The 163,734-nt window shown below is 27.7% G+C and carries 141 protein-coding genes, 4 tRNA genes, 1 other RNA gene and 1 pseudogene (1 of these 147 running past the window's edge); 56 read left to right on the top strand and 91 right to left on the bottom strand.

The window, feature by feature from the left end; genetic code table 11:
• The first annotated feature begins 73 nt into the window (after nucleotides 1-73).
• Nucleotides 74-652 carry a hypothetical protein gene (locus tag BVAVS116_RS04285; protein ID WP_006068570.1) on the top strand — a complete coding sequence of 193 codons (579 nt, stop codon included), beginning with the start codon at nucleotides 74-76 and terminating at the stop codon, nucleotides 650-652.
• A gap of 1,072 nt (nucleotides 653-1,724) precedes the next feature.
• Here BVAVS116_RS04285 and BVAVS116_RS06605 read toward each other — a convergent pair.
• A complete protein-coding gene (locus BVAVS116_RS06605; protein ID WP_006068788.1) occupies nucleotides 1,725-1,892 on the bottom strand; it encodes a hypothetical protein in 168 nt (55 codons plus the stop codon).
• A 362-nt stretch (nucleotides 1,893-2,254) separates the two neighbouring features.
• Here BVAVS116_RS06605 and BVAVS116_RS04275 point away from each other — a divergent pair, with 362 nt between their 5' ends.
• Nucleotides 2,255-2,953, top strand: coding sequence for a queuosine precursor transporter (locus BVAVS116_RS04275; RefSeq protein WP_006068721.1), 699 nt, complete (start codon nucleotides 2,255-2,257; stop codon nucleotides 2,951-2,953).
• Nucleotides 2,954-3,161: 208 nt separating this feature from the next.
• On the opposite strand, the gene BVAVS116_RS06150 is transcribed toward BVAVS116_RS04275, so the two are convergent.
• From BVAVS116_RS06150 to BVAVS116_RS06580, 6 genes are all read right to left on the bottom strand, one after another.
• Nucleotides 3,162-3,584, bottom strand: a complete 423-nt coding sequence (locus BVAVS116_RS06150) for a CRASP family complement regulator-acquiring lipoprotein (RefSeq protein WP_006068811.1) — start codon at nucleotides 3,582-3,584, stop codon at nucleotides 3,162-3,164.
• A gap of 89 nt (nucleotides 3,585-3,673) precedes the next feature.
• Complete coding sequence (locus tag BVAVS116_RS06600) at nucleotides 3,674-3,856, bottom strand: hypothetical protein (RefSeq protein WP_006068275.1); 183 nt, start codon at nucleotides 3,854-3,856, stop codon at nucleotides 3,674-3,676.
• A 235-nt stretch (nucleotides 3,857-4,091) separates the two neighbouring features.
• Nucleotides 4,092-4,304, bottom strand: coding sequence for a virulence associated lipoprotein (locus BVAVS116_RS06595; RefSeq protein WP_244427560.1), 213 nt, complete (start codon nucleotides 4,302-4,304; stop codon nucleotides 4,092-4,094).
• Nucleotides 4,216-4,584, bottom strand: coding sequence for a hypothetical protein (locus BVAVS116_RS06590; RefSeq protein ID WP_006068612.1), 369 nt, complete (start codon nucleotides 4,582-4,584; stop codon nucleotides 4,216-4,218). The genes BVAVS116_RS06595 and BVAVS116_RS06590 overlap by 89 nt, the downstream gene beginning before the upstream one ends.
• Complete coding sequence (locus BVAVS116_RS06585; RefSeq protein ID WP_006068549.1) at nucleotides 4,553-4,768, bottom strand: hypothetical protein; 216 nt, start codon at nucleotides 4,766-4,768, stop codon at nucleotides 4,553-4,555. The genes BVAVS116_RS06590 and BVAVS116_RS06585 overlap by 32 nt, the downstream gene beginning before the upstream one ends.
• A 48-nt stretch (nucleotides 4,769-4,816) precedes the next feature.
• Nucleotides 4,817-4,966, bottom strand: coding sequence for a hypothetical protein (locus BVAVS116_RS06580; RefSeq protein ID WP_006068685.1), 150 nt, complete (start codon nucleotides 4,964-4,966; stop codon nucleotides 4,817-4,819).
• Nucleotides 4,967-5,232: 266 nt separating this feature from the next.
• Here BVAVS116_RS06580 and BVAVS116_RS04255 point away from each other — a divergent pair, with 266 nt between their 5' ends.
• Nucleotides 5,233-6,048: a 5'-methylthioadenosine/adenosylhomocysteine nucleosidase gene (locus BVAVS116_RS04255; RefSeq protein WP_006068793.1), complete on the top strand. Its 816-nt coding sequence runs from the start codon at nucleotides 5,233-5,235 to the stop codon at nucleotides 6,046-6,048.
• Nucleotides 6,049-6,451: 403 nt separating this feature from the next.
• Nucleotides 6,452-7,426: an amidohydrolase family protein gene (locus BVAVS116_RS04250; RefSeq protein WP_006068311.1), complete on the top strand. Its 975-nt coding sequence runs from the start codon at nucleotides 6,452-6,454 to the stop codon at nucleotides 7,424-7,426.
• Nucleotides 7,427-7,645: 219 nt separating this feature from the next.
• On the opposite strand, the gene BVAVS116_RS04245 is transcribed toward BVAVS116_RS04250, so the two are convergent.
• The 4 genes from BVAVS116_RS04245 to arcA all read right to left on the bottom strand — a co-directional run bounded on the left by BVAVS116_RS04245 (nucleotide 7,646) and on the right by arcA (nucleotide 12,413).
• A complete protein-coding gene (locus tag BVAVS116_RS04245) occupies nucleotides 7,646-8,341 on the bottom strand; it encodes an SIMPL domain-containing protein (protein ID WP_006068318.1) in 696 nt (231 codons plus the stop codon).
• A 287-nt stretch (nucleotides 8,342-8,628) separates the two neighbouring features.
• A complete protein-coding gene (locus tag BVAVS116_RS04240; protein WP_006068262.1) occupies nucleotides 8,629-10,053 on the bottom strand; it encodes a YfcC family protein in 1,425 nt (474 codons plus the stop codon).
• Between the two features lie 69 nt (nucleotides 10,054-10,122).
• The gene (gene argF / locus BVAVS116_RS04235; protein ID WP_006068985.1) at nucleotides 10,123-11,106 is read right to left on the bottom strand and encodes an ornithine carbamoyltransferase; all 984 of its coding nucleotides are present in this window, start codon (nucleotides 11,104-11,106) and stop codon (nucleotides 10,123-10,125) included.
• A gap of 77 nt (nucleotides 11,107-11,183) precedes the next feature.
• The gene (arcA, locus tag BVAVS116_RS04230) at nucleotides 11,184-12,413 is read right to left on the bottom strand and encodes an arginine deiminase (RefSeq protein WP_006068565.1); all 1,230 of its coding nucleotides are present in this window, start codon (nucleotides 12,411-12,413) and stop codon (nucleotides 11,184-11,186) included.
• Between the two features lie 185 nt (nucleotides 12,414-12,598).
• Between arcA and BVAVS116_RS04225 the strand changes: the two genes are divergently transcribed.
• The 3 genes from BVAVS116_RS04225 to BVAVS116_RS04215 are packed head-to-tail and all read left to right on the top strand — an operon-like array spanning nucleotide 12,599 to nucleotide 15,351.
• Entirely contained in the window at nucleotides 12,599-14,221 is a 1,623-nt protein-coding gene (locus BVAVS116_RS04225) for a hypothetical protein (RefSeq protein WP_040351353.1), read from the top strand.
• A gap of 10 nt (nucleotides 14,222-14,231) precedes the next feature.
• On the top strand, nucleotides 14,232-14,831 hold the full coding sequence (locus BVAVS116_RS04220) for a ribonuclease H family protein (RefSeq protein ID WP_006068839.1): 600 nt from the start codon (nucleotides 14,232-14,234) through the stop codon (nucleotides 14,829-14,831).
• On the top strand, nucleotides 14,800-15,351 hold the full coding sequence (locus BVAVS116_RS04215; protein WP_006068955.1) for a hypothetical protein: 552 nt from the start codon (nucleotides 14,800-14,802) through the stop codon (nucleotides 15,349-15,351). Before BVAVS116_RS04220 ends, BVAVS116_RS04215 begins: the two co-directional genes overlap by 32 nt.
• Nucleotides 15,352-15,360: 9 nt before the next feature.
• On the opposite strand, the gene BVAVS116_RS04210 is transcribed toward BVAVS116_RS04215, so the two are convergent.
• From BVAVS116_RS04210 to uvrB, 3 genes are read right to left on the bottom strand one after another with little or no spacing between them, the layout of a single operon-like run.
• Complete coding sequence (locus BVAVS116_RS04210; protein WP_006068240.1) at nucleotides 15,361-18,810, bottom strand: LPS-assembly protein LptD; 3,450 nt, start codon at nucleotides 18,808-18,810, stop codon at nucleotides 15,361-15,363.
• Nucleotides 18,765-21,617, bottom strand: a complete 2,853-nt coding sequence (gene uvrA, locus BVAVS116_RS04205) for an excinuclease ABC subunit UvrA (protein ID WP_040351371.1) — start codon at nucleotides 21,615-21,617, stop codon at nucleotides 18,765-18,767. Before uvrA ends, BVAVS116_RS04210 begins: the two co-directional genes overlap by 46 nt.
• A 16-nt stretch (nucleotides 21,618-21,633) precedes the next feature.
• Nucleotides 21,634-23,628, bottom strand: coding sequence for an excinuclease ABC subunit UvrB (gene uvrB / locus BVAVS116_RS04200; protein WP_006068670.1), 1,995 nt, complete (start codon nucleotides 23,626-23,628; stop codon nucleotides 21,634-21,636).
• A 137-nt stretch (nucleotides 23,629-23,765) separates the two neighbouring features.
• On the opposite strand from uvrB, the gene BVAVS116_RS04195 reads away from it, so the two are divergent.
• Genes BVAVS116_RS04195 through BVAVS116_RS04180 form a run of 4 tightly spaced genes read left to right on the top strand, consistent with a single transcriptional unit; the run spans nucleotide 23,766 to nucleotide 31,687 of the window.
• Nucleotides 23,766-25,475 (top strand): phospho-sugar mutase, encoded by a 1,710-nt coding sequence (locus BVAVS116_RS04195; protein WP_006068600.1) that lies wholly within the window; start codon nucleotides 23,766-23,768, stop codon nucleotides 25,473-25,475.
• A gap of 22 nt (nucleotides 25,476-25,497) precedes the next feature.
• Nucleotides 25,498-27,717 (top strand): AAA family ATPase, encoded by a 2,220-nt coding sequence (locus BVAVS116_RS04190; protein ID WP_006068954.1) that lies wholly within the window; start codon nucleotides 25,498-25,500, stop codon nucleotides 27,715-27,717.
• A gap of 20 nt (nucleotides 27,718-27,737) precedes the next feature.
• Nucleotides 27,738-30,866, top strand: coding sequence for an isoleucine--tRNA ligase (gene ileS / locus BVAVS116_RS04185; RefSeq protein ID WP_006068840.1), 3,129 nt, complete (start codon nucleotides 27,738-27,740; stop codon nucleotides 30,864-30,866).
• A complete protein-coding gene (locus BVAVS116_RS04180) occupies nucleotides 30,860-31,687 on the top strand; it encodes a hypothetical protein (protein ID WP_006068272.1) in 828 nt (275 codons plus the stop codon). The genes ileS and BVAVS116_RS04180 overlap by 7 nt, the downstream gene beginning before the upstream one ends.
• A 16-nt stretch (nucleotides 31,688-31,703) precedes the next feature.
• Here BVAVS116_RS04180 and BVAVS116_RS04175 read toward each other — a convergent pair whose 3' ends face one another.
• Genes BVAVS116_RS04175 through BVAVS116_RS04165 form a run of 3 tightly spaced genes read right to left on the bottom strand, consistent with a single transcriptional unit; the run spans nucleotide 31,704 to nucleotide 36,747 of the window.
• Nucleotides 31,704-32,639 (bottom strand): ROK family protein, encoded by a 936-nt coding sequence (locus tag BVAVS116_RS04175; protein ID WP_006068504.1) that lies wholly within the window; start codon nucleotides 32,637-32,639, stop codon nucleotides 31,704-31,706.
• Nucleotides 32,640-32,672: 33 nt separating this feature from the next.
• Nucleotides 32,673-35,519 (bottom strand): AAA family ATPase, encoded by a 2,847-nt coding sequence (locus BVAVS116_RS04170; protein WP_006068867.1) that lies wholly within the window; start codon nucleotides 35,517-35,519, stop codon nucleotides 32,673-32,675.
• The gene (locus BVAVS116_RS04165) at nucleotides 35,506-36,747 is read right to left on the bottom strand and encodes an exonuclease SbcCD subunit D (protein ID WP_006068365.1); all 1,242 of its coding nucleotides are present in this window, start codon (nucleotides 36,745-36,747) and stop codon (nucleotides 35,506-35,508) included. Before BVAVS116_RS04165 ends, BVAVS116_RS04170 begins: the two co-directional genes overlap by 14 nt.
• A gap of 76 nt (nucleotides 36,748-36,823) precedes the next feature.
• Here BVAVS116_RS04165 and topA point away from each other — a divergent pair, with 76 nt between their 5' ends.
• The 4 genes from topA to BVAVS116_RS04145 all read left to right on the top strand — a co-directional run bounded on the left by topA (nucleotide 36,824) and on the right by BVAVS116_RS04145 (nucleotide 43,266).
• Nucleotides 36,824-39,373, top strand: coding sequence for a type I DNA topoisomerase (gene topA, locus BVAVS116_RS04160; protein ID WP_006068704.1), 2,550 nt, complete (start codon nucleotides 36,824-36,826; stop codon nucleotides 39,371-39,373).
• A 2-nt stretch (nucleotides 39,374-39,375) separates the two neighbouring features.
• The gene (locus tag BVAVS116_RS04155) at nucleotides 39,376-41,847 is read left to right on the top strand and encodes an ATP-dependent RNA helicase (protein ID WP_006068782.1); all 2,472 of its coding nucleotides are present in this window, start codon (nucleotides 39,376-39,378) and stop codon (nucleotides 41,845-41,847) included.
• A gap of 128 nt (nucleotides 41,848-41,975) precedes the next feature.
• The gene (locus tag BVAVS116_RS04150) at nucleotides 41,976-42,491 is read left to right on the top strand and encodes a hypothetical protein (protein ID WP_006068687.1); all 516 of its coding nucleotides are present in this window, start codon (nucleotides 41,976-41,978) and stop codon (nucleotides 42,489-42,491) included.
• Nucleotides 42,484-43,266 carry a phosphodiester glycosidase family protein gene (locus BVAVS116_RS04145; RefSeq protein WP_006068447.1) on the top strand — a complete coding sequence of 261 codons (783 nt, stop codon included), beginning with the start codon at nucleotides 42,484-42,486 and terminating at the stop codon, nucleotides 43,264-43,266. The genes BVAVS116_RS04150 and BVAVS116_RS04145 overlap by 8 nt, the downstream gene beginning before the upstream one ends.
• On the opposite strand, the gene BVAVS116_RS04140 is transcribed toward BVAVS116_RS04145, so the two are convergent.
• Nucleotides 43,259-43,804: a hypothetical protein gene (locus BVAVS116_RS04140; protein WP_006068796.1), complete on the bottom strand. Its 546-nt coding sequence runs from the start codon at nucleotides 43,802-43,804 to the stop codon at nucleotides 43,259-43,261. The two genes, BVAVS116_RS04145 and BVAVS116_RS04140, sit on opposite strands and share 8 nt — an antisense overlap.
• 80 nt (nucleotides 43,805-43,884) lie before the next feature.
• Here BVAVS116_RS04140 and BVAVS116_RS04135 point away from each other — a divergent pair, with 80 nt between their 5' ends.
• Nucleotides 43,885-44,256, top strand: a complete 372-nt coding sequence (locus BVAVS116_RS04135) for a hypothetical protein (protein ID WP_006068494.1) — start codon at nucleotides 43,885-43,887, stop codon at nucleotides 44,254-44,256.
• 139 nt (nucleotides 44,257-44,395) lie between these two features.
• Here the strand turns inward: BVAVS116_RS04135 and miaA are convergent, their stop codons facing one another.
• From miaA to BVAVS116_RS06220, 9 genes are read right to left on the bottom strand one after another with little or no spacing between them, the layout of a single operon-like run.
• Entirely contained in the window at nucleotides 44,396-45,316 is a 921-nt protein-coding gene (gene miaA, locus BVAVS116_RS04130; protein ID WP_006068863.1) for a tRNA (adenosine(37)-N6)-dimethylallyltransferase MiaA, read from the bottom strand.
• Nucleotides 45,303-45,503 (bottom strand): DNA-directed RNA polymerase subunit omega, encoded by a 201-nt coding sequence (locus BVAVS116_RS04125; protein WP_006068235.1) that lies wholly within the window; start codon nucleotides 45,501-45,503, stop codon nucleotides 45,303-45,305. The genes miaA and BVAVS116_RS04125 overlap by 14 nt, the downstream gene beginning before the upstream one ends.
• A gap of 38 nt (nucleotides 45,504-45,541) precedes the next feature.
• Nucleotides 45,542-46,081, bottom strand: a complete 540-nt coding sequence (cmk, locus tag BVAVS116_RS04120) for a (d)CMP kinase (RefSeq protein ID WP_006068688.1) — start codon at nucleotides 46,079-46,081, stop codon at nucleotides 45,542-45,544.
• The gene (locus tag BVAVS116_RS04115) at nucleotides 46,078-46,944 is read right to left on the bottom strand and encodes a YicC/YloC family endoribonuclease (protein WP_006068872.1); all 867 of its coding nucleotides are present in this window, start codon (nucleotides 46,942-46,944) and stop codon (nucleotides 46,078-46,080) included. The genes cmk and BVAVS116_RS04115 overlap by 4 nt, the downstream gene beginning before the upstream one ends.
• 10 nt (nucleotides 46,945-46,954) lie before the next feature.
• Nucleotides 46,955-48,361, bottom strand: a complete 1,407-nt coding sequence (gene murC, locus BVAVS116_RS04110) for a UDP-N-acetylmuramate--L-alanine ligase (RefSeq protein WP_006068986.1) — start codon at nucleotides 48,359-48,361, stop codon at nucleotides 46,955-46,957.
• The gene (locus BVAVS116_RS04105) at nucleotides 48,351-49,298 is read right to left on the bottom strand and encodes a hypothetical protein (protein WP_006068835.1); all 948 of its coding nucleotides are present in this window, start codon (nucleotides 49,296-49,298) and stop codon (nucleotides 48,351-48,353) included. Before BVAVS116_RS04105 ends, murC begins: the two co-directional genes overlap by 11 nt.
• Nucleotides 49,267-50,214 carry a pseudouridine synthase family protein gene (locus BVAVS116_RS04100; protein ID WP_006068393.1) on the bottom strand — a complete coding sequence of 316 codons (948 nt, stop codon included), beginning with the start codon at nucleotides 50,212-50,214 and terminating at the stop codon, nucleotides 49,267-49,269. The genes BVAVS116_RS04105 and BVAVS116_RS04100 overlap by 32 nt, the downstream gene beginning before the upstream one ends.
• A 12-nt stretch (nucleotides 50,215-50,226) precedes the next feature.
• Nucleotides 50,227-51,558 carry a sodium/pantothenate symporter gene (gene panF / locus BVAVS116_RS04095; RefSeq protein WP_006068515.1) on the bottom strand — a complete coding sequence of 444 codons (1,332 nt, stop codon included), beginning with the start codon at nucleotides 51,556-51,558 and terminating at the stop codon, nucleotides 50,227-50,229.
• A 57-nt stretch (nucleotides 51,559-51,615) separates the two neighbouring features.
• Entirely contained in the window at nucleotides 51,616-51,768 is a 153-nt protein-coding gene (locus tag BVAVS116_RS06220) for a hypothetical protein (protein WP_006068286.1), read from the bottom strand.
• Between the two features lie 114 nt (nucleotides 51,769-51,882).
• On the opposite strand from BVAVS116_RS06220, the gene coaBC reads away from it, so the two are divergent.
• Nucleotides 51,883-53,055 carry a bifunctional phosphopantothenoylcysteine decarboxylase/phosphopantothenate--cysteine ligase CoaBC gene (gene coaBC, locus BVAVS116_RS04090; protein ID WP_006068390.1) on the top strand — a complete coding sequence of 391 codons (1,173 nt, stop codon included), beginning with the start codon at nucleotides 51,883-51,885 and terminating at the stop codon, nucleotides 53,053-53,055.
• A gap of 24 nt (nucleotides 53,056-53,079) precedes the next feature.
• Here coaBC and BVAVS116_RS04085 read toward each other — a convergent pair whose 3' ends face one another.
• The 18 genes from BVAVS116_RS04085 to BVAVS116_RS04000 all read right to left on the bottom strand — a co-directional run bounded on the left by BVAVS116_RS04085 (nucleotide 53,080) and on the right by BVAVS116_RS04000 (nucleotide 80,419).
• Nucleotides 53,080-54,486, bottom strand: coding sequence for a HEAT repeat domain-containing protein (locus tag BVAVS116_RS04085; protein ID WP_006068827.1), 1,407 nt, complete (start codon nucleotides 54,484-54,486; stop codon nucleotides 53,080-53,082).
• Nucleotides 54,483-56,003: a murein biosynthesis integral membrane protein MurJ gene (gene murJ / locus BVAVS116_RS04080; RefSeq protein WP_006068964.1), complete on the bottom strand. Its 1,521-nt coding sequence runs from the start codon at nucleotides 56,001-56,003 to the stop codon at nucleotides 54,483-54,485. Before murJ ends, BVAVS116_RS04085 begins: the two co-directional genes overlap by 4 nt.
• The gene (tgt, locus tag BVAVS116_RS04075) at nucleotides 55,996-57,123 is read right to left on the bottom strand and encodes a tRNA guanosine(34) transglycosylase Tgt (RefSeq protein WP_006068706.1); all 1,128 of its coding nucleotides are present in this window, start codon (nucleotides 57,121-57,123) and stop codon (nucleotides 55,996-55,998) included. Before tgt ends, murJ begins: the two co-directional genes overlap by 8 nt.
• A 28-nt stretch (nucleotides 57,124-57,151) precedes the next feature.
• On the bottom strand, nucleotides 57,152-58,219 hold the full coding sequence (locus tag BVAVS116_RS04070; protein WP_040351352.1) for an LptF/LptG family permease: 1,068 nt from the start codon (nucleotides 58,217-58,219) through the stop codon (nucleotides 57,152-57,154).
• The gene (locus BVAVS116_RS04065) at nucleotides 58,216-59,505 is read right to left on the bottom strand and encodes an LptF/LptG family permease (RefSeq protein ID WP_040351351.1); all 1,290 of its coding nucleotides are present in this window, start codon (nucleotides 59,503-59,505) and stop codon (nucleotides 58,216-58,218) included. Before BVAVS116_RS04065 ends, BVAVS116_RS04070 begins: the two co-directional genes overlap by 4 nt.
• Nucleotides 59,480-61,027 carry a hypothetical protein gene (locus tag BVAVS116_RS04060; RefSeq protein WP_006068388.1) on the bottom strand — a complete coding sequence of 516 codons (1,548 nt, stop codon included), beginning with the start codon at nucleotides 61,025-61,027 and terminating at the stop codon, nucleotides 59,480-59,482. Before BVAVS116_RS04060 ends, BVAVS116_RS04065 begins: the two co-directional genes overlap by 26 nt.
• Before the next feature lie 6 nt (nucleotides 61,028-61,033).
• Nucleotides 61,034-63,202, bottom strand: coding sequence for a polyribonucleotide nucleotidyltransferase (pnp, locus tag BVAVS116_RS04055; RefSeq protein WP_006068500.1), 2,169 nt, complete (start codon nucleotides 63,200-63,202; stop codon nucleotides 61,034-61,036).
• A gap of 14 nt (nucleotides 63,203-63,216) precedes the next feature.
• Nucleotides 63,217-63,483, bottom strand: coding sequence for a 30S ribosomal protein S15 (gene rpsO, locus BVAVS116_RS04050; protein ID WP_006068531.1), 267 nt, complete (start codon nucleotides 63,481-63,483; stop codon nucleotides 63,217-63,219).
• A gap of 174 nt (nucleotides 63,484-63,657) precedes the next feature.
• Nucleotides 63,658-64,506, bottom strand: coding sequence for a tRNA pseudouridine(55) synthase TruB (truB, locus tag BVAVS116_RS04045; protein ID WP_006068781.1), 849 nt, complete (start codon nucleotides 64,504-64,506; stop codon nucleotides 63,658-63,660).
• Between the two features lie 2 nt (nucleotides 64,507-64,508).
• Nucleotides 64,509-64,871 carry a 30S ribosome-binding factor RbfA gene (gene rbfA / locus BVAVS116_RS04040; RefSeq protein WP_006068870.1) on the bottom strand — a complete coding sequence of 121 codons (363 nt, stop codon included), beginning with the start codon at nucleotides 64,869-64,871 and terminating at the stop codon, nucleotides 64,509-64,511.
• Nucleotides 64,872-64,894: 23 nt separating this feature from the next.
• Nucleotides 64,895-67,444 (bottom strand): translation initiation factor IF-2, encoded by a 2,550-nt coding sequence (gene infB, locus BVAVS116_RS04035; RefSeq protein WP_006068999.1) that lies wholly within the window; start codon nucleotides 67,442-67,444, stop codon nucleotides 64,895-64,897.
• Between the two features lie 2 nt (nucleotides 67,445-67,446).
• On the bottom strand, nucleotides 67,447-68,895 hold the full coding sequence (gene nusA / locus BVAVS116_RS04030) for a transcription termination factor NusA (RefSeq protein WP_006068263.1): 1,449 nt from the start codon (nucleotides 68,893-68,895) through the stop codon (nucleotides 67,447-67,449).
• Between the two features lie 13 nt (nucleotides 68,896-68,908).
• Nucleotides 68,909-69,346, bottom strand: a complete 438-nt coding sequence (rimP, locus tag BVAVS116_RS04025) for a ribosome maturation factor RimP (protein ID WP_006068349.1) — start codon at nucleotides 69,344-69,346, stop codon at nucleotides 68,909-68,911.
• 101 nt (nucleotides 69,347-69,447) lie between these two features.
• Nucleotides 69,448-70,065, bottom strand: a complete 618-nt coding sequence (locus BVAVS116_RS04020) for a ComF family protein (RefSeq protein WP_006068471.1) — start codon at nucleotides 70,063-70,065, stop codon at nucleotides 69,448-69,450.
• A 1-nt stretch (nucleotide 70,066) separates the two neighbouring features.
• Nucleotides 70,067-72,655: a DNA mismatch repair protein MutS gene (gene mutS, locus BVAVS116_RS04015; RefSeq protein ID WP_006068453.1), complete on the bottom strand. Its 2,589-nt coding sequence runs from the start codon at nucleotides 72,653-72,655 to the stop codon at nucleotides 70,067-70,069.
• A gap of 310 nt (nucleotides 72,656-72,965) precedes the next feature.
• The gene (locus BVAVS116_RS04010) at nucleotides 72,966-73,499 is read right to left on the bottom strand and encodes an OmpH family outer membrane protein (RefSeq protein WP_006068560.1); all 534 of its coding nucleotides are present in this window, start codon (nucleotides 73,497-73,499) and stop codon (nucleotides 72,966-72,968) included.
• Between the two features lie 21 nt (nucleotides 73,500-73,520).
• On the bottom strand, nucleotides 73,521-75,986 hold the full coding sequence (gene bamA / locus BVAVS116_RS04005) for an outer membrane protein assembly factor BamA (protein WP_006068260.1): 2,466 nt from the start codon (nucleotides 75,984-75,986) through the stop codon (nucleotides 73,521-73,523).
• 26 nt (nucleotides 75,987-76,012) lie between these two features.
• Entirely contained in the window at nucleotides 76,013-80,419 is a 4,407-nt protein-coding gene (locus BVAVS116_RS04000; protein WP_006068368.1) for a translocation/assembly module TamB domain-containing protein, read from the bottom strand.
• Nucleotides 80,420-80,495: 76 nt separating this feature from the next.
• Between BVAVS116_RS04000 and tmk the strand changes: the two genes are divergently transcribed.
• Together tmk and BVAVS116_RS03990 are read left to right on the top strand one after the other, a co-directional pair.
• Nucleotides 80,496-81,104 (top strand): dTMP kinase, encoded by a 609-nt coding sequence (gene tmk, locus BVAVS116_RS03995; RefSeq protein ID WP_006068220.1) that lies wholly within the window; start codon nucleotides 80,496-80,498, stop codon nucleotides 81,102-81,104.
• Between the two features lie 13 nt (nucleotides 81,105-81,117).
• A complete protein-coding gene (locus BVAVS116_RS03990) occupies nucleotides 81,118-81,747 on the top strand; it encodes a hypothetical protein (protein ID WP_006068903.1) in 630 nt (209 codons plus the stop codon).
• Here the strand turns inward: BVAVS116_RS03990 and BVAVS116_RS03985 are convergent.
• From BVAVS116_RS03985 to BVAVS116_RS03905, 17 genes are all read right to left on the bottom strand, one after another.
• The gene (locus BVAVS116_RS03985; RefSeq protein WP_006068328.1) at nucleotides 81,744-82,847 is read right to left on the bottom strand and encodes a thymidine kinase; all 1,104 of its coding nucleotides are present in this window, start codon (nucleotides 82,845-82,847) and stop codon (nucleotides 81,744-81,746) included. The genes BVAVS116_RS03990 and BVAVS116_RS03985 overlap by 4 nt on opposite strands.
• A gap of 108 nt (nucleotides 82,848-82,955) precedes the next feature.
• Nucleotides 82,956-84,437, bottom strand: coding sequence for a hypothetical protein (locus BVAVS116_RS03980; protein WP_006068996.1), 1,482 nt, complete (start codon nucleotides 84,435-84,437; stop codon nucleotides 82,956-82,958).
• A 25-nt stretch (nucleotides 84,438-84,462) separates the two neighbouring features.
• Nucleotides 84,463-86,370 (bottom strand): ATP-dependent zinc metalloprotease FtsH, encoded by a 1,908-nt coding sequence (ftsH, locus tag BVAVS116_RS03975; RefSeq protein WP_006068536.1) that lies wholly within the window; start codon nucleotides 86,368-86,370, stop codon nucleotides 84,463-84,465.
• Nucleotides 86,367-87,689, bottom strand: a complete 1,323-nt coding sequence (tilS, locus tag BVAVS116_RS03970) for a tRNA lysidine(34) synthetase TilS (RefSeq protein WP_006068787.1) — start codon at nucleotides 87,687-87,689, stop codon at nucleotides 86,367-86,369. Before tilS ends, ftsH begins: the two co-directional genes overlap by 4 nt.
• Nucleotides 87,689-88,255, bottom strand: a complete 567-nt coding sequence (pth, locus tag BVAVS116_RS03965) for an aminoacyl-tRNA hydrolase (protein ID WP_006068463.1) — start codon at nucleotides 88,253-88,255, stop codon at nucleotides 87,689-87,691. Before pth ends, tilS begins: the two co-directional genes overlap by 1 nt.
• Nucleotides 88,256-88,258: 3 nt before the next feature.
• On the bottom strand, nucleotides 88,259-88,807 hold the full coding sequence (locus tag BVAVS116_RS03960; RefSeq protein ID WP_006068206.1) for a 50S ribosomal protein L25/general stress protein Ctc: 549 nt from the start codon (nucleotides 88,805-88,807) through the stop codon (nucleotides 88,259-88,261).
• Between the two features lie 24 nt (nucleotides 88,808-88,831).
• A tRNA-Gln gene (locus BVAVS116_RS03955) sits at nucleotides 88,832-88,903 on the bottom strand.
• 61 nt (nucleotides 88,904-88,964) lie between these two features.
• A complete protein-coding gene (gene spoVG / locus BVAVS116_RS03950) occupies nucleotides 88,965-89,258 on the bottom strand; it encodes a DNA-binding protein SpoVG (RefSeq protein WP_004791087.1) in 294 nt (97 codons plus the stop codon).
• A 103-nt stretch (nucleotides 89,259-89,361) separates the two neighbouring features.
• Nucleotides 89,362-89,712 carry a ribosome silencing factor gene (gene rsfS / locus BVAVS116_RS03945; protein ID WP_006068468.1) on the bottom strand — a complete coding sequence of 117 codons (351 nt, stop codon included), beginning with the start codon at nucleotides 89,710-89,712 and terminating at the stop codon, nucleotides 89,362-89,364.
• Nucleotides 89,687-90,871 carry an LCP family protein gene (locus tag BVAVS116_RS03940; RefSeq protein WP_006068662.1) on the bottom strand — a complete coding sequence of 395 codons (1,185 nt, stop codon included), beginning with the start codon at nucleotides 90,869-90,871 and terminating at the stop codon, nucleotides 89,687-89,689. Before BVAVS116_RS03940 ends, rsfS begins: the two co-directional genes overlap by 26 nt.
• Complete coding sequence (nadD, locus tag BVAVS116_RS03935) at nucleotides 90,868-91,449, bottom strand: nicotinate (nicotinamide) nucleotide adenylyltransferase (protein WP_006068624.1); 582 nt, start codon at nucleotides 91,447-91,449, stop codon at nucleotides 90,868-90,870. The genes BVAVS116_RS03940 and nadD overlap by 4 nt, the downstream gene beginning before the upstream one ends.
• 69 nt (nucleotides 91,450-91,518) lie before the next feature.
• Complete coding sequence (gene obgE / locus BVAVS116_RS03930; protein WP_006068304.1) at nucleotides 91,519-92,505, bottom strand: GTPase ObgE; 987 nt, start codon at nucleotides 92,503-92,505, stop codon at nucleotides 91,519-91,521.
• A gap of 47 nt (nucleotides 92,506-92,552) precedes the next feature.
• Complete coding sequence (gene rpmA, locus BVAVS116_RS03925; protein ID WP_002557368.1) at nucleotides 92,553-92,798, bottom strand: 50S ribosomal protein L27; 246 nt, start codon at nucleotides 92,796-92,798, stop codon at nucleotides 92,553-92,555.
• Nucleotides 92,798-93,118 carry a ribosomal-processing cysteine protease Prp gene (locus tag BVAVS116_RS03920; protein ID WP_040351350.1) on the bottom strand — a complete coding sequence of 107 codons (321 nt, stop codon included), beginning with the start codon at nucleotides 93,116-93,118 and terminating at the stop codon, nucleotides 92,798-92,800. Before BVAVS116_RS03920 ends, rpmA begins: the two co-directional genes overlap by 1 nt.
• A 5-nt stretch (nucleotides 93,119-93,123) precedes the next feature.
• Nucleotides 93,124-93,438 carry a 50S ribosomal protein L21 gene (gene rplU, locus BVAVS116_RS03915; protein ID WP_006068478.1) on the bottom strand — a complete coding sequence of 105 codons (315 nt, stop codon included), beginning with the start codon at nucleotides 93,436-93,438 and terminating at the stop codon, nucleotides 93,124-93,126.
• Between the two features lie 57 nt (nucleotides 93,439-93,495).
• Nucleotides 93,496-94,026 (bottom strand): adenine phosphoribosyltransferase, encoded by a 531-nt coding sequence (locus BVAVS116_RS03910; protein ID WP_006068666.1) that lies wholly within the window; start codon nucleotides 94,024-94,026, stop codon nucleotides 93,496-93,498.
• A 61-nt stretch (nucleotides 94,027-94,087) separates the two neighbouring features.
• A complete protein-coding gene (locus BVAVS116_RS03905) occupies nucleotides 94,088-94,648 on the bottom strand; it encodes a DUF2147 domain-containing protein (RefSeq protein ID WP_006068780.1) in 561 nt (186 codons plus the stop codon).
• Nucleotides 94,649-94,896: 248 nt separating this feature from the next.
• Here BVAVS116_RS03905 and flgF point away from each other — a divergent pair, with 248 nt between their 5' ends.
• From flgF to BVAVS116_RS03835, 14 genes and pseudogenes are all read left to right on the top strand, one after another.
• Nucleotides 94,897-95,745, top strand: coding sequence for a flagellar basal-body rod protein FlgF (gene flgF / locus BVAVS116_RS03900; protein WP_006068878.1), 849 nt, complete (start codon nucleotides 94,897-94,899; stop codon nucleotides 95,743-95,745).
• A gap of 12 nt (nucleotides 95,746-95,757) precedes the next feature.
• Nucleotides 95,758-96,555: a flagellar basal-body rod protein FlgG gene (flgG, locus tag BVAVS116_RS03895; RefSeq protein WP_006068361.1), complete on the top strand. Its 798-nt coding sequence runs from the start codon at nucleotides 95,758-95,760 to the stop codon at nucleotides 96,553-96,555.
• A gap of 199 nt (nucleotides 96,556-96,754) precedes the next feature.
• Nucleotides 96,755-97,189, top strand: a complete 435-nt coding sequence (locus tag BVAVS116_RS03890; protein ID WP_006068860.1) for a hypothetical protein — start codon at nucleotides 96,755-96,757, stop codon at nucleotides 97,187-97,189.
• Nucleotides 97,190-97,330: 141 nt separating this feature from the next.
• Nucleotides 97,331-98,329, top strand: a complete 999-nt coding sequence (locus BVAVS116_RS03885; RefSeq protein ID WP_006068276.1) for a flagellar basal body P-ring protein FlgI — start codon at nucleotides 97,331-97,333, stop codon at nucleotides 98,327-98,329.
• Nucleotides 98,319-98,639 (top strand): rod-binding protein, encoded by a 321-nt coding sequence (locus BVAVS116_RS03880; protein WP_006068591.1) that lies wholly within the window; start codon nucleotides 98,319-98,321, stop codon nucleotides 98,637-98,639. Before BVAVS116_RS03885 ends, BVAVS116_RS03880 begins: the two co-directional genes overlap by 11 nt.
• A 150-nt stretch (nucleotides 98,640-98,789) precedes the next feature.
• Entirely contained in the window at nucleotides 98,790-99,590 is an 801-nt protein-coding gene (gene rpoS / locus BVAVS116_RS03875) for an RNA polymerase sigma factor RpoS (RefSeq protein WP_006068507.1), read from the top strand.
• A 50-nt stretch (nucleotides 99,591-99,640) separates the two neighbouring features.
• Nucleotides 99,641-100,528, top strand: coding sequence for a divergent polysaccharide deacetylase family protein (locus BVAVS116_RS03870; RefSeq protein WP_006068596.1), 888 nt, complete (start codon nucleotides 99,641-99,643; stop codon nucleotides 100,526-100,528).
• Nucleotides 100,525-101,566: pseudogene (gene tsaD, locus BVAVS116_RS03865) on the top strand (tRNA (adenosine(37)-N6)-threonylcarbamoyltransferase complex transferase subunit TsaD). The gene BVAVS116_RS03870 and the pseudogene tsaD overlap by 4 nt, the downstream one beginning before the upstream one ends.
• A complete protein-coding gene (locus tag BVAVS116_RS03860) occupies nucleotides 101,541-102,341 on the top strand; it encodes a PfkB family carbohydrate kinase (RefSeq protein WP_006068797.1) in 801 nt (266 codons plus the stop codon). Before tsaD ends, BVAVS116_RS03860 begins: the two are co-directional and overlap by 26 nt.
• Before the next feature lie 140 nt (nucleotides 102,342-102,481).
• Nucleotides 102,482-103,573, top strand: a complete 1,092-nt coding sequence (gene murG / locus BVAVS116_RS03855) for an undecaprenyldiphospho-muramoylpentapeptide beta-N-acetylglucosaminyltransferase (protein WP_006068982.1) — start codon at nucleotides 102,482-102,484, stop codon at nucleotides 103,571-103,573.
• A complete protein-coding gene (locus BVAVS116_RS03850; RefSeq protein ID WP_006068848.1) occupies nucleotides 103,570-104,058 on the top strand; it encodes a CvpA family protein in 489 nt (162 codons plus the stop codon). Before murG ends, BVAVS116_RS03850 begins: the two co-directional genes overlap by 4 nt.
• A 10-nt stretch (nucleotides 104,059-104,068) precedes the next feature.
• Nucleotides 104,069-105,115, top strand: a complete 1,047-nt coding sequence (locus tag BVAVS116_RS03845) for a hypothetical protein (protein WP_006068333.1) — start codon at nucleotides 104,069-104,071, stop codon at nucleotides 105,113-105,115.
• Complete coding sequence (locus BVAVS116_RS03840) at nucleotides 105,112-106,260, top strand: two-component system sensor histidine kinase NtrB (protein ID WP_006068246.1); 1,149 nt, start codon at nucleotides 105,112-105,114, stop codon at nucleotides 106,258-106,260. The genes BVAVS116_RS03845 and BVAVS116_RS03840 overlap by 4 nt, the downstream gene beginning before the upstream one ends.
• A gap of 2 nt (nucleotides 106,261-106,262) precedes the next feature.
• The gene (locus tag BVAVS116_RS03835; protein WP_006068248.1) at nucleotides 106,263-107,621 is read left to right on the top strand and encodes a sigma-54-dependent transcriptional regulator; all 1,359 of its coding nucleotides are present in this window, start codon (nucleotides 106,263-106,265) and stop codon (nucleotides 107,619-107,621) included.
• A 244-nt stretch (nucleotides 107,622-107,865) separates the two neighbouring features.
• Here BVAVS116_RS03835 and BVAVS116_RS03830 read toward each other — a convergent pair whose 3' ends face one another.
• Complete coding sequence (locus BVAVS116_RS03830; RefSeq protein ID WP_040351349.1) at nucleotides 107,866-108,753, bottom strand: LysM peptidoglycan-binding domain-containing M23 family metallopeptidase; 888 nt, start codon at nucleotides 108,751-108,753, stop codon at nucleotides 107,866-107,868.
• A 110-nt stretch (nucleotides 108,754-108,863) separates the two neighbouring features.
• Here BVAVS116_RS03830 and BVAVS116_RS03825 point away from each other — a divergent pair, with 110 nt between their 5' ends.
• A complete protein-coding gene (locus BVAVS116_RS03825; protein WP_006068843.1) occupies nucleotides 108,864-109,193 on the top strand; it encodes a nucleoside triphosphate pyrophosphohydrolase family protein in 330 nt (109 codons plus the stop codon).
• A 46-nt stretch (nucleotides 109,194-109,239) separates the two neighbouring features.
• Nucleotides 109,240-110,097, top strand: coding sequence for an undecaprenyl phosphate translocase family protein (locus BVAVS116_RS03820; RefSeq protein ID WP_006068681.1), 858 nt, complete (start codon nucleotides 109,240-109,242; stop codon nucleotides 110,095-110,097).
• Between the two features lie 12 nt (nucleotides 110,098-110,109).
• Here the strand turns inward: BVAVS116_RS03820 and BVAVS116_RS03815 are convergent.
• From BVAVS116_RS03815 to BVAVS116_RS03805, 3 genes are all read right to left on the bottom strand, one after another.
• A tRNA-Leu gene (locus tag BVAVS116_RS03815) sits at nucleotides 110,110-110,193 on the bottom strand.
• Between the two features lie 67 nt (nucleotides 110,194-110,260).
• Nucleotides 110,261-110,920 (bottom strand): hypothetical protein, encoded by a 660-nt coding sequence (locus tag BVAVS116_RS03810; protein WP_006068558.1) that lies wholly within the window; start codon nucleotides 110,918-110,920, stop codon nucleotides 110,261-110,263.
• Between the two features lie 46 nt (nucleotides 110,921-110,966).
• Nucleotides 110,967-111,563 carry an ATP-dependent Clp protease proteolytic subunit gene (locus BVAVS116_RS03805; protein WP_006068469.1) on the bottom strand — a complete coding sequence of 199 codons (597 nt, stop codon included), beginning with the start codon at nucleotides 111,561-111,563 and terminating at the stop codon, nucleotides 110,967-110,969.
• 198 nt (nucleotides 111,564-111,761) lie between these two features.
• On the opposite strand from BVAVS116_RS03805, the gene BVAVS116_RS03800 reads away from it, so the two are divergent.
• The 6 genes from BVAVS116_RS03800 (at nucleotide 111,762) to BVAVS116_RS03775 (ending at nucleotide 118,176) form a co-directional block, all read left to right on the top strand.
• Nucleotides 111,762-112,829 (top strand): NAD(P)/FAD-dependent oxidoreductase, encoded by a 1,068-nt coding sequence (locus BVAVS116_RS03800; RefSeq protein ID WP_006068374.1) that lies wholly within the window; start codon nucleotides 111,762-111,764, stop codon nucleotides 112,827-112,829.
• Between the two features lie 190 nt (nucleotides 112,830-113,019).
• A complete protein-coding gene (locus BVAVS116_RS03795) occupies nucleotides 113,020-113,979 on the top strand; it encodes a ribonuclease Z (RefSeq protein ID WP_006068217.1) in 960 nt (319 codons plus the stop codon).
• 8 nt (nucleotides 113,980-113,987) lie between these two features.
• A complete protein-coding gene (locus tag BVAVS116_RS03790; RefSeq protein WP_006068820.1) occupies nucleotides 113,988-114,917 on the top strand; it encodes an ABC transporter ATP-binding protein in 930 nt (309 codons plus the stop codon).
• A complete protein-coding gene (locus BVAVS116_RS03785; RefSeq protein ID WP_006068489.1) occupies nucleotides 114,914-115,648 on the top strand; it encodes an ABC transporter permease in 735 nt (244 codons plus the stop codon). The genes BVAVS116_RS03790 and BVAVS116_RS03785 overlap by 4 nt, the downstream gene beginning before the upstream one ends.
• A gap of 4 nt (nucleotides 115,649-115,652) precedes the next feature.
• On the top strand, nucleotides 115,653-117,161 hold the full coding sequence (locus BVAVS116_RS03780; protein ID WP_006068628.1) for a GldG family protein: 1,509 nt from the start codon (nucleotides 115,653-115,655) through the stop codon (nucleotides 117,159-117,161).
• Nucleotides 117,162-117,177: 16 nt separating this feature from the next.
• Entirely contained in the window at nucleotides 117,178-118,176 is a 999-nt protein-coding gene (locus tag BVAVS116_RS03775) for a DUF4340 domain-containing protein (RefSeq protein ID WP_006068748.1), read from the top strand.
• 229 nt (nucleotides 118,177-118,405) lie between these two features.
• Here the strand turns inward: BVAVS116_RS03775 and BVAVS116_RS03770 are convergent, their stop codons facing one another.
• On the bottom strand, nucleotides 118,406-119,581 hold the full coding sequence (locus tag BVAVS116_RS03770; protein WP_006068308.1) for a hypothetical protein: 1,176 nt from the start codon (nucleotides 119,579-119,581) through the stop codon (nucleotides 118,406-118,408).
• Nucleotides 119,582-119,679: 98 nt separating this feature from the next.
• Here BVAVS116_RS03770 and BVAVS116_RS03765 point away from each other — a divergent pair, with 98 nt between their 5' ends.
• From BVAVS116_RS03765 to BVAVS116_RS03755, 3 genes are read left to right on the top strand one after another with little or no spacing between them, the layout of a single operon-like run.
• Nucleotides 119,680-120,117, top strand: coding sequence for a septum formation initiator family protein (locus BVAVS116_RS03765; protein WP_006068442.1), 438 nt, complete (start codon nucleotides 119,680-119,682; stop codon nucleotides 120,115-120,117).
• Complete coding sequence (locus tag BVAVS116_RS03760; protein ID WP_006068720.1) at nucleotides 120,114-121,094, top strand: ABC transporter permease subunit; 981 nt, start codon at nucleotides 120,114-120,116, stop codon at nucleotides 121,092-121,094. The genes BVAVS116_RS03765 and BVAVS116_RS03760 overlap by 4 nt, the downstream gene beginning before the upstream one ends.
• A complete protein-coding gene (locus BVAVS116_RS03755) occupies nucleotides 121,094-121,954 on the top strand; it encodes an ABC transporter permease subunit (RefSeq protein WP_006068910.1) in 861 nt (286 codons plus the stop codon). Before BVAVS116_RS03760 ends, BVAVS116_RS03755 begins: the two co-directional genes overlap by 1 nt.
• A gap of 9 nt (nucleotides 121,955-121,963) precedes the next feature.
• Here BVAVS116_RS03755 and BVAVS116_RS03750 read toward each other — a convergent pair whose 3' ends face one another.
• The gene (locus BVAVS116_RS03750; protein WP_006068689.1) at nucleotides 121,964-122,599 is read right to left on the bottom strand and encodes an endonuclease III domain-containing protein; all 636 of its coding nucleotides are present in this window, start codon (nucleotides 122,597-122,599) and stop codon (nucleotides 121,964-121,966) included.
• Nucleotides 122,600-122,708: 109 nt separating this feature from the next.
• Here BVAVS116_RS03750 and BVAVS116_RS03745 point away from each other — a divergent pair.
• Together BVAVS116_RS03745 and BVAVS116_RS03740 are read left to right on the top strand one after the other, a co-directional pair.
• Nucleotides 122,709-122,782: transfer RNA gene (locus BVAVS116_RS03745), tRNA-Arg, on the top strand.
• Between the two features lie 6 nt (nucleotides 122,783-122,788).
• Nucleotides 122,789-122,861: transfer RNA gene (locus tag BVAVS116_RS03740), tRNA-Pro, on the top strand.
• An 83-nt stretch (nucleotides 122,862-122,944) separates the two neighbouring features.
• On the opposite strand, the gene BVAVS116_RS03735 is transcribed toward BVAVS116_RS03740, so the two are convergent.
• The 3 genes from BVAVS116_RS03735 to BVAVS116_RS03725 form a co-directional block, all read right to left on the bottom strand.
• Entirely contained in the window at nucleotides 122,945-125,023 is a 2,079-nt protein-coding gene (locus tag BVAVS116_RS03735; RefSeq protein ID WP_006068783.1) for a P83/100 family protein, read from the bottom strand.
• 103 nt (nucleotides 125,024-125,126) lie between these two features.
• Nucleotides 125,127-126,806: a PQQ-binding-like beta-propeller repeat protein gene (locus BVAVS116_RS03730; RefSeq protein WP_006068414.1), complete on the bottom strand. Its 1,680-nt coding sequence runs from the start codon at nucleotides 126,804-126,806 to the stop codon at nucleotides 125,127-125,129.
• Between the two features lie 35 nt (nucleotides 126,807-126,841).
• On the bottom strand, nucleotides 126,842-128,473 hold the full coding sequence (locus BVAVS116_RS03725) for an ABC-F family ATP-binding cassette domain-containing protein (protein WP_006068521.1): 1,632 nt from the start codon (nucleotides 128,471-128,473) through the stop codon (nucleotides 126,842-126,844).
• 143 nt (nucleotides 128,474-128,616) lie between these two features.
• Between BVAVS116_RS03725 and groES the strand changes: the two genes are divergently transcribed.
• From groES to BVAVS116_RS03710, 3 genes are all read left to right on the top strand, one after another.
• A complete protein-coding gene (gene groES, locus BVAVS116_RS03720; protein WP_006068291.1) occupies nucleotides 128,617-128,889 on the top strand; it encodes a co-chaperone GroES in 273 nt (90 codons plus the stop codon).
• Nucleotides 128,890-129,203: 314 nt separating this feature from the next.
• On the top strand, nucleotides 129,204-129,881 hold the full coding sequence (mnmD, locus tag BVAVS116_RS03715) for a tRNA (5-methylaminomethyl-2-thiouridine)(34)-methyltransferase MnmD (protein ID WP_006069006.1): 678 nt from the start codon (nucleotides 129,204-129,206) through the stop codon (nucleotides 129,879-129,881).
• A gap of 82 nt (nucleotides 129,882-129,963) precedes the next feature.
• Entirely contained in the window at nucleotides 129,964-130,560 is a 597-nt protein-coding gene (locus tag BVAVS116_RS03710; protein ID WP_006068542.1) for a hypothetical protein, read from the top strand.
• A gap of 90 nt (nucleotides 130,561-130,650) precedes the next feature.
• Here BVAVS116_RS03710 and valS read toward each other — a convergent pair whose 3' ends face one another.
• The 3 genes from valS to BVAVS116_RS03695 form a co-directional block, all read right to left on the bottom strand.
• Complete coding sequence (gene valS, locus BVAVS116_RS03705) at nucleotides 130,651-133,278, bottom strand: valine--tRNA ligase (RefSeq protein WP_006068329.1); 2,628 nt, start codon at nucleotides 133,276-133,278, stop codon at nucleotides 130,651-130,653.
• A 3-nt stretch (nucleotides 133,279-133,281) separates the two neighbouring features.
• Complete coding sequence (locus BVAVS116_RS03700; RefSeq protein ID WP_006068444.1) at nucleotides 133,282-134,271, bottom strand: tRNA dihydrouridine synthase; 990 nt, start codon at nucleotides 134,269-134,271, stop codon at nucleotides 133,282-133,284.
• Nucleotides 134,272-134,462: 191 nt separating this feature from the next.
• Nucleotides 134,463-135,254: a septal ring lytic transglycosylase RlpA family protein gene (locus BVAVS116_RS03695; protein ID WP_006068508.1), complete on the bottom strand. Its 792-nt coding sequence runs from the start codon at nucleotides 135,252-135,254 to the stop codon at nucleotides 134,463-134,465.
• Nucleotides 135,255-135,358: 104 nt separating this feature from the next.
• On the opposite strand from BVAVS116_RS03695, the gene BVAVS116_RS03690 reads away from it, so the two are divergent.
• Nucleotides 135,359-136,366, top strand: a complete 1,008-nt coding sequence (locus BVAVS116_RS03690) for an L-threonylcarbamoyladenylate synthase (RefSeq protein ID WP_006068727.1) — start codon at nucleotides 135,359-135,361, stop codon at nucleotides 136,364-136,366.
• 173 nt (nucleotides 136,367-136,539) lie between these two features.
• Here BVAVS116_RS03690 and plzA read toward each other — a convergent pair whose 3' ends face one another.
• The gene (gene plzA / locus BVAVS116_RS03685; protein WP_006068636.1) at nucleotides 136,540-137,325 is read right to left on the bottom strand and encodes a c-di-GMP-binding receptor PlzA; all 786 of its coding nucleotides are present in this window, start codon (nucleotides 137,323-137,325) and stop codon (nucleotides 136,540-136,542) included.
• 287 nt (nucleotides 137,326-137,612) lie between these two features.
• Here plzA and BVAVS116_RS03680 point away from each other — a divergent pair, with 287 nt between their 5' ends.
• From BVAVS116_RS03680 to BVAVS116_RS03660, 5 genes are all read left to right on the top strand, one after another.
• A complete protein-coding gene (locus BVAVS116_RS03680) occupies nucleotides 137,613-140,363 on the top strand; it encodes a penicillin-binding protein 1A (protein WP_006068911.1) in 2,751 nt (916 codons plus the stop codon).
• Between the two features lie 6 nt (nucleotides 140,364-140,369).
• On the top strand, nucleotides 140,370-140,762 hold the full coding sequence (locus BVAVS116_RS03675) for a ParB N-terminal domain-containing protein (RefSeq protein ID WP_006068383.1): 393 nt from the start codon (nucleotides 140,370-140,372) through the stop codon (nucleotides 140,760-140,762).
• A gap of 32 nt (nucleotides 140,763-140,794) precedes the next feature.
• Entirely contained in the window at nucleotides 140,795-142,387 is a 1,593-nt protein-coding gene (locus BVAVS116_RS03670; protein ID WP_006068315.1) for a glucose-6-phosphate isomerase, read from the top strand.
• Between the two features lie 63 nt (nucleotides 142,388-142,450).
• On the top strand, nucleotides 142,451-143,845 hold the full coding sequence (locus BVAVS116_RS03665; RefSeq protein WP_006068602.1) for an L-cystine transporter: 1,395 nt from the start codon (nucleotides 142,451-142,453) through the stop codon (nucleotides 143,843-143,845).
• A gap of 13 nt (nucleotides 143,846-143,858) precedes the next feature.
• A complete protein-coding gene (locus BVAVS116_RS03660) occupies nucleotides 143,859-145,190 on the top strand; it encodes a CoA-disulfide reductase (RefSeq protein WP_006068566.1) in 1,332 nt (443 codons plus the stop codon).
• A 15-nt stretch (nucleotides 145,191-145,205) separates the two neighbouring features.
• Here BVAVS116_RS03660 and BVAVS116_RS03655 read toward each other — a convergent pair whose 3' ends face one another.
• The 4 genes from BVAVS116_RS03655 to BVAVS116_RS03640 are packed head-to-tail and all read right to left on the bottom strand — an operon-like array spanning nucleotide 145,206 to nucleotide 149,671.
• Nucleotides 145,206-146,549, bottom strand: a complete 1,344-nt coding sequence (locus BVAVS116_RS03655) for an ATP-dependent 6-phosphofructokinase (protein WP_006068280.1) — start codon at nucleotides 146,547-146,549, stop codon at nucleotides 145,206-145,208.
• A 30-nt stretch (nucleotides 146,550-146,579) separates the two neighbouring features.
• Nucleotides 146,580-147,551: a MinD/ParA family protein gene (locus tag BVAVS116_RS03650; protein WP_006068871.1), complete on the bottom strand. Its 972-nt coding sequence runs from the start codon at nucleotides 147,549-147,551 to the stop codon at nucleotides 146,580-146,582.
• Between the two features lie 9 nt (nucleotides 147,552-147,560).
• Entirely contained in the window at nucleotides 147,561-148,343 is a 783-nt protein-coding gene (locus BVAVS116_RS03645; protein ID WP_006068971.1) for a potassium channel family protein, read from the bottom strand.
• Between the two features lie 5 nt (nucleotides 148,344-148,348).
• The gene (locus BVAVS116_RS03640) at nucleotides 148,349-149,671 is read right to left on the bottom strand and encodes a TrkH family potassium uptake protein (RefSeq protein ID WP_006068713.1); all 1,323 of its coding nucleotides are present in this window, start codon (nucleotides 149,669-149,671) and stop codon (nucleotides 148,349-148,351) included.
• Nucleotides 149,672-149,776: 105 nt separating this feature from the next.
• Here BVAVS116_RS03640 and cyaB point away from each other — a divergent pair, with 105 nt between their 5' ends.
• Nucleotides 149,777-150,310, top strand: a complete 534-nt coding sequence (gene cyaB, locus BVAVS116_RS03635) for a class IV adenylate cyclase (RefSeq protein ID WP_006068537.1) — start codon at nucleotides 149,777-149,779, stop codon at nucleotides 150,308-150,310.
• Here cyaB and BVAVS116_RS03630 read toward each other — a convergent pair.
• The 12 genes from BVAVS116_RS03630 to rpoD all read right to left on the bottom strand — a co-directional run.
• On the bottom strand, nucleotides 150,284-151,729 hold the full coding sequence (locus BVAVS116_RS03630) for a hypothetical protein (RefSeq protein WP_040351348.1): 1,446 nt from the start codon (nucleotides 151,727-151,729) through the stop codon (nucleotides 150,284-150,286). The two genes, cyaB and BVAVS116_RS03630, sit on opposite strands and share 27 nt — an antisense overlap.
• Nucleotides 151,716-152,345, bottom strand: a complete 630-nt coding sequence (gene pgsA, locus BVAVS116_RS03625) for a CDP-diacylglycerol--glycerol-3-phosphate 3-phosphatidyltransferase (protein WP_006068571.1) — start codon at nucleotides 152,343-152,345, stop codon at nucleotides 151,716-151,718. Before pgsA ends, BVAVS116_RS03630 begins: the two co-directional genes overlap by 14 nt.
• 4 nt (nucleotides 152,346-152,349) lie before the next feature.
• The gene (gene thrS / locus BVAVS116_RS03620) at nucleotides 152,350-154,095 is read right to left on the bottom strand and encodes a threonine--tRNA ligase (protein WP_006068302.1); all 1,746 of its coding nucleotides are present in this window, start codon (nucleotides 154,093-154,095) and stop codon (nucleotides 152,350-152,352) included.
• Between the two features lie 164 nt (nucleotides 154,096-154,259).
• The gene (gene rodA, locus BVAVS116_RS03615; RefSeq protein WP_006068861.1) at nucleotides 154,260-155,576 is read right to left on the bottom strand and encodes a rod shape-determining protein RodA; all 1,317 of its coding nucleotides are present in this window, start codon (nucleotides 155,574-155,576) and stop codon (nucleotides 154,260-154,262) included.
• Nucleotides 155,577-155,580: 4 nt separating this feature from the next.
• Nucleotides 155,581-157,380, bottom strand: coding sequence for a penicillin-binding protein 2 (gene mrdA, locus BVAVS116_RS03610; RefSeq protein ID WP_006069005.1), 1,800 nt, complete (start codon nucleotides 157,378-157,380; stop codon nucleotides 155,581-155,583).
• Entirely contained in the window at nucleotides 157,380-157,862 is a 483-nt protein-coding gene (mreD, locus tag BVAVS116_RS03605) for a rod shape-determining protein MreD (RefSeq protein WP_006068659.1), read from the bottom strand. The genes mrdA and mreD overlap by 1 nt, the downstream gene beginning before the upstream one ends.
• Complete coding sequence (mreC, locus tag BVAVS116_RS03600; RefSeq protein ID WP_040351347.1) at nucleotides 157,862-158,707, bottom strand: rod shape-determining protein MreC; 846 nt, start codon at nucleotides 158,705-158,707, stop codon at nucleotides 157,862-157,864. The genes mreD and mreC overlap by 1 nt, the downstream gene beginning before the upstream one ends.
• A gap of 3 nt (nucleotides 158,708-158,710) precedes the next feature.
• A complete protein-coding gene (locus BVAVS116_RS03595) occupies nucleotides 158,711-159,760 on the bottom strand; it encodes a rod shape-determining protein (RefSeq protein WP_006068722.1) in 1,050 nt (349 codons plus the stop codon).
• 10 nt (nucleotides 159,761-159,770) lie between these two features.
• Nucleotides 159,771-160,739 (bottom strand): tetratricopeptide repeat protein, encoded by a 969-nt coding sequence (locus tag BVAVS116_RS03590; RefSeq protein ID WP_006068988.1) that lies wholly within the window; start codon nucleotides 160,737-160,739, stop codon nucleotides 159,771-159,773.
• Nucleotides 160,740-160,762: 23 nt separating this feature from the next.
• Nucleotides 160,763-161,116, bottom strand: an RNA gene (gene rnpB / locus BVAVS116_RS06155) — RNase P RNA component class A.
• Between the two features lie 26 nt (nucleotides 161,117-161,142).
• The gene (locus tag BVAVS116_RS03585) at nucleotides 161,143-161,901 is read right to left on the bottom strand and encodes a zinc ribbon domain-containing protein (RefSeq protein ID WP_006068264.1); all 759 of its coding nucleotides are present in this window, start codon (nucleotides 161,899-161,901) and stop codon (nucleotides 161,143-161,145) included.
• A gap of 14 nt (nucleotides 161,902-161,915) precedes the next feature.
• Nucleotides 161,916-163,734, bottom strand: partial view of an RNA polymerase sigma factor RpoD gene (gene rpoD / locus BVAVS116_RS03580; RefSeq protein ID WP_006068544.1) — the 3' portion only. It continues 77 nt past the right edge of the window; 1,819 of the gene's 1,896 nt are visible here — the last part of the coding sequence; its start codon lies off the right edge, out of view — the gene reads right to left on this strand; it ends in the stop codon at nucleotides 161,916-161,918.

The following is a 163,734-nucleotide window of genomic DNA, read 5'->3' as shown; positions in this document are numbered from 1 at the left end:
ACCTCAACAGATAGTTGAAAAACTATCTGTATATAATATTATTGTATTATTGCATACAAACTAACTTGCTAAAATGAAATATGTTGCTATTTTATCATTCTTTTTTTTAATGTGCAGTATTAATTTATTTTGCTTTCAATATAAATTAACTGCTTCTCACTGGGAATTTCTCAAAGAGGATATAATTAAAAAAAAAATAAAAATAGGTATAGTTTACCATAATTATATAAATCCTATCTTTTACAATGAAAACTATAAATACATTGCCTTTATAGGGATATTAACATCTTATAACGAATGGATTGAAGTACAGTTTAGTCCCATAAATTTTTTTACTATTCCAATAAATAAAGATTTCGTTTCAAATACTTATTTCAACTTGGCTCTTACTATTTACATTGCTAAATATTCAATTCTAGCTGATACACTTACTATAAAATTTTTCATTGGAACCCAAATCGATTTAACTCTAAGAACTACTATATTTATAGGAAAAACAACTAATGCATTTCTTTACCCAATCTTTCCCCTAATTACCTTAAAATTTGAAATTGATTTCATACCTAATAATTATAGCATTTACTATAAATTATCAACTTCTTTTAAAGAATTTATTATTTTAGATCTAGGAATCTCTATATTTATGCCATAAAAAATTTTAAAAACATTTTTTTATTTTTAAAATTTTTAACAAAAATAAAATAGAGGGAAACAACTTTTTTTTAAAAAAAAGTTCTAAAAATAGAAGTATATTATAAATAAAAAACAAAATTTAAGTATAAAATACTAAGAAAAGAACTATGCTTATTATTTTATAAAACGGCAATATACTTATATTTTATGAATATGGCATAGAGAAAACTCAAAAGGATAAAGATGAAGAAAAAAAGGTAGAAAGGTAATTAAAAAGATAAAGGATTCACTTAACGGTTTTGAATTCACCAAATTAGTTGAAACCGGACGCAAAATTAAAAATGAATATGAATAATTAGAATATTCTATCTAAATTAAAAATTACAGTATAAAAACAAAATATGGTTTATGGATCTCAATTCTAAAGTCAACAACTTTCTGGATTCTAGATTTAATAGATGAATTTAAAGATAAACACGAAAATATTTATAAACGAATGGAAAAAGTTTTAACTTAGAAACAACAGTCCTAAAATAAATAAGCAACACGTTATTCATGGAGAACATAAAGGTTATTTTATAAACAGCATATATAATAAAATTGAAAGTAGTATCCTTTATATTCTTGATTTTTAAAAAAAGGAGAATATTTTCATGAAAAAAAATTTGTTTTCATAAATAGTATTAATTGCATGATTAACGTCTTGTAATCTAAATTCTAAATACCTAATAATAAAGGATTTTCTAAATTAACTGAAGATATTTATAATATGTTTCAATAAAATTTGATTTTCAAGATGTAAGAGAAAAAATTCAGAATGAATTAACATCAATACTACATGAGTAGCTCATAAAGCAAGCAATATGATTATAAGCAAATTGATAAAAACCTTAATATTAAATCCAAAGGTAGCTTAATATATATATATATATTAAGCTATCCTCCTCTATATCTAGAATAAATGAAAATAATAATTTTACCGCTGTTATTCATTATTATTTTTTAATTTCTCTCTTCTAAGTAAATCTAAGGCCCTATTGGCAAAGAAAATCATATATCTTTCATCTGATTTTTTTAAACTGGATTCTATTTTATCTAATCTTATCTAATCTATTTTCAACTCTATTAATGGAGCTTTTCATCTTAACTCTAAACTCATTAACCGAATTATTTAAATTTTTAGTCTCAAATTTAAGTGTTAACAATTTTTTATCTAAATTATCTATTTTAGTATCTAATTTTTTATTATCTTCTTTCAAATTTCCTAATTCTAAGTTAATTTTAGTGTAAGCCTAACATCAAGTAACTTATATTATCAGAATGCTAAACTAAAGTTACTTTATCTAATTATATTTCACCTTTGTTGCACTTTAATTATTGACCAATTGTAAAAAAAGGTATAATTCTCTTATTTTGAAAAAGCTCGTACTAAAAATAGTAGTTCGTCATACATAAAAAAAAAGACTAATTATCGGTATTATCAATATAAAAAGCTAAAATATAAAAACATGGATAAGATAATATAATTTTTATTCAACTTGTATCCGTTTGTGTTAATTGTGATGCCTTACAAAATATCAATTCAATATTGCATGTAAGTATTAATCTGATATAATTTATTATGGCTAATGAACTATTTGATTTGGGCTTATGGACGGGAATATCACTTTTTATATACGTAAGCTTAGGAATACTTTATAGATTTTTTGGTAAATTGGGTCTTTTTTGCTTTAATGCAATACTTTCAGTAATATCAAATATTGTTATACTAAACAAATTAAAAACATTTGGAATTTATTTAAATACATCAGGAATTATTTTTTTGTCAACACTATTCTCTTTAAATTTAATAACAGAAAAATATAACAAAAAAGAAGCAATAGATTCAGTAATATTATGTTTTTTACTAAAAATGACCTTTGCTATTATGATTCAATTTACATTAAGATTTAACCATAGTAAATCAGACCAATTAGGAATTCATTTAAAAATACTGTTTTATAATTTTGAGTACATAGCAACAGTATTAATCGGAACATATTTGTTTTTTTTATTTCAATATATTAATGTATTATTATACTATTATTTTAAAATAAAAATAAAATCTTTATGGATCATTCATCCTCTATCAAGACTAATTTCTGGATTATTAGCTGGCTTAACAAGCTATCTATCTATAAACGGATTATTAAAATTTTATCCCGAAGTAAAGGCAAAAGGACTTACAAATGGCTCTCTAACTCTTACATTAATAATAATTGCAATTGACACAATTTTTTATCTATTTTTAAATTCTTGGGAAAGAGTAGATGAGGTTTAAGAATTAATAAAATTTTAAATAGCTATATGAGTTTTGACCAAGTTGAAATTATAATCAATTGCTTGTGAGAATAACTATCTCTAAACTATGATTTTAAAAATCATAGTTTAGACGTATGAAATTTTTGTACAATTAAATAGATGAAAAATTATTTATAATCTTTAACATTATGTAAATTTCAATACTAATATCCCCACTGTATAAACACCTAAAGGTTTTTAATTGATAATATGATCTTCTGTAGCTTTTCTGCTTCCATAGCTTTTTTTCGCATTTGATTGCAAAGTATATCTAAATAAGATTTAAGTTTCTCAACATCTGTTTTTATAAGATTTTTATTATTTTGGTAATCTAATAAAATTTGTTTTGATGTTTCTGAAACAGATTTTATTATGGATAATATTTTTTCAAATGATTCTTTAATCTTTTCTAAATCCGAAGTATTTAGTTTATCTAAATTAGATTTTTTTGGGTATAATCGATCAGTAACTACGTCAAGAACACCCCCAAGGTCGCTAAAGCTAGAGAGTACTGAATTTGTTTTGTTTGTGATCCTTATAATATTTGAAAATTCCTTTAATTCATTATCATCAATAAGACTTAAAAGGGTATAAGTATGTCTTCTATACATTATATAGATCTATGAGTATTGTCGGATATTGATTCTGTGCCCTTTATCATCAATAAGACTTAAAAGGGTATAAGTATGTCTTCTATACATTATATAGATCTATGAGTATTGTCGGATATTGATTCTGTGCCCTTTCCCAAACTCAAGTCATCAAAAGCCAACATTCCGTATTGGTCTGAAGGTTCTTCTGCCATTTTTTTTATATACTTTTCTTTTTTTGCGTTAGCTTCTTCTTTTACAATTACATAGCAAATTTGACAAAAACCAATCAAGAATATATAAAATAGATTTTTTAAAAAAGTTTAAAATGTTGTAAAACTTTTCACAACAAAAATATTATTGGATTATATTAATATAATTTTTTAATGATATTAATATAATATTAAATATTTAATTATACTAAAGATTGAACTATGTTCAAGGAGAATATTTATGAAATGCTTATTTAAATAATAGTATATTTAATCATGAATAAATTTTTAATGCTTCTTTTTTTTATTTTTTAACTTATATAGATATTGATAATATGACTGTTTTTAGATTATTAGCCTCTTTGCTTTTCTCATTAAAACGATTTAACATCACATCAAAATAGGTTTTTAATTTAGAATCATCTGTTTTTATAAAACTTCTATTTTTTTGATAATCTAATAAAAGCTGTTTTATAGCTGTTGAAAAAATTTTCCTTATAGAGAATAATTGTCCAAGAGAATTTTTGATCTTTTTTAAATCTGAAATTTTTATCTCGTCTAAAACATCTTTTTTTAAGAAATATAAGAAATAAATGATTAATTATCTTTTCCAGGTTAAATTCTAAAATTGTTATGTTATTTAACACTTTAGCTGGTGATTTTAGTGTTGGTTTTGAAAATATTGTTGTAAATTCATCAATTTCATCATCCGTTAAAAAAGTATTTATAAAATTAAAAGCCCTTATTCCTATATTGAAAACTTGCTCATCACTTTCACTATCTACAGTGTCTTGACCTTTCCAGCTCAATTGATAGCATTTTGTTTTCGTCTATGGTTTCTTTAGTTACCTCTATTAAATTTTTTATTTCATCAATATATGTTTTTTTTGTTTTATCAATACGTGTATTTTTTGTTTTATCAATATGTTTTTTTATTGCTGTTTCAGTATCATGATCGGAACTACAACTGCTTAAAAGTAAAAAAACACACATTTTTTATCTTTTAGGGTAAATTCAATAATACTTTATACTGAGTCATTTTTATGCAAGCTGAGTCATTTTTATGCAAGCTATTAATCTTATTATATCTTTTATATCATCTACTTTCAAAATAAATTCACTTTCTTCTTTGTTATCAATCATAGATAATTTTGCGTTTAATTCCTCAGCATAAAAAGTAGACTCTTTCAAAGTTCGCGAAAGCTTATAAGCATTTTATTTAAAAATTTTATATTTCTTAAATCTTTCTTGCATTTCTTGTGCTTGCTTATTGATATATTCTTAATGATATGCATAAGTTTTGACTATTTAAATAATCCTTATCTGCAGTAAGCAAATATACTACAAAAAGTAATTAAACTTTAAATTTTACTCTCAAATATTGCAATACTATTTAAATTAATAAGAATATGAAAATATTAATTTATAAATTAATAAAAAACATATATGGAGCCTTTATGAAGATCAAAAATATAGCAAACACATTAATATTTTTTTTATCTATTGTTTTAAATAGTTGGGGAAATGAAACAAAAACAAATGAAGCAAATGAAAATTTTCAAAACAATATTTTAATAATATCAGCTACAAAAGCAGAAATAGAAGAAATAAATAAGATTATTCAAAATAAAAAATCTATTTCAATAAAAGAACATAGAAGAAAAAAAACTATTACCATTGGTAAAGTGCTTGATCATAATATAATTACTATAGCTACAGGAGTTGGAAAAATAAACACAGCTTTTTGGACAAGCTATATTATATCAAAATATAAAATTAGTCATATAATTAATGCTGGGGTTGCTAGTGGCATTTATAGCAATAAAAATAAATTCATAAAAGTAGGAGACGTCATAATATCTACAGAAACAACAAGTTACGATTTTAATCTACATAGATTTGGCTATGACATTGGACATGTCCCAGAACACCCCAAAAAATTTAAAGCAAATACCGCTCTTATAAGGAAAGCTTCTAAGATAAAAATAAACAAAATAACACCTTATATGGGTTTAATAATTACTGGAGATCAATTCATTGACCATCAAAATTTTCAAGAAATTCCAGAAGAATTTGAAAACGCAATTGCAATAGACATGGAGGGTGCTGCAATGGCTCAAGTAGCATACAATTTTAAAATTCCTTTTATAATCATTCGAGGAATATCTGATATAGTCAATAATGAAAATAATCATGATGATTATAAAAAGTTTTTAAAAAAAGCTTCTTCCAACTCAGCAAAAATAATAGAAAAATTAATTAAATCAATATAAATATATAAAAAATACACTAATTGTACAATTTTTGTTTTTTTATATGTTTGCACTAAGAATTAGATAAATATTATTAATGATATTTCAATAATTGAGTAGTCGCAAATAAAATAGCTATCATGAAATAAAGCAAGAAGCTATTTTATAATCTTTTATTTAGAAATAGTATTAAAAGCAATAAAAAATCATTATGATTAGTATCGATGATTTTTGTGTCTTTAAATCTAATTTTAATTAAATTTAAAGACACTTTGCACTATATTTTGTATAATATAAATTTTAAGTATATGGGAATATATTATGAATAAAAAGTTTTTAGAAGGGTATAAATAATGAATTTATTTAAAATTGAAGCTAATTATATCGATATCTTTAATAAAGAAATTTATCCAACTAGTATGGTATGACCATTGAAAATGGTCATACTGTTAGTATCAAAAAAATTGATGCAATATCGGATGAGTATGTGCTACAAGGGTTTATCGATGCACATATACATATAGAGAGTTCTTTTCTTATTCCATCAAACTTTGCTCATTTGATAGTTCAACACGGTACTGTAGCAACAATAAGCGATCCTCATGAAATAGCAAATGTCAATGGCATTGATGGCATAAATTTTATGATAAATAATTCTAAAAAAACCGAGTTTAAAATTTTTTTTGGAACTCCTTCTTGTGTGCCGGCTTTGTCATCGCAATTTGAAACCTCAGGATATGTATTAAATGCCCAAGATGTAGATAAATTAATGGAATTAAATGATATTTACTATTTGTCTGAAGTAATGGATTTTAAAGGTGTAATTAACAAAGATACTGATATCATAAATAAAATAAATTCTGCATTAACTCGAAATAAGGTTGTTGATGGACATGCCCCTGGCTTATCTCCCCATTCAATTTTAAAGTATGTGTCTTCAGGTATTAGTACTGATCATGAATGTTCAACAATAGAAGATGCAAGATATAAATTATCTTTGGGGATGAAAATAATAATTAGAGAAGGAAGTGCAGCTAAAAATTTTGAATCTTTGCATCCTTTAATTAGCGAATGTCCTGGAAAATATTGTAATTCCTTAATGTTTTGTTTTGATGATGCACATCCGAATGATATACTACATGGACATATTAATTCAATAGTAGCTCGTGCAATAAAGTATGGACACGATTTTTTTGATGTTTTAAAAATAACGTGCATTAATCCGGTTTTACACTATAAAATTCCAGTGGGATATATTCCATTAATCAGTGAAATTCCTATAAACAATTTTAAATGTAGTCAAAAATCTATTTTGGATTTTAAATTTTCCACTAAAAATAAGATGCTTCCAATAATCGTTTGTATCAATAATCAAATTATTGAAAATTATTACTCATAAAACCATGATTAATAGCAATTTATTGGCACCAGATTTTCAATCTAATATTGCTGAAGTCTTTAACAGTGGTTCCGCATTTAAAGATAAATGATAAAGGATTGTTTGATGTTGATTCTTTTTGTTTTTTAGATTATTAATTTCAAGTTATTAACAAGTTATTAAAAGGCAAAAACTAGAAGCTACTTCTATAATTTTATTTAGATTAATATTTTAAAAATATTAATCTAAATAATAAGAAACAGTTGTAACAACCCTTAATATTTTTTTTGGATAACGCTCCTGGTCACCCAAGCTTCTATCAATGGGAAGAAATTCAAAATATCCTTGATTTGCATTTTTAATTTTCCCTAATTTTGAATTTGAATGCTTTGCAAATTCTAAAGCTGCCAATTTCGCATTTCTAATTGAATCTGCCAACATTTCAGGTTTTATATCATTAATATTGTCAAAGTAATATCTTGGCCCTCCACTATTACTAATCAATATACCTTGATCATAAAGCTCAGCAATATTTTTTTCTGCCACTTCCATTTTTTCAATATTCTTTGTATGAACATTTAAAGATATATATGCTCGATACTTATAAAGAGATTCTTTATAATTTTCTTCGTTAAATTCCATAAATCCTATTTTTATATGATCTTCATTAAATCCATGTTTTAAAAAAAAGCTTTTAATCCTAGACAAGCTCAAGTTATTTACTTTATTAATGTCATTAATAGTATTACCAATCAGGCTATATCTAAACTCCCAACTAGAAGATGTTGACAAAACTTCTCTTTCACTAAGGCCCTTAACTGTAATATAATTTTCATTTTTAATACCAATGCTTTTTATTCCGTGGGAAATTATAATTGACGATATAAACAAAAGTAACGAAAATAACAAAAAATATATTTCTTTTCTCCTAAACATAGATTATATCTCCTAAAATCAACAATAAAAAATATTCTAGAATCGATACATTTAAATCCATTTTAACATATTGCTTAATATGAATAAATACTAAGACTTTTAGTAGATCAAAATTTCACAAGTTTCACAAGTTTAAGATATAATCAAGACTAATATCCATTAAATTTGTAGCATAATCAAAAATGCAAAGAAATAAGATTAAAGTCATAGTTAAGCTAATAAGAAATAGTTTTAAATAAAACAATAGCTTACTTACTATTATCTCATTAGCTAAAAAAATCTCTGGTCTAAACAATTAAATAAACATTAGCTATAATAACTAAAATAGAAATAAAGAACTCAATAATAAATAATGGTAAAACAAACTTAAACCAGGTACCATAACTCAATTTAGATATCCCTAATGCAGCCATTATAACTCCGCTTGTAGGTGTTATTAAATTAATAAGCCCAGATGCAGTTTGCATAGCAATAACAACCGAAGATCTTGGCATTGACAAAAAATCAGCAAGTGGAGCCATTATTGGCATAGTTAGACTAGCGTGACCTGATGAAGATGGGACAACAAATCCTATAAATATTTGAATAATTTCATTCAAAATGATAAAAAAAGGCCTTGGAAGATTATATAAAAAATTAGTAGCAGCATTTAATACAGTAGCTGTAATCAAACCATCATCACATACTATCATAACACCTCTAGCAAGCCCAATAACAAGAGCTGCTGTTATTAGACTTTCAGAACCCTTCACAAATGCATCCCACATCTCAGATTCGCCCAATCTACAAATAAAAGCCGCTATAATAGCAACTCCAAGATATAACATTGTCATTTCTTGCATCCACCAACCAAGCTTTACAATACTAAATATCAAAAACAATATCATAGACCCAAATAAAAGTAAAACTAGTTTATGAGCAAAAGTAAACTCAAGAACATTCTGAGTATTATCTTCAGTCGAAAGCTCACTTCTTTTAACAAAATATTGATAATGTTCATTTCTTTGAGAATACACAAGCGATTTTGAAGGGTCTTTTTTAATTCTAGATGCATAAATAAAAACATAAATTACAGCAACTAATACTGATACAAAATAAAGAACTATTCTAAAATAGAATCCTTCCTGCAAACTAATAGAGGCTATTGCGGATGCAATTCCTGTAGCAAATGGATTTACAGTAGAAGCCATAGTACCTACTCCAGCTCCCAAAGCAATAATAGCCGCTCCAACAAGACTATCATAACCTAAAGCCACTATCAGGGGAATCATAACAAAATAAAAAGGAAGGGTCTCTTCGCTCATTCCGGTTACAGTTCCACCAACTGAAAAAATAAACATCAACAAAGGAATAAGCAATTTATCTTTATGCCCCAACTTCTTGATTAAACGATAAATGCCTGCATCTATTGCTCCTGTTTTCATAATAATCCCATAAGCACCCCCAACAATTAAAACAAAAACAATAACTTCGGCTGCATGTTCCATTCCTTTTGACATTGCAGTTAAAATAGTCATAATAGGATGTAAAAATCCTCTAGGAACTCGATCTACAAATTGATAAGTCCCAGCAACGATTATCTCTCTTTTAGATCCATCACCCATTTGCTTAAATTCTTTATCAAACTTACCAGCAGGAATCACATATGTTAATATGGTAACAAATACAATTAAAGAGAATATTATCGTAAAACTACTCGGCATTTTTATCATAAAGTTCCTCCTAATTAATTAATTAATTAAAATTAATTTTATGTAAATTTATGTAAATAAAAAATACTATTATCCCAAAGTCGATACCATAATAGCTTTAATGGTATGTACTCTATTTTCCGCAACATCAAAAACAACTGAATTTTTACTTTCAAAAATTTCTTCTGTAACTTCAATTCCATCAAGTCCATATTTATCAAAAATATCCTTACCAACCACAGTATTTAAGTCATGAAAAGCGGGTAAACAATGCATAAATATTGCATCATCTTTTGCCATACTCATCATCTCTTTATTTACCTGATAAGGCTTTAGAAGATTTATTCTATCTTCCCAATTACTCTCACCCATCGATACCCACACATCCGTATACACAACATCAGCACATTTGACAGCCTCTTCTTTAGAATCCGTAATTGTAATTTTACCCCCACTATTTAGGGCTAAAGATCTGGCCTTAAGCGTCAAATTGGAGTCTGGAAAAAGCTCTTTGGGAGCAAAAATTCTTAAATCGAGTCCCATAATAGCACAGCCTTTCAATAAAGAATTGGCAATATTTCCCCTACCATCGCCACAAAACACTATTTTAATCCCTTTTAAACTTCCTTTATGCTCTTCTATTGTCATTAAATCGGCTAGTATTTGGGTTGGATGAGAAACATCTGTCAATCCATTGTAAACAGGAATATTAGAATAATTCGCTAAACATTCAACAGTCTGTTGAGAAAACCCTCTAAACCCAATGGCATCATACATGCGTCCTAACACTCTAGCAGTATCTATCATAGACTCTTTTACACCTATTTGACTACCTTTAGACCCTAAATACGTAATATTTGCCCCTTGATCATACGCTGCAACCTCAAAAGCACACCGTGTTCTTGTTGAATCTTTCTCAAAAATTATAACTATGTTTTTACCTTTAAGTTTTTGCACTTCAATTCCTGCATATTTTGATTTTTTTAAATCAATCGATAAATCAAGCAAATATTTAATATCTTTGCTTGTAAAATCCAAAAGATTTAAAAAGCTCCTATTTCGTAAATTATACATAATAACCCCCAATCTTTACAATCAGCTTTTAAAGCCCATTTTAAGTCATTTAATCCATTTGACTTTAGCTTTAAATATTAAATATCTTCTCTTACTAAAGGCATAGACATGCATCTTGGACCACCACGACCTCTTGAAAGCTCGCTAGACGGAATTCTATGAACTTTAATACCATTTTCTTCGAGCAACTTATTAGTTACGTGATTTCTAGAATAAGCAATTACTTCTCCCGGAGCTATAGCCAAAATATTAGCACCATCATTCCATTGTTCTCTTGCGCCATGTATTAAGTCCCCACCTGCACATTTTATTAGGTCAATCTTTCTACCGAGATAAAAACTCAAAACATCTATAAGTTTGGATTTTTCTTTTTTAATATGAATTTTACCGGAATTTGAATTATAAGTTAAAACATAAATTGAAAAATACATATCATCACTCGTAAAGCTTGTAAAAACACTATGATCAATTTGAGTAAAAACTGTATCTAAATGCATATAAGTCCTATTTTTAGGAATTTTAAAAGCCAAAATTGTGTTAAATGAAGTTTTATTTTTAAAAAGGTTAGTAGCTAGTTTTTCTACAGATTTAGCCTCTGTTCTTTCGGAAATCCCAATAACCAAAAGATCTTTGTTTAAAACAAGCTCATCTCCACCTTCCAAAGAAGTATCTTCCCATCTATTAAGCCAAATTGGAACATTTTCTTTGTAAATGGGATGGTGTTTAAAAATATACTCTGCAAATATTGTCTCTCTGTGCCTAACCTTAGTAGACATTTTATTTATTGTAATTCCATTGCCAATACTAGCAAAAGGATCTCTGGTAAATAAAACGTTGGGCATAGGATCAATAATAAAAAGACTTGCACCATTAACCAAATCATCAAGAGAATATGCATAATCTTTAAGCTCCTCTCTTGCAATACCCGAAATCATTTTAGAAACCATGTTCTCAATAGTTAAATTGGAAAAATAATCTTTTAAAAAATTAATTGTACTATCTGTTTTTATTTCTGCCTCAAAAATAAATTGAGATATAAATTTATTTTTGAGCTCTACAGAAGAAACAAGAACCTCACTAACAAGATCCTCAACATATTCAATTTCAACTGAATTATTTTTCAAAGTACTTACAAAAACTTCATGCTCTTGTTTTGCAACTTTAAGATAAGGAATATCATCAAATAAAAAATTTTTCATAATAAAGGGTGTCAAATTTTCTAATTCTTCTCCCGGCCTATGAAGCAAAACTTTTTTCAAACGACCTATTTCCGAAAATATATTTATTGGATTTAAATATCCGTTCATCTATTCCTCCTTTACAAAAATTGCTATATATTGAAATATTATAGTTTGCATCAAGAAAGATCAACTATTTATTAAAATTTTTAAAAAAAATATTATTTGTGTAGAATTAGTAAAAACAAAAAAAGAAGTTTTAAAATAAAACTCTAAATCAAAAACATTAACAAGAACTATGTTAAAATACTACCATGAAGAAAATTAATAGATTCGTATTAATATTGACTATGCAAATCTTAACATTCTCTTGCTCCTTAATTGGGGATAATAAGTCGAAAAATCTAAGCATATCAGAAATCATATTAACACAAAAAACACCACTAAAAAGTTCTTTAATAAAGAATTATTCTAGTACAGAATATAGAATACCAATATCTAGTATCCAAGAAATTTTAAACAATAACGATAATTCTTTTTTAATAAAAAAAACCGCAGCAAAAATAAAAATAAGTCCACAAAAACTAGAAGAAATAAAAAACTACTTAAATGCTTATAAAAATTATTTAAATAATGAAACAGAATGGAAAAGATTTATAGATCAAAGCAGCCTTAATGGCAATCTAACAATTAAAATTGATACTGCTTTTGAAAAAAAAACAAATTTTAATCATACAAATTCAGATAATGAAAAATTGACAGCATTAATAGAATCGCAAATGTACCTAGAAAAAGAAATTTTAAACTTAATTGAACAAACATTCCATGATAAAAATTTAGGATACATACAATTAAGCCATATCAATTCATTCTTTCCTCAAGAAAATATAAACTCAATAACAAAAGAAATAATAGATGGGGAAGAATATGTTGCACCTCATATAATAGCAAATCAATTATTAAAAATAAAAGATAAAAAATACTTTGAACAATTTATGTACTTTTTAAAAGTTGAAAACAGTACAATAAAAACAATAATTGAAAAACAAACAATTGCAGATCTTCACAATGAATTGTATTATTCAAAACAATCACCTCCACCTAAAAGAAGGAGAAAAAGGTCAACAACTGTTGACTCCAATAATATGAACCAATATGATCTAATATCAAAAATAATAGATCCAAATACAGGAATTGAAATAACGCCCAAAAAATTAAGATCTCTTTTATCAAATGGTGACATAATACTTATAAAACCAAAAATAGACTGGACAGAGTTTTTTTATTTTTGGCAACATGTAGGAATATTTGATGAAGAAAAATATGAGGCTACTAAAAAAATTGCATTCAATGGAAATGACAGTTTTGATATAAAATCAATAATTACAAGCAATCAAATCAAATTCGATACAGCATCTACTCAAGGTTCAGGATATGAAAAACTGTCAACATATGTACAATCAAGAATACTAAAAATATTCTCTCCAATAACAGACACAAGAACAATTCAAAAAGCTATTAATTTTGGAAGAAGCAGATATATTGACAATAATTTTGGATATATGATTCCATTAATATCTTCTAACTTATGGACAGATTCATTTAATCTTGAAGAAATTCATAACAAAACCTATTGTTCTTTAGTGGTTGATAGGATATATAAAATAGCCGGACTTAATGTATCAAGAAATTACGAAATTTCGGGAATAATTACTCCTGGAGAAATAAATGCAGCCGCTTACAATTTTTACATGTCTTATACGATTACAGGAATACTCCCAAGCGTACTTCCAAAAAGGCTCATTAAACCAAGCTTAAAAGAAAAATTCATTGGTTACAATAAAGAAATAGTAGATGCAATGGAATTTAAAAAATCGGAAGAAAAAATTTTTGGAAGAGCTTGTAATATAACAAACCTCTGGTGCTCGGGAAGTTAATAACTAGTATATGGAAAAATATTATGCATGCATTTTGATCAATAGTAATGAAAAAATTATTTTCAAATCCTGGGAAAAATGCAAAGCTACTATTAAAGGAAAAAATAATAAAATAAAAAGTTTTAAAACAATAGAACAAGCTCAAAATTGGCTATTAAATGCTGGGGATAAAATTTATCATAACCCAATTGGAATATATTTTGATTCTGGAACAGGAAGAGGAAAGGGCGTAGAAATTAGGGTTGTAAATGAAAAAAGGATTTCAATATTGGATAAAATCTTAGATAAATCCTTGATTAATGAATATGGAAATCATTATGTTAAAAATTTTCAAGGGATTAGCAATAATTTTGGAGAACTACTTGCCCTGTACACAGCAATCAAAATAGCATTAAAAGAAAATATAACAAACATATTTGGCGACAGTAAATTAATAATTGACTATTGGTCAAAAGGAATTTATAATGCCAAAAATTTAAAACAAATTACTATCAATTTAATCAAAAAGACAACTGAACTAAGGAAAAAATTTGAAGAACAAGGTGGAAAAATTTCTTTTATTCCGGGAAATGAAAATATTGCAGATCTTGGTTTTCACAAAACTAAGTAAAAATATTATTACAAAAAAATATATAAAAATAATATTTCTGATGTCAATGATTTATTTTTATTGTTGTACAACGATAAAAATAAATCATGATTATAAAACTGATTTTAAAGTTTTAGCAAATCCCTCCAAATACATTAATATCGATGTAATTAAAGCGACAAATGAATATATTTATATTCAAATTACAAACAATAGCTTAGACATAGTAAAAATAAATTGGCAAAACACTAGTCTTAACAACAATAAAATTGTCTTAAAAAAAGAAGATCTTGCAATAAACAATGAAACAAAGTACAAAAATAAATATAGAGAATTTTTTATTGGTCCTAAAACTTCATTTAAATTTAAAGCGTATCCATTAAAAATTTTTTCTAAAAACAAAAACAATGATACCTTAAGCTCAGCTATTAAATATCCGTCTATTTTCAAACTCAACATAACAAAAGTAGGGACCGAAACAAAAAAAACAATAAATATTCTAATAACAAGAACTATAAAATTTAATGTTACTAATAAATAAAACCCGTTATTATTTTTTTGTTTTTCTATTAATGCTAAGCTCATAATTTGTATCTTTATTGTTTTCAAATGATGCTTTTACAGGAGCAAAAAAATTCCAAGAAATATAAATTGTAAAATTATTTCTCCAAATGGGAGAATAAATCCCATCAGATCCTTTTAGCAAATCTGGTTCTAAATTATATTCACCAACAAATCTCCAATCATAAAAACTAAATTTAAAGCCTGATGAAAATTTTTTAATTTTGAAAAGTGAATTTTTTCTGTCTTCGGAATTAAAGAAATTAAAAGATTTAAACAAATCAGCGAAAATATTGACAGTCTCGACACCAATTTGATCCATATATCCTTTAAAGTATCTAAAAGTCTTAGTATTAACAGAAAAAGTAGAAAAGTAAATTTCTAAAAATTCTGTATATTTAAACTTAAAAGTCAATGCAGACCAAAGTTCATTATCTGTGAATTTCTGCAAATTTATTTTCCAGCCAACATCTATTCCTAAAGTAAAAGAAAGCTTTTTGTCAAAAAAATTTAAAACATATAATTCCTTTTTATAACTAGAATCTAAGGAATACGGAACAAGTTTAGTTGTAGTGCCAACCTTGAAAAAATCTCCTTTTAAAGAATCATAATTATATTCAAAGTCATCTTTCATCGCAAACAAAACCTGAAAATCAAAAACATTAAGCTTAAACGAAAGTTCAGAAACTCTATTTATCAAAGGATCATAAGCGGCTAAAAAACTAAATTTAAAATAATTCAAATATTTTGGCTCAATTTTATAATACAAAGCAGGTGACATTTCTAAATTTTTATAAGGTGATGATGGTTTTTGGGGCTCCAAAGGATTTAATAAAGATTGAGCAACAGAAATTCCAGAATTTTTAATAGCATCTTCTTTAAACTTTTTATGATATTTAATTCCAATCCCAACTTCTTGCAGCAAATAAGGAAAATCTAAAGAAAGTTTGAGCTCAGAAGAAGCCTTAATATCTTCAAAACTATTTTTTAATTCACCTGAAAGTTCCGTACTAAAATAGCTATAATCATAAATCAAAGAAGCTGTTAAAGATTGATAAAAAGTTTCCGGATCAGATAAAAAAATACTACTATTCTTATTAAGCAAAGATTTTGCATCGGAATCATATTTTTTATTAAATGAATACAAAGTAGACTTATTCTCAAACTTTAAAATACTTCTAGAGAATAAGGGATATCTAATAAAAGGAAGCAAGTTTAAATTTACTTGATTAATAATAGAATGCTCACTTTTTTTATCTTTATCTTCAACTTTAAAATCTTTATTTAAAGGATTATACTCAACAGTATTAAGATATAATAAATTTTCAAAAGTAATTAAACGATTATAGAAATCAGCATGGATTTTTATATCTGTTTTATTTTTTATATCAAATAAATAATTTGTTATTTCATAATTAAAGTCCTTTGGACTTGTAATGCCATAATTATTAAAAAAAATATTATTTCTTAAATAAGGATTAATGCCAAACCTAATAAAAAAAGAATCAAATTGATCAATATTTTTTAAAGTTATTGGTTCTGGAGGAATATATAAATTTTTATTTAAATTTTTTATTTTTTCAGTCTTTTTCCCCTCCACACTCTTTTTGTCATTATCTTTATCTTCTAAATTTTTAATTTCTGGACGCATTATCATTTCTTTAGAATCAGCTGAAAATGTCCATTGATTATTATAAAGGTCTTTTTGGAAATTTAAATCAATATATGGAACATAAATTCTCTCCAAATAAAACCATTTTCTTGTAGGATCATTAAACTCTTTTGGCTTTTCTAAAGGAGATTTAACATAAAGATTTTCATATTCTGACAATTTGAATCTAAAGCCCAAATTATTTAATTTGTAATCTAAGATTGAATTATCATTAAATGTTCGGTTATAAAAAGAAGACAAATTCCAATCAAAAGTGTTAATGCTAGTTTGCTCTTTAACCAAATCTTTATCTAAATTTAAAAGAGAAAAAAATGTAGCACTTTCTATTCTATCTTTAAAATCAATATTGACATATGGATCGGAATAATGCTCTAAAATAACTGAAAAAAGTGCATCTTTTAAAAGAAACTCTGTTTTTAATTTAAGTAAATATCTAAAAGGAACTTCAAACCCAAATACATCTCCTTTGTTAAGATTAGAAAAACTAAAAAGAGATTGTTTTAAAGTTCTAGTATTAAAAGGATAATATCCTCCATCGTAACTATAAACATTTCTAGTAAAACCTAATCCAAAATTTCCTTCCAAAGTTTTAAAATGACCTAAAGTATTGCCCAAATCAAAATCAATTCCAGAATAAAATCCTAGATTAGCATAAATATCAAAAATTAACTTGACATAATCTTTATTAGGATTAGATGCTAAATTTTCTGCAAAAAAATAAGTTAAATATCCATTTCTTATATAAGGCTTTTTACCCGAATTATAAACAGAATTGAAATCAAAATCCAAAAAAGAAGAATCTTCACTTGAAGATTTATTACCAAAAAGATAAATAGTATTAAAAACAGAAAAACCTTTTCGGGGATTTAAGCCTAACGATGGATTAAAAAATAAACTATCTCCCGGTCTGAAAAAAAAGGGAATATAGAATACTGGAACTCTTCCCATGTAAAATATAGCATTCAAAAACCCAAAATCTCCTGAAGGCAATACCCATATTTTAGAAGCTTTGATTGAATAATAAGGCTCTGGAATTTTACTAGTTGTTGCAAAAGCTTGTTCCAAAATAGTTACATCATTGTCTATCTTTTTTAAAACCTTTCCTCCAAACGAAAGAATATGATCTATTTGATTTTTTTGCATTTTTTTTTGAAGAATACCATCTTTTAATAAAAAATTTTGAGAATCAAAATCAACAAAAAATTCATTACCATAAAAATAAAGCTTTTCATTGGTATCCATATCAAGAATATATTCGACATTCCCAATAGAATAAAGTTTCTTAGAGCCTCTATTAAGGACTATCCTGTCACCTTTAATATTATGTTTCTTATTCTCTTTAATATCTTCAACTAAGATATTAACTCTTCCTTCAAAAACAATACTTTCATCCTTAGTAAGTCCATAAGTGAAATTTTCAAGATTGTCTGTAGTTTCAATTATTATTTTATATCTACCAGATCCAGCAAGTCCTTTTCCTTTGACAAAAAGCTCAGGATCTATCCCAAACTTTTTTAAAAGCAATTCTCGTATTTTTGAAACATCCGTTTCTTTTAGGCCTTCTTGCAAAGCCCATTTTTTCAAATCTTCATCGGTTGAAAGTTCAAGCTCTCTTAAATAAGATTTTTGACTTAAAGTTAACTTACTTCTTTTTCTAGAATTTTCATCATTTACAGTTTGAGCAAAAATTACATTAGAAAATGTTAAAAAAAATAATAATATTACAAAAGATTTTTTAAAAACATTCCTGTATAGGAATTCTCGCATTTTGAAACCTCTTCAGGAATACCAGAAACAACAATATTCCCCCCTGCCAATCCACCATCAGGACCCAAATCTATTATATAATCTGCTTGTTTGATTACATCCAAATTATGCTCTATGAGTACGACTGTATTGCCATTAGAAACTAACCGCTGCAAAACCTCTAACAACTTTTTTATATCATCAAAATGCAATCCAGTTGTTGGTTCATCAATAATGTAAAAGGTTTTACCTGTGCTCTTTTTACTTAACTCAAAAGCCAACTTGATGCGTTGAGCTTCGCCTCCTGATAAAGTTGTTGCAGATTGCCCCAATTTAATGTATTCAAGTCCAACTTCAATTAAAAATTTTAAATAATGATGGATTTTTGGAACATTCTCAAAAAAATTTTTAGCTTCAAAAACACTCATCTCTAAAACATCGTGTATATTTTTTCCTTTGTACCTAACTTCTAAAGTTTCTTCATTAAATTTTTTACCCTTGCATAAATCACAAGGAACAAAAACATCTGGTAAAAAATGCATTTGAATATTCAGATACCCATCTCCCTGACATTTTTCACACCTTCCACCTTTAACATTAAAAGAAAATCTACCAGCTTTAAACCCCCTTGACTTTGCATCCGGAAGCTTAGCAAAAAGTTCTCTAATTTCTGTAAAAAATCCAACATAAGTTGCTGGGTTTGATCTTGAAGTTCTTCCTATTGGTTTTTGATTTATTTGAATAATTTTATCTATTTTTTCGTATCCAATAATGTCTTTAAAACCATCACAATACTTTCCATTAAGCTTCAATCTGCTATCAAGAGCTGGATATAATACTTCGTTAAGTAAAGTGCTTTTTCCACTACCAGAAACACCTGTTATTACAGTAAAAACTCCCAAAGGAATACTTACGTCTATATTCTTAAGATTGTTTTTATTAGAACCTAAAAGCAAAATTTCTCCCTTATCTGCCTTTCTTCTAGAACTTGGAACATCTATTTTAAACTTGCCACTCAAGTATTGACCAGTTAAACTATTTTTGCTATTTAAAATATCAATTAAAGTTCCTTTTGCAACTATTTCCCCTCCAAGAATTCCAGCACCAGGACCCATATCAATAATATAGTCCGCAGTACGTAAAGTTTGTTCATCATGCTCAACAACAATTACAGTATTGCCAAGATTTTTAAGATTAACAAGAGTAGAGATTAATTTTTCGTTATCTCTTTGATGAAGACCAATACTTGGCTCATCAAGAACATAAATAACACCTGAGAGTGCTGATCCTATTTGAGTAGCAAGCCTAATACGCTGAGCCTCACCCCCAGATAAACTGCCCGATATTCTATTTAAATACAAATAAGAAAGACCAACGTCAATTAAAAATTTAAGCCTATTTTTAATTTCTTTTAAAATTTCTTTAGATATTTTTTCATCCACCACATCAAGCTGTAAGTTTTCAAAAAACACATAAGAATCAAATACAGATAAATTACTAAGATCTTGAATGTCTTTTCCGTTGATTTTTACAGTTAAAGCTCCAACACTTAAACGCTTTCCTTTGCATGAATTACAGATTTTTTTAGACATCAAATTTTCGTAAAAAATTTTAGTACTCTCTGACTCTGTTGCAAGATATCGTCTTTTCAAAAGAGGTAAAAGTCCTTCAAACTTTTTGGAATAATGGAATCCCCCATCCACCTCCTTTGCTTCCATTTCTTTAGACTGGTAAATAAAATCTATTTTTTCATTTGAACCGTATAAAATTTGTTTAAGAATTTTGTCTGGAATGTCTTTTACGGGAGTATTTAATTTAAAATTATAATGTTTGGCAAGTCCTTTAAAAATAGCCACAGACCAAGATGAGCTTGTCTTAAATGTAATAAAAGCATCATCATTAAAAGAAAGACTAGTGTCAGGACAAATACTCTCAAAATCAAACTCAAGTGTAACGCCAAGACCAGAACACTCACTGCAAGCACCAAACGGACTATTAAATGAAAAAAGCCTAGGCTCTATTAAAGGAAGTGAAAATCCACATAAAGGACAACTATTATGCTCTGTAAAAAGTTTGTCTATTTTTTCCAAATCATTTTCAATCTCCACTCGTAAATATCCATTAGAAACTACAAGAGAAGTCTCAATAGATTCCGCAAGCCTAACTCGAACATTATTATCAAGCTTAATTCTATCAACTATAATTTCAATGGTATGTTTTTTATTTTTATGTAAATTTAAATTAAGTGCATCTTCTATTAAATAATCTTCAGAATTTATTCTAACTTTATTGAAACCTTGATTTAATATTTTTTCTAAAACTTTTTTATGAGAACCCTTAGAACCCCTTACAATTGGTGCAAAAAGTATAACCTTAGATCCCTCAGGATAACTTAAAATAGTATTAACTATTTTATCTAAAGATTGCTCTTCTATTAGTCTGCCATCATTTGGACAGTATGCTTTACCTATTTTAGCAAATATTAGTCTATAATAATCATAAATCTCAGTAATTGTTCCAACAGTAGAACGAGGATTATTGCTTATTGTTCTCTGCTCAATTGCTATAGAAGGAGAAAGTCCATCTATATAATCAACATTGGGTTTTTTCATTACACCTAAAAACTGCCTTGCATAAGCTGAAACGGATTCCATATACCTTCTTTGCCCTTCTGCAAAAATAGTATCAAAAGCCAGAGAAGATTTACCAGAGCCACTCTTACCAGATATTACAACTAAACCATCTTTTGGAATATCCACATCAATATTTTTCAAATTATGCTCTTTTGCTCCCCTGACGATAATTTTTTTTTTCAAATTTTTCAACAAAGATTACACCTCTCTTTTATTTATTACGAGCCACACTGATTTTACCACTAAGCTCTTTTATTTTATCTCTTAAAACAATTGCATCTTCAAACCTTTCATCGTTAACAGCTTCTTCTAAGTCAAATTTAAGCTTATTAATAAGCTTTTTTTTAGATAATCTCTTGCCTGAAATATTTTTTTCAAAATCATAGCTAATGTTTTTATATTTATTGTTAAGTTCTTTTTCTAAAATATTTTGAATCTTCTTAACAATTGTCTTAGGAGTAATATTATTTTTTTTATTATAATCAATCTGAATTTGACGTCTTCTATTAGTCTCCTCAATTGCCTCATGCATAGCTACACTTATTTTGTCGTAATACATTATTACAAGACCATTAGAATTTCTAGCAGCCCTGCCAATTGTTTGTATTAATGAAGTAGTAGATCTCAAAAATCCCACTTTATCAGCATCTAATATTACAACAAGAGATACTTCTGGAATATCCAAACCCTCTCTAAGTAAGTTAATACCAACAATAACATCAATTTCAGATTTTCTAAGCAATGAAATAACTTCTACCCTTTCAAGAGTGTCAAGTTCTGAATGTAAATATTTTGCCTTTACACCAAGAGTTACTAAATATTCAGTTAAATCTTCAGACATTTTTTTTGTCAAAGTAGTAATTAAAACTCGTTCTTTAAGGGCTACTCTTTTTTGAATCTCGCTATAAAGATCTTCCATTTGACCATCAGAATGCCTAGTAATAATTTCGGGATCAACAAGACCTGTAGGACGAATTATTTGATCAACAACCACACTACTCTTTTCATTCTCTTCAAAACCTGGAGTTGCAGAAACAAATACAACCTGATTAATTAATGCATCAAATTCATCATATTTAAGAGGTCTGTTTTCAAGAGCTGCAGGAAGTCTAAATCCAAAGTTAACAAGATTCAATTTTCTAGAATAATCTCCATTATACATTCCTCTAAATTGAGGCAACGTAACATGAGATTCATCTACAAACAATAAGTAATCTTTCGAGAAAAAATCAAAAAGACAATAAGGTCTTCCCATTGTACTTCCACTCAAATATTTAGAATAATTTTCAATGCCCGAGCAAAATCCTGTTTCTCTAAGCATTTCCAAATCATACCCTACCCTCTGCTTAAGTCTCTCGGCTTCTACAAGCTTGCCATTATCTTTAAAATATTGACATTGAAGATCCAAATCATGAGATATTTTGGGTATCGCTTCTAATACATTTTTATAAGGAATTACAAAATAAGATTTAGCAAAAAGAGTAAAACTATTTGTAGTTCCTAAATTTTTTTTAGAAAAGGAAGTAATCCTATATATTTTAACAATTTCATCAAAATCCAAACAAATTCGATAAGCAAACTCTCCATGCTCACTGCTAGGCCAAATTTCAACAATATCTCCCTTAATTGAAAATTTATCTCTCTCTAGATTTATCAAAGTTCTCTCATAATAAAGCTCTACAAAAATATCTGATATTTCTTTAATAGAAATTTTTTGGCCTACAAAAAATTCTCGTGCTGATTTTTTGAAAAAATCTGGAGATCCAAGCGCATAAATTGAAGATACGGTTGCAACAACAATAACATCTCGTCTTTTGGCAAGAGACGTTACCGTCCTTATTCGCTTGATTTCTATCTCAGTATTAATAGTAGCTTCTTTTTCAATAAATAAATCTTTTGAAGGAACATAGGATTCTGGCTGATAATAATCATAATAAGAAACAAAATATTCAACGGCATTGTTTGGAAAAAAATCTTTAAACTCTCTATAAAGCTGTGCTGCTAATGTTTTGTTATGACTGACAACTAAGGCGGGCCTGTTTAGATCTCTAATTATATTTGCAATTGTGAAAGTCTTTCCGCTCCCTGTAACACCTTTTAATGTTTGATACTTATTTCCCAGCAAAATAGAATTTTTAATCTCTTTTATTGCTTTAGGTTGATCACCAGCAGGAAGATATTCTGACTTCAAAAAAAAATCTATCATTAATTTAACGACCAAAATTTAATATACATTCTTATAAATTATCTAATAATAAATTCTATATCAAGTATATAATTCATTATAAATCAATATAATTTAATTAATCTTTGTTTGAAAAAATAAAATAAAAAGGATAATTGATGCAAAAAATAGAAGCTAAAAGAAAATTGGAAAATTACATTCTTCTTGAAGAAGATATATATTTCCAAAAAGAAGCAATAAAAATTCAAAAAACAAATAATGAACCAGAAATTCTAAACAGATTTTACAAAGATCTAGAATTTGGCACTGCTGGAATGAGAGGGATCATTGGAGCTGGAACATGCTACATAAACACGTATAATATAAAAAAAATAAGCCAAGGAATATGTAACTATGTACTTAAAATAAATAAAAACCCCAAAGTTGCAATAAGTTATGATTCAAGATATTTTTCAAAAGAATTTGCTTACAGCGCTGCTCAAATTTTTGCCTCAAATAATTTTGAAACATATATATACAAAAAACTGAGACCTACCCCCCAACTATCTTATACAATAAGAAAATTTGATTGTGATGTTGGTGTTATGATAACAGCAAGTCATAATTCAAAAGAATATAATGGTTACAAAGCATACTGGAAAGGTGGAATCCAAATGATGCCTCCTCATGACACACTAATAACTAATGAAATTAAAAAAGTAAAAAACATAATAAATACAATTACCATAAAAGAAGGTATTGAAAAAAAGATTATCAAAGAACTCGGCAATGAAATAGACAAAGAGTACGTAAAAACAATAAACAAAGAATTCTCTGATTTTGAAAAGAGCAGTAAAAAAACAAACTTAAAAATAGCCTACACGGCACTACATGGAACCGGTGGAACCATAATAAAAAAACTCTTTGAAAATAGTAAAATACAGCTTTTTTTGGAAAAAAGTCAAATAATGCCAAACTCCGAATTTCCAACAATAAAATATCCTAATCCAGAAAAAAAAACATCAATGATTAAAGTAATAGAGCTTGCAAAAAAAGAAGATTGTGACATTGCACTTGCAACAGATCCAGATGCTGACAGAATAGGAATTGCATTTAAAGACCAAAACGAATGGATATTCTTAAACGGAAATCAAATATCATGCATTTTAATGAACTATATACTCTCAAAAGAAATAAATCCTAAAAATACATTTGTAATATCATCGTTTGTAACAACACAAATGCTAGAAAAAATTGCAAAAAAATATGGTTCTCAAATTTTTAGAACTTACACGGGATTTAAATGGATAGGAAGCTTAATTGATGAAATGGAAAAAAATGAACCAAATAAAAAATTTGCTTTTGCATGCGAAGAAAGTCATGGATACCTAATAGGAAAAACAGTTAGAGATAAGGATGCATTTTCAGCAATAAAAGGAATTTGTTCTTTAGTACTTGATTTAAAAGCTAAGCAACAAACAATTAAAAATTATCTTGAAAAAATATATAAAGAATTTGGATATTATGAAGAATTTAATATAGAAAAAAACTTTGAAGGAGCTAACGGAGAAATTCAAAGAGAAGCAATAATGTTAAAGCTGAGAAAAGAACAAAAAATGCAATTCGCAGGAATTAAAATAATTGAAAAATTAGACTATAAAACTCTTAAAAAGATCAACTTCAAAAAAGAAATTTCAGAAATCAAAGAATATAAATATCCTATAAACGCAATAAAATTTATACTTGAAAACGAAATTGCAATAACCGTAAGACCCTCTGGAACAGAACCAAAAATTAAATTTTACATATCTGTAAAACTCGAATATAAGGAAAAACATAAAATATTTGGTATAATAAATGCAATAAAGATGGAGATAAAAAAATATTAACATAACAGAAAATTTAATAAATTTGGTAGAAATAGATTCAAAAGAAATTGCAAGAAAAAATAAAAATAAAGAGGTTTCAATTTGGCACCTATTAATGTCTATAATTACTACTCCCAAAAAATCTGAAATAAAATTCATAGACACCAAAACTCTTAAAAGCATTAAACAAGAAGTTATTTGTGAAATAGATAAATTAGAAAAAATTTTAATAGAAAAAAATGAAATAATGATTCCAAAAATCAATAAAGAAATCTTTACTCTTATAAAAGAAGCTAAAAAGGAGTTTAAATCTAAATCCTTAATAGGATCAAAAGAAATTTTCTATCAAATATTAAAAAACAAAAAACTCCTAAAAAAATATAAACTAAGTAAATCCAGCTTCGACTTTAAAGATCAAAATATATTAGAATACATGGAAAAAAATAAAATAAGATTAATTGAAACCTACAAAGAATTTGATGAAGAAATACGACTTGAAAATGAAAACTTCGAAATCGGAAAGTATGTCAAAAATTTAACAGCACTTGCAAAAGATAAAAAATTAGATCCCCTGATTGGAAGAGAAGAAGAGCTTAAAACTCTTACAAATATACTCTTGAGAAGAAACAAAAATAGCGCAATGCTAATAGGTGAGCCTGGGGTAGGAAAAACAGCAATAGTTGAAGGACTTGCATCAAGCATAGTCCAAAAAAAAATAAGTAGCAAACTACAAGACAAAACAATTTTAATGCTTAAAGTTTCAAATTTGGTATCGGGAACAAAATATAGAGGTGAGTTTGAAGACCGTTTAAACAATATAATTAAGTATATTGAAAAAAATAAAAACACAATAATATTTATTGACGAAATACACACTTTAATAGGAGCTGGGAACTCAGAAGGATCTCTTGATGCATCAAATATATTAAAACCATCACTTTCTAGAGCTGAAATACAAATTATTGGAGCAACTACTTACAATGAATACCGAAAATATATTTCAAAAGACAAAGCATTCGCCAGAAGATTTCAAACAATTACTGTAAGAGAGCCAAATGAAAAAGATACACTAAAAATAATCAAAAATATTGCAAAAAATTTCGAAGACTATCATGGGGTGATCTATGAAAAAAGTGCGCTTACAAATATAGTAAAACTTTCATCCAAATATCTAATAAATAAAAGATTTCCAGATAAAGCAATAGATATAATAGACATTGCCGGTGCAATTAAAAAGGAAGAGCTTACAAAAGACAATATCATAACATCGGATGATATACAAAAAGCAATAAATGAAATACTATCTATTAAAACAGCAAATAACATAAAAGAAGAAATTTTAGAATTAAAAGAAGTAGAGAACAAAATTAATCAAAAAGTGATCGGGCAAAAACATGCAGTAAGCGAATTTATTAAAGAAATTATTAAAGTCAAACTTGGACTCAATGACGATTTCAAACCTCTAACTTCAATATTGTTAATAGGATCAAATGGATGTGGAAAAACTACTCTAACTGATGAACTATCTAAAAAAATTATTAAGGATCAAAATTCAATATTAAAACTAGATATGTCAGATTACAGAGAAGAAAACTCTATTTCAAAATTAATTGGCACAAATCCAGGATACGTGGGCTACTCCGATGGAGGAATTTTAACAAACAAATTAAAAAATTCATTTGAAACTTTAATATTGTTTGAAAACATTGAAAATGCCCACAACTCTATATTAAACTTAATAAGTCAAATGCTTGAAAATGGAGAACTTATTGACAGCAAAGAAGATAAAATACTATTTAAAAACACATTTATAATAATGACTACAAACGTTGGATCTCGAATGCTTCTTGGAGAGAATAATATTGGATTTAACAAAAATCAACAAAAAAACGCAGAAACAAAAAATTTTAAAGAAGAAATAAAGCAAGATCTTGAAAAAAGATTTAAGTTGTCCTTTTTAGACAAAATTCAAAAAAAAATTATCTTAAATGTTCTTACAAAGGACAATGTAGAAGAAATTTGCAAAAACTACTTAAATGCCCTTAAAACAAAATTAAACTCTAAAGGAATTGAAATAGAAATACAAAAAGATATTAACAAATTCATAACCACAAAATACTATAAAAAAAATTCAGGAGCAAGAAGCGTGATTGCTGCAATAAAGGAAAAAATAGAAGAAAATATTATCACCAAAATAGCTGAAAATCAAAACATAAATAAAATAACAATTCATTTAGAAAAAGAAGAAATAATAATAGAATAAAGGAGAATTATAATATTAATATGTTTAAAAAAGTAGAAAACAAAGCAAATTTTCCTAAAATAGAAGAAAAAATATTAAAATTTTGGACTGATAACAAGATCTTTGAAAAATCAATGGAACAAAGAGAAGGGTGTGAAGAATTTACATTTTATGACGGACCACCTTTTGCAACAGGACTTCCTCATTTTGGGCATTTTGTTCCAAACACAATAAAAGACATAATTCCAAGATATCAAACAATGCAAGGTAAATATGTTAAAAGAAATTTTGGATGGGACACTCACGGACTACCCGTCGAATACGAAGTAGAAAAAAAATTGGGAATTTCTGGTAAATACGAAATAGAAAATTATGGCATTGAAAATTTTAACAAAGAATGCAAAAAAATAGTACTCAGATATACAGAAGAATGGAAAAATATAATCTTAAGGCTTGGAAGATGGGTAGATTTTGAAAAAGGCTACAAAACTATGGACATAAGTTTCATGGAATCTGTGTGGTGGGTATTTAAAAATCTTTACAACAAAGGTTTAATATATGAAAGCTATTATGTACTACCCTATTCTCCAAAACTTGCAACTCCGCTTTCAAACTTTGAAGTGAATCTTGGAGAATATAGAGAAGTCAATGACCCATCATTAACAATAAAATTTAAAATCAAAAACAAAAACGAATACTTACTAGCATGGACAACCACCCCTTGGACATTGCCCTCAAACCTTGGAATTGCAGTAGGACAAGAAATAGAATATTCTAAAATTTTTGACAAAATAAAAAAAGAGATTTTAATACTTGGATCAAAAAGGCTTAATAGTTATTATGATGATGAAAATTCATATACTATTATAGAAAAATTTAAAGGAAGCAAGCTTGAAGGAATAGAATATGAACCTATTTTTAACTACTTTTTAGAACAAAAAGATAAAGGAGCTTTTAAGGTTCACACAGCCGATTATGTTACAATTGACGATGGGACAGGAATTGTTCATATTGCTCCTTATGGAGAAGAAGACTATAAAATACTTAAAAAACACACAAATGTAGATATAATAGATCCCTTAGATGCTGAATGTAAATTCACAAATCAAGTAAAAGATTTTAAAGGACTTTTTGTAAAAGATGCTGACAAAAAGATAATAGAAAACCTAAAATTCCGCAATTTTTTATTCAAAAGAGAAAATTATCTACACAGATATCCATTTTGTTACAGAACAAACTGCCCAATTATTTACAGACCAATAAGTTCATGGTTTGTAAATGTAGAAAAAATAAAAACTAAACTCTTAGAAATAAATGAAAAAATTAATTGGATGCCAGCTCATTTAAAAAAAGGAAGATTTGGAAAATGGCTAGAAAATGCAAAGGACTGGGCAATAAGCAGAAACAGATTTTGGGGAAATCCAATTCCAATTTGGATATGTTCAAAAACAGGGAAAAAAATTTGCATTGGATCAAAACAAGAGCTTGAAGAGCTGTCCGGTCAAAAAATCGAAGACTTACACAAAGACACCATAGATAAAATAACCTGGCCAAGCAAAGACGGCGGCACGTTTATCAGAACAAGCGAAGTTCTAGATTGCTGGTTTGAATCTGGAGCAATGCCTTACGCAAGCAATCATTATCCATTCACAAATGAAAGTAATTTTAAAAATGTATTTCCTGCTGACTTTATTGCAGAAGGTCTAGATCAAACAAGGGGATGGTTTTATACTCTTACAATCCTGGGGGCTTCTCTTTTTGAAAGCACAGCATTCAAAAATGTCATTGTAAATGGACTTGTGCTTTCAAGCGATGGAAGAAAAATGTCAAAATCCTTTAAAAATTATACAGACCCAATGAAGGTAATAAACACCTTTGGAGCTGATGCCTTAAGACTTTATTTAATAATGAGCCCTGTAGTCAAGGCTGACGATTTAAAATATAGCGACAATGGGGTAAGAGACGTTCTTAAAAACATAATAATACCCATTTGGAATGCTTATTCCTTTTTCACAACTTATGCAATAATTGATAAATTTAAACCTCCAAAAAATCCCAACTTAGTTAAAAACAACACCCTTGACAAATGGATCATAAGCGAAATTGAAAGCCTAAAAAACACACTAAATAAAGAAATAGACAAATATAATTTAACAAAATCAATAGAATCTTTACTTGAATTTATAGATAAATTAAATAATTGGTATATAAGAAGATCAAGAAGAAGATTTTGGAAATCAGAAAATGATAAAGACAAAAATGACGCCTACGAAACATTATATTATGCAATCAAGACTTTAATGATTTTACTTGCGCCTTTTATTCCATTTATAACAGAAGAGATTTATCAAAATTTAAAAACCGATGAAGACAAACAATCAATACACCTTAACGATTATCCAAAAGCAAATGAAAATTTCATCAACAAAACAATTGAAGAGAAAATAAATCTTGCAAGAAAAATAACTTCAATGGCAAGATCGCTGAGATCATTACATAATATAAAAATACGTATGCCTATTAGTACAATATATATTGTCACAAAAAATCAAAATGAACAAAATATGCTAATAGAAATGCAAGAAATAATATTAGATGAAATAAATGCAAAAGAAATGAAAATAAAATCTAACGAAGAGGAGCTCATAACTTACAAAGCAAAAGCAAACTTTAAAGAACTTGGAAAAAAACTTGGCAAAGATATGAAATTAGTATCTATTGAAATTAGCAAGCTAAAAAATGAAGACATAATAAAAATAATAAATGGAATATCTTACGAAATAAAAGTAGCTAATACAAAGTATTACTTGTCATTAAATGATATAATATTAGAGAGAGAAGAAAAAGATAATTTAAAAGTAATAAATGAAGACTCTATTACAATAGGAATAGACTCACTAATAACACAAGAATTATACTTAGAAGGACTTACAAGAGAATTTGTAAGACAAGTTCAAAATTTAAGAAAAGAAAAAAATTTTGATGTTAGCGATAGAATCAACTTATACATAGAAAATAATGCAACATTGAAAAAAATACTAAATAAATTTGAAAAATATATTAAAACTGAAACATTAACCTTAAATATCATTTCAAACGAAAGTAAGCTAGAGAAAAAAATACACCTTAACGATGACATGTTCACAATAATAGGAATTGAAAAATGTTGAAAATATTAACAAAAATAATTACCATTTTGTGCCTTATTATGGTGGGATGCGCTAGTCTGCCTTACAGCCCTCCAAAGCAAAATCTAAATTACTTAATGGAACTTTTGCCTGATGCAAATTTATATGCCCATGTGAATTTAATTAAAAATAGATCTATTTACAACTCCTTAAGCCCTAAATATAAATCCATTCTAGGACTTATAAGCGATTTATACTTTAGCTATAAAAAAGAAAATAACGACTTTGCTCTACTGGTAATGGGCAATTTCCCAAAAGATATTTTCTGGGGAATTCATAAAAATAGAAATACAGAATCAATAGGCAATATACTTACAAATCCAAAATGGAAACTCAAAAATTCAAACATATACATTACCCCAAACAGAGCTAGAACCAGTATTACAATAAACCAAAAAGATAAAACCTTAAAAGACAACAATATACTAACAACAAAATATACTAAAGAAATAGAAAAAAATGAAATGTTTTTTTGGATTCAAGATTCAGCATTACTGCTTCCAGACCAAATAGTAAGTAGTAAAAATTTAATCCCTTTTAGCAGTGGGACCTTGTCTATAAACAGCCTAAATCAAAATGAATATATTTTCAAATCTTTGATCAAAACAAACAACCCATCAATAGTAAAAATATTGTCAAAAAAGTTAATTCCAACTGTCTTAGCAAACACAACTAATCTTGCAATATCAAGTCACATAAAAGCCACAATAAAAGACCCAAATACAGTAGAAATAGAATTTAATATTCAAAAATCTAGTGTTGAAAACTTTATAGCAAAACTAGCTTCAAATATTCAAACTTAAAAATTCTTACCAACCCTTAAAAAAAGACATTATTTTGCTTTTTGCAAGTAAAATAATGATACAAAGCTCCAATTTTACCAGATTCATTATTAAATTTAGTAGGCTCAAGTGTTACAAGATTTTTTATATTATTATTATTAATAAAAGCCATTTCTAAAGACCATAAATTTTCTAATTTTTCATATATTCTATCTATTAAATCAGGCCTTGCACTTATTCCTCCTCCAATCAAAATTTTTTCAGGATTTAAAATAAAAGTTAAATTAAAGATACCAAATGATAAATTCTCAAAAAATCTGTCAACTTCATTTTTTGCATGAATATTTCCATTCTCAGCAAGATCAAAAACACACTCTCCTGAAATCTCTTTTAAAGGCTTCTCCAAGCGCATAGCAACTCTTTTCCTTAAGGCTAAAACAGAAGAAATGGATTCCCATCTACAATTAAAAGGAATATTATTGCTAATACCTCTAGTAATCATAAATCCAACTTCTCCAGACATAAAAGAACTTCCTCTTAAAAGTTTGCCATTTGTAAAAATTCCAGCACCAATTCCTGTGCCAAGAGTTATAGCAATAAAATCATTAGAATCAACAGCATTACCCTTAAATTTTTCTGCTAAGGCTACACAATTAGCATCATTTTCAATCTCTGTATTTATTCCGGTTAAAGATTCTAATCTTTCTTTTAAAGGATAATTAACAAAGCCAGAAATAGCATTTACTCTAATAACATTTCCCTGAAGATCAACAAACCCAGGAATACAAATTGCAACCCCCGCTATATCGCTTGATTCTTTGTAAGAATTAATAAGGTTAACTAAAATATTTACTTGTTCGTCAGAAGTAGCACCTGTACTTATTTCATTTTTATCAAAAAAAACACCGCTTGAATCTGCTAGCGAATACTTGGTACTAGTTCCACCAACATCAATTGCTAAATAACGTTTCATATTTATCCTTAAAAGCTAATTGTACATAAATGATCATAAATTTTCCATAGCAATATAAGAAATTTTAGAAATCTTGTTTATAACTATTTGTGCTTTAATTATCTCCTTCAAATAAGATACATGAGAAATTATGCCAATTTGTCGTCCGGTCATTATTTGAAACTTCGAAAGCTTAGGCATAACTTGAGCCAAAGTATCTTCATCAAGATTGCCAAACCCTTCATCTAGAAAAAAAGCTTCTATTTTTAACTCACTATCCCTTATTTTATCAGATAAAGCTAAAGACAAAGCTAAAGATACAAGAAATTTTTCACCCCCAGACAAAGTTTTTACCGTTCTTATTTTATTAACATCTTTTTTGTCTTCAATTAAAAAATCAAATTCTTTGCTCTCATTGTTAGTTTTAAGCTCAAAATCAGGAAAAATCCATCTTAAATACTTCTCATTTGCCAGCCTTAAAATATCATTAATTAAAAAGGTTTGAACATAATATTTTAATCCAGAAGATCTAATAACCACCTTCCTTAAAACATCTAGCTTATCTTTCCTTTCTTTAGCAAGATTTAATTCTCCTCTTAACATCTCTAAATTAATTTTTTGTTGATCAATCTTTTTTTGAAGAGTTTGAAAATTTAAAAGCTTTATTTTATACTTTTCGATCTCTCTAGATAAAAATTCAAGCTTAGAACTAATTGACAAGCTCAATTTTTGCAAGAATTGCAGACTATTCTTATTAATGTGTTCCAAAACGGTTTCTGATTCAAAAGAAAATGAACTTAAAAAAACACTTTTTAAAGTTGAAACTATATTAATAAAACTATTTTGCTCTTCATTTAATCTCGCTTTTAAAGTCAATATAGATTTCTTTATAAATTTAATTTGGGTTTCGGTTTTAATTTTTAAATCTTCTAAATTTTTAAGATTCAAAATAAGCGTATTCCATTCATTTTCTACACTTTTCTGCCTAACCAAAATAACATTAAATTCTTTTTCCAAAGAAGAATGATCGTTAAAACTTAAATTTAAATTAAGTTTTAATAATAAACTTTTAATCTTTAAAAGATTTTGATCAAACTCTTTATTTTTTAAAGAAATCTCAATTTTTAAATCTTTTTTCCTAACCTTAAATTGTTCAAGCTTTTCCAATTTATTTTCAAATGCTAAAATTTTTTCTCTGTCAAAATAATTTATGTATTTATCAAATAAATTTTTTCCAATCAATCTTAAAATTTCAGCATTATTTTTTTCAAACTCCAAAGCATTAATTTCTTGTTTAGATATTTCTTCTTGCCTGCAAGATAACTGATATTTAAGCTCATCAATTTGACTTTGTAATAAATGAAGTTTTGAATTTAAAATGTAAAGCTCTTTTAAACTACAAACTGATAATTTATCTTTATGTTGATAATTTTTATATTCAGCCTCAATATATTTTAGTTTCTTTTTATCATTCTCAATAGAAAAATTTTTATCATTAAGACACTTTAACAGCTCTTTATACAAATCAATCTTAATATTATTTTTTTTTTTATTTTCACTAAAACTTTCTTTGCCAGCAGATTTCAATAAAAATTCCAACTTATCTCTATATTTTGAAATCAACTCATCGTTAAAAGTTTGAAATAATTTCAATGCTTGATAGTAAACGTATTTGTCAAAATCAAAATTAGATTTTTCAGACGAAATACTTTTAATCTCATCATTTTTTTTAATTTGAGACTTCAATAATTCTTTTTTTTCATCCTCAAGACTATTTTTCCTTAAAAGCAAGCTTTGATAATCATTCTCAACAAACTTCAAATTAAAAATATTGCAATTTTTATTATAAAGTTCTTTAACATAATTAAAATTAAAATTATTACTATCCAAATCTTCAATTTCTTTTAAATTATTTATCACTTTTGAAAGTTCTAAATCAAGTAATCTGTTATCATTAAATAATTCGCCTTGCATAGCAACAAGATTTTTCAAATTCCAAAAATCCGAACACAAATAAATTTTTCGATCCAAATCCAAATTTTCTTTTAATTTATTTTGAAAAGCATAATCCATCTCTAAAGAATTCTGATATTCAATCTGAGAAGATAATTGATTCTCTAAAGAAGATATTTCAATTTCTAAACCTAAATATCTCTCATTAGACACTATTGCCTGATTACATAAAAAAATGGCTCTTTTAATATTTTCAAGATCAATTTCTAATCGATCAATATCAACTAAATCCAAATAATCCTTAAGAGATTTATACTCTCTCTCATCATAATCAAGAATTGACTTTTCATAAGATTCAGAATTTAATAATTTATCTATACTAAACTTTGTACGCTCAAAGTCACTTTTTAAATAAAATTCCAAATTATCATATTTTTTCAAATTAAAAATATTATCAATTATTGCAGTTTTCTCTTTAGGAGTTGATGTTAAAAATTCTTGAAAATTACCTTGTGGCAAAATTACAGTTTGACAAAATTGATTAAAGTCTAATCGACAAAGACTTTTAATATAATCTAAAACATCAGCTCGACCCTCAATAATCCTATTGTCAAAAAAACAACTAAGCAACATACTCTTAGGGGTCTCTATATTTTTTACATTAAGCTCAACAAAAGATTCATAAATCTTCCCAGAAATAGTAAATGTTAATTTAACATAAGCACTGGTCTCGCCTTTCGATATAATATCTACAATTTTTTTCCCAAGCCTATAAACACGAGCATACAGCGCCAAAGTTATGCAATCTAAAATAGTACTTTTGCCTGATCCAGTATTGCCAGAAATTAAAAAAATACCTGATTGCCTTAAAAAAAGCGTATCGAAATTTAATTCGTGCTCTCCTTTATAAGAAGCAATATTTTTAAATATGAGCTTATTTATCCTCATATTCGCCTAAATATCCTTTTTTTAAAACCTCGTTAAAAAGAGAAATAAGCTCTTCTTCCTTAAATTTTATATCTTTAATAACACCGTTCTCAAAATCTCGTCTTAACTTTTTCTCAAAAAAATATTTTTCATCCATTTCAAGCACTTCAAGTTCTCCAATAAAGCTGGAATCTTCTTGAAAATGCTGGCTTGAGAGTAAAGAATAAGAAATAGAAACTAAATTCATAAAATTAAGCCTTGCTAAATTATAAATGGTTTCCTCAGCACTAGTATCAATAGCCTCATTAAGTTCAATTTTTAAATAAATAGTAAAAGACTCTTCTTTTTTAACATTAGTTAAAAAATCAAGAACTTCATTTAAAGAACCTTTAACAAAGATTAATTTATTAAAAACCGGGACTGAAAATGCTTCTTGTAAGATCAATTTATTATCATTAAAATGTAAAACATTTACATATTTATCATGAGTCTCATTAAATGAATATTGCATAGGAGATCCTGAATAAACAATATTCTCCCTTAGTTTCATAAATTTATGAACATGTCCAAGAGCAACATAAGAAAAACCATTTCCAAAAACATTAAAAGGGACAATATAACTACCTCCCAAAGTATCAATCTTTTTACTACTGCCAAAAAAAGAATGCGCCATTAATATTTTGGGAATTCCTTTATACTTATTTTCTAATAGATTATATAAACTTGATATCTTTTTTCTGTAAGCATTCTCTAAGTTTTCAAGAAATAGCTTACTAGAAGACTGATCTTCTAATTCAAAAACATTGTCAAAATTTTGCCCTAAAACAAGCCTTTCATTTATATGTGGAAGACAAACAACAATAAACTTAAGATCCCCATTATCTTTTAAGAAAACTATTTGCTCATCAGAATCATATTCCGTTATTAAAAAAAAATTAAACCGTGAAAGAAGTTTTTTATTGATACTTAAATAATCTTTTTTATCATGATTTCCAGAAATAACCACACACCACTTACAAGAAGTAAAAGAAAGCTCGTAAAAAAAATTATTCACCAATCTTTGCTCTTCAAATCCAGGCCTCTTGGAATCATAAACATCTCCAGCAACAAGTAAAAGATCTATCTTTTCTTTTTTAAGAAATTCCAAAAGAAAAGATAAAAAATTTTTCTGTTCCTTAAGTATTGAAAAATTTTCAATTTTTTTCCCAATATGCCAATCTGAAGTGTGCAGAATTTTATAATTGTTCACAAAAATACTCTCATTTTTTTTTAATTCTTAAATTATGTTTATATATTATAATACAATATATAAACATAAGGAATTTATGCAAAATAAAAAGTTGATAATAGTTGAATCACCAACAAAAGCCAAAACAATAAAAAAGTTTCTTGATGACTCGTTCTTAGTAGAAGCATGCATTGGACATATAGTAGATCTACCAAACAATGCAAAAGAAATTCCCAAAGAATATAAAAAATACGAATGGGCAAATATTTCTATAGATTATAATAATGGATTTAATCCAATTTACATTATTCCTAACAATAAAAAACCAATTGTATCAAAACTAAAAAAATTGGTAAAAACAACCAATGAAATATATCTTGCAACTGACCAAGATAGAGAAGGAGAAACTATAGCATTTCACTTAAAAGAAGTATTAAAAATTAAAAATTATAAACGTATGATCTTTCATGAAATCACAGAAACTGCAATAACTAAATCACTAAAAAATACTAGAAATATAGACATGAACCTTGTTAATGCTGGGGAAGCTCGAAGAATATTAGACCGACTATACGGATATACCATCTCTCCGTTACTTTGGAAAAAAGTAGCTTATGGGCTTTCTGCTGGACGAGTACAATCTGTTGGATTAAAATTATTAATAGAAAAAGAAAAAACTAGAATAAATTTCAAAAAAGCCAATTATTACTCAATTTTACTTCAATGTAAACACGAAAAAAAAGATTTGTTGCTTGAAACAAAATTAGAAGAAATTGACGGCAAGAATATAGCAGAAGGTAAAGACTTTATAAATGAAACTGGAAAACTTAAAAATAGCACCAAAACAATAATAATAACCAAAGATTTAATGGTCGAGCTTGAAAAAGAATTAGAAAATGGACAAAAAATTGAATTAATCTCAATAGAAACTAAAAAGATAAAAATATCACCTCCAAAGCCATTTACTACATCCACACTTCAGCAAGAAATAAATAAGCGCCTTAAAATTGGAACAAAGCAAATCATGCAACATGCTCAAAAGCTTTACGAACACGGATACATCACCTATATGAGAACAGACTCTCATAATATTGCTAAAATTGCAAAAGACAAAATAATAAAAATAATAAAAAACAAATACGGAAAAGACTATGTAGAGAAAAAAGATAGAATTTATGAAAAAGGAAAAATGGCTCAAAATGCACATGAAGCAATAAGACCTTCTGAAATGTTTATCCTAAACGAAAACATAGAAATAGAAAGCACAACCGCTAAAGAAATTTACAAAATAATATGGGATAGAACCATTATTTCTGGAATGAAAGATGCAATAAAAGAAAATATAAAACTGACTTTTAAATATAAAAACTTAATTTTCAAATCAAGTTTTACAAAAATAATTTTTGATGGATTTCTTAAACATACCAAAGAAAAAGATGAATATCTTAACATAAATTTTGACTTAATAAAAAAAGGAGATATATTTTCTATAGTTAAAATGAAAACAAGCGAGCACGAAACAAAAGCTCCATTTAGATACACAGAAGCATCTCTTGTGCAAAAAATGGAAAAAGAAGGAATAGGTCGCCCTTCAACCTATTCTACAATTATATCGACACTTTTAGAAAGAGAGTATGCATTCAAACTTAACAACACATTAATACCAACTATAAAAGGAGCTGCTGTAATAAATCTTCTTGAGAAACATTTCCCAGTACTAATTGAACTAAATTTCACCTCCAATATGGAAGAAAAATTAGATAAAATAGCAATAGGACAGCTAGATAAAATAAAATATCTAAGCAAATTCTATAATGGTAAAAAAGGACTAAAAAATACAGTAATGCAGCTAGAACCTAAAATTAATTCTTCTGAATTTAGAACTGTTATTGAAAGTCAAAACATAAAAAATAAAAATAATAGCATTAATTACACAATAAACATTGGCAAATATGGACCTTATCTGATATTCAAAGGACATAATTATTCAATTAACACAACAACTCCATTAGAAAATTTGTACAAAAAAGATGAAATAGAAAAAATAATAAATGAAAAAGAATCAAAACCAAATATACTAGGTATTGATCCTTTAACAGGACTTAATGTGTACTTTAAAAGTACGATTTATGGAAACATTGTACAACTTGGAGAAGATACTTATGCTCCTCAAGAATATACAAAAAAGGGAAAACCTAAAAAATTAAAAATAATAAAAGCAAAAAAAGCATCAACTAAAAATATTGATCCTGAAAGCATGACATTAGAGCTTGCTTTAAAATTACTCTCGCTACCAAAATCGATCGGCAAACATCCCCAAACCAATGAACAAATCATTGCTGCAACTGGTGTTTTTGGAGATTATATTAAAACTGAAAGCGGAAGTATTGCTTGTTCGCTAAAAAAAGATGTAAAAGCATATAACATAACACTAGAGAAGGCCATCAGCCTACTCGACGAAAGAGCTAATAAAGTGGGTATAATCGTTAAAATGATAGCATTTTCTAAAAACAAAATCGGCAACAAAATATATATTTACAAAAAAAACGACAAATTTTATGCTAAAATTAAGAGAAAGAAGATTGATTTGCCTGATAACATTAATCTTGATGAAATAAATGAGAAATATGTATTCAGCTTGTTATAAATATGAATGATTTCAAACTCCCAATTTATAAATACAAAGATGAATTAATTAGAGTATTAAAAAAAAATAATGTTTTAATTGTTGAAAGTCCAACAGGCAGTGGAAAAACTACCCAATTACCAAGAATAATATATGAAGCGGGTTTTGCAAAATTAGGAAAAATTGGAGTAACTCAACCAAGAAGGATAGCTACAATATCAATAGCTGAATATATTGCCAAACATATTGGTGTAAACCTTGGAGAAGAAGTTGGTTACAAAATAAGGTTTGAAGAAATTACAAGTCCAAAAACCAAAATCAAATTAATGACGGACGGGGTGCTTCTGCAAGAATTAAAAAAAGATACATTGCTTTATGAATATGACGTAATCATAATAGACGAAGCACACGAGAGAAGTTTAAACATCGATTTTATATTAGGTCTTATTAAAGACATTTCAAGAAAAAGGGATGATTTTAAAATCATAGTTTCATCTGCCACAATAAACACAAAAGTATTTTCAAAATATTTTAACAATGCACCGGTTGTTAGCATTGAAACTATCACATACCCAGTACAAATAATATACAATCCTCCTCTTTTAAACACGCCAAAAGGAATGATATTAAAAATAAAAGAAATTGTCTTAAACGTAATAAAAGAAAAAAAAACAGGAGATATTCTTATATTTTTATCCGGAGAGAAAGAAATAAAAGAAACTATAAAAGAATTACAAGAATTAAACTCAAAAAAAAATTTAATAATACTTCCTTTATACGGTCGAATGCCCAAAGAAGCTCAAGAGCAAATATTTATAGCTACCCCTAAAAATAAAAGAAAAATAATAGTATCAACAAACATAGCAGAAACTTCAATCACAATTGAAAATATTAAAATAGTAATCGATAGTGGAAAAGTTAAAACAAACAAATTCCAAACAAAAACTCATACCTATTCACTCCAAGAAGTTCCAATTTCAAAATCATCAGCGACTCAAAGAGCCGGTCGAGCAGGAAGAGTTTCAAAAGGAACTTGCTACAGACTTTACAAAAGAGAAGATTATCAAATAAGAGAAGATTATCAAAAAGAAGAAATATATAGAACAGACCTGTCTGAGGTAATACTAAGAATGGCGGATATTGGAATCAGAGATTTTACCCACTTTGACTTTATCTCAAAACCATCAACACATTCTATTCAAACTGCAAGCAACATATTAAAATCTCTGGATGCTATCAACAATAAAAACGAACTTACAGAAATTGGGAAATATATGATACTATTCCCATTAGTGCCAGCACATTCAAGAGCATTGGTTGAATCAATGATCAATTATCCACAAGCGATCTATCAAACTACAATAGGTCTATCATTTCTATCCACAAGTGGAATTTTTCTACTACCCCAAAATGAAGAAATGGAAGCTAGACAAGCCCACTTGAAATATAAAAATCCAATGGGAGATTTAATTGGGTTTGTTAATATCTTTGAAGATTTTAAAAAAGCCGCTAATAAAGAAGCTTTTACAAAGGAAAATTATTTAGACCTACAAGGCCTTGAAGAGATAGTAAATGTACAAATGCAGCTTGAAAACATTGTTAGCAAATTGAATATACCAATAATACAAAAAGGTGTTTTTGATAACGAAGGATATTTAAAATCAATAATGAGAGGAATGAGAGATTACATTTGTTTTAAAACATCAAAAAAGAAATATAAAACCGTCAAAGCTCAAAACGTAATAATTCATCCCGGCTCACTTATTAGTACCGACTCTGTAAAATATTTCGTTGCAGGAGAAATTATAGAAACTACAAAAATGTATGCAAGATCCATTGGGGTCTTAAAAAAAGAATGGATTGATGACATTAGCCTTAATGAAGAGCTTAAACATAAAAACACGCCTAATAAAGAGAAACAAATAACAAATGCCAAACAGACAAAAATTATCAATGAAATTAAAATAGGAAGAAAAATTTTCAAAGCAGAATACAAAAATAACATTTATGTAGTAAAAATTAGCCTAGAAACACTAAAAGAAATGATTTTAAAAAACGAATTAAACAACCAAAATAATGATGATTTGAAAAAAATTAAAATACAATTGATGCATAAAAATATAAAGGTTTTCAACAATAAAAAATTTTCAGAAACTATTGAAATAGTCAAAGGCATGGGAAAAGATTGGCATTTTATAAAAAAATATGAAACAAGCAATGTAAACATTAATGAACCTGAAAAAATGAAAAATCTTTTAGAGTGTACAATGCAGTTTATAAGCTCCCCTACCAAAAAAAATGCTCTTTTTTTAGCACTGGAAACAGATTGCTTTGGAAATTTCCAATTAAAACCCAAACAAAATTTCATAATGGCAATAGAAGAATCTATGGAAAGCATAAAAAGCCTAATAGAAAACGAAGAATACATACAAAAGCTACATTTTATAAAAAAATTAATAAATAAAGTTTACAAAAAATTAAATTACTTTTTTTAAAAACTGAACATTGAAAACCTTATTATAATAGAAAAGATAATAATCAAATATTATTAAAAGTTGAAAGTAATACTAACAATAATTTTAAATTATTTTTGTTATTCTTAAATCAAAGTTTATAATAAATTATGAAATGGCTATCCTCTTTTTATGTTTTATTATTTCTAGTAATTGCTCCTTTTGCATTACAAAGCAATAATAAAGAAAATACAGAAAATTTAATAAAGCTATATATGCTTTATGATTTAACTAATAACTTGCCAAAAGAATTAGAAACAATAAATAAAATTAAAAATTTTGACCTAGAACAATATTATCTGCTAATTACAAAATACTATATAAAAATAAAAAAATATAAAGAAGCTAATAATTTTTTAAACAAAATAAACAAAAAAAAGATTAAAAATCCAAAAATAAAAACCGAAATAATTTCACTAAAATTAAAAATAAATCAAGATAATATTAATGAAAAAGAAATTAAAAAAATTTTAAATAATGAAAAAAATATAGATGTCAAAATAATTTATCAAATATTTAGTATTATGAAATTTAAAAATAAAAAATTAGCAACACAGATTAAAAATTTCATCCTAACAAACTATCCCAAAAGCATTTATTCTTATAAAATAAAAAGAAATGAATAAAAAAATACTAACACTACTAATATTGATTTTAAGTATTTCATCAGGACTAATGCTGTCCAAATCAATCACTAAAAAAGCCAAATACAAAATTATTAAAGGTTATTTCATAAACAGCAATTATGTTCTAGTAAAAATTGAAAATAAAGATCTAAAATTTACCATATCAAAACCTATTTACGACAAAAAGCTAAATAATTACTACTTTAAAGGCCAGACAACAAGCCATTTCTTAATTTCCAACAATGTTGACATTGCAATTAACACAAGCCCATACGAAATTAAACAAAACATGTTTTTTCCAAAAGGACTATACATATATAATAAAAAAATGATTTCAAAACAAATAAATAACTATGGGGAAATTGCAATAAAACACAATAAAATTATATTAAACCCCAAAGAAGACGAAATAAAAAACTCCGATTACGGATTTAGTGGATTTTTTGTTTTAATTAAAAACGGAAATTATAAAAAAAACTTCAAAGAGACAAAGCACCCAAGAACAATAATAGGCACTGACAAAAATAACAAGTATTTATTTCTTGCCACAATAGAAGGAAGGGGTGTTAACAATAGCAAAGGGGCTTCTCTTAATGAAGCTATTGATTTTGCATTAAGCTTCGGCATGACTAATGCCATTAATCTAGATGGGGGGGGGTCAAGCACTCTTGTTATAAAATCAAATAACGCTCCCCACAAATTAAATTTCACTGCAAACATCTTTGGACAAGAAAGACATGTCCCATTTCATTTAGGAATAAAACTTCCTAATTAGAAAATTTCCAACCAATATTTAATCCAAGCATAATCTCAGTTGTTAACCCAGAAAAATTTTTATAATTAGAAAATGGAGAGATAGAAAGCATAAACAAAGGCCTAATGTATAAACCTTCAAAATCGGGAATAAAAAGATCAGCAGCAAGCCCCATGCTTATAAAAAATAGATTTGGGCCATTAGAACTCAAATCTAAGGCATATTTAAATCCAATCAATGGAAAAAGCATTCTAATCTGTTCTTTGAAAATCATTGGATATGTTCCATAAAGCCCAAAAGAGAAATATCTTCCATTGTGAGTAGTAACAAAAGCCTCTTTGTAAGACATTTCAAAAAGTACATAATTTGCATCAAAAAATAAATTCAAATTAATCCCGTGATCTGCCCTAGTAAAGTTTGCTCCAAATTTAGTGGAGTCTGTTTTATCAGTATAATTAGTAAATTGATAAGAAAAACCCCCACCAAAAGAAAGTGGATAAGAAAAAATTAAATTATTAGAAGAGATGAGAAATAAAATAAAAAAAAGATATTTCTTCATTAACAATCCTTAAAAATTCTAAAAAATACTATATTATTATAGTAACACACTAAAATAGTATATAAAAAATCAAGGAAATTATGAATACAAAAACATTATATTTAATATCCTTAATTCTTTTAGCTTGCAATAAAAATAACAAAATTCCTTTCATTCAAAAATTGAACTTACCCAAAAGTAGCATTCTTGGCTTTAGCAATAAAATGGGTATAATAATAAAAGACTATGCTTTTCTTAGCAAAAGCACCAAGAAAAATAGCGAATTGGATTATGATTACGAAATCTTACTTAGAAAAGATGAAGTCGTAAAAATTGAAAAAACATTAGAAAAAACAGAACGCTATGGAATTAAAGGAAACTGGATCCTAGTCAATTACAAGGGAACTAAAAGATACATCTTCAGCAAAGACATAAATATAGTCAACAATCTAATAATTGAATATTCTAAATAGCTCCAATGCAACCGGAAAAAAGTCCGATCAATGCAACAAATTACTTATTTTTTTTCTTATGTCTATTTTTTCTTCTTTTTTTCTTTCTTTTATGAGTAGAAATTTTTTTTAATTTTCTTTTTCTTCCGCAAGGCACTCCCTAAATCTCCTTATTAACTTTAAAAATTAAATTCAAAATGTCATTTAAATCATCCTCTGGATGAAACCATAAAACATCAGAAATCTTGGCAAAAAAGGTCATTTGCCTTTTTGCATATAAAAACGAATTTTTGTTTATTAAACTTATTATATCATTTAAACCATAACAAGGTCTACTTTTCCATAACAAAAACTCGTTATAGCCTATCCCTTTAAAAGCTGGGGTATTTTCATTATATCCCTTAATAAACAAACCTTTAATCTCGGAAAGTAGTCCACTATCAAGCATTTCATTAATTCTTATTGATATTCTAGTTTTTAAATCTTCAAAAGATCTTTTAAGACCTATAATTACAATATTTTTAAATTCGCTATTTTGTTTTTTTTGAAATTGACTAATAGGAATTCCTGTTTGGTAGTAAACTTCAAGCGATCTTTTAATACGATAAATATCATTCTTATTTAACATATTAAATCTAATGGGATCTACATTTTTCAATTCTTTTAAAAGATGAGATTTGCCTTTAAGATCTAAAAGATTGTTTACATAAATTCTTATTTTAGAAGTAACCGAAGGCGTTGAAGGAAATCCATCCTTTAAATGCTTGAAATAAAAAGCAGTACCTCCCACAAATATAGGAATTTTTTTTTTCTGTCTTATTTCTTTTACTATTCTTAAAGCTTGCTCATAAAAAATTCCAAGAGTATACTCTTTTTCGGGATCTAAAAAATCTACTAAATGGTGCTTTATATGTTTCATTAAATTTTTACTCGGCTTTGAAGAAGCTATATTGAACTCTTTATATACTTGAATAGAGTCAACATTAATAACTTCCACTTTATTTCTTGGAAAATGAAACAAAATATTGCTTTTGCCTACAGCCGTAGGCCCAAAAATAAAAACTATTCTATCTTCCTTCAATTGAATAGCTAAATTTACCAGTCAAAACGTCATTAAAAGCTTGTCCTAGTATTTTATCATCAAAAATAGTATGCTCTGCCAAAGAAATATTGTCTATGATTTGCTCTGTGCGCATTATAGTTGCAACAACAAGTTCATAAAAATTTCCATCAAAATCTTGTATTTTTTTTAAAGGCACCTTAGTCATTTAATCTCCTCCTTACACAATAAACATATTAAATAAGTTTAACTACTCTTTAAGTTTCTTTTATCAATTTCATCTCGAATTAATTCAAAAACTTCATTTGGATTAATATTTGTAACATCAATCACCAAATCGGTCTCCGAAGAATAATCATCAATATCTATGTTATAAATAGCCAAATATCTTTTTTTATCATTTTCATCTCTATTAAAAGTACTACTTAAAACATCAGAATACATGCCTCCCTCTCTTGTCATTATTCTCTCGGCCCTTACTTCCATTTTAGCATAAAGATATATTTTTAAATCAGCGCTCTTAGAAATCCAAATAGCAAGACGAGAAGCAAGCACTGTATTATTTTTTTTAGAAAGTATAGACAATCTCTTATCAAGATACCTGTCCCAATAATAATCATTTCTTCCTATTATCTCTTTCTCATAAAACTCCGAAAAAGGCATTTCATATTCTCTTGCAATATCATGAAAAGTATAATTAATAAACTCAAGACCGTAATGTTTTGCAATCATGCTACTTACAGTAGTATTGCCACAACCACTCTTACCAGAAAGTGCTATTTTCATTCAACGTTCCTTATTTGTTCTTTTATTTTTTCTAAATTCAGCTTCATATTTAAAATCAAATTCTTAATATCAAGATCAACCGCCTTATTACTCATAGTTGTTATTTCTCTATGCATTTCTTGAGAAATAAATTCAAGAACTTTGCCACATATCTCATATTCAAGATTTTTATAAAAAGTTTCTATATGAGAATCTAAACGCATGATCTCTTCATTGATGTCTAGACGAATTGCCATTTTAGCTGCTTCTTCTGCAATACTTAAATCTCTAAATTCATCCATTAATTTAGAAATATTTTCTTTAATACTTGCAAATAATCTTACATTTATATCATTACAAGCATCCTTAACAATTTTAAGATCTCGCTCTATTAGCACAAGGGTTGACACTATATCCGACTTAGTATTTTCCCCTTCAAAATTTCTCCCATTATTGTAATGAAATAATGTTTCCTCTAAAACACCTTTAAACAAACCATAAATTTCTTCTTGATGCTCACTATCCTCATCAATTATCAAAGCTCCTTTTAACGATAAAAAATCTCCCAAACTTAGTTCGTTTTTAATATTAAGATTAGTATGTGCCAAAGAATCTCTAAGCCTAGAAATAGCTTCAATATAATTAGGATTAACTGTAAAATTCATACGGGGAACCAATTCTTTATATCCTACATTTAAAAAAACATTGCCTCTGCTAATATATTTTGAAATCAAATTTCTTATATCAAGATCATAACCAGAAAAAATTTCTGGTAACTTAAGTTTAAATTCTAAAAATTTCCCATTATAAGATTTCAAATTCACACTAAACATATAGTTACCAATTATCTTTTCCAAATAAAAAAATCCCGTCATGCTTTTCACTATAATACCCTTACAAAAAATCGTGTAAAATAAAATTATTTCCAGCACCCATTGTAATAAACAAATCTCCTGATACTAATAAACTTTTTATAAAATTAATAGAGTCTTTAACATCTTTAAAAAAATAAGTATTTTCATTTATTTTTTTAATATTTAAAAACAAATTAATAGAAAGTTCATCTGGATTAAAATTTTCCCTATTAGAAAGATATATATTGTGCAAAATTAATATATCAACATCACTTAAAACCTCCACAAAATCATCAAAAAATTCTTTTGTTCTTGTGAAGGTATGAGGCATAAAATCCAAAATTATACGCTTGTTCTTATAAAAATTTTTAATACCTAAAAGCGTATCTCTAATCTCCCTAGGATGGTGAGCATAATCGTCCATATAAACCACTCCCTTTTCCTCTTTAATAACTTCAACCCTTCTTTTAATACCACTATAATTTTTTGCAATTCTCTTTACAGCATCTTCAAAATCAAAAATTGATTTTCCATTGCTTTCCAAAAAAAGATTTAAAGCTAAAAGTGCTGCTGAAAAATTTAATATGTTATGAAATAAAACAGTCTTAAGTTCAACATTGTGCAAGCCTAAAAAAGAAAAACAAAAATATTCATTTTTAACTACAATGTTACTTATTTGAAAATTTGACAAATCTCTAGATCCAAAGCTAAAAATATTTATATCCTTTCTGCTGATCTGCCTTTTAATTTTAAGCAAATTATTATCATCAGAATTAATTATTAATATTCCATTTTTCTTTAAATTATTAATATATTGTAAAAAAGCATCTTCAAGAGACTCATAATTTTTAAAAAAATCAACATGCTCGTAGTCAACATTAGTTAAAATAAGCATATTTGGACTAAAATGTAAAAAATGTTTTTTATACTCACAAGTTTCAACAATAAAAATATTGCTAATACCAGCTATTGCAGAATTACCTCCAAAGTCTTTTACACTTGATCCCACAATAACATTAGGATTTAATCCCAATTTGTTAAAAACAATACCTAAAAATGCCGTAGTGGTGGTTTTGCCGTGAGAACCTGCAATTCCAATACTATAGTACTTTCTAGAAAGCTCACCGAGAGCCTCAGGATAAGACAAAATAGGTATATTTAATTCTTTTGCTTCAAGTAAAACTTGCAAACCATCCTTATCATAAGCTGAAGAATATACTATTAAATCAAAAGACCTATCAAGCTCTTTTAATGAAAATTCATAAATATTTTCATAATAAGATATTTTATTATTATTTAAAATCTTATCAGTATAAAATTTATCAGGAATATCTATTCCTTCTACATAATACCCTTTTGCATTTAAAAAACAAGCCAGAGAACAAACTCCACTCCCCTTTATTCCTACAAAAAAAATATTATTCACACTATCAAAATCAATCTTCATAGCTCTCTTCTAAATAATCTTTTTTGTCATAAAATTTATGTATAACTATATCAATAGATAATATATTGATTATTGTATACTTAAGTACATTAGTAATAATGTAAGTTCTAAGCATTTCTGTATTATTAAGCAAATTATTTCCAAGGGGAATGTTTAAAAATAGCTTAAAAAGGTAATTACCCCCGTCTTTTTTGATTTTAAGATCATAAACAATATAATTTCTATCATATTCAGAAACACAATGTTCAATAATTTGCCTTACAGCTCTTTTAGAAATAGATAAAACCCCTTCTTCATAAAAATGAGGTCTTACAACAGATCGAATATAATTTTTCTTCCTAGTAAAAAACCATCCGCTTTTAAAAAAAACTTTGATTGGATTTAATAACAAATTAGGTCTAACAGACTTTATTTCAAAAGCTGCTGCTGGTACAACATGCTCCCCCATTTGCCTTGAAATTTTTGCTTTTTCTATTTCCTGCCTAGTTGAAACATCTGTTATGTAAATAATCTTAAAAACATTTGGCAATAAAAGTCTTGAGATTATTTTATCTATCATTTTAAGACTTGTTCCTAATATTAAAACTTTATTAAATTTTTCTCTTCCAAGAACCTCAAGCATTTCACTGCAATGAGCATCATCTTCAAATACAGATCGCTTTACTGCCCTGAAAACATTATCTTCAAACTTAGCAGAACTCCCAGCAATAATTTTCATATTTTTAATTAACACGCCATCATCAATAATTAAGGGTATTGAATATTTATCTGCTACCAAATGTGACCTAAAACTCTTACCAGTGCCAGCAGATCCTACCAATGCATAAACCTTCACTTTAACAAATTTATGCTTAATGCTAGTTGTAAAGTTTTTAACCTTGCTTAATATTTTTTTTAAAAAAAAATTATTTGAAAAATTCTGAAAATTCATAGACATCAAAAATATCTTTTACTTGCTTTAAAAATTCTAAACTAGGCTTAGCGTAAAATGCATTCTTTTTAAAAAATGCCCCATTAAATTTTACCAAAAAAGCATGTAAAAAGTAATTGCTTTTATTGAATTTATCATAGTATTTTTTATCATTAATTAAAGGATGATTGTTAAAAGAACATTGAGCTCTTATTTGATGAGTAAAACCTGTTTCAATAACAATCTCGGCAAGAGTAGCTTTCTTGGAAGACAATATTGGATTAACCTTTGTAATTGCATTAATAAACTTCTTATTTTCCAAAACAAAAGTTTTTCTCAGCCTTTTATCTCTAAATAAATGATTTTCATAAACAACAGTTGACTTAACCTCGCCCAAAAGTATTGCAAAATATTTTTTAGTTATAGCTCCACTACTAAATGCCACACTTAGCCTTCTTGCAGCATTTACATTTTTTGCAAAAATAATAATACCAGAAGTATTCCTGTCAAGCCTGTGAACTGCCGAGGGTTTAAAGCTTAGAGATCTTAAATTTTCCCCTAAAAGATAAGCATTCACTAAAAAATCAAGAGAGTTTCTACCCCCATGAACTAAAATGCCTCTTTGCTTATCCACAACAAGTAAATCGCTGTCCTCATAAATTATTCTTTTTGGAATACATTGAAAATCAATATTACTTTTATAATATTCATCCATAGTTAAATTTAAACTTTGAGCTAAAGATTTATACAAATAAATTTTATCACCTTTACAAACTCTACATGAAAAATGTGATTTTAGACCATTAAGCCTAATATCACCCTTTCTAATATGTTTTATTATCCTAACTTTAGACAAATTCAAAATTTTAATTAAAATTGAATCTAATCGCTTGCCATTATCATTGGCAAAAACTTCTAAAAAGATATATTTATCCAAACGCAAGAATTATCCATCCTAATAAACTTTGCTATATTTTTTACAAAAAAAATTAACTATTACAAATGTTAATATAGAAACAAAAAATGATGGAAAAACGGGGTGAAAAAACCAAATATTCAAACCAAAACATAAAATACACAAATAAAACATCAAGCCTAAAAACATAGAAGCCAATGCTGCTATTTTGCTTACGAAATTAAAATAAAGTCCAAAAACAATAATAGAAAAAAATGAAACTTCTAAAGCCCCAAAAGCAAAAATATTAACGAAGAATAAAAAATTGGGGGGGAAAAAAGAAAATACAAGTATTATTAAAATAAAAAAAACATTAGAAATCATTATTACTCGTTTAACCTTTATATCTTCTTTTAAATCTTTTTTATAAATTATTAACTTCATTAAAACAGACGTTATTAAAAGTAAATTTGAATCTACTGTGGACATTATTGCAGATAAAAGACCTATAAAAAACATAAAACGAGAAAAAGGATTTAAAACTTTTAAAGCTACATTTAAAACAACTTTATCATTTGGATTTAAATCTGGAAAAAGAATAATAGCAAAAAATCCCATTAAATGCATCAAAATAATTAAAAAACTTATAATAAAAGTAGAAATTGGAAGAGAAAATTTTATAGCATTTTCATCTTTAAATGCTATAAAATTATTAATAACCTGAGGCTGACCTAATATTCCTATTCCTATTAATATCCAAAAAGAAATTATATATTGTGGCTTTAAATCAACATTTGAAGGAATTAAAAGATCTTTATCTAAAATAGACATTGCTGTCTTGAACAAATTATTAATACCTCCTCCCAAATCTAGCATTTTGGAAAACAAAATAACAGATGAAACTATCATTAAAAATCCTTGAATCAAATCTGTATAAGCTACTGCCTTAAATCCACCAAAAAATACATAAATAAAAATTAATAAAGCAAAAAGTAAAAGACCAGCTATATAATTAATGCCTAAAAAAACCTCTATAAGCTTAGCACCACCTATTAATTGGGCAGAAATCAAAAACATTGAAAAAAAAATTAATATACATCCACTAATTAATGCTAAAAAATCACTTTTATACCTATATCTAATATAATCAATAATATTTATTGCATTAATTTTTTTTGACTCACGATTTAATCTCTCACCAACAATAATAAAAGCAATTAAAGTTGTAGGAATTTGTATAGTGGCTAATAATATAAAAGATAACCCATACTTGTAAACAGCAGAAGGACCAGAAATAAAACTACTAGCACTAATATAGCTAGAAGAAAATAATAAGGCCATAACAATAAAATTAATATTTCGATTTGCAAGAAAATATTTATTTAATAACAAAAAACTACCTCTATTCCTTTTTTAAGGAATATAAAAATAAAAAATATCAACAATGTATTAAGTTTTACTAATTACTAAAATAAAAAAACAAACCAAAAAAAAATTTACACTGGGAAACAAAATTCCTGACCCAAAAAACCACAAAGGAATATTAAATATAGCAGCTGATGTGTCGATAAAATAGGCAAAATAAATCCATAAAAAAAACATACAAACATATAATAATATAGCGTACAAAATTCTATTCTTCATTTAAAACAACCTTAGCAAAAGGGCATCAAAATTTACAAATTCAAACATCATGCATATTATATAATATATTATATGAATAAAAACAAACATATATTAATTGGTATATGTGGAGGCATAGCCTCTTACAAGTCAGTTTACATAGTTTCTAGTTTGGTTAAATTAGGATACAGTGTTAAAGTTGTAATGACAAAAAATGCAACTAAATTTATTACTCCACTAACTTTAGAAACCATTTCTAAAAACAAAATAATTACTAATTTATGGGATTTAGATCATAATGAGGTTGAACATATTAAAATTGCAAAATGGGCTCATCTAATTCTTATTATTCCTGCTACCTACAATACAATATCTAAAATTGCATCAGGAATTGCTGATGATGCATTAACTACAATAATATCAGCAAGCACAGCACCTACTTATTTTGCAATAGCAATGAACAACGCAATGTATTCAAACCCTATTTTAAAAGAAAACATAAAAAAACTTAAAAATCATCATTATAAATTCATTGAGCCTGATAAAGGATTTTTGGCATGCTCACCGAATGCTTTAGGACGCCTTAAAAATGAAGACAAGATTGTAAAAATAATATTGGATGAATTTAATCAAAAAAATTACCTAAAAAACAAAAAAATACTAATAACAGCATCCAGAACTGAAGAATCAATAGACCCAATTCGCTATTTTTCAAATACATCAACTGGGAAAATGGGATTTTGTCTGGCACAAGAAGCTGTCAAATTAGGAGCTCGAGTTACAATTATTACAGGACCAACCAATGAAAATGAACCTGAAGGGGTCAATATTATAAAAATAAAAACCGCAATAGAAATGTACAAAGAAGCCCTCAAAATATATAATAAATTTGAAATAATAATTGGAGCTGCGGCTGTTGCCGATTTTAGGCCCAAACACATTTTCAATAATAAAATTAAAAAAAATAAAACCAAAAAATTATATATAACATTAGTAAAAAATCCTGACATAATCAAACACATAGGACACAATAAACTTAAAAACCAAATTGTTGTTGGATTTTGCGCCGAGAATTCTAAAAATTTAATTCAAAAAGCCAAAGAAAAATTAAAAAAGAAAAATTTGGACTTTATCATTGCAAATGAACTTAAATATTTTGGTTCAAGCTTAAACAAAGTTTATATAATAAATAAACAAAGCATAAAAGAACTCCCAGAAATGAAAAAATCAGAAATAGCTAAAGAAATTTTAAAAATTTTGTACTAATACTACTTAACGGTTTATTAACAATCAATAATCTTTTAAAAGCATTTTAATATATTCAGAGTTCGTTTCACTTTTAATTTTTTTAAGTTTATCAGAAAGTAATGAAGATTTATTATAAACAGCTCCTTTTAATGCAAAATGCCTTAAATCAACATTTTTACTGTCAATGATTTTAGAATAAAAATTATCAAAATTACCCTTTTTAGCAGCCAACATTGAAGCAATACCTTTTAAAACATTTGAAGGTCTATTAACATTTTCTTTGTTAACAATTTCTAAAGCAATTGACAATGCTTTTAGAGAATCTTTATCTAAAAGGTAGCTAAACATCGAAATTTTAAAATTATTGTCAATCTTCAAATCAAACATAATATTTTTTATCTCAATATCCCCAAGATCCATATCAATTAAAGCCTTTGCAGAAGCCTCCCTAACCTTAAGAGATGGATCGCTTTTAACCTTATAAATCAAAATATCCTTTGCTGAAGAGTCTTTATGTCCTTTAATTGCATTAATAGCTTTAAATCTAATATTGTCATCAGAATCTCTTAAAAATCCTTGTAAAATCTCTTTGGACTTTAAAGAAGGATCTTTAGACAAAGAAGCAATAATAGCCAATTTAATATTTAAATTATTGTTATTACTCTGAAGATACAAATCAGCATTTGTAGTTACTTTATCTGGAGCAATATATGACAACGCTTCAATTGCAGCAGCCTTAATTGACGGATTCTCATAATTATCTAACGAAATTTCATAAATTCTATTCTGATAATCAACAGCGACCATTTTTCCAAGAGCAATAAGTATTTCTCTTCTAGCACCATCATTTCCAGAATATTTTTCAAAAACTTCCATCATATTTTTAGAATACTCAAGAGAATTGAGCTCTCCCAAATAATAAGCTGCAATAGATACCACATTACCCTCTTTATTTTCAAGAATCTCAACAAGAGTTTTTTTTAATTTCTCTTTATCATCAAATTCCTTAAGATATAAAATTGCCAAACCAAATAACGCATTTGAATATCTTTTACTTTCATAATTTTCAAGAATATAATTTGCCGTATCAATGCCTCCTGAATACTTAAGAGAAATAAACAATTCAAGTATTTCCTTTTTAATCTCGGCATTAAAGGTTTTTTCCAATCTTTTTTTAAGAGAAAAATTATATTGACTATCGCTTGACTTTTTAAGAGCCTTTATAATGTTTGTAACTTGACTATCAAGCCCATAAAGAATTGTATCGTTAACATACTTACCATCTAAACTAATATTAGAAAAATTATCACCTTTAGGAGAATTTTCTCTCTCAAGTTTATTTTCTGTGATTTTGGGCAACAAAGGGGGATTAGGGGGAGATGGAGAATTAACATTTTGAGCATACATATTTAAAATAAGTAAAAAAAATAAAAAATTAAAATATTTCATAAAGTATCCCTCCTAATAAACCTAAAAAGTTTATTTATTCCTAAAACAGGATAACAAATAAGCAAAATAAAAATACTAACAACTCCTGCTGCAATTAAAAAATAAAGATTTTTAAAACTAAAACCTACATCCCACTGAAACTTTTGGAAAAAAAAATAAATTGCATATAAAGGAAAAAGTGTAATAATTGACTTTAAAAGGACAAATAAAATCTCAATTAAATCAATTTTAACTCCACTTTTTAATATTATAAAATAAAAAACAACTACACAAATCATAAAAGAAATAGATTGAGCTAATGCCAAAGCATTCAAACCATAATAATTAATACCAAAAACAGAAAGTACAATATCAAGAATAGAAAATAAAACACTCAAATAAAATGGTGTTTTTGCATCGCGAATAGAAAAATAATATTTTTGAAAAAAACTAAACATCGAATAAAAAAGCAATCCTAAAAGAAAACACTTCAAAACACCTGCTGTTTTTTGAGTATCATAAATAGAAAACTTACCCCCCATAAGAAATAAATTTAAAATATAATCAGACCAAATAAACATCAAAAAAGACACCGGAATAAAAATTAATAATAAAATTTTAATTCCATCTACTAAAAGAGTATTTAATTTTAAATTATTTCCTAAAACAGCATACTCTGCCATTTTAGGAAAAATTACTGTTGCAATAGAAATATAAAAAATTCCTACAGGAAGCTGATAATAAACTATAGCATTACTAAGAATAGAAACACTTCCTATTTCAAGAGTAGATGCTAATGCAAATGAAATCTGCTGAGTAATAATTGAAATAGAAAATCCAAAAATCATGCGAACCCATCTACTTAAAAAATTTAAAAATACTTTTTCTCTAAAATAAAATGTTGGTTTCCAGACAAAACCAATAACAAGACAATTTACAAACGGAATCAGAAATTGTAAAAACCCCCCAAAAATCACACCAATAACAGCACTATATATTCCAAAATGGCCATACAATAAAAATACGCTTAATATTATTCCAAAAGAAAGCATAATAGGTGAAAATGAAGGAATAAAAAAAATTTTATATGAATTTAGAACAGATATGAAAATTGATGATAAACTTATTAGTAAAATATATAATACCAAATAACTAAATACAGAACTTGCAAAAATTAAGTTTTCTCCCCTATAATAAGATAGAAAATAAATAATAGGCTTTGAAAAAATAATCATAACTAAAACAATTAAACCAATAGAAATAACATTAAAGGTTACAACCGTTCTGAAAAAAGAAACGGCTTTTTCGTGCGATTTGTCTTTTTCATATGTAAATTCAGGCAAAAAAGCTGAAGTCATTGCGCCCTCTGAAAGAATTTTGCGTAAATTATTGGGAATATTGAAAACATAGTTAAAAATATCAGCATCAAGATTTGCGCCAAAATAATAAGAGAAAATCTTTACCTTTGCAAACCCTATTATTCGTGAAAAAAAGGTAGAAATCATGACCAAAACTGTAGAAACAACATATTTATTCATCGAAATTTCCCTCTTCATACTTTTTTAAATATGAAGTTCTAAAGTTTAAAAAATTATCATTTAGAATTGCGGTTCTGATCTTTGAAATCAATCGAAACATATAGTAAATATTATGCTCACTTGCCAAAATTATTCCAAAAAGCTCTCTAGATTTTATTAAATGCCTTAAATATCCTCTTGAATACCTTGTACATAAAGTACAACCACAATTTTTCTCTACTGGAGAAGTATCGTCTTTATACTCCTTTCTACCAATGCGCATCATTCCATTATCTGTTAAAAGAGTCCCATGCCTAGCAATTCTTGCAGGATTAACACAATCAAAAATATCAATGCCATAGTATATGGCATCAAGTATGTAATGGGGAGTACCAATGCCCATTACATATCTTGGTTTTTCTTTTGGTATCAACAAAGAACTATATTCAAGAATTTCCAAATATTTTTCTCTTGGCTCGCCAACAGAAATACCTCCGATGGCAATGCCTGGACTGTCTAATTCTAATATATCATTGATGCTTCTTTTCCTTAAATCTTTAAAAAAATTTCCCTGAGTTATTAAAAATAAAAGCCCCTTGTATCCCTCTTTTTTATTTTTATAGGATTTGAATGTACTACGAGCCCAATTGGTTGTAATATTTGTATATAAATTGGCTTCATTATAATCAATCCCATAAGAACTGCAAATATCAAGTGGCATAATAATATCGCTGCCAAAAATTTCTTGCATGGCAAATACTCCTTCAGGAGTAAAATAATGATACGATCCATCTAGATGAGACTTAAAATGTACACCTTTTAGATCAATTTTTCTTAGACCAGAAAGAGAAAATACCTGAAATCCACCCGAATCAGTTAAAAAATTTTTATTCCAAGTTGTAAAATTATGTAGACCACCATATTTTTCAATAGTTTTAATTCCCGGTCTTAAATATAGATGGTAAGTATTTGCAAGCATCAAATTACATTCTAATTTCTCAAGAACAGCATGTTTTAATCCCTTCATTGCCCCCAAAGTACCAACTGGCATAAAACAAGGAGTATCCACCCTGCCGTGAGGAAGATTTAGAAATCCAACCCTTGCACTAGAATGTTTGTCATTCTTAATTACGTTAAACATATAAACATCCTAAATAATCATTAATATATTACTTCCTAACAATCCTATAAACAAAAAAATTAATAATCAAAAAAAATATAGTTGTAAAAGAACTTGCCACATATATATGTAAATAACCAAGATCCGCTAAAAAATTAAAAATTACAATAGAAATGACATAAACAACAGCAAAAGCAATGCTATTTAATAAACTGAGTATAAAAATATTTTTTTTAAGAGCAAGAGCAATAAACCCAACAGTAAAGCTAAGAAGAATCAATCTAAATGAAAAGAATATCCTATTTAACAAATCAAACAATGCATCAGAATAATTTAACTGTTCAGTTTTGAGAAAATTTATCCAATTAATAAGTTTAGTGAAATTTAATGCCTTTGACGAGAGCATCACAGTTCTTATGTAATCAGGCTCTAACTTAATAATTCCTGTTCCATCAAGAACATCGTAGGCATTCTCCTTAATTTTTTTACCAACCTTAACAAACTCTCTAATGTCATGTAGTTTCCATTTATCATTCTTCCATTCAGCTTTATTTATATCATACCTTTTTTGAAACTCATCTTTATTGTCCTTAATTATAATCATTAAGTTAGAAAAAGTATTTTCATCAATATCATAAGATTTAATATTATAAATTTCCCTAGCAAGATCTCTAATTATTATAGTTTTATCAATAGATCTACTATCACCAATGCTATTCTTAATAAGAATATCTCTTCTTGCTACAGTATCTATTACTAAATAATTATCAAAAAAGAAAAGAGCAGCCGAAATAAATACACTAATCAAAATGATTGGCCTTAATATTCTGGTAAGTGAAACTCCACAACTAAAAAGACCTATTATTTCATTTCTCATAGAAAGATTACCAATAAGATTGGAAATAGCAAAAAGAAAAGATAAAGCGACTCCATCTGAGAAAGCTTTTGGCAAATACAAATAATAAATATAAAGAATATCCTTAAAACCAATATCCTTTTCAAGATAATTTAGAAGATTGACAAATAAATCACCAAGCATAATTAAAACCATAAAAAGTAAGTTCATGGATAAAAAAGTAAGAATGATGTTTCTTACAAAAAGCTTATCTATTTTCATTTTTTTAATAATCTCAAAAAGAGAATTGCTCCTGCAACAATTAAAATCAAATTGGGCAAAATAGTAACAACAATAGGATTTGGTGCATACTGCACAGTATAAACCTTTCCGCCAATAAACATCACCCAATAAAAAACACAAACAATAATTGAAATTACAAGCTCAAGAATAATAGAATACTTTCTATTAGAATACATTCCCATTGAAAAAGCCAAAAAAATGAAAAATAAAACTGAAAGTGGCAAACTAATTTTTTGATAAAATTCAAGATTAAACAAAGCCAAATTTTGAATCATACTTTTATCTTGATAAGGTTTAAAATTTAAATTTAAATTATACATGTAGTTTAAATTTTCAAAGACATAAGATTCATCCACGTAATAATTTTGATTGTATAAATAATTCAAATAAAGATTTGAAAAATTTAAACTTAAAAAATCCCCTTCTAGATTATTTTTTATATTTGAATCTGCAATTAAATTATTTTGCTTTTTAATTAATTTTATAACATCTCTCATGCTCATTTGCGAAGGAGTTACATAATTTAATAAAAAACTATCACTAAATGTAACCTGATCAATTGAATATTTCATCTCATCTGCATAAAAATAATCATAAAATCCACTCTCACTGTCTGTTAAAGCAATAGACAGAACATCATTTAAAATAAAATAAACTTGAAAATTTTCTTTTCTAATATCAAGATTTTTTGCCATAAATATTCTATCAAATCCCTTAAGTCCAGTACTATCAAAAAAAGTTACATTTTTATAACCATTTTCCGATTTCTCACCAGAAACAAAAATTAAATCTCCATACTGTTTGCTTGAATAAGGTTTTAATACCAAATGAGGAATTTCTTCTTTTATTTCATTAAAGATTTTTAACCTACCAATAGATCCAAGTGGAAGTAAAATATCATTAGATATAAAAGATATAAAAGCAATAACTACTCCTAATTTAAAAAATGGGACAAGTAAATCAAAAATTGATATACCAATTGAACGAAAAGCTAAAATTTCATTATGAATCTTGAATTTATGAATAGTAAGAATTACTGAAATCAAAGAAGCAAAAGGGGGAGAAAGCGCAATCACCATAGGAAGAGAATATACGATAAAAACAAAAGCTTTAAAAAAGGGAACATAATTTTGAAGAAGTATTCTCATAAAGAATAAAATTTGATTTATAAAAAATACGAAAAAGAAAAATAAAAAAGTAATCAAAAAATATTTAAAAAATTCAGTAATTATGTAAGACTCATAACTGTTTTTTAATATTTTCATCTACAAAAACCAAGCCATTATTAAGAGTACCCAATATAACATAATTTTCAAATCTAGAAACTTTTATTAAATTTAAATTAAGAAGCCCATTATTAGGACCAAAATAATCCCAATTGTCATTTTCATAATCATAAATCAATAGCCCGTGATCAAAGGTTGCAAACAACAATTTTTTATCTTTAATCTCCATATCCATAAAATAATTAACATCAATATTATTAGCAATAACATGCTTTTTATAGTTATTTTTATTTAAATTTAATTCAAAAAGCCCCCCTCCATATGTCCCAACAAAATAGCTATCTTTATATCCTTTTATAAAATTAATATTTTTTTCATTATCGTTCTTGCTAAAAAAATCCAAATGTTTAATCTTTTTCAAATTATCGACATTAATACTATAAATAGCCTTATCAACCGTTCCAACCAATAATAAATTTTTTAAACTATCAAGACACATTGAAGAAATTTTATTAGATCCAAGTGGTATGTTTTTCCAATTTTTTAAATCATAAAACCATAACCCAGAATTTAAAGTACCAACAAATATTCCATTTTTAACACCAAGCAAAACTTGTATATTACTAAAATCAGCATTATCAGGAGACTTTATTTGCTTTAAATCTCCATCAGCATCATCTATATAATAAACAACATTTTTACCCCCAATATAAATTGTTCCATTATAATCAGCAAAACCCCTAATGCCATTTAAAAAAATGCTTTTCTTGTCTTTAAGGTAGATTTTACAATCATTTTTTTTAATATTATATCTTAAAAGACCACCCAATATATTAGTTACAAATATATTCTCATTAAAGACAAATACATCAAAAACGCTATTGTCAAGAAATCCTAAAGATTCTAAGTTTAAATGACTTACCCCAAGCTTATTACTTAAAAAATCATAAATCTCTTTGTCATAACCTGAAATAGAAAATTCATTAATCTCTTTAAATGCAGAAATTGCATCTGATTTTTCTTTAATAAGATATTTTAATTCAGCTGATCTTAAACTGGCATGAGAATATTTATAATTTTTTAAAAATAGGTCAAAATTATATTCAGAAAGATCATAAAAACCATTCTCATAATTCACATATCCAAAAAACAAATTTGCCTTAGCTAGCAATTCTCTGCCATGCTGATTCTCATTAGTTATTATTTTATTCAAATAATAGTTTGTCAAGCCAATATTTTTCTTAGCATAACTTTCTCTAGCTTTTTTAAAATAAATATTATCTTCTTTTAAAAAAGCATTACTAAGAAAAAAAGATTCATTATCTTTTAATCCTATTAAATAGTCTCTTTTAAATTTACTCTCATTGACAACATTGTCTCTTTTAAATTCACTCTTATTGATAACATTATTATTATTACCAATAATAACTACTTCTTTTTTTTCCTCTACAAGATCACTAATATGAGAATCTTGAATAGATCCATTTGTAGTAAGACAGGAAAAAAACAAGACAAAGCATATAAGGCGACCTTTAAATAAATTACTCAAAACAAATTTCATATTATTTTAATAATCTTTATCTCTAACAATTTCAAGATCAATTTTTCCGAATTTGTCTATATCAATTATTCTAACTTTAACTCGCTGACCTTCTTCTAATTTTGAGGGTCGAACTAACCCTGCATTACCCCTTATATTATCTCCCCCACCACCAAATCTTGAATATCTATTGCTATTTCCAAATCTTCCAGAACCATACTTGTTATCTCTAGATTTCAAACGAGTACTTAAAAATCCTTCCTTTGTGGGAGTAAGTTCAATAAAAGCTCCAAAGCTATTAATCTTTTTAACAATTCCTTCATAAACTTCACCTATCTTTGGTTCCCTTACAATACTTTCTATTTTTTCTTTGGCCTTTTGCATTTTAAAATCATCATCGCCGAAAAGAATAATTTTTCCATTTTGCTCAATTTGAACCTTAACTTCAAATTCATCTGTTATGGCCTTAACGGTTTTTCCAGTAGACCCTATTACAAGAGATATCTTATCAATATCAATTTGCAACTGAATAATTTTTGGAGCATACTTAGATATACCAACTCTTGAATCCGAAATTACAGCATCCATAATAGACAGTATGTGTATCCTACCTACTCTTGCCTGCTCAAGGGCATCTCGCATTAAATTTTTAGTAACATTTTCAATTTTAATATCCATTTGAAATCCAGTAATTCCATTTTTTGTACCAGCCACTTTAAAGTCCATATCACCTAAATGATCTTCTTCCCCAAGAATGTCACTTAAAACCACATATTTATCCCCTTCACTAATAAGCCCCATGGCTATTCCCGCAACTTGCCTTTTAACAGGAACCCCGGCAGACATTAAAGACATGCTCCCAGCACAAACAGTAGCCATTGATGAAGATCCGTTAGACTCCAAAATCTCAGAAACTACTCTAATGGTATAAGGAAAATCGTTTTTCCCAGGAACCATTGATTCTAAAGCTCTTTGAGCTAAATGACCATGACCAATCTCTCGCCTACCAGTCATAAGTCTGCCAGTTTCACCAACTGAAAATGGAGGAAAATTGTAATGAAGCATAAAATTAAGACGCTTATCGCCATCAATATCATCCATTATTTGCTCATCAATGCTTGTACCAAGAGTAGTTACTGCTAAAGCTTGCGTCTCCCCTCTTGTAAAAAGCGCAGATCCATGCGTTCTACTTAAAATATCAACTTCTGCAATAATATCTCTTATTTCATTAGGAGTTCTACCATCTGTTCTAATCTTATCGTTAAGAATAGAATTTCTAACAATCTCCTTCTCAAAATCATCAAAAGCTCTATTAAAAAGGGGTTCATTACTATCAGTCAACTTTTCAAGAGAAGAAAAATGCTCATAAGACTTATTTCGCAGCAAAGTTATAGCTTTATCTCTGTTAAGCTTTCCCTTAACAAAACAAGCTTCTTTAAGATCAGAATAAACAAAATCTCTAAGCTCTTCTTTAAATTCAAATATTTTTTCTTCAAAAGCTAAAGGAAGTTTTTCCTTTTTGCCTACAATCTCTAAAAATTCTTTTTGAGCATTGCAAATTTGTTTAATATATTCATGTGCACCATCTATTGCTGATAGCAATATATCCTCACTAACCTCATTAGCACCGCCTTCTACCATTGTAATTCCATTTAAACTTCCCGCAACAACAATATCAAGATCAGAATCATGAATCTCTTCAAAGGAAGGATTTACTATAAATTCACCATTCAAATAAACCATTCTAACAGCTGCAATTGGACCACTAAACGGAATATCTGATAAAAAAACTGCCGTAAAAGCAGCATTCATTCCAACAATATCAGGGGGATTGAGCTGATCTGTAGCTAAAGTCGTAGGAATTACTTGAATTTCTCGACCAAATCTTTTATCAAAAAGAGGTCTCATTGGTCTATCTATTAATCTAGAAACAAGTATTTCTTTATCCTTTGGCTTTCCCTCTCTTTTTATAAATCCTCCTGGAATCTTGCCAGCTGCATAATATTTTTCATTATATTCAACAGAAAGAGGGACAAAATCTAAATCTTCTCTCACATTGCTTGAACAACAAACAGTCGCAAGAACAGAAGATCCTCCATAAGTTGCAAGAACCGAACCATTAGCCTGCTTAGCCATAAGTCCAGTCTCAAATACTAACTCGTCTCTGCCTACTTTCAACTTTAATATTTTCCTCAAAATTCAACCTCTTTTTATTTTCTAAGACCAAGTTTGGATATCAATATCCTATAAGCTTCTAAATCTTTTTTCTGGTAATACCGCAATAAGCTTCGTCTTTGCCCTACCAACTTTAACAAGCCCCTTTTTGAGCTATGGTCTTTTTTATTTATCTTTAAATGTTCAGTTAAATACTTTATTCTACCTGTAATAAGTGCAATTTGAACCCCAACAGAACCAGTATCACTTTCATTTTTCCCAAATTCAGAAACTATTCTTTGCTTTTGCTTTTTATCTATCATAAAGCAACTCCTATACCATTATAGCAAAGCTCTAACAAACCTCTTGCTATAATTTAAACTAAACTACTACGGTAGATTATAATATTTTTTCTTAAAAATCACAAAAACAATTTACCCTTTTAAGATTATTTTTTTTAAAAAATTATTAAATTTTTTAAAAAAACAAATATAGAATTAAAATATAATAACATATTTATATTTATTTAAACCTATTCCTTCAATGACCGCTAATATTTCCCCCGCTCTGGATTTTAAAATCTTAAATTCATTAATATTGATTTGAATTTCAATATAAACTCCATTTTTAACAAGATTTATCTTGCTAGAATCAATGCAAACCTTTTCAAAACATATTGAAGATTCTAAACTAATCAAGGAAGTTTTACTCAAATTTTTACATAATGTGGAATCTTTTAATTTAAACATACCTATTTTGGTTCTTTTTAAATTGGTAACATACGCGCAAGAATTTAAAGAATAAGCTAAATCTCTTGCAATGCTCCTAATATAAGTACCTTTTGAACAACTAATTTTCAAGCTAAGTAAAGAAGAGTTAAAATCATAGTTTAATATTTGAATATCATAAACATTTACTTTTCGTTTTTTAATTTCAAAAAACTTTCCATCCAAAGCAAGTTTATAAGCTCTACTACCATCAATATGAACAGAAGAAAATCTAGGTGGGCTTTGATAAATTTCTCCCACAAAATCTTTAAGCTTTAAAGCTATATCCTCTAAATTAGGGATATAATCTGTTTTACTAACTATTCTCCCATTTGGATCAAGAGTATCTGTTTCTATCCCAAATCTAAATTCTGCTACATACTCTTTATCTAAAGAAATAAAGTAGTTTGCAAGTTTCGTATATTTTCCTACAAGAGCAATCAAAATTCCACCTGCAAATTTATCAAGTGTACCAGCATGCCCAACACGATTTGTATTAAAATATTTTTTTATAGGAAAAAGAGTTTCAAAAGAAGTTTTGCCTTGTTCTTTATCAATTAAAAGGAATCCATTTTCCAAATTTAATTCTCTCTTGGAATGTTTAATCCTTCAATTATTTTATTAACATAAAATGATTTAGAAAGAGAATCATCCTTAATAAATAATAACTTCGGGGTACTTCTAACTTTAACTCGCTTAACAATTTGACTTTGAATAAATCCTTTAGCATTATTTAAAGCTTTAACTGCGTTGTCCAAAGAAGCACCTTCCTTGATCGAACCCATAAACACTTTGGCATTTATTAAATCTTTTGAAAATTCTACTTTAACCACAGTTAAAAATGAATGAATCCTGGGATCTTTAATTCCCCTACTCACGATTAAATTGCCAATTTCTTGAGCAATTAAACTCTCGAGTTTAAACTTTTTTATATTCTTATACATAAAAACATATAAATAAAACAATACTAAGTTTTAAAAGATTTTTTTACCTTTTTTAACTCAAATGCTTCAATTACATCTCCTTCTTTAATATTAGCATAATTATCAATCATAATGCCACACTCATATTGCTCAGCAACTTCTTTAACATCATCTTTAAATCGCTTTAAAGATGAAATCTTACCAGAATGAATCTGTAAACCATCCCTCATCACATTAGTAATCGCATCTCGTTTTATTAGCCCTTGAGAAACATAGCAACCGGCTATTACCCCGACTTTAGGAACATTGATTACAGCCCTCACCTCAGCAAATCCAATAAATTGCTGCTCAACATCTGGTTCAAGCATCCCCTCAAGAACTGATTTAACATCATTTATAGCATCATAAATAACATTATACTTTCTAATCTCAACTTTTTCCTGGTCTGCGAGTATCTGGGCTTTTACAGTGGGTCTCACATGAAATCCAATAACAACAGCATCACTTGCTGAAGCAAAGCTAATATCTGTTTCAGTTATTACACCTGCTGATGAATGCACAACTCTTACTCGAACCTCATCGTTTGTTAACTTTTCAAGAGAATTCTTTAAAGCCTCAACTGAACCTTGAACATCTGCTTTTAAAATTATTTTAAGCTCCTTAAGTGTTCCTTCTTTGATTGAATCATAAAGATTTAACATAGTAACTTTCTTTACATTTTTAGAAGATTCATATTTTTTAAGATCTTGTCTTTTGGAACTAATCAATTTTGCTTCTTTTTCAGTTTTAGTTACTTGAAAAGGATCTCCAGCCTGAGGCATTGAAGAAAATCCCAAAACACTAATAGCTTTAGCGGGTCCAACGCTCTTAACAGAAACACCCTTATCGCTAATTAATGCCTTAACTTTACCATAGCATGCACCACCTACAAAAGAATCTCCCACATAAAGGGTTCCATTCTCAATAATAACAGAACAAACTATTCCGCGCCCCAAATCAATTTTGGCATCAAGCACTTTTCCAATAGCTCTTTTAGATGGGTTTGCCTTTAATAACATCATATCTGACTGCAAAAGAATCATATCAAGAAGTTCAGAAATCCCTATATTTTTAAGAGCAGAAATCAATACAAAAATAGTGTCTCCCCCCCAATCCTCAGGTACCAAGTCGTATTCTGAAAGCTGATGTTTAATCTTATCGGGATTTGAATCTGGTAAATCAATTTTATTTATAGCAACAATAATCGGAACATTTGCTTCTTTTGCATGATTAATAGCCTCAATAGTTTGCGGCATAACACCATCAATTGCTGAGACAACAAGAACAACAATATCTGTAACTTGAGCTCCACGACTTCTCATCATAGTAAAAGCTTCATGGCCAGGGGTATCTAAAAATGTTATTTCTCGGTCATTATAAACAATAGTATAAGCTCCAATATGCTGAGTAATACCACCAGACTCTGTTTGATTTATATCTATATTTTGAAGCACAGAAAGTAGCCTGGTTTTACCATGATCAACATGACCCATTATTGTAATAACAGGGGGCTTTTCAATTCTTTTACTTTGATCTTCTACTTCTTCTTCTATAACCGTTTCATCATAAATAGAAACAACATTAACCTTTGAACCATATTCTTCAACTAAAATAGTTGCCGTATCAGAATCTATCTTTTCATTGATAGTCACCATTACACCCAAAGCCATTAATTTAGCAATCAAATCGGAAGATTTTAAATTCATCTTTCTTGCAAGATCAGAAACAGTAATGCTGCCCATAATGTCAATTGATTTTGGAATGGGGTTAGCTAAATTTTCTCTTTTCTTTTTTTGAAGTTGCTCAAAAACTTTTTGTTCAATTGTTTTGCTCTCGGTTTCTGCTTTTTTTCTCTTATAGCTTTTTTGACTTTCTTGTTGTTGTTTTTTCTTCTCACCAAGCTTACGATTTAACTCTTTGCTATTCTCAGAATCTGCTGAAGGTGAACTGCTAACAATAGAAGGAACCTTAGTTTTTATAACTCTTCTAAAAGACACAGGGGTGGTATATTTACTTTGAGAGTTATTTTTAGCAACATATGCTTTCTTTGTCGGACCTTGATATTGAGAGGCCAAACTGTCCCTGTTTTGCGAATACCCACCAACTCTGTTATCTCTATTTTGTGAATATCCACCAGCTCTGTTATCTCTATTTTGTAAATACCCACCAGTTCTACTATCTCTATTTTGTGAATATCCACCAGTTCTACTATCTCTATTTTGTGAATATCCGCCAGTTCTACTGTCTCTATTTTGTGAATATCCACCAGCTCTACTGTCTCTATTTTGTGAATATCCGCCAGTTCTACTATCTCTATTTTGTGAATATCCACCAACTCTGTTATCTCTATTTTGTGAATACCCACCAGTTCTACTATCTATGTTTTGTGAATATTCAGCTTTGTTGCTGTGCTTATGTAAATCAATAGAATTATTTGAATTATTTTTACCGCTTGAATCGTTATGCGTTACAATCTTTACTACCTTTTTTCTTAACTTAATAACCTTGATTTTTTTACCATCGTCATTTTTAATATCATCAATATTTGTCGACAACCTTACTCCTCCTCAAACTCAAAACTAAGCCCTATTTTACAACCCGGACAGGAGGTCATATTTTCATTAATAACAACACCACATTCAGGACAAAGAAGTACTTCATCTTCTTCAACCTTTCCTATAGACTCATCATTATCATTGGCAATTATTATCATTCCCTCTTTTAATATTTTGTTAATTTCTTCTTGTTTTTCATAACTTATCCCAAGATTAAAAAGCAATCCCTCATCCGCTTGTAAAAAATTGTTAATATCATTAAGACCCTCTTTTGATAAATTAGAAATCACAGAAGGATCGAGTAATTTAAGATCACTTATTTTGCTAATCTCTTCAAATTGTTCCTCTTCAACAACATCTTGCATAACTTTATCAAACATTTCAAGTGTTTCTTGCTTAAACTCCGAATTAGCTTTCATTTTTGCGAATTGACTGCTAGTTTTAACATCAATAGCCCAGTCAAGAAGTCTATTAGCAAGTCTAACATTTTGACCCATTTTACCTATAGCAAGGGAAAGTTGATCGTCGCTAACAACTACTAAAGCCTTATGTAAATCCTCGTCAAGAATATAAACATGCTCTATCTTTGAAGGAGTCAAGGAATCCTTTATAAATTCTTTAATGTCTTTACTATAAGGAATAATATCGATTTTTTCTCCTTCAAGCTCCTTAATTATAGATTGAATTCTAACTCCTTTTTGCCCTATACAAGGGCCAACAGGATCAATTTCTTCTTTTTCAGAATAAACAGCAACTTTGATTCTGTAACCCGGATCACGAACTATTTTATGAATCTTAATAACACCTTCTTCGATTTCAGGAATTTCAAGTGCTAAAAGCTCTTCAATAAATTTTGGATGGGTTCTAGAAAGAATAACTTCAATACCATTTTTACCCTTTTTGACATTATAAACTAAAACTCTAATCTTATCATTAAGATTGTAAACTTCTCTTGGCGACTGATACTTCTTAGGGATTATACCATCCGTATTACCAAGATTAACATAAAGATCACCATTTCTATTTTGCTGAACATACCCAATAACAACTTTATTTAACTTGCTTTTAAATTCTGATAAAATTTCATTATCCTCAATTCCTTGTAAATCATTTTTAGTTCTTTGCTTTGCAACCTGAATAGAAAGCCTGTCAAAAACCTTGGGATTAATTTCAATGTAAGCATAGCCATCTTCTACAAAATTTTCCTTTGAAATATCTTTTTCTAATACTTCAAGAAAAGAATCTTTCACCTCTTCTACAATTTTCTTTTTTGCATAAACTATCAAATCTCCCGTATCATCATCAAATTTAACAAAAGCATTCTCGTTGCTTCCAAAATACTTTTTATAAGCTATCAATACTGATTCTTTAATTGTTTTTCTAATAGAATCTATACTCATACTGCGATCATTTGCAATGCTTACAATCATATGTCCCGTGCCCTTTATCATCCAAACTTCCTCCTTAAACTAATCTAGCCTTCTTAACATCACTATAAAAAACATTTAATTCTTTGCTATCTGTTTTAAAAATAAAACTTTTTGATTTTGATTTTAATATCAAACCCTCTTCAAATTCATTATCTAGCATCAACTTAATCTTTTTACCTTCAAAAATTTGAAACTCTTTGTCACTTTTTATTTTTCTATTTATTCCTGGTGTAGAAAGTTCCAAAGTAAAACTATATTTAAGATTTGCTTCCAAAATTAATAAAATCATCTTGTGTAAATCAGTAAGCAAATCGATACCTAAAGAAAAATTCTTACTATAAAGAACTATTTGAATTTTTCCACTATTTTTATTTTTAAAAACATTAATTTCTAATATTTCAATATTTGCACGTTCTGTTAAATTTTTTATCAAATTATAAACTTCATTATTTTTGTCAAAATGTTCAATCAACTACATTCCTAAAAATAATAAGGTTCTTTTTGAAAGAACCTTATTAAATACATAACTAAACCTTAAATCAAGGTTAACACTTAGAAAAAATAATGTCAATATTAAACCAAATTATAAGATTTGGCCAATGAAAACCTTATCACCTTATAGGCTCCAAATTGTACAATAAGATCTTCACAAATACGCATAGATGTTCCTGTAGTAACAATATCATCAAGCAAAACAATCTTTTTAAATTGAAAATTTTTATACTTTGATTTTAATTTAATTTTATTTTCAAGATTTCTAAATCTGAGATTTCCTCTCATTAACTTCTGACTTTTTCCATACTTTCTTGAAAAAACATTTATATAATCAAAACCAAAACGGCTTAATAAAATACCAATATATTCCATGTGATCAAAACCATAAAATAATTTTCTTTTAAAGCTGCAAGGAACAGTTACTATTTGATCAAATTCAATATTACTCAAACATTTAGCAATTTCACTTGCTAAAAATCTACCAATTGACTTTTGACCATCTCTTTTATAAGACAAAATTAAAGATTTATATTGCTCTTTGTATTCAAAAAAATAAATCAAATTTTCATCAAATTGAATTTTAAAATTAAAAAGCGATTTACATTGATCACAAAGAGCATTAGAAGATACATATCTTTTCCCACAAAAAACACAAAAAGGCAAAAATATACTTTTTAAAACATTTAAATAATTCATATTAACTGGACTGCGAAACAACTTTTAAAACAATTTGATTTAGCAGCTCAATTGATTGAAAAGGGGTAATATTATTAATATCTATATTAGAAATAAAATTTTTCAACTCTAGATACTCATTTAATTTAACATTAACATCAGCATCATTTTTCAAGACCTCTTTATCATAACTATCAGAAGAACCATAAGAAAGAAATTCTAAACAAGAGCTATCCTTTCGAGTGAGCAAACTTTCTAAGATAATACTAGCTCTATCTACTACCCTTAAAGGAAGTCCTGCTATGCGAGCGACATAAATCCCGTAAGAATTAAGAGATGGCTTTTCTTCAACTTCTCTTAAGAAAATAAGATCGTTGCCCTGCTTTTCAATTTTCATTGAAAGATTAATAAAAGCTTTATGATTAATGGCCGATAGTTCATGAAAATGCGTGGCAAACAAACTTCTAGCTTTAATGTGATCTAAAATATATTCTATAATAGAATAAGCAATAGCAAGCCCATCATTTGTACTAGTACCTCTTCCAACTTCATCCATAATTATCAAACTCTTTTCTGTCGCATTTCTTAAAATATTAGCCGTTTCGTTCATTTCAACCAAAAAAGTGGATTCCCCTTTGGCAATATTGTCGCTTGCTCCGATTCTGCAAAAAATTTTATCTGTAATACCTATTATAGCCTTAGAAGCTGGCACAAAAGATCCTATATGTGCCATTAGAGTAATTAAAGCCACCTGACGCAAATAAGTTGATTTACCTGCCATATTAGGACCAGTAATTAAACAAAAATGCCTTTCTTTATCAATTCTTACAAAATTTTCAGTAAAGATTTCGGTGTTTTTCACATAGTGCTCAACAACAGGATGACGAGACTTGTCAAGAAATATTTCTTTATCGCCTGTCAACACAGGTCTTTTATATTCATTTTTTTTTGCCAAATAACCAAAATTAACAACTAAATCAATATATGCAAAAAATTCTGAAACCTTTTTAAGAACTTTATTATGCTTAACAACATTTGATGCTATTTCATCAAAAATTTCCTGCTCAAAAGCAACTACATTGTCTTCAGCATTATTAATATCCACTTCAAGAGAAATAAGTTTTTCTGTTTTATATCTTTTTGCAGAATTTAAAGTTTGACTTTCTATAAAATGAGATGGCACTTGGGCATAATTACTCTTTGTAACTTCAAAAAATAATCCTCTATTATTAGTTTTTCTAATCTTTAAATTATTGATCTTGCTAAACAGTCTCTCTGATTCAAGATATTCATCAATATATTTATTTGCATTAATCTTTAAATCTTTCAAACTATCAAGCTTTAAATCATAACCTCTTTTAATAAGTTCATCAGATGAGCTTGAAATTGCACTGTTTATCAAAAAATAAACTTTAGAGGCACTATCCTCTTCAAATTTATCAAAAATCCAATAATCAAAATTATGCTTATCAAATAATTTTTTTACCGAAAAAAATACAGAAAGGGCTTTTTCAATAAATAAAAAATCTTTTTTAATATATCTTTTCATCTGAATTCTAGATATTATTCTCTCAATATCCCATATATTAATAAAAGCCTCTCTTAAAGTCACAGTCAAGCTAATATTTTTGCAAAAAAATTCAACATGATCTAGCCTAGTATTAATCTCAGAAATATTTAAAATTGGATTTAAAATAAATTCCCTCAAAAGTCTTTTTCCCATTGCAGTTTTGCAATCATTTAGCACAGAATATAATGAATACTGAGAAGAAAAATCATTATTATTTTTTACAAGTTCAAGATTCACTTGAGTTACATCATCAAGAAACATATACGAAGAATCATTATTAATATCTATTTTATCAATATTACTTAATAAATTTTTTAAATTATTTTTTATATGATTTATAATGAGAAAAATTGAAATGTAATAAGGTTTCTCTTCATCAAATCCAAGAGAGCTCAATCCAAGTATGTTAAAATGCTCCTTTATTGTTTTTATTGCAACATCTTTATCAAGATGCCAGTTGGGCACTTTGTTAATTAAAAATCGATTAAGATTAAGCTTATCTAAATACTCATAATAAAAGTTTTCAGAAACTATTATCTCTTTAGGAGAATATTTCTCAAGATCCCTTTTAAGTTTTTCAAAAAAACTATTCTCATAAAACATTACTCCAAGACTAGAAGTAGATAAATCTATATAAGAAAACGAATAATAATTATTATAATCACTAATAGCAACTAAATAATTATTAACATCATCATTTAAAAAATCTTCATCAATAATAACTCCCGGGGTTATTACCTCAACAACTTCTCTTTCTAAAGGTCCCCCAGAAGTAGAATTAGACGATTGTTCACAAATTGCAACCTTTTTATCAAATAAAATTAATTTTCTTATATATTCCTTACTAGTATGGTAAGGCACTCCACACATTGGAACATTTTCTCTTTTTGTCAATGTTAAATTAAGAAGCTTACTTGCCTCAATTGCATCGTCAAAAAACATTTCATAAAAACTTCCTACTCTGAAAAAAATTATTGCATCTTTATATTTTTTTTTGATATCTAAGTACTGCCTCATCATTGGGGTAACATTTTTTTCCATATGATTCCTAAATAATATTGAATTATAATTGATATTATAAAATAAATATAATTCAATTAAAAAGAAAGAATATAAAACAAGAAAAAGATCTTAAAAGCAATGTTTTGTGTAATTATAAGCAATCTAGCTGTTAGCAAGTCTGTTGTTTTAAATTCAATTGATTTTAAAAAAATTTACAAAAAAATTCATAATAAGCAATAATTTTTTGTTTAAGTTACATTTAAAGAAAATAAAAAAACTCTAAAAATATTTAATACTTAAAAAAATATTAAAAAACTAAAAATGAAAAATTTAAAAATAAGGAAAAGTCTTAAGGATTTTTATTGTCCTTTTCCAAAAGATGCTTAACAACATTGTCTGTTATATCAACAGTACTGTTATGATAAAGAATATACGGATTATTTTTTTTCATAATCAAAGAAAACCCATTAATTTCTGCAACATATTGAATACCACGAAGTATTTTGCTTAAAGATTCACTATTATTATTTAAACTATTAATATTGACCAATCTTTGCTGTTCTAAATTATTTTTTGCTAAACTAGACACTCTCTTTAATTCATCAACTTTTAAATTATATTGATTTCCATAAGATCTTGCATTATCTAAGTCATTATCAGCAATTGACTTATCATACATCTGTTTTAAATTTTTAAGCTCTAAATTTAACGTATTTATTTGTTCTTGATATCGATTTTTTATTTGATCAAGATTAGCTTTCAATTGAGGATTTAAAACTTCAATAATAATTCTATCAAAATCAACAATGCCTATTTTAATAACATCTATTGAAAAAACATTAAAAGACAATAAAAAAAACAATGGTAAAATCAAAAAAAACACAAACTTCTCCATAGTATTATATTAATATCTCATCTCAATTCCTAAGAAAAATTTAAATCCAGAAAAATATTTGTAATAACTGTTAACTTTATCATTATCAAAATAAAAAGGATAAGCTATTACAAAAGACAGCGGCAACTGAGGCAAAAGACTTCTAATTCCAGTTCCCCAGCTAAAAGCAAAACTACTAAAAGGTCTAAATAAAGAATTTTCTTGCCCCTCTAAAGAATAAGAAGCAAAATCTATGAAAAAAACATCCCAAACTAAAATATTTTTTAACAAAGGAATAGATATTTGAACAGTATTTACAAAGGAACTGTAAATATTTTTTAAAATTCCCCAACCTCTAGCCTGCATAAAATTTTCACTAAGAAATATGTGATGATGAGGTTGAATTTCAATTTCAAAACCATTACCAAGAGGAGGCAATATATTTGAATAGACGCTCCTTAAGGTCAAAATAATATCAAAATAAGGAGTAAACACATCCTCATATCCTAAGAGAGAAAAATATCTCTCAAAGGTTGTAGCAGATTTAATGAAATGACTCTGCCCAAACAAAAATCCACCGAAAAAATCAAACTGCTGCTTAAGCAAAAATCCGTTATTAGATAAAGAAGTAGAATTTCTTGTATCCCAAGCCGCACTCAAACTAAGAGAATTTTCAAATCTAAAAGTTTTGTAATTATCTCTTAAATAATAATTTGAAGGTCTGTTAACCTCATTATCATAAAAAACATATTTTAAAGCGGTTTGTAAAGTACCAAGAAGAGTTTGCTTACCAAGATAATTAGAAAAAGTATACCCTGTAAACCCCCCAAAACTAAGTTTAAGCAAAGAATAATTCATCGCATTAAAATCAGAAAAGCTTTTAGCATCTCGATATTCTTCCCAACTTGTAAATGGATCGGGAACTTCCCTTTTGCCAGAAAAAATAGGTCCATTAATATCCTGATAAGCAGTATTAACAGAATGTGAAAAATCTATAAATCCACCTACGGTCCATCTTTTTTGAAAAAACCAATTATCCCTAAATGTCAAACTAAGACTTTGCTCTAAAAAAGATAAATTAAGTCTTGCAGCAAAATAATAACCTTCGCCCAAAAAATTAGAAAGCTCCCATTGACCAAATACTGAGAACGGAAACGAAGAATTTGAACTGCCTCCAAAATTCATACCAAATCCGAAATTACTTGTTGCTCGTTCCTCAATGTTTAAATTTATTCTCATAAGCCCTTCCGTATTACTTGGAACAATATCGGGGACTACATTCGAAAAATAACCAAGCTGTTGTAAATTCACCATTCCTATCTTAAACTTATCCAAACTAAAAACATCTCCCTCTTGCAGGGGAATTTCTCTAAGTATCACATGAGAAGCAGTATTCTTATTTTTAGAAACAGTAATAGACTCAATATGCGCTTTATCCTTTTCTAAAATTTTAATTAAAAAATCAACAAACTCTCCCCTTATCTTTTGTGAAGGAATAATTTCTGTAAAAATATATCCCTCTTTAAAATAACTTTCCTTAATTTTGGTAAAATCTTGCTCAAATTTAGAATTATTAAAAATATCACCTTCCTTAAAGGTAATAAAACTTTTTAATTCTTCCAAACTAAAAACTAAATTACCAAAAATTTCAAGCTTTCCAAATTTAAAAACATTACCTTCTGAAATGAAATATTTCAAAAAAACTTCCTTTTCTAATCTTTGGGAATCTTTAAGAGAATCTTTAATATCAACAGTACTACTGATAATCTTAACATCAATATATCCATTATTTTTATAAAAAGACTCTAGTTGACGTTTATCCTTGTCAATATTACTTTTTAAATATTTACCATCTGAAAAAAGAGATACTACTCTTGATGCTAAAGATTTTCTCAAAGTACTACTTTTAAAGCTTAAATTTCCTTCAAAGTCAATACCTTTAATAATATATTTGGGTCCGGATACTATATTAAAAATAATATCAACCAAATTTTCTTCTTCTTTAATTTCAAAATTTACAGAAACATCAAGATATCCCATGTCTTTATACATCTCTTCAAGTTTTTCAAGACCTTTATTAACATTTGCAAGATTTAAAGGCTCATTAACCTTAATATTCACCTTTTCAACAAGTTCACTATTCCAAAAAACTTTACTGCTATCAGAAAAAACAACAGAATTAACCAAAGATTTTTCTTTTACAATAAATGTGATAAAAAGATCCTCTCCATCTATTTTAAACATTGGTTTAATAAGCCCCAAAAAATAATCAAGGGAATAAAGATCAATTTGCAATTTATCAAAAATTTCATTAGAATATGCCGTACCGATATAAGGTTTTAAAATATTAATAAAATCTACCTCTTTCTTATTTTTAAGTCCTTCAAAATTAATACCCTTTATTATTTTCCCTTTGTAATTTTCAACTTGACCAAAACTAAAAACATTAAAAAACATTAAAAAGCTTACAAAAAACAAACCTCTAATTGAACCCATCTTACCCACCTTAACCTATTAACAATTTAATATCTAAATTTCCAGGAAATACCTATATTATTTCCTATTCCATCTAAACCTTTTTTCATAAAATTGTAATCAAACTCATAATTAACCAAAAAAAATGGAGAATCAAACTCAATACCCAAATTAATAACAAAATTCAAATCTTTTGAAAAAGGAGTCATTTGCTCTTTCAAAAAACCAAAGCCTCCGCTAATAAAAACACCCTCTACAAGATATTTCCCTACCTTAACGCTTGTATTGTCAAGAACATCAACAAAAGTAGGATTTCCAATTTTAAAAAAATTACTATTAATAGAATTCTTCAATATATCTGTCTTTATACTCAACAAATCTAAGTCTAATACAGAACGCATATAATCTTCAATGGGTTGAATTAAAAAATCAAGAGCAATATCACTTACTATTCCAATTGCCATTTCAGCAGCATTAGTCCCTGCCGATCGCAATCCCCCCTCTTCAAAACCTCCCATTGTTGAGCCTGAGAGCAAATATTTAATCTCCTGTTCAGTTCTAAAAGGATAAGACGTAAACTCAATTTTCCACAAACTTAAAGGACTATCAATACTTATTGTAACAAGCAGTTTATCATTTCTATCTTTAATAGTATTTGTAGCCTCTGCTTTTACCCATGGATCAAATTTAATTCTGCTCTCATTAAAGGATATATAAGCACCACTTTTAAAGATAAATTTTTTATTATTATAATTAACAAAACCATTTGCAATATTCAAATCCCCTTTAAGAATAAAATCATCTGTTTTTGTATCAGATTTTATTACAAGCTTATCTCCTCTTGAAATAGTAGCTTGTAAAAACGAAATATTACTATCTGGCCAATGAAAAGTAACACCGCTATCAAAATTTATCTCGAGATGGGTCAAAATATCAAAATCTCGAACATTAACATCGCTTGTTTGCGCTCTTTTTGATCGCTTGAAGGGATTTATTAATAAATCAACAATAGAACTTTCAAGAGAATAAACCCAAGCATTTGAAATATTTAAAATGCCCTCAAACATAATTTCATCAGCATTTCCTTCAATTGAGAAATTGCCTAAAGCATAACCTGTAAAGCTTAAAGCAATCTTGTCAAACTTAATAGGAGCCCCCGTTCTACCAGATACATTAATATCTATTTTGTAATAATCAATAATAGTATCACTTAAAAAATTCAAATTTAAACTAGTAGAAACAAAAGCCTTAGAATATCGATCTAAGTCAAAATCATTACTAAAAATAATTTTATTATCTTGAATTTTAACTGGAATATCAAATATTTCTAAAGTTCTATCACCACCAAATTTTCTAGAAGCTCTTAAATACTCGGTACTCATTGATCCTTTTTGAATATTTAAACTTCCATTAATGTTAGGATTATGTAAATCCCCATCAATATTAAATTCACCATTTAAAACAAGATCATAAAGAATGAAATGCTTGTCAATATTAAATAAAGAATGTGAATCTAAAAAATCTTTGGTGATTATTTTTGAATCAAATTTAATATCTCTGACATTTCCAAGAATTTTATTTTTTATTATTTTGCCTGATGAATTAAAACTAAGAGGCAAATAATCTTTTAAAATAAAGCTATATTCTCCACTACCATAATGGTATGAAACATTAATAAGGTCATAATCAATTGAAGCCAAATTAAATTTTTCAAAATCATTACTAAATTCAACAGTAAGATTAGATAAAAACTCATTTTTATATTTAATATCCCTAAAGGAAAATTCACCCTCTGTTTTAGTTTTCAAAACTCCAAATCGCTCTTTATCCCTACTTTCAAAGTTTCTAAAATTTGCATTAAACTTATAAGAAAACAAGTCACTATTAAAAACCATATTAGATACACCTATAGAACTGCTTAAATCATATCTCAGACTACCAGTAAGAAACTCTTTTTTATTTCGCTTGGCTTTTATATCATATATGTTAAGCTTATTATCCAATAATCCTAAATTCAGAGAAAACTGTACAGGAATGCCCAATAAAGTTAATTTATTAGCCTCAAGATATCCACTCAAAGAATAATTTTTAAAATCATTCTTTTTAAAATTTAGCAAAAAATTACCACTAACCTTTCCTTCTAAAAGGGACAAAGAATTAAAATTGTAAAAATCTAAGTCTTGAAATTTAAGCAAAAAATAACTTCCATGTTCATCGGAATTAATCCCTAAAAAATATCGCTCTGAATTTAGACTAGAAAATAGATTTAAACTTCCATTAAAATTATCTTTTAAATTGAATTGTCCATATCCTTGCAAATTTGAAAGTTTGTTTATAAATTTAACATCAAAAATGTACAATTTATCATATTCATATAAACCCTTAAAATCAAAATTAAAATTATAAGAGGGTATTTTAGAAGCTTTTATTATATTAAATTTATCTATTTTGAATTTCAAATCGTCATTAAGACTTAAATAGTTTCCATGAAAATTTATATTTATTAAAAGATCAGAGGTTTTATTATAAACCTTAAAACCATTAACATTAAGAGTATAAACTATTTTAGAATTGAAATAATTGAAATCTAATTTAATGCCAAGAGGAGATTCGGCAACAATAACCTTATTTTTAAGATTAACATTAAAATGCAAAGGATAATTTTTATCCAAATAAGAAAAATTCGTGCTAACATTAAACCCACTTTCAAATAGCTTAACAAACAAACTGGAATGCAAATTGTAATCATTGTACTGCAAATCAAAGTTGTTTGATTTGTAAAAATTCTTCTCTCCACTAGCATCAAGCATGAATTTAAAATTATCTAACTTTGAAAATACTACGAAATTGAATTTTTTTAATCTATTTTTATGATAATCAAATTTATTGAAATTAAAATCAGAAACTAAATTTAAATATTTACCTGAAAATAAAGTTTGGGGGAAAAAATTTATTAAGTAAGAACTAGGAATAACTTCTTTTAAAAAAAGCAAAGGAAACTCTTTAATGCCTAAACTTAAAGAAAGTTCCTCATCATTAAGATCGCCTTTTAAAGAAATTTGAGAATTTTTATTTTCTAAGTAAATCAAATAGTCAATAAAAACTTTATCCTTTAAAAAATAAGTTTTTAAACTTAAATTTTGGAAATTAAGATTTCCAAGGTTAAAATTATCAGATTTAACTGAAAAAATATTTTTATCTTTCTTAAAATCCAAATATCCATTTAGGTCGTTAAAATTTAAAATTTTTGCAGACTTAAAGTTAAGACGTCCTATTGGAAGTAAGTCCTTTAAAGAATAATAACCTTTATAGTTTACAACTCCTCTTTTAAGCTTTAAAAAAGCATTTTTAACGCTCACAATGTCATCATTCCCCTTGATTTCAAGTTGTAAACCTTGAATTTCTTTACCTATAGTATCTACATTTAAAGAAGAATCTATTATTCCTGCGTATCTTAAATCTTTATTTTTAAAATCATAAGAAAATGCCAACTGACCATTTAAACTTATATCAAAATAATCTTTATAAACTTCAAAGTTTTTGTTTAAATTAATCCAATTTAAAAGATTGACATTGAAAAATAAAGCATCTAACCGAATAAAATCATTAGATTTGTCATAACTTAAATTAAAATCTAAATTATCCCTTTGTAAATTAAAAATTTTTAAATTTCCTTTTGAATAATTTATTTGAAATCCTTGCTCAAGCAAAGAAAAATAGTTTGTTTTAAATTCAAAAAAACTAAAATTAACATAACCATCCTCAAAACCTTTTTTGAATTTCCCCTCAAAATAGAAAGTTGAATCTAAAATTCCATCATCAACTCTTTTAGACGGCAAATTAATTTCTAAATTTTTAACAGCACTAAAATCAACTACAGAACTAAATAAAAAATCTTCATCTAGGGTACTTAAGGAAAAATTTTTAACTTTAAAACTCAACCAACTATTATTCTTGTTGAGCTTAATATTAATATTGATATTCTCTAAATTAATATTTAATCTATCAAGATAGTTTAAAATTTTACTTAAAATTACATTTTCATTGTCTAAATAGACACTGTTAGAATTTAAATCATCGGATAAACTAAAATCGTTTATATCAAAATTCAAATTACTCCCTTTAACATAAACATTTAAAATAATATTTTCATCACCTAAAATTAGTTTAAACAAATTTAAATCTACTCTAACAACATCCATTAATATTTTATCTTTTCCATCCAAGCTTAGCTCTAAACCGTCTATTTTGATAGATGATAAAAAATATGGCGAAATTTTATCATATTTAATTCTAAAGCCAAATTTTGATTCAAAATATTTTACAACAAAAAACTTTGCAGAATAAATTTGAACTTGAACAAATAGATTAATGGAAAAAATTATTAAAACAAAAGCAAAAAATGGTAAAATCAAGAATAAAAATGTCTTATTTTTCAAAAACCCCAAATCCATACACTCATATATAATTTTATTATATAATAATTATCAATAACCTAATTACTGGCTCTAAAGAAAGGAAAAAATATTTGTGATTAAAATATTAAAAAACTTTTATTGCATAGAAGGAATTGATGGGAGTGGGAAAACAAGCATCACCAATAAACTAAAAACTCTTTGCAACGATGAATCAAAATATTATTTTACAAAAGAACCATCAAGCGGAATAATTGGAGAAATGATAAAAGAGCAATTAATGAATTTTAAAAATCCTTTACAAGAATCAACATTTGCATATCTTTATGCGGCAGATCGAAACGACCATTTATATAAAAAGGGGGGAATACTAGAAACTTTAAACACAAAATCCATAAAAATAATAACTGACCGCTATTTATTCTCATCAATTGCCTATCAAGGAAAATTGGGATATGAATTAAATAAAAATTTTCCATTACCTGAAAAAGTATTCTTTATTGAAATAGAGCCAAACTTAGCTTATGAAAGAATACAAAAACATAGAACACAAAGTGATCTTTTTGAACTTGAAAGATACAAAACTTTTGAACAAATTGCTCTTAAATACTTAAAAATATTTAAAAAACTAGAAAAAAAAATTAATGTAATTTACATTAACAATTCAATAAAAGGTGATTTAGATAAAAACGCAAAAAAAATTTTTAATCTAATAAAATTCTAATATAATTAATCATATGATTAATTATATTTTTAAAAGTGCTACTTTCCAAATCAATCTAATTTTACTTCTTCTAATAACAGTTGCAAAGATAAATGCATCGTCTAAATTTTATTATGCAGAACAATGGTATGTAATCTTTAATGCTCAAATGAAAAAAAAACCTGAAAACTACAAAAAAAATATATTTTTTCTTCAAAAAGCTTTAAAATACCCATTTGGAAATCCAAGATACTCACTAACTAAAATAGAAACAAAAGAACAGTGGACAAAATATAAACTTCTTTTCAAAATGCACGTAAATCTGCTCCTAGTTAAGCAAAATTTATATTTGGGAGATTTATTTGACACAAGAAATTTATATTTTTTCAAAACTCCAGAAAAAAATGGAATTATTCTCAATCTAGAAAAATCAAAAAAATTATATAAAATGGCTATTAACTACTACAATGAAGCACTAAAATACCACAAAAAACTTGAAAATTACAAGTCTATTAAACTAGTAAACGATGGAATAACAAACTGGGAAAACGAATATCATAAAATTTCTCTTAAAAAGTTAGATTACTACGACATTATTAAAAAAGAACTACTAAGAATTGACGAAACTAAAGAATTTTTTGAAAAAAGTTCGAACTATTATTAAAAAAATTCTTTGCCCTCTTTGGAAAAAAAAATTTTATTTATATAATCCTTATTTAAAGAAAACTTAAAAACAAGATCTTTAAAATTATCTTTACTCAAGATGCTATATTCTGAAAAAAGAGTTATTAACGCTCTTTCCGCTAAAAAAGGTAATTCTAAAATATTTTTTAAAATTTCAGTTCTAAATTCACACGCTTTTTCATTATTTAAAGAATTTACAAAATTAGAATTTTCAACATCAGTGCTTAACGTTATGATTTCATTTTCAAGAAATTTTTTATCTCCTTGTGAATACAGTAAAGCAAATGGCTTTAAAAAAGAAAAAAAATACTCCTTGCCCACAAGATAATGATGCATTGAACATCTTGTAGCATAATTTGGGTAAATAGCAGATTCAATCTCTTCATCACCACCAACAATAAGCAAAGGATCAAAATAAGGAGCTGGAATTTCTTTGTTGTTATAAAAATAATACCTATACGAAAAAAAAGATTCTTCCATGCAATCAATGTGCCCACAATAAGCTCCAAGCTTATAAATTTTATCTGAATATTCTACTAAAAGTTTAGCAGTATCATTAAAAGATTCTTTTCTAAAATTATAAAGCAATGTGGGCAATATAAATAAAATATTCTCATTTGACGAAATTTTATTTAAAACAAAAATTAAACGTTCATCATAAAAACATGCCTCATCAATAATAAAAGTACCACAACTAGGATTAGAAGCTATTAGGTTTTCAATATCAAAAGAATTGCTGGCAAAACCAATCTCATCAATTTTATCTTTTCCACCACCTCTGTATGGTATTACATTTTCTGGATAATCCTGAAATCTCCTCTTGTCGAGAAAATTTCTAATAAAAAAGACATTAACCCTGCTCCTATTTCCTTTAATAATATTACCCAACACCTTTAAAGATTTTTTTCTTACAACAAGCGAATCTTTATAAATTTTTGCAGCATATTCTGTTTTTCCACTTCCCATAGGCCCAACTACAAGAATTAAATTTATTTTCACTTTAAAATCAAAATGACTAATAGACACAATGTTACTAAATTGAGTATCTTCTTTACTAGAAAAATCTAAACAAAAGCCCAAAAATCCTCCCCGAAGTAAATTCAACTTCAATTATATAAATAAAAAGCATCAAAAAAATATTAACATTAAAAAACTAAAAATTAATAATCAAGACTTCTATTGAAGTTATCATTTAAAAGAATAATAACTTTCAAAACAATCATCATCCAACAAAGTTTTCTTTATTTTTAATTTATTCTTCTCATAAATTTCAATATAATTAAATTTTTTAGAACCATTAACTTTTCTATAAATTGAAACTAAACTTCCAAACACATAATTTTTAATTTCTACTAAATTAGATCCCAAATATTTTTTTTTACTTATTAAACTTGATCTAATATCTAAAACAGAAATTTTTTCAAAAAATAAATTTAAAGCAGTGGGTAGAAAAAAATCTTCAATGTTAATTAAGAACAACTCTCTGATTCCAAGATTATTTAAATCGTAGCCTAAATTGTTAAAAAGATTAAACTTAAAAGTATGTAAAGCAAAAACATAAACATCCCTTTTATCAGAGTATTGAACCTCAATCATATCAACGTAAGGGTAAACAGAATAATTTATTTTATAACCAAGTAAACTATTCTCATAATAAACTGGAGACTTGTCTTTAAAATAAATTTTATTTAAAAATTTGCTATTTAAACTAAATTTATTGCCAAAATCTACTATTCCTGAAAAAATACCTACTAAAACTCCATCTTTGAGTATGACAATATTATTTTTATTATCAATACAATAAATCCCTGATAAACTTTTATAATCTTCTAAAAATTTACTCTTCATGTCAGGATCCTCTAAAAGATCATAAAACATTTTATATTCACTTATTGTTTTAGGAGGAAATTTTTTAAAAATTTTATAAGCTTCAGCAGGTTCTAAAAGTTTGTATTTTAAAAAATAAATGCCATGAATTCCATTATATTCTTTAATTTTGCCCTTGAGAAAAGAAAACAAAGAAACAGAATTGTCATAGTTAAAATCTGAATTTCTAAATATATAATTAATATTTTCAGTTGTAAAGAAAAAATCTTCTTTTGATTTAATGGTATTAAAAATGCTAAAAAAAAACCTATCTTCTTTTAAAAACCACTTAAAAAATAAAAAATCATTACCATACAAGGAAAAAGCTTTAAATAAAATTTTTTTAAAATCATCTCCAAAATTTTCAAGTCTTCCAGAAGCCTCAAGTCTCATACAAATTAAATCTTTATCTATTTGCAATTCTTCATTAAAGTTTCCATACAAAGTAATAATTTCTTTATACATGTTTTTATTTTCATTTTGCCTTAAAAGCAAGGCAAAATAATAAGTGTATATTTCTTTAAGAGTTGTTGTTTTAAAGTTATTAATTTTAATTGCTTCTTTTAATAAATAAATTTTATCTATTAAAGCAACATCCTCTTTTAATGCAAGCTCATAAAGAGAGTCTGAAGCTAGCAAATTGAAATCAAGAGATCCATAAATTAAGTCAATTCCTTTTTGAAAATTGGAAAAATTTTTAGATTCATTAAAAAGAATACTTGAAATATCTTCATCTTCTTTGACTGAAATTGCATCTAGGTTTATAGAAATAAAAAGAATCAAACCAATCTTTAAATAAAACATAAAAACTTACCCTAACCTTTTATATCTATTCCTCCTTTACTTCTTTTGCAACAGAGTTTGCTACAATTAAATCGTATTCATCTTTACTAGCTTCAAACCCCAAAAGCTCTCTCACTTCTTTGTCTGTCAATGTTTCTCTTAAAACAAGTTCTTTTGCAAGCTTAACAAGTTGATCCTTATGCTTTATAAGAATATCTGAAGCCTCTTTTAAGCATTCTTCAAGTATTCTTTTTACCTCTCTATCAACTTTATCAGCAGTGTTCTCAGAATAAGCCTTAGCCTTTGAAAACTCTTTTGGAAGAAAAATGGGTGCTTCATCATCTACTAAAAATATTGGCCCAACTTCTTCACCCATTCCCCACTCTGTAACCATTTTTTTAGCCAAACTAGTAGCTTGCATTAAATCGTTTTGAACACCCGCTGTTGTAACACCCAAATTTATTTGCTCACTAGCATAACCACCATAACATATCTTTATTTTATCAAGAATTTGATGCTTGTTTATTGAAAGCCTATCTTCCCTTGGAAGCGAAAATGCGACACCAAGTGCCCTACCTCTTGGAATAATGGTAACCTTGTGGAGTGGATCAGCATATTTAAGATAATAATGAAGCAAGGCATGACCTGCCTCATGATAAGCCGTCTCAAGCTTTTGTTTATCGGTAATAGTCATAGATTTTTTTGCAACTCCCATCAATATTTTATCTCTAGCTTCTTCCATATCCTTCATTAAAATTTCATCTTGATTATTTCTTGCAGCTATTAAGGCTCCCTCATTAATTAAATTTGCAAGATCAGCACCACTAGCTCCAGGAGTAGCTCTTGCTATTACCTGTAAATTAATATCTTTTGAAAGTTTTGTTTTTGCAGAATGAATATTTAATATTGCCTCTCTTTCCTTAATATCAGGCAAAGAAACTGTTACTTGCCTATCAAATCGTCCAGGTCTAAGCAGAGCAGAATCAAGAACATCTGGACGATTTGTGGCAGCCATAACAATTACATTGGTATGCGTTCCAAATCCATCCATTTCAACCAATAGCTGATTAAGAGTTTGCTCTCTTTCATCATGACCGCCGCCAAGCCCTGCACCACGACTTCGACCAACAGCATCAAGCTCATCAATAAAAATGATACATGGAGAATTTTTTCTAGCATTGTCAAATAAATCTCTAACACGGCTTGCTCCAACTCCAACAAACATTTCAACAAAATCTGAACCTGACATGTGAAAAAAACTAACCCCAGCCTCGCCAGCAACGGCTTTGGCAAGCAAAGTCTTGCCAGTACCCGGAGAGCCAACCAAAAGCACCCCTTTAGGAATTTTTGCACCTATTTTTTCAAATTTTTTTGGATTTTTAAGAAATTCAACAACTTCGTAAAGCTCTTGTTTAACCTCTTCTTGACCAGCCACATCTTTAAAGGTAATTTTGTTCTTTCCAGCTTCATACTTTTGAGCATTACTTTTTCCAAATGTAAAAACCTTTCCACCACCACCTTGAGTTTGACGAAATATAAAGAAAAAGAAAACAAAAAATAAAATCCATGGCAAAGTTTGTAATAAAACTCCAATCAAAGAAGCTTGGCTTTTACCCGAGCTAAGCTCAACTTTTTTATTTTTTAGTTCTGAAAGCAAATTTATATCAAGATAAGGAATACTGGTAGAAAAATAAGATTTCGTAAAGTTAGAACCTTTGACAACAAATTGAATCAAATTTTTATCAATTATTATTACAGACTCAACCAAACCATTGTCTAAATAACTCTGAAAAGTACTATAAGGAACATTTTTATAGCTTTCCCCCCCCCTTATAAAATATGACATAAATATTGCTGAAATTAAAAAAATAACAACAAGTCCTAAAATCCAATTTTTATTCTTTTTTTTGTTATTAGACTTTCCATTATTATTCATATTATTATTGCCATTCATTCCTTTAAAAGCCCTCCAATCAAAGATATACTAATTTTTTTAAGAATTCTTTTTTCACTCCATAATAAGTTTAAAGTATTTAAATCAATAATTCCAATTAACCTATTATCTAATGCCAATAACATCAAATAAGTCGGATTACACCTTATAAACTTAGAAAAAAATTTTTTTGCTTTCAATCTATCCTTAAAAAATTTATATCTAAACTCATAAGAACAACATTTTAGCCTTGATACAGAAACTGCATTACACTCTAAACATTTTAGCAAAATCTTACCTAAAGATAAACTATGCCATTTCCCAACTTCCAAAATAAAATCAAAAGGTTTGTAAAATTTTTCATCTCTTTTAAAAATCAAATTAATTTTATTATGCCTTTTTTCTAAAAAAAAATCATTGGTTTTTAACAAAACATTGTTTTTCTTTTTATCAATCTCTACTTTAAATATTTCATTAAGAGATTTATAAGAAACTTTAGCTACAATTCCCTCTGAATTTAAAATTTTAAAAATCAATCTAAACACCAAATACTTGGGAAAATCTAAAAAAGTTTTCAAATCAAAAGAATAATAATATTTGCCTTTCTCAACGGGAAAAAATTCCTTTTTTTCAAAATAATCTGTAAATTCCTTTGAAAATTCAGATATTCTTTTAAGACATTTTTCGTACCCTTTAAAAATCTTTTCTATATATGGTAATAAATTATTTCTAACTCTATTTCTTAAATATAAATTTTGAGCATTCGTACTATCAACAAAAAAACTAATATTATTCAAAGATAAAAAATTTTCAATTTCTAGCCTTGAAACCTCGAGTAAAGGTCTTATAATATTTCTATTAACATCGGGAATACCTGCAAGACCATCCAAAAAAGATCCTTGAAAAAATCTCATAATGATTGTTTCAATTTGATCATTCTCGTTATGAGCAAGTGCAATATAATTTGCATCATTTTCTTTAAGAGCATTTTCTAAAGCATTATATCTAAACTTTCTTGCAAGCTCTTCAATAGATACTCCCAACCTAACTGACTCACTTTTTATATCTACATCACATTTCTTAATTTTTAAATCAATGTTGTAAAGATCACAAAACCCCTTTACATGCTCTATCTCTTTATTTTGCTCATTATCAGATCTAATAAAATGAGCAAAATAAAACGCAATAATATTATTGTTTAAATAATATTTTAAATTCAATAATAAAGTTGTAGAATCGGCCCCTCCAGAAAAAGCAACAATAACCCGATCTTTACTTAAAAAATTTTTTTTATAAAATTTATCTATTTTAATTTGTATATTATTGTCTAAAAAATGCATTAAAAATTACTAGAATTGATTTTTTGAACCTTATTTTTAAAATTTGTCTCACTAATATCAAGTAACTCATCACTTAAAAAGTCATACAATTTTTCAAGTCTATCTATTTCATCCTTGCAAAATTTAGAGAGAACAAAACTTTTTATATCACACATAACATTGCTTCCAACCCCAATATAAAGTCTACTGTAGTTAGAACTTCCAAGAACACTTGAAATTGACTTAAGGCCATTATGAGTAGACACGCCACCTCGCTCTTTAAGTCTACATTTCCCCAAGGGGAGATCAACATTATCAAGAACTACCAATAAATTTTTTATGCACATATAAAAATCTGAAAATATTAAAGGAAATATAGATCCGCTTAGGTTCATATAAGTCAATGGCTTAACCAAAATTACTCTTCTAGAAATCATCTTCAACTCTGAATATTCATACTTTTTTTTTCTCTTTAAAAAAAGGCCATTCTTAGAAACAATTTTATCTAAAAGAGAAAAGCCAACATTATGCCTAGTTAAAGAAAATTCTAATCCAGGGTTTCCTAATCCAAGTATCAACAACCCCATAAATCACTTTATAATAACAACTTCCAAATTCTCGTCATTTTCTGCAAGTCTAACATTAGAAGGCAACACAAGATCTTTAAGAAGAACACTATCTCCTTTATTAACGGGAGTCAAATCAAGCTCTATGAATTCTGGCAAATCTAGAGGTAAAGACTTTACCTTAACTTGCTCTTTTAAAACAGTTAAAATTCCGCCTTCCTTAACCCCAACAGAAGCCCCAGTAAGCTTAATCGGAACATATCTTTCAAGCTCAACATGCCTATCCACTTCATAAAAATCAATATGATAAATGAGCTTGCTGGCAATATTTTCTGCAACATCTTTAACAAAAACACATCTTTCAAGCTTGCCATCATTTAATATTAAGACAGTATTGTCTGTAAACTTTGCAAATTTCTTATTAAACTCACTACTCTTAATTTGCAAATGTGAAACATCATTACCCTGACCGTAAACAACAGCTGGTATTTCATATTTAGCTCTTATTCTACGAGCATTAGAAGACCCAAAGCTTGATCTATATTCACAACTTAAAACCCTGCTATTTTCCACCAAAAAAACTCCTAATGTAAAATACTGGGACGGAAGGATTCGAACCCTCGAATGACTGGACCAAAACCAGTTGACTTACCGCTTGTCGACGTCCCAAATACCTTAATACTTACAATTGACAAGCATACAAGATACAACACGCTTTGTCAACAATTATTTAAAAATCTAATTCAAGCTCAAGATCAGCTGGATTTTCTCTTATATATTCCTTAAAAATAGAAGTCTGCAAAGTTTTTCTAAAATCCTGACTAATAGGATGTACAATGTCTTTATATTCACCAACTCTAGTTCTTCTGTTAGGCATAGCAATAAATACTCCCTTTTGCCCTTTAATAACTCTAATATTGTGAAGAACTAAGCAATTATCAAAAGTAACAGCAACATATGCTAACAATTTAGAACCAGAATTTTTACTTTCAACTTTCTTAATCCTTATGTCTGTAATATCCACTTATAAGCCTCCCGCAAAAAGTACATACCTTAAATCTAAAATATTTTCTATTTTTTGTAAACATATTTTTATGATATTTTTAGTTTTTTTAATTAAACAGTAATTAAGGATAAATAATAATCCCTTTGGACCATATTTTTTCAAGCTCATAGTATTCTCTAGATTTTTCGCTCATTAAATGAATCACCAAATTTCCACCTGAAACAATAGTCCAGTCATAAACTAATCCTTTTCCCTGAACGTTAAGGTTAATTTTTTTTTCTTTAAAAAATTTAACTATTTTATCAACATACAAAGTCTCCATTTGCTTAAATGATAAAAAAGTAGCTATTATAAAAAAATCAGTCCAATTGCAAATATTGCCAACATTAATGCCTATAACGTCAATTCCATTAAAATCGCTTATTGTTTTACATAAAGCATTAACATCACTTACTTTTAACATATCTTCCATCAAAATCATCTCCTAAAACAACTATTACATCGGGATTAATATCAAGATTATCAAGCTCTAACAATCTTTTAGTTTGAACTTCAGAAATTGGCTTAATATTTGAAGCTTTGATTACCTCCCCAACTCTAACAGCCATTTCCAAATTATCTGAATTGTTTATAATCAAGGTATTTTTATAAGAATTTTTATCTGCATTACCAAATTTTAAAACTTTAAATTTTAAAGAATTAAAAATATTTGCTGTTTTTTTTGCAAGCCCAACAACTTTTGTTCCATTTAAAATAACAATCTTTACTATCTCTTGCAAGCCTTCATTAACTAACTCTTTATTCAATTTCTCCACCGATTCTTTTAAAATAGCGCCCCCATAATAAGGAAAAACCACCTTTATCAAATTATTATCATTATCTTTAAAAATCTCTTCTTGCCCTTTAATATTAATAGAAATAATTTTATCGTTATTTATTTTATAATTTTTAACAATATACTTAAAAACAACTTCTGAAAGGTTAGTGTCTAACATAGAATATATTTTAAAAAAATTGTTATTTTCAATACCAAAATCTGAAATTTGAAAAAGAAGTTTTTTAAAAAACTCTTTAAAAAATTCAACTCTCTCTTCAAACTGATCAACATCATTAAAATATCTCAAATAATCATACGCTTTATCACCATCAAAATTGGAAGTACCAGAAGGTATTAAAATAGAATCTTCGAAGCTATAAATTTTTACTGGATTTTTAACAAGAAGTCTAACCCCTCCCAAATAGTCAATGAGTTTAACAAAATTTTCTTTTTGAAAACGAATATAATAATCTGATTCATGAGATAATTGTGTATAAATTTTAGATAAAAAATTATTAAAAGAATTTTTTTTATATAGATCTTTAAACCAAGATATATTACCTTTTAAATCTTCATATCCGGTATGAATTGGAATATCTAAAAAACCAAGATTTCCTGTTTTTATATTAATAAAAATTTCTTGCATACTTACAAGATTTCTGTTAGGATCTTCTACTATAAACAAAAAACTAATATTGCTCTTTGTATTAAGTTCAAAATAAACCAACTCTTTTTTCGAGCTTCTAATAAAAAAAATTAGTACACTTGCTATTATTAGAACAATTAGAACTAAAAAAATTAAATCTTTTCTCAAATATTTACCTTTTTAATATATAAATTATTATCTTTAATGTATTTTAACACATCAAAGGGTAGTAAATAATCAACAGGAAGTCCATTCGCAATTCTATTTCTAATTTCTGATGAAGAGATTGATATTATTTTATTATCTATATAAATATGCTTAAAGGAACTTTTCAGCCTCTTTTTGTAGATTCTGTGGGCAACAACAAGATCAACAGAACTTACAATACTTTGGGGATTTTTCCATGAATCAAAATTTTTGAAAAGATCATCACCAATAACCAAAAAAAGTTTGACGTTTTTATATTTTTTTTTAATACAAGAAATAGTATCAACAGTATAAGTTATGCCACCATTTATTATGTCGCAATCATCTATGAACATTTTACTTTCATTCTTTAATGCAAGCTCGAGCATATCTATTCTATTTTTAACACTAACCTCCTCCCCAATCGATTTATGGGCCGGATTACAAGTAGGAATAAATATTACCTTATCAATATTTAATAAATACTCTATCTCTTTAGCCAAAAAAATATGCCCAATATGAATTGGATTATAAGTGCCACCCAATATTGCAATTCTCATTAATTACTTTTCTCCAAATCAAATAAATGTCTTAAAAACAAAAAAGCTAGAAATAAAAAATTAATTTTATTAAAAAGTTTTAGCCAAAATAAAAAATTCTTTAATAAGTTCATCAATCCCTATATTTTCATAAATAGAAATGCCGACAATCTTTTCTTTTCTCAGGGTTTTTATCAAACTATCAAAATTTTTATTAGAATTATCCAAATCAAGCTTGTTAGCAACAATAATTTTTTTTTTATTAAAAAGCTCATAGCTATAAGATTTTAATTCGTTTAAAAGAATGTTATATGATTCCAAAAAATTTGCTTCAGAAATATCAATTACTAAAGCTAAAATTTTAGTTTTAGCAATATGTTTTAAAAATTTAGTTCCAAGTCCTACTCCAAAGCTAGCGCCTTTAATTATTCCTGGAATATCTGCAATGATTAAATCATCCCAAGAATATCTAAGTATACCAAGATGAGGAATCTTTGTTGTAAAAGGATAATTCGCGACCCTAGACTTTGCTGAAGTTATTCTATTAAGCAGAGAAGATTTACCAGCATTAGGAAGACCAACAAGCCCAATATCCGCCACCAAAAAAAGCTCAAGACGCACATTCAAACTATTGCCTGATTCTCCGGGTTGAGCAAACCTTGGCGCCCTTCTAACCGAAGTTTTAAAATTCCAATTACCAAGACCACCTCTGCCACCTTTTAAAATAACAAATTCGTCAGTTAAATCTTTAAGTCTATACAAAAGAGTTCCATCATTTTCATTATAAATGCCTGTATTTGGGGGAACAAAAAGAATCAAATCTTTACCATTAGCGCCACTTCTCTTGAAACCCATTCCAGGTTTACCATTTTCGGCACAAAGCACATGACCATTTTTATAAAAAGACAAAGTGCAAAGATTTTCTCTCACCTTGAAAATTACACTCCCGCCATTCCCGCCATTCCCGCCATCTGGACCACCCTTTGCATTAAACTTTTCTCGCAAAAAAGAAACACACCCAGAACCACCATTGCCCGAAACTACCGTTATACTAACAGAGTCCTTAAAGTTGTACAAATTTTCTCCAATTTCTCAATTAAAACTAAAAAATAAATATTTACATACTAAACAATATTTACATATTTTCGTCCCTTTAAAGTTTTAAACTCTACCTTCCCAGATGAAAGCGCAAATATTGTATAGTCTCTTCCAAGGCCAACGTTTTTACCCTTATGAAATTTTGTACCTCTTTGTCTAACAATTATTTCTCCAGCCTTAACAAACTGACCACCACTTCTTTTAACTCCAAGCCGCTTAGATATAGAATCTCGTCCATTTTTTGAACTACCACCACTTTTACTTGTTGCCATTAATTTTCCTCCAAAACTAATTTAATATCATCAGGATACTCAAAGCATAAATCACTTATGCCTCTAATTAAAAATCTACTATAATAAAAAAGACTTTTTTTACTTAAATCCTTAAAAAAAGGCTTAAATTCTAAATAGCCTTTTTTTGAATTTTTTACAATAAAAGACTCACCCTCAAAATCAAGAACACTAAAAAAGGTTCTCAAAATAAAAGAAAAAGAAGAGCAGACAACATTAACATTATTTTTGCTCATAGCATGACCATTGGCTAGAATATAAATGATTACATCGTCTTTTACTTTTACTAAAACATTAATCAATAAACTTAAAAAACTATTTCATCAACCAAAATATAAGAATAGGTTTGTCTGTGCCCAACTTTTCTCTCACTTGATTTTCTTCTTCTGTATCTGTAAGAAACAACCTTTTTATCTTTTTTATCTTCTTTATAGGTACATCTAATAAGAGAATTCATAACATAGGGCTTTCCTATTTTAATCTCCCCATCTTTATTAATAAGCAAAATACTATTAAATTCCAATTTCTTTTTTTCTTCAATAGGAGAAATTTTATCTATTTTTAAAAATTCGCCCTCAATAGCTTTATATTGCTTGCCATTTATTTCTACCAGTGCATACATTACATTACCTCAACTAAATATTGTAAATTTAATAAAAAAGAAAAGTCAAGCATTAAATTAATTGTACCTTACAAGAGAATTAACTTCATAGCCTTCAAGAAGGTGCCTACCATTAATACTGCAAAGCTCAATAAAACAAAAAATATCTTTAACCCTACCTCCGGCTCTCTCTAGCAAAATTGCAGACGATTTTAAAGTTCCGCCGGTAGCTAATATATCATCTATTAAAAGAATATTGGAATACATCTTAATATCGTCTTTGTGAACCTCTATTCTCCCAAAGCCATATTCAAGCTCATACTCTTCACTAAAAACCTCTCTGGGCAATTTACCCTCTTTTCGAATTAAAACAAGAGGAAGATGCATTTTTAAAGACAACGGAGCGCCTATCAAATATCCCCTAGATTCAACAACCGCAATGCAATCAATCTTTTTTAAATTATAAAAAGAATATACCTCATTTATTAATGAGGTATAAACTTCAGGCTTTAATAAAACACTAGTAATATCATAAAAAAGAACACCCTTTTTAGGAAAATCGGGTACTTTTGCAATAAATTGGTCGTAATACTCTATTTTATTTTTCATAACTTAATCATCCCATCTAATGTTTGTGTATTTTTCAAAATAGTAAGACCAAAAGCCAAATTTATTCTTTTACAGGAGGAACTGGAACAAGATTATGTAAGTCTACTTTTGGTATTTCGTCAACTTTAGCTCTTGTCCAAATTTTGCTTCTACCAAAAATCCAAACTTTCCCCTTGGTAATAAGATTTCCGGTTTTACTATCAACTCTCATTTCAGAATTATAAATTTTACCGTTTTTAGGATCTATTATTTTACCCCTATCCCACTTTTTAGAAGCATGAGAATACTTAAGACCCCACATAAAATCAAGACCTTCTATTGCAAGATTTTCAAACCCAACCACAGTGTCTCCTGAAGGGTTTTCAGCATCATACTTTTTGCCGTCTTTTATTATCATTAAAATTCGACCGTAAACTTCTCCATTATATTTATATATATAAATAATAGAATTTTTTATATTGCCCGCATCATTATAACCAACCCAATACCCTAAAACCTCATCTTCAGAATTAAGGTTTTCAGCCTTATTAATAAATTCATTCTCATTCGAATCTTCTGAATTTGCAGATAAAAATATTGCAAAACAAAAAAAAAGAAAAAATTTTGAAAAAACTCTATTCATCAATTCTCCTTAAAACTAATAATTCTAAATTGTAGTTCTTTTTTTTAAATTACTCATTCAAGATAAATAATTTAAAAATTAGCCACAAACATCATTATACAACTTATTTTATAATTTTAATTATATTAAAGACAAAAACCTAAATGAAGAAATATAAATTTAAACAAAAAAACAACGGGTCAATTAATTGTTATATAAGACAAATAATGCTAGTATTAGTAAAGTTAATTGTCTTGAAGGATTTAACCGTGGTAAGAGGAATTTATACAGCTGCCAGCGGAATGATGGCAGAAAGGCGCAAGCTTGATGTAGTGTCAAATAATTTAGCAAACATAGATCTTGTTGGATACAAAAAAGATTTATCCATTCAAAAAGCATTTCCAGAAATGCTAATAAGAAGACTAAATGATGATGGACTTTATAAATTTCCCAAAGGACATCTTGAAACAGCTCCTATTGTAGGCAAGCTAGGAACAGGGGTTGAAGAAAATGAGATATATACACTATTTGAACAAGGCCCATTAAAAACTACTGGCAATCCATTAGATTTAGCGCTCACTGATCAAGGATTTTTTGTAATACAAACTTCAGATGGAGAAAGATATACAAGAAATGGATCTTTTACTATTGGAAAAGAAGGAATCCTTGTTACAAAAAGCGGATTCCCTGTTCTTGGAGAAAAAGGATATATATATCTGAAAAAAAATAATTTTAAAATAACACCCCAAGGGCAAATTTTCCACAATTCAAGCTTTGAATCAAATCCCAAAAGACTTGTTAGTGAGTATGAAAATTCTTGGGAAAATTATGAACTGCTTGATACCATCAGAATTGTAAATTTTGAAAATCCCAGATTTCTCAAAAAACAAGGAAATTCTTTATGGATTGATACAAAAACATCTGGCAAGGCACAAGAAATGGACATATCATTAAGGCCTAAAATAGAAACAGAAACACTCGAAGCTTCCAATGTTAATCCCGTTAAAGAAATGGTTTTAATGATTGAAATAAACAGAGCTTACGAAGCTAATCAAAAAACAATACAAACTGAAGATAATCTATTAGGAAAATTAATAAATGAAATTGGAAAATATTAAGGAGCATATTTTATGATGAGAGCATTATGGACAGCAGCAAGTGGAATGACTGCACAACAATACAATGTAGACACAATTGCGAATAATCTTTCAAATGTGAATACTACAGGATTTAAAAAAATAAGAGCAGAATTTGAAGACTTGATTTATCAAACTCAAGACAGAGCAGGAACTCCTGCAACTGAAAATACTCTAAGACCGCTTGGAAATCAAGTTGGCCATGGAACAAAAATTGCTGCTACTCATAGAATATTTGAACAAGGAAAAATGCAATCTACCAATTTACTCACTGATGTTGCTATTGAAGGAGACGGGTTTTACAAAATTCTTCTGCCTGATGGCACTTATGCATATACCAGGGATGGATCATTTAAAATCGATTCTAATCGAGAACTTGTAACAAGCCAAGGATACAAGGTATTGCCTAATATATTCTTCCCAGAAGAATATATCCAAAACTCAATTACAATATCTGATCAAGGAATAGTGTCGGTAAAAATTGATAACAACAATGAGCCAATAGAACTTGGACAAATTGAAATATCAAGATTCGTTAATCCCGCAGGACTAAGCGCTATTGGAAGCAATTTATTCAAAGAAACAGCTGGATCAGGCCAAGAAATAGCAGGAATACCGGGAACCGAAGGTATGGGAAGACTAAAACAAGGTATTCTTGAAATGTCGAATGTATCTATTGCTGAAGAAATGGTAACAATGATAGTAGCTCAAAGAGCTTATGAAATAAACTCAAAGGCTATTCAAACTTCTGACAATATGTTGGGAATCGCAAATAATTTAAAAAGGCAATAAAATAAAAAAAAAATTATTTATTTTTATTTTATTTTTCACAACAAGCTCAATTATAAATGCTGCTAATGATTTGTGCTTCAACATTAATCCTAGTAAAGCATATTTCTTTTCAAAGAAGTATTCAAAAATATGTAACAATCAAAGCTTATCAACAATATATATCCCCCCACATTTAAAGAAAAAATCAATAATTTTTGAAATGATTTATTACATCACAAAAAACTTATCAAATGAAAATATCTACATACTTCAATTTAACTTTGATGAATCTGAAATAAACATAGACGACAAATTTTTTAAAAAAATAAAATTTAAAGTAAAAAACAACAGCTCATACAAGAATATTCCAATTCAAAAAACTTTAGTTTATTATGCAAGAAACTTTGAAAGCTATAAAAGACACAATTACATTAATATGTATATTGATATAATCGAACCCATTGTATTTGCAAAAGAAAATCTAAAAAAAAATGAAATCCTTAATGAACACAACATCTATTTTAAATACAAAATTAACACGACAAGGATAAATGATGTTTTAAGTCTAAATGAATTAAACAATAGTAAATATAAAGTTATACGCAACACAATCAAAAATGAAGAAATAAGATTAAATAAAGTACAAAAAGAATAATGCTTTATTTTATCTTCCCCCCAATCTAAAAATTATTAAATATAGGATTAATTATCAATTCTCCCGAAAAAAAGTTTCATTAATTACAATAATTGATATAAAATAATAGGTATTAAAGAAATAAAATAAATAGAGTAAAGAATGAACAAATTAATGTTAATGTTAATTACATTTGCAACAAGTCTATTAGCCCAAACAAACAAAGTTTCAACAGAAATAGAATCTAAACAATCATTTAGCAATCACCTGTCTGAAAACGTAAAATTAAAAGAAATTGCAAATATTTGCCCCACAAACACAAACTTTTTAACAGGCATTGGAATAGTAGTAGGTCTTGGAGGAAAAGGAGACTCTCTAAAACAAAAAGACCTTATAAATAAAATTTTGGAAAAAAACAATACAATAGACGAAATAGGCTCTAACAACATAGAAAGCAAAAATATTGCATTAGTAAATGTTAGCTCCCAAGTAAACGGTAATATAAACAAGAGCTCAAAACATAAGGCTTACATTGCATCAATATTAGGCTCAAAAGATTTAACAAATGGAATACTTTTAAAAACAAATCTTAAAAATAAGGAAGGAGAAATAATAGCAATTGCATCAGGAATTATAAAGACCAATAACAAATTAAAAGAATCTGAACACACTCTAGATAGTGTAATAATAAATGAAAATCAAAATATTAACTACAGTTATAATATAATTCTTAAAAAAGGAAATTATACATTAATAAATAAAATTCATAAAATATTGACCTCTAAAAAAATTAACAATAAAATTAAATCAGATAACACAATAGAAATAGAAGCAAAAGACATAAGTCTATTAGAAGAGATTGAGAATATTCAAATAGAAACTAATCCTAAAATACTAATAGACAAAAAAAATGGTATTATTCTAGCAAGTGAAAATGCAACAATAGGAACGTTTACATTTTCTATTGAAAAAGACGATCAAAATATTTTAAATAGTAACAATAAAACAACAATTCGAGTAAACTCAATGAAATTAAACGAATTTATATTGAAAAATTCCAACAATCTTAGTCATAAAGAATTAATTCAAATAATTCAAGCTGCACAAAAAATCAATAAATTAAATGGAGAACTTATCTTGGGGGAAGTTAATGGAAACTAAAATTAATTTACAAAATTTAAAATTTAAAAATCAAATAAATAATTTTAAAAATCCCTTAGAAATGAAAAAATCCTTTCAAAAAAACGAAGAACTTCTAAAAGCTTCTTTGGAATTTGAAGCTATATTTATCAAGCAAATGCTTGAAAGCATGAAAAAAACTCTTAACAAAAATCAAAATTTGCTCAGCGGAGGCCAAGTAGAAGAAATTTTTGAAGACATGCTTTACGAACAAAGAGCAAAACAAATAGCGCAATCTCAAAGCTTTGGAATTGCCAATTTGATTTACAATCAATTGCAAAAAACTAAATAATTCAAAAAAACACTCCTCACCTCAAAATTATATCCAGTTTAATTTAAAACTATTTTTAAACTAAATTGGCACAATTTTTGCATGAAAGTTAAGTAATTAATAAACACTTAATCACAATATTCAAAAAAAGGGGAGACAAAATATACTACTATGAATATATTTAGCAACGAGGATTTAAACATATATTTAAAATCGGTAAGAGAACACAAGCTAATTACTCATGAAGAAGAGATTAAACTTGCAGGACAAATACAAAGAGGCAGCGCACAAGCAAAAAATAAAATGATAAACGCAAATTTGCGACTTGTTTTAAAAATAATAAAAAGATATGCTGGCAAAGGTTTAAAAATTGAGGACTTAATTCAAGAAGGCAACCTGGGATTAATAAGAGCTGCTGAGAAATATGATCCGAATAAAAACACCAAATTTTCAACTTATGCATCATTTTGGATCAAGCAATCACTACAAAGAGCATTAAACACTAAAACTAGATTGGTGAAAGTTCCATACAGAAAAGAAAATCTAATACTACAAATAAATAAATATTTAACAGAAGAAGAAAAATCACCCAAAAAAGAAGAAATAATGAAAAGATTCAATCTATCTCCTGCCCAGTATATAAAAATTATTCCTTATCTTGAAAAAGAATATTCTCTAGATAAAGAAATAGAAGGATCTGAAAATTCAACACTCTTGAACCTATATGAGGATAATTCTTTTAACCCTGAAATTACTCTTGAACAAGACTCAACTCTAAAACATTTGAATTATGTGCTTGAAACAAAATTAAATGAAAAAGAAAGATATATAATCAAAAAAAGATACAACCTAGACAATAGTCCCAAAAAAAGCACTTTAAAAGATATTTCAATGGAACTTGGAATATCATCAGAAACTGTAAGACAAATCGAAAAAAGAGTTCTTAAAAAACTAAAAGAAGAGATAAATTAGCATTGACATTCATGGCATGTTCTGATCTACTTGTAAGTCAGTGGTCATGAATGTTTTTATTTTATATTAAAAAAAATAAGTTTATTATTGTAATTTTTATCATAATTTCCATTGTTATTGGAGCAACTCAAGCATTTACAAGCTTTTTCTATTTTAACAACAACAACAATTTAAAAGTTGCAAATGCACCACTTAAAGATGGGTTTCAAGAAATACAAAAAGATAATTTAATAATAAAAAATAACAAAGAAAATAAAAAACCCGAAATCAAGCCTAAGTTTTACTTAATCATCGACGATGTGGGTTATGATGAATTCATGTTAGAACAATTTATAAAACTTAATCTTGAAATAAATTATGCTATTATTCCATTTTTACCAAAATCAACGATTTTATACAAAAAACTAAAAAATAATAACAAAACGATAATAATACATTTTCCAATGCAATCAAAACATAGAAATTCAATAGAAAAATTTCATATAAACATAGAAGACAAAAAAGAAGAAATACACAAAAAAATCGAAAAAACATTTAAAATGTATCCTGATGCAAAAATAATGAATAACCACATGGGTAGTTTAATAACTTCAAATAAAGATTTGATGAAAATCATTTTAATAAAGCTTAAAGAGATTGAAAGATATTTTTTCGACAGCGTAACTATTGCGGGAAGCGTACCAGAAACGGTAGGCAAAGAAATTGGAGTTAAAGTAGAAAAAAGAGACGTATTTCTTGATAGCAAAGACACAGAAAAGTCAGTACTCAAAGAGCTTGAAAAAGCAAAAAATATTGCAAGAAAACATGGAATAGTAAAAGTAATCGGACATATTTGGTCTAAAAACACACTAAAAGTCCTAGAAAAAGAAGAGTCTAATTTAAACCAAGAATTCGAATTTGACAACTTATTAAATCTTTACGAGGAAACAATCAGATGAAAGTGCTTGGAATAGAGACTTCTTGCGACGACTGCTGCATAGCTGTAGTAGAAAACGGCATTAATATTTTAAGCAATATAAAATTAAATCAAAAAGAACATAAAAAATATTACGGCGTAGTACCTGAAATTGCCTCAAGACTTCATACTGAAGCTATTATGTCTGTTTGCATAAAAGCACTAAAAAAGGCAAATACTAAAATATCTGAAATTGACTTAATAGCTGTAACATCTAGACCTGGACTTATTGGATCTTTAATAGTTGGTTTAAACTTTGCCAAAGGTCTAGCAATTTCATTAAAAAAACCTATTGTTTGCATTGACCACATCTTAGGCCATCTTTACGCCCCTTTAATGCACTCAAAAATAGAATATCCATTTATATCATTATTATTAAGCGGTGGACATACATTGATCGCCAAACAAAAAAATTTCGATGATGTTGAAATACTTGGAAGAACCCTAGATGATTCTTGCGGAGAAGCCTTTGACAAAGTAGCAAAACATTATGATATGGGGTTTCCTGGAGGTCCAAACATCGAACAAATATCTAAAAATGGAGATGAAAACACATTTAAATTTCCAGTTACCACCTTTAGAAAAAAAGAAAACTGGTATGATTTTTCATACTCTGGGCTAAAAACAGCTTGCATACACCAACTCGAAAAATTCAAAAGCAAAGATAATCCAATAACAAAAAATAATATCGCTGCAAGCTTCCAAAAAGCTGCCTTTGAAAATTTAATCATCCCGCTAAAAAGAGCAATAAAAGATACTCAAATCAACAAATTAGTAATAGCAGGCGGCGTTGCGAGCAATTTATACTTAAGAGAGAAAATAAATAAGCTTAAAATACAAACTTACTACCCTCCTCTTGATCTTTGTACAGACAATGGAGCAATGATTGCGGGACTTGGATTTAATATGTATTTAAAATACGGAGAAAGTCCAATTGAAATTGATGCAAATTCAAGGATAGAAAATTATAAAAACCAGAATAAAGGGAAAAATTAATGAAAAGAATTTTAGCAATGCATGATATTTCAAGCATAGGAAGAACATCTCTTACAGTATGCATACCAGTAATATCTTCGTTTAATATGCAAGTATGTCCTTTTGTAACAGCAGTTCTTTCTGCTTCCACAGCTTATAAAAAATTTGAAATAGTGGATTTAACTGATCATTTGGAAAAATTTATCAAGATATGGAAAGAGCAAAATGAATATTTTGACATACTCTATACGGGATTTCTGGGAAGCGAAACGCAACAAATAACAATAGAAAAAATGGTTAAATTGCTAAAATTTGAAAAAATTGTAATTGATCCAGTATTTGCTGACAATGGAATAATTTATCCTATATTTGATAATAAAATAATTAATGGATTTAGAAAGATAATAAAGTATGCAAACATAATAACACCCAATATAACAGAGCTTGAAATGCTAAGCGGAAGTTCACCACTTAATACCAAAGATGATATTATAAAGGCAATATTAAATCTTGATACAAAAGGAATAGTGGTTGTTACAAGCGTCAAAAAAGGAGATCTTTTGGGAAACATTTGTTACAATCCTAAAAACAATGAATACTCAGAGTTTTTTTTAGAAAAATTAGAACAAAATTTCAGTGGAACAGGAGATTTATTTACTAGCTTGCTTATAGGATACCTGGAAAGGTTCGAAATAGAACAGGCTTTAGAAAAAACAACAAAAGCTATTCACTTAATAATAAAAAATTCAATTAAAGAAAATGCTTTAAAAAAAGAAGGGGTTCAGATTGAAAATTTTTTAAAAAATACATTTTTCATTTAAATTTCATTAAATTTAATTTTAAAGATTGAATCGATTTTTTAGCACAAAAGACAATATTTGCATTGCATTATATTATTAAAAATGTACAAAAAATCTATTACAAAGCAAGTGCTTGATTATTACTATGAGTAAACAAATATATGACAAATAAAAAAATAATATTTTTTACCGGGGGGGGAACCGGAGGCCACGTATTTCCAGGAATATCTATAATACAAAAATTAAAAGAATTTGACACGGAAATTGATTTTTTTTGGATAGGTAAAAAAAATTCTATAGAAGAAAAATTAATAAAAGAGCAAAATAATATTAAATTTATTTCGATTCCATGCGGAAAACTTAGACGCTATTTTTCTTTTCAAAACTTTACTGACTTTTTTAAAGTACTACTTGGAATAATAAAAAGCTTCTACATTTTAAAAAAATACAAACCTCAGATTATCTATGCAACTGGGGGATTTGTCTCAACTCCTACAATCATTGCATCTAGTTTGCTAAAAATAAAAAGAATAACCCATGAAATGGACCTAGATCCTGGACTTGCAACAAAAATTAACTCTAAATTTGCAAACAAAATATACATAAGCTTCAAAGAAAGTGAAAAATACTTTAAAAACCATAAAAACATTATCTACACAGGATCTCCTATAAGAAAAGAATTTTTAACTCCAAATCCTAAAATCATCAAACAATTAACTCAAAATACTAAAAAACCAATTGTTAGCATACTTGGGGGCTCTCTTGGCGCTAATGCTTTAAATAGTCTCGCACTCTGTATTAAAAAGGATATTGAACTTTACTTCATTCATCAATCAGGAAAAAACTTAAATGACCAGAGAGAAAAAAATTACCTGAGAAGACAATTTTTTAATGCAGAAGAAATGTCAAGCATAGTTAAATTTTCCAATATAATAATAAGCAGAGCTGGAGCTGGAGCAATAAAGGAATTTGCAAATGCTTGTGCATGCATAATTTTGATTCCATTTAAGAAAGGCTCTAGGGGAGATCAAATTAAAAATGCAAAATTATTAAAAAATCAAAATGCTTGCATTTATATAGATGAAGATGAAATTTTAAATACAAATATTTTGAAGATTATAAAAGATACGTTAAAAGATGGAGAAAAAATCAACTCTCTCAAAACAAATATCAAAAAATTTAATAATAAACATTCTTCAACTTTAATAGCCGAACTATTAATAAAAGATATTAAGGAGACAAAATCTAAATGATAGTAAATGATCCTGTAAAAATAACTGGAATAGTAGACATATTAATAATAATAATTTTTACATCTTTGGGGTTTAGAGGATTTTTAAGAGGATTCATTAAAGAAATTGGCGGATTTGCTGAGGTTTTTGTTTTAATACTACTGCTTTACAAAAAAACTGAAGAATTTAGAAAACTGGTTGAACCTATTATTGAACTATCATACATTCAAGCACTACTTGTATTTTTTCTAATCATACATATAGGATTTTTAATACTACAATCTTTACTAGAATCAATAATAAGCCAACTGCAATTATTATTCTTCAATAGAATGCTGGGTTTAGTACTTGGCCTACTTGAAGCCTTTGGAATAATTGCAATTGTAGTTTACATAATACACTCACAACAAATATTTAAGCCTGAATATTTTCTAAAAGAAAGCAAACTCCTTGATTATTTAAACCCCGGAATAAACTATCTCTTTAAGATCTCAAAAACAAAATAAGGAAACAACAATGATAATACTTCCACAGATCGCCAAAGACATAATAAACGCATATGATCAAAAAATATTGCCAAATGCAATTCTTTTACTAGGAGAAAAGTTTTCATCAAAAAAGGTCAGCGCAATTGAGCTTGCAAAAAAAATATTAAATGAAAAAAACTTAACAAACCCCAATTTGCTCATTTTCTCAAATCTCGATACAATAGAAGCAAAAGCACACCTCTCTACAAATTCGTACAAGATAGCAAATAAATACTTAGAATACATTAAAACTGTAATTTTTACCAAATGTTATTTCAGTAATGAAAAAAATTTGAAAAAAATAGAGAAAAATATTAACTACATTAATTCTGTTTATTATCAAAAAGAATATAATATAAACATAATAAATGAGCTTATAAAAAACATAGAAAATATAAACAAAGAACTAAATCATAGTATTACTGTTTCTGATGTAAAAAAAATTCAAGCTTGGATTTTTTCTGAAAAAGAAAAATCCAAGGTAATTTACATAAACGAAATCGAAAATTTATCATTTAATGTGCATAACTCACTTTTAAAAATACTAGAAGAGCCTCCTTCAAATATTTACTTTATTTTAGCAGCAAGAAATAAAAACAAAATACCAAAAACAATACTGTCAAGACTTAGAGTATACAATTTCACAAAATCAGCAAGAATATCAGAAATTCAAAAATTCAAAGAAAGCTTTCTAATAGACAAAGATATAACAATTGAGGAATATTTTGCTTCATTTTACAAAGAAGAAAGCAAAAAAATAAAAAAAGAATTGATAAAAATTTTAAGTATAATTAAAGAAAAAAAATCCATATTTAATCTTGAAGAAGTCGATTTTATAAAAGATGATCAAAGCTTTAAAATATTTTTAAACGAACTTGCAATTAATATTAGAAATGATTTTTTAGAAAATAAGATAAATATTAATCAATATATCAAATACACAGAACATTTGAAAAATATTTACAAATATCGCCCTTATAATCAAAACAAAAAATTAATAATAGAAAACTTGATGCTAAATTACGAGGAGATATGAATAATTTTTTTAAAAAAGCTTTAACAAAGCTAAACAAATTATCTAATGAACAAAAAACTAAATTTATTGAACAAATTTACAAAAAAATAGAAATATATGACGGAATATTTGCATCAATTAATGAAGGAATCATTGTGCTTGACAAACAAAACAACATAATCTATTCAAATAAGATTTTATACCAAATTTTAGCTTTAACATCTAAATCAAAAATAGAAATTCTTGATGATATTCAAATCCCAATCTTAATAAATTTAATAAAAGAACTAGTTAGAACAGAAGATAGAATAATAGGATTAGAAGTTCCAATCTCAAACAACATATACATTAAAATTTCATTTATGCCTTATGTTAAAGAAAAAAAACTTGAGGGTAATATTATTTTAATCGAAGACATTAAAGAGAAAAAGAAACAAGAGGAACTGTTTAGAAGAGTTGAGGCTTTGGCCTCTTTTACAAGACATGCAAGAAATATTGCCCATGAAATCAAAAACCCACTTGGGGCTATCGATATAAATTTACAACTACTAAAAAAGGAAATTCAAAAACAAAAAATAAAAAATGGTAAAGCTGAAAATTATTTTAAAGTCATAAAAGAAGAAATAAACAGAGTAGATAAAATAGTTACAGAATTTTTATTAACTGTCAGACCAATAAAAATTAACTTACAAGAAAAAGACATTAAACAAGTAATAAACAGTGTATGTGAATTATTAAATCCTGGATTAGAAAACAAAAACATCAAACTATTGCTTAATTTAAACAAAACAAGCGATATCCTAATTGATGAAAAATTATTAAAACAAGTTATTATAAACATCGTTAAAAACGCAGAAGAAGCACTACTTGAAATAAAAAAAGAAATAAAAAAAATAGAAATTTGTCTTTTCGAAAAAGACAATAAAATACATATTAACATAAAAGATAACGGAAATGGGATAAAAGATGAAGTAAAAGAGGAAATATTTAAACCTCAATTTAGCACAAAAGAAAAAGGAAGTGGAATAGGTCTTACCATCTCTTATAAAATAATAAAAGAGCTTGGGGGTGAAATTTTTGTAGAAAGCAAGGAAAATAAAGGAACTATTTTTACAATTACACTTCCTAAACTAAATAAAAAAAATATTTTAATTGAAGGGTATTGAAAATGAGCAAAATACTTGTAGCTGATGATGAAAAGAATATTAGAGAAGGAATTGCTACTTATCTTGAGGATGAAGGGTATTTTGTTTTCACTGCTAGCGACGGAGAAGAAGCTCTTGAAACAATTGAAAATGAAAATCTTGATGTAATAATATCTGATCTGAGAATGCCCCAGATATCTGGAGAAAAATTGCTCAAAATAGTTAAAGAAAAAAACTTAGAAATACCTTTTATTATTTTAACAGCACACGGAACAGTTGATTCTGCTGTAGATGCCATGAGAGAAGGTGCTTACGATTTTTTAACAAAACCCTTAGACCTTGAAAGACTTTTACTAATAATAAAAAGATCATTAAATAAAAAAGAAAATAACGAAAATGAAAATGTCAATTTAGAAAATATAATAATAAGAAAAGATTTAAAATACTATGAAAAAATCATGGGAAAATCGCTACTAATGCAAAAAATTTTTGAACTTGTAATAAAAATAGCAAACTCAAATGCATCTGTTCTTATAACAGGAGAAAGCGGTGTTGGTAAAGAAATAATAGCAGATGCTATTTTTGATCTTTCTAATAGGAATGACAAACCATTTATAAAAGTAAATTGCGCCGCACTTTCTGAAAGCATCCTTGAAAGCGAACTTTTTGGCCATGAAAAAGGAGCATTCACTGGTGCAATTTCCCAAAAAAAAGGTAGATTTGAACTTGCAAACAAAGGTACAATTTTTCTTGATGAAATAGCAGAAATTTCGCCTGAAATTCAAGTTAAACTTTTAAGGGTACTACAAAACAAAACCTTTGAACGTGTTGGGGGAGAAACTACAATTAAAGTTGACATTAGACTTCTGGCTGCAACAAACAAAAACATTGAAGAAGAAATTAAAAAAGGAAAATTTAGAGAAGATTTATTTTATAGATTAAATATCATTAATATAAACATACCGCCCTTAAAAGAGAGAAAAGATGATATATCCTATTTAACAAACATACTAATAAGAGACGTCGCAAAAGAAAACAATAGAGAAGAAAAAACTCTTTCTAATGATGCAATGAAAGCTCTCTATTATTACGATTGGCCAGGAAATATTAGAGAATTAAAAAATGTACTTGAAAGAGCATTAATATTATCAAAAGGTAAGCAAATCACTAAAGAAGATTTACCGGCAAAAATTAAGAATAATGAAAATCTTACATTTAAAATAACACTACCAATAGGAATTAGCCTAAAAGAAGCCGAAAAAGAAATAATAAAACAAACACTTTTTCATTCCAAAAACAATAAAAGCAAATGCGCCGAAATATTAAAAATAGGAAGAAAAACTTTACATAATAAAATAATCGAATATCACATTGATCAATAAGATTTATTTTAAATTATTAAATTATAATCAATACAAAAAAATAATATCGCTTTAAATTAAATGTATATTTTTGAAACCAAAAAATTTTTTAATATCAATAATTATATTAAAATGAAACACTTTCTTTAAAACTCTGGGTTCAAAAGTGTAAAAATATTTTTATTAGACATATAATTGTACACCATTATTTATTAATAATCAATATAATTTAATAATATTATATTTGGCTGCCTGTAATCAATCTTTACTTTAAAAACTTTAAAGGATTAATAGGAATATTTTTTTTTAATATTTCAAAGTGTAAATGGGGCCCTGTTGAACGCCCCGTTTGCCCCACCCTTCCAAGAAATTCACCCGATTTAATTAAATCTCCTCTCTTTACAGAATATGAATTTAAATGCCCATAAAGAGATTTGATATTATTTTTGTGACCAACTACAACAAAATTGCCATAAAGATCGTTATATCCAACTTCAATAACTATTCCAGAAGAAGAGGAATACACTTCCGTATTCATTGGAGCTGCAAGATCTATTCCCGTATGAAAACTTTTATTACCAGTAAAAGGATCATTTCTAAATCCAAAATCAGAACTAACAATAAATTTTTTTAAAGGAAAAATAAAATTAGAATTCAAAAAAAAAAGTAACTCTGTACCTGAAAAAAGTCCGGAATCTGGGTTCTTGGCAAAATCAAAAAAATAAAACTCATAAACTCTGTCATTCCTTTTAATTTTTACTTTTTCGGCTTTAGTAAGATCTCTTGTTGCTAAAAGCAAATTATTAAATCTATAATCTTTACTATCAAAAACAAAAACTCCCTTTTTACTAGGAATAAGAATCTCTTGCCCAACGCTTACAAAAGGAGAATCTAATAAATTAACAGTAGCAATACCAGACTGCCACCCATTTATTTTGTTAGCAATTTTAAAAAAAGTATCCCCCTTTTTAACTTTATATAAGTAAAAAAACAAGGGAATATGTTCTTTTTTATTATATTTAAAAACTTTAATTTTAAGATCAGAAAAAATAGGATCTTTTCTTGAAAAATTTTTTATTTCTGGATAAGAAAAAACACAAATTATTTTCAAAAAAAAGAAAACTGCTTTAAATAACAAAAAAATTTTACTCATACTACAAATTATTTCACGCTTAATTAATCAAATATAATAAAAAACATAAAAATAATAAATCATGTTTGGGCTTGTAAATAATAACAAACTGTAATAAACTGTCTTTCAACATGGAGTTAAACGAATACCAAGAAAAAGCAAAAAAAACTGCTAAGTACAAAAATAAAAAAGAAGAATTAATTTTAACAACACTTGGTCTTGCTGGTGAAACTGGAGAAGTTGTTGAAAAAATAAAAAAATTAGGAAGAGACAAAAATTACATTATTGATGATGAGTATTTGATGTCAATTAAAAAAGAGCTCGGAGATGTTTTATGGTACTTGTCAACTTTAAGCAACAATTTAGGTATTACACTTGAAGATGTTGCCCTTACAAACCTAAAAAAAATAAAAAAGCGACATGAAAATGGAACAATAAATGGTGAGGGTGATGACAGATAAAACATTTAAATTGAAAATAATAAATACTTAAAATCTAAAAATAAAAATGCTTAATATTTATATCAAGGGAATTTTACTTGGAATTGCAAACATAATCCCAGGGGTCTCTGGGGCAACACTGGCCTTAATGCTAAAAATTTACTACAAAATAGTAAATTCTATCTCAGAAATCTTAAAATTCGCAGAAATTAAAAAAAATTTAATGTTTTTAACTATTTTGGCAACAGGAATGTTAACCTCAATATTATTGGCTGCAAAAATATTTAAAGCTTATGTCTTTGACAATGGAATAATAGAAGCATTGCTAATGGCATTTTTCATAGGATTAACATTTGGGAATATGTTAACACTAAAACCAAAAATATCTATAAAAGAAATAAATAGTAATACAAAAATATTAAAGCATTTGTTGTTTTTTATTGGCATGGTCATTATTGTACTTTTCTTAATAATCAAAGAATCTAATATACAATTGCAAAGTACAATACTTCAAGACAAAAACTCAATAAAATATTATTTATTATTAATATCCTCTGGAACAATAAGCGGAGCATCAATGATCTTACCAGGAATCTCAGGATCTGCAATGCTTCTACTACTTGGCTTTTATAAAGAAATAATACTCATTATATCCGAATTTAACATTGCTCTTATTACAATATTTGCAATATCTCTAACAATAGGAATAATTACATCAATATTAATAATAAAGAAAATAATAGATAATCACTTAAACAATTTTATTTATTTATCAAAAGGCCTAATTTTTGGATCAATTCTGCAAATGATATTAATAGTATTAAAATTAAATTTTAAATCCGACTTTACATCTTTTACATCTTTAGGAATAGCACTTATCCTAGGAATGCTTACAAACAAAAAAATAGCCGAAAAATGTAAATAAAACCTTTGGAAATACCGAAGACCGGACTTGAACCGGTACGGAGCTTCCTCCTCAGGATTTTAAGTCCTGTGTGTCTACCATTTCCACCACTTCGGCATAGAATAATATAATAAATAATAATATATTATGATGTCAAGTCAAACAAGAAAATAAATCCCAAAACTCAATTGATAACTATTTTTTGAGGAAAATTCTCAATAGAATAATTGTTGTGCAAATAATCTGCAATTGCAAACATAAATGAATACAAAGAAACTCTAGCAAAAAAATTAGAAAAAACTCTAAAATCAATCTTATTCGCTAACATTGAAATATTGTTTGAATCATTTATTAAACTAAAAAATCCATTTTTGATTAATAAATCAAAAATAAAAAATTCAGATTCATCTAAAATAAACATTAATTTATCCATTTGGACTTTTAAATATAAAATTTGCTCACTAATTTGCAAACTAGCAGAATGTTTAATAAAATCATTGCTTAAATTATAAATAACAATACCATAATGCTTATCCTTAAATTTAAAATCAACAAGCAATCCTAATTTTAAATTATCATAATCTTGCACTACACTCAAAACTTTAATATTTATTTTACGCTTAGAAAGAATGCTAACAGAAAGTCCTTTCCCTTGATCAATGAAATAAGCATTCTTAAAAGTGCCAAATAAAACTCTATTATTGATTAAATCAAGAACATTTTTATTTTCAAGGTTCTTAATAATTATTAAATCAAAACTTTGATCGAGAATATTATAAGCAGAATCTAATAATTCTTGAGAAGAATTATCATTTAAATTAAAATCTGCAACTTTAAACTCCAAAACACTAAAATCTATATCTATAAAATTACAGGAAACAAATAAAACACTAAGCAGAAATAAACTCTTCAAGTTGACACTTTGTTTCAACAACTTCAAATACAAGTCCATACTTTTTTGCAGCGCCACTGTCTAACCAAAAATCCCTATCAGTATCCTTTTCTATTTTAGAAATTTTTTGACCTGTTTCTTTTGAGATAATATTATTAAGTTCTTTTTTAACTTTATTTAACTCATTAGTATAAATCTCAATATCTGTGGCAACTCCTTTAAATCCACTCAAAGGTTGATGCAATAAATACCTGGCGAAAGGCAATGAAAATCTATTTTCTAATTTTGCAGCCAAAAAAATTAAAGCAGCGGCACTAGCAACAAGTCCTACTCCAACTGTAAAAACTTTGGGCTTAACAAAACGAATCATATTAAAAATAGCAAATCCAGCATCAATATCGCCTCCTTCTGAATCAATATATACAAATATAGGCTTTTTAAAATCTAAGGTCTCTAATAATAATATTTTTTCCTGAAAAAGCCGAGAAACATCCTTGGTAATCTCACCAGCAATTACTATTGATCTGCTCTTTAAAACTAATTTCAATGACTGATCATGCAAAACACTACTATTATCATCTTCTTTACTGGTCATAAAACATCCCTTATACAAAAACATAATGATATATTATAATTGAAAATAAAAGGTTTTTAAATGATAAGGAAACATAAAAACTAAACAATTGCAACTAATTTCTGAAAAGAAAAAGACTAATAAATATTTAATTAAACTTCATTATAATCAAAAAATACTCTAAATTTATAAATAAATAAAATCAAAAAGGGGTTTATGATGCATTATGAATTTGCAGTTATTGGGGGGGGAATAGCAGGAAGCACCGTTACTTACGAACTTCTTAAAAGAAATAAAAAAGTAATTCTTTTTGATGATGAAGATACAAAAGCAACAATAGTAGCAGGTGGACTTATTAATCCTATTATGGGCAGAAAAATGAACATTGCATGGAAAGAATCGCATATTTTTGAATTTGCAAAAAATTACTATCAAGAAATTGAAAAAACCATTAAATCTAATTTTTTTATAGAAAAAAATATCTTTAGACCATTTACTACTGAAAATCAAAAAAATAACCTGATTGATAGACTTGAAAATGATAAAAACATGACAAACTTTATTTTGAAAATAAAAGATGGCAAAATTTATAATTTCTCAAAAGACTCTAACGGAGGAATGGTAATAAAAGGCGCTAGGATTAATACAAAAATCTATATAAAAAATATTAAAAAATATTTAATCAAAAAAAAATCATACATAAAAAAAAATATCGATGAAAATAAAATTAAACTTGAAGAAAGTTTTTTCAAAATAGAAGATTTCAAATTTGAAAAATTAATATTTGCAAAAGGATATAAAGAAAAACTTAAAGGATTTTTTTCTTACCTACCATTTGAGCCTGCAAAAGGTGAAATCATAATATTAGAATGCAAGAAATTAAATTTTAAAGAAGTTTACAATAGACACGTATCTTTAATTCACCTAAAGGGGAATAAATTTTACCTTGGAGGTACTTACGAATGGAATACTTGGAATACACTTACAAATGAATGGGCAAAATTAGAATTATTGGAAAAATTTAAAAAAATAACAAATCTAAAATGCAAAGTCATTGCTCAAAAAGCACACATAAGGCCTTCAACTCTTGACAGAGAACCTTTCTTGGGAGAACACCCAAAGCATAAAAATATCTTCATACTAAATGGTTTTGGAACAAGAGGTATATCTATGGCACCATACTTATCCAATTTATTAGTTGACAATATTGAAAAAATTGACAAAATTCCAAATCATTATAATATTAAAAGATACGCAAACTATTACAATAATGTGCAACATTTTTAAAATCAAAATTTTTAAATTCATGCTGACAAGCGATTTCACATCTTAATATTTCTAAATTAATGAAAAAATAATATAATGTTTAAGTTAAGCTAAAATAATTCTTATCCAAAGAGAAACTAAAAGTGAAGCAAAATTTAACAAAACAATTAAAATTAATTAACACTTTCAAGGCAAACCAGGAGAATAATCTTTGGGATTCAACATTAACATTATAGGAACTGGGGGAACAAGACCGCTCCACAATAGATATTTGTCATCCGTACTAATCGAATACAATGGGGACAATTTTTTATTCGATTGTGGAGAAGGAACTCAAATGTCTTTAAGAAAACAAAAAATATCTTGGCAAAAAATAAAAATGATTTGTATTACACACTTACATGCTGATCACATTACAGGGCTACTTGGAATAATAATGCTAATGTCACAAAGTGGAGAAACAAGAAAAGACCCATTAATAATCGCTGGACCTGTTGGAATAAAAAACTATGCAAAAGCTAATATAGAAATGCTTAAAATATATAAAAATTATGAAATAATTTATAAAGAAATAATCATAGATAAAACTGAAAAAATAATATATGAAGATAAAACAAAAAAAATTGAATACACCGGGCTAAAACATTCAATAGAATGTGTTGGATATTTATTTATAGAAAAAGATAAGCCTGGCAAATTCAATACAGAAAAAGCAGAAGAGTTAAATATTCCCAAAGGGCCTATTAGGAAAACCCTACAAGATGGAAAAGAAATACTAATAAACGGAAAAATTATAAAACCATCAGAAATACTTGGAAAATCTAGAAAAGGATTAAAAGTTGCGTACATTACAGATACTGGTTATTTTAAAGAGCTAATACAGCAAATCAAAAATTTTAACCTTGTAATAATTGAGAGCACATTTAAAAATGAGCTTAAAAAGGAAGCAGATAAAAAACTTCACTTAACAGCGAGTAGAGCTGCAAATATTGTCAAGCAAGCAAAAGTTTTACAAACAGGACTTATTCATTTTAGTGAAAGATATACATTAAGAAAAGATCTTGAAAACTTACTAAAGGAGGCAAAATTGGAATATCCAGATGGAGAAATTTTTTTAACAAAAGATGGAATGAGGCTTGAAGCAAGCAAAAATAACTTTATTATTAAATAGGAGGGTATATGATAAATGTAGAAAAAGTTAGCAAAATGTATGGTTCATTTACAGCGCTATTTAATGTTAGCTTTAAGGTTAAAGAAGGCGAAGTGCTTGGCATACTTGGCCCAAACGGAGCCGGAAAGTCCACATTAATCAAAATCTTGACATCATTTCATTATCCAAGCAAAGGTAATGTAAAAATTTTTAAAAAAGACATTGTAGAGTATTCAAAAGAAATACTACAACACATAGGATATGTTCCTGAAAAACTAGCTCTTTACCCAGAACTTTCTGTTAAAGAATATTTAAAGTTTATATCAGAAATAAAAGGTGTTAAAAAAATAAAAAAAGAAATTGACAAAGCAATAAGCATATTCAAATTAAAAGAAGTTGAAGATAAGCTGATTTCTCAACTTTCAAAAGGATTTAAACAAAGAGTAGGAATAGCGGGTGCTTTAATAAACAATCCTAAACTTGTAATACTCGATGAGCCAACAAATGGTCTTGATCCAAATCAAATAATTGAATTTAAAGAATTCTTAAGAGAACTTGAAAAAAAAAGTACAATATTATTCTCTTCACACATACTAAGCGAAGTAGAATCTATTTGTAAAAGAATAATTATTGTAAACAACGGGGTAATTGTTGCTGATGACACAAAAGAAAATATTATTAAAAATAAACTTAAGGAGATTGAAATAGAATTAATAGTTTCAAAAAACTCCGAAAATGAAAAAAAATTTTTCAATAGCAAAAATGATATTTTTACATTAATACAACTTGAAGATCACGAGAAAGACTTAAACATTTCATTAAAACTATCTCAAGGAAAAACAGAAGAAGATCTTTTTAGCTACATAGTAAAAAATAATATCATCTTAAAAGCAATGATCCCAAAACATGAAAGCCTTGAAAAGATATTTAGTAAATTAACCAAGGAGAGAAAAAAATGAAAATAGATTTAAAGCAATCTTTATCGCTTTCTAAAAAAGAACTAAAAATATTATTTGGAACTCCAACTGCATACGTTGTGATGCTATTTTTTTTAATATTCATAAACTTTTCATTTATCTTTTTATCAGGATTTTTTATTAAAGACAATGCATCTCTTACCTCTTATTTTTCTTCAATGCCTATTATTTTGATGTTAGTGCTGCCAGCACTTAGCATGGGAGTGTTCTCAGAAGAGCATAAAACAGGAAGCATTGAACTTCTTTATGCTCTACCACTAAGCCCTCAAGAAATAGTCTTAGGCAAATTTATTACGCTTAAAATATTTACCTTAATACTATTCTCACTTACCTTACCTCTTACAATAATGACAATTTTCATGGGCGAATTTGATCTTGGAATAATATTGCTTCAATATTTAGGGATAATTCTTTATTCTCTCTCGGTTTTAAGCATGGGAACATTTATTTCGTCTATTACAAAAAGTCAAATAGTCTCTTACATTTTAACCGTATTTATACTGATCTTAATACTATTTTCTGGGAAATTGGTTATGATCTTTGGGAAAGAAAATATAATAGGAGAAATGCTTAATTTTATTTCAATAACTAATCACTTTAGCTATTTTAATATGGGCATACTAAACTTATCAGACTTTATTTATTTTATTACATTCACAATCACGTTTTTAATACTAACCACACACAGCATAACGCTAAAAAAATGGAGATAAAATTATGAAAAATAAAGAAAATGAAGTTTTAAACCTAACTTTAAACCTTACAATAATCTTTTTGATTTTTTGCAATATATCTATTTTCATTTTAAAAATAGACTTTACAAAGCACAAAGCTTTTACAATATCTAAAGTTACAAAAAATTTGTTTTCAAGTGCAAATGAAACAATATATATAACATATTACAATTCAGGAAGCCTTGAAAACTATTTCGCCTTTCCAAACCAAATAAAAAATTTTTTAATAAGTTTTTCTGATGCTTCAAAAGGAAAAGTAATTTATAAAGAACTTGATGCCGATAAAATTTCAACACCCTTAGAGCACATCGGCATTCCTTCTCAGCAAATCGACTTAAGAGATATTAATCAACTCTCAATACTCAAAATATATTCAGGAATTGAAATTATTTACGAAGGAAAAAGAGAAGTAATACCAATCGTAACAGAAATCAGTAATTTAGAATATGACCTTGCAAATGGGCTTGACAAGCTAATAAACAATACAAAAAAAGTTTTAGGACTTGCTTTTGGAGACAGCACTTTAAAAGAAGCCCACAAAAACTTTTCTGAAATAATGCAAAAAGCATTTGGTATTGAAATAAAAGAAATAGATTTAAAAACTGAAAAATTAGAAGACATAAGAAAAGAAATAAATGGATTATTCATTATTGGTGCTAAAGAAATTGATAAAGAGATTGTAGAAAAAATTGACGATTTTATTGTTAACGATGGAAAAATATTTGTTGCAACAAGCACAATTGATTACAATCCTCAAAATCCATATGGCATAACTCCTATTAAATCTAAGCTATTTGATCTATTTGAAAGCTATGGTATAAAATACCATGATAATATTATTCTTGATAAAAGAGCACCCACTATCTTTTTAGGTGGCAATTTTCAAACTTACTATCCATGGATCTTAATAGACAAAAGCAATATTATAAAAAAAGACATACCATTACTAAAAAATTTTTATACTGCTACAATTCCTTGGAGTAGCTCATTAGAACTTGTCAAAAAAGATGAAGAAGAAGTAAAATTTTTACCTCTCTTTGCAAGCTCTAAACAATCATGGCAAGTTAAAGAACCCAATCTTTCAAACATATCTTTGAATGCATTCGAAGTCCCAAATAAATTTGATGAGAATAAACTCAAAATACTAGGATATGCAATTGAAGGAAAAATTAAAAGTCCTTATAAAGAACAATATTCCAAAAATTCTAAAATAATCTTAACAGGATCAAGCATGATATTTAGTGATTATATGTACAACGGTTCTCCATCAAATTTCGAACTATCAGGAAGAATTTCAGACTATTTAATGCAAAAGGAAGAATTTTTTAATATTAAGTCCAGAGAAGTAAGAGCTAAATTAAAATTTCCAAGCTCCTCAAACGAAATGGTCAATGCAAAGTTTTCATTAATAATTGTTAATTTAATTATTCTTCCAACAATAATATTAATATTTGGACTTGTTAGATTTACTAAAAAAAGAAAAGCAAATTAAGAATAAAGGAGTGTTTATGATAAAATCAAAAATATTCTCAATCAATAAAGAAAAAATAAAAATATTGATAATAATAGTGCTAACATCTACATTTTTATTGGGAATAATTTTTTCAAATGAAAATAAAGTAGCAAGGATTCTGGAAGAAAAATTTTTCGATTTTGACTTAAATTTAATTTCTAAAATTGAAACAGAACTTGAAGGAACACTAACAAAACTTGGTAAAGATTGGATGTTAACATATAACAAACAAAATATTCCCGTTGACAATAAAAAAGTTAATTCTCTAATCAAAGCATTAGATGAACTTCAAAAAAACAAACTTGTAAGCAGAGATCAAAAAAAACACAAAGAACTCGGAATTGGGGAAAATCCAAGCTTCAAATTATTTGACAATAATAACAAACTGTTAACAGAAATTTTTGTTGGAAAATCAGGAGAAGGTGATTCAAGATTGGCATACATTAAAGGCAGTGACGAAAATGTTTACTTAACAAAAAATATTTTCTTATCATATAAAGGTAATTCTTATAATACATTTTCAGATACTACATTATTTCAAGAAAAAAACACAAAATTAGAAAATTTATCATTAAAAATAATAAGAAAATTAAACAAAGAAAATGAAAATAATATAAATAATAACTATGAGATTACCACTAAAGATGGCCTTTATTTTTTAAATAACCAAAAAATGCCAAAGGAAAGACCTTTAAATATTATTGCTGAATTTAAAGCTGATGGACTTGAAATTGATAAATCAAAAATAGATGACTATAAACTTCATTACAAAATTGAAGTTAAATGGAGCAATAAAAGTGTTAACAATATTGAAGTTTACCTTAATAAAAACGAAGAAAATGACAAAGACATATTAATCAAAAAAGATAAAGATGAATATTACTACATGACTAGCAAATGGACTTTTTTTGATGTATTTAACTTAGAAAAAAAATTAATAGAAAAAGATAATATTTCTAGCAATGATAATCAAGTAGATCACCATGAACATTAAAACAATACAGATTAATCTTGCTATGTATTAAAAAAATAAAACATATAAAAACAAATATAATAAAAATTAACCATTACAAAGACAACATTTTATCAAAAGATAAAGTGTTGTTTTACTTTACTTAATGTTAGTTCAAGTTCGAATAAAAAAATCGTCTATTCAGCTATCAAAAATCAACTTAAAATTCTTATAGAAGAAAAGTAAAATAAAATTTAAACGAATAGATTCTTTAATTTTTAGTAAGTAAAAATTTAACTTTTTTTAAAACTTCATACTCTTGTTTAATTTTAAAAATATTTCTATTAGGATTTAACTCAAGCTCACTTTCTATCCTATCAATGAAATTTATTAATACGGCTTTTTCATCGCTATTTAGCGCAACATTGCTTAAAGACTCTTTAGTATTAAATTTGCTCACAACCTTTTCAACATCATTAAAATTAAAATGAGAAAAAGAAGGATCCTCTTCAGTTATATTTTGGAAACTGGGTTTTTCACAATTGGAAACATCATTACTTTGGTTTCGATCTACTTCATCTCCCAAATTATCATTCAAATTTTTCTCTCCATAATTAGATAAAGAGCCTTCGGTAATTTGAGAATCCAAGTCCTCTTTTAAAATATTTTCAAAGTCATCAAATTCTTTAAACTCAAGACGTTCACCAGAACACTCAAGAATCGTATCATCACTGCCCCCCCCATGCTTGACGTTTCCATTCTCATCAATTAAATCTAAATGTTGTTTGTTATCTACAAAACTATCTAATTTTTCACTATGATCGTTATTATTATTTACCTCCATATTTTCTACGGAAACATTATCATTAACAACATCAATACTTTCTTTACTTTCTTTACTTTCTTTACTTTCTTTTTTAATAAAATCATTAGAAAAATTATCAGTCACATGCAAACTGCTGGCCAAATTCAAATCTTTATCTGCTTTATCTGTATTAAATTTAACATCGTGTTGAACGTCTTCATTTTCTTTTGGAATATAATTGATGCCTTCAAGCAGTGCATCTAATTCTTCTTGACCAATAGAAATATTAGGCAAATTGTCTTCTTTTTTAGAAAATGAATCGTCAATCTCAGATGACTTTTTTTCAAAATCTTTCGAATCGGAAGTAATAAAATCTCTTTGGACAAGCTTAAGTCCACCATCAAGCATTTCTTTCTCAACTCTCTCAACACGAAGCTCAACATCCTTTAAGCAATTAATCAACTCACCATGTCTTTCTTTTAATATGTTATCGAGTTTTAACAGCTTTTCATCTAAAAAATTTTTAAAATTATCTGAGGAAGTAGAAATAATATCAACAGACTCATTTCTTAAAAATACTTTTTCCATATCAAAATCAACTTCCTTTGGACCTTCTTTGATAAAAAAAATATTATTCTTCACGCCAACTTTGCTCTCCAAAACTATTCAATATAACTACAATCTAAATCAACTTTAACTACTTGTAAATATAGTATATTAAGAATATAATTACAAGTTATATGACTATTTATAAAAAAATTGCAATGTCTTTTTACTCGGGAATACTAAGCTACTTTATAATAGCCCCCATATTTGGAGAGAGAGGATTTGTTAATTATCAAAAATTGGACAATAACTTAACACTAATAAAAAATCACATCGAAAAACTAAAAGAAATCCAAAAAGAATTAAAAGCAAGATATATTAACTTGCAAGTATCTAAATCCGAAATTTTAAAAGAAGCCAACAAATTGGGATACTACCCAAAAAACTCAACAGTAATAAAAACCAATAATAATAAAGATCAATATCACCAGGGTCAAATATTAACCCTACAAAAACCCCTTCCTAAGAATCAAAATTTCTACTTTATATCAATAGCAATAGGTTTAATTTATTATTTTTTATCAAGTTGTATTATCCAAACCAAAAAAATCACAAAAAGCAATAAACATTGAAAATATTTATTTTAAAAAATATAATATATTTATTAATTAATTTAATTTGTGCATCATTTTTTTGCTTATCGTTAGTAAATTTTTTTTCAAATGAACAACAGTATACCCCTTTTGTTAAAACAAATATCCTAAAAAATTACTTGCAATACATTGGAATATACAAAAGTATAGAAAGATATACACTGATACATAACTTTAACCCTAAATCAAAATTAGAAAAAAATTGCTTTTTAAAGCATATAGCTGGCAATTCATATATAATATACAAAACAAAAAATGAAGGAATACTATGGGGCGATTATCGGTATTCTCTATTGAGTAAAGGAGCGCCAACCACTAAAGTAATTTTTCAAAAACTATTTAATACTTTAAAAATTTCAATTCCAGGCGCCCTACTCTCTTATATTGCAGCAATGGTCCTCATTGTAATTTGGAAAATTTACATACAAAACAACCTAATAAACAATTTTCTAGAATATTTAATGCTATTGCTTCACTCCATGCCAAGAAACTTAACAGTATTTTTAATATTGTCTTTAATATATTACTTTAATTTAAATCCAAAAAATTTAATAATGGGCGGATTTGCATGGTTTTTTTCTTTTTTCATATTTAATTCTGTAATTTTCAAACAATCTCTTGAAAAAACTTTATCAGAATTTTACATAAAAGCTGCAAAATCAAGAGGAATAAATAAATTAAAAATAATCTTAAAACATGCATTAATTCCATCAATAACACCATTACTCACAAACATGAGACCTATTATCACAACTGCTTTTTTTGGAGCATCAATGATTGAATCAATGTTTGAAATTGATGGAATTGGAGCTTTATATTTAAATTCTTTAAAATTTAACGATTATGCTATTTCTAAAGATTTAATTTTTATTGGTGTTTTCATTATGCTTATTCCAAACATAATAACAGATATATTAATCTACAAAATCAACCCATATAAGGACACGCTAAGCTAATGAAACAAGACACAATAATAAAAAAAATTTATATCGCACTCTTTAGCATATTTATTGTATTGTTAATAATTACTCCAGCGCTTATTAATGAAAATTTAAAAATTGCAATCTACAAAAAAGATCCAAATAAAGTCTATTTAAAGACTACCAAAAACATGCCTATGCCACCCACAAAAGAAAATCCACTAGGAATCGATAAAAAAGGCAGAGATATTATGGCAAGACTAATAATTGCAACTAGAAATTCTATTTTACTTTCACTAAGCTACGCAACAATTTCTGCAATAATTGGAATTTTCATTGGAACAATAATTGGCATGTTTAATTTTGAAATTTGCATGCTAATTTCAAAACCAATCGAAGCATTGCAAACGCTACCTTTTTTTTATGTTGTGTCTCTGGTTTTTTACTACTTTTTAAAACAAAAAACTTACAATATGCTTCAAACAGCAACACTATTGGCATTGATTCATGGATGGATTAGGTTTGCTTTTATTGCAAGAAACAACACATTAATAATAAAAAATTTAGATTATGTTAAAGCCAGCGAAGCCATAGGAGCAAGCAAAATTAGAATAATATTGCGTCACATTTTTCCAGAAGTATTCTCATCAATATCATCCATAATCCCATTACAAATGGCAAGAAGTCTTACTACTTTTGAAGTAGTAAGCTTTTTACAAAAACAAGACAAAAGTCTATATCCCAGTCTTGGAGAACTGCTCAACTATATGGAAATGGGTAATAAATATCTATGGATATGGATCAATCCTCTACTCATATTAATAGGTATAAACATAATATTAGCAATAATAAATTTACAGCTAAGAAAAAAAATGAAACATTTAATATCATCTTAACTAAAAAAATTAACAAACTCTTGGAGCAAATTTTTCTAAAAAACAATTAACACAACTTACATTTCTAGAAGTGCAAATTTCTCTTCCGTGCTTATTGATAGCCATAGAAAATCTATACTGTTTACAAGGTTCTATTCTTCTTTTTAGATCCAGTTCGATCTTAATAGGAGAATTTTCCAAAGAAAGAGCATGCCTTGTAATAACTCTACTAAAATGGGTATCTACAATAATTGCGGGTTTATTGTAAATAGCTCCAAGAATAACATTTGCTGTCTTTCGACCTACTCCGGGTAGTTTAACAAGATCGAAAATATTATTTGGAATAACACCATTAAATTTTTCCAAAATATCAATAGAACAATTTACAATATTTTTAGCTTTCCTTGAATAAAAACCTGTCTTATAAATTAATTTTTCAACATCTCTCACATTTGCTCTTGATAAACTTTCAAAATTTCCATACCTTTCAAAAAGGTACGGAGAAATTTTATTTACCAAATTATCTGTTGTTCTTGCACTTAAAATTACCATTATTAAAAGTTCATAATTATTTTTATAATTTAAAAAAGGTTTAACATCGGGATATCTAAACAAAGTTTCATCAACAATCAAATCAAGATTAATCATAAAAAAATTATAAAACATTATAAACACAAAATAAAAATAAAAATAAAAAATATACAAAGCAAAGGTGTCTAGACTTTATTGACAAGGATTTTGCAAAATGATATACTCATCATTAGCATTTCAAAATGCACCAATAGCTCAATTGGATAGAGCAACAGACTTCTAATCTGTAGGTTTTAGGTTCGAGTCCTAATTGGTGCGCTTCTTCGGGATGTGGCCTAGTGGCTAAGGCACCTGCTTTGGGAGCAGGGGATCGTGAGTTCGAATCCCACCATCCCGAAATAATATTTAAAAAAAGCTAAAAACGTTGTTTTTAGCTTTTTAATATTGATAAAACTTTAATTAATTAAACTACAAAATTATTCAAATTTTCTTTAAAGTATTTAAATCTAAAGTAACTAGTCTTTTAAACTCGTCCTGCAAATAAACAAAATTCTTTCTCACAGAAAAACTAGTAAAAGGTAAAATTTTATTCTCTGAAAGGATAAACTCATCTAAATTTTCAGGAGAAAATTTAGCCAATCTCCAAGCATTACTACTGTCCTTAATAACTACTAAAATCATTTTAGAGTCAACATAAAGAGATGAATTCTTATTAATCTCAAAATTAGACTCTGACACCACTTTTAAATTCTCAAGTTTATTAAGTATTTGAAGCTTAGCTTTTCCTGAATCCATTTTAATAACAACTAAATCTTTTTCACGCTCATAAATCCCATAACGATGAATGCCTTGCTGAGTACTTTCTTTGAGTCTAACACCAGTATTTAAATCAATCAGTTGAAGCGTGCCTAAATTTGTAATCGGATCTATAACCTCTAAAAATACGGGATTACTGGAATCTATAGACATAGCAGCCAAATCTTCTTTTTCATTTAAAGAAGCAGGTTGGCTTTTAACTTGAGGCTTGACTTTTTGAGAATTAACATCTTTGTTATCTACATCCTCTCTTGAATCAACGTCACTATAAGAAGGCTTATCTAGCGGGGATAATTCATTAACCCCATTGTTGTTAGACTTGGAAATTTTATCTACTTTATCAACTTCAAAAACGGGTTTTAATGTTTTTTTACTATCTAATCTTTTATTATCAGATAATTTTTGATCTTCCGGCATCATGCGGTTTTCATCATTATTCAAATCGCCCAAACTTGCTTGAGATTTCTCTTTAATTATTTCTTCTTCCTTCTCTTTTTCTTTACTAGAAGTTTTAGAATCTAACCCTCTATTAGGATCTATTGCTTTATGATCTTCGCTTTTTAAAAGTTTTTCATCATTTTTTTTAATTTCAATTTGCTTTTCAATTTCTTTTTTTTGATTTTCATCACTAGCTTCTTTAAGCTGCTCTTGTAAATCTTCCAAACTCTCTTTTATCTGTAGCTGCTTATCAACTTTAGGAGAACTTACATCACCAGGTTTTGGCAAATTCTTTTCTTTATTAATCTCGTTAATATCCTCTTGAAGCTTTTCTCTAACAGTATCTCTTTGAATATCTAAATTATCTTCAGCAAAATCCAATTTTTGTTGAGCTTTCTCAAGATTCATTACCTTTTCATCTAACTCTTCTTTCTGTTTCTTTTTAGCATCTACCTGACTTTCAATTTCTTTTCTATGCTCTTCGTCTGTAGCCTTTTCAAGCTGATCCCTTAAATTCTCAATAGTTTCTGTTATATTGGAATCACTTTCATTAAAATTATCTAATTCAACATCAATTTTATCTTGATCTACTTTATGAGTTTCGCCTTGAATGTCTGTAATATCTCTTGCAAAGTTAACACCCCCTTCATTCTCACTCAAAAGAACCGCCACCACCTTATCTGTAACCAAACTGTCAATATCAATATCAGACTCAACTTTCCCAGATAAAATATTCTTCTTAAGAGGAATAAATATTTGTGTCTTACCAGCCCATTGACTGTATACCCTAGAAAGTCCCGCATTTTCTTTAGTTAAAGACTTCAAAGCAGCCTCAATATAAAACCCTTTATAATAATCCAAATCCCCTCTATAAACAGCATTATATATTGTAATAACCTTAGAAATTAATTCCGCACTAGATCTTTCATAATCGAAAGCCTTTATTAAATACCCTGCAAGAATTTTTCTTAAATTAAAGATGCTGTCAAGCTCTGACCTACTGCCGATAGAAAAAACATCAACACTTGCTTTTTTATCTTGATCGTCAATAAATCTATTAATAAAATATTTACCATAATAACTTGAGTTACTATTGGAATTAATCAATGGTTTTGCTAAAAACTCCCCAATACCCACTATTTGTTCATACGTATTTGAAAAATCATAAGGACCTTCATAATTTACAAACTCAAGATCCATATTTACAAAGTCCTTTAATTTTTCCCTATCAACTTCCCTTGCATTAAGAGGAAATCCATTCAAAAAAACAAGAAAAAAACTAAAGATTAGCAACATTTTTTTCATAAAAGAAATTCTCCTATAAATTAATTATAATCTACCTTACCAACTAAATTCACTAATTTAACCTAATTTTAACATAATCAGATTTATATACAAAACAGATAATTCAATCTTGAATGCTTGAAATAATTTCATTAATGTGTTTGTTAATATTTTCAGAAAAATTTTGCCGTCTCATAAACATTAATAAATTTATATACTTATTCTTACAAAGTTTGAGAAGTTTGTCTGTTGAATTTAAAATTATATTTCTCAAATTTAAAATCACAGAATAAGCTATTTCTAAATTGCCTTGATAATTTAACACTATATGTTGTATGTAATTATATATAATACAGTCTTGTCCATAATAACTTTCAAATTTGGTAATAGTTTGAACTATGGTAATTATATTATTAATATCTCTTTCTTTAATTGCCAAATTAATAAAACTCTTAATTGAAGCTTCATCATTAACACATACAAAATATCTATAAAGCTTGCCCCTTGAAACAATCCGATTAAATCCCTTTTCTGGCAAAAGCCAAACATTAAAAGCTTTTTTATATAAATTTAAATATTTTTTGGGAAAATTTCCATGTTCAGTTGCAAGAAAATCCAAAATCCCTAAAAATTTATCATAAGCAGCATCACTATAACTAGAATTAAGAATCTCATCGAGAAGTAAATAATTTTTATCATAATCTACAAAACCTTTCTCTTTTAAATCTATTCTACCTTGATTGTATTTATTACCTCTAAAATGGTTCCACACACTAACATCAAGATCTTTGTCATATTCGTAATAATAAGTACTCAGAACCCAATCACCTCCCCCTAAAACAATAATACCTGAATTAGCACTAAGTCCTGACAAATCCTTAAGATTAGCATCTACAAAAGATATATTAAAATCTTCTTCAAAAGACAAAACTCCATCTGATTTGGTTGAAACTAAAAGATTTCTATTATTATAAAGAACAGCTTTTTCAATCTCAAAATTCATTTTTTTTTTGAATTTAAGCTTAAAGTTTCTATTCAAATCAAAAAACATACCAACACTTGAAATTGCGACATATTCACCATTAAACTTTTCAAACAAAAAATTAATAGGAAAATTTAATTTAATAGAGCCAACAACTTCCCCAAAATCTCTCTCATAAGCAACAATATGTCCTGACTTATGTCCAACAACTACTTCCTTTTTTGTATTTATCATTAACAAAAAAGGAAAAGCAACCAGTCTGGAAAACCATTTCTTATTACCCAAAGAATCAAACAAAAATATTTCATTATTTTCACTTGCAATGCAAAAATCACCATTATCAAAAACTACAGGAGAAGTAACAGGTCTACCACCCATGTTGACCTCAAACATTTTTTTTCCACTATCTAAATCAATAGAAACAACCCTCTCATTAACAAGGGGAATTAAAATGCTAACATTTCCTATAGCAGGAGCACTCGAAGGTGAAAAATCAAGCTTATACTTCCAAACAAGTTTTCCTCTCTTAATCTTTTGAACTTCATTTCTAACTGTAATAACATAATACCCATTATCAAAATCTTTCAAAAGAAAAGAGTATGGAATTCTATTCAATCTATAAGAATATTTCTTCTCAAATGACATTGTATAAGTTGTCAACCATCTATCTTTTGTTAAAACCGTAATAGTATCACGTTTTTCATCAATAATTGGATTGCCTGCAACTTTACCAGTTAATGCTTTTTGAAAATATAAATTGATACTAGAATAAAGCCTTAAAAAAGAAGCTGAAAACACAAATATGAAAAGTATAACCCTCAAAACAAAAAACCTTTTGAGTTTTCTAAAAACTACTATTAAAGCCTAAAACTAGCATTATCACCGTAAAGGTTATTTCTCAAATCCCTAATCTTAGCATCATCAATATACTCAGAAAAAGTCATATATCGATCAATTATTCCGTTGGGAGTAAATTCAATGATTCTATTGGCAACAGTATCTATAAATTGATGGTCATGTGATGTAAAAAGAACAACTCCTTTAAACTCTTTAAGCCCAGCATTTAAAGATGTAATTGCTTCAAGATCTAAGTGGTTTGTAGGTTGATCTAGAATTAAAACATTTGCTCCGCTAAGCATAGCCTTAGCAAGCATACATCTTACTTTTTCTCCTCCCGAGAGAACATTTACCTTCTTTAAAGCTTCGTCTTGACTGAAAAGCATTCTACCTAAAAATCCTCTAATATAAGTTTCATCTTGTTCTTTTGAATACTGACGCAACCAATCAACTAAATTCAAATCTAAATCAAAATATTTCCCATTATCTTTATTAAAATATGAAAAATTCACAGTAGATCCCCATTCATAATGACCTTTATAATTTTTATCTTCGTTTGTAATAATATCGAACAAAAAAGTTGCAAACATGGGATTTCCCAAAAAAACAATCTTTTGCTGGGGTTCAATAATACTGCTAAATTTATTTAAAATTAAATTCCCTTCAAATTCTTTTGTTAAATTTTTAATTGTAAGAACATTTTTACCAAGTTCTCTTTCGCTTTTGAAATTAACATAAGGAAACTTCCTTGAAGAAGGCTTTAAATCTTCAACCTTTATTTTTTCAATCAACTTTTTCCTTGATGTTGCTTGTCTAGACTTAGACGCATTACTGGAAAATCTTTGAATAAATGTCTTAAGTTCAGCAATTTTATCCTCAGATCGCTTTTTAGCATCTTTTAATTGCTTATTTAAAATCTGACTTGTTTCATACCAAAAATCATAATTTCCAACATACACTTGAATCTTTCCATAATCAATATCAACAATATGAGTACAAACTTGATTTAAAAAATGTCTGTCGTGAGATACAACAATAACTGTATTTTCAAAATTAATTAAAAATTCTTCTAACCATCTAACAGATTGTAGATCAAGGTTATTAGTAGGCTCATCAAGAAGCAATATATCAGGCTCACCAAAAAGAGCTTGGGCTAAAAGAACTCTGACCTTTAAAGCCCCTTCAATATCACTCATTAAATTATTATGAATTGACTCATCTATTCCAAGACCTTTAAGAAGAACTGCTGCATCAGATTCAGCCTCGTAGCCTCCAAGTTCTGAAAATTCTGCTTCAAGCTCCCCAGCTCTAATTCCATCCTCATCACTAAAGTCAAGTTTATTATAAATTTCATCTTTTTCTTTTTGAACAGAATAAAGTCTTTTGTGACCCATAATAACAGTATCAATAACCTTATACGCATCATAAGCAAATTGATCTTGCTCAAGAGCCGCTACTCTTTGATTTTTAGGAATAAATATTTCACCCTTAGTAGATTCAATAATTCCACCTAGTACTTTTAAAAAAGTACTTTTGCCTGCCCCATTAGCACCAATTATTCCATAACAATTTCCAGAAGAAAATTTAATATTTACATCTTTGAATAGAACTCTCTCTCCAAATGAAACTTCCAAATTATTTACAGTTATCAAACCATTACCCTGCCTAAAATTGATATTCTAATATCAAAATTATCTTGAAAATTAATTTAATTTTCAAGCACTATATAAATATATTGACTCAACTCTCAATTTTTTCGTATATTTAATATTATTAATATAAGGAGATGTTTGAAATGAAAAATATTAAGCCTTTAGCTGATAGAGTTTTAATAAAAATTAAAGAAGCTGAGAGTAAAACAATCTCAGGTCTTTACATACCAGAAAATGCAAAAGAAAAAACAAATATCGGGACAGTTGTAGCCATTGGTTCTAAAAAAGAAGAGATCACTGTAAAAGTTGGCGACACTGTACTTTACGAAAAATATGCAGGAGCTGCTGTAAAAATCGAGAATAAAGAACATTTAATACTAAAAGCAAAAGAAATAGTTGCAATAATAGAAGAGTAAAAAGCTAAGTTTAGCTACTTAGCTTTAATCTTTATAAAAGATTTTTTATAAGATTATTGAAAAATAAGGTTTTAGTTTTAGTATGAATAATAAAGGTACTCATAGTCCAAAAGAGAAAGTAGAAATGGTAAAGAGTTTCGTATTTCTAAAAAAAGAATTGCTAAAATTTACAAATATTCATAAGTCAAAAATTTTATTAAAACTTATAATCTTAAACAAAAATTAAAAATTTATTATAAAAACTTATTATTCTGATCAATCAAATTAAAAATTTCAAGCTTACAGAATTCTGTAAGCTTGAAAAATAAAATTAAATGAAAAATCTAATTTTTAAAGAAAGCACCATATATTCAAGCAAATTCGATGACATCTATTACAATCCAAAATATGGAATTGAAGAGAGTTTTTATACATTTATTAAAGGCTGCAATCTGGATTTAGAATTAAAAACAAAAAAAAATCTTCTCATAGCAGAGCTGGGATTTGGAACAGGATTAAATTTTATATGTCTTTTAAAATTCATAAAAGAAAACAACATAACCTCAAAAATTAATTATTATTCTATAGAAAAATTTCCACTTAAAAAAAACACAATAATGCAAATTTCAAAGTTCTTCGTCAAAGAAAATGATTGTTTCAAATTAATGTTAAAACATTATCCTAAAATTCCCAAAAAAAATTTAAAACTAAAAATAACAGAAAATGTTAATTTAAAAATTTTAATTGGAAACGCTAAAATAAAAATTAAAGAAATTCCAAAAAATGTAGAATACTGGTTTTTAGATGGATTTAATCCTAAAAAAAATCCTGAAATGTGGAACAATGAAATATTTAATTTAATTTCTGAGAAAAGTAGCCCAAAATGTAAGCTTTCAACATTTTCTTCTGCAAGAATTGTAAAAGATGGATTAAAACTTGCTAATTTCAAATACATTCACATAGAAAAAGGATTTGGAAATAAAAGACATATGATAAGAGCTCAAAAAAATTAAAAAAATATCTTTAATATAAGTCGTTTAAAAAACCAAGTCCAACAAATGTGATATACTATCAAATAGAGAAAGGGAAATTTTAATGCCAAAAAAAATATTCATTATAACCTTAATCTTTTTAATATCTAATAATTATATTTTTGCAAAAGACACAATTAAAGATTTGTTCTTTATAAAAGATATATTAATAAAAAAAGAAAAATACTCTGAAGTTCTAAATAATGCAAGCCTTGAAGGCATTATTGAAATTGAACATAACGAATCATACATTAAAGATCACGATTCAGAAGTTAAACTTATTCTAAAAGAAAAAGGATATAGAAGAAATTTTGACTTTTTTAATCTTTTAAATACTAGCATTATAATCAAGAGTTTAAACTTATTTGATGACAGACCAAAAAGTATTAAAGAAAATGAAATAATATTATTAGGCACAAAAATGATTAAAGAAAATCCTAATAAACGATACAAAGACGATGATGATTTTGAATTAAAATTGAGCGTAACTCGCAAAAGTAATCAAATTTATTTAATTCTTGATTTTGAGTTTATTTTTGATCAAAGAAAAACATTCCCATCAATTTACATTAAAGAAGAAGACGTACCAACAATAATAAGTAGCTTCATGAAGCTACAAGATTCAAATTTTTTATCTCCTCAAACATTACGTAACAATTAAGAACTCAAAATGCTATTTCTAATAGCAAGCACACCTTTTGCCAAAAAGCTAATCATAAAAATTCAATTACATAATAATTTTTAAATTTTTCTAAAGATTTTTTAAATTAAAAATATAACTATTTATCTTATTAATTAAAGAAGAAAATTCTACAAATTTTAATTTTTCAGATTCAATAATTTCCTTAGGAGCATTCATTAAAAAATTTTCATTTTCAAGTTTCTTTGAAACAGCAATTTTAAGCATTTTATACTTTTCAAGTTGCTTTTCAAGTCTTATCAACTCCTTAGTTTTATCTATCAATGGCTTAACATCTGCATAAATTTCAAAACCAACTACAGCCACACCAAGCATGCTATCATAATTTTCATTGTAAAATATATTTTTAAAATTAAGCATTCTTTTTGCAATGCTTTCTTTAGCCTTAAAGTATCCTTCATATTTAAAATCAACATCAAATTTCAACGCAACATCAATTTCAATGCCAGGAGATATATTAAATTCACTCTTAAGCGTTCTAATAGCCACAATGAAAGTTTTAAATACTTTAAAATTTTCAAATTCTTCTTGAAAATTATTGGCAATATCAAAACTTGGATATTCATTTAAAGCTAAAATATCTCCTTTTTCTGAAAATTCAGAATAAATTTTTTCTGTAACAAAAGGAATAAACGGGTGTAAAATTAACAATGCTTTTTTAAGAAAAAATAATAACTTAGAAATAGCCATATTTTGAATATCAACATTTTCACTATTTAGATCAATTTTACTAATTTCAATATACCAGTCACAAAAATCATTCCAAAAAAACTCATAAATAAATTTTGAAGCTTCATTGTATTTATAATTTGCAAAAGAAGACTCAACACCAAGAATGGTTGAATTTAAGCTTGTAAGCAACCATTTGTCAATATCGTTAAATTTCAAATCATTTAATATTTCTCTATTTTTTAAATTCAAAAGAATAAATTTGGAAGCATTAAAAACCTTGTTTGCAAACTTAGCTCCAAACATAAAATCCTTAGCATCAATATTTAAATCTTGACCTTGAACAGACAAAAATGATAAAGTAAACCGTAAAGAATCACTTCCATACTCATTAATAATATCAAGAGGATCTATTCCATTGCCCAAGGACTTTGACATTTTTTTACCTTGCTTGTCACGCAAAAGAGGTGTGATATAAACATCTTTAAAAGGAACTTGCCCTGTAAATTCTAATCCCGCCATTACCATTCTTGCAACCCAAAAAAATATTATATCGTAAGCTGTAATTAAGGTATTTGTTGGATAATAATTTTTAAAATCACTAGTAACATTAGGCCATCCAAGCGAAGAAAAGGGCCATAGCCAAGAAGAAAACCAAGTATCAAGAACATCTGGATCTTGAACAAACCTCTTCCCCGCATTCTTTTCATCTAAAGAAGGATCAGTATCACTAACAACAAGCTCAGATGTATCAATATTGTACCAAGCCGGTATTCTATGTCCCCAAACAAGCTGTCTTGATATACACCAATCTCTAATATTTGATAACCAATATTTATATGTATTTTCCCACTTTTTAGGATAAAATCTTAATTCACCATTCTCTAAAGCCTTTAAAGCCTTGTCTGCCAAAGGCTTCATACTCACAAACCACTGAGTAGACAAATAAGGTTCAACAACCTCGCCCGATCGATAACAATGTCCAACCTGTTGCCTATGTTTTTTAACCCCTTGCAAAAACCCTTTTTCCATCAATTCTATCTCTATTTTAAATCTTGCATCCTTCATACTTAATCCTTGATATCGTAAAGGAACATTTTTATTAAGTTTCCCATCTTGAGTTAAAATATTGACCTTGGGAATATTATGCCTTTTTGAAATTTCAAAATCATTAGGATCATGAGCAGGAGTAACTTTTAAAGCCCCAGTTCCAAAAGCACTATCAACATAAAAATCTGCAATAATTTTTATTTTTTTAGTTGTCAAAGGAATCGTGACCTCTTTGCCAACTAAAGACCTATATCTCTCATCATTGGGATTAACAGCAATAGCAGTATCCCCAAACATCGTCTCAGGCCTAGTTGTTGCAATCTCAATAAAAGAAGAATCATCAATAAAATACTTAACAAAATAAAGCTTACCATCAACTTCTTTATACTCAATCTCTTCATCACTAACAACGCTCCCAGATCCAGGATCAAGATTAACAAGATATTCACCCCTATAAATCAACCCTTTAGAATATAAATTCTTAAAAACCTTGTTAACAGCCTTGCAAAAACTATCATCAAGGGTAAACCTTTCTCTTGAGTGATCATAAGACGCTCCAAGTTTTTTTATCTGCTTAACAATTACATCTCTATGTTTATCTTTTAATTTAAAAATTTCTTGAATAAGCTCTTCTCTTTCAAAATCATCCTTACTTTTACCAATATTTTTAAGATACCTTTCAAAAACAGCTTGTGTTGCTATTCCTGCATGATCTGTGCCAAAAAGCCACAAAGTATTGTGTTTTTTCATTCTTTTATACCTTACAAGAACATCTTGCAAAACAAAATTAAGAGCATGCCCCATATGCAACACACCAGTAACATTAGGAGGGGGTGCAACCATACTAAATTTTTCAAATAAAGAATTATTTGGCAAAAAAACATTATTTTCAAGCCACTTGTTGTAAATTTCATCTTCAAATGCCTTAGGATCATATTTTTCAAGAGGTCTACAATTCATTTTTTAAAAATCTCCTACCATATCAATAACGTTTAAATTTTCAAAAAGCTCTTCATAAGTTTTTGAATTTATAAGATTTGAGAAATATTTACTCTGTCTTTCTTTCTCAGTAAAATATATCTTAAAATATTTTTTAAGTTTATTAAAATCTTTTTTAAGTCCCCAAGTAGCATGAAAATCCTTTATATGGAATTTTAATATATTTAACCTAAAATTTAAATTACTATCCAAAAAGTGTTTTGAAGATAATTTAAATAAATTTAAATTTTTAAAAATTCCACGACCAAACATAATCCCATCAATTAAATATTTATCAACATAATATTTAGCATCCTTGAGACTCAAAACATCCCCATTGCCAATAATCAACGTAGAAGGACTAATATTATTTCGTAATTTAACAAGTTCATGAAAAATATCAAAATTAACAGGACCTTTGCTCTGATCAACAGCAAGTCTTGGATAAACCGTTAACATGTCAATTTTAAAGCTCAACAAAAACCCCAACCAAGCATCAACTTCTGGATATGAAAATCCATGTCTGGTCTTAACGCTAAGAGGTAAATTAAATTTTGCACAAGCTTCTTTACTTGCAAGAATTATTTCTTTAGCCAAAGATTTGTTATTAATTAAAGCAGAACAAACTCCTTTTTTAATTATTTTATTCTTAGGACAACCCATATTAATATCAATTCCCCAAAACCCCATGCCTCCTAATATTTCTATTGCTCTATAAAATTGCTCGGGAACATTGCCCCAAATTTGAGCAATTAAAGGCCGATTAAGTTCATTGGGTTTTAAAAAAACATGCTGAATAGATTGTTTTGATCCGTTTAAAATTCCCTTTGCAGAAATAAACTCAGTAAAATAAATATGGGGCTCTCCTTCTTTAGACCCTATTAAATGAATTAAATTTCTAAAAACAGTATCAGTAACGTCTTCCATTGGAGCTAAAATCATAATTGGAAGAGGAATATCAAATAAAAACTTCATAAAATGACTATATAATAATAAAATACGACTTTAAGCAAAGCAAAATAGCTGCTTAATAGATTTAGATTTTTACAAAAAAAATTGTAATTTTTAAAACAAAAAACTACTACAAAAGGACTGGCAATAAATAGCATAATCATAAGATTTTAAAAAATCAATAAACAATTTAAATACAAAAATAATTTAAAAAATTAATCCATAACAAGACTCTCGCCTGGAACTTTGGTTTTTCTTACTAAAGTATCTTTATATCCAGCAGATTTAATTAGCTCTATATTTTTTTGAACATCATCAGCATTAGTGGGAATAAAAACAGTATAAAACGGACCATGAGAATTTACTATAACAAAAAGACCCGCTTTTTTTAATATTCGATAAGCCCTATCAGCATAATCTTTTTTTCTATAAGATCCAACTTGTATGTAAAAATCTGTTTCTTTGTCGGCAGAACTTGAATAATCTGCTAATGAATTTGAAGATTTATTTTCAATAGAAATATTTCCCTCTGATTGCTTAATTTTCTTTTCTTCTTCAATCTTGGGAGTATTAAATGCTTTTTTAAAATCTTCAGATTTTGATACAAAAGGTCTTTTTTCATTTACACTTTCAATTACTTCAATTTTTACAGGAGCAACTCCTATTCCCAAAAAATCAAGCTTCTCAGCGGCATATTTTGACAAATCAATTATTCTATCCTTCCTAAAAGGACCTCTATCATTAATTCTTACAACAACAGATCTATTATTTAAAAGATTTGTAACCCTTACAGCGGTATTAAAAGGTAATTCTTTATGAGCAGCAGTAAGAGCCATCATATCAAATTTTTCGCCATTAGCAGTAGTTTTACCGTGGAACGCTTCGCCATACCACGAAGCAAGACCTACCGTAGCAGAATTTACATGAGAAGCAACAAAAAAAAACACAAAGAGAAAAACAAAACTTCTCTTATCTCTTACGATGATAGCATTAATTAAATTTCTCATAAGTTTATTATAGTACAAAAACATATTTCAATAAACAATTGAAATTGCAAATTGCTTATTTGCATTTTTTTTGATTTAATTATAAAAAGAAAAAAGTCTAAAAAATGATATCAACAGAAATAATTCGCAGTAACCAAATACAAAAAGCAGCAAAACTTATCAAAATGGGGGAACTTGTTGTATTTCCAACAGAAACAGTTTACGGAATTGGTGCAAATGCTTACAATGAAGATGCGGTAAAAATGATTTTTTTAGTAAAAAAAAGACCTATTAACAATCCTTTAATAGTTCACGTTGACACGGTAAAAAAAATAAAAGAACTATCAGAATATATTCCCAAAAGTGCTTTAATGCTAATCAAAAAGTTTAGCCCGGGACCTTTAACTTATGTTCTTAAAAAATCAATAAAAATATCTAGATTTGTAAGTGGAAACTTAAACACAGTAGCAATAAGAATTCCAGCAAATAAAATAGCTTTAAACTTAATCAAAGCATCTAAAGTTCCCATAGTAGCACCATCTGCAAATATATCAAAAAGACCAAGCTCAACAAACTTTGAAATGGCCTTAAAAGAATTAAATGGACTTGTAGGTGGAATAATAAAAACAACAGAAAACAAAGACTTTAATATTGGAATTGAATCGACTGTGATTGGATTTGACCTAAAAGATAACGTACTAATACTAAGGCCAGGCGCAATAACAAAAAAAATGATAGAAAAAGAGCTTCAAGGACAATATACAGTAAGTTACGCAGAAACAACAATAGAGTTAGAAAAATCGCCTGGTAACATAATAGAACATTACAAACCAAAAATTCCTGTCTATTTATTTAAAAGCCAAGACAACATAAGAAGATATTTAAACAAAGATACAAAAATACTTATCACAAAATCTACTCTAAAATCCTATTTATTTAATTTTTTATGGGATAAAAAAAACATTACAATATTTAATACTCTTGAAGAGTATGCACAAAATCTCTACAAAGAACTAGTCAATTCTGAAAACAATTACAAAAAAATCCTTAGTGAATTCGTAAAAGATGAAGAACTTGGTTACTCAATAAACAATAGAATCAGAAAAGCCAGTTCAAATAGATTCATTAATTAAACATAAAAATTCATTAGTAAAACAATGCTAAGTCTAAAAATAAACGTCTAAAGCCATAGTACAATAACCTATTTCCTTTCAAACCCAACAAAGCCAACAAATACAATAAAAAAACTTAAATTTTTTAAGCATTACGAACAAATTTTAACATAAGAAGAATTTTAATCTTTTTATTAATTGAAATAATCATGGATTAGCATAGTATACTCAAGTGGTATTTTGTCCTCATCAAAAGCAATACCAAGCGCAAAAAACTTTCCATTGGGCGTCTGAATAACGCTTAAACTTTTTGATTTACCCTCAATAAAAATTTCTTTATCCATAAATTCAAAACTAAAAATCAAATCAATTGCATCTTCCTTGACATCCCCATAATCAAAAGAAGAAATTACTAAAGCACCCCCATAAGATAAATCTTTTATTAAGCATTTATGTTTTGACCCATTAAACTTAATAAAAGCTTTATCAGAATCAATTTTTAGCTTTCTAATAGAATCTTTATCAACAACAATCCTTTCATGAATTCTCTGATTTTGCCCAAGTTTTAAATCAAGAAGCTTTCCAACCTTAATAGCAATCTCTTCTGGCACAGGAGATAAAAATTCCAATGCTAATAAATTATATTCTTTATCTTGAGAAGAATAGGCAGAAGCACTTAACAATTTAACAGACAAAAATGGAAAAAAAGCTGTACTATTTTTAGGATCTGAATTTTTCTTAAGTTGAATAGAACCTAAATTTTTATTTTTAGCCAAAGCTGGCAATACTGTATCTTCTTGAAAAATAAGCTTAATAGAATCCATAGAAATAGAATAAATTACTCCAAGAACAGAATAAGTACCTACCCTCATCTCAATAGTATTGCGAAGATTTAAAAAACTATTTATCTCTGTACTCATTTTAATTTCTTTACCTCTATACTTCGCCCCATAATCTCTTATTTTTCTCGATAAAAGCATAAACCTCTCCTTACTCCTTTTTTTTGGATATAAAAAATAAAAATACTAAACAACGCTTAAAACTGTTTAAAACAAAAAGTCATAAACAAGCTTAATCAACAATCAATAAATCTACTCTTAAAATCAAAGACATACCACCACCCACCCCACACAGCATCTATTTAATTAACAAAACTTTAAAAATGCTGCTTACATAGTGTAAAATTATAACAATAATTTTACACTATAACAATCAACTTATAACATTATTAATTCTTATGCACTTATAGTATACTTTAGTAAAAAGTATGAACTTAAATAGCTTTAATTTTAAAAAAATAAATAAGCATAAGCTACTTATTTATTTAACATATTTCGCAGTTAGCTTTTCTATTATCACACTGTCATTAGCAATATCTAAGACTATAAACATACAAAAAGATAAAAATTTTGGATATATAAATCCAGCAATTCCTTCAAGACTTTTAGATGTTAATGGAAAACAAATAACTCAATTTATATCTGATGAGAATAGAGAATTAATGCCCTTGAGAAAAATGCCTGATAATCTAATTAATACACTTTTAATAAGAGAAGACATTGGTTTTTTTTCTCATCGAGGTTTTTCCTTAATAGGAATATTTAGAGCCGCATTTAATATTGTTCTTGGCAGATATTTTTCAGGCGGCAGCACATTAACCCAACAACTTGCAAAACTTCTCTACACAAATCAAGCAAGAAGGTCTATTTTAAGAAAACTACATGAAATATGGTGGGCAATCCAACTTGAAAAAAAACTCTCAAAATACGAAATACTAGAAAAATACCTTAATAAGGTTTATTTTGGAAACGGAAACTATGGAATAGTTGCAGCATCAAAATTCTTTTTTGGCAAAAGTGTAAATAAAATCAATACAGCAGAATCCGTGATGATGATAATTCAACTTCCGAATGCAAAGCTTTATTCACCTCTTTACAATCCAGAATTTTCAAAAAAAATACAACGCGCGGTTTTAAATCAAGTTGTATCAAATGGAATAGTAAAAGCCGAAATTGCCGAAAAAGAATTTAATGAATATTGGCAAAACTATGATTGGACTAGAATGGCTGATACATCTGCAATTTCAAACAAAAAAGACCAGGCCCCTTATTTTTCTGAATATATAAGACAAAAAATATTAAAATATTTGCCAGATGGTGCAAACATATATAAAGATGGGTACTCGATATATTCAACTCTTGACCTTGAAGCACAAAAACACGCAGATAAAGTTACAAACGACATGATTAATAAAGCAAGAACAATGCACAATTTAAACAGATCCTCTGAAACAATAATTATTAATTCAGAAATTGTCCCTGTAGTAGATGCAATATCAGATCTATTAGGAATTAAAAATTTAAGAATAAATGGAAGACAATATAAAAAACTAAGAAAAAGAAAATTTTACGAAGACAATATTGATCTAATTGCAAGCTTTGGAGCTATACTTGGAATTGATAAAATAGATAAAGCAACAAAAGAATATATTATCAAAAATAAATTAACACCAAAATTCATTGCACAACCTGAAGGGGCAATGATAGCAATAGACACAACAAGCGGAGCAATAAGAGCCATGGTTGGGGGAAGCGGACATGCCAAAGATAATGAATTTAATCGCGCCACACAAGCAAAAGTCCAGCCTGGAAGTGCATTCAAAACACTATATTTTGCAGCAGCAATTGATCTAAAAAAGATAACAGCTGCCACAATGTTTTCAGACTCCCCAGTAGCATTTCTAGATAAAAACGGAGAAGTCTATGCTCCAGGAAATTATGGTGGCAAATGGAGGGGTAACGTTTTAACACGCCAAGCATTAGCTTTGTCTTTAAATATTCCAGCATTAAGGATATTAGATAAGCTGGGTTTTGACTCTGCAATTGACTACTCCTCAAAACTACTAGGCATAACAGATCCAAAAGAAATAGAAAAAACGTTTCCAAAAGTTTATCCACTAGCACTAGGCGTAATATCGGTTTCTCCAATCCAAATGGCAAGGGCATTTGCAATTTTAGGGAATAGCGGCAACAAAATTGAACCTTATGGTATAAGATACATTGAAGACAGAGCTGGAAGAATAATAGCAAATAAAGAAGCAAGCATATTGGCTAAACTAAAAAGTAAAGAACATCAAACTCAAATAGTGTCTCCTCAAACTGCTTATATCATCACAGATATGATGAAATCAACAATTCAATACGGAACCTTAGCAAATCAAAGATATACAAATCTCAAAAATTTTAAATCTGACATTGCTGGAAAATCGGGTACAACACAAAATTGGGCAGACGGATGGGCAATAGGATACTCTCCTTACATAACAACAGCATTTTGGGTTGGATTTGACAAAAAAGGATATTCACTAGGAACATCAGGAACAGGAACAGGATTGGCAGGACCTAGCTGGGGAGAATTCATGGCAGAATATCACAAAAACTTACCTAAAAAAGTTTTTGTAAAACCTGCAGGAATAATTAATATCCCCGTGCAAGCAGAAACAGGATTATTACCAGAAGAAATTGCTGACGAGAAAATAATAAATGAACTATTTATTTCCGGAACCCAGCCAATTGAAAAATCAAAATACTATGAAAATAAACTAGAATTTAAAAATACAATAGAATTCAACATATATGGAATTGACGAAATTAATAATAGCAATGAAATAAATTTTGACACTCCTGAATTTGAATATCTTGATAATAATCTTGAAAACCTAAAAAATAACAACAACGATCTTGAGAGCGTTAACAATAATGAAGATCAAATAGAAATGAACATTCAAGAACCCATAAATGAAATAGAAAATAAAAACTCACAACAAGATCCAATAAATATTGACAACAACGAAGAAATGCTTCTCAAAAATACCGAAGGCATTAAAGACGAAGTTATTGTTAATGAAACAAAAACAGAAACACAAAGCACAAAAGAATTAAATTCAAACAACAATGAAAATGAAAATGAAAAAATTAACAATAAAGACGTCAACGGAGAAGACATCCAATTGGATTAAAACAATATGCTAATAGATATCGATCAAATAAAAATAAAAAAAAGAATTAGAAAAAATGTAGGAGACCTTGAAACCCTTAAAAATAGTATTCTAAAACATGGGCTAATTTATCCAATAATAATAGATAAAAATAAAAATTTGATAGCAGGGTTTAGAAGATATCAAGCCTTAAAAGAAATTGGCTATAAAGAAGCTGAAGTAAAGGTAATCTCAATTGAAAACAAAAAAACCTTGCTTGAGATTGAACTTGATGAGAATAATGTTAGAAAATCATTTACAAGAAGTGAGGCAAACGCAGGTGAAGATTACTTAAAAATTTATTCTGAAAGCAATATAATAATAAGATTCCTTAAATTTATTATTTTAAAAATTAAAAACATGTGGAAAAAGAAAAAATAGAAAAATTTAAACCATAGCAAAGGGGTGTGTTTATGATAAATTACAAAAATCTTAATGAGCTTAAAAATTTTAAAATCCTTGAAGGAATTGCTCCAGAAGTACTTAAAACTGCACTAACCGGGAAAAGAATAAAAGAGTACGACATTACAATAGAAGGAGATAGTGTGCATTATAATTATGCTTCAAAGCAAATTAATGAAAACCATCTTAAAATTTTTCAAGATTTAAGCGATGAAGCAAATTTAATAGAAAAATATAAAGAAGTGCTTAATGGAGAAAAGATCAATATTAGTGAAAATAGAAAAGTCCTACACCACCTTACAAGAGGACAAATTGGCAAGGATGTAATAGAAAACAATAAAGAAAATATGAGGGAATTTTTTCAATCAGAACTTGAAAAAATATATAATTTTGCAAAACAAATCCATTCTGGAAATATTAAAAGTGCAAATGGCAAAAAGTTTAAAAATGTGGTTCAAATAGGAATTGGTGGATCCAGTCTAGGACCAAAAGCTCTTTATAGCTCAATAAAAAATTATGCAAAAAAACATAATCTAACCTTAATGAATGGTTATTTTATTTCAAACATTGATCCAGACGAATCAGAAGAAGTGTTAAGTAGTATTAATCTTGATGAAACGCTTTTTATTATTGTATCAAAAAGTGGAAATACATTAGAAACTAAAGCTAATATGCAATTCTTAATAAACAAATTAAAATCAAATGGCATAAAAGAATATAAAAAACAAATGGTCATTATAACGTTAAAAGACAGTCTATTAGCACTAGAGGAAAAAGGATGTCTTGAATATTTCTTCATGCATGATTCAATAGGTGGACGATTTTCTCCAACATCAGCAGTTGGGCTTGCACTACTCACTCTTTGCTTCACAGAAAAAATTGTAAAAGAAATTCTAAAAGGAGCCAATAAAGCTGATAAAAAAGCATTAAATAAAAACGTAAAAGACAATTCGCCCCTATTAGCAGCACTAATTAGCATATACGAAAGAAATGTTCTCAACTACAGTAGCAACTGCATCATTGCTTATTCTAAAGCAATGGAAAATTTTTACCTTCACTTGCAACAACTTGAAATGGAAAGCAATGGGAAAAGTGTAAACAGATTTAACGAAACAATAAACTATAAAACTGTAAGAATAATTTGGGGAGGCATTGGAACAGATGTTCAACACTCATTCTTTCAAATGCTTCATCAAGGAACAGATATAGTTCCAATGGATTTCATAGGTTTTAATGAAACACAACTTAAAGAAGATGTAATATCTGATAATAGCTCAAGCAATGACAAATTAAAAGCAAATTTAATAGCCCAAATAATAGCATTTTCAAAAGGCAAAGAAAACAGTAACAAAAATAAAAATTTCAAAGGAGAGAGACCTTCTGCACTAATATATTCAAAAGAATTGACACCTTATGCAATAGGGTCAATACTCTCCCATTATGAAAACAAAGTAATGTTTGAGGGATTTTTATTAAATATAAACTCATTCGACCAAGAAGGGGTTCAGCTGGGGAAAATTCTTGCAAATCAAATTTTAAAACTTAACAATTTTGAAGATGAAGTAATAGAATTTTATTCTAAAAAAATATTAAAACAAGATTAATTAATTTTAATATATAACCTTAAGTTTAAAAAAGAATGCACTAAGCTTGTACAAGAGGTAATAATGGATAAAATAAGTACATTATATACATTAATCAATATTATAATAATGCTTATTCTAATAAGCATCGTTTATCTTTGTAAAAGAAAAAATGTTTCTTTTACAAAAAGAGTATTTATATCTTTAGGAATAGGAATAGCATTTGGAACTACTATTCAATATTTTCATGGCACAAATTCATCTATAACAAACGAAACTATTAATTGGATAAACATTTTAGGCGAAGGATACGTAAGGCTTCTTAAAATGGTTATAATTCCCTTAATAATAACATCAATAATCTCTGCAATAATAAAATTAACCAACAGTCAAGATGTTGGAAAAATGAGTTTACTTGTAATATTAACACTAGTAATTACAGCAGGCATTGCTGCTATAATTGGCATTTCCACTGCTTTAATATTAGGATTAACAGCTGAAGGACTGCAAGCAGAAGCCAGCGAAATTTTACAAGGTGAAAAATTACAAAAAGGACTTGAAATATTAAATCAAACACCAATCACACAAAAAATAGCAGAACTTATTCCACAAAATATATTTGAAGATTTGGCAGGACTTAGAAAAAATTCAACAATTGGGGTTGTGATCTTCTCGGCTATTGCAGGAATAGCTGCTCTTAAAGCATCTATCAAAAAACCAGAATCAATAGAATTTTTTAAAAAAATAATATTAACGCTTCAAGACGTAATATTAGGAATAGTAACTTTAATTTTAAAACTAACACCTTATGCTATATTAGCCTTAATGACAAAAATTACAGCAACCAGCGAAATCAAAAGCATAATAAAACTTGGAGAATTTGTAGTTGCTTCCTACATTGCCATAGGTATTACATTCCTTATGCATATGGCATTAATTGCAATAAACAAATTAAACCCAATTACTTTTATAAAAAAAATATCCCCAGCACTAACATTTGCATTCATATCCAGATCTAGTGCTGCAACCATACCTATTAATATAGAAATTCAAACTAAAAACTTAGGGGTAAGCGAAGGGATAGCAAATTTATCAAGCTCCTTTGGAACATCAATTGGGCAAAATGGTTGTGCAGCACTGCACCCTGCTATGCTTGCAGTAATGATAGCACCAACTCAAGGAGTAAACCCTACAGATGCTTCATTTATATTCACACTTCTTGGATTAATAATAATAACTTCATTTGGGGCGGCTGGCGCTGGCGGAGGCGCAATAACAGCCTCATTAATGGTACTCTCAGCAATGAACTTTCCAGTAGGGTTGGTCGGACTTGTAATATCTGTTGAACCTTTAATTGACATGGGAAGAACAGCTGTTAATGTGGGCGGTTCAATGGTTGCTGGTGTTATATCTGCAAAACAACTTAAACAATTTAACCATAATATATATAATAAAAAAGAGTTCATAAACAACAAATAAATGGAAAAAAATCATGAAAATAATAATTATTGGGGGCACATCAGCAGGAACTAGTGCCGCAGCTAAAGCAAAACGCTTAAACAAAAATCTAGATATTACTATCTATGAAAAAACAAATATTGTATCCCTTGGAACTTGTGGTCTGCCTTACTTTATAGGAGGATTTTTTGACAATCCAAATACAATGATCTCAAGGACAAAAGAAGAATTCGAAAAAACTGGTATCTCTGTTAAAACTAACCACGAAGTTATCAAAGTGGATACAAAAAGTAATACAATTGTAATAAAAAATCAAAAAACAGAAAACATTTTTAGCGACACTTACGACAAGCTCATGGTAGCAACTGGTGCAAAACCTATCATCCCGGCAATCAATAATATCAATCTAAAAAATTTTTATACTCTAAGAGATTTAGAAGATGGTCAAAAAATAAAAAAATTAATGGAAAAAGAAGAGATTAAAAATATAGTGATAATTGGTGCTGGATATATTGGAATTGAAATGATAGAAGCAGCAAAAAATAAAAGAAAAAATGTAAGACTAATTCAACTAGACAAACATATCCTCATAGATTCTTTTGACGAAGAAATAGTTAAAATAATGGAAGAAGAACTAATAAAAAAAGGGGTTGATCTTCATACAAGTGAGTTTGTAAAAAGCTTAATAGGAGAAAAAAAAGTAGAAGGGATTGTAACAAACAAAAATACTTATCAAGCTGATGTTGTTATACTTGCTACTGGAATAAAACCTGCTACTGAATTTTTGGAAAACCAGATTAAAACTACTACAAATGGAGCAATAATTGTAAATGAGTATGGCGAAACTAGCATAAAAAATATTTTTTCTGCAGGGGATTGTGCAACTATTTATAATATAGTAAGCAAAAAAAATGAATATATACCCCTGGCAACAACAGCCAACAAACTTGGAAGAATAGTCGGTGAAAATTTAGCTGGGAACCATGTTCCATTTAAAGGCACATTGGGCTCAGCTTCAATTAAAATACTCTCTTTAGAGGCTGCAAGAACAGGGCTTACAGAAAAAGATGCACAAAAGCTTCAAATAAAATATAAAACTATTTTTATAAAGGATAAAAATCATACAAATTATTATCCAGGGCAAGAAGATCTTTATATTAAGCTAATTTATGAAGAGAACACCAAAACAATCCTTGGAGCACAAGCAATAGGAAAAAATGGAGCCGTAGTAAGAATGCATGCTTTATCAATTGCAATCTATTCAAAACTTACAACACAAGAATTGGGAATGATGGATTTCTCATATTCTCCACCATTCTCAAGAACCTGGGATATATTAAATATTGCTGGAAATGCTGCGAAATAGAAAGAACTTAATAATTTAATTCTTCATGCTAATCGGTTGTCCTGTGCTTGAAAGAACATCTCTCCAAAAAGAACCATTTGGATTAACCTTATTTCTGTCAATTACTGCCATCTTAATCGGTATATGCACAAATTTTGTACTCCACAAACTAATCAGCATTTTTGTCTTGCCAGACATTGCAGCATGCACAGCATTCGACCCAAGTCGAGCACAATAAAGAGAATCACTAGCATTAGCAGGAGAACTTCTAATAATATAACTAGGATCAATGTATTTGAGGGTAAATTGTATATTTTTTGCTTTAAAATATTCTGTAATTTTATCTTTAATGTAAAGCCCAATATCCTCATAAAGCAAATTTCCAGAATCATCTTTCTTGCGAGGAAAATTATCAAAATACTTTTGACCCGCTCCTTCTGCTATCAATATTACTGCATGAGGAATTTCTTCTAAACTTTCTTTCTCTAAAAGTCGTCTTTCAAGATGAACAAGAAATCCATTAGGACCTTCTATATCAAAATCAAGTTCTGGAATTAAACAAAAATTAACATCATTAGAAGAAAGCGCAGTATGAGCGGCAATAAAGCCAGAATCACGCCCCATAACTTTAACAAGTCCAATGCCATTATAAGCACTATTAGCTTCAAAATGAGCACCAGCAACAGCTGCAACCGCTTGTTCTACAGCAGTCTCAAATCCAAAAGATTTTTGAACAAACATAAAATCATTGTCTATAGTTTTAGGGATACCCACAACTGCTATTTTTAAATTTCTTTTTTCTATCTCCTCAGCAATAAGAAGAGATCCCTTTTGAGTACCATCTCCACCAATGTTAAAAATCATATTAATGTTCATTCTCTCCAAAGTGTCAACTATTTCTACAGGTTTAATACCACCCCTTGAAGATCCAAGAATAGTACCCCCAAATTTATTAATATCATCAACAACATCTGGATTAAGATTAATAAAAGGTGAATTTGACTCAGGTAGAAGACCTTGATATCCAAATTTTACCCCATAAATATTGCGAACCCCATAAATTTTCCATAAAGTTCGAACAATAGAACGAATAACATCGTTAAAACCAGGACAAAGTCCACCACAAGTAGTAATAGCAGCTTTAACATGCCTGGGCACAAAATAAATTTTTTCCCTGGGTCCAGCTTTTTCTAAAAGAACATCTTCATACTTATCCCCAGTATCCTCATTTCTATATACACTAAACTTAATTTTATTTTTTTCATTAACAAAATGTGAAAAACCCTCGCTAGCATAAAAATCAATCAAAGGATTGTTTTGCTTGCATTCTCCCAAACTATCTATTTTAAAATCTAAATTTTCATTCTTAATTCTATACACCCACTACTCCTTTATAGAATTATAGCCTAATTACTTTCTAATAAATTGACTTTGATCTTTAATCATATCGTATATGTCATCGTAAATATAAGGGGACCCCTCAATAGGAGATTTAATTAAATTACCAGCTATAAATTCAAAATATTTATTCAACTTTGAATTCTTCTCAAAATCAATAAATGGCACTCTATTATTAATAGCTTCTCTAAAACTTTTTGCAAAAGGCACAAAGCCTATAAACTCTATTGGTATATTAATATTATTCTTAACAACATTAATCAAATTTTCACACATAGCAATCTCTTCACTGGTTTCTATTCTATTTAACACCACTCTAGGATAAAAATTATTCATCATCTTCTTAACTTTCAAAGAAGAGCTCAAAGAAATAAGTTCAATCCCAACAACCAAATCTTTAAATCCAAGCTTTGTACCTTCAATCTTATCTTTGAAAAAATTACCAATATAATCGCGCTCAGGGCTTTTTTGCGGAAATCCCAAATATAAAAGACGATAAAGAGCATTCTTTAAAAAAGAATAAGCATTAAGTATGGAGGGGGTTTCTGGCACTGTAACAATTATACCACTATAAGATGCCAAATAAAAATCTATTGTATTATAAGAAGTTCCAGATCCTAAATCTAAAAAAATAAAATCAGCAATAAGATCTTTTTGAATGGATTCTATAATCTTTTTCTTAACAGAAAAAGAAAGATTGGCTGTTCCCGTATAAAGAGCATCACCTGGAATAAGATAAAGCTTATCATAAGATGTTTTGCATACTAAATCTGAAAAACTTTTATCCTTTTTATTAATAAAAGAACCAATGCCCACGCCTTTATTTTTAACACCCAAACACGTATGCAGATTAGAGCCTCCAAGATCAAGGTCAACAAGTATTACAGTTTTACCCAAACTAGAAAGCTTATAGCCAACATTTGCAACAAAAGATGTTTTTCCAACACCACCTTTACCACTTGCCACGGGAATAATTTTAGTCATTCTTGAACCCTAATTATCCTTACGATCTTTTTGAAAAATTTTCATAAAATTAAAAATCCCTACAAATCTCGATTTCTTTTCAGCATCTTTATTTAAATTTTCATCCTCTTTAGAAACCGAAATTAAATCTTTAATTAAATCTTTATTGTTTGTAAAATTTTCAATACTATCTGGTTTTCCACAAATTACGATTTTATCATCTTTTAAAAAAAAATAATCACCATCAACAAATTCATATCTAGAATTACTTAAATTCCTAACAGCAATAACTGTAATACCACATTCTCTTCTAAGATCAGCTTCATAAAGAGTTTTTCCAACATATTCCTTGGGAATAACAGTCTCAGCTACAATAATATCATATCCAATAATATTATAAGTTGAAAGATTAGGAGATACTAATAATGGGGTTAATCTTCTTGCAGCATCTTTACTTGGAAATATAATTTTTGTTGCACCAAGAGTTTTTAATATTTCAGCATCATCTCTATTTTCTGTCTTAACACATATTTCCTTCAAACCTAAAAGGTTACAATAGTGAGTTACAAGAGCACTTTTGCCAAGATCATCATCAAAGTCAATCACAACAGCGTCTGTATCTACAGGAATTATTCTTTTCAAAGCATTTTTAGTAAATTGTTCAACAACAAAGCTTTCTGTAGATATCACATCATATTCTTCAATAAGTTCTTTAGATGTATCTATAATAATAATTTGACAATCAAGTCTGCTTAAATCTTCAAGCAAGTGAATTCCTAAATTACTAAGTCCAATAATAACAAATGTTTTCATACACTTCACCCAACTAAAATATCTTGCCTTGGCCTTGTAAATTCCTCAAAACGCACCTTTCTTGAAACAAAAACAGCCATTGAAAAAAGACCTATTCGTCCTGCAAACATAGTAAAAATTATAGTGGCTTTACCCCAAAATGACAAATCCTGAGTTACTCCAACTGAAAGACCAACTGTTCCAAAAGCAGAAAATACTTCATAACCCAAATCAATAACTTTCCAATTGCCAGATCCTCCTTCAAAAAAAAGAAGCATGAAAAAAGAAAAACTTACGATAAAAATAGCTCTTGCAAAAAATAAAAGTGCAAATCTTATACTATCTATTGAAACCTTATAAGATCCTATAATATATCCATTGCCATTTTGATTTTTAACAACAGCTAATACAATTAAAAAAAATGTTGTAATCTTAATTCCCCCTGCAGTTGATCCGGGTGCCCCGCCAATAAACATAAATGGCAGAGAAACTATTTGAGTTCTTCCACTTATCAAAGAATTATCAAGATAATTAAAACCAGCTGTTCTAGTACTAATTGAATAAAAAATTGAATTACATATTAGAGTACCTATTGAATAACCATCTTTTAATTTATGCATCTCTGTAAAAAAGAATAAAATCGAACCAATTATAATTAAAATAAAACTTAACGAAAAAACTATTTTAGCATGAAGTGATAGTTTTTTTCTGTTCTTAATAGTATTCTTTACATCTCTATAGACCATAAACCCAAGCCCACCACAAATTATTAAAATAGAAACCACAACTATAGCTTCAGGAACATCTCGCCATGCATAAATACTCTCAGAATGCATAGAAAAACCCGCATTACAAAAAGCAGAAATTGTGGTAAATAAAGCCTCTAAGAATGAAATATTAACCCCCCTAAGTTTAAAACAAATAAGTATTAATATTAAACCTATCATTTCAATTGAAAAAGTTATAAATAATATGCTTTTTAAAATTCTAATAGGATTATATTCTATATTTGAAAGAGAGTATTGCTTTATTATTCTTGCATCTGTTAAATTCATTTTCTTTTTAGGTATAAGTAAATAAAAAGTAGTAATGCTTATAAATCCAAGGCCTCCAAGCTGAATTAGCAGCATTATTAAAATAAACCCAAAAGTAGAAAAATTTTCTATTTCAACCGTTACAAGACCTGTAATGCTTACAGCAGAAACAGCAGTAAAAAGAGCATCAATGTATGCTAATTTACCATCACCCTGCCAAGAAATAGGCAACATTAACAAAAGAGAGCCTATAAACATAATTAAAACAAAATAACTAAAAAGCAAAAACCTGTCGCTAAATTCAAATTTCAACATATCATACAAAAAGTTGTTTAAATTATTAAAAATTCATTTTATACAGCATAATTAGCATAATATTTTAACATTGAAATATTATCATAATTACATTATTTTTAATATATGTTTGAAGTAGAATCAAAAGCATTTATTCCCCCAAAAGAGTTAAAAAGAATTATTAAGTTAGCAAATAAAAAATTCAAGTTTATTAAAGAAGAAATAAAAACTGACATTTATTACTCGAACCCAAAAAAAATTATAAGAATAAGAAAATTAAATACTTTAGAAAAAATTGTCACATTTAAAAAAAAAATACTAGACAACAACAATACTATAGAAATTAATAAAGAGGTAGAATTTAAAATAGACAGTATTAATAATTTTTTAATCCTTATGAAAGAGCTTAAATTTAAAAAGCTATACAAAAAGATAAAAAAAAGTTTAATTTATCAAACTAATAATTTAAATGTAGAAATAAACGAAATAAAAAATCTCGGATTTTTTCTAGAAATAGAAAAAATAATTAACGATCAAAACGACATAGATTTAGCAAAAAAAGAAATTGACAGCATAATCAATCAATTTGGATTAAAAGAAAACCTTGAAACTAGATCCTACTTTGAATTACTTTCATTGACAAACCAAAGTAAAAAATAATTTATTGGAATTAGAACTTAAAGTAGAAACTACAAGCCCTTGATTGCCATAAATTCCAATCTGGGGACTAACAACATTGCTCTTAAAATGCTCCAATTTATTTAAAAAATACCAATTTTTATTCTTAAAATAAATTAATCTCACATTACTATTGTCTTCAAAAGCTAAAAACAAATTATTTTTATAAAGCCCAATATCAACAATTGAACCTTCCATTTCAACATTAGGACTTATATTGATCCATTTATTGCTTTTCAACGGACAAATACCTACAATGGGTCTATTTTCAGAAACCAAACTCATAATTATTTGATTAAAATTAGAATCAAAAAAACCCTTAATAAAATTAGCCATATAAACAGAAGGAATATTTGCATTTACCCAAGAATTTTCATTGTTTACAATAAATTCAGATTTAATCTCATTATTTGACTTATAATTATAAAAAATACCCAAAAAAGGTTCCGATATTAGTCCAATGTTTGATGAATTAACATTAGAATCACCTTTGCTTAAATAAGAATGTATTACATTAGTCCAAATACTTCCGTAGCCCATATTTGAGATTAAATTTATTTTATACTCACCCCCAATTTCCCTTAAATATGTCAAATACAACCTATCCTTTAAATCAATACTAATATTTAATAAAGATCCAAAATTTTCTATGTACCTAGGACTAATATCAATCCATTTTCTACTATTAAATTTTTTAACTACAAGCTCGCTAGTAAAATCAGACCCTGATTTCGTAACAAAAGCAATATATAAATTTCCTTTTGAATTAATTGAAAAATCAAAATTAACTATATTAATAATATTTCCATTAACAGATGAATCAAGATTAAACCAACCAACATCCTCAATAAACTCAGCAACTTTAATGTCTTCGCTATTTTCTAACTGATACGCAATATAAATATTGCTTTTATAAATCCTTAATACATACTTTTTAAGCTTGCCAGTTAAATTTAAAACAGGTAAATCTTTTAAAGTAAAAAATAAATCTTCTTTTTCAATCTTAGATGTTTTAGCTTTCAGAGAATTGCTATTCAAAATTGAAAAATCTAAATCTGTAAGCGAAAACTTTATGTTTTCATTTTTAGTACCAACGTATATTATTGCATAAAGACAATTTTTATCTAACCTTATTTTAAAATCTCTTTTTCTTATTTTATCAGTTATGTACTTTTTATTAGAAATATCATAAATTTTAAAAACAAAATCGGAATTTGAACTCTTATCTAAAGTTAAAATATAATCAGAAGATTTGCTGACTTTTAAATAAACACTACCCTTTCCATTTTTATTTAAAATACTCAACGGACTAATTTCCGTTAATATTTGATTGACTTGAGCTTGAATGGAAGAAAGTTTTGTAAATAAAAATATCAAAATTAATGTCTTATTTATTTTCATATTTTTTTATATTCAAGAATACAAACACATAATCTAAAAATGATAAAATTGCAAAAAGAGCAGCACAAACATACGTTGCTTGAACAACAAATAAGAATTTGAATTCAAAATTTAAAATGTAGCTAATAAAATTTTGAATCGGTTTTGTAAAGTTGAGTTGATTTAAAGTATAAAGCAAAAGACTTGCAAAAGTGCAAACAGCATAAAGAAATGACTTTAATTTTCCCAAAAAATTGGCTTGTTGAACTATATTAAACTGAATAATTAAATTCCTAACAAAACCAATAGAAATTTCACGATAAATAAATATTACAAAAAAATAATAAGGGGTTATGCCTTTGTAAAAGAAAAAAACAAAATAAGTTAAATGTTGCAAAACATCTGCATACGGATCTAAAATTTTACCCACATTACTAACAAAACCATATTTTCTTGCAATATACCCATCAATAAAGTCGGTAAATTCATTAAAAATGATTAAAAACCAAATCATTCCAAAAAACAAATATGGAAAAAATAGATTTTCCAAAAAAAACAAAATTAATATAATAAAGGAAAGTACAATCCTAGCTAATGTTATTTTATTAGGAGTAATAACCTTGATTAAATTATTCAATTTATCAAATCTCCTTATTTCTTATTTTTAATAAAATAAATTTAAGAGCCTCATTAAGTTCAATTCCATTTATTTGCTCATTTGTTCTTGTTCTAATAGATATTCTTTCTTCTGCTACTTCTCTCTCGCCAATTATAAACATATAAGGTATTTTTTTAGCTTGATATTCCCTAATTTTAGCATTCATTCTTGAGGAACTATTATCAAGTTTTATTCTAATCCCCTCATTTTTAAATTTATTTAAAACTTTAATAGCATAATCTTCTACAGTATTGTTAACGGGAATGATTACTGCTTGTACAGGAGACAACCATAAAGGAAACGCTCCACCATAGTGCTCTACAAGAATTCCAAAAAATCTTTCAATAGATCCCAACAAAGCTCGATGAATCATAAATGGTCTTTTTTCTTTACCATCATCAGCAGTATAAGTCATGTTAAATCTCTCTGGTAGATTAAAATCAAATTGAATTGTACTCATCTGCCACTCTCTCTCAAGCGAATCAACTATCTTAAGATCAATTTTAGGTCCATAAAAAGCACCTCCCCCTTTATCAATTTCATAAGGAACTTCAAAATCGCTTAAAGTCTCTTCAAGAACTTTTAAAGACATTTCCCAATCAGCATCATTCCCAACAGACTTGTCAGGCTTTGTAGAAAGATATGCCTTTAAACTGTTAAAGCCAAATTTATTCCACATATAAATAGCAAACCTAAGAACTTCTTTAATCTCATCTACAACTTGAGAATGAGTACATATAATATGAGCATCATCCTGAGTGAAACCTCTGGCTCTCATCATGCCATGCAAAGCCCCTATCTTTTCATAACGATACACAGTACCAAGTTCGGCCCATCTAAATGGTAAATCTCTATAAGAATGCTTACCCGTATTGTAAATTGCAATATGAAAAGGACAATTCATGGGTTTAAGATAATAATCACTTTTATCCATTTCTATTTTTTCAAACATGCTATCTTTATAAAAATCTAAATGGCCAGAAGTTTGCCAAAGCCAAGATTTGCCAACATGAGGAGTAAAAAGAATATCATACCCATTTTTAGAGTGCTCCTCTCTCCAAAAATCCTCTATTAAAGATCTTATTTTGGCTCCATTGGGATGAAAAAAAACAAGTCCCGGTCCAACCTCTTCATGAATAGAAAATAAATCAAGTTCTTTTCCAAGCTTTCTATGGTCTCTTTTTTTTATTTCCTCTCTCAAATTAAGATAAGATCTTAACTCTTTTTCATTATTCCACAAAGTTCCATAAATTCTGGTAAGCATTGTATTTTTTTCATTACCTCGCCAATAAGCCCCAGCAATACCAGTAAGCTTAAATGCCTTTGGATCAATTTTATTCATATTGTCAACATGAGGACCCCTGCAAAGATCAACAAAATTATGACTCTTATAAATAGAAATTTCATTTTGTAAATCAAAATTTTTAATCAAATCAATCTTATAAGGCTCATCTTTAAAAATCTCAAAAGCCTGTTCTACGCTTATTATCTCTTTTTCGAAAGAACTTCCCGTCTTTAAAATCTCTCTCATTCTATTTTCTATATCCAAAAGAGAATCTTCTGTAATTTGCTTCTTAAATTCAAAATCATAATAAAAACCATCTTTAATAGGGGGCCCTATTGCAATCTTGGTATTTGGAAATAAATCAAGCACAGCTTCTGCCATAACATGAGCTATTGAATGTCTTTTTTTGTAAAGAATATCTTCTTTATTTAAATCTTTACTCACAACAATACCCTTAATCTTTTGATTTTTATTAAAAAATTAAAATTTACATTCATTGCTTTTACGCAAAATGCGTACCTCAAATATTTATAATTACTAAATTAAAATATACAAAAAAATTTTCTAAAAAAATAGAGATAATAAAACAAAAAAATAAAAATAAATTCTCAATCCATAGCAACTATTGATTCGATATTAAAATAAAAAGACATTGCTAAAAAAAATGTAATAGTAGAAGAACCCCCATAAGAGAGAAAAGGGAAAGGAATCCCAGTAATAGGAAGAACCCCTAAAGACATTCCAACATTAAAAGAGGTATGAAAAAACAAAAGTCCCAAAATTCCAGATATTACTAAAGCCATATATCTATCCTGACTTTTATTCATTATTATCAAAAATTTAAAAAAAAGAAAAAAAAACAATATTAAAATCGTACTAACACCTAAAAATCCAAACTCTTCAGCAAGAATAGAAAAAATAAAATCTGTGCTCTGAGACGGCACATAATTAGCGTGGGTATAAGGTCCCTTTAAAAATCCTTTGCCTAAAAGACCGCCAGAACCAATTGCTATCTTAACCTGATTTAAATTCCAACCAGCACCCTTAGCATCAATAGCCGGATCTAAGAATACTAAAAACCGTTTAATCTGATAAGTCTTCATTAACTTTGAAAGGACTTTTGAAAATACTATTGAAACCAATAAAATAGAACTTACAAAAAATACATAAAAATAAATTATTTTAATACTCAAACCATATTTAGCAATAAAAAATCCTAAAACAGAAATCAAAAGTATTAAAAGCAACACCCCCATTACTACTCTAAAATAGAAAGGATTTGAAAAAATAAGATAAAATACATTCCCCATGTTCATCTTATATTCATACCAAACCGGTAAAATTGTAAAAACAAAAGATAAAAACCCTGTTAATGCAAATGCTAAAACATAATGTAAATCTATTCCTGCAAAAAAAGAAATAAATATAAAAATGGTTAAATATACTATTGCTGTACCAAAATCAGGTTGCAACAATATAAGAATTACCGATGGAAAAATTAACAAAAAAGCAGCAATAAAGATAAAAAATTCATTATAACCTTTTTTTTCAGCATAAAATTTTGAAAGGGTTAAAATAATAATAACTTTACCAAATTCAGAAGGCTGTCCTCCAAGTTTCCATATACCAATCCAAGACCTTGCCCCGTTTACGGTCATTCCAAAAAATGCAGTAAAAATTAAAGCCAATATTAACAAATAATATAAAGGATATATCATGCTATAAACAAATTTTAAATCATACTTACCCAATATAAAAATTAGAAAAAATCCAATAATTACCCAAAAGGCTTGTTTTATATATTCATTCTTGGTTAAAGAACCATTAATATTATAATCGCTAGAATAAATCAACAATACACCAACAAAAGAAACTATAAATAAGCTTATCAAAACTAAATAATCATAATTTTTCCTAAAAACCATTAATCTACCTAATATACCAAGGCCTATAACCTTTAAGAATATCTTCATAACTTTGATTTGCAAAAATACCTTGCATTATTAAATCTGTAGATTTTGCAGGCCACCAATCTACATTGCTTTTTGCCTCAACCAAACTAAAAACAATAATTTGATTATCAGCTGAGCCATTATAAGGAGCAAGTCCAATAAAAGAACTGTTTTCAAAACCATCTATACCAGTTTGACCAGTACCTGTTTTGCCTCCAACCTTAACAGCTTTCGTAAGAACTGCATATTTTGCTGTACCATAAGTTACAACACTTCTCATATATTTTTTTAAAAGCTTAAATGTGTTCTTACTAATAAGATTTGTCTTTCTTAATATTTCTGGCTTATTCTCAAGAAGAACTTCATTCGTACCGCCCTTTAAAATTTTATTTACAATTCTAGGCTTATACACAACACCTTCATTTGCAATCATAGCAACCATATTAACAATTTGCATAGGAGTAGCATTTAAAAATCCTTGACCTATTGAAAAATTTACAGTATCTCCTCCTACCCAAGGCTGATTAAAAGTTTTTTCTTTCCATTCAGGACTAGGAAGAAGACCAGATACTTCATTTGGCAAATCAATTTCAGTTTTTTCTCCAAACCCGAATTCTTTTGCATATTTTCTAATTCTATCGACCCCAAGATACTTAAGTCCAAGTGTATAAAAATAAACATTAGAAGAATGTGCAATAGCCTCTTCTAAATTAACATACCCATGACCACCGGGCTTCCAACAATGAAAAATTCTATTTCCAACTTTAAAATATCCAGGACAATAAATTTTACGATCTTTATCTATAACTCTTTCCTCAAGAATAGCCGCAGCAACAACTAATTTAAAAATAGACGCCGGTGGATAAACAGATTGAATCGCTTTATTTAAAAAAGAATAATCTTCCTTATTATGTTTATTGTAAACATCTCTCATAGAATAGTAAGGATAATTGTGAAGAGAAAGAACAGCACCTGTTGATGGTTTTAATACAACAATAGAACCGTGCCTCTTACCCAAAGCATTCTTAGCAAGATCTTGAATATCTTTATTAATATTAAGTACAACATCATTGCCTGGTACCATATTCCTTATAATAGAACCGTCGTCTATTCTTCTCTCTTTAGAATCCACTTTATATTTAATTAATCCCTCTTGCCCTCTAATATAATTATCATAAACTTGTTCAATACCCAGTTTTCCAATCGTAGAAGTATTGTCATAACCACTAACATTATAAAATGTTCTAAGTTCTCTTTGATTTATTTGCCCAACATAACCGATTGAATGCGAATATGAATCGTCAACTAAATAGTTACGCTTAAAAGAATAAGTCCATAAAAGAGCAGGATAATAAAACTTTTTTTCAGAAATTCTAAACAACATTTTTGGAGTAAGTTCCATTATTTCAACATCTTTGAGATATCCACCGGGTTCTTGAAGTTTAGACAAAATAATCGATTTATCAATATCTAAGGTGCTTGCCAAAAAGTCTATCATCTCAATTCTAGTAGCAACAGGCATATTATAATACTGTTGCAAGCTTATCTTTAAAACAAACATAGTTAAATTATTTGCCAAAACATTAGAATTAGAATCTAAGATCTCACCCCTTGAGGCATTAATTTTTTCCAATCTTGATAAAAAAACATTGGCTTCCCTATCGTAAAATAAATGCTTACCAATTTGCATTTTAAATAAAATCGCTAGATAAAACAGCATAATTACTGTTAAAAAAAATATGCCAAATTTGTATCTAAAATTTGTTATAACACCCACTAATAATCCTCTTTAAAAGAATAAAAATTTCTAGTAAAATAATTCTGAATTGGATATAAAAAGTTAATAAACATTATATTTACAATAAGGTCAAGGTTAAAAATTGAATAATTAAAAGATTTTAAATCTACAAAATCATAAAATACAATAGCCAAAACCCATAATATAACTTTTGAAAGGATAAAAAATATTGTCATGCTAAGCATATTTTTAGGCATTAATAACTTTATTTTATTGTTAAAATAAAATATTAATGTATACCCAAAAACAAAAAATCCAAGTGGCAATCCTGTAAAATAATCCATAAGAAGACCATATAAAATACCAGATAATAACCCCACATTAAAAATAAAATTCAAAGAATTAAAAACTAGAAAAATTAAAAAAATATCTATTGAAAAATAAAAATAAGTTGCAAAATAGTGTTGAAAAATTTTACCTAAAAATGCGCTAGAAATAAAATATATTAAAAATGCTGCCATTATTTACCAATCTCTTTGTTGTTTTTAACAAGAAAAACATACTCAAGCTTATCTAAAACTATTGCTGGCTCTACTTCTATCTTTAAAAGAGAATTGTAATCAAGAATATGAAAATTCGTAATCTTTCCAATATAAATTCCAACCGGATATTCACTAAACCCAGCAGTAACAATGGAATCACCTATCTTCAAATCTTTTTCAGCAAGTCTATTAACATAATTCATTTCAAGTTTTTTACCATAACCATTACCTTCTATAAGGCCTATAAACCTACTACTTTGAATTCTTGCAGAAACAAAATTTTCATAATTGGTCAAAGGCAAAATTTTAGCAGTATTGGAATAAACCTTTACAACTTTGCCTACAAGACCACTAAATCCATCTTGATACGCAACTGCTATCATATCCTTTTCTATCCCATCATTGAATCCTTTGTTAATAGCCATTAACGTCGATATATTTGAATAATTTAGATATATAATCTCTGCTGAAATAAAATCACTAGAACTTGACAAATAAAAATTTAATTGCTCTTTGAGACGAACATTCTCTTGCCTTAATGACTGTATATTCTGAGTTACTATTTCAAGTTGTTGTATCCTTTTTTTATAAAACTCTATCTTGTCCTTATAATTCTTGTATTCATTCACAGTTTTAAAAACATTAGAAATAAAACTAAAAACTTCATGCATTCTACTTTGAATATAAGAATTAAGAGTAAAAAACAAAAAATTATCAGATTTTTTTCTTTGAATACTGCTTGAATCATAAATCATAAAAACAAGAGAAACTATCAACACTAAAAGCACTTTGATAAAATTCTTGAATTTGACAAGAAAATTCATAACTTATTCATTAATAAAACTATAAATATTCTTACTAATATCTATTCTATTGGCATAATCATAAAATAATCCGGCACCAACAGCTACAGAGAGAAGGGGATTGTCTGCAACATAAACAGGAACTCCAGTCTCTTTTGAAAGAAGCCTATTTAAACCCTTAAGAAGAGCTCCTCCTCCTGTCAAAATAATGCCACGCTCAACAATGTCTGTAGCAAGCTCTGGAGGTGTTGCACCAAGAGTACGTTTAACTTCATCCACAACAATATTAATGGGTTCTTGTAAAGACTCTCTTACTTCCATAGAATCAACAAGTTGCTTTCTAGGAAGGCCAGTTACAGCATCTGTACCCTTAATATCTATTTTTTCTACCCTCAAATTTTGAACATCAGGATATACATTTCCTATCATAATTTTCAATTTTTCTGCTGTCTGTTGGCCAATTATAATATTATGAGAATTTCTCATGTACTTTATTATGCTCTCATCAAATTCGTCACCACCGGTTCTAATCGCCCTACTTACAACCATGCCACCAAGAGAAATAACCGATATTTCTGTAGTTCCACCCCCAATATCACATACCATGTGACCTGTAGGTTCAAAAATAGGAATATCAGACCCAATAGCAGCTGCAAGAGATTCTTCTATTACTTTAACTTCTCTTGCACCGGCATTCATTGCACTCTCTTTTACAGCTCTTCGTTCAACCTCTGTAATACAAGTTGGAACACCTATTACCATTCTTGGCTTAAAAAACAATTTTTTACGAGAAAAAATTTGATTAATAAAATATTTAATCATCTTCTCTGTATTTTCAATATCAGCAATAACTCCGTCTCTAAGTGGACGCACAGCCTTAATATTTTCTGGAGTTTTCCAAAGCATTTTTTTAGCATTTCGGCCAACCGCAACAACTTTATTACCTTTAGTAATATCTATTGCAACAACAGAAGGCTCACTCATAACCACACCATAATCTTTAATATAAACCAACGTATTACATGTTCCAAGATCAATACCAATATCTATCAAAAAAGACTTAAACAAATTCAAATCAACCTCCCTAAAAATCTTCCAAAGTAATTCCAAGTCTCTCTCTTGCTGCTTCTAAATAAGGATTAAGATTGAGAGCTTCTCTCCAGTATTTTCTAGCCTTAGGATAATCTTTATCTTTCTTCCTATATATATCTCCTATTTTAACATAAACGCTAGAATTTGAACTATTAATTTCTAGAACTTTATTATAGTAATTAAAAGCACTCTCATAGTCACCCTTATCTAATAAGATATCTCCATAAAGCAAATATACCTTTTGAATTAAATTTTCATCTGTTCTCTCACCCTTTGACAATTTTCCTTTCTCTTCTTCTATTATTTTTTTTATATACTCGACACTTTTGTTTATATCATTCAACTTATAATTAACATAAGCCAAGCTCCAAAGCACTAAATCAGATTTATTTTCATTGTAGGCTTTTTCAAAAAACTTTAAACTAGACTTGTAATCTCTTAAAAGCTGATATGAATATCCCAAATATTCAAAAATATCTTCTTTAATGTTCATGAAATCAAAATTATCAACACTTAAAGCCTTCTTCAAAAATTTTACAGCAAGTTCACTATAAAACTCTCCTTTATGAGAATATGCCTTTCCCAATATATAATACAAGGGACCTATAGAGACTCCATCATTTATAGAAATTAAAAATCTTAATCTTTCTATGGATTTATCTAAAAATTCTCCTTTCAAATATTCTTCATTTACTATTAAAGAATAATAAAAGTATGAAAATCCCAAAAGCAAATTTAAATTAAAATCAAATCTATGATTTTTAATATCGTTCTCGGCATAATCTATAATCTCTTTATATTCTTTTTTATCCCATAGCAAAAGCAAATCAACCTCTGTTGGGCCTGCTTTTAAATAAGAACTAGAAAAAGACTTGAAATATGATAAAATATAGTAAATTAAAAAAATAAAAATGAAAATCGTAAACGAATAAAAAATATATTTTAAATATCTTATTTCCATTAAAACTCTCTTTTAGACTTATGAAATTAAGCTGACACCCATAAGCCGAGTTCTGTATTATGCCATCATCTCTCTTGTTTTTTTATCGCTAAAAAAATCATGCGATCTACCCGTAAGTATATCCTCAAGAACAAAGGAAGCTTACATACTTGATCTTGCTCCTAATGAGGTTTATCTTGCCTGTATTTATTGCTAAATAAGCGGTGAGCTCTTACCTCACCTTTTCACCCTTACCTTTTATGGCGGTAATTTTCTGCGACACTTTCTTAGGTTTAAAACCCCTAGGCATTACCTAGCATTATGTTCTTATTGGAGCTCGGACTTTCCTCTTAAGCTTTTATTATCATAAAACTAAGCGATGGCTGACTGCCAGCTTAAATAAAAAGTATCAAATTAATAAATTTTATTCAATAAGATCTGCTAAACTACCAGGAATTATCTCATCACTTATTCTAACTTTATCCTGATAATAAAGTATTCTACTGCAATAAGGACAAAATTTAATATCGTTAGGCTCACGCCTTACTTTATTTGCAAATTCAACAGGAAGTATCATATGACAACCTTTACAAACATTGTTAATTAAGGGCACAACTCCGTTTGATTTATTTCTTATTATCCTTTGAAATTTAAATAAAAAATCTTCATTCATTTTAGAAGCACAATTCAACTCTTCACTCTCTATTTCTAGAAGTTTCTTTTCAATTTCTATAAGCTCTAACTCTAAACTATTGCTTTCAGCCTTAAAACATTCTTCTTCTTTGCTATGCTTTTCGGTGACATCTAATATTTCTCTTTCTATTTTAGTTTTAAGCCCATTAACATGTGTCATCTTTTTTCTAATTGTAACTTCATCGTCAATAATAACCTGAAGTTCTTTTTCAAGAGCTTCATATTCTCTTTGCGTTTTAATGCTATCAATTTTTTCTTCTGCTTTACTCTTTCTTGAATTAATATCTTGAATATCTAACTTTAAAGAAGAGTCTTCTTTTTGGTATTCCTTAAACTTTTGTTGCAAATCAATAAGAACTTTCGATAATTCTTCAATCTGAATTTTTTTCATCTCCAAATACTTAGGAATACTTTTTCGTCTTTCTTCAAGCTCAAACTTAGACTTATATATAACTTCAAGTTTTTTTAATGTATCAATATTATTCTCCATCAACCCTCCCATGCTTAATTTAAATCTTCAAGATAATCTTTTAATTTTTGAGTTTTTTTAGGATTTTTAAGCCGCCTTAATGCCTTAGATTCAATTTGTCTAATTCTTTCTCTTGTAACATTAAAATGAAGTCCAACCTCTTCAAGAGTTAAAGAATAGCCATCTTCAAGCCCAAATCTCATTTTGACAACTTCTTGCTCTCTTTCAGGAAGAGTCCCAAGAATTGCCCTTATTTGATCTTGCAAAACTACAAAAGACGTATGATTTGCAGGATTTTTTATTGCCTTATCCTCAATAAAATCGCTAAGAACAGAATCTTCTTCTTCTCCAATTGGTGTTTCAAGAGAAACAGGTTCTCTTGAAACACTTTTTACAGTTTTAACCTTTTTAAGCTCCCATCCAAGTCTGTCTGAAAGCTCTTCATCCGTGGGATCTTTCCCCAAAACTTGAATTAGATACCTAGTTTCTCTATTAAGCCTATTGATTTGTTCAATCATATGCACAGGAACTCTAATTGTGCGAGCTTGATCAGAAATAGATCTTGTTATAGCCTGTCTAATCCACCAAGTAGCATAAGTTGAAAACTTAAAACCTCTTTTATATTCAAATTTTTCAACAGCTTTAATTAATCCAATATTACCTTCTTGAACAAGGTCAAAAAAATGAAGACCTCTATTTGCATATTTCTTAGCAATGCTTACAACAAGCCTTAAATTAGCCTTAATCAACTGATCTTTAGCATGTTGCATCATTTGTTTCCCTTTAGCAATCTCCTCTGACATGCTTATTATCTTATCCATTGGGTATTCGTAATACATTTCAATTCTCTCAAGTTCTTTTTGAGCAAGCTGAGCCTCTGTAATCTGCTCTTTAATAGCATCTTCTTTAAGTTTAAGAGATTTTTCTATCTCTATTCTTTTCTCAGCAATAGTCAAATCTCTTCCAAGCACTCTTAAGTCTCTTATTTTTTCAATTTTTAACCTGCTTAAAATTATTCTTTGCTGCCTTTGCAAATCCTTTATTTTGTTAGCCGAGTCAATATAATCATCTGAAAAAATTCTTAGTTCATCTTGATACAAAGGAATATCTCGTAAAAGCTCTTTTAAGGCTGACCTTTCCCTTTTTAAATTCTTTTCAAGAATATCTCCCCCAAGCTCATATACCCTATGCTTATTATCTACATAACTTATTAAACGATCTTGAATTGGTTTTAAAGGAATTTTATAAAAAGAGGCAATTCTTTTTTTTTTATTATAATAATCAGGGTTATTCTCTTTATCTCTATCTTTTTCTCTTTTGAAAAACTCTTCCCTCTCCATTCTTGAATAAATAGTATTAACAAGATTATAATAGTTTTCTATAACAAGTCCCTCATTTTTAAGAATATTCTCAATTATGCCCTCTCCAGAATCCATTTGCTTGGCAAGTTCAACTTCTTGATTTCCTGTTAATAAGAACTCTTTTCCTATTTCCTTTAAATAAAGCTTTATTGGATCTTCTGAATGACTATCTTTTAAGACATTACTTTTAATATACCCAGAACCCAAATCATCCTTAACAGAAATATCTTCTTCATCACAATCATCCAGTTTGCCATCAATATCAATATCTTCCTCATCACTTTGGAAACCATCATCTAAAATCATAAAATTTCTATCGGATTCAATCTCCACCTCTTCATCTTCATCATTTCCCTCTTCAGTGCCTACCAGATCTAGTTCCGAAATTTTATTAACTAACCTTATTCCCCTATCCTCAAGTATTGAACAAATACAATCAAGGACCTCCGGTTCCAATATATCATCGGGCAACAAATTTGATAATTCACTAAAA

It is taken from the genome of Borreliella valaisiana VS116 (assembly GCF_000170955.2).
In the GTDB taxonomy this organism is placed as follows: domain Bacteria; phylum Spirochaetota; class Spirochaetia; order Borreliales; family Borreliaceae; genus Borreliella; species Borreliella valaisiana.
This window is presented reverse-complemented; position numbering and strand designations above follow the sequence as displayed.

Coding starts and splice junctions, on each gene's coding strand:
- BVAVS116_RS04285 (WP_006068570.1), top strand. CDS start 74: ATGAAATATGTTGCTATTTTATCATTCTTTTTTTTAATGTGCAGTATT.
- BVAVS116_RS04275 (WP_006068721.1), top strand. CDS start 2,255: ATGGCTAATGAACTATTTGATTTGGGCTTATGGACGGGAATATCACTT.
- BVAVS116_RS06150 (WP_006068811.1), bottom strand. CDS start 3,584: ATGTATAGAAGACATACTTATACCCTTTTAAGTCTTATTGATGATAAT.
- BVAVS116_RS06585 (WP_006068549.1), bottom strand. CDS start 4,768: ATGTGTGTTTTTTTACTTTTAAGCAGTTGTAGTTCCGATCATGATACT.
- BVAVS116_RS04255 (WP_006068793.1), top strand. CDS start 5,233: ATGAAGATCAAAAATATAGCAAACACATTAATATTTTTTTTATCTATT.
- BVAVS116_RS04250 (WP_006068311.1), top strand. CDS start 6,452: ATGACCATTGAAAATGGTCATACTGTTAGTATCAAAAAAATTGATGCA.
- BVAVS116_RS04245 (WP_006068318.1), bottom strand. CDS start 8,341: ATGTTTAGGAGAAAAGAAATATATTTTTTGTTATTTTCGTTACTTTTG.
- BVAVS116_RS04240 (WP_006068262.1), bottom strand. CDS start 10,053: ATGATAAAAATGCCGAGTAGTTTTACGATAATATTCTCTTTAATTGTA.
- argF (WP_006068985.1), bottom strand. CDS start 11,106: ATGTATAATTTACGAAATAGGAGCTTTTTAAATCTTTTGGATTTTACA.
- arcA (WP_006068565.1), bottom strand. CDS start 12,413: ATGAACGGATATTTAAATCCAATAAATATATTTTCGGAAATAGGTCGT.
- BVAVS116_RS04225 (WP_040351353.1), top strand. CDS start 12,599: ATGAAGAAAATTAATAGATTCGTATTAATATTGACTATGCAAATCTTA.
- BVAVS116_RS04220 (WP_006068839.1), top strand. CDS start 14,232: ATGGAAAAATATTATGCATGCATTTTGATCAATAGTAATGAAAAAATT.
- BVAVS116_RS04210 (WP_006068240.1), bottom strand. CDS start 18,810: ATGCGAGAATTCCTATACAGGAATGTTTTTAAAAAATCTTTTGTAATA.
- uvrB (WP_006068670.1), bottom strand. CDS start 23,628: ATGATAGATTTTTTTTTGAAGTCAGAATATCTTCCTGCTGGTGATCAA.
- BVAVS116_RS04195 (WP_006068600.1), top strand. CDS start 23,766: ATGCAAAAAATAGAAGCTAAAAGAAAATTGGAAAATTACATTCTTCTT.
- ileS (WP_006068840.1), top strand. CDS start 27,738: ATGTTTAAAAAAGTAGAAAACAAAGCAAATTTTCCTAAAATAGAAGAA.
- BVAVS116_RS04180 (WP_006068272.1), top strand. CDS start 30,860: ATGTTGAAAATATTAACAAAAATAATTACCATTTTGTGCCTTATTATG.
- BVAVS116_RS04175 (WP_006068504.1), bottom strand. CDS start 32,639: ATGAAACGTTATTTAGCAATTGATGTTGGTGGAACTAGTACCAAGTAT.
- BVAVS116_RS04170 (WP_006068867.1), bottom strand. CDS start 35,519: ATGAGGATAAATAAGCTCATATTTAAAAATATTGCTTCTTATAAAGGA.
- topA (WP_006068704.1), top strand. CDS start 36,824: ATGCAAAATAAAAAGTTGATAATAGTTGAATCACCAACAAAAGCCAAA.
- BVAVS116_RS04155 (WP_006068782.1), top strand. CDS start 39,376: ATGAATGATTTCAAACTCCCAATTTATAAATACAAAGATGAATTAATT.
- BVAVS116_RS04150 (WP_006068687.1), top strand. CDS start 41,976: ATGAAATGGCTATCCTCTTTTTATGTTTTATTATTTCTAGTAATTGCT.
- BVAVS116_RS04145 (WP_006068447.1), top strand. CDS start 42,484: ATGAATAAAAAAATACTAACACTACTAATATTGATTTTAAGTATTTCA.
- BVAVS116_RS04140 (WP_006068796.1), bottom strand. CDS start 43,804: ATGAAGAAATATCTTTTTTTTATTTTATTTCTCATCTCTTCTAATAAT.
- BVAVS116_RS04135 (WP_006068494.1), top strand. CDS start 43,885: ATGAATACAAAAACATTATATTTAATATCCTTAATTCTTTTAGCTTGC.
- BVAVS116_RS04125 (WP_006068235.1), bottom strand. CDS start 45,503: ATGACTAAGGTGCCTTTAAAAAAAATACAAGATTTTGATGGAAATTTT.
- cmk (WP_006068688.1), bottom strand. CDS start 46,081: ATGAAAATAGCACTTTCTGGTAAGAGTGGTTGTGGCAATACTACTGTA.
- murC (WP_006068986.1), bottom strand. CDS start 48,361: ATGAAGATTGATTTTGATAGTGTGAATAATATTTTTTTTGTAGGAATA.
- BVAVS116_RS04105 (WP_006068835.1), bottom strand. CDS start 49,298: ATGTCTATGAATTTTCAGAATTTTTCAAATAATTTTTTTTTAAAAAAA.
- BVAVS116_RS06220 (WP_006068286.1), bottom strand. CDS start 51,768: ATGTTTTTTTTATGGATTTATTTTGCCTATTTTATCGACACATCAGCT.
- coaBC (WP_006068390.1), top strand. CDS start 51,883: ATGAATAAAAACAAACATATATTAATTGGTATATGTGGAGGCATAGCC.
- BVAVS116_RS04085 (WP_006068827.1), bottom strand. CDS start 54,486: ATGAAATATTTTAATTTTTTATTTTTTTTACTTATTTTAAATATGTAT.
- murJ (WP_006068964.1), bottom strand. CDS start 56,003: ATGAATAAATATGTTGTTTCTACAGTTTTGGTCATGATTTCTACCTTT.
- tgt (WP_006068706.1), bottom strand. CDS start 57,123: ATGTTTAACGTAATTAAGAATGACAAACATTCTAGTGCAAGGGTTGGA.
- BVAVS116_RS04070 (WP_040351352.1), bottom strand. CDS start 58,219: ATGAAAATAGATAAGCTTTTTGTAAGAAACATCATTCTTACTTTTTTA.
- BVAVS116_RS04065 (WP_040351351.1), bottom strand. CDS start 59,505: ATGAAAATATTAAAAAACAGTTATGAGTCTTACATAATTACTGAATTT.
- BVAVS116_RS04060 (WP_006068388.1), bottom strand. CDS start 61,027: ATGAAATTTGTTTTGAGTAATTTATTTAAAGGTCGCCTTATATGCTTT.
- rpsO (WP_006068531.1), bottom strand. CDS start 63,483: ATGATAGATAAAAAGCAAAAGCAAAGAATAGTTTCTGAATTTGGGAAA.
- rbfA (WP_006068870.1), bottom strand. CDS start 64,871: ATGTATAAGAATATAAAAAAGTTTAAACTCGAGAGTTTAATTGCTCAA.
- nusA (WP_006068263.1), bottom strand. CDS start 68,895: ATGATAAAGGGCACGGGACATATGATTGTAAGCATTGCAAATGATCGC.
- BVAVS116_RS04020 (WP_006068471.1), bottom strand. CDS start 70,065: ATGAATTATTTAAATGTTTTAAAAAGTATATTTTTGCCTTTTTGTGTT.
- mutS (WP_006068453.1), bottom strand. CDS start 72,655: ATGGAAAAAAATGTTACCCCAATGATGAGGCAGTACTTAGATATCAAA.
- bamA (WP_006068260.1), bottom strand. CDS start 75,986: ATGGGTTCAATTAGAGGTTTGTTTTTTGTAAGCTTTTTAATGTTTTTT.
- BVAVS116_RS04000 (WP_006068368.1), bottom strand. CDS start 80,419: ATGGATTTGGGGTTTTTGAAAAATAAGACATTTTTATTCTTGATTTTA.
- BVAVS116_RS03990 (WP_006068903.1), top strand. CDS start 81,118: ATGATTAATTATATTTTTAAAAGTGCTACTTTCCAAATCAATCTAATT.
- BVAVS116_RS03980 (WP_006068996.1), bottom strand. CDS start 84,437: ATGTTTTATTTAAAGATTGGTTTGATTCTTTTTATTTCTATAAACCTA.
- ftsH (WP_006068536.1), bottom strand. CDS start 86,370: ATGAATGGCAATAATAATATGAATAATAATGGAAAGTCTAATAACAAA.
- tilS (WP_006068787.1), bottom strand. CDS start 87,689: ATGCATTTTTTAGACAATAATATACAAATTAAAATAGATAAATTTTAT.
- pth (WP_006068463.1), bottom strand. CDS start 88,255: ATGGGGTTGTTGATACTTGGATTAGGAAACCCTGGATTAGAATTTTCT.
- rsfS (WP_006068468.1), bottom strand. CDS start 89,712: ATGGAAGATATGTTAAAAGTAAGTGATGTTAATGCTTTATGTAAAACA.
- nadD (WP_006068624.1), bottom strand. CDS start 91,449: ATGAGAATTGCAATATTGGGTGGCACTTATAATCCAATTCATATTGGG.
- rpmA (WP_002557368.1), bottom strand. CDS start 92,798: ATGGCAACAAGTAAAAGTGGTGGTAGTTCAAAAAATGGACGAGATTCT.
- rplU (WP_006068478.1), bottom strand. CDS start 93,438: ATGTATGCACTGGTAGAAATAAATGGCAAGCAATATAAAGCTATTGAG.
- BVAVS116_RS03910 (WP_006068666.1), bottom strand. CDS start 94,026: ATGAAAAATAAAATAGAGTATTACGACCAATTTATTGCAAAAGTACCC.
- BVAVS116_RS03905 (WP_006068780.1), bottom strand. CDS start 94,648: ATGAATAGAGTTTTTTCAAAATTTTTTCTTTTTTTTTGTTTTGCAATA.
- flgG (WP_006068361.1), top strand. CDS start 95,758: ATGATGAGAGCATTATGGACAGCAGCAAGTGGAATGACTGCACAACAA.
- BVAVS116_RS03890 (WP_006068860.1), top strand. CDS start 96,755: ATGATTTATTACATCACAAAAAACTTATCAAATGAAAATATCTACATA.
- BVAVS116_RS03885 (WP_006068276.1), top strand. CDS start 97,331: ATGAACAAATTAATGTTAATGTTAATTACATTTGCAACAAGTCTATTA.
- BVAVS116_RS03880 (WP_006068591.1), top strand. CDS start 98,319: ATGGAAACTAAAATTAATTTACAAAATTTAAAATTTAAAAATCAAATA.
- rpoS (WP_006068507.1), top strand. CDS start 98,790: ATGAATATATTTAGCAACGAGGATTTAAACATATATTTAAAATCGGTA.
- BVAVS116_RS03870 (WP_006068596.1), top strand. CDS start 99,641: ATGTTTTTATTTTATATTAAAAAAAATAAGTTTATTATTGTAATTTTT.
- BVAVS116_RS03860 (WP_006068797.1), top strand. CDS start 101,541: ATGAAAAGAATTTTAGCAATGCATGATATTTCAAGCATAGGAAGAACA.
- murG (WP_006068982.1), top strand. CDS start 102,482: ATGACAAATAAAAAAATAATATTTTTTACCGGGGGGGGAACCGGAGGC.
- BVAVS116_RS03850 (WP_006068848.1), top strand. CDS start 103,570: ATGATAGTAAATGATCCTGTAAAAATAACTGGAATAGTAGACATATTA.
- BVAVS116_RS03845 (WP_006068333.1), top strand. CDS start 104,069: ATGATAATACTTCCACAGATCGCCAAAGACATAATAAACGCATATGAT.
- BVAVS116_RS03840 (WP_006068246.1), top strand. CDS start 105,112: ATGAATAATTTTTTTAAAAAAGCTTTAACAAAGCTAAACAAATTATCT.
- BVAVS116_RS03835 (WP_006068248.1), top strand. CDS start 106,263: ATGAGCAAAATACTTGTAGCTGATGATGAAAAGAATATTAGAGAAGGA.
- BVAVS116_RS03830 (WP_040351349.1), bottom strand. CDS start 108,753: ATGAGTAAAATTTTTTTGTTATTTAAAGCAGTTTTCTTTTTTTTGAAA.
- BVAVS116_RS03825 (WP_006068843.1), top strand. CDS start 108,864: ATGGAGTTAAACGAATACCAAGAAAAAGCAAAAAAAACTGCTAAGTAC.
- BVAVS116_RS03820 (WP_006068681.1), top strand. CDS start 109,240: ATGCTTAATATTTATATCAAGGGAATTTTACTTGGAATTGCAAACATA.
- BVAVS116_RS03805 (WP_006068469.1), bottom strand. CDS start 111,563: ATGACCAGTAAAGAAGATGATAATAGTAGTGTTTTGCATGATCAGTCA.
- BVAVS116_RS03800 (WP_006068374.1), top strand. CDS start 111,762: ATGCATTATGAATTTGCAGTTATTGGGGGGGGAATAGCAGGAAGCACC.
- BVAVS116_RS03790 (WP_006068820.1), top strand. CDS start 113,988: ATGATAAATGTAGAAAAAGTTAGCAAAATGTATGGTTCATTTACAGCG.
- BVAVS116_RS03785 (WP_006068489.1), top strand. CDS start 114,914: ATGAAAATAGATTTAAAGCAATCTTTATCGCTTTCTAAAAAAGAACTA.
- BVAVS116_RS03780 (WP_006068628.1), top strand. CDS start 115,653: ATGAAAAATAAAGAAAATGAAGTTTTAAACCTAACTTTAAACCTTACA.
- BVAVS116_RS03775 (WP_006068748.1), top strand. CDS start 117,178: ATGATAAAATCAAAAATATTCTCAATCAATAAAGAAAAAATAAAAATA.
- BVAVS116_RS03765 (WP_006068442.1), top strand. CDS start 119,680: ATGACTATTTATAAAAAAATTGCAATGTCTTTTTACTCGGGAATACTA.
- BVAVS116_RS03755 (WP_006068910.1), top strand. CDS start 121,094: ATGAAACAAGACACAATAATAAAAAAAATTTATATCGCACTCTTTAGC.
- BVAVS116_RS03750 (WP_006068689.1), bottom strand. CDS start 122,599: ATGTTTTATAATTTTTTTATGATTAATCTTGATTTGATTGTTGATGAA.
- BVAVS116_RS03735 (WP_006068783.1), bottom strand. CDS start 125,023: ATGAAAAAAATGTTGCTAATCTTTAGTTTTTTTCTTGTTTTTTTGAAT.
- groES (WP_006068291.1), top strand. CDS start 128,617: ATGAAAAATATTAAGCCTTTAGCTGATAGAGTTTTAATAAAAATTAAA.
- mnmD (WP_006069006.1), top strand. CDS start 129,204: ATGAAAAATCTAATTTTTAAAGAAAGCACCATATATTCAAGCAAATTC.
- BVAVS116_RS03710 (WP_006068542.1), top strand. CDS start 129,964: ATGCCAAAAAAAATATTCATTATAACCTTAATCTTTTTAATATCTAAT.
- valS (WP_006068329.1), bottom strand. CDS start 133,278: ATGAATTGTAGACCTCTTGAAAAATATGATCCTAAGGCATTTGAAGAT.
- BVAVS116_RS03700 (WP_006068444.1), bottom strand. CDS start 134,271: ATGAAGTTTTTATTTGATATTCCTCTTCCAATTATGATTTTAGCTCCA.
- BVAVS116_RS03695 (WP_006068508.1), bottom strand. CDS start 135,254: ATGAGAAATTTAATTAATGCTATCATCGTAAGAGATAAGAGAAGTTTT.
- BVAVS116_RS03690 (WP_006068727.1), top strand. CDS start 135,359: ATGATATCAACAGAAATAATTCGCAGTAACCAAATACAAAAAGCAGCA.
- plzA (WP_006068636.1), bottom strand. CDS start 137,325: ATGCTTTTATCGAGAAAAATAAGAGATTATGGGGCGAAGTATAGAGGT.
- BVAVS116_RS03680 (WP_006068911.1), top strand. CDS start 137,613: ATGAACTTAAATAGCTTTAATTTTAAAAAAATAAATAAGCATAAGCTA.
- BVAVS116_RS03675 (WP_006068383.1), top strand. CDS start 140,370: ATGCTAATAGATATCGATCAAATAAAAATAAAAAAAAGAATTAGAAAA.
- BVAVS116_RS03670 (WP_006068315.1), top strand. CDS start 140,795: ATGATAAATTACAAAAATCTTAATGAGCTTAAAAATTTTAAAATCCTT.
- BVAVS116_RS03665 (WP_006068602.1), top strand. CDS start 142,451: ATGGATAAAATAAGTACATTATATACATTAATCAATATTATAATAATG.
- BVAVS116_RS03660 (WP_006068566.1), top strand. CDS start 143,859: ATGAAAATAATAATTATTGGGGGCACATCAGCAGGAACTAGTGCCGCA.
- BVAVS116_RS03650 (WP_006068871.1), bottom strand. CDS start 147,551: ATGACTAAAATTATTCCCGTGGCAAGTGGTAAAGGTGGTGTTGGAAAA.
- BVAVS116_RS03645 (WP_006068971.1), bottom strand. CDS start 148,343: ATGAAAACATTTGTTATTATTGGACTTAGTAATTTAGGAATTCACTTG.
- BVAVS116_RS03640 (WP_006068713.1), bottom strand. CDS start 149,671: ATGTTGAAATTTGAATTTAGCGACAGGTTTTTGCTTTTTAGTTATTTT.
- cyaB (WP_006068537.1), top strand. CDS start 149,777: ATGTTTGAAGTAGAATCAAAAGCATTTATTCCCCCAAAAGAGTTAAAA.
- BVAVS116_RS03630 (WP_040351348.1), bottom strand. CDS start 151,729: ATGAAAATAAATAAGACATTAATTTTGATATTTTTATTTACAAAACTT.
- rodA (WP_006068861.1), bottom strand. CDS start 155,576: ATGGTTTTTAGGAAAAATTATGATTATTTAGTTTTGATAAGCTTATTT.
- mreD (WP_006068659.1), bottom strand. CDS start 157,862: ATGGCAGCATTTTTAATATATTTTATTTCTAGCGCATTTTTAGGTAAA.
- mreC (WP_040351347.1), bottom strand. CDS start 158,707: ATGAATTTTCTTGTCAAATTCAAGAATTTTATCAAAGTGCTTTTAGTG.
- BVAVS116_RS03590 (WP_006068988.1), bottom strand. CDS start 160,739: ATGGAAATAAGATATTTAAAATATATTTTTTATTCGTTTACGATTTTC.
- BVAVS116_RS03585 (WP_006068264.1), bottom strand. CDS start 161,901: ATGGAGAATAATATTGATACATTAAAAAAACTTGAAGTTATATATAAG.